Origin of the sequence: Paenibacillus sp. EKM301P, assembly GCF_011800295.1 — a bacterium.
Lineage (GTDB): Bacteria > Bacillota > Bacilli > Paenibacillales > Paenibacillaceae > Paenibacillus > Paenibacillus polymyxa.
The window spans coordinates 326,845-531,804 of sequence record NZ_JAALFM010000004.1 but is presented as its reverse complement, the minus strand read 5'-3'; the positions used below and the strand labels follow the sequence as shown (position 1 = coordinate 531,804).

The window sequence follows — 204,960 nt, the reverse complement described above, 5'->3', positions numbered from 1 at the left end:
TATCTCGCGCTAAACTAAAGGTGAAATCCTGCGAATTCATGAGTTTGAGTGAGAAAACTTAATCATTTCGAGGGAGCTTAATAATGCATTGCTATCGATTTGATACAATATGCTGATCATTTTGATGCGCATCTTCATTAAAGTAATGTTCAAACTGTTTTTCCATTTTATCGGCTACCAAGTTTGTGTGGCGTGAATGCACAATTGCTGTAATGACAAAATAAAGGGAAACTATTGTTAGAAAAAAATAAAGTATATTCATCGAAAAACCCCTCTCCAGAAGGTAGATGACCGAAGATTGTATGGTTCCATTTGACTTTATGTGAGCTGTATTTTTATTCTATAAAACTATTGGTCACTTTTTCTTACCATTCAACTTGATCAAAACGCATGTCTTTATAGTAGAACTCTCTATCATGATCCGTAATCTCACGAAGAACTCTGCATGGATTTCCAACAGCTATTACATTCGCAGGGATATCCTTGGTTACCACACTACCAGCACCAATTACACTCCCTTTGCCAATCGTGACTCCTGGAACAATAATCGCTCCGCTCCCGATCCATGCCCCATCCTCAATGACCACTGGTAATGCAAACATCCCGCCTTCTTTGCGCTTTTCTGGATGTACAGGATGATTCGTTACAGCAATCGTTACATTCGGGCCAAACATGACATCATTACCAATCGTAACTTTATAGTCGTCAACCACGGTTAGATTGAAATTGATATATACATTATTTCCTACGGTCGTATTTGAACCATAAGACATGCGAATTGGCGGCTCCATCCATACATTTTCTCCAATGCTTGCAAAGAGTTGTTTCATTAACGTTTTGCGCATTTCAACATCATCCGGATGCAAATTATTAATTTCATAGCATATTGCCTTACCACGCTGGCGTGCTTTCGCCAACTCTGCAGCCTCTTTCGGATAATTAGCATCGTGATCTGTAAATAATTGTTTGCTAGCCATTCGTTCTTGGATATTCATGCAACATTCTCCCTTATAAATGCTTGTATTTATTAGAGTAAATTGCATAACCCTTAGTTATGATCAGGTTTATGCAAAGTTTCTAGTTATGTTGTTAAGCCACTTAAACTGTCGATATCGAATAAAAGCAATGGGTAATTTAATCATCTCGTCTAAGCTGATGACGATATACAAAAAGATAGGCGGCACTTGCCAAACAAAAGCACATAGGTAACTAAGCGGCAGAATAATAAGCCACATGACAACAGTGTCGCACCAAAATCCAAATTTGGAATCCCCACCAGCCGTAAATATACCCGCTATAGTTGTGGAGTTTAAGGATTTAGCCATACAATAATACGCACTAATGTAAAGCATCCCATCTAGGTAACTTTGAGCAATTGAATTCAAATTGACGATGGAGTATACCAATGGTTTAATGAACAGAATCGTGCAGCCTGCAATAACTCCAAATATCAAAGCATAAAAACACATTTTGTTGCCCGCATGCTTTGCCTTCTCGATGTCACCCTGTCCCAAATACTTTCCAACAAGTACAGAGCCTCCAGTAGCTATGCCTCCACAGAGAACAACTGCTAGGTTTTTAACTACAGACGCTATCGAGTTAGCTGCTACCATATCGGAGTTCACATGGCCAATAATTGCAGCCGTAGCGGTAAGAGCTCCTCCCCATACAATATAATTCCCCTGTACAGGCAGAGTATATTTTAAGAAATCTTTTAATAAATTTCGTTGAATGCCATCACGTACAGGCAAACGAAAACGAATGCCCCCCTTGGTTACGGAGTGAATCATACAACATACTAGTTCAATAATCCGTGCTAAAACCGTGGCAAGAGCTACTGCGGAAATGGCCAGTTCGGGTCTTGATGGGAATAAAATAAAAATGCAAAAGGCATTGAACAAAATGTTTAAGATCAAACATAAGGAGCTAATCCACGCACTGAGTTTTGCATTTTCCATACTTCTAATCACACTGAGATACATCTGCGATATTCCCATCACGAGATAAGAAAAGGAATTCATTTGTAAAAACTTAGAGCCATATTGAATCAGTTCAGTATCATTGGTGAATAAATACATAAGTGCCTCTGGAAGAAAGAAGGAAGTCAAAAAAAACAAAATGGAGATACAAAAGGAGAACATGCAAGCAATACTAAGAATGCGCTGTATGGTTGGTAAATCCTCCCTTCCCCAGTATTGCGCAGTCAGGATACTTGCCCCCGCTGACATCCCCATGTAAAACAATGTTAATGCAAAAGTAATTTGCCCTGCGAGTGATACGGCTGACATTGCAGATTGACTAATCATACCCAGCATAAATACATCAACGGATATCACGGTTGCTGATATTAAATTTTGTAATGCAATGGGAATGACGAGCATCATTAACTCTCGATTAAAATCACGACTGCCAGATCCTCTAAATTGTATACGGTTTCTCACCTATACCCTGTCCTCTCGTTGATTTCCACAATATAAGAATAGGATAGTATCATTGTTATTTCCATTAAAATTGGCTATAATTTTATAAAAATCGTATATATTCAAAGGATGATTTTGTTGATGACAAATTTAGAGGTGTTTTCTGATTTATCAGAACGTTTAAATTATAATATTCCTGATTTACCACTTTACGTCAGAAAGGGAAGCCTTCATCAATTTAACAATCATACAGCAGTAGCGCATTGGCATGTGGACGTGGAGTTTATCTACGTATTAAAAGGAGCGATGGATTTCTCTGTTAATGGAACTATCACTCGATTGCAGCAGGGAGATGGACTTTTTGTGAATAGCCAACGTTTGCATTTCGGTTATTCTCTTGCAGACCACAACGATTGTTTATTCCTTGTCATCGTCATTCATCCGTCTATCCTTGGTGTGAAGCCTTCATTTGTTCAAACATACTGGGGGGATAAGTTTAGTTTAATGATGGATGATTTTGTCGTGCTTACAAATCAGATTGATTGGCAGCAAAGAATATTACTTTCCATTCAAGAAATCTATCAGGAAATGCACAAGGACCATACTCCTCCCAATCCGCTTCGTCTGGCATCACAAGCTTTATCTTTGTGTGCTACTATAGGGGATCATTTGCAACCCATTTCTGGGCAATCTGGAGTATTGACACATGTTCAGGAAATGACTCGTTTCATTCATCAAAACTATGATCAAAAAATAACTCTTGAGGAGATCGCATCTGCAGGAGCTGTTTGCAGAAGCCGTTGCTGTACATTATTTAACAAATATGTGGGCCAGACGCCCAACAACTATGTCACTCAATATCGCCTTCAAAAAAGTTGCGAAATGTTAAGAGAAACACGAAGATCCATTAGTGAAATCGCACTTGCCTGCGGTTTTCAAAGTGCTAGCTATTTTTCGTCCATTTTCCGTAAACAGATGGGTGTAGTTCCGCAAAATTATCGAAAACAAGTTTCGAATAACGATTCAACTTGAATGGAAGTAATACAAGCTGTTTTGGAATAATATGGATTACAACAGTCTTTCAACTCAAATATTATTTTGTCAAAAGCGTAATATAGAAATTCAAACAATAAGGAGTACGGGCACTGCAACTCAAATAATAAAGAGCGGGGCAATCACACCATTGCCCCGCTCTTTTACAGAATGCAATACCATTTGACAGACAAGGGTCACTGCAAATCCAGTATTTTTTGAATCGTGAGAAGAACACCATTTTCTTCGTTTGACTTAGTAATAAAGTTTGCTGCCTTTTTAGTATTTTCACAAGCATTACTCACTGCAAAGCTGTATTTCGCGATTGCCATGAGTTCCACATCATTCTCGCCGTCACCAAATGACATTGTTTCCTCGTATGTGACGCCCAACATTTCTTGCAGTTTCTTTACTGTCTCACCTTTATGCGTATGCAATGCCGTGATATCCAGCCATCTAGCTTCAGAATCAACAATATAAATTTGTCCACCCAACGTATTCTCAACATGTGCTCTTAATGCTGTACTTCGCCCCTCCGTGTCGAAGACCGTGATTTTGATAAAACGGCTATCTATGTTTGCAAAAGAGTCTGTTTTTAATACACGTTCATAGGAGCCTTTAACAACTTTATACATATCTTCTGAAATGGAAGAATGAACGTACGCAGCATCACTTGCACATACAATAAGCGTCATATTGTTGTCGAAGTCTTGAATTTGATCAATCGCCTGTAGAGCTAGATTCCGATCAATACTAAACTCTTTAACCACTTGGCCATCTTTTTTAATTCGAGCAGCACTGTCACCCAGTATCCAAACTCCCTTGCCATGTTCGTCAAACAATTTTTCAACACGTTCACATTGTTTACCTGTACATGCGACAAATGTGACTCCTTTTTGCTGCATCTCTGCATAAACTTTTTTGAAAAGTTCGACATCGTACTGACTTTTATTGTTCAGAAATGTTCCGTCTAGATCCGTGACTACAAGTTTAATCATACTTATGCCCTCCAGTTTTTTGCTTGTCTTTTTTGTCCTTTTGATTAAAATGATCTACGTGTTTCACTTGCATGTTTTCCACAAGAATTTGAATTTTTTGCGAATATACAATTGCGCTGATGATAAAATACGAACCTATCAAAATGCATGTGGTCAATATAATTCCCACTAATATTCCCATGAGTATTCGCTTCCTGTGAAGTTCATAAAGGTCTTTTTTTATATACTTTATAATGAATGTTTAAAAAGTATCTAAAAAAATTCAAAACGAGTTGGTAACATGCTTATCTATGATCTCTCGCTACAAAACAAGATTAAAATATGTAACTGGTTTCATGTCAATAAATTATTTTCAGTACATCAGACTTTAGCGTGGAATGAAACGATTCGATAGGGGCATGATCAGCGGGTGTTCCTTTACGGGACATGCTCATGGTTATGCCTTTCCCTTTACTGCAGCTTGATAAGCCTGTGACGTATATACGCTTCCCTGAACGCTATGAAGCAGCAGCGTGTCTGTTTTGGAAGTTGATTCAGCGTATCCACAACCAAGGACGTATCTTGCTTGTCCGCTATACTGTAAGCCACAGTCTACCCATTGTACAGGTCTAGAATGCTAGAGAAGTACAATATCTTTTCGCCAAACGGTAAATTTTTCCCACAACAGTAGTGGTGCCTTTTTTAAGAATGTATATTCGTTTTTCTATATTTTTATGGTATATCCATCCAAGTCAATCCCAAAAAGAGACATACACATAATCCTTAGACGTGGCATAAAAGTCAAGATTTGCTTAACCCAAAAGAAGCCCCTCAAGGCCTAAACGATAGGCTCAAGGAGCTTCTGATGTACAACATTATCCATTCTTCAGCAATCTGGTCGGCGAAAATCCTGCGCCATGACGCAGTTTCCGCTTTTCCAACCGTTTGTGCAGCGAACGGTTATACAGAACCTGAATGACAAAATACGAAATTATGCCCAGCACCACACCGAAAATAGACATGCCGATCAGGATGTGGAGGCCTCCGTGCAGTAAGTCTCTGAATACAGACCAGTTGCCGTGAAAAAGCTCCATAAAAGAATGCTCGTGAAGTCGACCGCCCCTGACATGTACCGGATAATGTGATGGATAAATCCAAGCTCCCAGTTGCTTGGCGAATGGCATCAGTACAATCGGCAAAAAGGTCAGCTTGCCGACAACGTTACCCACAATGGCGGCAGGCAGCGAACCACCGGACAGCCGAACAATCGGGTAAAACACGAGGTATACGAGAGAGGCCGTGGAAATTACGATCATCTCCAGGCCAAAGCCAATGGCGAAGCCCAAAGAGATTTTTTTAACTCCACCAGGGGCGCGCAACAGCTTAATAAAATTCAGACGAATCGCCCGCCATATATTTTGAAACACATTGTATTTCTTCCTTGATTTATGAGGTTTGAGCCTTTTCGGATTGAACTTTATCAATAGGAGGACTCCTTCAACAGTACAAATTCAAGTTTAGGAATGAGTTCAAATAACTCCCCATCCTTACTTAGTCTATACTGTCATTATAACCCTCAGCGTTCGAAAAGCAATGCTATTCCGCCTGTTTCGCTATTTTAGAACACAATTCGCTTATTGACATCGCTGGATAGAGGTACAAGGTCCCAAATCTCAGCCGCGTATTGCTGGATTGTACAATCACTGGAAAATTTCCCGGAATGGGCCATATTTACAATAGCACGTCGTGTCCACTCCGAAGGATTGCGATACACCTGTTCAATATGAACCTGCGTATCTACATAAGCTGCAAAATCCTTAAGCACAAAGTATTCATCATTATGATCAATCAGAGATTGATAAATGGCCTCAAATTCCCGTTCATGCCGCGTAAAAGGTGCATCGTTTACCAGTTGATCCAGCACTTCACGCAATCTTTCATCACTGTTAGCTGTTATGCGTGCCGAATACTGTCCATTCCGATAGTAGTCCTCAATCTGATCTACCTTCAATCCAAAAATGAACATGTTGGCATCGCCTACCATTTCATGCATTTCAACATTAGCTCCGTCCAATGTACCCAGTGTGAGCGCGCCGTTCATCATAAATTTCATGTTCCCTGTGCCTGATGCTTCCTTGCCTGCCGTAGAAATCTGTTCACTGACATCCGCCGCAGGAATAATCAGCTCCGCCAGCGAGACCGAATAATTTTCAAGGAAAACGACTTTCAGCTTGTCCTTAACATCTACATCCCGATTGATCGTGTCCGCCACATTATTTATGAGCTTAATCGTCTGTTTAGCGAGAAAATAACCAGGGGCTGCTTTCGCGCCAAAAATAAATGTGCGTGGCGTAACATCCAGCGCAGGATTACTTTTGAGCTGGTTATATAGATGCATCACATGCAAAATATTGAGCAGTTGTCGCTTATATCCGTGCAACCGTTTGACCTGTACATCAAAAATGGAGGATGTATCCAGTCGTACGCCCTGTTTTGCAAACACATGCTCAGCAAGCCTGACCTTATTATTTCGCTTAATCACCTGAATCCGTTCTTGGAACGATTCGTCCCCACTGTAGCGAAGCAGGTCAATGAGTTCGCGTGGACGGGTTCTCCAACGTGTACCGATAGTCTCATCATACAAGCTTGCCAGCTCCGGGTTGGCATGCATCAGCCAGCGTCTATGGGCAATTCCGTTTGTTTTATTATTAAACCGGTCAGGATACAATTCATGAAACGACTTCATCTCTCGTTCCTTCAAGATTTGCGTATGCAGTGCAGCTACCCCATTCACACTATAGCTGCCGACGATGGCCAAATGAGCCATACGTATTTGTTCACCGTGAATAATCGCCATTTCACCAATTTTGATGTCCTGACCCGGATAACGCTCTAATAGCATAGCGCAATAACGTTTGTTCATTTCTTCAATGATCAAGTAAATCCGAGGAAGCAGTTCTCTCACCATATTGACGGGCCATTGTTCCAGCGCCTCACTCAATATCGTATGATTCGTATATGAAACGGTCCGTGTCGTAATATCCCATGCTTCGTCCCACCCCAAGCCTTTCACGTCCATCAAAATACGCATCAGTTCCGGTATAACCAGCGTCGGATGGGTATCGTTAATGTGCAGTGCTATTTTATCAGGCAATTGACTGTAAGGTAAACGAAGCTTCTCAAACGTACGCAAAATGCTCTGTAATCCGGCCGAGCAGAGGAAATACTGCTGCTTCAAGCGAAGCAGCTTACCCTCATAATTGGAATCATCCGGATAGAGAAATGCCGAGATGGACTCTACCGATCGATTGTAATCGAGAAAGCGGTAATATCCGCCCTCGCCTCGAATCGGTCCTCGAACGGGATCAAGCGCGGATTCCGCACTCCAAATCCGTAGCGTATTCACCTGCGCATGACCATAGCCTACCAGCGGAATATCGTAAGGGACAGCCCAGACCGTCTCGGCATCCTGTGTCTCAAACACAAGACGCCCCTCCTGTTCACGAGTTTCCACACGCCCCCAAAAATGAACCTCGACCTTTTTGTCAGGACGACGTTCCTCCCATACATTCCCTTTCTGTAGCCAGTAATCCGGCAGTTCCACCTGATTTCCGTCTACAATACGCTGCTCAAACAGGCCATATTTATATCGAATCCCGCAGCCATGCCCTGCATAGCCAAGGGATGCTAATGAGTCCATGAAGCAAGCTGCCAGACGGCCGAGACCCCCATTGCCTAGCCCTGCGTCTGCTTCCTGTTCCTCGATTTCCTCCAGATTCCATCCCAATTCCCCCAATGCCTGCCGAACCATATCCAATACGCCCAAATTCAGCAAATTACTGCCCAATAGACGACCTATTAAAAATTCCAATGAAAAATAATAAATCTGCTTCACTTGTCCTTCTTTGTAGGCTTGGTTCGTTTCTGCCCAATTCTTGCCGACTTGTTCACGAATCATGCCGCCCAAAACCTTATATACGTCTTCCGACTGAGCCTCCTGCATCGGTTTACCCAGTCTTCCGACTAGTTGCTCTCGAAAGGCCTGCTTAAATGCTTCTTTATTGCTGAACAAAGTGGTACCTCCTGTTAATTCCGTTTTAATGGCTAAGTATGATCTTTTAAATCACGCTATTCTTGGCAATCACATAGGGAACTTTAATGTCTCCAATCAGAGTTCGATCTGGTGAAAGCTGTACATCCTTATCTAAAACCACATTCTGCACAACTGCGCCTTTACGGATGATGCATTTTTGCATAATAATCGAGTTACTTACCCGCGCGCCTTCCTCTACTTGCACGCCACGAAAAAGAATGCTGTTCTCGACCTTCCCCCCAATGGTGCAGCCATTGGCAACAAGGGAATGATCCACCTCGGCGCTGTACGTATAACGCGTCGGAGCTTCATACTTAATTTTGGTATGCACCGGCTGATTCTGGAACAGGGCTTGATATTGCTCCTGATCCAGCAGTTTCATGCTATTTTTATAATAGCTCTCGATAGAATTAATAACTGCATGATAACCATCATAGCGATACGCGTAGATGCGCAGGCCACTTGGATTTTTCTGAATCGCATCGCGAAAGAAATGATTATCCTGATGAGCAATGCAATGCTTTACCTGATCCAGATACAAGCTTTTGTCCATCACAAACATTTCTAGATAAATATTATGATGATCCTGCTCCTGATGAATACCGGTCACTCGTCCGCTGTCGTCAATCTCCAGCCGTACACACGGTGCATGCTCAGTTTCGAGCTGGTGAATGGGTTTATATACGAGGGTGACATCCGCATTCTTTTCCAGATGATATCGGTATACATCCTCTAAATCAACCTTGTTGATATGCTGAGTTCCTGCATGTACAATGGTTTGCCCCGATGAGCGATGGAAAAAATCCAGATTATTGTGCACATGCTGCAAGTCCCCACGTGATGTGTCCGTCGGATCGTTCCAGTCCGGTGGCAAAATAAACAACCCACCCCTTCTGCGGTCTAAATCCCATGGCCGACCTTCACCCAAATGATCCAGCAGCGAACGGTATTTGCGGCGGATAAACAGTGCAATATCCTGCATCCCTGCATGCATCATATTGGATAAGGTGAAATCAATGAGCCGATATCGACTAGCAAAGGGTACTGCTGCCCCACACCGGAAATAAGTCAACTCCTTCAATTGATCCAATTCGTGATCCAGGTTGATCACTCCAATGAGCCGGCTCATAGCGGACACCGTCCTTATCCGAGTTATATTCGTGCGTGAAGCTGGCTTTCCTGATCGAACAAAATAATCTCATCTAGGCTATCTTCAGGTCCAATGACTGCGTTGTCTTCAATAACCATGTTCTCATTCACGATGGCCCGGTGAATACGTACATTGCGTCCGATTTTTACATTCGGCATGATGACAGAATCGGTAATAACGCTCCCCTCACCGACTTCAACCCCATAAAACAGTACGGAGTGTCTTACTTCTCCATCCACCATGCAGCCTTCATTTACGATGCTGTTTTTCAGGATCGCCCGCTGGGTGATATACTGGGCAGGTTGATTGGGGCTGCGGGTATAGATGCGCCAGAACGGGTCATTCAGATCTAGCGGCGGGTCCTGAACCAGAAGATCCATATTAGACTCCCACAAGCTCTGAATGGTGCCCACATCCTTCCAGTACCCAGCAAACGGGTATGCATACAGCGACCGGCCATGCTGAAGCAATAGCGGAATGATGTCTTTACCAAAATCATGTGAAGATTCAGAATCACTTGCGCTTTCCAGTAAGTAGTGACGCAACACATCCCATTTGAATAAATAAATACCCATAGAGGCCAATGTGCTTTTCGGCTGTTCAGGCTTCTCCTCAAAGTCGTATATCTTCAGGTCCTCATCGGCGTTCAGTATCCCAAATCGTTGGGCCTCCTGAATCGTGACATTGATAACAGAAATGGTGCAATCGGCTCCCTTTTCCTTGTGATAGTGGAGCATTCGACTGTAATCCATTTTATAAATGTGATCCCCTGACAGAATGAGCACATGCTCCGGGTCATACTGATCCAGGAAATGCAGGTTCCGATAAATCGCATCCGCTGTCCCACGGTACCAATTGTTTCCATTCTCTTTCTCGTGCGGTGGTAAAACGAAAACTCCTCCATCCAGGCGATCCAAATCCCAGTCGCTGCCTACGCCGATATAGGAGTGAAGCACCAACGGCTCATATTGGGTCAATACGCCCACGGTGTCTATTCCCGAATGAGAGCAATTGCTGAGAGGGAAATCAATAATACGATAAGTTCCTCCAAAAAATACTGCCGGTTTGGCCAGTGTGCGGGTTAGTCCTTTGAGTCTTTTGCCTTGTCCGCCGGCGAGCAGCATGGCAACCACTTCCTTCTTTCTCATAACAAAGACCTCCCTGTCATGTGCGTCTGAAGCAATTGTGGCAGGATATTTGATAATATCCATTAAACGTGAAAAGACAGTCGTAATCGTTTCATTACCAATGGAACGGGTAAGATGTGATGGAAAGGGTAAATCATAGTTATGCGGAACGAGTGCAAGGAATCACTAAATCGTAAAATCCCGTTCATCATTTCACATTTTGGATGCTTTTTAGGCATTAGCGTATGACAACATGATCATAAGGAGGCGTTATTGATGAAGAATAAAAAATGGGTAGTAGCAGCATTGGGAATGGGTGTTACGTATCTGATGAAAAATAAAGGAGCGCGTGATAAGGTGTTGAATAAGGTACAGACGATGGTCAACCGTGCAAAAACATCTGCAAAATCTTAATCGTAAATTTTAAAGCCAGAAAACAAACGAGCCTCTCTGAAAAATTGTTCAGGGAGGCTCTGCTCTGACGCTACTCAGCAACCACGAACAATGCACAACACATCGGTTCGAGGCTGAATCATTAGACGTTCAGGCATTCTCCTTTTGCTCTTCTACTTCCATGATATGTTCGATGGTAAAGGTTCGATGCGTGCATTCGGAGGAACGGTACGCTTCTAGAAGACCCGAGGTACGAATGTTCTCTTTACTCACCTTCTTGAAGGTATGAGTAATCTCTACTTTGCCCTTGAAAGGGAAAAAGGACAGACCTACTGTCTGGTCCGATAACCACTCAGCCCGAACCCGTCCGCTTTCATGACGAACAGCCGGGAAGCTCAAACCTTCAGCAAACCATTCATAATCTGCTGTAGGGGTACCCGGCTCTCGGCTGCATAAAAACAGACTCAATTCGTCGCAAAACAACATTCTCCGTACATCCGTCCGCACTTGATGTTCGAAGGTTACACCGCATGCCAACTCCTGTCTGAGCCTCTGGCGACGCTGTTCCTCCGCCTCTTGATAAGCATGCGTAATCTGCTTGTCCTGAGCTTTTTCATGCTCGGTCCGTCCGACGAGCTCCTTGTACATCAAGCTGCACAGCAACGCCGCATACGCATTCTCTTGCTCGACTTCATCAATCCCGAGACGATAAAAAACAAAACGTGGACTAAGCGGAAAATCGATAAACGTATAAGGTGCTGACACATAATCATTCCAGAAAGGAGCAGCGTCCAGCCTAATCCAACCCCGGTCATGCTCCCTCGCTGCATATATAAAATCCTGTTTATGACGTCTATTTTTAAAGGCACTGTCTTCCCATTGTGAAGCCAACTCACCTGAAATACGGGCATGGTCATGCTGCGTCGTCATGATATAAGCTTGATCCGTTTCATAAATAACCATATGCTATCCCCTTCCGTTAGGCGTCTATCTGATATGTGTACAAACTTTCTGATCGAAGGCCATGGTTATGTTTACCTTCATTCATTATATCAGCATAAGGGTAAAAAGGCAGTGAAGTTTTCTCCATCCTTACTTTCAATTACCCCTTAGATTCTTCAGCCGAAACTGCTGCGGAGTCATCCCTTCCATTTCACGGAACACCTTGTTAAAATGCTTGGCATTGTCAAAGCCCACAGTAGCCGCAATTTCATAAATCTTACCCTCTTGACGCCCTAGCAGCTTTTTGGCTTCTGCAATGCGCAGCCTTTTTAAATATTGAACAAAACTAAGACCTGTATAGGCTTTGAACGCCTGACTAAAATACGTATAATTCAAGGATACTACATTAGATACTACCGCCATGTTCAAATCCTCGCTGAAATGAGCATGGATGTACTGGATTGCTCTCGTCAAGCTGCCGCTTCTATCGGCAATCGCACTAGCAACGTTCGTTCTTCCAGTCAGTCTATCTATCTCCCCGCTATTCACACAATCGTTTATTAGAGAGTTCCTTTGCTGTAATTCTTCGTTCAAAACTGCTAACGCACTGAACAGTTCCTCTCTCACGATCGGCTTCAGCAAATACTCCCGCGCTCCACAACGAATCGCTTCGCGCGCATATTGGAACTCGTCATATCCACTGAGAATGATTACCAAAGGTCTGTCTCTTGGCTCCAGCTTGCGAATATGCTGCATCAGCATAATTCCATCCATAACAGGCATACGGATATCTGTTATCACCAACTCGGGTGAAAACTCCTTTACATGCTGCCAGGCTTCGCCTCCGTCCTTGACCAGCACGCATTCATAGAGATCGGAATACTCCCGTTCGATCATAGCTTGTAGCCCCATTCGAATGTTCTTCTCGTCATCTGCAATCAACAGCTTAGTCGTCATGGTTCGCCCCCCTCGTGATGTGACGTCTAGGCAAAATCAGGGTTACTGTCGTCGATTGTCCAGGAATGCTGGCCAGTTTTATGCCAAACCCTAGGCCATACTGCATACTCAAACGGCGATGCACATTATACAAACCGATCCCCCTATTTACCCCTGGCTCGTGGGAACCCATATACGTCTGTTCCAGACCAGCCATGATGGCGTTTTTTCTTTCTTCAGACATCCCCACTCCGTTATCCTGTATACGCAGTTCAACGATATCTTGCTTGGAGAAGGCTTCAATGGTGATGCGCAGCGGGCTTTGTAATGCACTCCAACCGTGCTTTATCGCATTTTCGACTACAGGCTGCAGCGACATTTTCAGTATTTCCAGTTCCATAAACGTCGACGACAGGCGAATGTCCAGTGCAATTTGGTTATCATGGCGGATGTTCATAATGGCTACATAATGCTGAATATGACGGATTTCATCCCGCAAAGAAACACACGACCCAGACCATTGGAGATTATAGCGCATCATCGAACCAAGGGAGGTGAGCGCATCCGACAGCGGATACTGTCGCTCGATCTCCGCCATCATTTTTAGATTTTCCAATGTATTATAGAGAAAATGGGAATCAATCTGATGTTTGAGTCCCTGTAGCTCGGCCTCCTGAGCAGCGGCCTGCTTCTGTACAGCCTCAGTAATGAGCACGTTAATCCGACTTAGCAAACTGCGAAAATATAGTGCTAGCTCCGCGACTTCTCCCCGCCCATATACCGGGATTGTAAGCTGAAAGTCGCCCTCCTGCTGTACTTTTTTCATAGATTCACGCAGTGTATGCAGCTGCTTGAGAATAAGGGCGTGCAAGGTATAAGAAATGACGGACATTAGCAATATTAATATACAAATAATGAGCAGCATGGCATTGCGTTTTTGACGAAGGTCACCCAGCGGACCGTCCAGCGCCACTACATTTAGCAGATAGGCATCTAGTCCTTCTATATAACGGTACAAACCAAGATAGGGCTTATTTCCATAGGTAAAGTCAAAAGCACCACCCTGTCCCTGAACGCGGGACTGTAACAGATGGTGCACATGGGACAGAGGGATCGGAATGGGATCAGGTTGAAAGGAAGCTGTAGCTATATCGGTAGAAGACACTGATTTTCCACCGTTCAGGATGAACATTTGCCATGCATAATCACGTGGTGCGGTTCCGAATACTCTAGGTGAAAAGAGCTCCAGCCTCATGTTGGTTTCCACCAAGCCTGCGTGTTTTCCCCCGCTAGCCTGAATTTCACGCAGCAATGCTATATACCGTACCGCTTCACTTTCCTGCCCTGCTTGCCCCAGCAATAAGCTCTTAGGTCCCTTGTATATATCCCACCATATTTTTCCTTGCTGATGTTGAGCCGTTGTCAGCCAGGAAGCCTTGGGCAGGCGTGATTCATTGAAAATCATGGGCCATATTTCATGTGCCTGGGGATTACTCGTATACAGCCGGATATTCTCTACGTTGGGATTGCTGTACAGCAAGTGCTGTAAATTGGGAAACACATTTAAGTTGAATTGAACCAGTTCATCGCTGCTTATTTCACGTTCCTCGGTTAGATAACGAAGTACGTTGCGATCTGAAATCGCAAGCTGTGCGGTCCGCTCCATAATTTCCATATTGCTGTGAATCTGGGCCAGCTCTGTATCCAGTACATACTGATTTTGTACGGTAATGTCATGCATGGTGTTCTCGTACAATTGATGAAAGGTATATAGCGAGAACAATACCACCGGGATTAAAATGACGCCGATATAAGCGACAATGAGCTTGACTTGAAGGGAGCAACCGCCTAGCCGATCGGCCGTATCCGTCAGCCACTGCCATATATGGCGGCGCAGCAGGCTCTTCAGCTGTGAACGTACACGGCCTGACATGAAATCACATCCTTAACATTCAATAGATAAATGATTGAGCGAGATCATTTTGTGAACTGTTCCATTTTTTTGAGGTTTTCCTCATAGGCTTTTTGTTGATAAGCCATTACTTTGTCATAGCCTGCTTTTCTGCGGTCTTCCAAAAAGCGGGCAAACAGCTGATCGAACTCCTCATCCGAGGAAGCTAGCAGCAGCTTCGGTAATGCCTTGCCCCAAATTTTGTCTATCTGGCCTGAAGCAATGCCTTCTGCCGAGGTTCCGGTCGGTTTGATATTTTCATATTGGGAGAAGCTGTGGGTCTTGCCTTTCGTCCAATCTTCCGGCTGCTTATACGGCTCGACGCTGGGCGGCGCCCACTGCAAATTCATATTCGTATCCATCAGCATCCAGAAAGTGAAGGAGGCGCCATACTTTTTGTCAAAAGCAGAGCGATCCTTGTTCAGCAGTTCCAGTACCTCCGGCTTGAAGGCTGGCTTACTGTTAACCGTGTCCCACAGCTTTCCTTGCTCCCCTAGATATAGATCACGGTTCCCTTCCTCGCTAATCAGATAAGTCAGAAATTCAATAGCCCGCTCCTTGTCTTTGACATCCTTCGAAATGAGCGTCACCGTCCAACCGGAAATGCCCGGACCGGCCAGCGTCGGCGGGTCCAGCTTACTGTTGGAGGGTCCATCCACCGCAATGTAGACGGAGTTCGGGTCCTTCGCATGTAACATCACCTGTTGTGTAGCAAAGTCGGAACGCTGATATAGCATGGCAAAATATCGGCCTTGTGCCACCTTTTCCTCCATTTGCGGACGTTTGTCGATAAATACGTCCTTGGCGATCAGGCCCTGCTCATTTGCTTGACGGAATGTTTTAAGCCAGCGAATGTATTCTTCGTCTGAACGACGGTCGTACAACTTCCCATCCTTTTCATGCGGAATGGCTAGAAAATTGAGTAAATAGTCTTCAAAAGAATAATTCCCGTTATCCGTAAATTCGTGGAACCCTATCGGGATCAACGGCTGACCGTTCACCTCTGGAAATTTCTCTTTCGCTTTTTGAAGCGCTTTCAAAAATCCTTCCGGTGTTCTCATATCCGGCTTGCCAATCGCCTCATACATATCCTTCCGAACCATAAACGTCTGATTGGAGACAAAATTTTGGCCGTATTTTTGGTAGTCCTGCGGTGAAGAGGACGCGTTGGGATACCCATATACATTCCCGTCTGTTTGACGATACCAGGACATTTTGGCCGGGTCAGCCATTTTAATCAGATACGGATCGTATTTCTCGGCCAGCTTGTTAAGCGGGAGAACCATCTTGCCCTCGATCATTTTTTTGACCGCATCTTCCCCCCAACCAAGCGTGACAAAATCAGGCAGCTTACCGGAGGCGAGCATGGTATTCAGCTTTTCATTTTCATTCCCAGCAGGTACGATAAAATTGACATTGACTCCAGTCTTTTGCGTCACATATTTCGAAGTCATATCCGTCCCCCACTTGTTCGGGAACCAGGAAAAATTTAAATACCAGTCAAACGTAATCGGCTCTGTATCGGCCTTCCAGCCTGGCGCATCTGCCGAAGCCTTAGTCTTCTCGTCCTTCAATTCCGTGACAGCGCCACTTCCACCGGATGTACATCCCACGAGCGTTCCTACCAGTAGAACAACAGCTAACAGCCCCTTCTGCCATTTGCGAATGTTCATCATAAATCTCCCCTTTGGATGATATGCTAGCCCTTAACCGAGCCGATCATTAGCCCTTTGACAAAATATTTTTGCAGAAATGGATATACAAGTACAATCGGCAACGTTGTTATGACCATCGTCGCCAGCTTGATGGACTGCGAAGTAACGGACTGGGCGACAATCCCGGGTGCGGCAGACATCATTTGATTAGAGCTGGATTGGGCAACAACTCGGTACAAATACGTCTGAATCGGCTGAAGATCCGTATTATTGATATAGATCATTCCTGTAAAATAATCGTTCCACTGGTACACCCCATGAAACAACGAAATGGTCGCTACTACAGGCATCGATACAGGAAGTACGATCCGGCAGAAGATGCTGAAGTCGTTAGCACCGTCTATTTTCGCCGCCTCCTCCAACGCATCCGGCAGCTCCCGGAAAAAAGCCATAAAAATAATAAGGTCAAAAAAGCTGAACATTGCAGGAATGATGTACACCCAAAAGCTGTCCAGCAGCCCAAGATCACGGATCAGCAAATACGTAGGAATCAAACCTCCACCGAAAAATAGGGTAATGGTGCCGATCAGCATATACAGCTTACGCCCGATCAGCTCTCTACGGGAATATGCATATGCAATCATTGCGGTAAAAAACACATGTACAATCGTGCCAATTAGCGTCTTGGCAACCGTTACCCCCATCGCAGTCATGATGCCGCTGTTGGCAAAAACAGCCTGATAGCTATCCAGACTAAAGAGTCTCGGCCACCAGTAAATGCCGCCTCGCATTGCGTCAGCTCCTTCGTTAAAGGAGTTCACCAGCACATACCACACGGGATATAAGGTCACAAAACAAATAACCAGCATGAAGATGTTGTTGAAGAAATCGAATATCGCTTCGCCTGCTGTTCTGCGTCGCAATAACTGCATACATCCGTCCTCCTTCAAAATAGAGAGGTATTATTCATCCGTTTGGTCACCGAATTGGCTATCAGCAGCAAAATGAGAGCAAGAACTGATTTTAGCAATCCCACCGCAGTAGAATACGAGAAGCGTCCCTGCTGAATGCCCACCTGATATACATAAATATCAACTACATTACTTGCACTTTCATTTAGCGAGTTACGCAGGACAAGAATTTGATCAAAGTTGGAGTTCAATATGCCGCTGACCGCTAAAATAAACAAAATGGATATTGTGCCCTTAATGGCGGGAAGTGTGACGTACCACATTTTCTGAAACCGTCCCGCTCCGTCAATGGTGGCTGCTTCGTACATGTCCGTAGATACGCCCGCCATGGCTGCCAAATAAATAATAGCTGACCATCCAAGCTCCTTCCAAATATCCGAGCTGACGACGATAGTCCAAAAATAGCCTGGCTCCGCTAAATAACTAATCGGCTGGTCGATCCAGCCCCAAGCCAGCAACAGTTGATTGATCATCCCGGTATCTGCCAGCCATGTGGTTAAAATTCCGCCAAGAATGACCCATGATAGAAAGTGAGGAAGGTACGAAATGGTCTGAATGGATTTTTTAAACCGCGTAGACCGGATTTCATTTAGAAACAGAGCAAACACAATAGGTAACGGGAACCCGATTGCCAGCTTGAGCAGGCTAATGCCCAGTGTATTTTTGACAATATACCAGAAGCTATCATCCTCTAAGAAGGCACGAAAATGTTCTAACCCCGCCCATGGTGCGCTTGATATAGTACCAATAATGTCAAAATGTTTGAAAGCAATCAAAATGCCGTACATCGGAATGTAATGGAAAATAATCATCCATACCACTCCAAGCAGTGCCATGGTCTGCAAATGTTTTTGCCCCCTCCATCTGCGGGCTAGTGACGTCCATCTCCCCGATCGGATCGGCGGCTGCGGCTGTGGCTGTGGACTCTTCCATCCTGTACTCATACAGAAGACCTCCCTTCTCCATAATGTAAGCACTTACATTAATTATTTTAGGGGCTTCTGCTTTTAATGAGTAGTACTGGATTTTTTGATTTTGGTGTCTAAAGTTCAGGTGAAGATAGGACAATACGCAAAAAAATTATTCCAGCCCTTGGATTTTCTATTTCTATTAATTTACGAAAAAGACTATCAGATGGTACGATAAGACTATATAGAATTCCAATCATTACCTATGTACCTAGATCAGGAGGATTAAGAATGGAAGAATTAGTTCGTTCGATTCAGAAACAGGTTCGGATTAAAAGGTTTGCCTGCTGGGCAGGGTTCTTCATGTTTGGCCTGTGTACTTTAGTCGGCGTGGCAGCTCAGGAATGGTTTATGACCCTCCTGGGGCTCGGGATGACAGTCCTATCGATTTATGGATTGACCATGCTACGCGGTATGACAAAGTTAAGTAAAGAGTATCAGCCAGGAAAGGGCTATGGTTATTATCGCCGTACGGCACAACAAAAGCTGCGTTATTTGACTTGGGGACAGTGGTTACTCGGCGGCTTTATCGTTTTGATGTTCTTTATATACCACGTCCGCCTTAGTGCTTTTCTTATAGCTATCTTGGGGATCTTGACCATTCAATTCAGTATCAAAAAACGAATTAAAAATCATCAGGAGCCCGACGTCACAGAGTTGGATGAGTTTGTACGGATGGGGATTGTCTCTCCGCATGAGCAAACTATTGGAGTGTATAAAGATTTCCTACACCTTAGCCATACGTTTCAGGGTAACCAAATTGTTATCGTTACTGACAAACGGCTGATATCTGTGTTTGTAGAGGAACAAGGACGTGCGTTGAAAACAGAAATACTACTTTCAGGTATAAACAAAGTACGCGCCATCGGTACGGGTTTTCAGGGTCAAGGTTTATTACTGTCTGTAAGCAACCGTGACCATAACGAGCTTCACATTCATATGGTCGGGAAAAGCATTTACTTTTCGCCAGAGCAATTCGTGGGCTGCTTGCTACGAGCACTGGACGCAGCATTAAAAATTGGATCATACAGTACAGAAGACACATTCCCCGCTTACCAACAGACAAGGATTTCATTGCATCCATTAGAACAAGGTTTGTTGCACAAGCCTACAACCGCTTAAATATTCCTCATAAAAAACGCTAAATAGCAAGCAAGCTCTGATCTTCATGAGCTTACTTGCTATTTGGTTAATCAAAACATCCTACTTTTTACCATTCTCACTTATTAATGATTGGCTCCATGATAAAACACGGTGATGAGATCATGACTAGTAACAAACACCAGCAAACTAAACAGACTGAGCGACAACGGGCGTGAAATCAATTTTTTCATCCTTTAACACTCCTTTTAGAATAGTTATATATTGGTCTTGCTGTGTTGCCGTAGCTTGGGATCTGAAAATCTCAAATATAGCAGTACATTTCCTAAACTCATGCTCATGTTCCATACCCAGAGTATCGGACAGCTTGAGAGATTGCAGGATATAGCCCAACGCAACCCTAAACTGCCGCAGTTTTATATAATAAAGAGCCAACTGATAGCAGAAGCGAAAATAATATGAAACATTCACAGGCTCTTCAAAATATTTAAAATCCTCAATTTGTTCGGCAAATGATTCAAGCACGCGCTCCAAAGGATAGTCGTGTCTGGTCGCTCCCTCAACAATGGAAAGAAGTCCTGGTAACAGCTCTTCCGGATTGTCACGAAGAAATTGAACGTATTCCTGCAACATTTCGGAACGACCTGACAAAATATCAAGAGCATATAAATTAGCTCTCGCAGCATGGCGATAATAATCCACTTCTGCTTCTCCATATGGATCGAGACCATTAAACCAGCCTAACTCTGCATATTTTTCAATGCAATCTCGGGCGGCCTCATACTTGCCCTGTTTTTGGAAGGCCATGCCTTTCATAAGATGACTGTAGCCGTAATAGTAGACTAACGGCCGTTTGGTATGTATCGGTTGTATAGGTTTCTTGAATGCTTTGTAGAGCTGCCACTCTTGATACTTCTGGTTGACGTGGTAATACAGCTGATCGCATAAAGCGATCATATGGGTACCATCCATAAACGAAAAGGACAGCTTAATCATGTTAACAAGTGTGTCTAGATCTGTGATGTCGGAGTGAACAAGATCATCCACCCTCCCCACCTCCTTGTCCGACTTTTGTACTCATCAAACAAACCATGATCTATATCCCAATCAAAAATAACTTAATTACGTATTTATAACGTAATTAAGTTATATCATGAAATCAAACATATGACAAGGGAAATTATAAAATATTCCAGTTTTCAAAATGTAGATCCTATAGAGCATTCATTTGTTCAGTTCCATATGAAGCAACGGAAATGCCCGGCCTGATCCATCCAGCGCAGATCGTCCTGTTTGTTTAAAGCCATAATGTCTATAGAAAGCATGCGCCTTCTCGTTTTGCTCATTCACATCTACTTTGAGGTGCGTCCCTTTTATTTTTTCAGCATGCTTGATAAGTCGGCTGCCTGTGCCCTGTCCATGCCGTTCTGGGTCGACAAACAGCATCTCTATTTTCTGCCCGTCCAGCCCGATAAAACCCGTGGGCTCCTGAAGTTCAGTACATTCTACCCAAACCTCAATTTCTCTAAAAGCGCCGTTACTTACGATGTGATGGTAAAATTGAATGTCCTCTTCAGACAAAAATGTGTGCGTTTGGCGTACTGCACGAAGCCAAATATCTACGAGTTGATCATGATTTTCTTCTCGATAAGCAATAATGTCATGTGGCACTGTATTTCCCCCTTATGCGAATATCCGTATAGTATGGTTTGCAGTAAGTCTAACATGTGTATTTAGCAGCATTCAAACACAAAAAGGAGGCGGATTCTTCCGCCTCCTTTAGGTTACAACCCTTTACAATGTAACACCATTTTTGAAGATAGCAAGCTCCCTGAAATTGTTTTTCTCATTATTCACCCAGGTTCCACTGGCTACATCAATAATGTAATCAACAAAGTTGCGTAGCGCATCTTCCATACTGACATCCTCCACCAGTGAACCAGCGTTATAGTCGATCCAGTGAGGTTTAGCCTTATATAGCGGCGAGTTGGTCGACACCTTCATCGTCGGAACGAACGAGCCAAAAGGCGTGCCTCGCCCGGTTGTGAATATGACGAGCTGACAGCCCGCTGCAGCAAGCGCTGAAGAAGCAACCAGATCGTTCCCCGGCGCGCTGAGCAGATTAAGTCCCTTGGTCTTGAGACGCTCCCCGTACTGAATAACATCGGTGACCGTGGAGGACCCGGATTTTTGCGTACAGCCCAGTGATTTATCCTCCAGTGTCGTGATGCCGCCTGCTTTATTGCCTGGTGACGGATTTTCGTATACTGGCTGCTTATAATCCAGAAAATATTGTTTGAAATCGTTAATCAAATGTACGATCTTATCGAATACTTGCTCATCGGCAGCGCGCTCCATTAAAATCGTCTCCGCGCCGAACATCTCGGGTACCTCCGTCAGTACGGTCGTTCCACCCTGCGCTGCCATATAATCCGACAGTCGTCCAAGCAGTGGATTGGCAGTAATACCCGACAGGCCGTCAGAGCCACCGCATTTCAAGCCGATGTTCAGCTCAGACAAAGGTACAGCTTCGCGACGATCTTCTTGCACAGCTGCAAAAATTTCATGGAGCAACCTTACCCCTTCCTCCACTTCATCCGACACCTCCTGGGAAAGTAAAAACTTCACCCGCTCCGCGTCATATTCCCCGATGGCTTCTTTAAATTCTTTCATTTCATTGTTCTCACAGCCCAAACCAAGTACTAGTACGCCACCCGCATTCGCGTGTTTCACTGCATCAATCAAAATCGTGCGCGTATGTGCATGGTCGTCGCCCAACTGAGAACATCCATAGTTATGCTTGAGCACAAGTGCATTTTCAAAAGGTGAGATATCTCCCACTTCCTGCTTGAAGCGGTTTAAAATGAGTTCGGCAATTCCGTTCACACAGCCTACCGTCGGCACAATCCACAACTCATTGCGAATCCCTACACGACCATCCTTGCGCCGAAATCCTTGAAACGTCCGACTCTCCTGTTCATAAATATGAGGAGCTGGCTTAGGCTTGTAAGTATATTCCTCCACACCTGTCAGATTCGTTTTCGTATTATGCGTATGCACATGTTGACCTGCCTGAATGGGCTGAATGGCATGACCGATGGGATATCCGTATTTCAGAACATGCCCACCTTCAGGGATGTCCTGCAACGCAATTTTGTGCCCACGCGCTACATCCTCCGCCAGCTCCACGCATTGTTCTTGTTGTGCTCCCCATGCCAGCGTCTCTCCCTGCTTGTAATCACGCAAAGCGACAGCCACGTTATCTTGATCATGAATTTGAATGAATTCCAGCATTCCAGTCTCCTCCTTGCTTATGCTCCGGGTACGCTGTTCCCGGTTAGAGAATCGAGCGTCTCCTTCATTCCTCTGCTTGTAATTTCATACACGTGCTGCGCCGTTTGTTCAGCCAGCCCTTCGATCTGATTCAGATCTTGACCCCACCATGTCTGTTTGCTGAGTACCTGCTCGGTCAATTGCTTCGCTCCAGCGAGAGATCCGTCATACGTACTCCACAGTTCGCCAAACGTGCTCAATACTTCCGCTTCGTCGGCCAATGCAATCGACTCGCCATTTCTGTCTCCCCGGTAAAATACGAGTAAGGATGCTAGCGAAAATACGATTTTGGCAGGCAACGCCTTACGCTGTGCCACATACTGTAGCAAGGATGGCAAGTTCCGTGTCTTGAACTTGGATACCGAATTCAATGCGATGCTCATGACATAATGACTTACATAGGGATTACGGAACCGTTCAATCACATCGTCGGCATATACATTCAATTCCGCTGCTGGCGAGTCCAGTGTCGGAATAATTTCTTCTCGAATCAACGACTGGATATATTCGCCCATAACCTTATGCTCGACCGCTTGCCCCACTGTATCCAGGCCATATAGATAGGCTACTGGGGTAAGCGCCGTATGTGCTCCATTCAAAATGCGCACCTTCCGTGTACGATATGGCGCCATATCGTCGACAATTAGTACATTCAATCCAGCCAAATGAGCAGGTAATTCTTCTTTAAGCCACTGTGGCCCTTCAATAACCCATAAATGATACTGCTCGCCCACAACAACCAAATCGTCCTTGTAACCCAATTCCGCTTGGATTTCATGAATCCGGTCTTTGGGATAACCAGGTACAATCCGATCCACCAAACTGTTGCAGAACGTATTCGCTTTCTCTAGCCATGCAATAAATTCGGCCCCAAGCTCCCATTGGTTCGCATATTTCAGCACGATTTCCTTGAGAGCGTCTCCATTACGGTCGATGAGTTCGCACGGAATAATGACCAGTCCCTTGCTTTGATCGCCCTTGAAAAATTGAAAGCGCTTGTACAGAAAGGCGGTCAGCTTGCCTGGAAAGCTTTTTTGCGGGCGATCTTCCAATTGATCCTCAGGTGTATAAGCGATCCCTGCCTCCGTTGTGTTTGAAACAATAAAGCGCAGCTCTGGCTTTTGGGATAATGCTTCATACTCCATGAATTCCGGGCCGTATGGATTAATACCACGAGTGACGCACTCCACAACGGTATGCTCTTTCATGGCTTTCCCGTCCTTAATTCCTTCAAGGATAACCGTATAGAGACCATCCTGTACGTTAAGCTTCTCCACAAGGCCTCCTGGCTGCGGTTGTACAATCACAACCCCTGTATTCCATTCTGCCAGCTTATTCATTTTGTCAATTTGCCAGTCTACAAAAGCACGCAGGAAGTTCCCTTCCCCGAATTGCAGTACCCTCTCGGGATGTGGTTCTGTAATGATAAAGCTTTTTCTGTTTAATTGGTCTAATTCATCTACATGTTTCATCTGGAGTAGCCTCCCACTAGTACCATAATGATTTCACCGTTATTTTATCACAATGCACACGTTAACAAAATAGTTTTATCAACATTTTTAGTTTAAAAAAATAATAATGACAATAATATGAACACGTTAACATATACGTTTATATAAAAATATGCAAGTATATTGTCCTTCTTGCGTTGTTTCGCACCTGTTCCAAGACGGTTAAGGCTAACTATTACCCTATCCCGAGACCTTGTTCATATATACATTTCAGCAGAATAGACGCAAGAAAGCACGGGCAGGATAACACTACTTACTAGGCAGGAGGAGCATCTATGAAGACAATCGCAGATACTATTGTACAAGTTTTAGTTAATGCAGGGGTCAAGCGGATCTATGGCATCGTTGGAGATTCATTAAATAATATGGTGGATTCCATTCGCAGCAATGGTCAAATTGAATGGATTCATGTAAGGCACGAAGAAGTGGCTGCCTTTGCAGCTGGAGCAGATGCTGATCTTAGTGGCAGCATTGCCGTATGTGCCGGTAGTAGCGGCCCCGGGAATCTGCATCTGATTAACGGTTTATATGATTGCCACCGCAATCGAGTGCCTGTACTTGCTATTGCGGCTCATATTCCAAGTGATGAAATCGGAAGTGAATATTTTCAGGCTACACACCCTGAGCATCTTTTTGGAGAATGCAGTCACTTTTGTGAGGTAATTACGACACCGCGTCAAATTCCAAGAACAGTGACCATGGCTATTCAGGAGGCAGTTTCACGTTCAGGTGTTTCCGTCATTGTTCTTCCCGGTGACGTAGCAGCTTTGGAAGCGGAAAAGGTGCCCACTCCTGAACATGTCTATCACCCCACAGCACCTGTCGTCCATCCGTCCGCTTCTGAAATTTCCCGGCTGGCCGAATATTTAAATAACGGTAAACGAATTACGCTGCTTTGTGGCGCTGGTTGTGCTCACTCTCACGACTTGCTTATGCAGCTGTGCGACAAGCTAAAGTCTCCCATGGTATCCGCTCTGCGAGGCAAGGAATATCTGGAATATAACAACCCTTATTATGCTGGATTGACGGGGCTGATCGGGTATTCTTCCGGGTACCATGCCTTGATGGATTGTGACGTCCTGCTCATGCTCGGAACAGACTTTCCTTACAGACAATTTTATCCTGAAGATGCGATTGTCCTACAGGTAGATATAAATCCTTCCCATCTCGGCAGACGAACTCCGTTGACGTATGGTTTATGCGGGGATGTAAGGGCAACGTTGGAAATGCTGCTTCCTCATTTAACGTCGAAGCATGATACCAAGCATCTGGAAAAAACCGTCTCCCATTATGCCAAGGTACGCCAGGAGCTGGACGATCTGGCGGTTGGTAAGCCAGGTCATATGCCGATCCATCCGCAATATCTCGCCAAGGTTATCAGTGATGCCGCCCAGGAAAATGCTATTTTCACTTGTGATGTCGGTACTCCCACAGTATGGGCAGCACGTTATTTGCAAATGAACGGTCAGCGCCGACTTCTCGGTTCCTTCAATCATGGTACGATGGCAAATGCACTGCCGCAGGCGATCGGTGCGCAAGCCACTGAGCCTGACCGACAGGTGATTGCCCTCTCAGGCGATGGAGGACTCACGATGCTGATGGGCGACCTGCTCACCCTAAAACAGCATCAACTGCCTGTAAAAGTTATTGTTTTCAACAATGGCGCTCTCGGCTTTGTCGAGTTGGAAATGAAAGCAGCCGGATTCTTGGAAAACGGGACTGAACTGGTTAACCCTGATTTTGGTGCTGTAGCACAAGCCATGGGACTTAAGGGCATTCGGGTTGAAGATCCGACCATGCTGGAGGATGCCATTCAGCAAGCATTGGCTCATGACGGCCCTGTTGTGGTAGATGTGGTGGTGAACCGTCAGGAACTATCCATGCCACCTAAAATTAATCTTAAGCAAGCAGAGGGCTTTACGCTGTGGATGATGAAAGCCGTGCTGAACGGACGCGGAGACGAGATTGTTGAACTGGCAAAAACCAATCTCTTTCGTTAAATACATGACGAAAGTGCTCATTTCAACAAAAAAGGGGCAGGAACAGTGCTTGAGCATTGTTCCTGCCCCTTTGGGGCTTGCCTCTTTTACATAACAAAACTCAGCGTAGTCTGTCTGCCGTCGATTTCCGCTTCATGAGCGCGGTTTCCATAAATATAAGCTCGCCCTCATTGGACGGTGACTGAATTCGTTCCAGAATGCAAGCGGCTCCGCGCTCGCTAATCTGCTCAATCGGTCTTTTGACCGTCGTTAACGGTGGAGTCGTATACATTGAGAAGCCGATATCGTCAAACCCAATGATAGAGATATCCTCCGGTACTTTCAAGCCATTTTCAAATACCGCATTCATCGCACCAATAGCCATATCATCGTTAGAGCAAAACACTGCTGTCGGTGGTTCTTCCAAGGCAAGCAGTTGCTTCATTGCCAGACTTCCGCTTTCCGTATCATAGTGACCCTGCACAATATATTCGTGTCGGATCGGCTTACCACGATCAATTAATGCATTCATGAAACCCTCGCGGCGTTGCTGGGTCGACTTGAAGCCTTCTACCCCCTCGATAATCGCAATGCGTTCATGCCCACTTTCAATGAGAAAAGAAACGGCTTCATAGGAGCCTTCCTTATCATTAGAAATCACATTTACAATCCCAGCGCCAGACACCTGCCGGTTCAGTACAACTAGTGGAATGCCTTGACCTAGCACATGATAAATAAAAGGGTTGTCCGCTTCGCTTTGGCTCATCAGAATGATGCCATCAAAACGCTTGCGATGAATAGCAGAAAAATCAGCGTAATCGTCAATTCCTCGCACAAACAGATTGTAATCCACCCCAATGACGTTGTTAACTCCACGGATGGTATCCGCAAAAAAACTGGAGCTGGTGCCTTCTGAAATACTGGTGAAAAACAGGCCTATCGTATGCGAGCGCTGGAGAACCAGGCTTTTAGCATTGTAATTTGGAATGTAATTGAGCTGCTCTGCCAACTCCATAATTTTGCGTTTTGTATCTTCTTTAATCAGCGGGCTGTTATTGAGCGCCCGGGAGACGGTTGTATGGGAAACATTAGCCAGTTTGGCAATGTCTTTAATAGTAGCTGCCATATACGTATCCTTTCCTTAGTAAGGCTCTAAAAAATTATATACTCACCATACCACAGGAGCCGCCCGGAAAAGAAGACCTTCACAAATTATACGCGGTTGTCCGCATGTCGACGCTGTAATTCTTGAACCATTTCTGCATGTCTGCTGTCCGTCAGTTTGTACATTTTACCGATTACTAGCATGGCCAATGCCAAGGCAACAGCCGGATAAAGACAAAGCAAGGCTTTGATTCCAAGCAGCGTTCCAGAGGATTGAATCACATTCGGTACATATCCTACAAGCGCCAGTCCAATACCCGATAGAAAGCCGGACAAGGATTGAGCCAATTTACGTGAAAAGTTAAATAGTGAGTAGGTAATCCCTTCCTTGCGCTCCCCGGATGACCATTCGCCGTAATCAATGATATCGGACACGAATGCCCAGGTAACCCCGTTGGGAATACTAATACCAATGAACGAAATACTCGCCAGAATTGTGAAAATATATACGTTGGAAGGCATCAAAAAGTTAATCGAATCGGCAATAACGCTAACTAGCATCCCTAAGATTGCTGTTTTACGTTTACCAAAACGCCGTACCAGTTTGGGCAGGAACAATACACCCAGCAGTGACGAACCGATAATAATAAAATTCATATACGCCATTAATTCTACATGTCCCAAATTATATTCGGCAAAATAGATCAACAGTGCGGACTTGATATTGTAAGCGGAAATGGTGAAAATCGTCATTAAAACGAGCACCAGCAAGGGTTTATTATTCGTAAAGGTGTGCACAATCACGCCTAAAGATAGCTTCTCTTTTGGCCCGGACTGGCTAATAATACGTTCTTTCGTTCCTCGGTAACATATGATGAAAGCGATCACACCAATGAATGACATGATCCCCATGACCACCGGATAGCCAACATGATGGTTAGGAAACAATAAAATAAGCGGCATGACCACGACACTGGTTACGAATAATGCACCTAGTGATCCCGCCTGACGGAAAGATGACAACGAAGCACGTTGCTGAGTATCCTGCGTAATGGCAGCACCCAACGAGCCGTATGGAATGTTTACAATAGAGTAACCAATCCCCCAGATCATATAGGACGCGTAGGCGTAAATGAGTTTGCCTGTGGGTGAAATATTCGGCGAAATAAAGGTAAGAACCGTAAGAATTGCTAGGATAACGCTTCCAACGACAAGAAAAGGTCTAAATTTTCCGCGTGTACCGATATGTTTGCGATAATCAACAAAGGACCCTACAATGGGATCACAGACGGCGGCAAACAGCTTGCTGACCAAGAAAATGCCTGCGGCGGCTCCTGCAGAAACCCCTGCTACATCCGTAAAAAATTTCAGCAAATACAACTGCCCCAAATCAAACATGAATCCGTTTCCAAAGTCACCCATACCATACGAAATCTTTTCTTTCAGGCTAATATGCTCACCTGTCTTGTTGTCAGTTTGGACGCTCTCCTGCACGATAGGCACTCCCATACCTACACACTCCTCTACACTTGTAATTATTTTCACATACTCATTGATATCTATTTTGGTTTTTAATTGCTCTTGCCGGGAGATGGGTACAAGCTCCTAGCAAGAGCTCCTTTTCTCTGAAGTTAGTGAGTCCTCACTTTAAATGTAGCGTCACTTACTATGAACAACCGTTGGGAAGTTAAAATATTGCTCGGCGTTATTGTAGCAAATATTTTGTACCATGGCTCCGAGCAGTTCCAGATCCTCAGGGGCCTTGCCCTCCTGAACCCACGTTCCGATTAAATCGCAAAGGATACGGCGGAAATATTCATGACGTGTGTAAGATAGAAAGCTGCGCGAATCCGTCAGCATGCCAATAAAGCGGGATAGCACTCCGTAATTAGCCAGCAGCTTCATCTGCTCCTGCATGCCTTCGATATGGTCATTAAACCACCAAGCGGTACCAAACTGGATTTTCCCTACTGTACCACCGGATTGGAAGCTGCCTGCGAGACTTGCCAATACTGGATAGTCAACCGAATTAAGCGAATACAAAATGGTTTTTGGCAATCCTCCTGCCAGTTCCTGTGCATCCAGCAATGCTGCCAGTGGACGAGCGAGGGAACCATCGTTTACAGCATCGTAGCCTGTATCCGGTCCCAAACGACGGAACATCGCAGTGTTGTTGTTACGCAGCGCGTGAATATGGTACTGCATCGCCCAGCCGTGTTCTGCATACTGTTTGCCAAGGAAGACCAGCACGTACGACTTATATTTCGCCTCTTCCAAAGGAGTCACACGGCCTTCCTCCAGCCCCTTGCTGAATATGGCTGCTGCTTCCTCCGGTGTTGTTTCTTCAAAAACTACAGTATCCAGCGCATGATCAGATACCCGACCTCCGGCAGCATGAAAATGGCGCACCCGGCTTGCCAGCGCATTCAAAAATCCTTCAAACCCGGAAACGTCCAATCCGCTGACTTCACCCAATCGAGCCACCCATGGCTGGAAGGTTTCACGATTAATTTCCAAAGCTTTGTCGGGGCGGAAGCTTGGCAACACAGCTACTGGGAAATCGGTCAGCTTGCTGATTTGTTTGTGGTATTCGAGATGGTCGGTCGGATCATCCGTGGTGCACACGACAGTTACCTTCGAGTTCACAATCAGATCACGTGCCCCATAGCCCGGCCCCTGCAGCTTTTGGTTTACCTTTTCCCAAATCACAGGTGCGTTCTGTTCATTCAGCAACTCGTAGACACCAAAAAAGCGTTGAAGCTCCAAATGTGTCCAATGGTACAACGGGTTGCCGATCAGTGTAGGTACAGTTTTGGCCCAGGCCAGAAACTTGTCATAATCTTCACCATCACCCGTGATCAATCGCTCCTCGACCCCATTGGCCCGCATAAGTCTCCACTTGTAATGATCACCGTACAACCAAGCTTCCGTAATATTCTTGAATTTTTTATTTTCATAAATTTCTTGTGGACTTAAATGACAATGATAGTCAATAATCGGCATATCCTTGGCATATTGATGATACAAGGTTTCAGCCGTTGGATTGCTCAACAAAAAGTTTTCGTCTAAAAACGTTTTGGTCATTACTTTCTCATCCCTTCTATAATCGTGTTTCTTAATTAATTGTTAACGTTAACAAAAATATTCGAGCTCTACTTACCTTTTAACAATTACATTCTCCATAACATAGAAATCCACGTGGTTATACAGGATGAAAAAGCTATAATATGATTTCTGTACATCCTATCACGCTGGATTACTTCACCTTAAATTTAATGTTTACGTTAACAACAATTACATTGTAACCGCTATCCTTTGTAGAGGAAAGTGATTTTTATCATGTGAGCGGATAAAAATGATCTGCCCCCATTTGAGGAGAACTGTTCCAAACCTTCTCGATGACTGAGACCATAAGAAAATTCCACAAATTTTAATTTCCGCGATAAATCAAACTTTGAAAACGTTTTATACGATTTTCTCTTTTTTTCTGAAAATTTCTTTCTTGAAAATACCAGTTATTGTATTATAATTGCAATATACATCCATTGATTTACATTAAAAGTATTTCATTAGTTTATTTCACACACGAAGAAGAAGAGGTGGTAGCATTGAGTACAAAAGTGCAAGCTGTTCAAACTAAAACTAAAACCAAATCCGATACAAAAGGAGCCGACCTTGTTGTCGACTGTTTGATTAAGCAGGGGGTTACGCATATTTTTGGCATTCCAGGTGCCAAAATCGATTCTGTTTTTGATGTTCTTCAAGATCGGGGTCCAGAATTGATCGTATGCCGCCATGAACAAAATGCCGCCTTTATGGCAGCAGCGGTCGGTCGATTAACTGGTAAGCCGGGTGTATGCATTGTTACCTCGGGTCCAGGCGCGTCTAACTTGGCGACAGGACTTGTCACCGCGAATGCAGAAAGTGATCCTGTCGTCGCCATTGCAGGTGCAGTCCCAAGATCGGAACGCCTGAAACGCACACATCAATCTATGGATAATGCCGGACTATTCGAACCTATCACTAAATACAGTGTAGAAGTAGAACACCCTGATAATGTACCGGAAGCCATTGCTAATGCATTTCGGATTGCGACCTCAGCCCAGCCTGGAGCCACATTCGTCAGCCTGCCGCAGGACGTGTTGACTTCGTCATCCGAAGTAACAGTCATTGAGAAGGTTTCCCTTCCCCAGCTTGGGACTGCACCCGCCGAGCTCATCAAACAAGTCGCAGACCAAATCAGAAAAGCCAAACTGCCCGTACTTCTTCTCGGTATGAAAGCCAGCACGCCTGAAGCCACCGCAGCTATCCGTGCTCTTATTCGAGATACAGATCTGCCTGTTGTCGAAACCTTCCAGGCCGCTGGAGCCATCTCCCGTGAACTGGAAGACCACTATTTTGGAAGAGTGGGGCTGTTCCAAAATCAACCGGGTGATATGCTGCTTGGAGCCGCAGATTTGGTACTGACGATTGGCTATGATCCTATCGAATACGACCCAAAAAACTGGAACATCCCGGCAAATCGAACACTCATTCATCTGGATGACCATCAAGCCGATATTGATCATGATTATCAACCGGACTACGAGTTAATCGGGAACATAGGTCTGATTGTGAGTGGCCTCGCAGATGAGTTGCCTACCTTAAAGCTACCTAAATCCTCCTGCGACCAATTGAATCGTCTACGCCATGATCTGAACGAGCAAGCAGCTGTTCCAGCCCACAAGCATGATTTTCTGATTCATCCATTACAATTTATTCGTACATTGCGTAGCCTGATTGATGATAACGTCACAGTCACCTGTGATGTCGGTTCACACTACATTTGGATGGCACGGTATTTCCGTTCGTATGAACCGCGACGCCTGCTATTCAGCAACGGAATGCAGACGTTGGGCGTAGCACTGCCTTGGGGGATTGCCGCTACACTCGTCAACCCCGGTCAAAAAGTCGTGTCTATTTCTGGAGACGGAGGATTTCTGTTTTCATCCATGGAGCTCGAAACCGCTGTACGTCTTAACTCACCGCTAGTGCATATTGTATGGAGAGATGGTACCTATGACATGGTCGCCTTTCAACAACAGATTAAATACGGCAGAACGTCTGGTGTAAAATTTGGAGATGTCGATGTCGTGAAATATGCGGAAAGCTTTGGGGCCACCGGATTACGCGTCCACTCTCCTGAAGAACTGGAAAACGTATTGCAGCAAGCTCTTCATACGGATGGCCCTGTGGTCGTTGATATTCCGATTGATTATCAAGATAATATCCAGTTGGGACGCAAACTGCTACCAAATCAATTAAACTAACTTTTACCGAGACTCTCTCGTGACGGTTTCGTGACAATTAAGGAGCAACACGTTATTTTTTATAATTTTTTTGAGCTATTTGTGTTATTTACTGAAACATTACGTTTATTATTGAAAAAGAAAGAAAATGAATGCATACAATTACAAAAGGAAGTGTATTACCATGACCGTTGCAGGACTGGAAACCAAGCAAGAAACTGATCATGATATTTACCAAACGTCCACTATGCTTGCTCTATTAGATGGTCTTTATGATGGAGTTGTTGCCTTTGAGGAGCTGCAAAAGCACGGGGATTTCGGAATTGGTACCTTTGATCAACTGAATGGCGAGATGATCGCGTTCGATGGTGAATTTTATCACTTGCTTCCAGACGGTACGGCCCATCGCGTAAAACCGGAAGAAACTACTCCGTTTTCCACCGTCACCTTTTTCCGCGAAGATTTCACATATACTATTGACCATCCCATGCATCGTGAAGAGCTGGAAGCTTTGCTGCTAAAGCTGTTTCCAAGCCGTAATCTGTTCTATGCCTTCCGTATGGATGGCACTTTTCGTGAAGTAAAGACACGTACTGTGCCTCATCAAGTGAAGCCTTACAAACCATTTATCGAAGCAACCAAGTCACAGCCTACCTTTACTTTTAATGACGCTTCCGGCGTGATCACAGGCTTTTGGACACCTGCTTATGCCCAAGGGATTGGAGTAGCCGGATTTCATCTCCATTTTATTAATGATGAACGTACTGGAGGCGGGCATGTTTTTGATTTTGTTGTCGACAAGTGCACAATCCGTATTTGTCAAAAATCCAATCTACATCTTGTGCTGCCCGATACACCAGATTACTTGAAGGCTAATTTGTCCAGAGTAGACTTGGAGAAAGAAATCGCTGTTACTGAAGGTGCACAATAATTACGCATATAGCTCATCAAGGTACGGTCCCTTAGCTAGACAATAAAAAAGCAAAAGATCACAGTCAGAAAATGAGGCTACTGCTCTCTGACTGTGATCTTTTTATGTAGGCAACATATATACACAATGCCGCTTATGCTCTCACTCCGGCCTACTTATTCCTCGATCTGGTCTAACTTATCAGCATAATATTGAATGGCACGGGAGTACTCCTGTAATGTTATGTCTGCGGTCGTTTCAGCCAACTCCATGAGCAGCCCCTCCATGGCCTTCCCGTGTTCCCCCAGATTATATAACACCATAGCGTAGAATACCCGAAACGGTCTGTAATCCGGAAATTCGTTCATTCCTGTGTCCAACCACGCTTTCGCCTTGGCGTAATCCCCTAATACACGATATGTACTGCTTAATCCTAGGATGGCTCCTCTCCTGGAATCTGCGGCTAATGCCATACCTAGGCTTTTTTCATAAAAGGGAACCGCCTCCCTTTCCATGCCCAATACGTCGTGCGTCCAGGCTGTCTGATACCATAACTCCGCTTCTTTCGGCTCCTGCTCAAGGGCCTCTAATAAAAGCTCACGTGCTTCCATTGCCTGTCCTGTACGTCTTAGATCGCTGACTTTTGCAATCATTTGTTCCATGCTAATTCCCCACTTTTTTCTTGACTATTTCCTTGAGATACATGTTACCCGACATTTGAATATGATGTAAATGGAGATTCTCAAATATAATGAAGCGCACAAAAAGACTCTCCGCTTAGGAGAGTCGTTATAGTCCGTTGTTACGACTTATTTAACCTTCAACGATGCTGTACTCAATATTCCCGCTACACGTTGCGTGTCGAAAATACGGGAAAGCTCCTCCACTGCTGTCAAGTACAGCAGGCCGTTGCCCTCCATCTTAGGAGAATTGCCGAGTGGAATTGTGCGTTTGATGAGTTGGGCGTATAATTCCGGTTCGGTGAGATCACGCTCAAAGCTCGCATTCGCCAGCTGCTTAATCAACGCCAATGCACCTGCTACGTGCGGAGTAGCCATCGATGTTCCGCTAAAGGTCGCATATTTCCCGCCCGGAACTGTGGACAAAATATCTTCTCCTGGTGCAACCAAATCCACCTCATTATTAGAATTACTGAACTCTGAGGCGTGTCTGTCAAAGTTGATAGCACCTACGCTGATCACTTCATTATAGCAGCCAGGGTAGCCGAGCTCGTCCGTTCTGTCGTCACCGTCTCCCTCATTTCCAGCTGCACAGATGACCAGGATTTGGCTGGCTACAGCCTTTTTTACTGCTTCATGAAGCTCAGGCACATCCTCAGGGCCACCAAGCGACATTGAGATGATGTCTGCCTTTTGCTCAATCGCATAATAGATACCTTGGATGATCCAGTCATATTGACCGGAGCCCTGCTTGTTTAGCACTTTGATGATGAGCAGATCTGCCTCTGGGGCGACACCTACGACACCATTCTCATTTTCCGCTGCCGCAATGGTTCCTGCCACATGTGTACCGTGACCGTTGTAATCCTTGAAATTTTCCGGATCACCTTCATCATCATCCGTGAAATTGCGGCCACCAATAATGCGTGCCTTCAGATCCGGATGGTCCGCATCACAGCCCGTGTCCAGCACCGCCACCTTTACTCCTCGGCCTCGAGTCTGGTTCCATACCGCAGGTGCCTGGATCATCTCCACCCCTCGCGGTATTTCATTCACTTGTTGCTCCTGCTTGATCACTTGGTAAGGAATGATATGCACTTTACGTTCCATCTTATTCCCTCCTTCATGGATTCAATTGGAAACCATCCGTCTTTGAAACTTTGAAAACCTCTACTGCATTCGAGGTTACTATATTCTAGCAATTTTTGAAAAGTTTGAACATCCCAATTTGCTTATTTTTGCAAAAAAAACAGACATCAACCAAATCAATTGGGAAATGTCTGCCTCTATGAGCCTTAGATTGATTCTGCTTGTAGCTCAGCCTTAGATAACAACGATTTGTGCTGCCATTTCCGGCCTTTCCAGCGTAAATAGTGAAAAATACCTCGTACCCATTCATCGCATGCATGTGCTATCCACACACCCAGCACACCATATCCCATATGAATGCCTAGCACATATGCTAGCGGGATTTTGATCCCCCACATTGAAATAATGGCCATCATTAAGGGGAACTGAACATCTCCTGCTGCTCGCAGGGAGTTAATGACCACGTGATTGAACACACGGCCCGGCTCCAGCAATATACAGAACAACAAAATCGCTGCCCCTAATTGAATGATCGCTGGCTCGTCCGTAAAGATCGCCATCACTTCATATCGGAAAAAGGATACAGCCACGATCACAGCAATCGTAATGACTAGTGACCATTTCAGGCTTCGCAAAAGTTGATGATATGCTTTTTCCTTGTCTCCTGCTCCAATCAGGCGAGCCACAATAATTTCGGTTCCCTCGCCGACGGCCATTCCAAATACCATAAAAAAATACACAATCGTATTCGTATAGAAATGAGTTGCAATCGCTGTTGTACCCATAAAGCTGACAAATCGGGTCACCATCATTTGACTAAGCTGATAAGAAAGCCATTCCAGCCCCGCAGGAATACCAATTTTAAGGATCGCCACCAGCTTGCTCCATTGAAGCTGTACATAATATTGGATACGAATCGGCGCACTTACACGTTTGTACAGCAGGATAAAAATCCACACACATGCGACGACGCGGCTAATAACCGTTGAAATCGCTGCTCCCGCCACTCCCATTTGCGGCAGACCAAACCAGCCGTATATGAGCAATGCATTTCCCACAACATGCAATATATTCATGCCGATGCCTACGATCATCGTATCTTTGGTAAAACCATGCGAGCGAATGACCGGCCCTGCGGTTAGCATAAGGGCTTCCAAAAAAAGCGAACCCCCTGCCAGCATCATATAGATTTCTGCATTTTCCTTAATGGTCGGAGTAATATGATAGAAGGATAGTAAAAAATCCCGGCTCACGATAAACATCAAACTCAGCGCCAGGCCAAATACCAGATTAAAGGTTAGTGCCGATGCGGTAACACGGCTTGCGTCCACATGCTTTTGCGCACCTAATAACTGAGCAATGATCACACCTACTCCAAGACCAAGCAGATTGAAGAGTATAATCGTAAATTCAATTAACTGTCTGGATACACCGACAGCCGATACAACCTCATCTGAAACATGGCTAAGCATGAACGTATCCACGCTACCCATCAAAATATGAAATAGCATTTCTATGAAGATCGGCCAAGTAATCGCGAAAACCGTCATCGTTTTAACGGCCTGCGCTTGCTTGGAGCCACTTTCCTGCGACAATGACATACTTCTGTATTCCTCCGCTTCCGTATGTAAATCCAAATTTACTCATACATTTTTTGATAACGCTTACTTATTCGTAAAAAGTCATATGTTTTTTATCATTTTTATAATATTCCAAGCGGTCCTGCAATTGTCCTGTGTGGAATTCGAACTTGTGTCCGTCTGGATCTGTAAAATAGACTGATCTTTTATCCTGTTCATTTCGCTCCCGTCCGGGCAGAATAGGGACATTAAGAGTTTTCAGCTTGTTAAGCATACTTTCAAAATCCGCTTCCGCTACTGAAAATGCAATATGCGTGTAGGAATGATGAATTTCATTTCTCGGAATATCCTCTTCCACATTGAGAGCCAACCACATTCCCAGGCAATCCAGATAAGCCAGCTTGCGTCCTTTAACGAGCAATTTTCCATCTAGTACATTCTGATAGAATTGTATAGACTTATCCAAATTAGACACCGAAAAGCAAATGTGATTCCATCCTTGTATGCTCATGCTTCCTATTCCTTTCAGCGAACCCTGTTCAGCCAGTAATTCCATGCTTCTGTATATTGGTCTAGATCTTCCGGATGATGGCGAATGCAGGTAGCTATACGAAAGTATAATCCCTGTAGCACTTCCCTGTTCAGCTCATATTCCCCTGTCATCTCTGGACTAAGCTTCTCTACCGCCGGCAAAATGGTATCGATGGTCAGCCTATCCGGTGAAGAACAAAAGGCATATATCAAATCATACAGAGGTTCTCCCACCACTGGATCAGGGTCAATAATACCTGTCAATGTACCATTTTCGGCAAACACAAAATTATGTACTCCGAAATCGCCATGAAGCAAATATTTAATATTCCGCTGCGGTGATCCGGCCACAAGAGTATGGATGAACCGATGATTTTCTGAGGGTAAGACGTCTTGTATAATCTTTTCGGATTCTTTCGTTCTGTGGAGCAAAAAATCTCTCCATTCCACAAACGGATGATCCGAATAACCATACTTGCGTTCCTCTCGAAGGGATTTGTAGTGTGCAATGACCTCTGTCGCCAGACTGAGCAGCAAATCACCCTTATTTCTTTCACTATATTGCCTAGTGAACCCTGGCTTGAACGCATATACCAAATAACGATGCAGCGAATCTACATAAATCACTCGAGATAGCTTCTCAATCTGTGCATAGGTTAGCAAAAATTCTGCCTCGGCTTTTACAATCGCGGGATCATTTTGCTTAATGACATATCGTGGTCTGGTACCGTCCATGACAACAACCACTTCACTCGAAGTTCCGCCAGTCAGCGGTTTGAGATTTTGCATATGGCTTTCAAGCACGCCTGCTTCATACAGCTCATTCAGGATAAATTGAATGTCCATGTAAAACCTCCCTATGCATCTGATTCATAAATAATACGACAAATAATGCGGCTGGCGCTTCGGATTGCTAATCTAGCCCACCTGTTCGCCAGCCATTCTTTTCTTACAAATATATTTTTTCATGCTCCGCATAGATTTCAAGCGCCCGCTCCATCTTATGGACATAGGCCTTATCCTGACTGGTACATAGAAAAGTGACATGTCCCTCCTGCAATTGGCCCGTTGTCAACGGAGCTGCCAGTAAATTACGCTCGGACAGCACCTGTTTCAAGCGTTTGACCGTTCCCTGGCTCCCATCAATGAGCTGAATATGAGAAGGCAACAGTTCTCTCAAAATTTCCTTATAAAATGGATAATGTGTACATCCCAACACGACCGTACCATAGACGTCTAAGTTAAACGAAGACAGCTTATGGTTAAAATAATTGAACAATTCCGTACGGTCAAAATTCAACTGTTCGCAATATTGTACGAGCTCCGGCAAAGGCAATGAGTCCACACTTCCGTGATCGTCAACTCTGGATACTAGTGCCGCATAACCGGATTGTTTTAATGTCAACGGTGTCGCCAGCACCAGAACTCTTTTACCATTGGCTCGGTTCATCTCGACCGCTGGCTTCACGGCTGGTTCCATTCCGATAATCGGAAATTTATATTCCTTCCTTAGCTCCGCCACCGCGATACTTGTAGCCGTATTGCAGGCAATCACCAATGCCTTAATATCCTCTTTTAGAATCGTTTGCACCGAAGCCTTGACATAACCAAGCACCTCTTGGGGTGTTTTCGTTCCATAAGGAACATGAAGCGTATCCGCCATGTAAACAAAATTTTCGTTTGGCAAACGTCTTAGCGCCTCAGACAATACTGTAATTCCACCCAATCCCGAATCAAAAAAACCTATCTTCAAGCTACTCACCTTTTTTCGTTCAACTATGGTGTTAAATCTTGATGGCACCATGTTCATTTCCTTCCTCGCCTATCCAAGCACACTCTTCATTAGACTTTACATTTAAATTTTACCGCAAAACTGATATTTTGCAAAAGAAACACGTAAATTTCACAGTGTAAAAAATAAAGCAGCTTTTCAAAGTAAATTTAATATAGAAGTGTTGACAGATATTATCTTTATATTGTAATATTACGTGGTAACTTACTAACTAAACTTACTTATTCAACTTACTTAGGGGGAAATAAATCATGTCTAAAGTATTATTTGTCAAAGCTAATGATCGTACAGCTGAAGAATCTGCAACAGTTAAATTGTATAACGCATTCGTGGAAAGCTACAAGTCTTCCCACCCATCTGATGAAATCACTGAGCTGGACCTGTTCTCCGTCGAACTTCCTTATCTGAACGCTAACATGATCAACGGCACGTTCAAATCCGCGAGAGGCATGGAGCTGAACGCAGAAGAAGCTCGCCTGGCAAACATCGCTAATGGTTACCTGGATCAATTCTTGGCAGCAGACAAAGTCGTATTTGCTTTCCCGCTCTGGAATATGACGATTCCAGCTGTACTGCACACATACATTGACTACCTGAACCAAGCTGGTAAAACATTCAAATACACTGCTGAAGGTCCTGTAGGTCTTGTAACTAACACTAAAGTAGCCCTGTTGAATGCAAGAGGCGGCGTTTATTCCGAAGGGCCTGCTGCTGCTGCTGAGATGTCTCTGAACTTCATGAGCAACATCTTAACCTTCTTCGGTGTTAAAGACATTGTGAAGGTTGTACTGGAAGGACATAACCAAGCTCCTGACCAAGCACAAGAAATCGTTGCTTCTGCCGTACAACGTGCAGTAGACGCAGCAAAATCGTTCTAATTATATATATGAAGAAAAGAGGATGTCCGCACCCTTTTATGGGATGGAAATCCTCTTTTTTTTGCTACAAAATACAAAAACACGTGCTCCTGTGATCTGTGATCAAGTAAGAAGCACGTGTCTGTATGAGCTTACCTCTATTTAAGGAATGAACTGCTGCACGATTTTTACAACCTTACCGTCACGAAGCGTAACATGGTATGGAAATTGGCTGAGGTCCAGAACATCCTTTTTAGCAAAATCCTTCTCAAACTGTGCCAAAGGAATGGATTCGTTCCATTGCACGTCTGTGTCTTCTATATTCCCTGTGTGGTCATAAATCTGCACCTCTACCGTAGCATCTGGTGCAACCTGATACACGTCATTTTGTACGGAATTGTTTACGATGTAGTAGCCATCCGGCGCTCCATCCAATCCTGTATTTCCTTCATGCTCCACAAATGCTTTGTCTGCTGCTGCGCCTTCGTACCATTCAATCGGGTCTGCTGACAAATAAATTTGTCCATCGCGAATGTCCATTTGGTTTATATATACGGTCTCCTGATTTTCAGCAGCTGCTACAGGTGTGTAGCCTTGCGCTGTTGCCCCTGCCGTCGTAATCAGCATCATCATCAAAGTCAATACGGTCCATTTCGAAGCTAATTTCATCATGTCTGATCTCTCCTTGCCGTTTGGGTATGTACACGGTGTCTGTAAGCTTCATTACCCTTGTGTACCTATCATAAACTTTGAACGGTTAAAAAGTGTATCAGATACATAAAAAATAAGTTACGATTTTTTAAGACTTGGTCTTAAAACTTGATGACATGTCCTAATTTACCTTTGTTATTTTAGTAATCCCACCTGACGTGCCTGTTCCTCGGTGAGAATAAACTCTTCATTTTGCCATACCTCGTCCTCTTTGGTTACAGCAAACATCCCCATAATCTCTGTCCAGATTCCTTTGTCGGCGGCTTCCTTTTGTGTAATGATTATTTTCATATGAATCCCATCCTCCTCAAGAATGCGTGCAATGTGTAGCCCACTGCGCAAACATGGTTTCTCCGATCGCTACTCCAAATCCAACTGCCCGCTTCGTTACTCAGCTTATCCTTGCCATTATCATCTTTCATGAATTTATCCAAAACAACAACGATCTAACAAACTGATACCAATACTTAGACTAAAATATATCTTTTCGTTTCAAAGCTCCAACCCTTATATATGGGAGCCACAGTGCTTGTCCTAAATTGCAAAAGGGATAACTGTTCCGCTTATAACATATGTACCCTTTTCCCACCGAGATTATTCGTATTTTATTTATGATCTTAAAACTTTATATTACTTCCGTGGGTAATGATCTATTTGGAACGACTGGGTATAAAATAAAAACGGCTGCAGTTATCCTACAAGCCGTTTCTACTAATAAATTTTTATGTTTGGTCCGTTCTCGTAGCGGTCACGAGCCGCATACCGTTACTTCAATAATTCTGATGTTTTTGCTCTATTTTTACACGGAAAAGTAAAAAGGCTGTACGCATACAGGCTTGGACACAGTTACTTGTTGTCCATTATAGGTCAAGCGGCCGCTTGCCTTGTCCACTTTGAAGGTAACAATATTGTTGGTGTCGCGGTTAGCCACGAGCATATAATCACCATTAGGTGTCAAAGCAAAATGACGCGGATGCTCGCCTTCAGCAGATACATGCTCCACTAGACTCAGCTTGCCTGTTGCAGCGTCTACAGCGTACACTACGATGCTATCATGTCCACGGTTGGAACCGTAAAGATAAGCTCCATCCTGTGAGATCGCAATTTCTGCAGTTGTGTTTTCGCCAGTAAAGTCAGACGGCAATGTCGGTACACTCTCCAGCTCAGTAAGCTTACCAGCTTCTGCATCATATGCAAAAGAAGTAATGGAAGAATCCACTTCGTTAATAACAAAAGCAAATTTACTGTTCGGGTGGAAAGTCAAGTGACGTGGACCTGCACCTGCATGGGTTTTTGTTTCACCGTGCAGCACCAGTTGCCCTTTGCTGTCATCAATGGTATAAATACGGATCAGATCCAGTCCAAGATCTTGTACGAACAGGAAGCGGCCGTCCGGGCTAAAGAAGCTGGAATGTGGATGTGGACGATCCTGACGCTCAGGATGCGCTCCTTTGCCCTCGTGCTGTTTAACATCCAGCAACTCACCGATACGTCCGTCCTCAGTCAGAGAGACCAGCCCTACCATACCTCCGTGGTAGCTGACCACAATCAGGTAACGATCGGATGGATCACGCTGAATATGACAAGTTGTGGAGCCTACGTTTTCCGCACGATTTAGCAATGTAAATGTGCCTTTAACCGGGTCAATTTCAAAAGCAGAGGCTTCGCCTACCTTCGCTCCTGCAGCGGAAGTTGTCTCGCCAATAGAATACAGCTTCCGATTTTTAACGTCCACATTTAGGAATGTAGGATTTTTCAAGCCGGAGAACTCATCCTGTAGCGTCAGGGCTCCTGTCTGTTCATTAAAAGTATACGAATAAACTCCGTTACCTTCCAATTCGGCGTAAGAGCCTGCGAATACGAGCAATTTTTGTTGTGCTGTCATGGTTGTGTCCTCCTTGGATTAAAAAAATGATGGGCAATTGGAATGATTGCTCCTGTTACAGATATTGCTTTAAGAGGCGCGCTCCACCACAGGCTCTGTAGACAATGCTACATTTCCTGCTACGGCACGCGAGATCATGCATGAGGTTTCAGCCTGCTCTGCAAGGCGCAATGCTTGTTCGATTTGTGATTCTGCTGCATCGACGGACAATAGAACTCGCGGACGATGCACGATTCGGCGATATGTAAAAATGTTGTTCGTTACATCGACGATCCCTTCTGATTCCAGTGCCAGTGATACCACCGGGAGACTGGCACGCTCCATCATCGCCGCCAAAGTAATCAGATAGCAGGTAGCAGCTGCACCGAGCAGCATTTCATCCGGATTGGTGCCCACACCAGGGCCTCCCATCTCAGCCGGAATCGAAATCGCTGTTCGCAACTGTCCGGCCTCAATACGCCCGTCGCTGTTGCGCCCCCCGTTCCAGTCTGCCTTGAGCAGAAAGGTATGCTCCATTTCAGGTCACTCCTCTCTCTTGTATTATGAATCTTTACACAGGTGAATGTAAAGGTTAGTCAATCTCCTGATTTTTAGTTTCGGTACCCAGCAACCATACAGCAACTGCTCCGATCAGGATAGCTACGAAGAAAATCGCAAAGATAGATGGTAACGCTATGCCTTGTCCTACGAGTATACCAACCACAAAAGGCCCGATTACGCCCCCAATACGGCCAAATGCAGCTGCCATACCCACACCGGTAGAACGAGCAGACGTTGGGTATAGCTCCGGGGTATAAGCATACATGGCGCCCCATGCACCGAGATTAAAGAAGGACAAGCAGATACCAGCAGCCAGCAGCATCCCTGCCGTTTCCGAAGTTCCAAACCAAATAGCGGACACTGCTGTGAGCAACAAGTAGATAATTAGTACAAATTTGCGACCCAGCTTTTCAATCAGATAGGCAGCGGTAAAATAACCTGGTAATTGTGCAAGTGTCATGATTAGGACATACTCAAAGCTTTTAACCAGTTCAAACCCTTTCATAAACATTATGCTTGGCAGCCACAGGAACATGCCATAGTATGAAAATACAACTGTAAACCATAAAATCCACAGCATTAGCGTAGACTTGCGATGGGGTCCTGACCAAATCGCAGCCAAGCGTGCACGTAACGGAAGTTTGACGCTTTGCTGTTTGTATCGCGGTGAATCCTCAATAGCTCTGCGCAAATAAAGAGCGTACAGGGCAGGTACTGCGCCGAGAATAAAGGCAAGCTGCCAACCATATTTCGGAATAACAAAATAGGCAATAAGAGCCGAAAGAATCCAACCTGCCGCCCAGAAGCTTTCCAGCAGCACAACCGCTCTCCCTCGTTCTTTCACAGGCACTGATTCTGACACCAGTGTCGAAGCAACAGGCAATTCTCCACCTAAGCCTGCGCCAGCAATAAAACGCAGCACCAGCAGCATACCGAGACCTGTAGCCAAAGCAGACAAGCCACTGGCAATGGAAAAGATCAACAGTGTCCACACTAATATAGCGCGTCTGCCGTAACGATCTGCCAAAATCCCTGCCAAAGCAGCCCCAAATACCATTCCTATCGAATTCATCGCAGTCAGCAAACCAATCTGCTCCGATCCGAGATGCCACTCCTTAGCCAATGCTGCGACTATAAATGAGAGCAGCCCCACATCCATAGCATCAAACAGCCAGCTTAGACCTGCGCTAAAAAGCAATTTCCTTTTCTTGGCTGGTGGTAATGAAGTTAATTCACTCATGATCCGCTCTCCCTTAATGCATCGTATGTAGACGTATATTCAAGTGTCTTGTCACCTGTAGTCCAGCCTCTATTGTACCGCAAGCTTCCTCAATCCGCGAGCATTTTAACGCAGAAAAAAACGGAAGATTGCCTACGGCAATTCTCCCGCCTTCTGGAACCTGCCACTTACCGGTTTTGGACCAGACCGATGATCGTCACCATGAGCACCAGCAGCTGGATGAGTGTATCGTTACTCATTCCAATCGCCTCCATCCCATATGAGATACTCCTTCGGCCGTTTCCCCTCTCCCCGGATTATGACGCTTGTTCCCCACTACATACCTATGCAGGTGGCGGGAAGCTTATGATCAATATTAGACACAAATCTTCAAACATACATTTAAGGTTTAATCCAGGACCACTGCAAATCCATTTCCTGAATGCATTCACGACTATCATGTTCATCATTGGCCACCAGCGGGGTCACCGGATAGATGCTCATATCACCTTGCTCATACGTGCTCAATAAAGGCAGCAACTCATCAATGTTCTGGAGCGACGGATCTAGCCATGAATCTATTTGGTCTACTTCCAAAATAGCGGGCATACGGCTGTCAAATTCACGTATATCCGTATTAGCTTGAACCGTCATCATCGTACAGGTGCGTAACGGTTCCTTTCGGCTATCCTGCCATATCTCATATAGCCCCGCGACCGCAAACATTTTCTGTTCCGGCAATACCACTCGGACGGCACACATGCGTTTTCCTAATTTTCGCCAATAATAAAATCCATTGCACGGAATAATACAGCGACGGGTTTCCGCCATCTTGCGATAACTGGGATTTACCCGAACGGTATTCAGGTCTGCATTGACACAATCCTTGCCCCAATAGGGAATAAATCCCCAGCGAAATTCATCAAGCACCCGTTCTCCATCCTGATGCAGCACGATTGGAACATGCTGGGTGGGACTCATGTTATAACGTGTTTTATAATAATACATGACACGTTGTATACCAAAATGATCCCTGACCTCATCCAAATCTGCCGATAACGAAAATCTTTTGCACATATGCAATTCATCCCTCCGCCTTTTTTTACCTATTGTGCGGATATACAAGGAAAAATATGCATAAGGAAGAATTTTACAAAAATCTGATACTCAAAAACATATAGCAATATCCCCGCAGTCATGAAGCTACGGGGATAGATACTAACTTATATCGTTATTACTTCTTCTCTACAGCGTGGCCGCCAAATTCATTGCGCAGTGCAGCAACTACTTTTCCGTTGAATGTATCGGCATCCAGCGAACGGTAGCGCATCAGCAAGGACAAGGCAATGACCGGAGTTGCTGCCTGAAGATCCAGTGCTTCCTCAACTGTCCATTTACCTTCGCCGGAAGAGTGCATAACCCCACGGATTTCCTCCAGGTTTGCATCTTTGGAAAATGCGCGTTCTGTCAAGCCCATCAGCCAAGAGCGGATAACGGAACCGTTGTTCCACACACGCGCTACTTGTTCGTAATCAAAGTCAAAGTTACTTTTCTCCAGCACTTCAAAGCCTTCACCGATGGATGCCATCATGCCGTATTCCACACCATTGTGAACCATTTTCAGAAAATGTCCGCTACCGGATTTACCTGCATACAGATATCCATTTTCCACCGCTGTATCGCGGAAAATAGGCTCAACAACTGCCCAAGCTTCTGGATCGCCACCGATCATATAACAAGCACCGTTGCGCGCGCCTTCCATACCGCCAGAAGTTCCTGCATCCATGAAGCTAATACCATATTCTTTCAGACGGGCATGGCGAGCAATGGACTCTTTGTAATGAGAGTTTCCGCCTTCGATAATGATATCTCCTTTGGACAACATCGGTTGAAGCTGATCCAGTACAGAATCAACAATTTGGTGAGGAACCATAATCCACAGCACTCTAGGGGATTGAGTTGCTTGCACAAGCTCTTCCAAAGTAGAAGCACCCTTAGCTCCATATTCCTTCATTTCTTGGATTGCAGCTGCGTTGACGTCATAAGCCACAACTTCATGCTTATGATCGATCAGGTTTTTTCCAAGATTCAAGCCCATTTTTCCCAAACCAATTAATCCTACTTGCATTATAAAGGCCTCCTGCCGTAGCAAATATATATTTTGTATACACTTTTTTTATGTTGGGTTAAGCACGAACGACTGCTTTTTCAGAGCTTTCGGACTTTTCGTCCAACCACCATGTAAAGCCTTGTTCTTCCAACAATTGATCTGAAGCTTCTGGACCGTAAGAGCCTGCCGCATACGTGTGAAGCGGAACTTCACCACGGGCAAAAGCTTCCAGTACTGGTTGAACCCACACCCATGAAAGCTCCACTTCGTTCCAATGAGCAAAAAAGGTGGAATCACCGCGCAGCGCATCATAGATGAGGCGTTCATAGGCTTCTGGAACATCCTTGGCCTCGGAATGATAATTCATCAGAACCGTCTCCAGCTGGCCATTGTTCAGCGGATCTCTACTGTTCAAACGAAGTGTTACTTTTTCATCCGGGTTAACATGGATGATCAGCAAGTTCGGGTCTGTAGGCTGCCCTTGAGCAGCATAAGGATCTGTGTTGTCCTTTTTAAATTCCACGACGATACGAGTGGATTTTTCTTTCATGCGTTTGCCAGTACGAATATAGAACGGCACACCCGACCATTGTTCATTATCAATCCAAAGACGAGCTGAAATGAACGTATCATTTTGCGAATCAGGTCCGATGTCCGGCTCTTCTTTATAGGATGGAACTGCTTTTCCGTTGATTTCACCTTCGGTATATTGTCCTCTAACTACGTTGGATTTAATATCGGAAGGATCGAGGGCACGAAGCGCGTCCATCACCTTACTTTTCTCGTCCCGCACCTGGTCAGCTGTGATATGTCCCGGTTTGTCCATCGCCGTCATCATCAGCACCTGCAGCATGTGATTTTGTACCATATCACGAATAGCACCGGAGTGATCGTAGTATCCTGCTCGCTCCTCTACACCTACAGTCTCAGAAGCGGTAATTTGCACATTGGCAATGTACTGGTTGTTCCAGATCCCTTGAAGCAATGGATTAGCAAATTTCAAGGCTTCCAGGTTTTGAACCATAGGTTTACCTAAGTAATGGTCAATACGATAAATTTCATCCTCAGCAAAGGTTCTGCTCAGGCGATCATTCAGCTCACGTGCCGATTCCAAATCATGCCCAAATGGTTTTTCAATAATGAGTCGTTTCCAACCCTTTGTTTCAGCTAAACCACTTTCCCGAATATTGTGGGCAATCACATCAAAAAATTCCGGTGCCACCGATAAATAAAACATGCGGTTCCCCGGAATTCCCAAGTCATTTTCACGTTGCTCAGCAAGTTGTAGCAGCTTTTTATAATCTTCCGGGTGGTTAACGTTCAATGCGCTGTAACGGAAAGCACTTAAGAACTGATCCATCTGTGCACGGTCTTCATTCACATGTCTGGAAAAATCCTTAATGGATTGCTCTACATTACTTTGAAATTGCTCGTCTGCCACTTCACGACGCCCCATCCCAATTACAGAAAAGGAAGCCGGAATTTTACCTTCTACAAACAAATTATACAAGGCAGGGTAAATTTTGCGTTTGGCCAAATCCCCTGTCGCTCCAAATAAGACAAATGTCATTGAATCCATGAAATATTCCTTCTTCCCATTATAAAAGATGAGGTTATTAAAAGTTACCTGAGGAATTAACGTAACCCATAATACACCCAAAATAAGGGGCAAGTCAATCAAATTTTAGCGAAATCGTGAACATTCGATATATCCTGTAATGATAACGTTTTCTGTGGTATGATTGACGATAGGAAAGAGAAAAAACTGTTAAAATTGTCACAGTTGATACAATGCATTATAGTTACTATTGGTATACAGAGTTACTTTTAGTATACTGTTTAAAACAACAATGAAATTGAGGGGATTCAGATGAGCGACGACAGGCAGCCTAAGCTTTTGTGCGGTAAGGTGGAACAGTCCTTTCAGATCATCAGCAAAAAATGGACCGCTCTCATCATTCATACTTTGATGGAACATCCCAAACGATTTAGTGAAATTCAAGTCTCCATACCTGATCTTAGCAAACGCATGCTCAACGAGCGCATCAAGGAACTAGAGCTTTCCGGCCTAATCCTTCGCAATGTCATCACAGAGCGGCCTGTGCGTACCGAATATTCGCTGACACGTAAGGGTAAAGAGCTAGGTGATGCATTGAATGGTGTGGAGAGCTGGGCCGAAAGATGGCTCTAAACCGCTAACAGGAGATCGGCAAATACGCTCTCCTGTTATTGTGTTACTCCATGTGGATCATAATACAAGCAATAGGACGAAAATAATGGGACAACCACGCAATAGCTCATGATTTCAGTAATGAGCCAGGAAAGGATGAGACCGATGGCATTTGGCATCACCCGACAGGAACTACTGACCTGGAAAAGAGAGGTCAGCCGTGGCCAGATTGCTTTTCTAACGCATTATTGGCTGGATGACCGCTTTCCAAGCATTACAACTGTCACCAAGGTGGGCTGTTCTGACTTGAATAAGCTACGCTCATGGTGCAAGCTCAACGGATTGAACCCCCAGTATATACATCAGCGTCAGCCCTATCCTCATTTTGATCTCATCGGTAACAAACAGACGGAAATTTTACGCAAGTATGGCATGAGCGATCAACTAAGACGCTTCGAGCCTCATCTTCAACCAAGTACACGCCCATCGTTCTAGACCGCAGCTCTCAGAGTTGCGGTATTTTTGTTTTCATACCAGATAATACCTTGTGTATCCAGATTGCTGACATAGCTCCTTCTCCCATTGCAACCGTCGCTTGCTCGGCATGAGCCCCTAAGTCTCCGGCCACCCATACATTTTCCACGTTTGTCATTTTGCTGCGAGGATGCGTCTCAATATGCTTGTTATGCAGCAGATGTACACCCAGTTGCTCCGCCAGCTCTGAATGAACATGGTTGCTTCCAAAAGCTAAGAAACCCCTCTCTGCTCGGACCACTTGTCCATCAGCCAATCGCACTCCTTCAAAACAGCCCGGTTGTCCCGTGATAATCTCAGAAATGGTTGCTTCCTTATATTCAATCCCTTTTTCCCGCAGCTTCACGATCAGCTCGTCCGGTACTTCTGAACGCTCATGATTGACATAGACAAGGTGATCGGTACGTGCCGACAAAATCAAGGCCATGGAAGCTCCCGCTTTGCCCGCCCCCATGACGACTGTACTGCGATCCTGGACCTCATACCCGTCACAGTCCGGGCACACATATACACTGTTGCCCAAGCAGGCTTGTAGCCCTTCCAGCTTTGGAAAACGGTCCGTCAGCCCTGTGGCCAATAACAGCGTTTTTGACGTATAAACTGACCCTGTCTCCATTTCAATGTCAAAAAGCTCATCTCTCTTGGTCGCTTTTATCGCCTTACCATCAACAAATTCAGTGCCTAGCCTCGTGGCTTCACTACGTCCAAGCCGTCGTAGCTCTTCACCAGAAATCCCATCAGGAAAGCCCAAAATATTATGATACTGATGGCACAGCGTAGATCGACCATAGCCCGAATCGATCACCAGCACCCGATGACTGCTGTATCTACCCAATTGAATGGCTGCTTGCAATCCGGCAATTCCCCCACCGACAATAATGCAATCGTAGTTCATGTCCTAATTCCTCCTTCAAATACGCGCAAATGCTAAACATCTGCAAAAAAAGCAATCACACTTATGTAAACTTCTCATCCAATTTCAAACATAATATCACCCACTTACGGATGAATTAACCTATAAAAATTGAAATCACAAACAGCACTGCGGATTATCCACAGTGCTGTTTTCAGGTTTTCATGTCAAACCTGAATCATCATACTAATATGATCATTATTTAAATGTTTTTACGCGTTCTTCAATCGGCTGGAATTCCTTATCACCTGGTTGGAATGTCGGTTTACCAAATGGCATTTCAGCAATCAGTTTCCAATGTTCAGGAATGTTCCATTCATTTTTCACTTTTTCGTCGATCAAAGGATTATAGTGCTGAAGAGATGCGCCCAATCCTTCTTGCTCCAGAGCCGTCCATACAACCAGTTGCAGCATACCGTTAGATTGATTGGCCCAGATTGGGAAATTGTCCGCATACGCTTCAAATTGTTGTTGCAGACCAGCTACCACGTTGTTGTCTTCAAAGAACAAGACCGTTCCGTAACCGCTGCGGAAACCGTTCATTTTCTCAGCAGTAGATTTGAATTGTTCTTCATTGCCTACCACTTCCCGCAAAATATCTTCTGTAATATTCCACAGTTTGTCATGATGCTCTCCGAGCAACACTACAGCGCGTGAAGTTTGGGAATTGAAAGAGGTAGGTGTGTACTTCACAGCTTCCTCTACGATCTCTTGAATCCGTTGGTCAGAAATTACTTGTTCTTTGCTAATGCCATAATAGGAGCGTCTGTCTTTCAGAGCTGTGAAGAAGTCTTTAGTCATTTTGTTACCTCCTGAGAAAAATTAATTACTTTTCGTAACTTAATATACATCGCATATATCTTAAAGTCAAGAGATTTCTTTTTAAATATTACCAGTTAGTCGAAAATTATACGCCGCCATTATATTTTTTCTCACTAGAAGAGGTGTGCTTGGTTACATCCTTGTCTCTCTCCTCTTGTCTTTCCATCTTTAAATCCTCTACGGGAATGGCATCTACCGTCTGCTCGATTTCAAAACGGTCGAACAAGCTTTCCTGATCTGTCGGATACTGCTCTGCATGATCACGATTAATCGGCTGTTCCTGATGTTTAGATTCCGTTGTCTCTTTCCCCGTCTGGCTTTTTTGCTCATTCTCACCGTGTAGCTTATCTTCAAATGGGTTCATCTTTCTTCCCTCCCTATCGGATTGGTATCCACAGTATACTTTTACCTTTCAGGTTGGGGATTAAACGCAAAAAAGAGAAAATCTCCGAAAGATTTTCTCTACTCATGCTCTTATAGATCGTTGACTGGGTTATTCCGAGCTGGATTTACGTGTACACTCATGAAAAAGATGAGGTTCCAGCTTCTCTCCCGCTACGAGCTTCTGCACCAGCTTTGTACCTGAGGCGGGGGTCATTTGACCATACCAGTCCCCTTGCGGATATACGATCACAACCGCAGCATCATGACAGCGCCCATTACAACGAGTTCTGGTCGTGTGAATATAGGCTTCTGCATGCTGTTTACGAATTTCATCCCGAATTGCTTGTGTAACTTCTTCGCCTTCATGTCGCATACATGTGCCTCCATTGCAGATCAACACATGATGCTTCATCGGTTCTAAATCAAAAATAGCCATAGCTTCCCCTTTAATCAACAGTTGTTGGTTTTATATCAATGTTTATCTGGATAAAGAACAAGCCGTGCTTCCATCTGCCCGTCTTCAATCGTCAGCACGATAAATGAGTATTCGTCTTCACCGCGCTTGTCCGTCGGAGACCCCGGATTAAGGACAAGCAGATCATCTATCTTTTTGACCACAGGAATATGCGAATGTCCATAAATCAGGCAATCCAATGTTTCTCCCTTAAATGTATTCAGTGCGATATTCTCTGTCGAGCCGCGCCAGCCGTGACCATGAACCATGCCGATCCGCTTGCCTTGGACTTCAACGATTCGTTGATAGCCTAGACGCTCCACGATGTCGGTTCCATCATTGTTCCCGGCAATGCCCTTCACAGGGGCAAATTCAGCTAGACGTTCATATACGAACCAATCCGTCCAGTCTCCGGCATGGAGAATGAGGTCACTGCCTTTTAACTCCTGCACAAGCCGACTAGGCAGTGTTTTGCTTCTGTGTGGCATATGAGTGTCTGAAAGTACGATGATTTTCATATCAATTTCTCCTTACCAGCGTCTTCACACGGATGAACTTTGTTGCCCAACCCGCTGCTGGAGCGCCTGCTCCAGATCTCGCAACGTAACGGTCTCGAAAAACGCCTGGATTTTCTGCTCTGCCACGGTGTATAAACCATCCAACAAAGCGTCTATGTTCCTGCCAACCTCGCAATTATGATTGCTGTCGGTATGAATGGCAAACAACGGACCTTCATCCTTGGTCGCTTCATAGATCATTTTCAGATTGATGTTTGAACTCGACATGCTTAGACGAAAGCCGCGCGCTCCCGGTGACGAATCCACCAGACCCGCTTGCTTGAGTCGGCTCATAATTCTTCTTACAACTACCGGGTTGGTATTGATGCTGGAAGCAATAAGTGACGAAGTCATTCGCTCGGGTGCCCCTTCGGCAAGAAGAAGCAGACAATGGATACTAACGGAAAAATGGGTACTCATGTTAACCACCTTTATATGTGTGCCTCATTAAATGTTTGATAAAATGCATGTTTCCATCATACCACAATAGAGGCAACGACACAGTGCTAACTATTCCTTACTCCGGAAAATAGTCATTTTCAGGGCGTACTCGCACTTTTAGTTGGCGCACACTATATTCCAACTGCTTAATGATATCCTCCAGTTGACGACGGTCAAGTGCATTAAAGTCGGTGGCAGGCTTGGGTGCACTTTTCAAATCACGTATGGTTGCCTGCTGCTCCTGCCACTTGTCCATCAGGTCGGCTATATTCGCATAAAAGCGTTCATAATCCTTGATTACTTCATCCAGAAAGGCATCCACCTCATCCGGATCATAGCCGCGCATTTTATTTTTGAACTGTTTCTCATGAATGGAGAGCGCGTCCAGCTGAATGCCCAGTTGTTTAAACAACTGCTTTTGCTTATCCAGACGACGCTTCATATGTTCATCCATCGGTTTTCCCTCCTTAACACACTATTCTTTTTATATCACATTCTAGGCTGGGAATAAAAGTCTCTGCTGATTGCTAGGGTCTATGAACGGGTATAAAAGAGCATACACGCCAGTCATACAGACCATGAAGGGGAGAGATGATCATGAACCATTTGAACGATTCGCAGCTTGCAGAGCTGAAACATATGTTATTGGAGCAGAAAAAGGATTTAGAAAAACATTTTAAACAAAACGGTCAGGAAAATACGAAATTGGGAGAAACACTGACAGATTCCACAGGGGAACTCTCATCCTATGATAACCACCCTGCTGATATAGGGACGGAAACCTTTGAACGATCCCGTGATCTGGCGATTAATGAGTCGCTGGAAAACGAGCTGGAGCAGGTTAATGCAGCCCTGCAACGGATGGAAGATGGGACGTATGGAATATGTGTGGAGAGCGGCGAAGAAATTCCTTTTGAACGGTTACAAGCCATTCCATATACAGCCTATACCGTCGAGCACACGCCAACACGGGAATTATCGAATGACCGTCCAATCGAGGAACAGGTTATGACTCCGCCGCCCAAAGGTGCAGGTGAGGTTCGCCAACGGAATGCAGGACGATTTGACGATGCGGGCGCATGGGACGCAGTAGAAAAATACGGCACATCGAATTCGCCTGCGACAGCCGCCAAGCGTGATGTCACAGATTATGATGAAAATATGTAATGCTCGAATGTGCAAAGACTCATTAAAAATATCTATGTATTAGTTCATCTAAAAAAGCAGCTTGTCCTTGAGACAGGCTGCCTTTTTATGTCTTCTGGGAATACGGTAATCCTGCTTATCCAATCTCTATCCGTTTACGACTGCGAGCTGATTCAATACAGGCGTCGATCACTTTCATATTACTAACCGCATCTTCTGGCTCATATGGCAAAGGAATACCGTCAAGTACGGCTTTGGCAAAAGCATCAGCTTGCAGTTCAAAAGAATTAAAACCCTTTAGACGTTCCTCACGCGTAACCGAACCAACGTGAACGAAAATTTGCGGTACGACAGAGGTTCTTTCCCAACCGAACATTTTGGGCATCGCAATCGTACCCTTGCTGCCGAGAATTTCCATGTTGGAACGGTTGGCTGCCCACATGCCACAATCGAAAGTAAGGTTGACTCCACCCGGAAATTCCAGCAGACCGGAGGCCATCATATCAACGTTGTCATGCTCCGGGGAAAATAAAGCATGTACCGTCACTGCCTCCGGCTCCCGATCCAAATACATACGAGCGGCTGATATCGGATACACGCCCACATCATACAACGAGCCACCGCCCATGCTTTTATTAAAGCGCACATTATCTGCCTGATCGGTATTGTTAAATGTAAACGTGCAATGAATACCGCGAATGTCACCAATTTCCCCACTATTGATGATTTCCTTAATTCTTCGATGTTTGGGATGATAGCGATACATAAAAGCTTCTGCAAAAGTCACTCCTGCACGGCGACATGCTTCAATCATACGGCTTGTCCCGGCCGAGCTAAGAGAAGATGGTTTTTCACACAAAACATGCTTGCCGGCCTCCGCTGCTTTTATGGTCCATTCTTCATGCAGATGGTTCGGCAACGGTATATACACTGCTCCGATTTCGGGATCGGCCAACAGCTCGTCATAGCTTCCATAACTTCTCGGAATATCGAACTCCCGGGCGGCCTCAGTGGCTTTATCCGCATTACGACTAGCAATTCCAAGTACTTCTCCGCGTTCGGATTGCTGAATCGCCGGAATTACAGCGATTTTGGCGATCTCCGCCGTGCCTAAAATTCCCCATTTCAGCTTTCTACCCATCATTCTCATCCTTTCGTCGTCAGGAATAGTTGTCTTGTTCCGCTTTATGCAGCATACCTAAGCAACGGTCCAGGTCGGCTTTGACCTGCTTTTTGTACAGCCGAGCTTTCTCCTCTCCATCGTCTGTGAAATGATAGAGCACAATCTCCTGGAAATCTACACGCGGGTCTGTTCCTTTTAATCGTTTGGTACGGTAAAAAACGCCTTCCTGAACCAGTTCATGCAGTGCCCGGTAGACCTCGCTTTGAGGCGGAACATATCCGAAACCACTAAACTCATCTTTCATCGATTCGAGCATCTGATATCCATATCCGCGATGCCTCTCTACCATTGTGATCAGATAAATTTTGATAAAAGCCCGCTGGGATATCATAAACGCCATTTCACAACCTCCTCTACACCTTATTCAAGTCTCTTATCTTCCATTATAAACCACTCTGCGTCCATAGACTATTTCCTTTCATAAATATGAGAGCTTACGAGAATTCTCCCTCCCTTGTGACTGGTGTTAAGATGACGAGAACTATGGAATGAAGCATTCTAGAGTAGTGTGCGTAGCGCTGAGGGTGATTTTATGATTTTCTATTGTGAATTTTTCATGTATTGAAATAGCATAATACCACTTAAAAAAGTATCCCTCGGCCTTCTTCTGAGGGCTTCGGGATACTTTTTGTGAAATAATGTAACTTGATCGCTGAATCAAGCTTGCTTTTGTATGGCTGGCGGACTTCCTGCCGGACGAGGACGAATCCGAAGACCCACAATCCATTTACCCAAAGGCAAATGTGCCAGCACCCATGTTCCAGCAATGGAAAAGATCATACAAAGAACAAATGAAGCCAATGTACGAAGAACGTGACTCCAATCGGCAAACAACGCACTATCAAAATAGTAGGTTGCGCGCAACATAAAGGCATGCATCAGATACGCTCCATAGGACAATGTTCCGATGGCCGTTAGCACCCTCGCCGCACGTCCTCCCTTGTGAGCAATCCACGTTGCTATCCGATAAGCTACAAAAATAGACGTGATGCAATATACAGCCATGACCGGACGTAGCAGAGACAAGTAATTAAAGGAAAGAACCGTACCTTGCGGCGTCTGGAACTGACCAATCATCTCATACAGCAAGTACCCTGTAATCACGATAAACAACGGCCAGTATACCAACTGTGCCTTGATGACCCAAGCATTCCAACGCTTGATGTTCATCCCGGCTGCCGCTCCTAAAAGAAAATAAAAGAAAAAATAGATCACATTCCGGTCAGCATATATGGTAAACCAAGAAGAAATGACGGGAAGCTGGAGCTGATCCATCACTTGATATACGGGTCCAACCGCGAACATAAGCAAAATATAGAGTACGCTGAATCCAGCCAATGCAGTGGGTCGCCATGTTGAAGGCAGTAGCGCAGACAAACGACGTACAGCATAACGAAACACGGGAAATAACACATAACATTGGATAATCATAACGATATACCATAGATGATAGCTGCTTTTCCCGTTCAACAGCTTCTGGAAAAAATCTAACGGGTGAATAAATCCTCCACCTTGCGCAAGCTGATTCCCCAACTCGTATAAAAGAGACCATATAATATAAGGAACAATGATGTCCATGAATCGTTTACGTAAAAACGTTCCATATTTTAAGGCTCCATCATAATTGTAAAATAACACCATTCCAGTAATAAACACAAACACAGGCACTGCAAATTTGGAACACAGCAGTAATAGTGTCATCACAACTCCGTCCTGGATGCGCGCCCCCTGCGCAACCGCATAGTGTGCGACGGAATGCTGAAGAACAACGGCTGCAAAAGCCAGTCCTCTCAGCAAAGCAACTTCGGAAATTCTCTCTTTTTGACTCATGTCACTCTCCTGTTGCATCTAGCAATTTATAAATCCAGGATTTTTGTAAAATCCCCAAATCTATTATAACGACAATTCTATAAAAATATATAGGAGGATAAACGTGCCAATGCAAGCCAAGCATCATCTGACTTAGGTGGTTTCAATAAGTAGGTAACACATAAAAGCAGCAGTCTTCCCTCTGGGGAAGACTGCTGCTGTAGAAATAACCTGTATACAAAGGAGATAGAAAAGCCTGTTAAATCACGTCCTTAACTAGCCGTTCGGTGTTTACAGGTTCCTTCTAGTATCTGTGTACGCACCTGTCCGCGAATCTGCCACCGTATCATCATATGTTCTGTAACGATCCGCATTCAGAGAACGATTGGTGCGGAAAATATCATAAACATCCCTGTGATGATCAGCGGAATCCACCAGCACTAAAATCTTGCCCTGATCGACGTATGTCTCGTATTGACGAGCATCATCTTCTGGAATACCTAGTCCGACCAGCCCACCGACCAAGCCACCTGCTCCCGCTCCGACAGCTGCCCCGGTAAGGGTAGCCGCAATAGGTCCAGCTGCAAGAATAGGTCCGATACCTGGAATCGCCAAGGCACCAATGCCTGCCAGCAAGCCAGCGACACCGCCTACAACACCACCAGTAGCCGCTCCTGTAGCCACACCCTCCGGTGCTTTGGTGCCTGTCTCTTCACTAATCGTCCTTAAGTCGTCACGGTCACGTGTGATCACAGAAATTTCACTGCTTGGGATTCCTTTGCTCTGCAATTGTCCAATTGCACGAGATGCTTCCTGCTCGGTATCAAAAACACCAACAATTTTCTTTTCATTATAATCGTTTAAGTTATTAGCCATGATAGTTACCTCCCAATATGTTGTTGTTGAGTGGTTCGTTTTTTTATTACCCCACTATCCTGACGTTTAAACGATTTTACAAAATTCGCGATGATGTCTATTCCAGGTTCGGTTGCCGATTATCGCTTGGGCTTTGCTCTATTAGTCGCCACAGCTTCTAGTGGATCATCTGGCCAATAATGCTTAGGGTATCTTCCTTTTAGGTCCTTTTTGACTTCAAAATATGCCTCGCTCCAGAAGCTGGACAGGTCGGATGTCACTTGCACAGGTCGCTGGGCTGGTGACAGGAGGTGCAGCACAATCGGAACTCGTCCGCGTCCAATACGGGGCGTATCCTTCATGCCGAACAGTTCTTGTAGTCTCACGGCCAGCGAAGGTGCCTCAGGTTGAGAATAATCGACAGGAATACGAGAACCACTGGGAACGCGTATATGCGTCGGTGCTTCCTGTTCGAGCTGCTGTCGCTGTTCCCAATTCAATCTGCCAAGCAGCAATTCACTACCGTCCAGTCGTTGCAGATCAGCTAAATTTTTGGCACCAACTACAAATGGCAGCAGCCATGATTCCAGTGAATCCAGCAGCGCGGATTCCGAGCTGTCAGGCCAATCCTCGGGCGCAGAGAAGTGCATAAAAATCAGACGCGCCTGCAACTGAAGGGTTTGCCGATTCCAGGACAGCAGTTTGAGGCCACGTTCCCGCACACCCTGCATTAAGGCAGCCGCGATTTCCTCAGCCGGAGGTCGCTCATAGGACGCTTCCTTTAGGATAAGCGAGCCCAGCCGCAGTACCTTACGGGCTCTCACGGCTGAAGCGGAGCTATCCCAGTATACGTTGGCTTGTTCCAGCAGCAAATCACTGCAATGCTGGATCAGCTCTTGCAATTCAATCGGTGCCGCCAACTGAATGGCGCCATCTGCTCCCTCGTCGTCCACTTCGGCGGCGACGAGATAGGACGAACGCGATATCCACTCCACTTGTCGGAGTCGCGCCCCCCGGCCGCCGCTAAGCAAAAAGCGGCCATCCCCTCGGCCCTGCGCGATCCGATCCGGATACGCAAAGGCCAGCAGTAGCCCGCAGGCCGCGGAGCCGTCAGGCTCGTCCTGCAATGCGGCTGTGGTCGGCAGCGTGGCTAGCAGCTGCCGACTCTCCTGCACGATACGACGAATCACCGTATCGTCTGCCGCTCCCAGCAGGCTGTGCGTGCTGCGGGCATGAGCCGCCTCGCGCAAGGCATCCAGCCGCGGGCGCAAATCCGTTCCGCCATGAGCACGGAACGGGTCCCGCTCTTGCAGCAGCGCCGCCAGACGGCTGGCGGTTGGGGCCAGGCCGAGAGCTGCTGCGCGCAGCAGCATGTGTCCTAAGCGCGGGTGCGTACCCAAGGCGGATACCTCGCGCCCATGCGCGGTGATGCCGCCTGCTGTACCATCGGCTGCGGCATCCAGGCATCCAAGCTGGCGCAGCAGACCTGTGGCCTGGTGGTACGCCGCCTCAGGCGGGGCATCCAGCCAGCCCAGCTCGGCGGGCTCGCGCACGCCCCAGGCCGCCAGCTCCAGCGCGAGCGGGGCCAGATCCGCCGCCGCGATTTCCGGGCGGCTGGCATCAGGGAGCGCGGCATGCTCCTGCGCGCTCCACAGCCGGTAGCACACGCCCGGCTGGAGACGGCCCGCCCGCCCGCGCCGCTGATCGGCGGAGGCCTTGGACACCTTAACGGTGGTCAAACGGTTCATGCCGGTTCGCGCGGAAAACACCGATTCGCGTGACAGTCCGCTATCGATCACCACCGTAATCCCCGCGATGGTCAAGCTGGACTCGGCAATCGAGGTGGCTAATACCACTTTACGGCTGTCCGGAGCCGACGGGCGTATTGCCTCATCTTGCTGCTCCAGCTTCATGCTGCCGTACAGCGGAATGATTTTGACGGAGGCCGGTAAATTTCTGGACGTCAGTTCTCGTTCTGTTCTATGAATTTCTCTAGCCCCTGGTAAAAACACCAGTAAATCGCCTTCATGGGCATAAAGCGCCTTTTCTACCGTCTCAGCCGTAAAAGACTCTAATGAGGTTGACGAAGGCTTGGACATATGCAAGGTTTCTACCGGAAATACGGTGCCTGGGCACTCCAGTAAGGGTGCATCCCCTAGCAGTCTGCATACAGGCTTTGCCTCTAGGGTGGCAGACATGATTAATATTTTCAAATCCGGTCGCAGCAGCGCCTGGCTTTGCAGGGCAAGTGCCAAGCCCAAGTCTGCATGCAAGCTGCGTTCGTGAAACTCATCAAAAATAATCAGCCCGACCCCCTCCAAAGCCTGATCATGTTGCAACATCCGGGTCAGTACGCCCTCCGTAACCACTTCAATCCGCGTGCTTGGTCCTACCTTTGTATCCATACGAACGCGGTAACCTACGGTCTTCCCAGTTGACTCGCCTAGCGCCCTTGCCATTTGCGCTGCTGCCGCACGTGCTGCCAAGCGTCGCGGCTCCAGCATAATTATCTTTTGCTCCGCCAGCCACGGCTCATGCAGCAGTTCTAATGGTGTTACTGTTGTTTTCCCCGCTCCCGGCTGTGCAATCAGGACCGCCGCTGAATGGGATAGCAAGGCATGCTTAAGCTCGGGGATGACTTGCGTAATAGGCAATTGTTTATCTGTCAATGAAATCTCTCCAATGATACGCTTGAGGCGTAGAATCTAAGTTTGAATTCTTTTGCTATTGTGAATTTTTCACTACCTGTAATTATTGAAAATCGAATAAAAAATGTTAAACTGGTCCACAGCAAAGGGATTTCATCTCATCTGTCGTGCATGATTCTTCTAAATCTATTATACAGATATTTAAATTTGCCGTCTGGTCCTCGCAGGTATGCACACTTTCCCGTGCCAGTTCCTATACTTGTCGAGATGCACTCGCGGCAAGATCGTTTTATAATATAGTTGATATGGATTGCTAAAGGACGGATTGTAGAAACACGGAATACAGAATCGAGGTAACTTCGTATGGAATTACAAACCCAACCCATTAGAGGACGATTCGCCCCAACACCATCGGGATGGATACACTTAGGAAACGCTCGCACCGCCTTATTATCCTGGCTGCATGTTCGTTCCCTAGGCGGAACCTATATTTTGCGCATAGAAGATATTGATATGACACGAGCTCGCAGCGCATTGGCGCAAGGAATTATGGAGGATTTGCGCTGGATCGGGCTGGATTGGGACGAAGGACCCGACATTGGCGGTCCCTATGGTCCTTACACTCAGAGCCAGCGACTTGAACGCTTCCAATCTGCATTGGAGAAACTCCAGGGGCAAGATTTACTGTATCCTTGTTTTTGCAGTCGGGCAGACATTATGGCTGCCGCCCATGCTCCGCACGGACTGTCGGGTGAAGGACCTGCATATTCAGGGACATGTCGTAACCTTAGCTCTTCAGAAGCTCTAGCTAAAGCACAGCATAAACTCCCTTCACTTCGTTTTAAAGTACCGCAGCATTCAGATGATATTATTTCTTTTCATGATCAGGTAGCTGGTCATGTATCCTTCCGTGCGTCGGAGGGGGGCGATTTTATCATCAAACGGGCGGATGGCATGTTTTCATATCAACTTGCCGTCGTCGTCGATGATGCGAATATGCATATGACCGATGTGCTGCGCGGATATGATCTTCTCGATTCGACTCCCCGTCAGCTATTGTTATACCAAGCACTGGGCTTAGTGCCGCCACGTTTCGCACACGTCCCCCTTGTCCTGGGTCCGGATGGACGTAGACTGGCCAAACGACATGGTGGCGTAGCACTCCGAGCCATGCGTCGGCAAGGAATTACACCGGAAGCCGTCATTGGCTGGCTCGCCTATTTTTCCGGGCTGTTGGATTCTCCTGAGCCTGTGAAGGCTATGGATTTAATCGATGGCTTTCATTTGGACAAGCTGCCTCGGGAGCCAGTCATCCTGACCAAGCAATGCCTCACGAAATTATCTGCACTGCAACGGTAATGAGATAAAACACGGAAAGAAAGTGTATGGGCAAGGGCATTCCGCCCTTTGCTCCTCTCGCTGTTATTCCTCCAGTCGCTGACGCACAGCAGACTCATATTCATAAAATACAGACGACATATTCAGCCCTCTTTCCTCCAGCAGCATACGAAGACGAAGTGATTTCTCAGTCAGCCTGCGACTGATCCGCTGTTGCTCTCCTGCCTCATGGCAAGCGTGAAGCAAATCACGTAACTGGACACATTCCTTTTGCAGCTGTAGCTCTTCCGGTAAAATACCTGCATTTTTCAACAGCTTGTACGACATCCGCAGCTCTTCTGGAACATGTGACAAATCCTCAAACACCAGTGGCTTGCCCTCTCCCGGCAAATGATCAAACTCACCTTTGGCCATCGCCTCGGCAATCTTCTGCTCTGCCATTCTAGAGAACATTCTCATCACTCCTTGTAATAAGCGTCCTATGTACAATCTATATTAAATAAACCGGGAGTCCTTTGCCACTGTTGCTTACATATAATGAGGTTGTCCTGTATTCCTGTAGGAGAAAACCGATTATTCTTCGATCCCAAGCACATATATGAGACATGACATGTTGGACGAGCGACATCCTAAAATGATTGGATTGATCCAAGTAAAGTATCCATAGTGTTGACAATGACTGAATTCATTTCTCTATGTGCATTCTCACCAGTAAAAGATATAGAAATTCCATTCAGAAACTCTATTCGATCTTTTAGTAACATGAAAAATCCCCTGATGTGGATGCAATCAAGGGATACATGGGTTTATTTCTCTCGCTTTGATAATACAAAGTTGATTATTAATCCAATCACAATTCCTGTGAAAATTGCAAAGAAGCCCATAGCGCTCATCTTATATCCCAAAGCGTAAAATAATCCTATAACTATTGCGTAGCTCAGCAAAATCGATGCATAACGCTTTAGAAACTTACTCATGAAACTTCTCATAAGCAACTCCTATCTTAAGTTATACTTCAACCATAGCAATGTTAGTTAATTATTGCACAAAAGTAAGGGGGAATTTGTTGAATAAGGAATCCGTTAAAAAGGAATTTGTACTATTTACTGCTGGGCGGGTCACAATACGAGACTTCTTTTTTCATGTCATCCATGCACGTACACGAAGTGAGGGGTATCACTAACATTCCCGACCAAACCCACTCTAAGACGATAAGAAATGAAGATTAGAACCATACAAGAACATACTCAGTTTTTTACATATGCAACGCCGATTGTTGCATGACCAATATTTTTAGGTAGAAACAGTACTTCAATTGCTGGGAATATCATCAATAGACCAAGAAACACAAAACCTAGTTCATATGCGATAGTAATTGGGAAGAAGATTTGTAATAAACCCACAACAACTGTCATAAGTGATATTCCCATCCCTTGAGCTAATGTTGAAACGACAGCATTCAAAGTATTGGCACTATTTCGATCTTTAGTGTCTACTTCAGAAAAACTCAGTCCACTGTAAGCAGTTAAGGCTAGTGATCGTCCTACACCTGAGACTAATGCAAGAAACATGATCACGATAGGAAAAGTATTAATTTGAATGAAAGCTAAAGCAATTGATGTAATAAATATCATCACAAATGATGACAATAATGCTCCACGATAGCCTAATTTACGAATAATTGCATTGGTAAAAGGTTTGATTCCAATATTTCCAATAAAAATAAATAACACATAACTACCTGCTTTTACTGCTGACCAGTGAAAGACCGTTTGTAAAAAAATTGTGAGGATATATGGCAATGCCCCAACACATAGCCACAAAACAGAACCACTTGTCTGGCAGATTCTAAAAGAAGTTATTTTTAATGCATCAAGTGAAAATAGTGGATTGTCTACTTTTTTCAAGTGCTTGAATACTATAAATCCTAGTATCACGCCTAAGATAATTAATCCTATTGCACTAAGCCAATAATTTTTTCCGTGAGTGGCTAGCTCTGCTCCAACTAGAATTATACTGGATGAAAAGGTAATTTCTAAAAATCCCAAAAGATCAAAAGTTGTTGTTTTATTTATCTTATCAGCATCGATTAATTTTATACCGATTAATACGATAATTAAACCTATTGGCACATTGATCAGAAAAATCCACTGCCAGCTCCAGTAAGTAACAATAAATCCGCCAATCAATGGTGCTATTGCGGGTGCTACAAGAGCAGGCCAAATGAGATAACTAAACATTTTCAATAGCTGTGAGGGCGGTGTCTTTTCTAATACAATCAGTCTTGCTGTAGGTGTCAATAAAGCACCAGAAATTCCTTGTATAATTCTCATTATTAAAAGGAAAGTGAAGCTTGGTGCTACTGCACTACCTAATGAGCTAAGGGTAAAAATAATAACAGCAATAATCCAAATCTTCTTTTTCCCGAATCGATTAGCCATCCATCCACTCAAAGGGATAAAAACGGCAACTGTAATCAAATACACACTGATGAGTAAAGCAATTGTTGCCGAACCTGTATGAAAATATTGAGCCATTTTAGGTAGTGCGGTAGTTACAATTGTTCCATCTAAAATCTCCATAAAGAGACTCGCAGCCATTAACAAGGCTATTTTTATTTCTTTTGTCATTCTGTTTACCACCCTCCTTTCTTTAATTCGTGTTTAAATTTCTCAATCCATTCAATTGCCACATTTGCTTGCTGTAGTCGTAACTCAAACCTCTTACTTGCATACCAGTGATCTTTTGAATCTTCCTCAGCTAATTCTTGTAGTGCGTCTTGCGTATCTTCTACGATATCTTTTTGTTCCTGATAGAATTGATCTAATAGTTGTATTTGTTCATCTAGAGCAAGATGCTGCATCACATCAAGCTTTATTAAATAGATATCAGCATTGTGAGCCCCACTTGGAACAGGCATTTTCATTAGTTCAAAAAAACGTTCCTTTCCTTTATCTGTAATAGTAGCAACCTTTTTATTTTTTCCGTCTGATTCTACATTAGTTATTTGTACAAAACCTTTGTTCTCTAATTTTTCAAGTAGGGGATAAATCACGCCATAGCTAATTTTTCTATGACGTCCTAAAGTGGCTTGTAATGCATTACGTAAACTATAACCACTTTGAGGTTCTTCCATTAATTCACCTAAAATAAAAAATTCGTTCATCATTTTAATCCCCCAATATATCTTTTAGATACATCAATTATATATCTTTTAGATATATAATGCGAATTATTTGTATAACAAATTTAAAAGCTATGTTGCAAAGCATCCTACCGACCGCGAATGGTAGCGATATGATGACTCCAATCCCACGCGTATAGAGTGCGACAACAAAAATGCAGGAATTAATACCCTAATGGTATCAATTCCTGCATTTTCGAAAAACACGATGCTTAAAAAGCTTGAATCCACTATTGACTTCTAACGATAAAAGTGAATATGAATTTATTTCTACAAATTCCGAGGTGCGAAGGATCTGTTTTTTATGTGAGCTTCACATTCGCACCGTAACCAATATAGTACACTTAAGATACCACAAAACATTTCTCTGTCCCAGAGAATACTCCATTTTCTAAAACAATAACGACTCTGCCCCATCAATCACAATTTGTGCGCCAGTGATGTGACGCGAATGATCAGAGGCCAAGAATGTTACCAAATCAGCAACCTGTTCGGGCTGTCCCGGTCCATCTGCTAACGGCTGATCTCCCTCGGGAAATTGCACAGGGATGGTAATCTGCTTCAACCCTTCCGATTTCTCCGTGGTTTCATCAATATTTGTCGAAATGGCCCCTGGATAAATGACATTGACACGAATACGGAACTTGGCCAGCTCTAGGGCTGCCATTTTTGCAAAACCGGTTTGACCTGCCTTCGATGTGCTATAGGCTGACATCCCAAAACTGGTAAAGCGCTGATTTCCATTAATCGAGCTGGTAATGATAATGCTGCCGCCACCGTTCTTTTTCAAATGTGGTATTGTATACTTCACCGTCAGGAAGGTGCCATCCAGATTCGTTGACAAGGTTTGCCGCCAATCCTCAATACTCAGCTCCTCGATTGGTCCGACGACCCCGTTAATCCCCGCATTGGCAAAGATGATATGCAGCCCGCCAAACAATTCAACCGCTTCCAACACTGCTTTTTCCACACGCACCGGATCGGCAATGTCCACGTCAAAAGCCCGGGCTGACCCTTCACGTATGGCATTAATTTCTCTTTCCGTCTCCAAAATGCGATCATTACTTACGTCAAAAAGAGCGACATTTGCTCCTTCTCTAGCCATTTGGATGGCCGTTGCCTTGCCAATACCAGAACCAGCACCTGTAATTAGAGCAGTTTTGCCTTCAAAGCGCGCGCCTCCTGCATATGTATAGCTCATACGTATCGCTCCCTTTCAATAATCTGTATAATCACAAGATTACCCAAAAGGGTATACTTTATAATCACCATTTTTGCGCATTTTTTGCTGTTCCTTTGCGATATTCAGGAAAAGATTGAATATTTCGTGCATTAGTGCATCTTTTCTTCTTCTCTCTCGTTACATTCCGTAAATATCTTACCTATTCGCAGTTTTCTATGTATCTATCAAAAAAGGACGTTCTACAACCATCGATATGGATGCATACGTCCTTTGGCTTATTCATTTACCACTGCAGCTCAATAAATGCCGCATCATCATCAAGTCCCCCGGTATGAGACGCATCAAGTAATACCTGTATCTGCTCATCAGGGACAGGCTCGCGAATAGGATCTAAATCGGACAAACCGTCCGTGTATACCTGTAATCTCATTGGCATATCTGCGGGTATGCTTCTTTCGTACCAATGCGGCTTCCCTCCAATCGGTCCACGGCTTGTAGACCAGCGTTCCGCAGTAGAGAAGGTATGATCAAATAGTTCGCTGATTTCTTCCGTACCGTTCCACAATCGCAAACGTGAATCCCCTTGCCAGGCAAGTCGGAGACGACCACGGGTACCTCGTTTCGGCAGTTCGATTTTACCGCAAATATACATGGACTGGCTTCCCTGTCGACGTTTATCTTCCAATACTGAACGCATTAAGCCTGGTTCGTGATCCAGAGGCTGCCGATCCAGTTCCTCAGTAGCTGCACCTGCCAGACGCTCAAGATACTCCCTCAATTGATTAGCAGACAGATCCTGTCTCTGTTCCATCCAATCCAGTAAAGAAGAACCCAGATAGCGAGCTGCAAAATCTCCTCGGTAACTGAGCCCGACACCATCACACAAGACAAAACAACAGACAGATTTATGAATACGTACTGCGGCAAAATCCTGTCCGCTTTCTCCCATACTAGCAGATTCAGCAGACCTTCCATAGCCATAACGACACATAAAACGACTGTGATGAGATGATAAAGGCTGATCGCCTGTCTGAGAGCTTATGTAAGCAAATTGCTGAGTCAGCCTTGCATTCAATCCCTTTTTTTTGCTCGTGGGGAGCAGGGACAGCAGTGGATTCATGCTTTTACCTCCTTACCGTACAGGCGTTGCAGCTGACATTTGAAAACCAATGGACACCAGTTCCGCACAGGTTCCAGGCAGCATCATGATGGCTCCTTCACCTAACTGATAATCTGCCTCAAACAGCATTTCCCGATAGCTTTCAGGAAGCACAGAAGACATATTACGCAGTTTCACAGCATGTTCATCCTGCAAAGGCGTATTATGCGTCAGACCTTTCCAGCGACGGGGGTCCTGAATAGGCGTTTCCAGCAACCTGTCGGATAAAAATATATTTTCCACCAGTACATTGCCATCTGGTACACTCATGTTCATAATGCGCTTCGCAATCGGTTCCGGATCATCGCCTGTGGAAACACCATCTGTCATATGGCAGACCAAAGGTGCAGGACAATCCTGCATCCCTGGTAATTCCGCCTGCAAAATACGTTCAGCTTGCAAGAAGGCCTTTGCTGAATCTGAGAATCGTTTGGGTGTCAAATCAGGAAGCGAACCAATAGCCGCGATTTCATCAATTCCCTTGACACCATTCAGCAGGTCATATACGTCGTCACTATAAGCCAAAATTGCAATCCGATAGCGCGCAGTCAACCGATTTCCCTTGGTCGATCGGAAAACCATCTGTCGGATCGCCAGTGATATAGCTTCGTATACAACGTCAATACGCCGCCGCCCTTCCATCAGCATATTCATCGACGCGCTGATGTCAATCAGGTAAATGATCAGGGCGGGAGTACGTTGTGAAGCCTGTATTGTATAATTCATGGTTTGTACATGCTCCCCTCAGTTACCTTCGATCTGTATCTGTTTCCTAATCTATCATTCCGCCATTATATAAACATATGAAACATCAAATTTTAGGCAGTCTAAAATTCGTATCTCCTAAAAAGTTATAAATAGAGGAAGCCCGATAGCCCACTTCACCTACTGAACGATAATAAGAAGGATTGCTATCATATAATGCTCTAAAACGTTTGGCAAAGCTCTTGGCCTTCGCGGTGCTTCCACCTTCCTGAGAAGCATACGCCTTGTTATACAAGGAAATAAGCTGGAGAACATTCTCCTTGTTACGTGCCTGTATAGCTTCTTTTCGCTTTTGTTCCGCCTCAGCTGCTGCTTTACGAGCTGCTTCTTCCTGTGCGGCACGAGCTTCCTGCTCCTTTTTCAAGGCCAGGTATTTTTCATACTTTTCCTGTTGATCATATGCTTTTTGCTTCGCCAACTTGGCAGCAGCCTGCTTGTTTTGTTCCTTTTGGGCGAGATAAGCTTCATATTTAACCTGTTGAGCGATCAGGGCTTGTTGTTTCTTCTGCTCTTCCTGTTGCTTTTGAGCAGCAAGAGCCTGTTGTTTAGCCTGCTGTTCAGCTTCCTGACGTTGTTTCTCCGTTAGCGATTTTTGAGCGGCCTCCTGCTCAGCTACCAACTTTTCCTCGGCTGCTTTTGCAGCCTTCACTGCTTCTTCTTGCTTTGCAGCCTCGATTTGTCGCTGATTAGACTGATCCGCAAGAATACTCACAGTTGGAATTCCAGCTGCCAACAGAACGACTGCGGCCGATGCTGTCACGATAAACATTTTGGAGCGATACCAGGCTTTCGATTTCTCAGGTTGCTCTGGCATCTTGGGGTTCAGCTGCTCCTCCAGTCCTGTGATCGCAGCCGACACTTCTACATGCAGAGGACTGCCATCTTCTACAAAGTGATACAACGAACGATATACTTCCAGCGCTGCAGCAGGTTTGTTCTGCTGCTCCAGTTCACGTGCCTGTCGAAACAGCTTGTCCGTTACTCCACGCTCTCCCTGCTCTAGGGCAGCCTGATTTAACATTTCAGCCTGTTCAGCTTTGAGCGGGGCAGGTGTTGCCAACGAGGATACCGCTTCACTGGAAGCGCCGCTCACAGCAGCCACACCGACTGTATCTGTCGCAGCTGGCTCCGTTTCTGTATCCTCCACTAGAATTTCCTGCTCAGTAACCGCATTAAGTACAACCAGCCATTCGCCAAAGGTAGGACAACTGCTTAGATCCTGACTATCCCAAGCACGGCTGAATAGCTCTACCACCTTGCTACCCCAGCGGGCTTCAAGCGATTTCCGTAAAATAAAATAACGTTCGCAAGGCGTCTGCATTTCATGCTGATCAAAATAACTTTCGCCCCACGCTTTATCGACCACCACACGGTCAGACCAGCCTAGCATTTCTCCAATAATGATAGCTCCTGCAAAACGGTCTGCATACGCGCTCCATAACCCGCTGTGAACGGTACGATGTGCAGCATACCCTGGCGATCCTGCCAATAGTGCATCTGGACGATCCATTTTGGTACTATACATTTGCTCCACGTCTACCAATTCCACAGCTGACGTGCCTTCAGGCAGTTCCACTTCAGAAAAAAACGGAAGCATAACATTGGGCGCCGATAAATCACAGTGAGCCAATCCTTTTTGCTCCATCGCTGAACCGATCCCTGCCAGTGCTCTGGCTAAAGCCAGACTATCGGAAGCCTCAAGCTGACGCTGATCTGTGAGACAATCGAACCATGTCATACCATGAACCCATGGCATCAGCACCGCATACAGCAAATCAGGCTGCTCAGCGATCAGACTTCCGTTTCTTTCTGGAGTGAGCACATCACGCTTGCATACCTGCAAACCGGGAATATCCCCGTATGTTTCCATATGCTCAGATTGATAAACCATAGCCGGGATGCGGAACTTCGGAAAAAACACTTTAAGGGCTTTCGCCTCATGCGGTGCTCCGTTTTTGGCAATCAGCTGGTATACAATTCCCTGCCTCCCTGCTTGTGCATAGGCTAAACCGGGTGCAGCGGGATGTCGTCCAACCACATAAGCTGTGCCGTTTATGATCAATTCGTCTCCCGGATTCGGTTGAAAAGACATGAAACATCCCTCTCCTTATATCATTCAGTATGCTAGTTTTCCTCACCTTATTATATACGTCTATGGATGGCAAGAAAACCGGGTATCCGAAGATCGCCCGGTTTTTCCTATACAATCTGTGCCAAACCGTGAGGAATAGGTTCACATATTGCTTCATTATAGAGTGATATATGATAAGTTAATGCCGATCAGGCACGACAGCTTATTTCGCTTGGTCAACCGTACGGAATTTGTTAGCGATAGCTGTCAATTCTTGGCTAATGCTATTCAAAGTCGTTACGAAAGCTTGCATTTGTTTGCTTGCTTCTTGGAACTCTTGGAAAAAGCGTTGTTTAGTCATACCTTCCCATTGACCTTCCATACCGGAGATGGACTGAGTCAAACTGGAAACGATCTGCTGGCTTTGCTCACCACTTTGTTTAAATTGGTTAGCTACCTGATCAACCTGTTCTGGGGTAATTAAAATGCGTCCTGCCATTTTTTGCGTCCTCCTTGATGATAAAAAATGTTTTTGTTTAGCTGGTTCAAATTGTACTATGGCTATTTAATCCCCTACAAAAGGCAAAGGACCTAATTGCAATAATCCCACTTTTTAACTATAAAACAGCATCTAACAGTACAATCTTAATAAAACAACCACCTAATAAGTCCCATATTAGTCCCATAAAACCGGGAATGGTATAACAAATTCATATGGATTACAGGCCGATCCAGATCATCCCGGAACGATCCGAACTAAGCGACAGGCTGATCTCTTGCTATAGACGGATCAGTAAAATGCCAATCCTGCGGACTGCTAGAAGACGCCTGCTTCAGAATATCCTGATGCAAGGTGCCCACATCCGAAGGCTGTACACCTGCAATAGCATGTACGACAGACTGCGGGTTGGAAATTAGACTGCTTCCTTCCGAAGCTTGCCCAGGCAGAATAGACGGTGATTGTTGATTCGACCAATCGAGCATCGTGACGGGTCGTCCCAATGGTTGGCTGGCAAATGGCAGAATCGTTTGATAGTTGTGGTCAACAGACTGAAACTGCTCTGCCTTTCGGTTCAGTTGTGTACCTGATGTATGGAGATAAGCATGAATCTGTTCTGACATTCGTTTGGCTTGCATCCACTGATTCAAGATCGCCTCACGTGCAGATACATCCCAATCCAGCGATTGTAACGCCTGCTCCAAACCTGCTGTTAACTGTTGAATTTGCTCCGCCGCATGCTGTAGCTGCCCGCTAAGCCCCCGAAGCACATCCGGTTCAACTCGAATGCGCATATCCATCACCCTTCTTCTGTCACTTCTTCAGTCACTGCCGACTGTTTCAACCAATTCAATAATAAGTCCACAAACTGATCTCTCGAAGCCATAGCTGCAATTAACCAGTCTCCGTTACCCGCAGAGCTCATCCGAAATATCCAGTTCATTGCAGGACAAAGGACAAAAGCTGCCCGTTGTGACTCCCACTCTCTGCCGTTCCAGACCAGCAATTGCAATTCTCCCTCGGCTACACGGGAACTCAAAGACTGAGCCAGTCTCATTGCTCCCTCTTCATCTCCGCTAGCCTCAGTTAGCTTACTGCTGATTTGAGACAAACTTTCTCCTGCAGATTGCTCGTAAATTTTATTAAAGGCCTGCTTGGAAAACATAAGCGCGGGAGATTCAGGTACAAGCCGATCAACCCAGCCCATTTTATCAATCAATGTTTCGCAAGCCTTTTCCACATTACCCAGATCGTACAGACGATATTCATCGGGTTCGTCAACAGATTTCACAAGCTCCACCACACGCTCATTCGTGCAATGAAGATAGCCTTCAAACTGCTTACCTCCCCTTACATAGCGTATACGGCAAGCCCTGTTGGATAATCCCGCGATAGCAACTCTTGAAAAAACGGTAGGAGGCATAGCCAGCTCTTTACCCTTATCGGCCTGCTTCAGATAACCTTTTTCCAGAAGAGCAGCTTTGACCTGCTCCCACTCTTCCGCCAACTCCTCTGCTAGATAGCCCTTAAACGGATCTTCCACCCCAAGCAGTCTGTCAGAACCCAATACGCCTGCCAGAAAAAACAGTTCCTTTGCCTTGAGGGTTATTAACTTCTGCTTGGAAGCTTGAAACGTTAACATTATGAGCCACCTCCCTTCAAACTACAACATGCCATCGGTCACGAATTTTCGTTATCCAATCCTCACAGCTCATTTGCTCTGAGAAGGGAATCGCCGCTTTTATCCTGGTAAATTTTCGTCGTACGTAGTATCCCTGCCCAGGAGGCAGGACTTTTAGGCCACCAGCAGCGGCATTCGCTTCTGAATAAGGGATACGAAAGAACGATAAATCATTCGAATCCAGTGTTCCAAAAAGCATACCACTTTGGCTTGCTTTGACATCATTAAACCAGTCCACACCAAAGGTAGGAAAATCAGCTGGCACACCCGATAGCACGACATGCACATTGCGATCACGTCCCAACCGTACAATGGCGGAAAGCTGATCCTTTATCATAAAATCGTTCAGTTGCTTGCTTAACATATCCGCATCATCAATGACCAGGAGCAGTTCGGGATCATTTCCATCCTTGCTCCGTTGTTGAACGATATCATGCACCTGTTGTACCAGAGGTCCCATTTCTTCCTCGCTTTCGGCAGCAGCCTTGACATGAGGAAGATGCCGTAATCGGGATAGTCCCCCACCTCCATAGCGTGTATCGATCGTATAGACTTGCATTTGATCCGGCGAGGTGTAATAAGCGAGCGATATAATCCAACTCATCAGGAAGGAGGTTTTTCCACCCTCCATTGGACTACCTACGATAAAATTAGGCCCTTCTTTTAAATTTAGGAGAAAAGGCTCAAGATCGTCACTCTGTAGGCCTACAGGTACTTCGTAAGGAAGCGCACCTGATGGTCCACTCGTCCGATCCCACTGCTGAAGCAGTTCCAGCAACGGAATCCGCTCAGGCAATGGGAGAATGGCCGGTGCGTGCTTACCCTTCCATCCCTGCGCAATACCAGCGATATTGCGACGTAGTTGTGCTGATCGTTCCGCTTCATCTTCTCCTGGTGAAGGCAGTGCCGTCTGGAACTCCAGCGGAGGAACATGCCCTTTAACCAGAGCCCGGCCCGGAATTAAAGGTCCTGGTGTTTTGGCCGGTCGTCCTACCGCATAATAGTAGTCACTAGGATCAGCCAATTCGAAAGAAACAGCACTAGGTATGTTACTGCGGAACTTCTCAAACACATCGGTAATCCGGTTCGCTGTAATGATGAAGGTGATGCCTAGACTGCCTCCTTCACGCAAGAGTGATTCCAGCAGTTCATTTTCATCCGGATACGCATTACGAAAATTAAGATATCCATCAATAACTACGACAATTTGCGGCACATCTTCAACAGCAGAACGTCGAAAAGAACTTATTGTTTTGACGCCAGCCTCAGAAAGCATTTCCTTGCGTAGGGCCACCATCTTGAACAAATAGCGGAACAACCGTTTAATCCGGTCATCCTCCTCTGCCATCATAACAGCACCGATTTGTGGAAGCTCTCCAAAGTCGCGCATGGTTCGACCCATGTCAATGATATAACCGTTCCAATGATTCACAGCGTAACGCTGTGCCGTGGACATCAGCAACGTATGCAAAAAGGTCGTTTTTCCCATGCCCGGCATGCCATACACAGCCCAATGACCATGATCCAGCGACGCATACATCGGCTCCTGCCGTTGATTCGGCAAATCATCGACCAGCCCAATAAGAGACTTCAGCTCCAACGATGATGATGTACTATCTATTTCGGTACATTGCGGTAGATTAGTTAAATCCAACATTTCTGGCAGCGGCGGAAGCCACGGTCCCTGAAGACGTTCGATTCCTGCCTTAGCTGCTTCTTTTGCAATATAATCAATAAATACTTGAAGCTGTTTAGGAGCTTCTTCTCCTTTTAAGCCTGAGCTTGCCCGTTCTCCGCCCGTCAATAGCGCTTCACGTTTGCCGTTCAGTCTCACTTCATGAACAGGTAAGGCAGAAGAAATGTCTCTGTTGCCTATATACGGCGCGCCGCTCCAAGCGAATTGCATTTCTTCAAACACTTCGTCGCTACCCACTTGAAAATATCCTCGTCCCGGCTTCGTTATCCACGCGGCATTCGGTATTTTCAACATATCACGGCTATCACCTTCGCTTTGCACCCGCAAGCAGATGCGGAACCTGGAGTTACTCCAAATCTTATCATCGACAACACCTGCCGGCTTTTGAGTCGCCAAAATCAGATGGACACCTAATGTCCGCCCAATCGCGGCAATGCTGATTAGCTCGTCCATAAACTCTGGCTGATCCCGCTTTAACTGTGCAAATTCATCAATAATAATAACCAGATGAGGCAGCGGTTGTTCCTGCCGCTGCCGGAGTAGTCTGTAATATTCATCAATATGCTGTAAATTGCCTGCATCGTTCAATATCTTTTGTCGACGAACCAGTTCTGCTTTAAGAGATATTTTAGCACGTTCAATCAAATTATTGTCCAGGTTCGTGATTGTACCCACAACATGCGGCAAGTTAACGAACGTGTTGGACATGCCTCCACCCTTGTAATCGATCAGCATAAAAGCAAGATCATGTGGGTGAAACTCAGCAGCGAGCGAGGCTACGATAGACTGGATAACCTCACTTTTCCCTGAACCTGTCGTACCAGCGATCAAGCCATGGGGCCCATGCCCTTGACGCTCTATTTTATCATGCAAGTTAATCATAATCTTTTTGCCGCCTGCCCGCACGCCCATCGGCACAGGTAATGTATCAGGATGGCGGTTACGTCGCCACCGGTCTGCCACATCCAGTTCTTCCACACTTGCTACACTCATCATATCAAAAAGAGGCAGAACAGCGGGAATATCAGAAGCCGAAGAACGCTTCAAGCGAATAGGCGCCATGTACCGCGCCAGTGCATCGGCTTCCTCTTTGGACAAACGATCCGGTTTAAAACTTTGCTGTTCAACCTCCGCCGATTCTGATTTAAGGGCGTATACACCCTGTTCCTTGGAAGCTTCCACGATCAGCTGACACTGCATTGGCAAAGCTTCTTTACGAGAAGCCAGCACAATTGTACACGCATCTATGGCTCGACCGTCCTCCAGCAACAACGGCAACAAAGGTTCTTCCTCAATCAGTTGGGTGTCAGATAAAACAATCACATAACACGGGGCTTCCATCCCTTTGCCCTGACGTTCATTGCGATTATTTTTTCGACGGTTCAATCTAGCAAACAGAAAGTCAGCTAATTGATGGGCGCTACTACTGCGGTCTGACATCATTCTCTGGATTCGGTCATCATCCCATACATGTGGGAGCCAGCGCATCCAAGTCCATTCACTTTCCTCTCGCTCATCATAGAAGGAGGCGATTTTCACTTCATCTGGCGAATGACGAACCGTTACTTGTGCCAAGATGACTCTTAACGCAGCCAGGGTATGCTCCCGCTCGCCGACCAATCCGATCACTTTGGATTGAAACAGTGGCAATGTAATGGAAGCAGCGTCCACCAAACGAAATTCTTCTTCCAGTTCATCTGCAGCTCCCAACAAAGGATCTCGGTCATAACCGTCAGGTCGTGGGATTTGCAGTTTAATATGAAAGGGAACTTGTCCAGTCCCGATACGTACCTGCAAGAAATCTTCATCCTCCGGTGATCGTTCCCAAAGAGAACTGTTGCGGTTTTTTACGATTTGAGTGCATATTTGCGGATCACCGTGAATTTCATATAGCGTGCGAACTTGTTCTTCGCGTTTCATTTTGAGTTCTTCACGATGCTTTTGGAGCTGCTCCCGGTACATGCGGTCCCGTTCCTCCAACTTGCGCTTATATTCCTTCTTATTATTTAAATAGACGAAAAAAGGAATCGTATAAGATGTAAGCATCATGACCACCGTGACCATCTGGAACATCAAATAGTTACTGTTGCCCATCTTGCCTGTTCTGCTCATATATACATAAAAGCCTATAGTCACCAACGTCATCATTAACGGAATAAGTATAGATATAATAGAAAAAGACGGCTTGCTCGGCTCAGCCGGAGGCCGTAAAATCTCTAGCTTCTCCTCTCGGAGGGCCGGTCTTAATCTCGGGGATCGCTGGTATAATACATTCAAGACAAAAGTCCCCCTTTTCGCTTACTATTTCATTTTACCAAGGTTTCATATTATTTCATGTGTGTATTTACCCATTTTTTTCAGTTTGAAACAAAGAACGCCTTCCATATACAGGCGCCTCGTCCTGAGTTGTCGAAAAAGCTCGCTGAATGCGCACGGTGCAGCCTTCCCGTAAGCCTGCTCCTGTGAGTAGCTGGTTATCCTCCACTCTGAACCAAAGCCCTTCCGGGAACTTTGCTTCCATAATATATTGCATGCCTTCAGCCGGAGGCTCACCAAAAATACGCACACCCAGCATCAATTTTAAATGTTCTACCGAGTATTCATCTGCCACCTCAATATCAAACCACTCTGTTTCCTGTCGTCCTGAAAGCACGGTCAGGATCATCTGTCATCCCTCCCGATCCTTAATTTATACAGCAATACTCACGCAAAAAGCCTATTTCTACGGAAATATGGCTATCGTAACTGTAGCATCCGCCTATTAGACTGTCAATTTGTTACAAAATACCCACACTCAAAATAAAACGGTGACTATAGTCATGCTTAAAATTAATAGTAGAGTCATACGAATCAAAAATAGGGATTTACAAATTTCATTTGCGTGCTTACGTCATTTTGTCGATTAGGTAGAACTAAATTCGATTGTTACCCAAATTGTTGTGAACACTTTGTAAATTTTTCAGACCTTTATGTTTTTATAAGGTGTTTTTAAGGTAATTTTAAGAAACGGGCACTACAATAAAGCCATGAAATAACTCAGGTGAGGTGATTTTTGTGAGAACATTAATTACATTTCAAAACAAACGTATTCCCGTATACTTCAATCAAGAAAATAAGCAACCGGTACAAAAAACCTTAAAACTTCTAAGTAATACTTTGGAGAACAAAATCTCCAGTGGCAAGCGTGCCCTTCAAAAATGTCTTAACTCTTTGATCAGTATAGAGATTGTCGGTTGTGAAGCCATCCTGCATAGCGTTAGTGAAAATGATTCATTGGCATTGTCCCTCTATTAAGAGGGACTTTTTTTTGTTTGCATTAGACACAAAAAAGAGAGGGGCATTTCAGCACCCTCTCCATATCAGCGGTTATGAAACATGCTACATGTGACTTACCGCAGCCTATGCATTTGATCAGACTCTATTTATAGTATTCTGCGATAACCTTTTTTACCGCCTCGTTCCTTTTTCTGCGCCTTCTCAATTCGTATTCTAAACAGTTCTAGTAAATTAGCGCGTGTATGTTCTTCCCGGCAGTTGTCCAGCTTTTTTAAGATAAAACGGTCAATGGACATATGACTCAGGCTCCTTTACAGCAAGCTGCCCCTGCTTTTCAAGGGGATGATCCGGCTATCCATTTTTAACCATTCCACCTGTTGTTTAAACACGTACGATTTGACTAGGATAAAGCAGGCGGGATTACATACCCTTTAAATAGGGTAAATACATAAAGTTTCGAAAGTTTTATCAGTTTAGCCTGGGAGCTACGGACAAGGAGCGAGCAAAAACCATGAGTAAGCACATAATGACCAAAATAAGCTGGAACCTTTTATGTATGTTCTTCATCCTAACTATGCTGGCTGCATGCAGCAGGGAGAAAGCCTCAACTCGAAGTATGGCTCAACACGAAGCTGAAGCACGTGCCTATACCGTGACAGGTAATCCGAACCAAGCTGCTTCATCCCTTGATGAACGAGCCGCCAACGATGCACCTGTCCATAAGCAAGGCAGCAGCTATGTCGAGATATCAGGTGACGTAAGTATTGATAAAAATACAGTGAAGGTTAAAGGATACTCCAATCTGCCGGCTGGAGCACGGATCAAGGGGAATCTTGCGGTCAAAAACTCTCTGTTAACCGGATACACGGACGAGACAACTATTCAAAAGGACGGAAGTTTTGTACTCCAAGTACACCGACCTGGTATACAGGGCAGTATGGATCTGACTGTTCTGTTCCGTCCAGATGACCAAGACAAAGAAATACGAAATCTGTATGGTAGTGGTGGCAACAAATTAGAAGGCCCTTATGTATATCAATACGAAGAAAACGAACAACTTTTGCAAGAAATTCGGATAGGTGCTGAGTTTGATCCTGAACAAGACCGCCATGTCCCTCTAATTAAGCCTGTCTGGAACAAACCAAAGGACTACGGTAATCCTCAAGTGTGGATTAAGCCCGATGTGAGGCAAAAAGGAAATTATTATCACGTATATGCGCGCAGCAATTTGTTCGAGGGTTCGGACGTCAAGCTCACAATTGATTTTCCGGGACGATGGCAGTTTGGCTACGATGATCAAACCAAGGTCATGCCTGATGGTTCCTTCAGCATGAGGGTCAAAAAGCCGAGCCTTGCTAACCGCTACACCCTGGTCATAAGTTTCGAGCCGAACGAAGATATGTGGATCAACGCCAAACAGGCTTACGGTACAAAAGGAGAGCGTCTTGCGGGATCATTAGTTAAATCCGCAGACGACAAAAAGGGCTCCAAACGGATTGAAGCCCGTGTCCAAATTCAACCCAAATCGTACTAGGCAGCCAAAGGAATCCTATATCATCTAGCTGTTATGGCTGTATCGTGACCGGCGTCCCTATACTTACCTTCTCTTGAAGCTCCAGTACATCCTTATTATGCATTCGAATGCAGCCATGTGACACCAACTTGCCAATGGACCATGGCTCATTGGTGCCGTGAATGCCATAATGCGGCTTGGACAGCCCCATCCAGAACGCTCCGAAAGGACCGCCCGGATTGGGCTGTTTGTTAATAATCGTAAATTGCCCATGCGGTGTTTGTGTAGCCACCTTCCCAATACCGACTGGATAACTAAGAACGATCTGACTTCCATCTTTTAAATATAGACGACGATCCGATAAATCCACCACAATACTGTAGTTCGGCATATGTTCACCCCTCTACACCATATGCCGACTACCACATAGATTTTCTTAAATTTCTACAAATGATGTTTCATGACAGCTCGCCTTACCACTCCACATCACGTCGCCAACCACCTCGCTGATCCCTGCGGCCCGGAGTTGTACTTGGACGGCTATCTTTTCTACGTCGGTCTGCTTCCTTGCGTGCCTGATATTCCAGTTCCCGCTGCATCTTGCGATAATTGTTCACTCTGGATTCAGATAATTCCCCTCTTTGGATAGCTTCCTCCACCGCACATCCAGCTTCTCCCTTATGCTTGCAATCGGCAAAACGGCATTGCTGAGCTGTTTCCATAATATCAGCAAAGGTATGAGCTACACCCGTGGAATCATCCCATAGATTAAGCTCGCGCATACCGGGTGTATCGAGCAGAACGGCTTGCTTTGCAATGGGAAAAAGCTGTCGGTGTGTGGTTGTATGCCTGCCTCGGCTGTCTTCCTCCCTCACATCCTGTGTCAGTTGAACTTCAGCCCCGGATAGCCAGTTCACTATTGTGGATTTGCCACTACCGGAAGAGCCAGTCAAAGCAACCGTACACCCAGGCTCAAGGAACGCCTCCAGCTGCTCTCTGCCTTCGTTCTGCAAAGCAGAAATTACGATAACGGGTACTCCAGGAGCAACTCCTTCCGCTTCTGCAACCCGCTGTTCGACATCTTCACAAAGGTCACTCTTACTCAACACGACAACCGGGTTTACTCCGCTATTCCAGGCCATGATTAAGTACCGTTCTAATCTGCGCATATTAAAATCATGATTCAGCGCATTAACAAGGAAAAGCGTATCTACATTGGTCGCGATCAGTTGCTCCTTCGTCTCAAAGCCTGCGGCCTGTCTAGATATTTGGCTTTTGCGTGGCAAGAGAGCATGGATTACTGCATCCGATACTTCGTCCGACGTGGTGATGGCCACCCAATCCCCTACAGCCGGCATTTCCGCCGGGTCAACAATAGCATGTCTTAGCTTACCTGAAGCGGCTCCCCAGCGTTCCCCATCCATCGTAATAAGCTTCACCTTTTGTCCATAATCGGCAATCAAGCGGGCAGGGCGTATCTGCGTGTTTCCTGCTCGTTCCTCATAGTTTTGCTTCCATTGGTCCCACAAACCGTTCCAGTAATCAGACCAACCGTATTCATGTATACTCATTATTTTCCTCCTGAGATCATGTTTAATTTTTTTTGGTGTTACTCAATAGGTGTACATTTTTCTCTCCGCAAGCAAACAACGCAAAAAATCCGCAGGGAAACCCCTGCGGAATGTATACAGCTCAAGCGATGTGATCCGTTCGTTCACTTATGCAAGCAGTCTTACACGGACTACTTTCGAAACCAACAACCGGATAACAAAACACTTGACCATAAAAAAATCCGCAGGGAATCACTCCCTGCGGATTTCGTTGGTTCTACTGTCCAACCAACTGCTGAGCTAAGACTATAGATCTAACAGTCTTTAGCCGTGCATCGTCCGTGCGGGAGACAAGTCATTCTGCTGCTGAACCCATTCACTCATGTTCGTACGCATATAACATCGCCTCCTCCTAAAATTTCCTTTATCATACAAGTCCATCAATTGTCTGTCAAGGCTGATTCTAAACATTTTAAACTATTTCAAGTTTTGTTTAACGTACCTGATCCCATCGTGTCCACATTTCACGCGGGTTCAATTCGTACATTTCTCGCTCCCTGTACATAAACTGATGCATGATCAACTCACGCCGAATCGTCGCAAAATCCTCATGGTATTGCTTGATCCACTCGTTTAGTTCACGTTCAGGATAGATGCGCCCTGGCTCCAGCTTTTCGGCGAGCATCTGAAGTACGATCAATTTTTTCTTATACTGGGCAGGAATTTGACGCAACTTGCCGTCCTTGGCAAAAAAATTGCGTAAAACCGTTGCTTCCAGCGTTTCATTCAATTCGGACATATCTTCCTCTTCCTCTCCTTTTTCAAAAATAAAACGCACTGTCGCCTCGGCATGCTGCCGAATCAGCTCTGGGTTCAGTGTAAAATACACTGTGTTTTTATCACGGCGTTCCTTAATCAACCCGACCTCTCGGAGTTTGGAAGCATGATGCGTAACCGTAGGCTGTGACAGATTTAGCTTTTTCGCCAAAGCTTGACCATGCATCTCACCACGAGATAAAAGGAGTAATATTCGCATACGCGTTGGGTCCGCAAGTGCTTTATGATAATTGACCATTTTATCTAGTTGCACCGTAACTGCACCTCTTTTCACTACTACAGATTTGCTATGCAAGCAAATTCGCTTAACCTAAATAGATAATTATCTAATTATATGTTTGTCAAATGTTTCTGTCAATTCTCTCTTCCATCATCTCTTTCTGAAAACGGCTGGATATTGTGCACACATTACGGTAGGATTATTATTTGAAAACTTCTCACACACTGAGCTATTTGCATCAATTCTGAGATCCGTTTGACGAAATAAACTAATACAACTGGAGGTTCATCCAAATGCACGACGTAATCATTATCGGTGGCGGACCTTGCGGACTATCCGCTGCAATCGAATGCAGCCGCAGAGGTTTGCGTACGATCATTATTGAAAAAAGCAACATCGTTCACTCCATTTTTCTGTATCCAACAAATATGCAGTTTTTTAGCACCGCTGAACTATTGGAAATCGGTGATGTTCCGTTCAGCACTCCCAATGACAAGCCTTTTCGTCATGAAGCACTTGCGTACTATCGCAAAGTAGCCTCACATTATAACCTGGACATTCAGCATTATGAGGAGGCTCAATCCATTCAGCGGCAGGAAGACGGTACATTTACCGTACATACTCTAAGCAAACGGGAAATAACCAAGAGCTATTCTTCACGCTATGTCGTCGTGGCTACGGGATATTTTGATCATCCGAACTATCTGGGCATTCCCGGGGAACAATTGGATAAAGTCACTCACTATTTCAGCGAAGCCCACCCCTATACAGGAACCCGGGTCGCAGTCATCGGCGGTAGTAACTCTGCGGTAGATGCTGCAATGGAATTGGTGCGGGTCGGGGCTACGATTGATATGGTTTATCGTCGTAATGAGTTGTCTCCATATATCAAACCGTGGGTTCGTCCATTGTTCGACAGTATGGTACAAAAAGGGAAGATCACACTGCACTTAGGCGCACGCATTACTGAAATTCATCCAGACCATGTTATCGTCACTCCGATGAACACAGAAGCATTCCAGCTCGAAAATGATTTTGTACTGGCACTGACTGGATTTCACCCAGAACGAAAACTACTGGAGTCTGTCGGCGTCCACATGGCTGAAGATCTGGACAAACCCGAATTTAATCCTGCCACGATGGAAACTAACATCCCAGGTATATATGTCGCCGGAGTTATCGCTTCAGGCAGCAATGCCAATGAAGTGTTTATCGAAACAGGTCGCTGGCACGGGCGTCAAATCGCCGAACATATCCAAAGTTAAACGATCGAAGGAGAACAACTGAAATGGATTACAGCTCACTTATCCTACTGGTACTGGCTGGCCTTGGAATTATCAGTGGCAACTCAACCGTGACGATTGCTATGGTAGTACTACTACTGCTGCGGGTAACCAGCTTTCATACTGCTTTCCCCTGGCTTGAAAAGTATGGCTTGACGATCGGAATTATTATTTTGACGATTGGGGTCATGACCCCGCTAGCCAGCGGTAAAATCAGCATCAATCAGGTGACAGAGTCCTTCCTGCACTGGAAGTCCCTGCTCGCGATTGGTATCGGAATTCTGGTAGCCTACCTTGGCGGCCGCGGAGTAACTTTGATGTCCGGACAGCCTATTATTGTGACAGGTCTACTGATCGGGACCGTCATTGGCGTTGCCTTCTTTAAAGGGGTTCCTGTTGGACCTCTGATTGCTGCCGGGCTGCTCTCCTTATTAATCGGTCGCTCCTAAATTTCTAGACACAGGATTGAAAAGAGCCGTTCAACAAATATACAAATGAATGATGGCAATCTGCATATCTGGCTGAATTCAGTCCCGCTTTGTGTTATACTCAAATCGCATAATTTGGTAAATGCAGGAGGCTTGACCGATGTCTCGACAATTTGTAACGGAAGCTGTAATGGTGGCTATATATGGCCAGCTGCTTACATCTCCCGCCCCTGTGGAATATATAGTGCCTTACACATCACTGCTAGAGCTGTACGAATTCCAGGACAGTACAGAGCCTCTCATGGATAACCCTATGGACGATCAACATGTGAAGCGAAAAGTAAGTGAGCTGATCAGTTATTTTGAAGAACCGTTGAATCAGAAAAAAATTCGGCGTGCCCTTCAGATGCCTTGGGCGAAAAGCTTGCCAATCCTATTCGATGCCAATACATCACTCATTGTCATTAATGCTGTTGATACGGCGCATTACGGAGAATATTTTGATCCGATTGAAACCGAACTGGTGTTGACAGCTCAGCGTGAAGCATTACCCATCCTGACTGATCAACTGGACTGGATTCACCGCATTATCGAAGCTTCCGTACCTGTACATGTGTACGATATTGATGATTTTGATTTTGCAGTCGATGGTCCGATGTTTAACAACCCTTAACAATACGGCATTCTGCCCTAACCACAATAAAGCGGCGGAGTATCATGTGCAGGTTCATCCCCTGCCACACGATACTCCGCCGCTTTTCATGTCCATAAACCATTACTAGCATGCTATTTTTAACGTGGAGGCATTAAGCTTGTTCATCCTTTTCATAGGTGTAAATAATGTCGTCATGTTCCTCCAAATACTTAACTTCCAGATGGTGACCCTTCAGATACCAGTAATCCTGGTCCTCCATATAAAACGTAATGCCAGCCGCTTCATGCTGTAATGCAGGGTGCTGCGGAGGCTCTACGGCAATTCCCAGAGAAAAGCCTGGATGCAACCCACCGCCGGAACTATAGCGAACAAAAAAACGGATGGAATCTCCACGATTCAAACCGAGCTCCTTAATGTACCACTGTGCCGCAGGTTCAGTTACCTGTATGCTCATGCGTTATGCTCATCTCCTTGTACAATGACGTCCTGTTAACTATATCATAGCATCTTTTGGAATAACGACCAACCGTCTCTCCCCATGCGGCTTCCTGGACAAGTCATATACATTTTTTTGAAAAAGGTTTGACAATTCGTAAAAAAGGGTGTTAAGATTCAACCATACGAGATCCATTTTGAAATTTATTACCAATTTGAACGATAACTCATGTAAGAATAACCCCATTTTGAGGAAGAAAGGAGTGTTTCCGGTGCTAAAATTTATGATTGTATTTCACCCACATCTACAAACAAAACAACTTCATACCGGAGCATCTCCCCTGTCGCATCCTTTAGAATTGGGCCATTTCTGTTGTATGGTTTAATACGAGTGGCTGCCTGCGTTTGAGCAGTTTTTCAGTGGTGAGTGTGCTGAAAATACCTGCACGCCATATGATATTGAGATTTAAGGCATATCGTCTGCGGACGGTATGCCTTTTTTGCGCCTGTTGCCGAATCGTACTTGTGGCAGCAAGCCGCTGTTGTTTCTTCAAAATGGTACACAACTCTCGAATGAACTTGACATGAAAGGATGGGATTCCTCTTGTTCTCAGTACTCAAAAATTTAGGCTGGTTTTTTAAAAGAGAACGAAGCCGATACGCCATTGGATTGTTTTTGCTGATTGCGGTTGGCGTTTTGGAGCTTGCTCCACCTCGGCTGCTAGGCAGCGCCATTGATGAGATTGTACGCGGTTCGATTTCCTGGTCCTCGCTTTGGCGTTATATTTTGTACATCATAGGCATTCTTGCCGTCATCTACTACATTACGTACATATGGATGCACAAGCTGTTTGGTGGTGCTAATCTGGTGGAGCGCCTATTGCGCACACGTTTTATGAATCATCTGCTGCGGATGACCCCTCCATTTTTTGAACGCAATCGTACAGGCGATCTGATGGCTCGTGCCACGAACGATCTTCGATCTGTCGCAAGTACAGCAGGCTTCGGTATGTTGACATTAACGGACTCCACTGTCTACCTTACCGTTGTATTGGTTGCCATGGGCACCCTGATTAGCTGGAAGCTAACACTGGCGGCCATTCTGCCCCTTCCTTTTATTGCGCTGGCCATGAGTATTTACGGTAAAGCCGTACATGAGCGTTACACACTAGCACAAGATGCATTTGGCGATATGAACGACCAGGTGCTGGAGTCGGTGGCTGGTATCCGTGTCATTCGGGCTTATGTGCAAGAACGAATGGACGAAAAACGTTTTGCCGATATTACTGAGGATGTGTTTCGTAAAAACTTGGCAGTGGCTCGAATGGATGCTCTCTTTGAACCAACAATCCGTTTATGTGTAGGACTTAGTTACGTTATCGGACTCGGGTATGGTATTTATCTGGTATTTCATAACGATATCACGCTAGGCGAACTGGTATCTTTTAACATGTATCTAGGAATGATGATTTGGCCGATGTTTGCCATTGGCGAACTGATTAACATTATGCAGCGCGGTAGCGCTTCCCTGGACCGGGTCAATGAAACTCTCGATGTCCAGCCAGACGTTCAGGATGTAGCCCAACCTGTTCCAGTGGATCATCCCGAATCCATCACTATGAAAGACGTTACTTTTCGTTATCCTACCTCCACGGTTGACAATCTGTCACATGTGAATCTGGAGCTCAAACGTGGAGAAACACTAGGTGTCGTCGGTCGAACAGGCAGTGGAAAATCCACTTTGCTCAAACAGCTATTGCATGAATATCCGACTGGCAGTGGTGATATTTTAATCTCCGGCACTCGGCTGGAGGACATTGCAGCGGAACAATTACACAGCTGGATTGGCTACGTGCCGCAAGAACAAATTTTGTTCTCCAAATCGGTGCGCGAGAACATTCAGTTCGGAAAGCCTGGGGCCGATGATGATTACATCATGGAAGCGATTCGTACGGCCGCCTTTGATCAGGATCTGGGAACTCTGTCCGATGGACTGGATACATTGGTTGGAGAAAAAGGCATCGCCCTGTCCGGCGGTCAGAAGCAGCGTGTTTCGCTTGCGCGCGCCTTTATTGGTGATCCGGATATTCTAGTACTCGACGATGCACTATCAGCAGTAGATGCCCGCACGGAAGCACGTATTATTGACAATATCCGTCATAAACGCTCGGGTAAAACAACCTTGATCTCCACCCACCGTCTATCGGCTGTAGAGCATGCAGATCGGATCGTCGTGCTGGAGCAAGGACGTATTATTGAGGAAGGAACCCACAATGAGCTGCTTCAAGCTGACGGATGGTACCGACAACAATATGAACGGCAACAAGTGGAATCTGATCTGACCTCAGGGGAGGTATCCTAATGAAACCCAATATCGGCAAAAGGCTGTTCCAGTATGCACTGACGAGCAAAGCGGGTTTTATTGCCGCTCTCATCGCCCTGGCTATTGGAGTAGCCGCTGAGCTGGCCGGTCCCTTCATCGCCAAAACGATGATTGACGACCACATGCTCGCTATTGAAAAACCATTTTATGAAACGACTAGTGTGGACGGCACTGTAAGTTATGCTGGAACCCATTTTAAACGTGAAGATCGCTTTGAGGCCGGGGAGACCAAAGGGCGCGAAGCGAGGATTTTACAAGTCGGCAGATCTTTTGTATTTGTCGATGGTTCCGTCCAGGTAGCGGATGGTAACCGATCCTTTACGAACGGTACGCTGACCGTGACACGCGGCTCCGACACCTTTCATTATAAAGCTAAGGCTCTAACGGCTGATGAGCTGTATAGCTTTTACAAACCGGAAATGCCCGGCATTTTTCAGCTGATTGGGTGGTATTGCTTCTTTTTAGTCGTTTCGATTTTTGCCGAGTTCGGCAAAACATACTGGCTGCAATCCTCGGCGAACAAAGTCATTCAGAAGCTTCGGCTTGATCTCTATGCACACATTCAGCGCTTGCCAGTTTACTTTTTTGATAACTTACCCGCAGGCAAGGTCGTATCCCGTGTTACGAATGACACGGAGGCAGTCAAAGATTTGTTTGTGGCTGTACTCTCAAACTTCACTTCAGGGATTGTAACGATGGCAGGGGTATATGTGGCACTCTTTCTACTGGATTTCAGACTGGGTCTTATCTCTCTATTTATTGTACCGTTGCTGATCTTATGGATTGTATTGTACCGCAAGGTTGCAACCCGCTATAACACGATCATCCGATCCAGGCTCAGCGAGATTAATGCGATTATTAATGAATCCATTCAGGGGATGTCCATTATTCGTGTATTCCGGCATCAGAAACAAACACAGCAAGAGTTTGAAGAGTTAAATGATGACTATATGAAGCATCAGAATAAAATGCTGAATTTGAACGCTTTTACTTCGCACAATTTGGTCAACGTGTTGAGAAACCTCGCCTTCGCTGTCGTGTTGTGGTATTTTGGATCTGCGGCGCTTGGCACTACAGGTAGTGCGATATCACTAGGGGTATTGTATGCCTTCGTCGATGTGCTGGGTCGATTGTTCCAACCTATAACGGGGATGGTCAACCAGCTCGCCGTACTGGATACTTCCATCGTATCCTCAGGACGCGTATTTGAATTGATGGACGAAACTGGAGAGCCGGTGACAGATGGTACGATGCCGCGTTACAAAGGCCAGGTAGAATTTAATGATGTTTCCTTTGCCTACAAAAAGGATGATGTGCTTAAGCATATTTCCTTTACAGCACAGCCCGGCCAAACGGTTGCTCTTGTCGGGCATACCGGATCAGGTAAGAGCTCGATTATCAACCTGCTATTCCGGTTCTATGATCCGCAAAAAGGAACGATCACCATTGACGGAACGCCTGTCAAAAGTATTCCTAAGCAATGGCTTCGCCATCATATGGGTATTGTTCTTCAAGATCCATATTTGTTCACAGGTACGGTAGCCTCTAATGTCAGTCTTGGAGATAGTAGAATCACGAGAGAGCAGGTGAATAAAGCGCTGCATGACGTTGGCGCCGACAAACTGCTAGCCCATTTGCCCCAAGGATTTGATGAGCCTGTTATTGAAAAAGGCAGCACCTTATCCGCCGGGCAACGTCAGCTTATTTCTTTCGCTCGCGCGTTAGCCTTTGATCCGGCCATTTTAATTCTGGATGAAGCTACCGCCAATATTGATACCGAAACGGAAGCGCTCATCCAATCTGCTCTTGAAGTGCTCAAAAAGGGACGTACGACCTTTATCATTGCCCACCGTTTGTCCACCATTCGTAGTGCAGACCAAATTTTGGTGCTGCATCGGGGTGAAATTGTTGAACGGGGTAGCCATGACGAGCTTATGGCCCAGGGTGGACGTTACTTCCAAATGTATCAGCTTCAGTCAGGAACGGTTGCAGCAGAATCTGCGTCTTCCTCAGCTACACCTTCTGCGCAAAATGACTTGCTTACAGGTAAAGTCGCATTTAAAGCTTAAATAATACTAGAGCCTGGGGCTAACAATTAATATTTAGCATGAAAAAGCCAGCGGTCTCCATTCATATTGGGGACTCGCTGGCTTTATTTTATATATGACATATCTTGTCGTTTTATTTAGCTACAGACGTGCCTGTACCTGTGGGAGGAAGCACTGTTCCATCGACTGCTTTGAGCGTAACCTTATACTTACTATCTATCAATGTACTGGTGTGGGTATCTGTAATGACTTGAATGTTCATTTCCCCTGGTTTTGGACTCGTCAGCTTGTAGTAAATGACCGCATTCGTATCATCTACGTAGTCGATGTGATCCACTTCAATACCGTAACCTGGATTAGGTGCCTGAAGACGGGTGATTGTTACTTTGTTCTGCTGGTCATTCGCCTTCTCTATGCTCATGCTAATATTGGTTTGTTGATCTGAATCTACAGGCTCAGCTGGATTTTCCGGAGTGGCTTGCACCGGTTTATGATTTTGTACAAACTCGGATGCATGATAGACCATTTCTGCTGCCTCCATCCGCGTTACTTTACGATCCGGGTTAAAGTTACTCTTTTCATCCAATGTTGCAATTTTGGTCAACAAAAGAAATTGAACTGCTTCGTTCGACTCTTGGTCTAATTTTTTGCCATCTGCTATGTTAATAAGCATACGGACCGTTGGATATTCACCCGTTGCACTCACTGCTTTATACAGAATATTCGCGAATTGCTCCCTAGTCATGCGGGTACTTGGATCAATATCCGGTGACAGAGGGATTTGGTGCTGGACTGCAATCCGATAGGAATCGGCATACCATGCGGAAGTCGGAATGTTTGCAAAGGAGCCCGTTGTAAAATCAGGCATAACCTGAAGATCCATCGCCCGAACAACCAAGTGTACTCCTTGTGCATACGTGAGCGTTTGATCCGGTGCAAACTTATCCTTGGTTATCCCTTGAATAATTCCTTTGTTCTGAAGTGAACTTACGATCTTCTCCTGCTCAGCTCCCTTTATATCACGAAAAGCAGAAGCCGACGTAGCCACAGCCAATGAACAGACGACAAGCAGCGCAGCTGCCACGCTTTTATTTTTGATCATGAGATACACCTCCATGTTTACTTTGCTTCTATACTTACGGACGCAATAAAACCATCAAATGTTTCAAATATGCACAAATTGGTTGCAAAACAATGGAATACCCTGCGATTAGTGTAACCCGTCTTGCTCTTTTCTGCTCACCATCTCCATGCAAACCCAAAAGTGTCTATGATAGTTTTCCTTTTGCAGCACCTTTTAGAGAAAAGAGCTGATTCGCAGTAATTTTAGCTAGCAAAAGCAGCAGTGTACCTAACAAAAATACCCACTTGTGGTAGCTTACATCCGGTTAGGGGCTTTCAGTCCAAGAAGTCGCAGTGTACTTGCCAGCATATCTGCAGTCTGTTCCGCCAACTGAATGCGCCACTGTCCACCATCGACAATCCTTTCCTTAGCATAAAAACGGTTGAACGCCTGTGCCGTATCTAATGCAAATCTCGCAATAACCGAAGGTTCCAGTTGCTGAGCAGCACGTATCAGCTGCCCGTGATAGCGATCCAACTGCTTAAGCAAGGCCCAGCCTGCGTCACCCAGCATTTCATCCGAAACGATATTCCATTCAGGAGAATGCCCTTCTTGACCAAGGACGTTGTCACTGGAATTAGAATCAACCTCAGCGCGAGCGCGAGCTTTCTCCAGAAGGCTGCGTATACGCGCATGGGTATACTGAACATAAGGGCCAGTCTCACCTTCGAAGGTCAATGCCTCCTCCAACGAAAAATCCACTTCATTCAGACGGTTATTTTTTAAATCGCCAAAAATAATCGCTCCGATGCCGACATCTTCTGCTATTGCCTCTTGTTCCAGCAAATTGGGATTCTTCTCCGTAATAATGGCTTGAGCACGCGCTACAGCTTCATCCAGCACTTCCTCCAGTTTCACCACCTTGCCGCGTCTTGTGGACATTTTTTTGCCTGCAAACCGCATTAAACCAAAGGGTACATGCTCACATTGCGGTGCCCATGCCTCCCCTGCATGCTTGAGCACCGCAAATACCTGTTGGAAATGTAACTTCTGTTCCCCGCCAACGACATACAGCAGCCGATCAGCCTTCATCACTTCATGACGATAAATCGCTGTTGCCAGATCACGGGTGGGATAAATGGTAGTCCCATCCTTTTTCAAAATAAGACACGGCGGCAGCTGCTCGTCTTCCAGACGAACCACAAGTGCTCCATCACTTTCCTCCAGCAGTCCTTTTGCTCTTAATTGGGCAACAACTGCCTGCATTTTATCATTGTAAAAGCTTTCCCCCAACACATGGTCAAACGAAATGTTAAGACGTTGGTACATACGATCAAATTCACCCAGACTGACTTCAACAAAAAACTCCCATAGTTGTTGAGCCTCAGTATCCCCGTGCTCCAAACGTCGGAACCACTCGCGGCCTTCATCCTCCAAAGACGGGTCATGCTCAGCCTCCTGATGAAAACGGACATATAGCTTCAATGATTCCCCGATCGGATCCTGTTGTAGCTGCTCTTCATTACCCCATCTTTTATAGGCCGCAATTTGCTTGCCAAATTGTGTTCCCCAATCCCCTAGATGATTCACACTAATCGGTACATATCCGGTTTCACCAAGTATGCGATACAAGGCGGCACCGATAACAGTAGAGCGAAGATGACCGATACCAAATGGTTTCGCAATATTGGGCGAGGACATATCAATTACTACTCGCTGTCCATGCCCAATATTGGGCTTGAGAAACTCAGTCTTGCTCAATTCAGCAAGCATCGGTGGAATATGAACAGATCGATCCAATGTAATATTTACATAGGCACCCGATGCTGTAGCGGTTAGACCCGCTTCATGACTTACTAGCTCTGCCAATTCCATTGCAATATGCTGTGGAGACTTTCGAAATTTCTTAGCCAGCACAAAACAGGGAAACGCCACATCTCCCCATTCAGGCTGCGGAGGCACCTCGAATAAAGATAAAACTTCTTTCTCCTCCAAGCCCGTATGAGCTAAAATAGCTTGGGTAGCAATCATCAACAACATGTTCCTCTCTCCTTCTTTTTATAGGATCTAACAAAAAAAGCCCTCGTCTCTTGATATAATCAAGAGACGAGAACTTCGATATCCCCGCGGTACCACTCTTCGTAAATCGGTTGTGTAGATAAAGCTAGCTTACACAAATCGCGATTTCACTCCATTGACAAATAACGGTGTCAGCCGGGTTGATCTACTAGAAGTTCTTATCGTTGGATCAACCGTCTCCCGGGTGCGCTTCACATCGGATTTCATACCGGCTTCCACCTCTTCCGGCTCGCTGTAATGATACGGTTCCGTTGCTACTCTCCCGTTCCTTGACGTTAATTCCCACCATTATACAAACCTATTTAGTAGAAAGCAACCTTTTATTCCCTCTTCAGGGACTAGTTCTGTATATGTAATTACACTGCCACCAATTGGCGACAAGCCTCAACACAATGACGGCAGGCCTCTGCACAATGTTTGCAATGATTATGGGAATGCTTGCTACATTCAGCAGCACATACCTCACAGGCTTTGGCGCATAGCTCACAGATTTCCTCGGCAAAATCCGTTCCGCGCTGCAACATTTGAGCAGCAAACCCACATATCTCTGCGCATTCCCTACTCACTCGAATACATTCACGCAGCATAGCTAAATCATATTCCTTCAAACTTGCTACATAGCATACATTGCAAGCGTTCATACATTCCAGGCAAGCATCCACGCATTTTTGGTATGAATGATTCATAATACATTACCTCCCAGTTGTTGATCCTGCTGTACTATTACCCGCTGAGCCTTGAAATTAATCAATTGATGTTCGCGCTTTCAACAAAATAAACCCAGAAAATCCCGACTTATGTAAGGAAGTGTACTATATTCCAAGGTGCAAGCGCAAGGATATTAATCACATAACTTTTTATCCCTCGTTTCTGACTTGCATCCAGTCGGTCATTCCTCTATTGTAAAAAAAGAATATGCTTAACCATGAATCAAGGAGTGAAGATTGTAATGAACATAACATCTGTAGAGGAGCACCGACGGGAGTCTCCGCAGCAGGTTAACTGCATGGTCGTGACCGTCTCTGATACACGAACCATGGAAACCGATACTGGGGGACGACTGCTCAAGGAACTACTAGAAACGAATGGGTATAAGGTTGTTCGATATGTTATCGTCAAAGACGACTATGAGGGTATCCGACAGTTGGTAACCGAAGCTGCAGCACATGAGGACATCGAGGCTGTACTTTTAACAGGTGGTACTGGCATTTCTCCGCGTGATACTACATATGAAGCCATCTCCTCTTTACTGGATAAGGAACTACCTGGCTTTGGTGAAATCTTCCGTTACTTAAGCTTTGCTGAGGACATTGGATCAGCAGCTATATTAAGCCGGGCTGTAGCGGGTACTGTGGGCCAGACAGCTGTGTTTTCTATGCCTGGCTCCCGCGGAGCCGTTCGTTTGGCAATGGAACGCATTATTGTCCCTGAACTGCGACATGTGATGAGAGAAATTTATAAATAAGCTCCTATTCCACACATGCGCCGACACAAAAAGGCACCCCATATTTGAATGAGGTGCCTTTTCACATTATTCTTTTTCTTCAACTTCAGGCTGCATGTAGCTATCAATCAGCTTTTGCTTTAGCTCCCACACCTTCTCGCTAAGATTTACGCGATAAATTTCAGGATTCAGCTTCCGCAAATATTCTGGCCAAAACAGTTTCAACTGTGAAGCATGATAGGCACGAATTTCATCCAGTTCGGGAAGCTCGTATACCTTCTGTCCATTTATAAAAATAGGTTCAAGCATCGGTACAGCTTCGTAATTTTCAACATACTTCTTCATATATGGATGCAAAGGGTTAAACAGCTTCAGGCGCTTACCATTGCGCGGACGTTCTTCATCCGGGAAAGAAATGTAATCAGCTACAGCTCTCCCTTTCTTCTTGTCTACAATGCGGTATACATCCTTTTTACCTGGTGTAGATACTTTTTCCGGGTTACCCGAGATCTTAATTGTCGGCAGCATTTCACCGTCTACTTCCCGCTCAACCAGCTTGTACACTCCGCCTAATGAAGGTTGATCTGAAGCCGTAATCAGCTGTGTTCCTACACCCCATACATCAATACGTGCACCTTGGGCTTTTAGATTAAAAATCGTATTTTCATCCAAATCGTTGGAAGCAACAATTTGTACGTAATCCAAACCTTCGGCATCCAGCATTTCCCGGGCCTGAATAGATAGATAAGCCAAATCACCGCTATCCAAACGGATGGCATTCATACGCTTGCCTTGACTCTCCAGCATCTTTGCTGTCCGAATCGCATGAGGAACACCGCTCTCCAGCGTGTCAAAGGTATCTACCAGCAATGTAACCTGATCTGGCAAAACCTTCGCATACACGTCAAACGCCTCTTGCTCCGTCATAAAGGTTTGTACCCATGAATGGGCATGTGTTCCTTTTGTCGGAATCCCAAAATGTTCGCCTGCGAGCATATTAGAAGTCGCATCGAAACCTGCAACATAAGCAGCACGCGCTCCCCAAATGGCTGCATCTGCCTCCTGCGCACGCCGTGTGCCAAATTCGAGCAGTGTATCGTCACTGGCCACCTGCTTGATACGCGATGCTTTTGTCGCAATGAGTGTCTGGTAATTCATAAAATTCAACAACGCCGTCTCGACAAGCTGCGTTTCCATAATTGTTCCTTCAACACGGACCAGAGGCTCATTTGGAAAAACAAGCGCCCCTTCTTTCATCGAATGGACCGTTCCGCCAAACTTAAACTGGCGCAATGCCTCCATGAACATGGGATCGTACTTTTCCTCCTGCTCTGACAGATAGCGAATGTCCTCTTCTGTAAACCGCAAATTTGAGATGTAATTCACAATGCGTTCCAGACCAGCGAACACGGCATATCCATTACCGAAAGGGAGCTTACGAAAATACGCCTCGAACACAGCTTTACGTTGGTGACTTCCGTTCACCCAATGGGCGTACATCATATTAATCTGATATTTATCTGTATGTAATGCGAGGCTCGTTGACTTCATCGTATCATCCTCTCTGACTGTCCCTGGTCCCTGGCTTGGTGACGGCATACCGTCTTATCTGCCCAGATTCAGCAATATCCGACTCCATTTTGTTATCGGACATTGGTGCACAATCATTCAGTTATTTTACTTCTTCTGGCGCAAAAGCGTATCTTCAGCCGACCACACCGTGGCTCCAAGACTTCCCTCAAAATGGCCCAAAGCCCAGTCATGTCCCGCCTGATTAAAGCTCGCCACAGCGTCCTTATATACGGTAATAGCAAAACCTTTGTTATAAGCATCTACAGCCGTATGCAGCACACAAATATCTGTACACACACCAATCAGATGTACTTCCAGAATCCCGCGTTCGCGCAACCTGAGTTCCAGATCTGTACCAGCAAAAGCACTGTACCGTGTTTTATCCAACCAGTAGATACGATCACTTTGTTGCTCATATAGGCGATGAAGCTTACCATACAATTGTCGTCCATCGGTTCCACGTATATTATGTGGAGGAAACAGCTTACTCTCCGGGTGATAAGGGTCATTCTCCTCATGTAAATCAACAGCCATGACAACAAAGTCCCCTTGCTCTACATAGGCTTGCGTGATGGCTGTGATCCGTTCATCCAGCTCAATCGCAGGTTGTCCCACAGGCAAACTACCGTCCACAAAATCTTTCGTGTAATCAATAACAATCAGTGCCTTCATCGTACAGTCAGCTCCTTATCATCAAAGTGAGATTGCACGCTCTATGCGTAACCTATCCCAATAAACGTTACGTATAGATAGATAAACGCGGTACTCTATCACTAAAGCGATATAACTGGGCCGGTCTTTGTGAATATTGATTGGAACTCAGCGGTTTACCATTCTCATCCCGAACCTCTTCCAGTATTCCCTGTCTGCTACGAGTCGATGTTATTTTGCGAATAAAATTCGGCTCTTCGAAATCCGGTACGACGCTCTGAATCACCTGATACAATTCACCCAGTGTAAAATGTGGCGGTAAAAACTGCTTGGCTATCGTTGTCTGAAGCATCTGCAACTGAATCTTGCGATAAGCATCGACTATGATATCCCGGTGATCGAACGCCAGCTCCAATTCCTCCAACGCTTCTCTGATCGTAAATAACCCGACCTCAGAAGCATCATCAGCCGCCTGCCGTTGCTCTAGCATCCATTCTTCTACCAGCGCAAAAAAAGCATGCGATATGATCCACCCGCGCGGATCACGGCCTGGTCCACTATATACGCCCAAATACTCCAGATGCCCGCCGTCTACACCGGTTTCCTCTAACAGTTCCCGCTTGGCCGCTCCATATATGGATTCATCTTCTTGACAAAACCCTCCAGGCAACGCCCAGCGTCCCGCAAACGGCCAACTCCGGCGCTTGATGAGCATCACTTTCAGCTCACGAATCGGCAATGTCTTTGTTACCGTCTTGCGCTCACGCTTCGTTAAAGTAAACATTACGATATCCGCCGGAGCACCATCCGGGGTACGGTATTTCTTAATGTTATAAGACGCCTTCTGCGCCTCTTCGTTTATACGATTGCTATCCATTGGCATCACCATATTATATCGTTTTGATAAATTCATTATGACATAATAAAAATTTTTGTCAAGCGTTAGGCCTTGCCTGAGTCACTTGCTTGTTGACGCAACACTCGGAACGTTGCTGTAGCTGTACAACCGAGTGTACCTTCGCTATCCCTTACTTCTGCCTCGGTGGTTATAGTGCGGCCTCCCTGATGAATAATCCGTGCTTTAACCTCCAGTCGTCCTTGTCCCATGGCTGACAAGAAATGAACATTCAGGTTCGTTGTTACACATGGATCCATATTTCTTGAAGCCATACTGACCATCCCCATCGCCTGATCCATCAATGAAGTGAGCACCCCCCCATGTACAATCCCCATCACATTGGTATGATGTTGTTTGGCCTCCAAAGCGATATGTGCCTCGTTAGCGTCAGCTGTGATCAGCTCACATCCTAAATACTCCCAAAAGGTATTATCTTCACCCTCTAGCATCTTACGCAACTTATCCATTCCCTCTCTTCCATCCCTTCTATGCTGTCGCAATTCTCTTGATGTCCCATGAACATATACGATGACTAATTGCTTCCGAAAAAAAGGCGTGGAAGCTAAGCCTCCACACCACAAATCTTATTCTAGTCACTGCAATTAGAGGAGGAAGTGACCTTCCCCTCTTCTACGTTCACCTTTTCAGCAACCGTATCACGGATGGCCGTGATCACCATTTGCAGTAGCTCATTAATTTCCACCTGGCTCTGCTGAAACTCTGTTACAATTGGAATACCGTCAAGCTCTTCCTGTAGCTCCTGAAGTTCAGCCTCTATTTTAGCAATCATTTTTTGATTCTTTAAAGATTCAAATGCTACAATTTCCTTTTGCTTCTTCTTCATCGTTGCAATCAGTTGCTGGATGCGCTCATGGTCCTGAATCTTTTCTTCTGCTTTCCGGAACACCTGTACTTCCTCACTGCTGCCCAGAATACCCGCCAACTCTTTGGCCTTTGCCAATATCATATCGCGATTGACCAAATGATCATGCTGGCGCGCCGCCGATTGAAGTTCTGTTTGTTGCAACCGCTCCTCTGTCATTGTCTATCGCTCCTTTTCTCACTTAGATGGTCTTGCACGCAGCCTTTTATTCAAACCGCATGCAGCCCGCTAGACTATTCTTTTTATCCGTTAACCGCTACTGGCGTTTGAACCAAGTCACCTTTAATGTAGAAGGTCATAGGTTCTGTAATTTTAACTTGGACAAAGGAACCAATCAGATCCTTCGATCCTTCAAAATGAACAAGCTTATTGGAACGAGTCCGACCAGCAAGCACGTTGCTGTCATTTTTGCTCTCGCCTTCCACCAGCACTTCCACCACTTCGCCACGCAATCGACTATTAAAGCGAAGGCTGTTTTGATTCACAGCAATGTTCAGACGCCGGAGACGCTCTTTTTTTACCGACATAGGCACATTATCTTCCATCGAAGCCGCTGGTGTGCCTTCACGTGGTGAATAAATAAATGTGTAGGCAAAGTCATAGCCCACTTCACGCACCAAAGATAGAGTATCTTCGAACTGTTCGTCTGTTTCACCCGGGAAACCGACGATAATATCCGTTGTCAGAGAAGCATGCGGAACAGCTGCTTTTATCTTCGCGGCCAGTTCCAGAACACGCTCACGAGTATATTTTCGGTTCATTTTCTTCAATATATCCGTATTACCGGATTGTACAGGCAAATGAATATGCTCCACCAGATTGCCACCCTTACCAAGGACTTCAACCAAATGGTCGTCAAAATCACGCGGATGAGAGGTCGTAAAACGTACACGCGGAATATTGATTTTGCGCATATCATCCATCAGATCTCCGAATCTGTAATTCATATCCTTCAAATCCTTGCCATAGGCATTGACATTCTGACCCAACAAGGTAATTTCTTTAAATCCTTGACGGGCCAAATCCCGTACCTCAGCAATAACATCCTCTGGTCTGCGACTTCTTTCCTTACCACGTGTGAAGGGAACGATGCAATAGGTGCAAAACTTATCACAGCCGTACATGATGTTTACCCAAGCCCGCATACCCTCGCGCTTCTTCGGCAGGTTTTCGATAATGTCGCCCTCCTTGGACCACACTTCGACCACCATTTCTTTGCTAAAGAGTGCTTCCTTAACGAGCTGAGGCAAACGGTGAATATTATGGGTACCAAAGATCATATCGACAAAACCGTGTTTTTGCATAATGCGGTTCACGACATTCTCTTCCTGCGACATGCAGCCACACACACCGAGCAAAAGTCCTGGCTTTTCTGTTTTGAGATGCTTGAGGTGACCCAGCTCACCAAACACTTTATCTTCCGCATTTTCACGGATAGCGCAGGTGTTCAGTAAAATGATGTCTGCTTCCTTCCGATCCTCGGTTGCCTGGTAGCCCATTTGCTCCAGCAAACCTTTGATTGTTTCGGAATCATGCTCATTCATCTGGCAACCGAATGTATATACAATATAATGCTTGCCCTCACCGATATGCTTTAGCTCATCCGGGACTGCGTTATCATACAATACCTGTACGTCCTCTTTACCACGCTGCTTTTCTTTTCTATGGTTCGGCTCCGCCATAATGTTGATTTCACGTCCGCGAATACGAATCTTTTTGCTATGCTCATCTTCAGAAATAATCTTCGCATCCGAGAAATCAAAATATTTGGAGTAATCTTTTGTTTCCTTAGCCATTCGCTGGTCACTCCTTACACCATCTATTTCACGAGCTAATTTGTGATTTACTGTATCTTTAGGCAGTTGGTTATTTTATTTTATGCTCCAAAAAAACCTTTGAAAAAGGCATTACACTAAATTATAGCATGATTTATAGGTCATAGCCATAGATCATCCCCGGATACGAATCAGATGCAGTGTGATGCACAAAGTTTTTTATGTATATAGGTGAGCATTGGTGTATTTATAGCATATAAAAAAAGCCCGACTCTTTTGCAAGAATCGGACTTTTACAACTTGTGTATTCAATACGTGTATTAGTCTACGATTTCAGCAGTGTCACCGTTTTTCACACCGGCTCCGTTCGCTTCATCCGTGTCAATATGCATATCCAAAGCAAAAGAATCGGACACACGTGCAAGAACATTTTCAAATACAAGGCCACGTTCGCCGCCAACACGTACTTTCAGCAACTGCTTGTCCTTAATGTCCCATTTAGCTGCATCGGATGTATGGAAATGGATATGGCGGGCTGCTACGATAACGCCTTCTTGCAGTTCCACTTCTCCGGCTGGTCCTTTCACTGTAATTCCTGGTGTACCATCAATGCTACCGGATTCGCGTACAGGTGCCTTTACACCAATAGCAAAGGAATCTGTGCGAGAGATTTCCAGTTGGGAAGCTGGACGAGCTGGTCCCAAAATGCGAACCTTATCAAATTGGCCTTTAGGACCAATTACAGCTACCGTTTCATTTGCGGCAAATTGTCCTGGTTGGGACAAAGGTTTAAATTCAGTCAATTGATAGCCTGCTCCGAACAAGATTTCAATATGCTCTTGAGTCAGGTGAATATGACGGGCGGAAACGCCGACAGGTACGATTTTAGTCATCGTGTGGTCACTCCTTTTTCTCTATACAATACTTTACACATCTATGCTATTATACTCCTATTTCGACAATAAAGAAAAGGATAGCGCATAAAGTTCCCTTTTTCGCCCTAACCAGCCATACATATCGTCCATATAAAACTGGGATCAAACCGTCATTTTTGCAAACAGAAGAAAGAAAAGCATGATCTCAGCTACGATGAGATGAGGAACTACAATAAATATATTCAGAATAAACAGCGCACAGAGGATTCCAGTTAAGAAAAGAATGACTCTGAGACGAGGTTTAAGATGACTCAATCTGTACTGATGGAATACCAGCAAAACTGACAAAAAATAAATAAAAACAGAAGCAAAAGTAAAGCAAAGCACAAAAGTATAGGCTGCTTGCCCTAAAAACAAGAGCTGTATGGAAGCCGCAAGCATGCTAAGAGAAAGATAAATAAACAAATGACCATAGATAATAGTCTGTCCTGCTGTTTGTTTGGATTTGTCTACGCGCTTCTCTATATTCTCAAAATATTGCCACCAGATTGCGATGACCAATACAAATGTCAAAGCAGCAAATACAATGGAAGAGATCGTGAAATGATCGGATTGTAAAACAGAAAGTATACTTATCACTGATTCTCCAAGCAGGATTAAGGTGAACTGTGCAAAACGCTCCAAAAGATGCTCTGTATGGATAGGTGTGATCACCAATTTTTTACGACCGATTAATGGAACGAGGATATCAACCGCAATGCCAATATACAAAATTAAATATCGAACCCACGAGTCGAAGAAAAGGGAGAAGCTAGAGATTACGATCCCAACCCAAAGATAGGTTCCAAAAAAACGAGCTGTTTCCTGTTTATGAGCCGTTTCCTTGGGGGCCAAAAGCAAATATTGAACGACAGTCAAACCTCTTAAGCCAATATAGCCAACAAAAAAAGATACATAATACGCATCAAAATCTATATTAAGACTAGCAGTCATGATTAACACAAAAAATAATTGCAAAATCATAAAAATTCGATGCATTATACTGTCTTGACCAAAACGATTGTTATAGACTGTTTGCCCCACCCATGCCCACCAGATCGGAATAAAAATCAAAATAAACTTCTCTAAATTATGCCAACCAACACTACCATGCTCAACATGTAGTAAAACATGAGTCGCCTTGGAGACAGCTGCTACAAACAATAAATCATAAAAGAGTTCAAGCCAGGTAACCTTTTTTATCAGCATTATGTAACGGAGCTCCCCTCTAGTATGGCGGTATAGCATGGTGCTTTCAGGCTCGCTTCTACGTATGCCCAATTTCGGAAAGCGTTATTTTAGCACCATGCAATCCTCGGATGCTCCAATTATTTCGTAATCGTTCTCGCTTTGTCAAGAAAATGCTCAGCCGAAAACAACTGCGATATTAAGCTATTTAGGACAACATTTTAGATGGCAGATTTGTTCTTAAATAGTCCAGTGCATGTTCTCCAAGCCATCCCTTGACCAGCTCCTCAGAGTAATGTTTCAGCAGTAGTTCTGCAAAAGCCGGATATTTCCCCGCGTGCTCCAGTCCTCTCACATGGGCCTCGATACCGTCAAAATCAGAGCCGAACATCAAATGTCTTTCGCCACCCAATGAACAAATGTGCTCAATGTGCGGTAACAGATCCTCAGCGTGTACTGTACCCTGCTCTTTCAGAAACATCGTGACAAAGGTCAACCCAATTCGTCCGTTACGGGCAATCAGTGCCCGAATCTGTTCGTCCCGCAAGTTACGGGGATGAGCACATCTCGCAAAGGCGTTCGAATGCGAAGCGATGGGCGGTAAGGCCGCCTCCTCCATCACTTCCCAAAAGCCTTGTAAGGACAAGTGTGATACATCTAGCAGCAGTCCCAGACTATTACACCGATTGACCAAATCACGTCCCTTGCGGGTTAGACCACCACCTCTAAGCTCCATAATGCCATCAGCTGCCCAATTTGCATAATTCCACGTCAGCCCGATCAACCGTATTCCCAATGCATAGCACACATCCGCATAAAACGGGTTTCCTTCCAGCGCATCTACCCCTTCAAGTGAGAGTAAAGCCCAAGGTGACTCTGCATGATTCGTTCCATTACCATCCCAACTCCTTATCTTTCCAGCTTGCTTTTCCACGTCTGTCTGGTGTACTTGCTCCATTTGACGTGCAGCGGACATATTTTTAAGTGCTACCAATTCCTCTCTCCATAGCAAAGGTTTTAACCCGCCTGAGGTAGAAGTCACATGCTGCCTGAACAGTTCAATTTGACGAACCACATGCTCAAATTTTGGCGTACCCAATACCTGTGAAATATATATAGCGAACGTTTGCAACTTTACGTTGCCTTCTAGCAAACGCTCTTTTGTGACATCAAGCGATGAATGACTGAAATCTACCTGCGAATCGAGTTGCATTTTACATAACACGTCGCAGTGAAGGTCAACAACTGGCCAATTCGCTTCAAACTTATCATTCATGCACTATACCCCCATTGGATTAACGCCCACAAATTTATTTTGAAAACCATAGTAACTAAACCACAAAGCAAAAAAGCCCGTTTACAAAACGTAAACAGGCTCAGGCAACTTCCATTTATTATCTTGGCTCTACAATCAGTTTGATCGCAGTTCGATCTTCTCCATCAATAACAATGTCTGTAAAAGCAGGAATACAAATCAAATCCACTCCGCTTGGTGCGACAAATCCCCGGGCAATGGCTACCGCTTTAATGGCTTGGTTTAGTGCACCCGCTCCAATCGCCTGTAATTCTGCATTTCCGCGTTCACGCAGTACTCCTGCGAGTGCGCCTGCAACTGAATTGGGATTGGATTTTGCTGATACTTTTAATACATCCATAGTAAGTACCTCCCCTGGGAATGATGATGGTTTGATTCCACTATTAGATGTTATTCGAGGGTCAGCAAAAAATTCCTGCTTTTTGGTGACAGTTTTCCTTATTCTTTCCTTAAGTAGCTCACAACAAAGTTAATCCATCCGCCATTCGTCTTCTTTAAGCCTGATTTTCTGAATTTTACGGGCTTTCCCATCGTCATCATTGAGCTCTACGCTGATGGCATGAAAGTGCCATTTGCCCATGTCCACTTGAAAGCGTACCGGAAGCTGGGTCTGAAATTTCTGTAATACAGCCTCTTTCTGCATACCAAGCACGCCCTCATAAGGACCTACCATTCCCGCATCTGTCTGATACGCAGTTCCTTGTGGCAAAATCGTATCATCATTACTTTGTACGTGTGTATGTGTTCCTACCACGATTGATGCACGTCCATCCAGATGCCAGCCCATGGCAATTTTTTCGGAAGTGGCTTCAGCGTGAAAATCTACTAGAATATGTTTATGTTTTTTGCGCAGCTCGTCTACAATTTCATCTGCTGCCCGAAATGGACAGTCAATAGCTGGCAAAAAGGTTCTACCTTGCAGGTTAACAATGGCTAGTTCCTTACCTCCACCTTTTACAACAGTGTAACCCCGACCTGGTGTCCCTGGCGGAAAGTTAGCCGGACGGATGATCCGCGGCTCATCATCTATAAAATCAAATATTTCCTTATTGTCCCATGTATGATTGCCCATCGTAATCCCATGAACGCCCCAATCAAAAAACTCTCTGGCGATGGCTTGAGTAATTCCTCTTCCCGAAGCTGCATTTTCTCCGTTCACAATAATAACATGCGGGTTGTATTTTGATTTTAGCGAAGGGAGATTCTCCCTCAGTGCCTTTCTGCCTACACTGCCGACGATGTCTCCAATAAATAATACGTTGATAGAAAACCCTCCCTAGTCTGCCTTACATAATGAAAAGTGGCCCTACAAGCAGCGGCCACTTTTCATTGAAATGCTTTTATTTTGCGTATTCTACCGCACGGGTCTCGCGAATAACGGTAACCTTAATATGCCCTGGATAATCCAGTTCATTCTCAATCGTTTTCGTAATATCGCGGGCCAGTCGGAATGCTTCCGCATCATCAATTTTCTCTGGCTGTACCATGACACGAACTTCGCGTCCGGCTTGAATTGCGTATGATTTCTCAACGCCTTCAAAAGATTCGGAGATGCGTTCGAGCTTCTCAAGACGACGGATGTACGTCTCTAGCGTTTCACGCCGCGCTCCCGGTCTTGCTGCTGACAGAGCATCTGCCGCTCCAACCAGCATGGCGATCACTGAAGTCGCTTCGCAGTCGCCGTGATGTGAAGCAATGCTGTTGATAACGACCGGGTGTTCCTTGTACTTCTTCGCCAGTTCCACGCCAATTTCAACGTGTGATCCTTCCACTTCGTGATCCAGCGCCTTCCCGATGTCATGCAGCAAGCCTGCCCGTCTTGCCAGTACAACGTCCTCGCCCAGTTCCCCGGCCATTAGACCTGTCAAGTATGCAACTTCCATCGAGTGCTTCAATACGTTCTGTCCGTAACTCGTACGGAACTTGAGACGTCCCAAGATCTTGATCAAATCCGGATGCAAGCTATGCACACCCACTTCAAAGGTGGCCTGTTCACCATACTCACGGATTCGTTCGTCCACCTCTTTACGGGATTTTTCCACCATCTCTTCAATACGAGCCGGATGTATCCGTCCGTCCGCTACGAGCTTCTCAAGAGCAGTACGCGCAATCTCTCTACGAATCGGATCAAATCCGGACAATATAACAGCTTCCGGCGTATCATCAATAATGAGGTCGATTCCAGTAAGGGTTTCAAGTGCACGAATGTTACGGCCTTCGCGTCCGATAATCCGGCCTTTCATTTCTTCGTTCGGCAATGTCACAACAGAAACCGTCGTTTCTGCTACATGATCTGCCGCACAGCGTTGGATGGCCAGTGTGATGATTTCACGGGACTTTTTATCCGCTTCTTCTTTGGCCTGCTGTTCAATTTCCTTAATCATCTGAGCTGTTTCATGACGAACTTCCTGCTCTACGTTGGTCAGAATAATACTTCTTGCATCCTCCATCGTAAGATTAGAAATACGCTCCAACTCAGTTACCTGGCTCTTGTAAATCAAATCAATTTGCTGCTGGGTTTCATCGATTCGTTTCTCTTTGTTGGCCACTTGTTCTTCTTTGCGTTCCAGCGATTCCAATTTTTTATCCAGCGATTCTTCTTTTTGCAGCAATCTTCGTTCCTGTCGTTGAATTTCATTGCGACGTTCACGAGTTTCTTTTTCAGCTTCGGCACGGATGCGATGAATTTCATCTTTCGCTTCCAATACCGTTTCCTTCTTCAGCGCTTCTGCCTCTTTTTTCGCGTTCTCCACGATTTGCGCGGCAGCTTCTTCCGCACTGGAGATCTTAGCTTCTGCAATAGATTTGCGAATAAAATAACCAATCCCGAACCCAAAGAATAACGCGGCTACAGCAACGAGAACGAACCAGATCGCAGTCATCATACTGTTCACCTCCCCGTTGGTTCCTCCAAGGCATTCCTTGGGACTTTTTGAAATTGTCACATTTACTTTGATCGTCAAACTAAGATAACGACTCAAGGTCGCTTCATTTCATATGCACATGCTTTCACACGTACAATTCCGCCTGGCATAGCGGCATCACTTGTTATTTGGCGATGAGAACTTTACCGTGGATTCCGCTTTTTTGGAAGGAAAAAGGGCACTCCACAAATATCGTTTCATATATATTTTATTATTTGACAAATGGCATTGTCAAGGGAATGCAAACATTAGTAGACTACCGTGCAGCTGTCCATATCATAATCAGCTCATCTAGCCAGAAGTTCAGCTACCGTTTTGCAACTTATTCCTCCCAATGCAGTAATTCCTCGTCATCGAAAGCTTCGTCTCGCTCAGCCGCACTGAGATGATTGACCACGCGGCGTGTCATATCCCCCGAATATCCGCGTCTCATAAGAAACGGAAATGTTTTCCTTTTTTTATCCATTATATCACCACGTACCTGATTCCATTTCTTACGTCCAATCGACAATGCACTCTCCCACTCCTCATTGTCAGTGATCTCACCTAATGCTTCCCCGATAGAGGCTTTAGAGATGCCCTTCTGACGAAGTTCTTGTCTGATCCACATCTTACCCTTACGTTGGCTTGTTATACGCTGTCTTGCCCACTGACGGGCGTATAAATCATCATCTACAAGCTTCTCCCGTTGCAATCGCACCAATATCTCATCAATAACAGTCTGATCCACTTCCTTTTGCGCTAAACGCTGGGCAATTTCCTGACGTGTACGAGGCTTTTGCCCCAAATAGCGCAGCGCATGTACATAAGCCTGTTGTTTTTCATCTGCCAGAACGATATCTTCTAGTTCTTTTTTGACGAATGACGTTCCTTTGAACATGTTGTACTTGATCATTACATCTTCCAATACAGACAGTGAATATGGACCAAAATGAATGATGTATCTTCCACGGTTGCGTCTCTGCCCCTGCTCCACTCTAGTAATCATCAATTCCTCATGATCTGGAAAAAGAGAAATCCCTTGCTGTTTATCTTCTTCCGAAGTGTATTCATCTTTATCGTCCAACTGCACTATGTTTCCCTCACTTTGAAATTCACGAAAGCAGCCTACGATCACCTGCTACGCAAAAGTTAGATTCTGCTGACAAAGCAGACTTTATTTGATGCAAAAATACCCTGCACAACTGTGCAGGGCATCAGAATTATGCTATTCAAACAGACTGTACCATAATCCCCGGCTACAGTTCACATGACAGATCAAAAGCGAAGTCTCAGGCAAGCTTATTCAAGCTCCAGCAATTCCTGTTCTTCCTTGGCCTCCTGCGCCAACTCTTCTTCTGTCGGTGGAGCAATTGTTGTAATCAAATTACTGGCCACCCGGATTTTTTGCTCGATCGTACTAGCAATGTTCGGATTTTCCTTCAAAAATTGCTTTGCATTCTCACGTCCCTGACCAAGGCGCTCGCCTTCGTAGGAATACCAAGCTCCGCTCTTGTCGACAATGTCATGCTCCGTACCGATGTCAATCAAGCTTCCTTCTTTGGAAATACCCTCACCGTACATAATATCCACTTCGGCCTGACGGAAAGGAGGCGCAACTTTGTTCTTCACGACTTTAATACGTGTGCGGTTACCCACGATGTCGTTACCCATTTTCAAGCTTTCGATACGACGAACATCCAAACGTACCGTAGAGTAAAACTTCAAAGCACGTCCACCTGGTGTAGTTTCAGGGTTACCGAACATAACACCTACTTTTTCACGGAGCTGGTTGATAAAGATAGCAATGGTTTTCGATTTATTAATGGCTCCAGACAGCTTACGTAATGCCTGTGACATCAAACGCGCTTGAAGACCGACATGGGAATCTCCCATTTCGCCTTCAATCTCTGCCTTCGGTACAAGTGCCGCTACAGAGTCTATGACGATAATATCCACTGCCCCACTACGCACAAGAGCTTCGGCAATCTCCAATGCCTGCTCACCTGTATCTGGTTGCGATAGTAACAACTCATCAATATTGACACCCAGCTTGCTCGCATACGACGGATCAAGCGCATGCTCGGCATCGATAAAGGCGGCTTGTCCGCCTGTTTTTTGCACCTCTGCGATAGCATGAAGAGCTACTGTCGTTTTACCGGATGATTCCGGTCCATATACTTCAATAATCCGGCCTCTTGGAAAGCCGCCCGTTCCTAACGCAATATCCAAAGCAATCGAACCACTGGGGATTGTTTCCACTTGCATGTGAGTAGACTCACCCAACTTCATAATGGAACCTTTACCAAATTGCTTTTCTATTTGACGGAGCGCCATATCCAGCGCAGCACGACGATCTGACAATAAACTCACATCCTTCATTGTTTGTACTTTAATAATACCTTGTTTTGACACGCTTGCCAAGCATTTTTTCGAACATACATTCGTTTTTTTATTTCCCGCAGCTCTCTTCTATAATTAAACCTTTCTCATAAAACGAAAAAAGAACCGCTGGCAAAAAGCTTTGCAACGGTTCTTCCGATAAGAAGATTATATCATGAATATCTATCTAAAACAACTCATCGATAATTAAGAGAGTTTCTCGTTCTCTACCAATCGACGCCACAATCTGTACAAGATAGCTTTGACGGATCGCAAACGGATGGTCTCACGGTTACCGCTTAAATTTAGCTCATATACCTCCGTTTCCTTGTCACGCTGAGCAATACCAATATACACCAGACCGACTGGCTTTCGCTCGGAATATCCTGGCCCAGCTACACCAGTAACGGAAAGTCCGAAATCACTGTCCATAATCATTCTTGCCTGCTCTGCAAGCACAAGGGCTACTTCCTTACTCACTGCGCCTGGCGCATGGTCGCCTTCCAAATAATCATAGGGCACATTGAGCAATTTCATCTTCATTTCATTGGAATAACACACGATTCCACCTTGAAACATAACAGCACTGCCAGGTATAGAAGTGATGTGTTCCATCAGCATACCGCCTGTACAGCTTTCCGCCGCACTCACAGTGAGTCCGCGTTTGGCCATTAAATCTACAATCACCTTCTCCAGCGTAACATCTTCACTTGCATACATATATTCGGAAAGACGTTGTTGAATTTGTACTTCCGTGGCAGTCAGCTTAATTAAAGCTTCACTCTCACTGGCCGCCTTGGTGGATATACGGATCGTAACTTCCCCTTCCTTGGCATAAGGAGCAATCGTGGGGTCCGTCTGGGATTGGATCAGATCTAGCAAGCGAGTTTCAAGAGCTGACTCACCGATCCCTGCAAATTTTAGCATTTTCGAATAAATCGGCATCTCCTCACCGCTCAATGCCTGCTGAAGCAACCATGGTTTGGCATGATTTGCAAACATAGGTTTAAGCTCCTTAGGCGGTCCGGGCAAAACCACATAAAATTTACCGTCCTGTGCAATTGCATCCCCTATAGCTAAACCTGTCTCATTTTCAAGCGGAGTGGCTCCTTCAATAGAAAGCGCCTGCCGGCGGTTATTCTCGGTCATTTCTACCCCGCGGTTCCGGAAAAACTGATCTAGCTTGTCCATGGCAAGACGATCTATCTGCAATTTCCGCCCCAATACAGCCGCTATCGCATCTTTTGTCAAATCGTCCTGAGTTGGTCCCAGCCCACCAGAAAACAAAATAATATCCGCACGCTTCTGAGCAAGTCGTACCGCTTCCTGAAGTCGATCCATGTTATCGCCAACTACAGTCTGAAAATATACATCAATTCCGATTGTAGCTAGCTCTTGTGATAAATATTGGGCATTTGTATTTACTATTTGTCCAAGTAATAACTCTGTTCCTACTGCAATGATTTCAGCTTTCATCAATTCGTCCTCCTATGATGCATATATTGTGGGAATTATGTAAAGAAACAGCAATAAGTTAAGTCCCTATTGCTGTTTCCATAAGATTTATCCTGTTACACTTTAGAGGAGCTCAGCAAATGGATATTCTTTACAAAGTAATCAATACCCGAATAAATGGTGATTAACACAGCTGCCCATATCGCTATTAAATCAAACGGAATACCCAGAAAAACAAACGGGAAATTATTAATGAGCAGTGCTACAATAGCAACGATCTGGATGATCGTCTTTAATTTCCCCCAATTGCTTGCAGCAACCACAGAGCCATCCAATAAAGCGATCTGTCTTAGACCCGTAACCGCAAACTCACGACTGACAATCACAACGACAACCCATGAATCAATTTTTCCCATTTCTACCAAAGAAACCAAAATAGCAGTTACCAACAGCTTATCAGCAAGGGGGTCCAACAGCTTGCCCAAATTGGTGACCATATTATTTTTACGAGCCAAATATCCGTCAAGGCCGTCTGTGCTGGCTGCTACAAGAAAAATAATAGCCGCAATCAGCTGATTATACGGCAGCTTGAAAGCACCGATCTCAATCGGTGGCGGATAAAAATCAAAATCCACCAGCAAAGCCAGCATCATCACCGGGATAAGGCAAATCCGCGTTATTGTAATTCTGTTGGGTAAATTCACAACACACTCTCCCCTGATTATCGTACTTGATTACAAATGGCAGCTTTCGGATTGAAATCAATCCTATGTAAAATCGCTTTCGACGAGCGTTATACACCTTAATGTCTGCATTTTCGTTACAAGTATAATATGGCGCAAAACGCATGTCAAAATAACCTGCTGCACATCAAGCAACGTTTAGTCCTACAAAATCTATGAGAGAAAACGGCTTATTTCATGTTTGTAAATTGAAGCTCCAACGGCAGATCAGCTTTCCGCAGCAATTGAATAATGGCCTGTAGGTCATCCCTATTTTTTCCAGTCACTCGAATTTGATCACCTTGAATCTGACTTTTCACTTTTAGCTTGGAATCCCGAATAAGGATATTAATTTTTTTGGCGTTATCCTGATCAATTCCCTGCTTAAGAGAAAGACGCTGACGCACTGAACCTAAAGAGGCTGGTTCCAATTTTCCAAATTCCACATTTTTAAGGGATAAACCTCGTTTGACCATTTTAGATTGCAAAATATCAATCACCGCATTCAGCTTGTATTCATCTTCCGATGCAATCGTAAGAGCATCTTTCTCAAGCTTGAGGCTACTTTTGCTCCCCTTGAAATCAAATCTTGTTTCAATTTCACGCTCCGTCTGATGAACCGCATTTGTTAACTCCTGCATATCCATTTTGGAGACGATATCAAATGAATTTTCTGAAGCCATCGTTTCACTTTCCTTTCCACAACAAAGTTCAATATCTAATTATAGGCTAGTCATTTACAAAAATCCAATAATCCGTTCACTAAAAAGGCGTTCTTGCCAGTTCCCCGACAAAAACGCCTTTATTTACAATTACAGTTTAACATTTCTAATAGTGACTTCGTGTTGGATTTCTAAACATATCCAAAATTCCAAGCACAATGTGAGCAAGACCAAAGCCTAATATGCCATAGCCCCATGCATTCGGTGTTAGATAATAGCCCAGTAAACTGACAATAATCCCGAGCCCAGTCACAATCCAGCTGACGGTCATAACGTATACACCTCACTTTGCGGAAAATGAAATGACTGACTTTCCAAGAATTACAGTCATTAGTATTTCCCCGCAACAAGGCGTTTATTCACCATCAGTAGTTGTACTAGAATCTGTCCCACTTTGTGTAGTATCCGTACTACCATTTGTCGTCGTATCCGTTGAACCCGTCACCCCAGTACTCGCTCCAGTGGAAGAAGCTTCCCCTTGCTGTATCAACACCCGGGTCGTCGATTTATTATCGGTTATCGGTTGGCCGGCGACGGAAATATCCGTGGCAGAAGACCGTCCTGATTTGATATATAAGCCTTCAGGACCGATATCGAAAGACATGGCATCTCCACTTTTAGTCATACCATAGCTCAGCTTTTCTCCACGGGAATTTTGTCCCTTGTACACCTCAAGCCAGCTTTCGCCCGTTGCTTTAATATCAACCTTGACCGTGGCCCCCGTTGCACTGGAGACTTTGAAGATCGTCGTCTTGCCTTGCTTACCATCCTGAGCCACAGTTACTCCCTGCGCTGGCGTAGTCGTATCCGGCTGCTGACCAGGATTTGGAGTAGTCGCATCTGTAGTTCCCGTACCACCTGGCTGGGTTTCCCCGGTTTTTCCCGTATCAGGGGTCTGCCCGCCAGCACCATTTGGTGCCGTTGTCTGACCATTATTCGGTGTCGTAGTTGTATTTGGAGTAGACGTGTTTGGTGTCGTACTTGGCGTTGTGTTAGGTGTTGTACTTGGTGTACTTGGTGTTGTAATCGGCGTTGTATTTTCTGCTGTTTTTGGAGTGGAATGGTTGTTACTCACCCAATAAGCATAAATAACCCCAACAATGAGAACTAGAAAAAGCCACATTAACGCTGTAGGCAACCATTTAAGATTGCCAATCGTCGCGGGACGGCTGGAGCGTTTTTGTGTAACAGGCTCCATGACTGCTTCCGGTTCAGGTTCAGGCACATTGCTTTGGTGCCCTTCCAGAAGCTCATCGGGATTCAACCCAACCGTTTCGGCGTATGTTTTAATAAAAGCTCTGACATAAAAGCTTCCCGGCAGCACTTTGTAATCGCCCGTCTCAATGGCTTCCAGATAACGTTTGCGTATCTTCGTCATTTCCTGAACATCGTCAAGGCTCAATCCTTTTTGCAGCCGGGCCTCCTTTAATTGCTGACCCAGTTCTGACATGTCATCATCTCCTTGTGTAATTACACTTATTTAAAGATCTTCTGTATAACTGGCTGTAAAGGTATCATAAATAATTTCCTCAGCCGGATTATTGCGAAGTTCAATAATGATATTGAAATCGTCAAAGCTGTATCCCGATTCACGCACAAATACATCAGGATGCTCAATCACTTTGGTACTTGGCATGCTCATAATTTCCTGAAGCAGGTGATAATGTCTTTCATTGGATCGAATGGTACTCACAATGCCGTCAATAATAAACACATTGTTGGGATTCATTTCTTCCTCAGAAAGCTGACTGCGTACCGTCTGTCGTAATAACGTCGACGACACAAAAGTCCAACGCTTCATTGCACATACACTACTGGCAATAATGGATTCCGTTTTACCAACACGCGGCATTCCGCGAAGACCGATTACCTGATTGCCATCCCTCTTTAATACTTCACCCAAAAAATCGACCAGCAACCCAAGCTCATCACGTGTAAAACGGAAAGTTTTACGATCATCCGAATCCCGATCGATGTAACGGCCGTGTCTTACTGCCAATATATCGACCAGTCTCGGAGCACGTAAGGCCGTGACTGTAATGTTGCTGGCTTTTTTCAACGTATCTCCGAGAATGCGTATTTTCTCGTCATCGTCTGTTTCGAGAAGCATCCCCCGTCTTTCGCCTTCAACACCGTTAATCGTCAGTATATTAACCCCCAGAATACCAAGCATGGAAGCAATGTCCCCCAGCAGTCCGGGTCGATTTTTATGTATCTTGTATTCCATGTACCACTGTTTTGTCTCTTCCGTCACGTTAGCACCTCATTCACATTCAAACCGTCAACAATGCCAAATCAAAGCCTTATTGTATCATAAGATAGCATCATTCGACAAAACCCAATTATTGAAATTCGATAGGCTACAGTGTGTTGTAAGCCTCAATCACGTTTATGATATATAAATTACAATGGAATTACAAGAACAGCTCTGTAACCATTACAGAAAAGCCCCCCAAAAGGGAGCTTTTCATGTTGGTTCCTACTTATGCGTTGCTCTTAGCTAATTTAACCATTAGCCGGGCGATGGTGTGACGTTCGTCCTCATCGGCAACTCCCCACAGTTCTTTCAGTGCGCGGTTGGAATGGTTGGCTGGATCGACCTTCTCATCCAGAAAATCACCGATTTCGTAAGCAAGCTCCGCAATGGTATCTTGACTGATTCCCAGCTTCTCTGCTTGCTCTACACGCTGACCAAGGAACTTTTTCCAAACATCAAAATTCTGAACAACTGTTGACATACTTAAATCCTCCTTAGATGATTCAGATTTAAAATCAACAGTTGTAATATGCTCTTCACAGACGCTTACTATACTGGTGGATTCCTCCAAGCGCTGTTTTCCTTACGTCACCCATCCTCCGTTAGGACTTATGACCTGGCCATTAATATAACCTGACTCAGGAAGCGCAAGAAAATAAACCAGGGACGATATTTCATCAGGCCGTGCCAATCGTCCGGCAGGGATTTCTTCTTCCAAACTGTTAATTTCGCCTGCATCCAAATGATCCAACATCGATGTGTCTACCGCCCCTGGAGCCACAGCATTCACTGTTACGCCAGAAGGCGCAACCTCTTGAGCCAGTGCTTTAGTGAAAGCGTTAATGCCTCCCTTGGTAGTGGAGTACAATACCTCGCACGAAGCTCCACATATGCCCCACACAGACGAAACATTCACAATGCGGCCATAGCGTTGGGAAATCATATGCGGCATAAAAACCTGCGTACACAAAAAAGTTCCCTTAACATTCACGGCCATCACTTCGTCCCATTCCTCTTCCGATACATCTGAAAGCAGCCCATAATGAGATAATCCAGCATTATTCACTAGAATATCTGGCTTCATTCCGTGATTATCCAGCTTTTCCCGCATACGTTCAATCTGCTCCTTACTCCGCAGATCGGCTGAAACAGTCATTACCTTGCCTGAATAAGTCATGCAACGACGGGCAACTTCATTTGCTTTTTCATGGGACTTCATGTAGTGAATGACCACATTCATCCCTACTGCTGCAAAACGCTCGGCAATAGCCGCACCAATTCCACCACTTGCTCCTGTAATCAGCACAGTCGTATCGCCAATAGCCTTTAACTCTCCGCCCTCGGTGGTCATCGGTTCCCTCTCCCTGGACATTACGGACTCACCACCAGCGATATTGCCATTTGATCCCACTTTATATGATCTTTCAGACGACGGTTTACATCCTCAAGCGTGATACTTTCATAAACCGGAAGCAATTGAAAAAAATCACTGCCCCGGAAGCGATGTCTTGTAAACTCATGCGCAATATTTTCGGGAGAATTGAGAGTGCGTAGATAACCGCCGATCTTCTTTTTGCGCGCTCGTTCAAAATGTTCTGCTGCAAACCCCTGCTTCTGAATAGACTCTACCTCTTCTCGTATCCTAGCCAACAGCCGATCAGGGTCTTTGGTATCCCCGCCGATCGCAGAAAATGCATACTGTTGCGTACTATTGTACTCATGGCCAAAACTGTCCGAAATCAGGTCCTCATCGTAGAGCTTCTGATATAGCTGTGTACTGGAACCAAACAAGAGATCAAGCATCAGCTTAGTTTCCAGATCATGACGTAGCAAAGCTTCTCCCGTTAAACCTACTTCAGCCTCCTTGAATCCAAACAGCAACTTTGGCAAAGAAACAGCCAGCTTTACCTCATGACGCGGCTCTGCAACCGTTGTGGGTTCATCATCGAAAATCCGCTCGATCTCCCCCTGCGGCTTATAGTCTTTTTTCGCCTGATTATTACGTACCAATTCGATTACTTCGGCTGGATCCACTCCACCTACTACAAAAAGAATCATATTACTTGGATGGTAAAAAGCTTCATAGCAACTGTACAATGTTTCCTTCGTAATCGTACTGATGGATTGAATAGTACCTGCTATATCAATATGCACCGGATGGACCTTGTACAATGCCTCAATCAGACCAAAGTAACTCCGCCAGTCGGGGTTATCTTCATACATATTGATTTCCTGGCCTATAATGCCTTTTTCCTTCTCCACATTTTCATCTGTAAAGTAAGGATGCTGAACAAAATTGACTAGTGTGGTCAAATTCTCTTGAATGCGTTCGGTTGCCGAAAACAGATATACGGTCTGATCAAAGCTCGTAAATGCGTTCGCCGATGCTCCATTAGAGGAAAAGGTAGCAAAAATATCGCCTTCGGGCTCTTCAAACATTTTATGCTCCAAAAAATGAGCTATGCCATCCGGCACCTTGACGGGCTCTTGACCTTCTACCCGGAAATGATTATCAACCGAGCCATATTTAGTTGCAAATGTGGCATACGTCTTCTGAAAGCCCGGTTTGGGCAACACATAAACGTGCAAGCCATTATCCATTACTTCATAGTACAGCGTCTCCTGCAAGTGCTCATACGATATATGCTCCAACGCTATTCCCCCTTCTGGTCTCTCAAGAAATAAATAGTGTCCAGTCGGAACGTCCGGGCGGCATCCTGAACATCCTGCACCTTGACTGCCTCCACCTGGCTCAGCAGCTCCTCTACCGTCCGCTCTTTGCCGGAAAGCTGTCTGTTAAAATCATAGGCAATCATCTCAAAAGCGGAGTCCTGCATTTCCTTTAGCAAGTTGCGTATCATTGCCTGCGTTTGGGTCATTTCTAGCTCGGTAATTGCTCCATTTTGTGTATCTTCCAGTTGCTTGCGGATAATAGTAACCGCTTTTTCATAATTAGGAATTTCGATACCGGATTGTATTGTGCCAATGCCTTTATGCCCGTCATAGCGTGACGAAGCGTAATACGCCAAACTCTCCTTCTCCCTCACATTGACAAACAGCTTTGAATGCGGATACCCACCCAGAACGCCATTGTACATTAATGCAGAAGCATAACGTTCATCGCCATACGTAATAGGGGTTCGTAGCCCCATGTTGAGCTTGCCTTGGTTTACATCAAGACGCTCTACTATAGTTTGAACATCACGTTCTACCGATTTGGGCTGTTCAGGTACATATCCCGTTTCCGTCGAGCGGTTTAATTGAAAATAGCGATCCACAAACTTTTCAACTTCTTCCAGCGTGGTATCTCCCACGACGTATAAATCCATGCTGGCATTATTCAGCCAGTCTCCATAAGCCTCATACAAATTTTGTGCATTTATGCTGTCCAGATCTGATCGTTGACCAAGAGGATGCAGACGATAAGGCTCATCTTTGCACATCTCCTCCATGCAGCGCTCCCCAGCATAACGTATTTTATCGTTAACTATAGATTCCAGCTTCTTACGAACATTTTCTCGTTCCTGCTGTACATATCCCGTTTGAAATGCACCGTTTTCCAATGCAGGCTTCGTCAGAACCTCTCCAAGGAAAGAAAACGAACGATCCAGCAAACTATCCGGACTGCTTACAAAGTTGTCATTAATTGTATCCATGCGAAATTGCACGATCTGATAATCTCCACGTTTATATACATCGAATCCAAAACCCGCACCATACAATTGTTCTAACTGCTCTCTAAACTGTGTAGTCTGCGGATACGATTCTGTACCCCGTCGCAGAACGAAAGGCACCAGTCCTACACGAGTTACAGTTTCCTCACGTAGCGGAGTACCCACATACAACGATATGGCAAACGTCTTAAAGCGCTTGGTGGGCAGTACATGAATCCTTAGTTGTCTGCGTGTGCCACGCTCGAAACCTGTTTTGTTCAAGTCCAAAACTCCTTTGTGACGTCAATTTGCGTCTAGCCTTTGATTAGCAATAGCTACTGTACATCTTTTTCCTGTAAAGAGGTAAAGTGTACCAATCTTTATTCTAACCATGCAAAAGCCAAGAAGCAACCGGAGACAAGCTCCCGGCTGCTTCGGCGTTTTACATGCAGAAAATATGTTCCCCGATGGTTTTCACCTGCGGACGGCTCCAAATCCATTTGGAGGTAGCTGTTTTAGGGTTAAAATAATATAGACATCCTCCGCTTGGGTCCCAGCCGTTCAGGGCTTGACGTACCGCCTTTTGTGCAGTCTCATTCGGCGTGAGCCAGATTTGGCCGTCTGCTACAGCAGTGAAAGCCCCCGGCTGAAAGATTACCCCAGACGGTGTATTTGGAAAACTTGGCGACTTGACCCTGTTCAAAATAACAGCCGCCACGGCAACTTGTCCTTCAAACGGCTCACCACGGGATTCACCATAGACCGCATTGGCCATGATTTTAAGATCGTTTTCAGACAGTCCCATGGTGTTGGCTGATCCCATCGTTTCCTCATTTTGATCAGATTTATCGTTTTTGTTCGCTGCCTGTCCCTGATCAGAACCTTGATTATTACGATGCATAGGCGTTTCCGTCGGCTTCCAGTGTGGAGTAGCATTCACCAGCTTTAATTTGGTTTTCGCACCAACCACTCCATCGGGTCTGATACCAAACTCCTTTTGAAAACCCTTTACAGCCTTTAGTGTACTGCTGCCAAAATGGCTGTCCACTTTTCCGCCAAAAAAACCCAGCAGCTTCAATCGTGATTGCAGTTCATATACATCCTGGCCATAAGAGCCAAAATCAACCGCTTCTGAACTGAATGTCGGCTGAACAGGCTGCGCCGCTGTTACTTTCTGCTGCGTGCTTGGCGACTCTACTCGCTGCTGTACAGAGTCGTTTTTAAAAAGTCCTGTGTACGTAATAGCCGAGGCTGCGAGGATACCCGTGCAAATCCAGACCATTGTTTTTTTCATATGCTGCGCTCTACCTTTCTTTTGTGGGATTAACAGGATGGCTACGTTTATTATGACAAGCTCCGCTAGAAGCTATTCACCCTTTTAATCTTCTTTGAGCAGGCAGTTCCACACCTCAAAAAAACATCACAAAAAAACGCTATTTGCGTGCATGGAGTTGTCATATTTAACAACTCATCATGCGTACAAACAGCGTTTAAATGGAATGCTGATAAAAGATAATGCTCAGGAGCTAACTTTATTTTGCTGATATTGTTCCATTGAGATAAGTACCTCACGGGGCTTACTTCCCTCGTAAGGACCGATGACACCGCGGGCTTCCATGGAGTCAATCAGTCGGGCAGCACGTGTATAACCGATCCGCATACGGCGCTGAAGGAGCGAAACGGAAGCTTGTTTAGCCTCCAAAATGATGTTGACAGCCTGATCATACAGCTCATCCAGCATTTCATCCGCATCAGTGGATACCTCTTCCACCTCAGGCACAAGCGTTTCATCATACTGAGCTTCACCCTGTTCACGCACATAGTTAACAATGTTTTCCACTTCCTGATCACTCATAAACGCTCCCTGAACGCGGACTGGTTTGGAAGCCCCCATCGGCATGAACAGCATGTCACCACGTCCAAGCAGTTTCTCAGCACCGCCCATATCCAGTATGGTGCGGGAATCCACCTGCGAAGAAACGCCGAAAGCAATACGTGAAGGAATATTGGCTTTAATAACCCCTGTAATTACATCAACCGAAGGTCTTTGTGTTGCAATAATCAGATGGATGCCTGCTGCACGCGCCATTTGGGCAAGTCGCGCAATCGCATCCTCCACATCTCCTGCAGCAACCATCATTAAATCTGCCAGCTCGTCCACAATAACGACAATGTAAGGCAGAAATGCATCCGGGTTATCCTTCATCAAATTGTTGTAGCCCTCAATATTACGGGTGCCTGATTTGGAAAACAGCTCATATCTTTTTTCCATTTCAACTACGATTTTCTTCAATGCCAGTGAAGCACGCTTGGGATCAGTCACGACCGGAGCCAATAAATGGGGGATTCCGTTGTACACGTTCAACTCCACCATCTTGGGATCAACCATCAGAAATTTCACCTCATCTGGCTTCGCTTTGTACAAAATACTCGTGATAATCCCATTGATACACACCGATTTACCCGAACCCGTAGCTCCAGCTACAAGCAGATGGGGCATCTTAGCTAAATTACCAACAATCGTTTGTCCTGCAATATCACGGCCAAATGCAATCGACAAATTGGAAACTGATTCCTGGAAAACTGTCGTTTCCATTACCTCACGCATGGTTACGATAGAAACTTCATTATTCGGAACTTCTATTCCTATGGCGGACTTGCCGGGAATAGGTGCCTCCATACGGATATCCTTTGCAGCAAGCGCAAGTGCAATGTCATCCGTCAGACTTACAATCCGGCTAACCTTCACGCCAATGTCCGGCTGGATTTCATAGCGTGTGACGGCTGGACCACGTACAACCTCCAGCACTTTCGCCCGAACACCGAAGCTTTCCAGCGTGGCCTCCAGCTTGCGTGCTGTTTGCATGTAATCCTTTTGTCCCATACCTTTGCCTGCATTTTGCGGTTTGGCAAGCAAACGGAACGATGGAAGCTTGTACGGCTTAGGCGGTGGTGGAGCTGGAATAGCTACATTGTTTCCTTCAGCTTCTTCGCCTGTCAATCCATTAGCAATCGTCTGAGCCAGTTCCTGAGCTTCTTCTGATTTCCCATGGATCGTTGCCGAATCAATTATATTTATATTCGTATTCGCATCGGCATCCATAAAATTACTATCCAGAGGTTCATCAATGGAATCGTTCCGCACTCCACCTGTCAGGGAGTCTTCAAGTTCAGCCTCTGATCTTTTTTCCTCATTTTTCACTTGTTCGAAGAAGTCCCTAATGATTGGCGATCTTTTTACCGGAATTGAGGCTTCCTGCTCAGCGTGTTCGATTACGTCAGACAGCTCTTCTCCCTGATTGCCATTTCTCCACTGAGGCTGCACGTCACCAGCATCATATAGAAGATCATGTTCATCTTCATCCGCATGTGCAGTTTGCTCTTCCTTGTCCGCCTTATCTGTATTTTTAAGGCCAAACAACTGAAAGAAAATTGGCTGCTTACGTGCTGGAGGCTGCATTTCATCAAAATCATCATCCATATCCTCTTCATAGGCAGGAATAGGCTCAGATTTGGGTTTTCTATTTCCACTGCCTTTGCTAGATGCAGAAAGCGGAGTGGCTTTACCAGTCCATTTTTTCCGCACGCTTCCCCCGGCTGTCAGTAGCTTGGTCTTTACAATCCGCACTAAATCCACATAAGACAGCTGGGTCATCAGCATAAAACAAATGACGAACATGACAATCATGATCAGCTTAGCTCCTGTGAGACCAAACAGCCACAACAGAACGGTAAGCTGTAATGCGCCAACGTAGCCCCCGCTAATATCCTTATTCAGCATCGAGGTATGGCCTTGCTGATCAGGCGACAGCAACTGCTCACGCATATCTATATGTATCTGGCTCATCACTCCGCCCGGCTGAAGCGCGTTAATCGGTCCCAAACGCTGTTCCATAGATGAAATAGAACTCATAAGTGTAAAGGCAAATACCAACAACAGCAAACCCGTCTTCCGTGAGTTCCACTGGTTCGGCCACTTGCGGTGAATCATCACCATCAGACCATAATAAATGCCAATCAGGGGAATCACAAAATAGAATTTCCCCAGTACAAGCCCAAACATCTTGGATAGCGACCGACCAACTGCCGCTTCACCCGATAACGCAATGACCGCCAATGTAATCAGCACAATGCCGTAAATTTCATATTTTAAAACTCCACCAAATATGGCTTTCTTTTTTCTTTTTCTTCTTCTGGACATACAAGGTCACCCCCCAGAAGAATATTATACCACGTCACTCGCTATCCGCACATATGTTCTTTTTCAGCAGCAAATGACCTATTTCTGTACTATTCGACAGCTTCTATGACCACTCAATGATCTGACCTGGTCCATAACGAGGATTGAGGTAGGCATTTAATGGACAGTCCAAGAGCCTTACTATGATCCCCCGACGACTTTCAAGCGGCTGTACCTGCATAAGCAGACCATCTACCCGGACCTCTACAAGCTCCTCTGCCTCCTTCCACATACCTTCCCACACCAATTCCATTGGCATTACAGTATATAGTGTCATTGGGGCAGCTCCTTGCTGTGCTCACTTGAAAGGGTTCCTGTAGGGGTGCCTGTGGCATTGGGCGAAAAAGGTGCATAAGGGGGCTGCTGTGGAGTCCCTATCATGCCGTTCTGCTGACGGCGCGTCTCAATGATGGTATTCAACTGTTTCAGCGCCTCTCCTATACCACCAACCGCATCCATCAAACCGTATTTTACTGCATCAATTCCTCCGACCGCTGTACCAATGTCGCGGTTTAATTCACCAGTTTTGAACATCAGTTCCTTAAACCGCTCTTCTGTAATGCGAGAATGAGAAACGACGAAGCGGACGACACGCTCCTGCATTTTTTCCATATATTCAAAAGTCTGTGGGACTCCGATGACCAGGCCGCTCATACGAATTGGATGAATGGTCATCGTCGCACTCTCGGCAATATAAGAATACGTAGAAGATACAGCAATCGGCACACCGATGCTATGTCCACCTCCTATAACAATGGTCACTGTTGGTTTACTCATCGATGCGATCATTTCTGCAATAGCCAGTCCTGCCTCTACATCACCACCAACTGTATTCAGCAAAATCATTAATCCTTCGATACGTGGGTTTTGCTCTGCCGCTACCAACTGCGGAATAATATGCTCATATTTTGTTGTTTTGTTTTGAGGCGGTAAGATGAGGTGTCCTTCAATCTGACCGATAATCGTCATACAAAAAATATTGGACTCGCTTCCGGGCATGGAGGTTTGACCCAGCTGCTGTAAAGCCTCCATAGCAGGTAAAACGGGTCTTTGTCCAACCTCTGGTTGTTCTGGCGCTTCCGTTTCCTCGTTGCCAGAAGATAAATTGCTGTAATGTTCCATATGGGTGATCTTCCTTTCGCTATACGCATCTATGTGCCCCGTCTTCACCCTATAGTATGGGATGGAAATGGAATATTTTATACCTATCTCCATGCCTTTCCTCGACCCTAAAATCAAAAAAAGCCTCTCTTTCCGCGGAAACCGTCCAATATTTCCTGCGGGAAGAGAGGCGACTGTGTGCCTGTGACTTAAGTTTTTAATTCAAGTTTTTGAACATATTTCAATCGAATCACACTTCCATTATAATTGGCAGAATCATCGGTCTGCGACGAGTTTGCTCATACAAGAAGCGACCTAGTGCATCCTTGACATTTGTCTTCAGGGAAGCCCATTCATTTACATTTTCACTCATGAGCTTATGCAGTGTACTTGAAACAATACGATTTGCTTCATCTAGCAAACCTTCTGATTCACGAACATACACGAAACCACGGGAAATGATATCTGGGCCTGACTTAATCGTGCCATCTTGCTTGCTCAGTGTGACAACCACTACCAAAATACCGTCCTGTGACAACAATTTGCGGTCGCGCAACACGATATTTCCTACATCTCCTACACCTAGTCCATCGATCAGTACGTTACCTGCTGTAACTTTACCAGCTCTGCGTGCTCCGCCATTCTGAATTTCAATGACTTCACCGATATCCGTGATAAAGATATTTTCAGGCTCGATACCTACTCCTTCAGCCAGAAGAGCGTGACGACGTTGCATTCTGAACTCGCCGTGAATTGGCAAGAAGAATTTTGGTTTCATCAGATTCAGCATCAGCTTGAGTTCTTCCTGGCTGCCGTGTCCAGAAACGTGGATACCAGGATTAGCTGCGCTGTAGTATACATTGGCACCCAGACGGAACAGCTCATCAATAGTGCGTCCAACATATTTTTCATTACCTGGTACCGGAGTAGCTGCGATGATCACTGAGTCCCCTGGAAGAATATCTACCTTACGATGCGTAGAACGAGCCATTCTTGTCAAAGCGGACATCGGTTCACCTTGACTACCTGTGCAGAGAATAACTACGCGATCCGCTGACATTTTGCCCACTTCTTCAGGCTCAATCAGCATTCCATCTGGAATTTCCAAGTAGCCCAAATCAGAAGCAATACCTACGACATTAACCATGCTGCGACCAATCACCGTTACTTTGCGTCCGGTTGCCTCAGCAGCATTAATGACCTGCTGAATACGATGTACGTTCGAAGCAAAAGTGGCTACGACCACACGCTGTCTCGACTTGCGGAAAATATCTTCCAACACAATGCCAACGCTCTTTTCCGAAGGTGTAAAGCCCGGTTTTTCGGCATTGGTACTGTCTGACAATAAAGCCAATACGCCACGTGTGCCAATCTCAGCCATACGCTGCAAATCTGCATATTGTCCGTTCACCGGAGTATGATCAAATTTGAAGTCTCCTGTATGAACAACAGCGCCTTCAGGAGTATCAATGCAAACACCTACTGAATCAGGAATACTATGGTTGGTTTTGAAGAATGTTACTTTCAATGTGGAGCCCAGTTTGATTTCGGAATCAGCATTGATCAAAATACGTTTGGTTTCACCAAGCAGATTCGCTTCCTTCAGCTTGTTTTCCACCAGTCCCAGCGTCAATTTGGTACCATATACAGGTACATTCAAATGTTTCAGCACGTAAGGCAAACCGCCAATATGGTCCTCGTGACCATGAGTCAGCACAATGCCTCTTACTTTGTCGCGGTTCTCTGTAAGGTAGGAAATATCAGGAATAACGATATCGATGCCAAGCATGTCCTCTTCCGGAAATTTCAGACCGGAATCCACCACGACAATGTCATTGCCGTATTGAACGACATACATATTTTTCCCGATTTCACCGACGCCGCCCAAAGCGAAAATCATCAATTTATCGTTGTTTGTTTTTTTAGACAAATGAATCTAAACCTCCTATGGTAGTTGGACGTCGTACCTTGATTTGTTATTTAATTTTCAAAAAAATACCGCACCCAGTCACTTGACCCCATTATACATGATTAAAATACGAAAAAACAAGTCATCCTGTTCGTTACGCTAGGTTTCCCATTGCCTTCCCAAACCATAAGTAAGTGTCATTTTATCTACATACCTGATTAACAGCATAGCAAAAAGGACGTTCTATAAGAACGCCCCTTCATGCCAGAGGACCTTGTCAGACAATAACCGAGTCGGTGTTGCACCTACCGACTGCCCTTAACAAGGGTACTCCTTATATTTATAAACATCTTACAGCTATTTCTTTTTAGCGGGTAAATAAATTCTTAATAAACTTCGCTTCATCTTCGGTAGGAGGAATAAGCGGCAACCGAACTGAACCTACCTTAATCCCTCGTAATTCTAATGCATACTTTACAGCCACCGGATTAGGTAGAGGATGAGGACAGCCGAACATGCCCTTAAAAATTGGGAACAACTGCTGATGTAGTTTGGCTGCCTCCTGCGCGCGTCCCCCTACAAATGAATCCAACATCCGCTTCATTTCTGCACCTACCACGTGGCTCGCTACGCTGATAATGCCATAAGCACCTACAGCCATGGCTGGCAGTCCGGATGCATCATCCCCGGAATAAACCAGAAAGCCTTCTGGTGCTGACGCTGCAATCTGTGTGACCTGTGCAAGTGATGCACATTCTTTGGTTCCTACAATGTTCGGAATTTGTGCAAGTCGCAGTGTCGTTTCAGCTGTTAGGCTGGCTCCGGTACGGCTTGGAACATTATACAGTATAGCTGGAAGGGATGTGGAGTTTGCAATACTTTTGAAATGCTGATACATCCCTTCCTGATTCGGTTTATTATAATATGGCACTACCAGCAGCACACCGTCTGCTCCCGCCTGCTCCGCAGCACGGGTGAGATGGATGGAATGACGTGTATTATTGCTTCCCGTCCCGGCAATAATTTTACATCGCCCAGCTGCTTTTTCTACAACAAATGCAAACAACTTAATTTTTTCATCATCGCTCAGGGTAGGAGACTCCCCTGTTGTTCCAGATACAACAAGTGACTCTGAATGCTGTTCTTCTATTAAGTAATCAATCAACGAGGACAATGCAGTCCAGTCAATCTCTCCTTGCTGATCAAAAGGTGTCACCATTGCGGTAATCAATCTGCCGAAGTTCACCATGCTGCCTCCTTTTTTTTGCAAGTCCGAGCACGGACAATGCGCCTATTGATGGAGTTCAAATTTATTATGCAATGCGCGTACAGCCTGCACCATATCTTCCTTTTTAACAAGTACCCAGATCGTGGTGTTGGAATCTGCCGATTGAAGGATCTGTACGTCTGATTCTGTCAATGCCTCCACAATTGTCGCCATAATACCTGGTACCCCGTTGATACCACCGCCTATGACCGAAACTTTAGCACATCCGGCCAGTATCTTAGGCTCTAGTCCTAAACCGTTAAGTACTTCAACCGCTTTGCTTCCATCATTATCAAATACGGTATAAACCGCCCCTGATGGAGTTACGTTAATAAAATCAACGCTGATTCCATGTTCAGCCATAGATTTGAACACTTGTAATTGCAAGTGCTCCAAACCTGACTTTAATTCAACAGTAATTTGAGTAACATTGCCGACATACGCAATACCGGTCACGAAACGGTCTACGATATCTGCCTGCACGTCTTTAAAGCCTTCTGGGTGGGTAACCAACGTCCCCTCTCCTTCGGAGAAGGTTGAGCGAACCCGTACCGGAATATTCGCCTGCATGGCGATTTCAACAGCACGAGGATGGATCACCTTGGCTCCCTGATGAGCCATATTACAAATTTCTGTATAGCTAACATGTGCAAGCGGCTTCGCATTTTCCACAATACGCGGATCAGCGGTTAATATACCATTCACATCTGTATAAATATCCACCATATCTGCATGTAGAGCAGCCCCCAGCGCCGTAGCTGACGTATCGCTGCCTCCCCGACCAAGGGTAGTCATATCACCATCAGCAGTTTGTCCCTGAAAACCTGTCACAATGACAACTCTGCCTTGGTTCAGCTCTTCCACAATCCGGTCTGGCTTGATATCCAAAATGCGAGCATTGCCATATTGATCATCCGTAATAAAGCCTGCCTGTGCTCCAGTCAGCACCGTAGCAGGAATACCTTCCTTCTCCATCAGGCTGCATAACGTAGCGGCAGAAATGATTTCACCACAGCACAGCAGTAAATCCCGCTCGCGCTTAGGAAGACTGTCACCGTTAGACGCCGCCCAATCCAGCAGCGTGTCCGTTGCATAGGGCTCTCCTTTTCTCCCCATGGCCGACACAACAACAACCAATCGAAGATTTTGCTCCAGCTCCCGCTTCACATGTGCCAGCACAAGTTGACGCGCTTCAGGTGTGGACAGCGAGGTTCCCCCAAATTTTTGCACCAAAATACCCATTATTTTTCCCCCATATTACTCCCTGCTTTAGGAACGTTACTCCGCCTTTGCAGCAATAATTTCCGCGATTTGCACCGCGTTCCATGCCGCTCCCTTGAGCAGATTGTCGGATACGACCCACAAATTCAATCCACGGCTATTGCCCAAATCACGACGTACACGCCCTACGAATACGTCAGGTTTTCCTGCAGCTTCGGATGCCAACGGATAAAGCTGGGCAGTAGGATCGTCTACCAGCGTTACTCCAGGTGCGGAAGCCAGCAGATTACGAACTTCTTCTAGATCATAATCATTTTTAAGCTCTACATAGACAGATTCCGAGTGACCATACACAACAGGAATACGAACGCATGTTGCCGTTACGTCTACAGAATCGTCACCTAGTATTTTTTTCGTTTCGCGTACCATTTTCATTTCTTCCAGTGTATAACCATTATCCTGGAATTTATCAATTTGCGGAATAGCATTGAAAGCAATCTGATGCTTTACTGGCAACGAACCTACCGGCAGCAGATCTGGCTGAACTTCATCACCGTTAAGAATGGCTGCGCTTTGACGATTCAATTCATCAATAGCACGGCTTCCAGCGCCGGAAACGGCCTGGTACGTGGATACTATGATACGAGAAATGCCATACTGATCATATAATGGTTTCAAAGCAGCTACCATCTGAATGGTGGAGCAGTTCGGGTTCGCGATAATTCCCTGATGCTCGGCAATTTTGTCGCTGTTCACCTCAGGTACTACAAGAGGAGCTGTCGGTTCCATTCGGAATGCGTTGGTGTTGTCAATGCAAACTGCCCCATGACGAACAGCATGCGGCGCCAGTTCCTTACTCACGTCTCCGCCTGCACTAAACAAAGCAATGTCGATTCCTTCAAAGCTGTCGGGGGTAGCAATCTCTACTGGAATCTGCTGACCTTTAAAGCTAATTAACGTGCCGGCAGAACGAGGCGAAGAAAGAAATTTGATTTTGTCCACAGGAAAATCGCGTTTTTCCAGCAGATTTACGATCTGTTCCCCTACAGCGCCTGTCGCTCCAACGACAGCTACATTAAACTTTCTATTGCTCATCTGGTGTATCTCCCCTTCTCGACTAAAAAACCATTTTTTATTCTGAAAGCATCCACCGCCAACAAGAAATTAGACCCGATGGATTATCGAATCATCTTCTAGGCGAGGGATGCTCAGCAGTTAATTATAGTACTTCATGGGGTCTTGCGTTCCACAATCATCGGCTGAATCTGCCTGCCCTGCAATGCTTCATAGGCAGCCTCGGGAATCAATTCCATATTGGCTACAAGCGAGTTCGGCTTTTTAACTGGATTATCCTGTCCGAACGGCACAAAAAAGATGTTCTTGGCTACTAGTAACTTGGCGATATTGGCAGCATTTAGACCAAGTCCATCATTAGTAGATATGGCTAAAAGAAGTGGACGGCCGTTGCGTAATTGCGCCTTGGCAGCCATCAAAACCGGACTGTCCGTCATCGCATTCGCTAACTTGCTCATCGAATTTCCCGTCAAAGGTGCAATCACCAGCACATCGAGCATTTGGGAGGGTCCCAGTGGCTCAGCCTCCACAATTGTAGAAATGATATCATTCCCTGTTATATCTTTCAACTGTTTTTGCCAACTTTGCGAAGTACCGAAGCGAGTATCCGTTGTTAGTACGGTATTGGATATAATGGGAACGACCTTCGCACCCTCATCAACAAAGCGCTGTATAACAGGCATTACCTCTTCAAATGTGCAATGTGAGCCTGTAATAGCATAACCTACCGTTTTCCCTTGCCAACTCATTGTGCATCCCCCCGATCAGGATTATCTTCCATTAACAACTGCACCAGCGTATTCGCTATAATGGTACCAGCAGTTTTGGGAGCAACAATACCGGGAAGACCGGGGGCAAGCATAGCCGTAATTCCACGCTTTTCCGCATACCGGAAATCACAACCGCCTGGGGCGGAAGCAAGATCTATAATCACGGTACTCAGTGGCAATTTAGACAGAATTTGCGCTGTGATAATCATAGAGGGTATCGTATTAAAAATCAAGTCAACTCCCTTTGTCTCATTCGCTAAATCCCTTGTCATAAAAGGCTTCCAACCCATCTCCACGGCTCTCGCTGCATCCTCCGCCCGCCGTACTCCAACTTTCACTTTGGCTCCCAACCCCTGTAGTGCCCTTGCCATGGTAAATCCAGTCCGTCCCATGCCTAGAACCATACAATCTGCACCATGGATCGTAAAATCAGTATGCTGAATTGCCATCATCAGTGCGCCTTCAGCCGTAGGTATAGAATTGTATATGGCCACATCATCTCTCTCCAGCAGCTCAACCAGCTTCAATTCATGCCTGGTACAAATTTCTTTTAAGTACGCTCGCGCCATCCCTGTATATACAACGCAATGCGGTGGAAGAGCAGCAGCATGCTCATTCAGAAACTGGAGCTTTTGTGCTCCGAAAAGTGCATTCACGTTGCCTTCCTCATCGCATCCCACCACTGGCAGAATCAGTGCGTCTGACGATTCCAGCAGCTTGACAGACAATGGCTCTAATGTGACTCCTTTGAGTGGTACTTCGAGCTTGTCAAAGCCGACCACAGTGACAGTAGCATCCATGTCGACACATTTGCGGATTACCTCAAGCTGCCTCGCATCGCCACCCAAAACAACGATGCGCATTCCTGTTAGCATCCGGATCACTCCTTTCCGAGACACGATATGCTTTTATTCTATGCAGATGCCCGGGAAGGGGTGAAAAAACACAAAAAAAGCCGCCCCTCTACGGAACGACTTTTATGTGTATGCTTACTCTTAAGCGAGTAATATTGAAGCTTCCTACAAAATGTACAATTGTATTACACTGCATGCAAGTGAACCGTAGACTCAGCGTCCTGTATGACCAAAGCCTCCAGCACCGCGTACAGTTTCAGACAAATGGTCTACTTGTTTTAACTCCACCTCAGGCACAACCTGAAATACCATTTGTGCAATTCGCTCATTGCGCGTAATGGTGAACGGTTCCTCGCCTAAATTGATAAGAAGCACCTTAATCTCTCCACGATAATCTGCATCAATCGTTCCAGGCGTGTTAAGACAAGTAATACCATGCTTGAGAGCCAGTCCACTACGCGGACGGATTTGTGCCTCTAATCCTGCTGGCATAGCTATTGCAAATCCAGTTGGAATGAGACAACGTTTGCCAGGTTCCAGAACCAAATCCTCCTGTACTGCTGCATACAAGTCAAATCCCGATGCAAGCTCTGACATTTTGCGAGGGAGCTCAATATCTTCATTGCCCCCGAGTCTGTTAATTTCAACGTAAGTTAACAAAATAGTCCCTCCTCATATCCTTAACCGCTGAATCGCTCGCTCCGACCATTGACAGAGCAAACGGCTCCGAAAACATCAGATCCAGCACTTTGTTCACATCATCAGCCGTCACTTGTTCGATGTGTTCGATCATTTGATCCAGCGTATAATGCTGACCCAACATTAACTCATTTTTTCCAAGACGGTTCATCCGGCTACCCGTACTCTCAAGGCTTAAGATCAGACTTCCTTTTAGCTGCTCCTTGCCTTTACGAAGCTCATTAGCGTCCAAACCATTGATAGCCACATCTCGTAACAGCTCCAGCGTCAAATCGAGCACATCCTTTGTTTGCTTAGGAGCGGTACCTGCATAGATTGTGAACATTCCACTATCGGCATGGGAGCTATGATAGGAATAGACCGAATAAGCCAGTCCGCGTTTTTCACGAATTTCCTGAAATAAACGTGAGCTCATGCCCCCGCCGATCGCGTTATTCAGCAAAACCATAGCATACTGGAGATCGTCGCCTATTGCAAATCCAGGCAGAGATAGACAAATATGATTCTGCTCCGTTGCTTTCTCATGGTACGAGAGCTGACCGTTAAACGCAGGTACTGTCAGTGGCGAAACGGTTCCGTGATTATCGAAATGCCCAAAATGTTGCTCCAGCAATTCTACAAGACGATCGTCAACATTACCAGCTACACTGATAACTGTATTGTCGATTGTATAGTGCTCCTTTATATAATGGCTGAGATGTGAGCTATCCATAGCTAGCAGGTGATCTTCGGTTCCGAGAATCGGATAAGCCAGTGGGTGTTCGCCATAGGCCGCCCGAGATACAAGATCGTGCACCATATCATCCGGTGTGTCCTCGTACATGGAGATTTCCTCCAAAATCACATTTTTCTCTCTTGCGAGCTCTTCCTGATCCAATTTGGAATTAAAGAACATATCAGACAGTACATCGACTGCGATCGGTAGATGCTCATCTAGCACTTTCGCATAATAGCACGTATATTCCTTCGAAGTGAAAGCATTAACATTTCCTCCGATGGCATCGAATTGCTCAGCGATTTCCTTAGCACTAAAACGCTCTGTTCCTTTGAAAAGCATGTGTTCAATAAAATGAGAAATACCGCTATTGTCCGGTGTTTCGTTCCGGGAACCGGTTTTAACCCAGATGCCGAAAGAAACAGAACGCACGGTTGGAATTTTTTCGATGACCACTCTTAGGCCGTTTTTGAGTTGAATTCTTTCCACGCTTGGCCCTCCTAAACTGAATTGCATACTTTGCCATAATGTTCAATCCTAACAGAAAAAAGACGTTCACTCAACCGGAGCTGGTAGCTGCCGATCAGGGGAAAGCGTCTGACTGACAGTTCCAAGCACAAGTCCTTTACTACGAATGGCATGAATCATACCTTTGAGAGCTGCAGCCGAAGAATCTGTTGGGTGCATCAATATCAGGGAGCCTGACTCAACCTTGCTGTTGATTTTATGAACCACCGATTCCGGTGACGGATGTTTCCAATCTACGGTGTCCAATGTCCACAACACAGTTTTGAGTCCATGCTCTGCGGCTATATCCACTGTTTGTTGATTAAAATCCCCCGATGGAGGGGCAAACCAATTATTTTTGACACCCAAAGTTTCTTGAAGAAGCATTTCCGTCTTTTCGATTTCTTGTACGGCTCTGGCTCGGCTCAAACGACTCATATTGGGATGAGAATAAGCATGATTCGAAAGCTCATGCCCTCTTCTTTGAATTTCCTTGGCAAGTTCAGGATTTTTCTTCAGCCAACTTCCATCAAGAAAAAATGTAGCCTTAACCTTCTCCTGATCCAATGTATTCAGTATAGGCACGATAAACTCATTCCCCCATGCTACATTGATCATGAAGGATACCATCGGTTTTTCAGGATTGCCCCTGTAAATTGGGACATTCCCCAGTTGATTTAAATGTATTTTGGGTGCCAATTGGCGATATACATATTGAATAGGCCGATCTGGAGCTGCAATGGCTTTGCGATAGGTAGCATCCAAATCGACCTCCAGTCCGTTATAACCTGGAATAGCCTTCCATACCCTGTCGACCTTGGCATCAACTGGTTCTCTCCGCTGACGTGCTGCTTCTGTCCTTAGTCGCTGCATAAGCGCATTATCAGGCAAAGCTGCCACCGCCATCGTGGGTGTAGCTTCAAGCTCTTCGGCTCCTGTAGCGTTTCCATTGCGTAATTGACTAGCGTAGTCACGAACCCCGCTAAACTGCCCGATTACCAGTGTGACGGCTAAAGTGGCTACCACCCACACCGCTCGATTCACCCTTCTCATCATTCCTTCATCCTCCCGCTCGTTTGTCCACATTGTATGCGGGGAGGACAAGAACTATGACGTAGTAAGCTATAGAAGCCCACTTGGGTGCAGCTTGTGCATATGTATGAAAAAAGAGCCAGAAACGTAGCTCTGCCTCTTTCCAAAAGCTTAATTTATGCTATTCAAATCCCTTATTCTGTACAAACGTATAGACTCCCTATTACAGTAGTTCGCGGTCTCACAACCTAGGACTTAGCAGGAGCTTCAGCCGTCAGTACTGCCTTACGGGACAAATTGACGCGACCTTGCTGATCGATTTCAGTTACTTTCACCGTAATCGTATCACCAATAGCAATGACATCTTCAACTTTGGCTACACGCTCAGTAGACAGTTGAGAAATATGAACCAGACCATCTTTACCCGGTAAAATTTCAACAAATGCGCCGAATTTTTCAATTCGTTTGACTGTACCGATGTAAATCTCGCCGACCACGACTTCTTTTACGATACCTTCAATAATGGAACGCGCCTTCTCATTCATCTCTTGATTTGTAGAAGCGATGAACACACGACCATCTTGTTCAATATCGATTTTCACGCCGGTTTCTTCGATGATCTTGTTGATGATTTTACCACCAGCTCCAATAACATCACGGATTTTGTCCGGGTTAATGTGCATTGTCATAATTTTTGGAGCGTACGGAGACAATTGCTCACGTGGCTTCTGGATCGCTTCCATCATTTTGCCAAGAATGAACAAACGTCCTTCTCTGGCTTGCTTGAGCGCATCCTGTAAAATATTGCGGTCAATACCGTCAATTTTAATATCCATTTGAATGGCAGTTACGCCTTCCGCTGTACCAGCAACTTTAAAGTCCATATCGCCCAGATGATCTTCCATACCTTGGATATCTGTCAGTACGGAAACATGATCTCCATCCTTAATCAATCCCATGGCCACACCTGCAACTGGAGCTTTAATTGGTACACCTGCATCCATCATAGCCAGTGTGCTTGCACAAATACTAGCTTGTGAGGTCGATCCATTCGATTCCAGTACTTCGGAAACCAGACGGATCGTGTACGGAAATTCAGTTTCGGAAGGAATTACTTTGGAAAGCGCACGCTCACCAAGAGCACCATGTCCGATTTCACGACGACCTGGCGCGCGCAAAGGACGAGCCTCACCTACGCTGAATGGAGGGAAATTGTAATGATGCATGAAGCGTTTGGTTTCTTCCAGATCAATACCGTCTAGAATTTGTACATCCCCTAGAGCACCAAGAGTACAAACGCTAAGCGCCTGCGTTTGCCCGCGTGTAAATAAGCCTGAACCGTGCGTACGCGGCAAAATGCTAGTGTCACTTTCAATTGGACGAATTTCGTCAAGCTTACGACCATCAGGACGCACTTTATCATGCGTAATCAGACGACGGACTTCTTCCTTAACGATATCATAGAGAACTTCGCTCACATCACTCAAAAGCTCAGGTGTCTCTATGTATTGTGCTTCAAAATGGGCAACGGTCTCTTCATTAACGGCATCAATCGCCTCTTGACGGGCATGTTTTTCTGCAATTTTAACAGCTTCCACCAAACGATCAGCTGCATAAGCACGTACTTCACTGTTCACTTTTTCATCAACAGCATGCAGCTTAACCTGCATTTTCTCTTTACCTGCTACTTGCACCAATTGTTCAATAACTGCCACAATGTTCTTAATTTCATCATGTCCGAACATAATAGCTTCGAGCATAACTTCCTCTGGAATCTCATCGCCTTCTGCTTCTACCATCATAATGGCATCTTTTGTTCCAGCTACAACGAGATACAGATCGCTCGCGTTCTGCTGTGCAATATCTGGATTAATTACAAATTGTCCGTTTACACGACCTACAGCAACCCCGCCAATTGGACCGTTAAAAGGAACATCCGAAATACTGAGTGCTGCCGAGGTTCCAATCATGGCTGCAATTTCAGGTTCACAATCCTGATCAACACTCATGACTAGGTTTAACACCTGCACATCATTACGGAAACCTTCAGGGAACAATGGGCGAATTGGACGGTCTGTCAAACGACTGGATAAAATCGCCTTTTGACTCGGGCGTCCTTCACGCTTAATAAATCCGCCAGGAATTTTCCCCACAGCATACAATCTTTCCTCATAGTTCACGGTCAGCGGAAAAAAGTCCAAATCTTTCGGTTCACGGGAAGCGGTCACAGTACACAGCACAACTGTTTCTCCGTAACTCACCTTAACTGCCGCATTGGCTTGTTTTGCAAGACGTCCTGTTTCAAGCACCAGCTTTCTTCCGCCGAGTTGCATTTCTACGCGTTGCTCCATGGTATCCCTCCATTTCATTTCATTGTAAAAGTTCTATACACATCCAGTATTTCCTGCGCAGGTCTTATTCATAAGAAGCTCACAGACAAAATAGGATATGTAATTCAAAAAAAGATTCCTCATTTCAAAAAAGAACCCGGCTGCTGTCCGCCGTCGCCTTAGCAGGGACAAGCGGTGAACAACCAGGCTTCTTTTCTCATTACATGTCTGAAAATTAACGACGCAGTCCGAGACGCTCGATCAACGCACTGTAACGTTTAACATCAGTCTTCTTCAGGTAAGCCAAAAGTTTACGACGCTGACCGACCATTTTCAACAACCCGCGGCGGGAGTGATGGTCTTTCTTGTGCGAACGAAAGTGACTTTGCAAGTTGACGATGTTTTCAGTAAGGATAGCGATTTGTACCTCAGGTGATCCTGTATCGGATTCATGAGTTTTGTACTCCTCGATCAATTGCTGTTTACGCTCTTGAGTCAATGCCATCCTGTTCACCTCCTTCATTATAATCGCCATTAGCCTCGTAACCGCCGGTGAAAGCGGACAACCAAGCTAAGGTTCATCGTTGTTTACACAACATAAGTCAGTATAACACAGCGCCTGTCTTATGTAAATAAATTAGCCCAACAGCTTTTTAGCCGTTTGTGCGTCATTGCCAATTTGGCTGATCAGCTCATCCACTGAAGAGAATTTGCGTTCAGGACGGATGTAATGGTGAAGCTCAACAAGCACAGGCTCCCCATAAATTTGTTGATTAAAATCAAAAAGATGTACCTCAAACGACGGATTCAGCACACCTTCATGAAACGTAGGCTTAACTCCTACATTCATTACACCATTTATCCAATGATCACCCACGAGCGCCCGTACAGCGTACACACCCTTAACTGGAATGACATATGAATCATTCAGCTTGAGATTAGCTGTCGGAAAACCAATTGTGCGTCCGCGCTTCTCTCCATCCATCACAGTACCCTGGATACGATAAGGGCGTCCCAACCAGCGCGACGCATGTGCTAAATCCCCCGTCTGTAAAGCACGGCGAATGCCGGAGCTGCTTACCTTATCCCCATCCAGTTCGAACGGTGGTACAGTGTAAACAGACATCAGCTCCCCTCCCAGCTTCCGAAGCGTATCCTCATGCCCAGCTCCCCGGTGGCCAAACCTAAAATCAAAACCTACTACCGCCGTTCGAATTTGTAATGGAAGCAGCACGTCTGTTATAAAAGCCTCCGGGCTAACCTTGGAAAACTCTTCGTTAAAACTTAAAATATAAAGTACATCCACACCCATATCGGACAGAATAGTCTGCTTATCCGCAAGCGGTGTTAAATAACCTTCATAATCGCCTTTTTTCATGACTTCCTTCGGATGAGGGTGAAATGTCATGACAGATACTGGCACATTCTGTTCATGAGCGAGCGCGACAGCCTTACGTATTACGCTTGCATGTCCCAGATGAAGGCCGTCGAACTGGCCGATCGCCGTGACTTGTGGACGTCCCCATTGCTGCAATAACTCATCACTCAAAGGATAAGATAACGATACGGTAATCATATTCATTCACCTGCATTTCACATCATTTGACTAACTTCGTCAAAAATTATAGCACAATTCAAGGTGAAAAACGTCTATCAGCATAATTTCACGGAAGCCAGGCCGTGCCTTGGGAAAAATTTCTGGCGTTTATAGAATGGTTCAGCACCGCTGTAATCTTATAAATTCTATAAACTTAAAAAAACTTTAATTGGGGCGATTGCACCTGATTCATCCCGTCCATATATGCCTAAAAACGTTTTATCCTCTTTATATAATCGGAAAGGTTGGTTGTCTGTCACTGGTGGTGTAATCATACTCAGCGACAGGCGTTGGCCTTGCAGAGCTGCAGCTGCCTTAGCTTCAGCCACTGTATGCTCAGACATATAGTCAATCGCTTTATCGGTGGCGATAAGCCGCTCACCCAGGCTTCCATCGGCTACATAGCGCTCAATTTCTTCAAATGTTAAACAATGTTCCGCAGAAATTCCCGCAGACATCGTTCGCTCCAGCTTAACCATTGTTGAAGGATATCCCAATTCACGGCCAATATCAACACATAGTGTACGGATATAAGTACCTTTGGAGCACAAAGCACGAAAAGAAATATCCACATGCGGCCCCATCTTCGCAAATCCCGTCATTTCCAGCTCATAAATGCTCACTTCACGGCTTTTACGCTCCACAGTTTTGCCTTCTCGAGCTAGCTCGTATAGACGTTTTCCATCTACTTTGAGAGCAGAGTACATGGGTGGGACTTGGGAGATCGTACCAACGAAACGTTCCAGAACCGCTTTGGCTTCCATTTCGGTAACCTCAACCGGACGTTCGCTCTCTTCTGTAATTGTCCCAGTCAGGTCTTCGGTATCAGTGGCAATGCCTAAGCGCAGTGTAGCCCGGTATTCCTTGGGCCGCTCTTGCATATACTCCACCACTCGGGTGGCGCGTCCCAGACACAAGGGCAGAACACCAGTTACCTGCGGATCTAGCGTCCCAGTATGTCCGATTCGCTTCATCCCCAATAAACGGCGAGCCTTGGCCACGACATCGTGAGAGGTAAATCCAGCAGGTTTATAGACAGGTAGCACACCTTCCCAAGTTGCCTGTCCCTTCTTTATTGGGTTCATAGCTCAGACTTCACCCGCCCTACAACGGTCTCAATGATATCTTCCAGCTTACCCTCTAGCCGACAGCCAGCCGCACGTACATGACCACCGCCCCCGAACGATTGAGCGAGCGCAGCTACATCAACGTTCCCTGCCGATCTCAAACTTGCCTTGGTCGCTTGATCATTAATAACTTTAAAGAAAATGCCTACTTCAACCCCACGAATATTTCTTGGATAATTCACGATACCTTCCAAGTCCTCATTTACAGCACCGCATTCCGTCATATCATCAGGTGTTACAACGACCCAAGCAACTTTACCATCCTCTGACATCGTGAGCGTTTGCAATGCTTTGGTCAGCACTTTCATTTGGGGAAATGTCATTTCCTCGAGCAATTTCTCGGACAAAAATGGGCCATCAACACCATAAGCAAGTAGTTGCGATACCGTAGACATCACTTTCGGTGAAGTGTTGGAGTAGCGGAAGCCTCCCGTATCCGTTAACAACCCTGTATATACAGCTGTTGCTACTTCTACATCCCAAGTTACTGCAAACTTTTCCAATAAATCAAAAAGAATTTCCGCTGTTGCCGCAGCATCTGACTTAATCACATTAATCGCACCATAAGCGTCGTTCGTTGGATGATGATCAATATTCAGAATAATGGCATCTTCCGTAAAAAACTGCTCTGTCAAACCAACACGACGGTAATCCGCACAATCTACACAAATGATTCGGTTGTATTTCCGTTCTGGCGGTTGTTGACTCATATCCATAATCTCATCGGCATGCCATAAAAAATCCATGCGTTTAGGAATAGGTCCCTCATTCAGCATGGTAAATTTCTTCCCCAGACATGAGAGAAGCCAGCCCACCGTTACGGTGGAGCTGACTGCGTCTCCGTCCGGCTGTACATGCGATACGATCAGGTAATCATCATGCTCCAGAATAAATTCCTTCGCTTGTTGAAGCGCCTGTTCATAGGTATGCATTGCCGTCTCCTTTACATTCAGTTCATGGTTCTTCAGACTAACAAAAATCCCTATTTCTCATCCTTGTCGATATCACTCAACAGCTTTTCAATTCGGCTGCCATAAGCAATAGATTCGTCAATTTTGAAAATCAGCTCAGGAATATGGCGAAGCCGTATCCGTTTGCCAAGTTCAGAACGAAGATAACCGTTCGCTTTGTCCAGCGCCTTCAGAGAAGAAGTTTTTTGTTCTTCATCTCCAAGTACGCTCAAGTATACTTTCGCTTGGGACAAATCGTTTGTGACATCGACACCAGTCACCGTAATAAAACCGATACGTGGGTCTTTTAATTCGGTCTGTATGAGTAGGCTTAGTTCTTTCTTAATCTGTTCGCCAACTCGACCTGTACGTATTTTAGCCATGGGTGCTCACCTCTCTGCCGTTAGCGCTCCACTGTTTCCATGACGAACGCTTCAATAATGTCGGATTCCTTAACATCATTATAACCATCAAGGGTGATACCACATTCGTAACCTTGGGCAACTTCTTTTGCGTCGTCCTTAAAGCGTTTCAGTGAGTCGATTTTACCTTCAAAAATAACGATACCGTCACGGATCAGACGTGCTTCTGCTGAACGAGTAATTTTACCAGACGTTACCATACAACCAGCAATCGTACCGACTTTAGTAACTTTAAACACGTTACGAACTTCAGCGTGACCAATCACATTTTCTTTATATTCAGGGTCCAGCATGCCTTTCATAGCCTGCTCGATTTCTTCAATGACATTGTAAATGACGCGATGTAGACGAATGTCCACTTTTTCAGCTTCTGCTGTAGATTTCGCCTGATTATCAGGACGAACGTTAAAGCCAATAACAATGGCATTGGATGCCGCAGCCAAAATAATATCGGATTCGGTGATTGCACCTGCACCACTGTGAAGGATTTTGACGCGTACACCTTCAACTTCAATCTTGTTCAAGGAGCCTTTCAGCGCTTCGACAGAACCTTGTACGTCACCCTTAATAATGACATTCAGATCCTTCATCTCGCCATCCTTGATGTGTTGGAACAGGTCATCCAGCGTTACGCGGGTATTACTGCCCAGATCGGATTGACGTTGTGTAATCGCACGTTTATCAGCGATAGCACGAGCTTTACGCTCATCCTCGAACACCATGAACGGATCGCCTGCAAGTGGAACTTCTGTCAAACCAGTAATTTCAACTGGTGTGGAAGGACCTGCTTCCTTAAGACGACGGCCTTTATCGTTGACCATGGCACGTACACGTCCGAAGCAGTTACCTGCTACGAATGCGTCGCCGACTTTCAGTGTCCCGTTTTGAACGAGAATACGGGCTACAGAACCGCGACCTTTATCCAGCTCAGCCTCAATAATAGTACCACGTGCCCGTTTATCAGGGTTCGCTTTGTACTCATTCACTTCAGCTACGAGCAGGATCATTTCGAGCAAGTCTTCCAGACCCATTCTTTGTTTAGCGGAAACGTTGACGAAAATTGTATCGCCGCCCCACTCTTCGGGCACCAATTCATATTCTGTAAGTTCCTGCTTTACTTTGTCCGGGTTGGCATCCGGTTTGTCGATCTTGTTTACAGCTACGATTATTGGTAGACCTGCTGCTTTTGCATGGCTAATGGCTTCAACCGTTTGTGGCATAACACCGTCATCAGCTGCAACCACAATAATCGTCATATCTGTTACTTGAGCACCACGTGCACGCATAGCGGTAAAGGCTTCGTGGCCCGGTGTATCTAAGAAAGTGATTTTTTTGCTGTTGATTTCAACTTGGTATGCACCAATGTGCTGTGTAATACCACCAGCTTCGCCACCTGTTACATTCGTGGAGCGAATGGCATCCAGCAAAGTTGTTTTACCATGATCGACGTGACCCATAATGGTTACAACCGGTGGACGTGTTCTCAAATCCGCTGGATCATCATTTTCTTCCACAGTTTCAAAACGATCTTCTTCCACTGGGATTTTCACTTCTACCTCGACGCCAAAGTCACCAGCAAGCAAGAGAATGGTATCCATATCCAATTCTTGGTTGATGGTCGCCATTGTTCCGAGCATAATCAACTTCTTGATGACTTCTGACGCATCCTTATGAAGAAGCTTGGCTGTTTCACCTACAGTCATCTCACCACGCACAATAATTTTCTTAGGCGTGTTGTCGATTTTCTCGCGACGCTCCTGTTGTTGACCTTTACCACGGTTGTTGAATTTGCCGCCACGATTGTTTCCACCGCGGTTGTTGCCTCCACGGCCACCGTTACCACCCCGTCCTCCGCCTTGACGGTTATCGTCAAAACGTCCTTGACCGAAACGGTTACCGCTGTTGTTGGAGTTACCACCTGTACGGTTGCCACCACTGCGATTGGAATTGTTGCTTCCTGCGGAAGAAGAAGTTCTTACTGCCGTACCACCCTGGCTGCTTCCCTGAGGACGCGAACCTGTGTTATTGCTACCGGTACGCTGTTGTCCTCCCTGCTGTTGACCATTACTGCGGTTCTGAGTGCCTTGCTGGCCGCTTGGTCTACTAGAACCTTGTTGACTGCGGTTTTGACCGCCCTGCTGACTGCTTTGCGCTTTTGGAGCGCTACTTCGGTTACTGTTTTGGTTGTTGTTTGTCCTATTCATACTTACCTGCTTTTCCTGTTGATTTTTGGTTTGCTCCGTTGAATGATTACTATTCTGGCTTGAACCGGTCTGATTCGAGCTTACTTGCGCCGTGCCTGCTTCGCCTTGCTTGACCGCAGCATTGGATTTAATATTCTTAAAAAAGTTTTCCACTTTACCTACGGCATCATGTTCCATGACGCTCATATGGTTGTTTACGGGAATATCCAGCCGTTTAAGAATGGTGATAATTTCTTTGCTGCTCATGTTCAACGATTTGGCGTATTCGTATACCCGCACTTTGTCTTTGCTTTCTTGTTTACTCAATATACTCCACCTCCGACATTATCCCCGCATGTTTCATGATCAATTTCGCGAATCCTTGATCCGTCACAGCCAGCACGACCCGTTCAGGTTTGCCGATGCTGCTTCCCAAGCTTTCCCGGTCAAATCCTATCAATAAGGGGATTTTGTACGTCCCGCATTTGTCGCGGAATTTCTTTTGAGTATTCATTGAAGCATCTTTCGCAAGAATGACCAGCTTGGCTTCTGAAGACCTGATCGCTTTATAAACGATCTCATCACCTGTTAGCAGCTTGCCAGCTCTCATGGCAAGCCCCAATCCAGACAGCGCCTTATTCATCCTGCACGCTGCCTTGTGCCGCCAGGAATTCTTCCTCGACGGCAGCAAAATCACGACTTAGCTGCTCATAAATATCAGGATGGACCGAGTGCTTCAATGCTCGATCCAGTGCCTTGCTCTTTTGAGCCAGCTTGAAGCAGGCGGCTTTGCCGCACAAGTAAGCGCCGCGTCCCGACTTTTTGCCAGTCAAGTCAATCAACACTTCGTCTTCAGGGGTTTTGACGACACGGATTAACTGTTTCTTTGGCATCATTTCATGACAGGCGACACATTTGCGCAAAGGTATCTTTCTCTGTTTCATGCATTAACCCCCCTACACTCCGCTTAATCTACAGAAACGGAATCCTGATGCATTTCATCGGTGGATGTTCTCGGTCTGCCGAGCTCTTCCTCCGCCTGTGTTTCACTCTTAATATCAATTTTCCAGCCAGTAAGCTTAGCAGCAAGGCGAGCATTTTGCCCTTTGATACCAATAGCTAGAGAAAGTTGATAATCAGGTACTATAACGCGAGCCATTTTCTCTTCTTCAAATACCTGTACTTCAAGCACCTTGGACGGACTCAAAGCATTAGCCACGTATTCATCAACATTATCAGAATAGCGTACAATGTCGATTTTTTCGCCACGCAGCTCGTTTACAATGGTCTGCACCCGCGTTCCTCTTGGTCCCACACAAGAACCTACCGGATCAACCTCGGCGTTACGAGAATGAACTGCGATCTTAGAACGGAAGCCTGCTTCACGCGCTACGGAACGAATCTCTACAACACCGTCAAAAATTTCAGGTACTTCGAGTTCGAACAAACGCTTAAGCAGACCCGGATGTGATCGGGACAGCATAATTTGCGGTCCTTTGGTTGTGTTCTCCACCTTGGTAATATAAGCCTTAATCCGATCCAAATGGTTAAATTTCTCATTAGGCATCAGTTCGCTCAACGGAAGAACTGCTTCCACCTTGCCAAGATCAATATAAATATTACGTGGGTCTTGGCGCTGTACAGTTCCTGTTACAATATCCTCTTCCTTGTCCACAAACTTGTTGTAGATCAATCCCCGTTCCGCTTCGCGAATGCGCTGAGTCACAACCTGCTTCGCTGTTTGTGCAGCAATCCGTCCAAAATCACGTGGTGTGACTTCAATTTCAGCGATATCCTCCAACTGAAAATGTGGGTTGATCTCACGGGCTGCTGGCAACGAAATCTCGGTGCGAGGGTCCAATACCTCCTCAACAATCAGCTTGCGGGCATATACCTTAATGACTCCCGAGTTGCGGTTCATATCAACACGCACGTTTTGTGCGGTATTGAAATTCCGTTTGTAGCTGGAAATCAGGGCTGCTTCAATGGCCTCAAACAGCACGTCCTTACTGATCCCCTTTTCTCTTTCCAACTCGTTCATTGCTTCAATAAAATCCATACTCATGGATTACTGCTCCCCCTTTCAAATGATGGCACCTGCGTACTGGTCGGCACACGAGGCAAAAAACATGTAGTACATGTCAAACAGCAACAATCAAATCTGAATTAAAATATGATCGCGAGCCTTGCACCAGCTACCTTGTCATAAGGTATGGTATGCTTCTTTTGTCCGCTTTGGACGGTAAGTTCCCCATCTTCAAAAGAAAGCAAACGGCCTTCGAATTCCTTCAGACCGTTAATCGGCTCGTATGTAGTAACGAATACGTTTTTGCCTACCGCTTTAGTGACATCCTCCGCTTTTTTCAGCGGTCTTTCGGCGCCTGGTGAAGACACTTCCAGAAAATATGCTGTAGAAACAGGGTCATTTTCATCCAGCTTTTGACCCAAATATTCACTGATCATACTACAGTCGTCCAGATCAATTCCTCCGTCTTTATCTACAAAAACGCGAAGAAACCAATTGCTACCCTCTTTGACATACTCGACATCGACCAGTTCAAAACCATGCTCATCGAGGTAAGGTTGGGCCATTTCTTCTACTACTGATTTGATCTTTGGTGTGCTCAAAGATTATAACCTCCAAAAGTGAACTTTCCTGTGGTGAAAAAGAGATACCCTCTTACTGTGGGCAATGCTTCTCCATCACCGGCATTTTCATTTTCATTTGATGTAATGTTCATTTTGGGCTCACTGCAAATAAACCGGCGTACCGGTTGCCTGCCCAAAAATAACCTTTTTTCACGTTGTACCTGTATATCAAACAGTAAAGAGTGGGTTTCCCCACTCTTTTAGCAACGGTTTTATCTCCATGATTACCAAAAAAATTATAACATAACCGTAGTTATGTGACAAGTGCCAGAGCTTGACTACTGTGGTTCAGATTAAAACAGAGACAGCTGATTACTCTCTGGCAGACCTCGAAAGCAACCCATTTGGGACAGCATTTCGACAATGGTTTTACTAGCCTTCGATTTCTGTTGAAAATCCTCAACGGACAAAAATTCACCCTGTTCACGGGCCGCTGCGATGTTACGTGCTGCATTATCTCCAATACCCTGAAGAGCTCCGAACGGAGGAATGAGCGAGTCCCCGTCCACTTTGAAACGAGTAGCTTCGGAACGGTACAAATCAATAGATTTAAAACTAAACCCGCGAGCCGTCATTTCCAAAGCCATCTCCAGAATTGGAAGCATCCCTTTTTCTTTAGGTGGAGCCTGAAAACCAAGCTGCTCAATTTCGACAATCTTCCGTGCAATCGCATCATACCCTTGACAGCACAGGTCAATATCAAAATCGGCTGCACGTACTGAGAAGTAAGTTGCATAATACTCGATCGGATGATACAGCTTGAAATACGCTGTACGCACCGCTGAAATAACATAGGCTGCAGCATGCGCTTTCGGAAACATGTACTGGATTTTTAGACAGGAATCAATGTACCACTGCGGCACCTTGCATTTTTTCATTTCTTCAATCCATTCGGCACTAAGCCCTTTACCTTTACGTACGCTCTCCGTAATTTTAAAGGCCAGACCTGCATCCATCCCCGCCTTGTAAATCAAAAACAGCATAATATCATCCCGACAACCAATTACGGTCTTGATGTTACATGTATTATTTTTAATCAACTCTTGTGCGTTCCCCAGCCATACACCCGTACCGTGAGACAAACCGGATATTTGCAGTAAATCGGCAAAAGAACTCGGCTGCGACTCTACCAGCATCTGGCGTACAAATTTTGTTCCCATCTCTGGTACACCATAGGTGGCAACAGGCGTGCGGATTTGCTGCGGTGTTACACCGAGTGCCTCCGTGGAGTTGAACATGCTCATCACCTTGGGATCATTCATTGGAATGGTCGTAGGGTCAACCCCGGTCAAATCCTGAAGCATTCTCATCATGGTCGGATCATCATGGCCCAGAATATCGAGCTTGAGTAAGTTCGCATCAAAAGCGTGATAATCAAAATGCGTCGTTTTCCATTCCGAGCTCGTATCATCAGCCGGATACTGTACTGGTGTAATGTCCTCGACCTCAATATAATCAGGAACAACAACGATCCCGCCCGGATGCTGTCCGGTACTACGTTTTACACCCGTACAACCAGAAGCCAGCCTGTTCAGCTCGGCTCCGCGCCATTTTTTATGATGTGCCTCTTCATATTTTTTGGCAAATCCAAACGCCGTTTTCTCAGCTACTGTACCAATAGTTCCTGCACGGAAAACGCTTTTTTCACCAAACAATACTTTCGTATAATTATGGGCAACAGGTTGATATTCACCAGAGAAGTTCAAGTCAATATCGGGAACTTTATCTCCTTTAAAACCGAGGAACGTTTCAAAAGGTATATCCTGCCCCTCACCCTTGAGCTTGCCACCGCAATTTGGACAGTTTTTATCTGGCAAGTCAAAACCGCTTGGAACACTTCCATCCAAAAACCATTCGCTGTGTTTACAGTCAGAATTACCGCAAATATAATGGGCGGGCAGCGGATTTACCTCAGAAATACCGAGAAAAGTAGCAACTACAGAAGAACCAACAGACCCCCGTGAACCTACCAAGTATCCATCCTGGTTAGACTTTTTAACCAGACGTTCAGAAATGAGATAGTTAGCGGAGAAACCGTATTTAATAATAGGTTCCAATTCTTTTTCAAGGCGAGCTACAACAACCTCAGGTAAGGATTCACCATAAATGGATCGAGCCGTCTCATAGCATGTATTGCGAATTTCCTCATCTGCTCCGTCCAGTAAGGGCGTAAAAAGCTTGTCAGGGAACAGTTCCAGTTCTTCAAAACGCTCTGCCAGCTCGCTAGTATTTGTCACAACAACTTCATACGCTTTTTCCTCGCCCAAAAACTCGAACTCTGCCAGCATTTCATCCGTTGTACGTAAATGAGCATCTGGCTTTCGGATATCCTTTAGCGGGCTAAATCCAGTAATGCCGTGAATGGTAATATCACGGTACAGCTTATCGCGAGTTTCCAAATAGTGAACATTGCCTGTAGCAATCACGGGCTTATCAAGACGTTTTCCTATTTCGCATACTTTACGTATGGCCGTTTTTAGTGCATCAGGCCCGCTTACCAGTTGCTTTTCCACCAGATGCATATACATCGTCAAAGGTTGAATCTCCAACACATCATAAAACTGTGCAATCTCCTCGGCTTCTTCCTCGGACTTGTTCAACACGGCCTCGAAGAATTCTCCTTTTTCGCAGCCAGAAATAATAAGCAATCCGTCTCTCATCTCAGACAATTTCGATTTAGGAATACAAGGCACACGCTTGAAATATTCGGTATGAGACATAGAAACCAGCTTGTACAGATTTTTTTTACCAACCGGATTGAGAGCATAAATGCAGCAGTGGAAAGGACGAACAGTCGATAGGTCCTTTCCCACATAATCATTCAAGCGGTCGAGCATTTTAAAACCCTTAATTTGCTCTGCATCGTTTAGTAGTCCGTTTAACACTTCTGCCAACGCAACTGTATCATCAATAGCCCGGTGATGGCTTTCCAACGCGACTTTATATTTAGTAGTCAGTGTGTTCAGACGGTGATTTTTCAACGTAGGAAACAGCAAACGAGCCAGTTCCAGCGTATCCAGCACCGGATTGGTCATTTCGGGCAAACCCATCTTTCGAAGAGTGGCCTGGATAAAGCCGACATCAAACCGCGCATTATGAGCAACCAATACAGCATCACCAGCAAAAGCTACGAACTCCTTCATAACAGGTTCGACATCCGGCGCATCCTTGACCATTTCATCGTTAATGTTGGTCAGTTGCTGAATGTTGTAGGGTATACGTTCATGCGGATTGACAAAGGTTGCATAACGATCAATTTCCTTGCCCTCATGCATTTTAACAGCAGCAATCTCAATGATTTTATTTTGTGTAACTGACAAACCCGTGGTTTCAATATCAAAAACGACATAAGTCGCTGTTTTCAAATTTAAAGGCTGTGCCTGCATTACAACTTCGACAGCATCATTAACTACATTGGCCTCAATGCCGTAGATCATTTTAATGCCGTTCTTCTTTGCAGCCTTAGCAGCATCAGGGTAGCATTGCACACCGCCATGATCTGTGACCGCAATCGCTTTGTGCCCCCATTTGGCGGCTGTTTTGACATATTGATCAATCGAGGCGACAGCATCCATGGCGCTCATCTTTGTGTGTAGATGAAACTCAACCCGTTTTTCCGCTGCATTATCCTTACGTCCAGGTGGGGCCTGTACTTCAACTAGATCGGAAGGAATCATAACCAACTCAGGAATTTGCATAAAACGGTCATATTCAACTCGTCCCCGCACTTTGACCCATTTACCGTTAGCCAACAGACTGAGAATTTTTAGATCTTCTTTAGTTTTAGCAAACATTTTCATTTGCAAAGAATCACTAAAGTCTGTCAAATAATACGTAAACAACGTACTGCCATTGCGCAATTCTTTACTGTCCAAACCGAAGATTGTTCCTTGTAGGGTGACTTTCTTCTCTTCGTCCTGAATCTCTTGCATCGGAATAGCCGGTTCTTTGATGTCATAACCAAATTGAAGCCGCACGTCCCCTTCTTCTTCTTCCAAAGGTGGCATTTCAGCTTCCATACTTTCCATCATCTGCTGAATAACTTCGCGTTCTTCCTGCATTTTCTTTTCCTGGAATTCCTGTAATGCCTCCTGGTTACTTTCACCCACCTGAACTTTAATACGCATAGAGAGCCCGAAATATTTATCGTAAAACTTAATAATAGCTTGATCTATCTGCTTTTTACGCGCTAGTTCCAATGACATACTATCGCTCATTGTTAGTAATAATAGACCGTCTTCCCACTCATGCACAGCCCGGTTCATCCAACCGTTAACAGATGGAATTTCACGGTGCACCCACTCTAAAAAAAGCTTCCAGTATTCACCGATAATATCACCAGGTTGAACCTGCTCACTGTACTGAAAGCGGAATGTGATTTTAGCGATATGACTCATTTTTTCCTGTACTTGAATACAGAACGTACGATACACCTGAGCGGGGACCAGTGTCTCCTTGGCAATAGTGATATTCCAATCCTTGTTGGTACGGCTAATCTCAACCTGATCGATCCAACCGTCCAAAAAATAAGGATCAACCACTCCTGCCGGCATTACAACCTGCTTCATTAGCAGTTCCAGCCGCTTTCTCTTTTCTTCAGCTCCGCCCATGGCTCTCCCCCCGATTTCCAATCTACCTTTCTGAAAACATGAAAAGCTTCTGCGTCTAAAAACATCTCCGACCGCAAAAGCTTTTCGTAGCCTTCTTCAACCCTCATCACAATAATATAGATAGTAGTCCGGAATATTAATCCGTAACAGCTATTCCTGTTGGCGAAGAGAATGAAGTGAGTATAGGGTATTGCTCTTCTTTATTAGTACGCCCGTGCGAACACTACTGTATGCTTGGCTGGTTTGCCACAGCACAAACATGTTGTCTTTTGCTCGGTTGTTTTAAACGGTATGTTACGGCTTGTAGCGCCTGTCACTTCTTTAACTTTGTCTTCACATTCTTCAGATCCGCACCAACCAGCCAAAGTAAAGCCACGTTTCTCTTCCATGAGAGTCTTCATCTCATCCAATGTATCGACGGAATAGAAGTTTTCTTCCATGAAGTTCTTTGCACGGTCAAACATCTCTTGTTGTACCTGTGCGAGCATCGCGTGTACTTCTTCAAGCAGATTGTCCTGTTGGACAATCTTTTTCTCGCCGCTGATACGGGATACGAGCACACAGACACCGTTTTCCATATCACGAGGGCCGATTTCCAGACGAACCGGTACACCGCGCATTTCATATTCATTAAACTTCCAGCCTGGACTTACATCACTGCGGTCGTCTATTTTAACACGGACACCCGCTTGTTTCAACTCGGCAAACAATTCATCTGCACGAGCGATAACTGCATCACGTTTCTTAGGTGGTCCAATAGGAACCATAATAACCTGCGTAGGTGCCACCTTAGGAGGCAGTGCAAGACCACGGTCATCTCCATGGACCATAATCAATGCACCGATCAAACGTGTACTTGTTCCCCAAGATGTCGTATGCGCGAATTCCAGGTTGTTTTCGCGGCTCAAATATTTAATGTCAAACGCAACGGCAAAGTTAGTTCCCATGTAGTGGGACGTTCCAGCTTGTACCGCTCGTCCATCTTTCATCATCGCTTCCAGTGAAAATGTATCCTTCGCACCTGCAAACTTTTCAGAAGGTGTTTTCTGTCCAGTAATAACCGGAATAGCTAGAACTTCCTCAATGACCTCACGATAAACTTCCAGCATTTTCATCGTTTCTTCACGTGCTTCTTCTTCTGTTTCATGTGCTGTGTGACCTTCTTGCCACAAAAATTCACTTGTTCGCAAGAAAGGCAGCGTACGTTTTTCCCAACGCACCACATTAGCCCATTGGTTAATTAGCACAGGCAGGTCACGATAGGATTGAATCCATTTCGAGTACATATGACCGATCATCGTTTCTGAAGTTGGACGGATTGCAAGACGCTCTTCCAGCTTTTCCCCACCAGCCTCAGTCACCCATGGCAGTTCAGGATTAAATCCCTCCACATGCTCTTTTTCTTTTTGGAAAAAGCTTTCTGGGATAAACATTGGAAAATAAGCATTGCGATGTCCCGTTTCTCTGAAACGCACATCCATAGCTTCCTTAATGTGCTCCCAAATCTCAAAACCATCGGGACGGAATACAATGCACCCGCGAACTGGCGAGTAATCCATCAGTTCTGCTTTTTTAATAACATCAATATACCATCGGGAAAAATCTTCGCTCTGCGGCGTGATTTCCTCGACAAACTGTTTATCATTCGACATAGAAATGCATGTCCTCCCATACAAACCATTTTTATAATGACCGTCTCTAATTAACCATTAATTAAGCGTAAAATATCGTTATACGTGACCGCAATCATTAGCAGGAATAGCATAGCAAAACCAACGAAATGGACCATTCCCTCCCTGCTCGGATCAACAGGACGTCCTCTTACCGCCTCAACACCAAGGAAAACAAGTCTACTTCCATCCAACGCCGGAATAGGTAGTAGATTGAATATCCCCAGATAAAGACTCATGATCGCAGTCCAATATGTCAACTGCTCAATGCCTTGCTTAGCGATTTGTCCCGTCACTTCAAAAGTACGTACGGGGCCTCCCAGGTCATTGATAGAAAAGCGTTGGATAAGCTGGCTAAATCCTTGAAAAATAATATCTGTCGTTCTGACCATAGATTGTCCGGCAAATTTGAATGTTTCCCCTACACCAGCTTGGCGTTTTGGAAGTTCAGGCACAATGCCCACCTTGCCACCCTTTTGTCCTTCCATTGCACGAGGTGTTATCGTAAGATCAAAGGTTTTATCATCACGGCGAACTGTCCACTTCATCGGCTTGTCTTGAGAATCCGCAATCAGTTTGATCATGTTTTCAACATTCGCACCAATTGCAACTCCGTTCACCGATTCGATGATATCTCCCTTATGCAAATCAGCTTCAGCAGCTGGCATACCTGCTGTAATTTCACTAATTTGGACATACGTCGGGTTGTCCACTTGTATGCCGACCATCTGGATGTGCAAACCAAACAGAATAAAGGCAAGAATAAAATTCATCAGGGGGCCAGCAAATATAGCCATCGCACGCTGTCCTACTGTTTTACTCCCATACTGTCGATCCTTCGGTGCAATTTGAATGGATTGTCCTTTGGTTACCATCATCGCTTGTGGGTGTACAGTGTATTGCTGATCTTCGCCATCCACATCCAATTTTACAGTTAACGCTTGTTCCAGATCAATCTCCAACACTTCACCGCGCACTACATTTTTGCGGTTATCCAGTTGGTCCAAATAGATGGTCTTAACGACGCCATCTGTCACGCGTACAGCAATCGTTTGTCCGGTTTCAATTTCATTGACCTCCGGATCTTCACCCGCCATACGTGCAAAACCACCGAACGGCAGCAACCGTAGCGTAAATCGTGTCTCGTTTCTTTTATAAGAGAACAGTTTCGGACCGAAACCGATCGCAAACTCCCGTACCAGAATCCCGGCGCGTTTGGCAAAATAATAATGCCCCCATTCATGCACCGTCACTATGACGAAAAACATGAGCACCGTCATCAACACTATTTGAATCGTTTCCAATCGTTTCCGTTCCCCTTTCAATGAGATCGAGTTTGTCTTCCTAGATTATCATTATTCTCCGAACCCGCACAAGAGAATCACAATTCGTTTCTTGACCCCAACATTAACCTACAACTTCGAAGCTATACTACGAGTCTCGCGGTCACAAGTTTCAATCGCAGACAAATCAGGATCAGCCATATTGACATGCTGTTCTAGCACCTGTTCAATAATCGCTTCAATATGCAGAAAAGAAATTTCTCCACGTAAGAAACGAGCAACAGCAATCTCATTAGCAGCATTAAAAGCGGTCGGTGCTGTACCACCCATTTTACCACATTCGAAGGCAAGCCTTAAACAAGGAAAACGATTAAAATCCATTTCCTTAAAGTGGAGTTTGCCCACTTCAGCCAATGACAGAGGCTTTGCCGGAGACTTCATCCGCTCAGGATAAGTTAATGCATATTGAATGGGTACTCTCATGTCAGGGTTCCCAAGTTGAGCAACAATGCTTGTATCTTGAAACTCGACGTAGGAGTGAATAATGCTTTCCGGATGAAGCAGCACATGGATCTGCTCATAGCTAAGCCCAAACAACCAATGTGCCTCGATGACTTCCAACCCTTTGTTTACCATCGTTGCTGAATCAATTGTAATTTTGGCCCCCATTGACCAATTAGGATGCTTAAGTGCATCTTCCACGGTAACTTCACGCAGCTGTTCTCTTGTCAAATCTCGAAAAGAACCGCCTGATGCTGTGAGGGTAATATGTGCCACATCTTTCATACGCTCACCATTCAAGCATTGGAAAATAGCTGAATGCTCACTGTCAATCGGCAGCAACGGCACTCCTTTCGCCCGAGCTCGCGCTGTGACCAGATGACCAGCCGTAACTAGTGTTTCCTTATTGGCTAAACCGATCTGTTTTCCAGCCTCAATCGCGGCCAGCGTGGAGTGCAATCCGACACTGCCCATTACAGCTGTCACAACCATATCCGCCTCTGTGTTCGCGGCCAGCTCAACGAGTCCTTCATTTCCCCAGTGTAGTTCGATTCCAGAAGGCAGTAAAGGACGAATTTCATCGGCTAACTGCTGAGTACCGACAGACACTTTTTTGGGATGATAGAGACGCGCTTGCTCAGCAAGCAACTTTATATTGGAGCCACCTGCTAAAGCCTCAACAGTGAACTGATCTGGGTGCATGCACACCACATCCAACGTTTGAGTTCCAATAGATCCGGTTGAACCAAGTACCGTAATTCTTTTCATGATGCACCTTCCTATCCTGAAAATCACTTTTATCAGGAACTCATTGTTTGTTATCCAGGCAACTATGGAGCTGATTCTATCCTTCTAATAGCGCAAGGCTAACAGTATAAAGGTTGGTCCTCAGCATAAGTTGTAATCACCAGGCTTATGGAAGCAGCATCAGCATATGTACAAATGGAAAAACGACAATCCAGCTGTCGCAGCGGTCTAGTATACCACCGTGCCCTGGCAGCAGATTACCAGAATCTTTGATGCCGTACACTCGTTTGTATGCAGATTGTACCAAATCGCCCAGTTGTCCCACAACAGCACATGACAAACCGATGCCGAAGGCTTTACCCCAGGGTAACAGTCCACCTGACAAACCAGCGAATACCAGAGCTATAACCAGCGCTAAAACAACTCCGCCAATGGACCCTTCGACCGTTTTATTTGGACTAATCGCAGGCCATAGCTTCGTCTTCCCTGCCATTTTGCCTACAAAATATGCCCCTGCATCGCTTGCCCAAATACAAGACAACAACAAAAAAGTCCATAACAGTCCATGTTCCATATGACGTGATTCCGCAATATACGAAAATCCAAATCCTATATATACAGTACCAAGAAATAGTATAGCTACCGTTTGAATCGGGATTTTATTTTTCGTTCCTACTGTGATCATCATAAACACTATCATTACCAACCAGAGCAAACTGGCAAAGGGTAGCGGTGAATGCAAACCCAAAGGTTGATATGGGAATACAAATGCTAATATGCTTACGTAGCCAAGTATTGCTGTACCTCCAAAAGGAGATACCTGCGTCATTCGAGCGAACTCATAAAATCCGATTAGGGCCATCACCAATATAAGCAAATGGTAGGCCAAGCCGCCCCACAGGACCATTGCCAAAAAGAATATGCCTGCCAGAATACCGGTAATTAATCTCTGTCTCAACGGCTTTCATCCTCCATTTACTTCAGTCCGCCATACCGTCGTGATCTTTTCTGATATTCGATCACTGCTTCGTATAAGTGCTCTTTCTTAAACTCGGGCCAATAAATATCAGTAAACCACAGTTCACTATAAGCAAGCTGCCAAAGCATAAAATTACTGAGTCTAAGCTCCCCGCTTGTTCGAATCAATAAATCAGGATCTGGCATACCCGTAGAAAGCAACGTGTTGCCAATTAGCTCAGATGTTATATCTTCCGGCTTCAGCTTTCCATCCTCAATTTGACGGCCCAATGCTTGCATGCATTCTGTGATCTCCAACCGACTGCCATAATTTAATGCAAAATTAAGTACAAGTCCGGTATTATTTTCGGTACGTCGAGTCGCTTCAGTCAGCGCTTCAACGGTATGAGAAGGTAAATGCTCCTTGTTTCCCATCATACGCACTTGCACATTTTTTTCAACTAGCTCATCCAGCTCAATTGCCAAAAATTCTTGAGGCAGTTTCATTAGAAAATCAACTTCGTCCTTTGGACGTGTCCAATTCTCAGTTGAAAAAGCAAATAAAGTTAAATACTTAATACCCAGTTCATCCGCTGCAATTGCTGTGCGTTTCACTGCCTTCATTCCATTTTGATGCCCTACAATCCGCGGCATTCCAATCCGTTTGGCCCATCTGCCGTTCCCATCCATGATGACAGCAACATGCTGCGGAATATTGTCTTTTGAAATGGCCGGTGTTTGCTGTTTTTGTTCCCCGTTCCACCAAGACCGAACCCGTTTGATCATTCCAGTTCCTCCAGCATTCTCTGAAAATGTGCCTCAGGCTTGAAAAGAGACAAACCCCACCGTAAGGGAGGGGCTGCCAATCTTTTTAAACTTCCATAATTTCTTTTTCTTTTGCAGCTAAAACTTTATCTACTTCAGCGATAAACTTGTCAGTCGTCTTCTGGATATCTTCCTGGTGCTTACGAGATTCGTCCTCGGAAATATCACTTTTCTCCATTTTTTTGATATCATCATTTGCATCACGACGAATGTTACGAATAGCGATTTTTGCTTCTTCACCGCTCTTTTTCGTCAGCTTCACCAAATCAGTTCTGCGCTCCTCCGTTAAAGCAGGAATACTCAGACGAATGGTGTTACCATCATTCGAAGGCGTCAAACCTAAATCGGATTTTTGGATAGCACGCTCGATATCAGCCAAAGAAGATTTGTCCCAAGGCTGAATCATCAAGGTCCGACTGTCAGGTGTATTGATATTCGCCAGCTGATTGACTGGAGTCATTGCGCCGTAATATTCAACCTGCACACGGTCCAGTAATGCTGGTGTTGCCCGTCCTGCACGCAAAGATGCAAGATCACGTTGCAATGCCTGGATTGCTTTTTGCATGCGCTCTTCAGCGCTCTTTTTCACAGATTGTGGCATTAATTTACACTCCCTTTGACGATCGTACCAATTTTTTCACCCAGTACGACACGTTTAATGTTACCTTGCTCTGTAATAGCAAAGACAATCAACGGAATATTGTTATCCATGCACAGCGAGGAAGCTGTAGAATCCATGACACCGAGATTTTTGTTAAGCACATCTAAATACGTAAGCTGCTCATATTTTTCAGCTGTGCTATCTTTAAACGGATCGGCGGAGTACACACCATCTACTTTATTTTTAGCCATCAGAATCACTTCTGCTTCAATCTCAGCGGCACGTAGAGCAGCTGTAGTATCAGTCGAGAAGAACGGATTACCCGTACCTGCAGCAAAAATTACGACCCGACCTTTTTCCAAGTGACGGATAGCTCTACGGCGGATGTAAGGTTCTGCAATCTGTTGCATCGCGATGGATGTTTGTACACGCGTAGGCACTTCAATTTGTTCCAAAGCATCCTGTAAAGCCAGTGAGTTCATCACCGTTGCGAGCATACCCATGTAATCTGCCGTTGCCCGGTCAATCCCATTGGCACTTCCAGCAATACCACGCCAGATATTACCGCCTCCGCACACAATAGCAACTTCTACTCCTAGTTCCACCACGTCCTTGACTTGCTCAGCAATCGACGCAATAGTATCCGCATCAATACCGTAACCGTTAGGACCTGACAGCGACTCCCCACTAACTTTCAGAACAACACGTTTAAACACAGGTTTTTCCAAATGATCACCCTCCAATTTCATATATTCTTTATGTAACAGGATAGGTGTCCTGTTGCAAGAAAAGGAACACCGATGTGTTCCATTTCTGTTTATTCATATGCAATTACCGATCGTTGGTAATTATTGTTTCACTTGAGACATAACTTCTTCGTAGAAGTTGTCTTCTTTTTTCTCCAGACCTTCACCCAGTTCGAAACGAACAAAGCGACGTACGGAGATGTTTTCACCAATCGTGCTGATTTTCTCGTTGATCAGTGTGGAGATTGTTTTGTCTGGATCTTTAATGAAAGATTGCTCCAGCAAGCAGAACTCTTCGTAGAATTTACCGATGCGGCCTTCAACCATTTTTTCAACGATTTTTTCTGGTTTTCCTTCGTTCAAAGCTTGTGCTTTCAGGATTTCTTTTTCTTTTTCAATCTCTTCCTGTGGCACTTCTTCGCGACGAACATAACGAGGGTTCGATGCAGCGATATGCATTGCAATGTCACGAACAAAATCTTTGAACTGGTCAGTTTTCGCCACGAAGTCTGTTTCGCAGTTTACTTCTACCAGTACGCCAATACGGCCGCCAGCATGGATGTAGGATTCAACAACGCCTTCAGTAGCAATACGGCCTGCTTTGTTGGCTGCAGCTGCAAGTCCTTTTTCACGTAGAACTTCAACCGCTTTTGTCAAATCACCATTTGCTTCTTCAAGCGCTTTTTTACAATCCAGCATTCCTGCGCCTGTTTTTTCACGAAGCTCTTTTACTGCGCTAGCATTAACTGCCATATTATTTCCCTCCAAATTTGATTTTCAGTGGTATATGCGAGCTTTATTCCTTAAAAAAAGGGTAGTGAGAGGTTTTCCACCTACCAACCACCCTTTTCATTTAATTCGTATAGGTATTTCCGTTTGGAAATATTATGCTGTAGTTTCTTCGCCTTGGTTAGCTTCCATAACTGCATCAGCCATTTTACCTGTCAGCAATTTAACAGCGCGGATCGCGTCGTCATTACCTGGGATAACATAGTCGATTTCGTCTGGATCGCAGTTTGTATCAACGATACCCACGATTGGGATACCCAATTTGCGAGCTTCAGCAACCGCGATACGTTCTTTGCGCGGATCAATGATGAACAGAGCACTTGGAAGGCCCTTCATGTTCTTGATACCGCCCAAGAATTTTTCAAGACGATCTTTTTCTTTGCGAAGAATGATAACTTCTTTTTTAGGAAGAACAGCAAATGTACCATCTTCTTCCCAAGCTTCCAATTGTTTCAAACGATCAATACGTTTTTGAATGGTTTGGAAGTTAGTCAGTGTACCACCCAACCAACGTTGGTTGATGTAGAATTGACCAGCGCGTGCTGCTTCTTCTTTAACAGAATCTTGCGCTTGTTTCTTCGTGCCTACGAACAGAATTGTACCATTCTCAGCTGCAATGCTTTTTACGAAGTTGTAAGCTTCCTCAACCTTTTTCACTGTCTTTTGCAAGTCAATGATGTAAATACCGTTTCTTTCAGTGAAGATATAACGATCCATTTTCGGGTTCCAGCGACGTGTTTGGTGACCAAAGTGAACCCCAGCTTCCAAAAGCTGTTTCATGGAGATTACTGCCATCTTCACGCACCTCCTAAGTTTGGTTTTTTTGTGTGTCCTCCGCCGACATCATTTTTTATAAAAACTTCCTATTGGAAGCACCCTTTATAAAATTAACCGACGTGCGTTTTTAACACCGTCAATTAATATACCATAACACTTGCAGCGTTGCAACCAGCTTTTCGACAATAATTGAAACGGTGTAAAAAGCAACCCGTACACTTCCATCTGCCTGGCTTCTTAGAAAAATGTTTGTGAAAATAAAGTGTTAGACTCTCGCACTGCATTGAACGGACAGATAGTTCCAATATGTGCCCTGTTAGCCGCATCTGTTCAAGTCTTTCTTATATAGATGGCGCCATGCTGGGCGTACATTAAAAAGCCATGACCGACTAACGGCCAAGGCTTTTTACACACGATCGAAATCGGTACCAATTCCCGATTAGTGCCCCATCATCGCTGGGTCCTAGCTGTCCCCGCCGACGGTACCTTCTTCTTCCTGGTGTTGCGGTTTACGCAGAAGGAGCGACAGAGCTACACACGCAGTCGTTAGGCACGCGGACAGGAAGAACGTATCGCCGTAACCCGCGACGACAGCATTCAACAGATTCGCGTCCGCTCCCGCATTTGCGGTGTGGGAAGCGATTTGCGACGTCAGATAACCCGTCAGGCCTGCGACCGCGAACGAGAGGACAGCTTGCTGAGCCGCTGTTGTCAATGGTGTGACTCGGCTCACCAGGCGGAGAGGCGCAGAGTTCAGAACATGCGTGTTGAGCGGCATCATGGAGAAGCCCATTCCGAGACCCATGGTGCAGATGCATAGGATAATAACCCAGAGCGGAGAATCCACCGATATACGGGACAAGATGAATAGAGAAAATTAGGAATAGAATTGTTTTATTGTTTTTTTATTCATCAATGCCGCTATCGATTATTTCATAGCGTTAATTTGTGTTCAATTTATTTTATATCCCTCTCCGATAGATCTGAATATTGATCCAAATTGAGGATAGTTTTAACAATACACCGTGGTGTAATCCGCTAGGAGATGACCTTTGAATCCTTCAGGGGTCTTTTTATGTCCAACTAGCTCTGAATTGCAATAGGCTATGCCGTAAGCTATTGTGGGCGCTTCATACCCACTTTGAACTAAACAATAAAAAATCACTTTTGTTCGCATCGAAAAAAATAAAAAGCCGTCCTCTTCCCGATTAGGTCAGTTGGACGGCTTTTTCGTTATTTTAGTAATAATAGAACTGAAATCCTCACCTTTAGCAAACTGATAGGTGCCTGTACGAATTTTGGTATTGATTTTTTGAGCCTTAGCTGCTGCCTCAAATGCACTAGCATCCGATACGACTCCTGCCCGTTCCAATCCAGATGCCACACTTCTTAAATTGCTCCCTGATGCAATGCTATATTGCACTTGTGGAGTGGCAGGCTGCTTGGGAATATTGGGAGTGGCTGTAGTGCCAGTTCTTTGAGTTTCCGGCTTGTTCGGACTTTGTGGTACCGACGTGCTGGTCGAAGGCTTAGAAGCAGCCGAGGATGTGCTGTTTGCAGGTACCTTAGGTGTTGAAGGCGTTTGAGCTGGTTTAGCCTTTTGAGGTGCAACTGGAGTCTTGTTGCCTTCCTTGATCAGCTTATTCCGCCATTCCTCTTCTGTCATTTTCGGATCAGAACTGTCACTGATCTGAAGATTTAACTCGGCTGCTGCCTCTTCTAGTTGTTCTCGCGTCATGTTTTTCGGGTCTGCCGAAGATTGCTGCGACTGCCCCTGACCAATTATTGCCAGCTGCAGCAGCAATGCCCCCATGATAAGACCAGTACCCATGCCTAACATAAATGAGCGGTTTTTGATCATATCACATCCTCCCGTTCCGCGAGTTGTAATATGAGCTGTACTTCGCCCCGCTGGATGCCTGATTGCTTAGCTATATAATCCACCGACTTGCCTTGCTCATGCATCGCGAATAACTCTTGATAACGATCTCGGATGGACTCTTGTTCCTGCTCAGTTTGAGGCTCTTGCAATGCCGTTTGCTCCTCTAAAGTTACAAAAGAAGCTTCTGAATCTGAGATTGGCATAGAGACGGTAGCAAGCATTGCCTGACGCTCAAGCTCCACAATACGATTCCGAAGCTCAGCTACTTGCTCCTGTAATGCTGCCTGCTTAACCGCATGCTCCTGCTTCATACCAGATACGAGTTCAATCAGCTCGTCATTATCGTTTTCAATATCGGCCAGATATTGCTCCAATGTAGCCTCAACCTTTTGAACGACGGCCTCTTCAGTTCCCCGGCTTGGCTGGCGCTTTGGCAGAAGCCAGGCGTAGACAACAGCTGCGGCTCCCAGCAGAACAATATAAATCCATGGTTGATCCACTGCCCATCGTCTCCTTTTATAACGCTTCTCCACCCATTGGATCAGAGCGAAAAATCAATATGATGTCCCTTATACGGATGCTCTGCCGGATGCTCCTTAGGTAGCTCAGTCTCATCTGAGCGAGAGCGGCTCTGCTGGGAAGAATCTCTGCTCTGCTCACCTGTTTGCCTCTCACCGACGAATGTTTCCGCAGACTGATCTATGGCACTGCTTCGCTGACGCATGTTCTCCGTCTCCAGCGCAGTCTTTTGTCCAAGTAATGCCTGGTCATTCATTGGCCGCTGCTGGGACTCACTATGGTATTTGCCTGCTTCACTGGTGCGAGGTACAGCAATTTGCAATTCAACAGCCTTCAAGCTCATGGGACCACACCCTTTCCGATTGGGCATCCGTATCAGACTACCGAGAAATATAATAAATTGAATTATTATCAGTGTAATGAATTACATGTAGGAGGACATGCTGATATCTCCCTCATGATAATAAAACGCCATTCTTTCCACAGAATCTTTAATAAATTTTGTATATCTGCCGATAACTATCTTAGAGCCACCGTAGATCACATTTTTCACTTCTACCCGGGCGCGGCTCGTATCTTCTAATGTTCGTTCTATTTCAAGCATTCTGGACTTAGTTTCCAAAAGTTCCTGTTCATTAGATTTTTTAGTAGATGTCAGCTTGATTCGCATAGCCATTCTGTCAGGTGCAAGCTGTCCAGCAGCCGCTAGCTGATCCAATATTGTGAGAGCTTTGTTCGTTTTATCCTGGCTGTCTGTCTGCTGCTTCAACCGTGCGCGAAGTTCTGTCAGTTCATCACGCAGTTCAGGAAGCACACCCACTTCAATATTAGTAGCTGTGGACATCGTATTACCGACGGTACGAGCCACTACCTTTTTACCAGCTTGTACACTGCCACCTACGATAAGCCCTTTTGTGCCTTCGCAGATTACATTATTACTCGCTTTGATCTGGGAATGCATGATGCTCTGGGATACAAGCACATCGGCTCCCGCGATCACGTTACCATCTTGTATAAACGAGCATTTCACATTTTGTGCAGCTTTCACAAATCCTTTATGGTATCCGATAATACCGCCGCTGATTTCCACTGAACCATCTGCCTCAATTTCAGCGCCTTCCACACCGCCAATGACACGAATGTCACCAGCCGCCCGAACGCGAAAACCGGTCAAGACATTCCCGCGAATGACGACGGTTCCAACAAAATCAATGTTACCGACGCTATAATCGACATCCCCATTCACTTCATACACAGGGAACACATTAAGCTTGCCCTTTTCAGTTGTAGTCACTAAACCATCAATAGCCGCATACATCGCAACGCCTTCCGGATGGATCACTACATTTTTTCCAACTTTAAAGCGTGCCTCTTTACCTGGAAGAAAAGGGATTTCCTCTCCGGTTACAGCAATCCCTGGTACACCTGGCAGAGGATCCACTCGTTCGGCAATCAGTTGTCCACGTTTTACATTTCTTAGACGAGTTAATTCTTTATAATCTACCCGTCCATCCACAGTTTCAAGTGGCTTATGTGCATCTTCACCGGTCACAATATCGGCCAGATTAATTTTTCCGTCTGTACCATGGATCGGCTGCTTTCCCTGAGCAATCAGTAATTTCCCGAAGAAATGATCTTCCGGATTTGCCGCAAATGTGCGGATTGCATCGGTAATTACACCGTAGGATATTTTTTGGTTGCTTAGAAAACGTTCTAATTCTTCCACAGAACAGGCAAAGCCTTCTTCACGTTTGGCAAACTCCAAGTAGGCGGATTGTTTGTCAGGTGAGACAACCACTTTTAAAAACTGATCCAAAGCATACTGCTTCTCCACATGGGTGCTCCTTCCGTCTAACTGTTACTGTAACCTCCCGTACGTTAATCTTTACGCATTAGCAAATCCCGTTGTTTGTCCAGTGTCGCTCTCAGACGTAATATTGCTTTGGAATGCAACTGAGAAATTCGCGAAGGAGAAAGTGACATGACCTCAGCAATTTCGCTGAGTGACAAATCCTCGTAATACAATAAAGAAACAACGATACGCTCTTTTTCAGTTAATTTATCAATGCCTTGTGCCAAGGCATCACGCAGTGTGAATTCATTGACCTTATGATCTGGATTTTTCGCCTTTTCATCTACCAACAGGGAAAGCCGTGTTTCCGACTCTTCTTCGCGGATTGGGTCCTCCAGTGAGACAATCGACATTACAGCGACCTCTTGGATCATACTTTGAAACTCTTTCTCGGAGACGTCCAAATAATGACTCATCTCTTCGTCGCTTACTGTGCGTAAATACCTTTGTTCTAAATGCTGGTAGGCGTCTTCGATTTTTTTCGCTTTTTCCCTAACTGAACGAGGAACCCAATCTCCTTGACGAAGACCATCCAAAATTGCTCCGCGAACACGCCAAGAAGCATAAGTCTCAAACTGCAAACCACGCTCATAATCAAATTTCTCTAAAGCATCAATCAAACCCATAACACCGTTGCTCGCCAGATCATCCTTGGATACATTTTTAGGTAAGCCTACTGCAAGACGACCCGACACATATTCCACAATATGGAGATACTTTTCAATTAACTGCTTTTTTGCTTCCTTGTCACCGTGTTCTTTCCATTGCTCCCACAGCTCGGAATGGTTCAAATGAGCGGCTTTTCGCTCGTTCATCGGCTTCACCCTCCTTATTTGTCTGTCAGGTGACGAACGGCCTTGGCCAATTCTTCAGGGTCCTTGTTGGAAACCAGCTTGGGTGGGTTTAAAGGTGCAAAACCATTATTCCCCTCGTCCGTCTGCTCTGGTTTCGGTTTCAGCAATTCATTCAGGTTTTCATTTTCGTCTGGTGTCGTCAGGTCCAGATTTCCCCCTACGCCATCTACCTGAGAGCTTGCCCGGTCTTGGGCATTACCCAGATCTGGCCGCGCTACCACACCCAGTGTCCAGCGCAGCACAAATGCAAGTAGGAACCAAAAAACGAAGGCGATTAAGCCACGAATTAAGCTCGTGGTCAGCAGATTGCTGCCAACGGACAACACAAAAGTCAGAATAAATCCGACTACTCCAGACCAAAGATTAATGCGTAAGCTACCAAATAACATGTTTATAATTCCTTTACACCTTTTTGTACGCTTCGAATATTCAAAACGCCAGTTTCAGAGTCCAACTCAATCGTTCGTCCATAATTGCCACCCGTATCTTCCGCAATTAAAGGAATGCCCAGATCTACAAGCATTTCCTTGCACGATTCTACATTGCGCGGGCCAATCCGCATGGTGTCTCCACTACCTGCAAAGGCAAACATCTGCGCTCCTCCTGCCATTTTGGCAATCAGTCTGCGCCGTTCAGCACCCAGTTTCAACATTCGTTCAAATAACTCTGGCAGTGCTGTATCCGCATATTTGGCAATATTCAACTGCCCTTCACGCGCAATATCCGAGGACGGTAACATCACATGTGCCATGCCTGCCAGTTTCAAATGAGGATCATAGAGGGTCAATCCGACGCAGGAGCCAAGCCCTGTCGTGCGAATCGAGTTCGGGTTGCTGGTAACATTTAAATCTGCCATGCCGACTTTAATGATGCTTTTATCCTCAATCATCGTTCATCGGGACTCCTAACGACCTAAAGATTTTCCCGAACGATTCTGGATCAGGAATCAGGAAAAATTGACCCTCAATCTGATTCTGCCCTTCCAGAAACGATGTGTCAATCAATAAAGCAGCATCCCCCATCTGCCCAAACTGCAGCAGTCCGTAGCTGAGAATAGCTCCTGCCATATCCAGTGCCAGCGCAGGGACTGTTGGATACATGGATAAACGTGTGAAATCCGCCAACGAAGAAAGGTAGGAGCCTGCTAAAATGTTACCGATCTCCGACAGAGCTGAATGCTCCATTTCGTTAAAGCTATCCTCGTCATCCGAAGGAATATTCGCCAAACGGGAAAGTAAGCTTTTCGCCGCCTGAGGTTGCAATATGAAGAATAGATTACCAGGCGCTTCCCCTTCGACTCTAAAAAATATTGCAACAACAAGTTGTTCATTTCCGCCGACTTTGTCCGCAATTTCCTCAAAGGGCAGCATTTGCACTTTGGGCACACCCATATCGACTGGTTTATTGAGAAGCCGGGAGAGCGCTGTAGCAGCGTTCCCCGAGCCAATGTTGCCGACTTCTTTCAATACATCCAACTTGAAGTCTTCGAGATTTCCCAGATTCTCCATATATTAATCCTCTAAACCTTCCAGTTGGTTCATTTCGCTACGGTTCAAAACTTCGGACAAGTTCAGCATAATCAACAGACGTTCTTCACCAATTTTAGCAACTCCGCGAAGATATTTAGCCTTAACACCGCCAACCACTTCCGGTGGTGTCTCAATGTTGTCAGTATTCAGGTCAATAACATCATTCGCTGAATCCACGATAAAGCCGACTTGCATCTCGCCCACAGCAACGATAATAATACGTGTTTGATCGGTATATTCAGCTTCTGGTAATCCAAAACGGCCACGAAGATCAATAACCGGAATAACCACGCCTCTCATGTTGAATACACCTTTAACAAAATCGTAAGTTCTCGGAACCCGTGTAATCGGCACCATGCGTTCAATAGATTGGACTTTTTCTACTTCAACACCGTATTCCTCTTCACCAAGCTTAAATACGATAACTTTAATTTCTTCTCCCATGTTTAAAAACCCTCCTTATTGATGTCCGCAATCTCATATTTCTTTCATTTTTAATGAAGACATTATTTAATGAAAACATTCGGGTCAATGATCAAAGCAACCTGACCGTCACCCAGAATCGTGGCACCTGAAATTCCTTGGATGTTTGGAAGATACTTGCCCAGATTTTTAAGGACGATTTCACTTTGTCCCAAAAAGTCCTGTACGGAAAGAGCTGCCAGACGGTCTCCCTTACGGATGACCACGACCTCTGTCTCTTCTTCTTCATCTTCGTTGAAGTCCGGTACCTCAAACAGCTGACTCAAGGAGATAAGCGGGATATGAGAATCGCGGAAAGCAATCATCTTATTGCCATGCACAGAACGGATTTGCTTACGCTTGACGATCGCAGTTTCCACAATGGAAGACAAAGGAATCGCATATTTTTCAGAACCGATCTGTATCATCATGGCTGCAATAATGGATAGAGTCAACGGTAATTGTACAGAGAAATTAGTGCCCTGGCCCAATGTGGAGTGAACCGTAACATTACCACCCAAAGCGGTAATTTTAGATTTAACAACATCCAGACCGACACCGCGTCCTGATACGTCTGAAATGACTGCAGCTGTACTAAAGCCCGGAGCAAACAATACTTGATAAGCTTCCTCGTCGGTCATGGAAGCTGCTTGTTCTGCTGTCAAAATCCCTTTGGAAATAGCACTGTTTAGTACCTTTTCACGGTTAATCCCGTTCCCATCATCCTCAATCTCGATAAATACGTTATTACCGCTATGAAAAGCACGCAGTTGAACGGTTCCAGTTTCTGGTTTACCAGCTGCAATCCGGTCGGCTACCGACTCGATGCCATGATCCACGGAGTTACGTAGCAAATGCACCAGAGGATCACCAATCTCGTCGATAACCGTCCGATCCATTTCAGTCTCTGCTCCAGTAATAACCAATTCCAGTTTTTTATCCAGCGACTTGGCCAGATCGCGAACCATACGCGGGAAACGGTTGAAAACAGTATCTACAGGTACCATCCGCAATTTGAGAACAACATTTTGCAAATCACTGCTCACACGACTCATATGCTCAACCGTTTCCGTCAGTGCTGGATTGGAAGCCTCACTGGCTAACTGTTCTAAGCGCACACGGTCAATGAGCAACTCGCTGAATAAATTCATAAGTACATCCAGACGTTCAATATCTACGCGAATCGTACGGTTGTGCGTAGGAGCAGCCGCCTTGGCTGCTGGCGCTTTACCTGCAGCTGGCTTGGCAACAGAGGCCGCAGCTGGAGACTGCGGCTGAGATGGAGCGGGTGGCTGCACGGCAACAGCTGCTTCCTGTACCGCCGCTGTCTCAGCGAGTCCAGCAGTAACTTCGCTCATTTGTTTAAGCGATTCCTGATCCAGTTGTACCACTGAGACCGTGTCAATTTCAGAGATACCCGTGATTTCCTTTTCCAGCTCCCCAACTTCTTTCTGCGTTATGTAATATAACGAGAAGCTTTGTTCGAATTTTTCCTGCTCGATATCCTGTACGGACGGATAGGCCTTGACGATTTCACCAGAGTTTTCCAGTGTGTTGAATACCATAAAGGCACGTGCCGCCTTCAGCTGGCTCTCTGAACTGATTGTTACCTGTATATAGTGAACACGATGCCCTTCAGAAATCGATTGCTCCAGTACAGAATACTGGAATTGGTCCAAAACCAATCCAGCACTATCGTTAGTGCCTGCTTTTGTAGAAGGAGACTCTTCAGTGGCAGCATTTGAGCCGGACTTTAGGAAATCCCCGCTCACGATAGATTGCAATGAAGATACAATAGAGGAGACATCCGCTTTTCCATCGCCTCCCTCTGTAATGTGCTGCACCATGGATTCCAGGGCATCCAAACCTTTAAATAAGGTATCGAATATAAATTCATGCATCGCCAGCTTGTTGTTACGTACCAGATCAAGAACGTTTTCCATTTGGTGAGTGAGCGATGCCAGGTCTTCAAACCCCATCGTAGCAGCCATTCCTTTGAGGGTATGGGCAGAACGGAAAATCACCTGAACGATGCCTAGATCGGTTGGATTGCTTTCCAGTTGAAGCATATTTTCGTTAAGAGATTGCAGATGATCATTCGACTCATCAATAAACATGTTTAAATATTGGTTCATGTCCATTGTGAGACACCTCCTCCATGAGTTACACTCCGATTATTTCACAACTTGTACAAGCTTGGGGGCGATCTCCTGCATTGGCAGAAGGTGGCGCACACATTTTAATTCAACTGCTGAGCGGGGCATTCCGTACACTACACAAGTCTCCTCATTTTCAGCAAATGTGGATTGAACCCCAGCGTCATAAAGCTTTTTCATCATTTTAGCCCCGTCGCTACCCATTCCAGTAAGCAATACTAGATGTCTTTCCAGCGCGGTTAAAGAGAGCAGCGATTCGAACATCGTATCTACAGAAGGACGGTGACCATTGCGAGCCTCCTCCATCTTCAGTGACACCGTGTATTTACCACCGGCTCCAGGCACAATTCTTAGCTGATATCCCCCTGGTGCGATGTAGGCTGTTCCCGTCTCCAGCGTCATCCCCTGCTCAGCCTCCACAACGCGTAGTGGACTCAACGTGTTCAAACGTTGTGCTAGCGAACGAGTAAAGTTTGGTGGCATATGCTGAACGATAACGATTGGAGCTGGAAAATCCCCAGGAATGCGCTCCAACAGGGTCTTAAGAGCCCGTGGTCCGCCAGTAGAACATCCGACCGCCACCAGTTTTCGAAAGCTGGACGTATGCACACCTTTTTTAAGTGACAATCCCTGTGGTGCAGCTGGACTTGTAGGTGCTGTTACTGGAGGCGTTGCAGCCGCAGGAGCGGAAGAAGCTGATGAAGTTACCGTCTTCCGTGACTCCGGCTTGACAAGCCCTGCTTTATCCTTACCCTGTATTGATTTGCCAGCAGCCGGATCAGAGCTCTTCAGCTGCCCCGACGTTATTCCCGTACTCATGGACAAGTCTTCTTTTTTCTGCACATGAGGTGCTTGCACTGGTTTCCTTGGCTGAACAGCTGGCTTGTCTATGCGGCCACCTGTAGCAGATGTTCCAGACAGCTGCTTTTTAGTTTCCTGCTTGGCAGCTGTTGGGACGGACTTCCCAGCATCTTTCTTGGGTTGAGCCGATGCAGCAGGTGGAGGAGCAAGCGGAACAACAGGAGGCTTGTCTGCCGAAGCTTGGCTTCCAGCTCGTTTCTCAGCCGCAGCCTGTCCAGGTGGCTTTTCCATTGGCGTTTTTTTCGCTTGTTCCATTGCAGCTTTGCGCTCATTCGCTTCCTTGCGCTCCAAGCGGCTGCGTACTGCTTGCATAGCAGTATGCATCTGTTCGAGCAACGCCTTGCTCACCTGCTCAATATCTTGCGCATGAGCAATGGAAGGCTTTCTTATAAAATCGAAAGCTCCTGCCTCCAGAGCCATGATGGTCTCCTTCATGCCTTGTTCATTAATGCCTGACAACATAATGACAGGTAGCGGATGGGCTGCCATAATCAGTGGCAACGCTTCAAGACCATTCATTTCAGGCATTTCGACATCCATGGTGACCAAATCAGGCTGCAATTCTTTCACTTTCTCTACAGCCTCTCTGCCATTGGCGGCTGTACCTACGATGTTGAACGACTCATCCCTTACAATAAGATCTGTAATAATTTTGCGCATAAAGGCCGAATCATCTACAACCAGCACCCGGTAAGCACACATGTTAAACACCCCTGTTTCCTCTCATCAAAAATCAATGCATAGAACGCCGCAACCATTTTTGCATAAATCCTTTGATTCCACTCAATGCACCTGGTTGTGGAACCTGTGGCATTGCTGCAAAACGGTGTGCCAGATTCAGTACATCTTTTGAAGCCGCGCATCCCGGAAAAGCAACCATAAAAGGTACTTGTCTTTTGACTGCCTGCATGACATGAGTATCATCACTGATATGTCCAAGCAGCGGGATTTCGATCTCCAAAAAGCGTTTCGCAACAAGTGCGATCTTATCGGCAACTTGACGGGCCTCATTATCGTTATCGGCACGATTGACTATAATTTTGAATACCGTATCTTTCTGCAACCCGTTGACGACTTTAATTAGTGCATACGCATCTGTTAAAGACGTCGGTTCTGGGGTGGTTACTACCATACATTCGTCAGCTGAAGTGATGAATTTAAGATTTTCTTTGGATAAACCTGCACCTGTATCAAAAAGAATATAATCCATGTCTGCTGCCATTTTTTCTACTTCTTCGGCAAAATAATTCAGATTCTCATCTGATAACGCAAACAGTTCACTTAAGCCTGAGCCTCCAGCAATATAAGGCAAATCACCTATACCCGTCTGAATAATCTCATCAATTGATTTTTCACGTTTTAACAAGTGAAGAAGATTGTATTGTGAATGGGCCCCCATCAACACATCAATATTAGCCATACCGATGTCAGCATCAAACACAAGTACCTTTCGACCAAGAGATTGCAGGGCCAATGCAAAGTTCAGCGTAAAATTGGATTTGCCCACCCCGCCTTTACCACTGGTGATCGTTATAATTTTTGCGTGACGATTACGTGGGGGTAATCGATACTTATCCAAGGATGAAGCCATTTGTCTAAGTGATTGGGCTTGATCACTCATATGGAATCTCCGTTAACTCCTGACGATACTTTGGCTCCAAGCAGCATATTTGTCACCATTTCTGCATCGGGATGAAGCAGGTCGTCAGGTACATTTTGTCCATTCGTAATATAGGCCAACTGCATCGGAAACTGGTGTAAAAGATTAAACATGCCGCCACAACTGCCCGTCTCATCCATCTTGGTAAATACAACCTTCCCAAGACCAAACTTACTGAAATGTCCAGTTATATTGAGCATATCCCTGCTTTTGGATGTCAGGCTGAGTACCAGATACGTCTCACTTTCATTAATAGGTGAGAGCAGACTTTGCAGTTCTGATACAAGCAGTTCATTACGATAATTTCGCCCTGCAGTATCCATGAGGATCAAGTCACAATGCTCCAGACGTTGAATAGCCCTTTGGACGTCACCGGGAGATTGCACAACTTCAAGCGGTACATTCAAAATCGTAGCATATGTACGCAGTTGCTCGACGGCTGAAATCCGGTACGTGTCAGAAGTAATAAATCCAACTTTGCGATGATGTTTGAACAACTGTTCCGCTGCCAACTTCGCAATGGTTGTCGTTTTTCCTACTCCGGTAGGTCCTGCAACATACACAATTTTGGTATCTTGGGAGATCCCTTTATCCAGTCTTGTCTGTATAAAACTGGTCACTTCCTCACGAAAGGCTTGTTCCCAATCAAAAGTTTCAGGCGCAAAAGGGTGCTCACTTCGACGCACATATACCTGTTCGATCCAGTATTCCAGTAAATCACGTTCCACTTCCTGTTCCAACACATGCTCACAGATCTCATGCAGCCCCTCAGGCCAAGTACTTTCCATTGAAGAGTTTCTGGAGAACCGAGTCATCATCGCTTTCATTTCCCGCAATTCATTAAGCAATGCCTGATTTTCCTCAGCTCCACTCTTGTCTGGAACACTTGCTTCGATTGGCCGTTTATGCAGCTCACTGGATGATTTCAGGTTCGAAAGCAATACTTCTTGATCAAATGCCTGAGATAGAGTCTCCAGGTTATTAGCAGACCTTGGCGACAAATGCTCCGTTGCTGATGCAACTTGTTCTGTATTAACCGTTAAATCAGCTTGTTCTTCTTTGGAACTACCGGTTATCTGTTGTGTAACCCGCCGATAAGCTTCTGGAGCTGCTTGTCTGGGGACTACAGGTACTGATGGTTTTTCCAGCTTCTCAGGGGTGTTCATTAGAGGCGAAGCAGCCCGGGCAAGCTGGTGTGACGAGCGTTCAGTCCGCCGAGGCTTTTGAGGTTGCTGCTCCTCAACTGCAGCAACCACTTCAATTTTCTTTTTACTGAACATCCCCATAAAACCGCCGACCTTCACTTCCTTGGTACTTAAAATGACGGCATCTGTTCCTAAGTCACCCCTGATTTGCAGCATGGCTTCTGGCATGGTATCCACTACATATCGTTTCACTCTCATAAGTTCACCACCCCGACACTTTGAATTTCAACGTTCGGCTCCAGCTCACTGTACGACAGCACCGGGACATCCTGCATCGTCCGCTCCATCACTTGCCGCAAATACATACGTATTGTCGGTGACGTTAACACAATAGGCTGCTGTCCCGATTGAATAAGACGGTTGATTTGCTCCATCATCCTTTGATACACCGTTTGCGTTGACACCGGATCAAGAGCCAAATAGCTACCTTGCTCCGACTGCTGCACGCTCTCAGCAATTTTCTTCTCCAATCCTGGTCCCACGGTAATAACACGCAACGTTTCTCCCTGCTGTGCAAATTGCTGCGTAATCTGACGTGATAACGCTTGACGAACATATTCAGTCAGCACGTCTGGATCTTTTGTATAAGTACCATAGTCAGCCAGCGTCTCGAATATAGTCACCATATCGCGAATAGAGATTTTTTCTTTCAACAGCTTGGCCAGCACTTTTTGTACGTCCCCAATCGCAAGCACAGAAGGAATAAGGTCGTCCACCAGCACTGGATAATTCTCCTTGAGATTGTCAACCAGCGAACGTGTTTCCTGTCTGCCAAGCAACTCATGGGCATGTTTCTTGATCGTCTCTGTTAGATGAGTAGCTACAACTGAAGGTGGATCAACCACCGTATAACCTGACAGTTCAGCAACATCCTTCGTGTTCTCGTCAATCCAGAGCGCAGGCAGTCCGAAGGCCGGTTCTGTCGTTTCAATCCCTGTAATGGAGTCGTCGTCGTATCCCGGACTCATAGCCAGATAATGATTCAACAACAGTTCTCCACCGCCTACCGTATTGCCTTTAATTTTAATTACATATTCGTTAGGCTTGAGCTGAATGTTATCCCGAATACGAATAACCGGTACAACCAACCCCAGCTCCAAGGCGCATTGACGGCGAATCATAATAATCCGATCCAGTAGATCACCGCCTTGCTGTGTATCCGCCAACGGAATCAATCCGTACCCAAACTCAAATTCAATCGGATCTACTTGAAGCAAATTAATGACACTTTCCGGACTACGCACCTCTTCGATTTGTTGCTCCTCCTCCAGCTGTTCATCAGCAATTTGCTTGCGTTCCATATTGCCCTGCATTCTTCGGGCTGCAAAAAACAATAGAATCGCAAGTGGAAGAGTTGTAATAATATGAATAGGTGTGAAAAGGCCCAATAATGCAATGGTGGCAGCCACTATGTAGATCAATTTTGGATATGAAAAGAGCTGTCCGGTTAAATCTTCTGCCAAGTTGCCATCCGACGTAGCCCGCGTAACAATCAAGCCTGAAGCCGTGGATATGAGCAGCGCGGGAATCTGGCTGACCAATCCATCACCGATCGTGAGAACAGAATACGTTGACAGCGCTTCTTGAAATCCTTTTCCCTGAACGGCCATACCGATAATAAAGCCGCCCACCAGGTTAATGATCAAAATGATAATACTGGCGATCGCATCGCCTTTAACGAATTTACTCGCACCATCCATAGCTCCGTAAAAATCCGCTTCCCGTTCGATTTTACTGCGTCGTTCACGGGCTTGCTGCTCATTAATTAGACCTGCATTCAAATCAGCATCAATACTCATTTGTTTACCTGGCATCGCATCCAATGTAAACCGGGCGCCCACCTCTGCTACCCGCTCCGATCCTTTGGTAATAACAATGAACTGTACGACCACAAGAATGAGGAAAACAACAAAGCCGACGGCAATTTGGCCGCCTGCAATCCAGCTACCAAACGTAGCAACTACTTCGCCGGCATGACCCTCACCTAAAATAAGTTTGGTCGTAGAAATGTTGAGCGCCAAACGAAACAACGTTGTAATGAGCAGCAATGAAGGAAAGATAGAGAACTGTAAAGCTTCCTTCGTGTTCATTGAAACAAGTAGAATCATCAAAGCAATAGAAATATTAATGACGAGCAGAATATCCAGCAGCCATGAAGGGATCGGGAGAATCATCATAAGAACGATACCGATGACGCCTGCAAGGACGGTTATTTCTTTTATTTTCACGGGTCTCTTGGCCTCCGATCCCTTTATTTCACTTTACCTTTTAATTTATATACATACGCCAGCACTTCAGCAACGGCCTGAAAAAGATCAGCTGGTATCGCATCCCCGATTTCGGCTCTTTGAAACAGCGCCCGCGCCAGCGGCTTGTTTTCCATCGTTATAACGCCGTTTTGCTTGGCAATTTCCTTAATTCGGAGCGCGACATAATCTTGTCCTTTCGCAATAATCTGCGGCGCCTCCATCTCCGAACCGTCATATTTCAAAGCCACAGCAAAGTGCGTAGGGTTGGTGATGATGACATCTGCATTAGGAACCTCCTGCATCATGCGCTGCATAGCCATACGGCGCTGCCGCTCGCGAATTTTCCCTTTGATCAGCGGGTCACCCTCCATTTTCTTGTACTCATCTTTGATGTCCTGTTTGGACATTTTCAGATTTTTCTCATGCTCATAACGTTGATACATATAATCCAATATTGCTAAAATGAACAGCACCACACCAATTTTGAGTCCCAGTTCCATTGTTAATGAAGCCGTAAAACTCAACATCTGGTCGCCGGACATCTCAGCCAGTTTGGGTAGGTCAGCCTTTGTTTTCCAAAGTACGCTGTACACCAGATAACCAATTACGGTCATTTTTAAAACAGATTTCAGGAATTCAACTAATGACCTCATGGAAAAAATATTTTTGAATCCTTTAATCGGGTCAATCTTGCTAAACTTGGGTGTAATGCCCTCTCCGGTTAATAAAAAACCGATCTGCATGTAATTCGCTGCGATCCCGATGACAATGGCACCCACAAAAATAGGAGCCAGCATAATCAAGATTTGCACACCATACTCACCCATCATCAGTAGCGTTGTATTCGGTGTTACTTCCATAGACAGCCGATTCACAAAAATATCCCGAAACAAGCGGACCGCATGATCCTTAAAATACCCGCCGAAAATCATGAGGCAAAAAAACGTAACTAGCAGGACACCAGCAGCGGGCAACTCCATGCTCTTGGCAACCTGCCCTTTTTGTCTTGCATCCTGTTTCTTCTTGGGTGTAGCTTTTTCCGTTTTTTCCCCTGAGAACAACTGCAGGTTCATAGCATATTTAAATGACAAACTACGTTCCTCCAGACCAGACATTAAGGACGATTACCCATAACATCCAACAAGTTGCGCATGGATTCGAACATCACAGAAAACAATCTTTCGAATATAAAAGCAAAACCTGGCATAAGAAGCAGTAACATGAACAATCCCACAATTATTTTTAGCGGCACGCCAATGACAAAAATATTAAATTGCGGTGCTGTTTTAGCTAAAAAACCGAGTCCCACATCCGTTAAAAAGGTAGCTACTACAATGGGAGCAGCAATTTGAAAGGCCAGCATAAACGATTCCGCAAAAGAACGTACCAGGAATTCAGTTACACTGCCACCATACAGCTTTATAAAAAAATCATTTGTCAGCGGTACCCAATCATAACTGTATAAAATAGCGTTTAGCAGATGATGGTGCCCGTTTATGCTCAAAAAGAACAATACAGCTATGGCGAACTTGAAATTACCCGTAAGAGGCGTTGAAGCCCCTGTCATGGGATCAAATACACTGGCCATTCCGAATCCCACCTGTAGGTCTATAAATGAACCTGCAGTTTGGATCGCTGTCATGAACAAATATGCAGTAAATCCCAGCAACAACCCAATCAGTACCTCACGCCCTACTAACAGCACATATGCTACATCGGTCGGCACCTGTTGATGCGTACCATATGTAAGATACACGACCAAAGCTAGAAATCCTGAAATTCCGACCTTAAAGATATTAGGTACCCCTCGGGTTGAAAAAATAGGCGCTACTACAAAAAACGAGGTAATCCGACAAAAAATCAGCAAAAAAACAGGAAAACTCTGCAACAATATGTTCATCACTTTCAGCCTAACCTATATATTTGTACAGATTGTCCAGAATGTTATACGTAAAGTCCACTAATGTGGTCAATATCCAGGGCCCGAACAAAAGCAATGCCAGCAATACGGCGACAATCTTCGGAACAAAGGCCAGTGTCTGCTCCTGAATTTGAGTTGTCGCTTGAAAAATACTAATGATCAAACCCACGACTAGCCCCAAAATCAGCATCGGAGCACTCACCTTGAGTACAATGTACACCGCTTGCCCAGCCAGGGAAATAATAAACTCCGAAGTCATTGCCGTCCTCCTTGATTGCTGTCCTTGCAGAAAGTATTCATGTATTAAAACTCAGAAGTAATGATTTGACGACCAAATACCAACCATCTACAAGTACGAAGAGCAGTATTTTAAAAGGAAGCGAGATCATTACTGGTGGTAGCATCATCATCCCCATAGCCATGAGTGTACTGGACACTACAATGTCTATAACTAAAAAGGGTATGAAAATCATAAAGCCCATCTGAAATGCCGTTTTCAACTCACTGATTGCATAAGCCGGAACCATCACCGTTAGTGGAATATCTTGATAATTCTTTGGTTTTTCCATCTTGGTGTATTTCATAAAGAGCAGTAGATCCTTCTCACGTGTATGAGAGAACATAAAGGTCTTAATGGGTACCGATGCCTTATCCAGTGCCTGAGACTGTGTTATATCCCCCTTGAGATACGGCTGAAGCGCAGTTTCGTTCATAGCGGAGAAGGTCGGTGCCATAATAAATAAGGTGAGAAACAAGGCCAGTCCGACAAGCACCTGATTGGGCGGCATCTGCTGAGTTCCCAGTGAAGTTCGCACAAAGCCAAGTACAATCACGATACGCGTAAAACTTGTCATAAGTACAAGCAACGCGGGCGCTACACTAATGACAGTAATAAGTAAAATAATAGACAGCGAGGTGGCACCGGGCTGTCCTTTGTCCGAATTGCCGACTTGAATATCAATGTTCGGAATCGGTTCCGCAGAGGCCGCCGTCACCGAAATGAAGCTGAATAAGACAAGCAGCAAACATGCTAGTATAATCTTTTTTCTCATGAATCTCCCGACCGATCTGTAGTATTCTCCTCATTGCGCAGCTTTTCAAGTTTATCCTTGCGATTCGGCATCTGCCGGAGCTTGGATTCAAACATCTCATGAAAAGATGTTTCCTCTTCAGGTTGCTGCTGCTGTGCCGCGTTGTTCCGGCGAAGCTTATCCGCAATTTTAGCGAATAGCGGGGCAATTGGGCCGCGCTGCAGAGAAGCTTCCTGCTCCAGTGCGGCCAAAATTTGCTCCACTTCTTCAGGATCGGATACTTTGTCAACAAGCCGGATATCTTCTCCCACACCAATGAGGTACACACTGCTACCAACTTCAACAAGCTGAAGGGATTTATTGGGGCCAAGCCCCACGCCTCCCAGTATGCGAACGGAGCGGTTGCTGAACCAGCTCTGATTTCTTTTACTCAAAAACCGTATCAAGTACACGATCAGTACGATGATAAAGATTAGCACGAAAAGGACCCAAGCAATGTTTCCTATATTGCTGGATGTACTCAAAGCGTCAGAGGCACCCTGTTGTGTATCCATACTGGATGCGCCTTACACACCCAGTGTTTTGTTGATGGCTTCGATAACCCGATCCGATTGGAATGGCTTAACGATAAAATCTTTTGCGCCAGCTTGAATGGCATCAATTACCATAGCTTGCTGACCCATCGCGGAACACATGATAACCTTTGCATTCGGGTCAATTTGTTTGATTTCCTTCAGAGCGGCAATGCCGTCCATCTCAGGCATCGTGATATCCATCGTAATCAGGTCCGGACGAAGCTCCTTGAATTTTTCAATGGCCTGTGATCCATCCTGGGCCTCTCCTACTACTTCAAATCCATTTTTGGACAGGATGTCCCGAATCATCATTCTCATAAATGCAGCATCGTCCACGATCAAAATACGGTTTGCCATCTGAAATAAATCCTCCCTAAATTATGCTTTTATTGTAATTTTTGAATTCGGTCCCATTGGCTTACAATATCCGTTACACGCACGCCAAAGTTCTCGTCGATTACGACAACCTCGCCCTTGGCAATCAGTTTGTTGTTAACCATAATGTCCACCGGCTCCCCGGCAAGCTTGTCCAGTTCAATAATTGAACCTTGTGAGAGCTCCAGAATATCTTTAATTTGCTTTTGGGTCCTTCCTAATTCTACGGTGACTCTAAGGGGAATGTCCATCAATAAATTTAAATTGTTTTCATCCACTTGCGGAAATCCACCGGACTGCAAGTTAGAAAATTGTACAGGCTGCACATTTACATTGCGCCCTGGCGGTACGGCTCCGTAATGATGAGGCGTTCCATAAGGCACTTGCGGCGGTACACCTGCTGGCATTCCATAGCCCGGCGTTCCATACCCTGGAGCGCCCTGCTGCCCATATCCCGGGTCTTGAGGATACATCGGCGGTTGTTGCCCATAGCCTGCATCTTGCGGCACCTGCGCGGCTGCAGGCGGCTGTTGGTAGGCTGGTGCAGACGGCGGTTGCGGAGTGCTAGCTTGTGTCGGCGCTTCGGGAGCAGCTGTTGCAGCTGCCTGCTGTGCGGACGCTTGCGGTTGCTCGTCATCCTCTCCGCCATTCATTAAGATGCTCACCATCTTTTTGGCGAAATTAACAGGTAACAGTTGCATCAGTGTAGAGTCAATCAGATCTCCAATCAATAACCGGAAGGATACTGTAATCAGCGTCTCTTCATCTGGCAGGCTGGATACTCCATCACCGTGCAGAGGATCCAAAATATCAATCCCTGGTGGAGAGATATTAACAAAACGATTAAACATGGTAGACATAGAGGTCGCAGACGATCCCATCATCTGGTTCATCGCTTCCTGCACAGCACTGATGTGAATTTCATTCAATTCTTCATCTGCCGGATTTCCTCCACCACCAAGCATTAAATCCGCTATAACCTGCGCATCACGCTTTTTAATTACGAGCGAGTTAATGCCTTCAAATCCATCGACATAATTTACATGTACGGCTACGTGCGGCTTTGGAAATGCAGTTTCAAATTCAGAACGTGTAATAATTGAAACTTTAGGTGTCGTAATATCCACCTTTTGACCGAGCAGTGTGGAAAGAGCCGTAGCTGCGCTGCCGAACGTTATATTACCGATTTCCCCGAGAGCATCTTGCTCCAGGGAAGTCAGAAAATCGTCAACGGTCTTGCCTGCGGGAGTAGAATCCGTCCCCGCTTCAGACTGTTTCAGCAAGGCATCAATTTCCTCCTGGGACAAATAGTCTTTACTCGTCAATTTCTTCAACTCCTTCGTTGACAATTTCATCAATTTGTACGGCAACACGATCTCTTACCATGCCGGGACTTCCCATAAACTTCAATCTCTCGCCTACCCGGATGGATAGTCCTTCTTTGACTGGCTTGTTCAATGAAATGACATCCCCTACCGAAAGGCCCAAAAACTCAGCTACATTTATCCGGGATTCACCCAACTCCGCAATAATAGGAAGCTCTGCTTTGGTGACCCGTAATCTCAAGGCGTCTATCTCTTCAGGCGCCCTTGATTTCTTTTCGGATGTAAACCACTGGTGCGTGGACAGTCTGGCCATAATAGGTTCCAATACCACGTGCGGGATACAGAGGTTAATCATCCCTGTGGTATCACCAATTTTGGTGCTAAGCGAAATCAGAGCAATCGTCTCATTCGGCGAAACAATCTGCATGAACTGCGGATTTGTTTCCATAGCCTCTAGACGTGGTTCAATGTCCAGTACCGTTTTCCAAGCCTCTTGCAGGCTATCAAAGGTACGGCTGAAAATTCGCTCCATGATCGTCGTCTCGATTTCGGTCAATGCGGTAACCTTAGTTGGTGCCGAACCTGTTCCTCCGAGAAGCCTGTCCAGCATGGCATAAGCTACGTTCGGGTGAACCTCAAGCACCATTCGGCCTTCCAGTGGTTCAGCTTCAAAAATGTTTAGAATGGTCATTTTCGGAATGGAGCGAATGAATTCATCATATGGAAGCTGCTCCACCTGAACGACATTAATTTGGACAAAAGTACGAAGCTGTGCTGAAAAATAAGTGGTCAGATACCGGGCAAAGTTCTCGTGTATCCGCGTCAGACTTCGTATATGGTCCTTGGAAAACCTAAGCGCTCTCTTGAAATCATAAGCGCGAACTTTCTTTTGGGTTTCTTCCTTTTTGAGTTCTTCCGCATCCATTTCACCGGACGAGAGAGCTGCTAAAAGGGCATCAATTTCCCCTTGTGACAGTACATCCACCAATGTTATTCACCCCCTTACGTGTTCCTGACAAGATCACCTGGAATCAAATGGCTGCCAGCAAAAAGTCTGTAATTTTGGCGTTCCCCAGGTGACCTTCAGGGAGCGACTTGTTGATGAGATCCGTCAGCTTGTCACTGAACTGATCCCGGCCTTTAGCCGTTCTGAGCTCATCAGGTTTGGTGTCTGCAAGTAATTGAATAACGATGGGCTTAATACTGATGTCCTTAATTTTTTCAAAAGCTTCTTTTGCTTTGGCATCATTCAATTGAAAAGCAAGATTCATCTGTACAATGTAATCTGCGTCTGCCAAATTCGTTTTGATACCGGTAATTTCAGAGCTTACTTCCACCAATTCATCCGCTGACAATCTTGGAAGTTGTTCTGCTTGAGCGGCTTGCGCATTCGGTATGACTTCCGACTTCTTCCCGCTAAGCGCTGGTATAAGTACAAAGGCCGCGCCTGCAATCAAAGTAATCGCGAGTAAAATTGTAATGAGCCATGGCAGCATCTTCTTCATTCGTCTTCCTCCATTTGTTGCACTTTTATCGTGGCGGCATGCATGCCGATTTCACGGCTGTAACTCTTGATCAAGGAGACGACATCTGCCGCTTTTTCCAATACAATCAACCGTTTCCCCGTCACCAAAGTGACGTATGTATCCGGTGTTTCCTCCACAGTCTCAATGAGCAGCGCATTAAGCCACATAGGCGAGCCGTTCAGCCGCGTTAACGGGATCATCGTAACACCAACCTCCTGATAGGTGCGGAGGAGCCTCTACTCCTCCGCGTTTAAATGAGATTATCGTTTCAAGTTTACAACTTCCTGAAGCACTTCATCCGAAGTCGTAATGATACGTGAGTTCGCTTGGAATCCACGCTGAGCCACGATCATTTCGGTAAATTCGCCTGTCAGATCAACGTTGGACATTTCCAGCTGACCCGCGATGATAGCTCCAAGACCATCTGCATTCGCTACTCCAGGCTCAATTGCATCAATATTTGAGTTGACCGTAGTACGGTACAAGCTTCCACCGATTTTTTCCAGACCTTCTGGGTTTGTGACTCTGGCTAATCCAATTTGCGTACCATTGTCAACTGTTCCGTCATCCAATTGCTGCACAATTGTGCCATCCTGCGAGATGGAGAACGATGTAACATTGTCAGCAAGTGTGATAGGATCGCCACCTGCATCCCCTACGAAAAACCCATCGGAAGTCACCAGATTTCGGTTCGCATCTACGTGAAAATCACCCGCACGAGTCAGATAAGGGACTTCCTGTGCATCATTCATTTTGACCAGGAAAAAACCGTCACCGTTAATCCGTAAATCCGTTGGATTATTCGTAGTCATTGCACTACCCGGAAGATGCATCGTATCAATTGAGCTGACGGACACCCCTAGACCAACCTGCTTGGCATTTTGACCTGCAGTTGTCGTAGCATCAGGTGCACTTGCGCCCGAGCTGGTTTGGCTCAAAATATCCTTGAACATCACTCGGCTGGACTTGAAGCCTGTAGTATTTACGTTTGCAATGTTGTTACCGATAACGTCCAGCTTTGTTTGAAAACCCTTCATGCCCGATACACCTGAATACATTGATCTCAACATTGAGTATAAATCCTCCTCTGATTGGTTGCTTAGTTGGCCGCATCAGTCGATCCGCGGCTTTTTCATGGCTTTCCTATTCGGGCCAGCCACTTATTATGAAATAATTACAGCACTATCTATCTGCGTAAATACGTTATCCTCCATGGACTGCTTGTCCATCGCAGTAACAACTGTTCGATTAGGCACACTAACAATCAAAGCCATATCTTGCATTAAAATCAAAGATTCTTTAGCGCCCTTGGCAGCAGCCTTATCCACAGCAGAGTTAATTTTCGCCATTTGGTCACTTCTCAACTCTATTCCTCGCTGCTCCAGTCGCTTGGCTGCATGGTTGCTGAGCTTGAGCACCTGTTCCTGCAACACCTGACCAAACGGCTTGGTGTCCTTTGTTACCGAATTTACTCGGTTTTGAGAAATCGCTGCCGGAGGAACATTGGTAGGAAAAAGGCGTCCGACCGTTATCCTGTCATTCATGAGTTCTCACCGCTTCCAGTAGAGGAAGAAGATGTAGTATCTGACGTATCAGTAACAGGAGCCGTTGTGTTAGCCTGGCTTACTGATGTTACATCTTTTAATGCCACCTCAGCCGCTCCCATTTTGGCATACTGCACACCGTCGCGAATAACGATGGAATCTACGATTCCACTTTTCACTGTACCTGCGCCTGCTTCACCTGTAATGGAATCCTTTTTACCCGGCTCAATCCAGCTAACCTCTTTTCCTATCAAACCAGAAGCTGTACCCAAAGACTGGCCCAATGCAGTCAACTGCGTAGATATGTTCATCAGTTGTTCTACCGAGGAAAACTGTGCCATTTGGGCGATAAATTCTTTATCCTCCAAAGGCTGCATTGGATCCTGATTTTGTAGCTGAGTGATCAAGATTTTTAAAAATTGATCTTTACCCATCGTCTTAGTATCCTTGGCGCTTGCTGTTTTGACATTATTCACATTGTAATTCGGCCAGACGTTACTGGTGGATACATTGTTGTCTGTAGTCGTCATTGTGTTCTCACCTCCATCATTACGCTTGTGCTGTAAAGGAGCCTGTCCGATTCATGTCATCTGCGCGTTGTTCTGCTGTCCAGTTACGAAGCTCTTCTGTCATTTCAGCTACCTTCAAAGCATCTTCGCTCTCTTCTCTACCTCGAGCTTTAGAACGTTGGTTAGATTGCTGCTGCTGATTAGCTCCAGAACCGCGTCCATCCTGATACATATGGGAGGATAGCGACTCGTTGTGCGTTACTTCTACTTTATCCACTTGAATACCTTGACTCTGAAGACTCGTACGCAACTGAGACATTTGCTGTTCCAGCAGATCCTTCGCCCCGCTATGCTCAGTCATAAACTGGGCAACCAGATGGCCGTTTTGCATCGTCAGCTTAACCTCCAGCTGGCCCAGATGATCTGGACGAAGCATGATGGTCGCTTCTGTCAAACCAGTGTGCTTTACAATATCAAGTTTCTGCACTACAAACTCAGTCATCTCCTTGGCAAATTGTCGTACATGTACGACTGGTTGAGCCGGAGCCGAAGGTGTTGTTCCCTGCGTTTGTACCGAAAGCTGCCCCGCAGTCGTGATCACCGGAGTCTGATTATCAGTTGCCGACGGATCCGCTTGCTCAGCTGCATCTACGAATGTACCCGCTTCATCCGTTACAGTCGTTTTAACTGCGGACTGAACGAGAAGATTCGTTGATGAACGTTGTCCTTCTGAGCCTTGCTGGCTAGTTTCACCCTGACTTGCTTGCTGCTGAGGAGCAACCTGTTTGTTTGTAGATGCTGCAGTTAATGTCTGAGCACCGTTTGCCCGTTGCGCAGAAGGCTGAACCACTTGTGAATCTCCACTATCAGCAAGTTCCACAGCTTTCAATACTCCATTCCACTGCTCATCGGAAATAGCTCCAGTCCCAGCTGTTGCGCTTTGAAGCGATTGTAGTAACTGTGTCACCTTAGCCTTTTGGTCGCCCGAAGCCTGCTCTGCTACATTGGCAAGTTGTGACAAAGCGTCCTGTAATGCAAACCGAAGAGTTGCCGGATTAGCTGCCAAGGCTGTTAAGCCTGTAGCCTCTGCCGTTTCCCCGCCGTCTGCCTGTTGATTTGTTCCATTGCCTTGCAAAAACTGTTGTACTTGCTGAATCCACGATTGTAAAGTTGCAAGCAGCGCAGGATCGGCAACTACCTGATCATCCAACTTTTCGAGATTTTGCAGCAAAGGAGCCAATGTTTCAACAAGCGGCTCGGTTGGAGCTTCCGCAGATTCTCCGTTTGCAATAAGCGGTAGTACCATAACTAATGGAGAACCATTCGCATCTGTTCCAGCTGAGCCTGTTTGCCCGCCTGTCATCATTTGCGTTAGTGTTTGATTAAAGGCGCCCGTGGTTGCTCCAGCAGCCGTGGTTGTACTTGTTGCTGACGCTGTCGTACTGCTAGCTGTTGGGCTAGAGCTAAGAGATACACTTTGAGAAATAAGGGTCATATATTTTTCACCTCCCTTCAATTTAAATTACTTACTGCCCATCAGCTTATTCAAAATTTTCGCGGTCTGACCTGCATCCTTCGCAGACATATTTTGCAGTAAAGAAGCACGTGTCGAATCATCTACTGTATTTAATATGTTTAATGCCTTATCTGGGCTGATTTTGTAAGTTTGTAAAATAAGTTCGGCACCACTTTTCTTGTCCATGGAAGCAAATGTGCTGCTGATTTGAGTACTTTGCAGACTTTTACTCGTCGTTCCAGCTGTACTACCCTGATCCTTTTTCAAACGGGACTGCAACGCCGCTACCGATAAATCCGTAGATGGCGTTACGTTTTTCAGAGCCATCGTAATATCCGCTGCTTTTTTAGCGTCCATCTTTTGCAAAATCTTTGCACTATTGGCAGGGTCCATATAACTTAACAGCTGCACGGTCTCTTCCGTAGTCAGATTCTCCATAATCGGTGCAGCTTTACTTGCCGTCATTCCTTCATACATGCTGGCAAGTTCTCTGGTCTGTTTTACATAAGGATCTTCATTTGTTGTTCCATCTGTAGTTTGCGTACCTGCTTGTCCCTGCTGCCCGACCTGTCCCTGTTGACCCGTCTGCGACTGTTGTTCCTGTTGCGTTTGCAGTGTATTGACCTGATTCTGAAGTTCAGTAACCTTTTTATCTTGTGTCGTCTTAGCAGCCGTAGCCTTTTTGAGTTCTTCCGTCTGCTTGGCTAAATCCGCTTTTAACTGCTGAATGGTTGCTTCAGAGCTTTCAGACTGTGCCTTCTGATCTGCCTCTTTTGTCTGGGTTGCCTTATCCTTCGGTTCAGGAATCCAATTTTTAACAATTGGTATTTTATTCCCCAATGAGATCATTTCGCTTCTGAAGTCCATGTTGAACAGTGTGAGCAAGACCCCGACCAGAACAATTGTGAAAACAATCGGAATCAGGAAAAACATAAACCGTTCAAATCCCCCGCCTGATTCTTTCCCTAAATCCATATCCAGTTCATTTTCTGCTAACTTCTGTGCCATCGTCTTCCTCCTCAGGCAGCTGATATGCGTATCCTATGACGTTCCGCTTACCGGGCTTTCATGGCAAATCGCACGGAAGCCATTTCATCCAGCTCATTCTGCTCGCGCAGGAGCATTTCCTGTTGGAATTTCACGTTGGCCTTCTCTCTCGCTTTCAGCCAAACTTGTTCATCCAGCATTTTATCGGTCAAAACGGTTTGTTTGCTTTGCACATTTTGCTGCGCATATTGAACATCCCTATGCTTGCGTGTAATACATTGATCCAGATGATTGACATAAGCTTGCAATTCCTGAATGCTAGAGAGTGGCGCGCAATCTTCGGCAGCCTTTTGAATAGCTGATATGACCCGATTCCTTTCGCCTATAAGCTGTGTTAATGTCTGCTCCTCAACCTGCAATTGTCCAACAGCACTGGAAAGCAGCCATTCGGCCTGTGACTTTTCGTTCGTTTTCAAGTCTACAACTTTTTGAAAGGAATACTGAAATCTCATCGTTCAACCTTCATCTCCTCGTAAATTCAGAAATCAAACGTTCTCGTACTTCGTCCAGCTCAGCCTTTTCATCCGTTCTTTGTCTTGTAAAATCCCATATATCCCGTATGCGCTCCATAGATTCGTCAATTTCTGCATTCGAACCCTGTTGATAAGCCCCAATGTTAATCAGGTCCTCTGAATCTTTGTAAATGGCCATCAAGCGCTTAATGTTTTCGGCAGCATCTATCTGATCTCGTGGTGCAATGTCCTTCATGACCCGGCTAATACTTGCTAACACATCAATTGCAGGAAAATGTCCTTTGTTCGCAATCCCGCGATTCAAGACAATGTGTCCATCCAATATCCCACGCACCGCATCCGCGATGGGCTCGTTCATGTCGTCACCATCAACCAACACCGTATAAAAGGCGGTTATAGAGCCAGTAGGTCCTGTCCCTGCGCGTTCCAGCAGCTTAGGCAGACTAGCGAACACAGATGGAGTGTATCCTCTCATTGCTGGTGGTTCCCCTACTGCTAGACCGACTTCACGCTGAGCCATCGCATACCGGGTAACTGAATCCATCATTAGCATGACATTCAACCCGCGATCCCGAAAATACTCCGCTATCGTCGTTGCAATAAGTGCACCCTTAATGCGGATCAACGCAGGTTGGTCGGAAGTTGCCACAATGACTACAGAGCGTTCTAGTCCCTCTGGGCCCAAATCCCGTTCAATAAAGTCCAGCACCTCGCGTCCACGTTCTCCGATCAGGGCAATTACGTTCACATCGGCTTCCGTATTACGGGCAATCATCCCCATCAAAGTACTCTTACCTACACCCGAACCCGCAAAAATACCAACCCGTTGTCCTTTACCAATCGTAAGCAACCCGTCAATTGCACGTACTCCGATACTAATGGGTTCCTGCACACGCGGACGATTCAGCGGATTGGACGGTATATTGAAGGTTGAATATCTCGCCATTCGCGAGGGAATCAGTGATCCGTCCAAAGGCTGACCCAAACCATCCAGCACCTTGCCTAACAGCTCCGATCCAACCTGCACGTTCAGCGGCTTCCCTGTTCCTACGACATCACAACCAGGACCAATGGATTGTAGTTCTCCAAGTGGCATCAGAAGCACTTTATTGTCTCTGAAGCCAACAACCTCTGCCTGCAATGGCTTTGCCGCTTTGCCCGGATAAATATAACAAACATCCCCGATACTAGCGTCTGGACCTTCCGATTCAACCATCAAGCCGATAACCTGTGTAACCTTGCCATTAACCCGAACTGGGTCCAGCTGTCGCAAATGATCCATGTAGCGCTGCGCATTAAGCCCCTTCATGTCTTCGCTCCTCATTTTCATGTGCCAGACGCAGTAGTTCCTTTTTAATCTCAGCTAATTGCGTATCGATCCGAGCGTCCACACTTCCAAAGGAAGAGCGAATGACGCAACCGCGATCCTTTACGGTACCATCAGGAATAATTTGCAGTTCTGCCTGCGAATCGACAGTTAATGACAATTCTTCCCGTGCACCTTGCACAAATGCGAAATGCTGAGGCGACACACACAATGTAATGATTCCTTTTTCTCGCTTACGAGCCAAATTTTTGCGAATTAACTCAATCGTATATTCCGGTTCAAGACTAAGCTGTTTTTCAATCACCTTCTCGGCAATCGCACTACTCAGTTCAACCAGAAAAGGCTCGGCTTCCTGAATCAGTTGTTCCTTAATCTCATAGGCCTGACGCAGAATATCTTGTGCTTCTTCCATCATCTGCTCCGATTTCGTCTGAAGCTCAGCCTCGGCCAGCTTCTGGCCTTCTTCATATCCTTGCTGAAATCCATCTGCTTTTATCGACTGAATCAACTGATCGTCATGCTCGCGTCGTTCCTGCCACCAATCTTCAATCTGCTGCTGTGCTTCCTGAAGCATTCGTTCCGCTTCTTCAGCCGCCTCGCGCACCTGACGTTCGGCAAAGTCCTTAGCATCATTCAGCATTTCATCTCGGAGCCGTTCTGCCTCATAATCTCGCTGAGGCTCCGGCTCCGTATATTCGGTTGTGATTTCTTCATCCGTCGTTTCTGACACGTACGTATGTGCCACATCAATCGTTTTCAAAGCCTCTACAGGCACATATTGGAAAGATTTAATCAAGTTAGACAATGATGTCATCTCCTCCGCCGCGTGCGATTATAATCTCACCAGCCTCTTCCAATCTGCGGATCGTTGATACGATACGTGTTTGTGCTTCTTCCACATCACGCAGCCGCACCGGTCCCATGTACTCCATTTCCTCTTTGAAGGTTTCTGCCATACGTTTCGACATATTTCGGAAAATCACATCGCGTACTTCTTCACTGGACACTTTAAGCGCCAATTGCAAGTCTGCATTGTCGATATCGCGGATAATACGTTGAATGGACCGGTTGTCCACATTGACGATATCCTCGAAAACAAACATTCTTTTCTTGATTTCCTCAGCCAGTTCAGGGTCTTGAATTTCAAGCGAGTCGAGAATTGTACGCTCAGTTCCGCGGTCTACGCCATTCAAAATCTGAACGATAGACTCGATACCGCCTGCATTCGTGTAATCCTGCGTCGCAGTTGCCGAGAGCTTTTGCTCCAATACTCTCTCCACTTGAGAAATGACTTCCGGAGATGTACTGTCCATGACAGCAACACGCCGGGCCACATCTGCCTGCTTTTCCTGTGGCAGGGACGATAGAATTGCCGCCGCTTGCTCGAACTGCAAGTATGAAAGCACGAGAGCAATGGTTTGCGGATTCTCATTTTGTATAAAATTCAATATCTGGTTCGGATCCGCCTTACGAGCAAAATCGAAAGGTCTCACCTGTAATGTCGCTGTCAAACGGTTAATGACCTCAACTGCTTTTTGCGATCCGAGCGCTTTTTCCAATATTTCTTTGGCGTAATTAATACCGCCTTGTGAAATGTACTCCTGAGCCAGGCAAATTTGATGAAACTCGGCCATAATGGAGTCCTTTTCAATGGCATCGACCTTCCGTACATTGGCAATTTCCAATGTAAGTTGCTCGATCTCTTCATCACGCAAATGCTTGAATATTTGAGCAGATACTTCTGGCCCCATTGTGATCAAAAGAATAGCTGCTTTCTGTCTTCCCGTTAAACCTTGACTGCTTGCCTTTGCCAATGAACTCACCTCTATTCGTCAGCCAGCCATGTACGAAGCAGATTGACGAATTCGTCGGGTTTCTTTTTCGCCAGACTTTCAAGCTGTTTACGCACTTGACTTTCATTTGTCACACTTTCCATAGTAATGGACGGGAATTCCGTCGGCGTTGGCATAAGTTGCAATTCTTCATCCAACTCTTCTTCCTGATTACGACGACTGCGTACGATGAAGAAGATTACACCCGCCAACAGTGCCAGAACTGCAGCTCCGATGCCCCACATCCACGGGTTGGAAGCTGAGAAGAATGTATTGGTACTCGTAGGCGCCGGAGCAGCTTGCGAGAACACTGAAACCTTTTTAGCCAAATCAGCGTCTGTAAAAGTAGTACCGGAATTCGCTAGCGACGCTCTTACAATATTAACCAAAATGTTTTGAATTGCTGTCTGAGTTGCAGTATCCAACGTTTGCTGACCTGTTGGTGGTTCAACTGCTACATTAATGGTTAAATCTTTTACAGTGTACGGACTTTGGATAATATCCCTTGCAATTCGGTTAACTTCGTAGTTAATCGTACTTGAGCTCTTATCCGAACTGGTATTGCCGGAATTGGCTCCTCCAGGGTAACCCGGGACATCCTGCGTTCCTGTCCCTGCAACTCCTCCAGTCTGTCCACTACTGCCCGTATAACTTTCCTGAATTTGTTGGGCACTGATTTCAATACCCTTCATTTTCGTTTGGTCAACAGGTGTGACCATTTGTTCCTTTGATGTTACTTTGTCGAAATTTAGCTGGGACATAACCAGCACGTTTACCTTGTCGTCTCCAACAATTTTCGACAAAAATTGTTGGACATTATTCCTTACATCGCTCTCAAACTTCTTCTGTAGAGCCATGTTTTCCTGAACACCACTCGTGAGTCCGCCTTGGCCGCCCTTGGCCGTTGGAATTAACTCATACTCCTTATTGGTGATCGTAATGTTTTCTACTGGCAAATTCGGTACAGCCGTTTTTACCAGGTTAAAATATCCGTCGATCGCTTGTTGATTGGGAGTAAAACCAGGTTCGAATTCCATTTGAACCGAAGCAGAGGCTTTGTCCTTTTCTTCAAGTCCGGCAAAGATGTTTTCCTTTGGCATATTAATGACAGCTTTGGAGCTTTGGACACCGTCCATCCGTTCCAACAGTTGCTGTACTTCGCCGTTCAATGCGTTATTGTACTTCACATTGAACTCGTTCTCCGTCATGCCAATGGCCGAGGAGGACTGGTCAAAGGCGCTCATGCCGATTGACCCCTTTTGTATCAGCCCTTGGGACCCAACATCTACCTTCGCCTTATCTGCACTAGCGGTTGGGACTGAAATTTGTGTCCCACCAGCATTAAGCTGATACGGTATACCCGCAGAATCGAGATATTTAATGACCCCAGCGGCATCATTTGCATTTAAATCCCGGAAGGCCACTTCATATTCGGTTTTGGTAAACTGCATCGTTAGCACTACAATGGCGATAATGATGAATGCTAATGTCGAAACAAGTAATATCTTCTGTTTTTTGCTGAAATTATTCCAATACCCGGAAATCCTATCCCGGTATTGGGCGATTCTCTCGTTCACTCCGTCACCCCATCCGAAACTTTGCTAAACCCTCACTTTACATCTGTGTACGCATGATCTCCTGATAGGCTTCGATCGCTTTGTTTCGGACCTGTGTAGTAAGCTGCAGGGAAAGCAGCGCTTGTTGTGAAGTGATCATGACTTGATCTACATCAACTTTGCCTGCCATGAATTGGTCGGACATCTGGTGTGTAGCGGCTTCCTGCTGCCCTACTTCATTGAGAGCATCCTTTAGGAAGGAGCCAAAATCCTTCAAGGATTCGGAAGGCGTCGCTTTCGTCAACTCATTGTTAGGCGATTGAATCTGCTGTATTACCGGTGTCTGTACGTTAAACATGGCGTTCTGAATCATGTTTTACTCTCCCTATTAAGTAGTTAGTAGTCCTGGAACTTAGCGGCCGATTTCAAGCGCTTTGGAAACCATCGCCTTTGAAGCATTCAGAGCTGTTACATTGGCTTCGTATGAGCGTGTTGCGGAAATCATGTCGACCATTTCTTTCATTATGTCTACATTAGGCATATATACATAGCCATCTTTATCAGCGTCCGGATGACCCGGATTGTACACTGGCTTCAAAGGTGACTGATCTTCCTGAATTTGCGAAACCTTAACGCCAGCGGCGCTTGTACTACTTCCTTCCATTTGAGCCTTCAAAACATCGGCAAAGCCAGATTGGTTCGGCTCCAAAACAACCGTTTTTCTCCGATATGGAATTGCTTGTCCATTCTCTACCTTCGCCCGAGTCGTCTCTGCGTTGGCAATGTTGCTCGATATAACGTCCATCCGCAACCGCTGGGCCGTAAGAGCAGATGCACTAATATCAAAGCCGTTGTTAATCTTCACCTCGTCCTATCTCCCTTCTACCGCTGTTCTCATCATTTTGATGCGCTCATTAATTTCTTGGATGTAGGTATTATATCTTAGTTGATTTTCAGCCATAAGACTCATTTCTCTGTCTATATCTACGTTGTTCATGTTGTTGTTCATGACTGAGTACCCATCTTTGGTGACCGTGGCATCAGGAATGGAGTTCACAGGTCCTATTTGGAAATGTCTTGAATTGGTTACTTTTCCACGCAATGGCGTGACATCACCGTCCATTTGCTGCTGAAGCAGTTCTTCAAATGAAACCTCCGAACGCTTAAAATACGGGGTATCCGCATTGGAAATATTATCGGCCATCACACGTTGTCTCGTATTGGCCGCCTGTACACCTGCCTGAAGCTTTTGAAAGCTTACATCACCCAGCAGATTCATTTAGCTCCTCCCTCCAGCGTCTACTCCAAAGTAAGATTCAATAAAACAAGATTTTTCACTTTTTTTCGACAATAAAATTTCATAATTATACATTTCTTTTAGGTCTTAAGTAGAAAATCTTAACTTTCTGTCATATATTCTAAGTTTCGTAGAGTTGGGACCTAATTACAATAAGAAAAAAGCCCTATCTTTTTTAAAAAAGAGGGCTTTAGATGCATAAAATGTTAAATTTTTCAGGTTTTTTTCAAGAAAATGAATGTTTTCTTAGCACTTTACACCTGTAAAAGATTATACGTCCTACTTTTGGAATAGACAGAAAAATCATCAACTTAACCTGTGTCTAGGACTAAACGACGGTGCAAGATAGTGTTATTCTGGACCACACACCCTATTTTTAGACACTCAGTTCACAAAATATACTGACTAAGGTCCCTGTTTTGGGCAATATCTCCCAGCTTCTCACGGACATATTCCGGGGTGATAATCATACGATCCAATGTAAGCTCTGGTGCTTCAAATGACAGATCCTCCAGCAGCTTCTCTAGGATGGTATGCAAACGCCGTGCGCCGATATTTTCGGTGTTGCGATTAACGGACTCGGCAATACTAGCGATCTCACGGATCGCTTCCGTAGAAAATTCGACTTCTATTTCCTCGGTGCGGAGCAGTTCAGTGTATTGCTTGGTCAGCGCATTTTTAGGCTCCGTCAATATCGAAACAAACTCATCCAAGGTCAGGCTACTTAGCTCCACCCGGATGGGGAAACGACCTTGAAGCTCTGGGATCAGGTCTGATGGTTTAGCCACATGAAAAGCCCCTGCAGCAATAAACAGAATGTAATCTGTTCTTACCGGGCCGTATTTGGTCATAATGGTAGAGCCCTCGACAATAGGTAAAATATCGCGCTGGACTCCTTCTCTCGACACATCTGGGCCACTTCCCTTGCCTTGGCTGGCAATCTTATCTATTTCATCAATAAAAATAATACCCGATTGCTCAGCACGCTTCACAGACTCCTGAATCACATCATCCATATCGATCAACTTGGCTGCTTCATCTTGAATCAGTACCTTGCGGGCTTCCTTGATTGGTAGCTTGCGCTTCTTCGTCCGCTTAGGCAGGAAACTCCCGAACATCTCCTGCATATTCATACCCATTTGTTCATTCCCTTGCCCAGCAAACATATCGAGCATATTGGGTGCGGTATCCTCCACATCAATCTCTATGACATCATCCTCAAGCTTACCGGACAACAGATCAAATTTAACCTTACGTCGCTTCTCTGCTAAGGTTCCGTCCTGTTGTGGCGGTTCTTCTTCTACCGAAGTCCCTGTGTTATTGCCAAACAGCATTTCAAAAGGGTTTCGTTGTGATTTATTTGACTTTTCTGCAGGTACAAGGATATTGACAATCCGTTCATTTGCCATGTCCTCTGCTTTGTCTTTCACATTCTCTGTTCGTTCCGACTTGACGATACGGATAGATGTTTCCATCAGATCCCGCACCATGGATTCCACATCACGACCGACGTAACCCACTTCTGTAAATTTGGTCGCCTCTACCTTGACAAAAGGAGCCCCCACTAGCCGCGCAAGTCTACGTGCAATTTCAGTTTTACCCACACCTGTCGGTCCGATCATCAAAATATTTTTGGGCACAATTTCATCCCGAATATCATCCGGCAGTTTACTACGCCGATAACGGTTGCGCAAGGCAACAGCAACAGATTTTTTAGCTTCCTTTTGTCCGACAATATACTTATCCAGCTCGGATACCACTTGTCTGGGCGTCAACGATTGATTATTCATTTTGCATTCCTCCACCCTTGAATACTCAGAGCCGATTTACAATTCTTCCACGATAATCTGACTGTTCGTATACACGCATATTTCCGAAGCAACCTCTAACGCTTCCCGTGCCATGTCCTTTGCTTCCATACCAGAGCCATGACGTTTGAACGCACGGGCAGCTGCCAATGCAAAATTACCACCTGAGCCAATGGCCAACACATCATCGTCAGGTTCAATAATTTCTCCGCCTCCAGAGATGAGCAGCATCCCGGACGAGTCCATCACAATCATTAACGCTTCCAACTTGCGTAGTACACGATCCTGCCGCCAGTCCTTAGCCAGTTCTACAGCAGCCCTTTGAAGATTGCCGTGATGTTCCTCCAGCTTATTTTCAAACTTTTCAAACAATGTGATAGCATCGGCCACCGAACCCGCAAATCCCGCAACGACCTGACCACGATACAATCTACGTACTTTTTTAGCCGTCTGCTTCATCACAACACTGTTGCCGAACGTTACCTGCCCATCACCCGCAATAGCTCCTTTGCCATTATGGCGTACAGCACAGATGGTGGTAGCATGAAAGGACATATCCATAACGCGCTCCTCCTTTTCCTTCATCCTTATGCCTGTACTTCTGTTGACATAACTCCCGTTTGGTTGATATAACCGCGCAAACTTTCCAACGCGCGATTTGCGAGAGCTTCATTCTTTTCCTTTTTGTTACGAATGCGTGTCTCCAGCTTTGGAAGAAGACCAAAGTTTGCATTCATCGGTTGGAAATGTTTGAAGTCAGCAGTTGTAATATATCGTGCCATACTGCCTAGTGTCGTTTCCGCAGGAAATACGAACATTTCCTGTCCACGTGCTGCTCGTGCTGCATTTATACCAGCCAGCAAACCTGAGGCCGCCGACTCCACATAACCCTCTACACCTGTCATTTGTCCGGCAAAGAACAGATTACTTCTTCCCTTGAACTGATAAGTTGGGTGAAGCTGTTGTGGAGAATTAATAAAGGTATTGCGATGCATCACACCGTAACGTACAAACTCTGCCTCTTCGAGTCCCGGAATCATTGAAAACACACGCTTTTGCTCCCCCCATTTGAGGTGAGTCTGGAAACCAACCAGATTATATAGCGTACCTGCAGCGTTGTCTTGTCGAAGCTGAACAACTGCATAGGGTAGTTCCCCTGTATGTGGATTTACAAGACCTACAGGTTTCATTGGTCCGAACAATGCCGTTTGTTTCCCGCGCTGCATCATTACTTCGATAGGCATACATCCTTCGAAGTAGATTTCTTTTTCGAATTCCTTGACTTGTGCCACCTCAGCAGTAATCAAAGCCTCATAGAAAGCATCGAATTCCGCTTCGTTCATCGGACAATTTAAGTAAGCTGCTTCTCCTTTATCATAACGGGAAGCCAGATAAACCTTGCTCATATCAATGGAGTCCTTCTCTACAATCGGAGCTGCCGCATCGTAGAAATAAAAATACTCCTCTCCCATCAGCGTTTTGATCTGTTCTGACAAAGCTGGAGAAGTTAATGGTCCCGTGGCAACGACCACGATACCGTCCTGCGGGAGTTCCTGAAGTTCTTCATTAACGACCTCGATCAAAGGATGTTGATGAAGCGTATCTGTAATATGACCGGAAAATCCATCACGATCCACTGCCAATGCCCCACCAGCTGGAACAGCATGGAGATCTGCCGCACTCAGAACCAAAGAGTTTAGTATTCTCATTTCTTCCTTCAATACGCCTACTGCATTCGTCAGACCGTTCGCGCGCAAGGAATTACTACATACAAGTTCGGCAAATTTATCTGTATGATGTGCGGGTGTTTTTACAACCGGTCTCATTTCATATAATTTAACTGGCACTCCACGGCTTGCAATTTGCCAGGCAGCTTCGCTGCCCGCCAAACCTGCTCCGATGACCGTTACCTTTTGTTGTTCACTCACTTTTAAATCCCCCTGCTATCTTTGTTCTTAAGAAGTCTCTACACTCTCATCGCTCTCTTCCAGCATTTCGCTGTGATCGCAGACGGTGCAGTTGAGCTTCGTCCCCTGTTTAGTACGTTTTTCGACCATTAGGCCACTGCAACTTGGACAAGGCTTAATGGACGGTTTATCCCAGGATACAAAATCACATTCTGGATAGCGGTCACATCCGTAAAAGACACGTCCTTTTTTACTTCGTCGTTCGACGACATGTCCCTCACCGCATGTAGGACAATTCATCCCGATATCCTTGACAATTGGCTTGGTGTTACGGCAATCCGGGAAGGCAGAGCAGGCCAGAAATTTACCAAAGCGGCCTAGCTTATATACCATTTGACTGCCACACTTGTCACAGATAACGTCGGATACTTCATCCTTGATCTCAATTTCTTTCATTTCTTCTTCAGCCACTTCCAGGCGCTTTTCGAATGACTCATAGAAGTCGCTCAACACCTTGACCCAATCACCTTCGCCCTCTTCGACGTGGTCAAGATCACCTTCCATATTCGCAGTAAATTCTACATTCAGAATCTCTGGAAAAAATTCTTCCATCTGCTCAATGACCAACTCTCCCAGCTCGGTTGGGAAGAATTTCTTTTCCTCAATAGCGACGTAACCGCGCTTCTGAATGGTTTCCAGGGTCGGTGCATACGTGCTCGGGCGTCCTATACCCAATTCCTCCAGTGTCTTCACCAGTCGTGCTTCCGTATAACGAGGAGGCGGTTGTGTAAAATGCTGCTTCGGTTCAACCGATTCCTTTTTCAGCTTATCGCCCGGCTGAAGTGGCGGCAACAGCTTATCTTCTTCGGTTTTACCGTCGTCATTCCCCTCCACATACACTTTCATGAAGCCTGGAAAGCGAACCTTCGAACCGGCTGCCCGGAATATCGTCTCGCCTGCTTCAATATCAACGGACAAAGTATCCATAATAGCGGAAGCCATCTGACTCGCCATAAAACGTTCCCATATCAGTTTGTACAATCGGAACTGGTCTCTACTCATAAAAGGCTTAACGGTTTCCGGATCACGCAAGGCGGAGGTTGGACGAATCGCTTCATGCGCATCCTGAGCATTAGCCGATTTTTTTGAATACTGACGAGGACTTTCAGGCACAAAATCTTCGCCATATTTTTGAATAATGGCCTCTTTCGCTTCCTCTTGAGCCGAAGTAGCGATCCGTGTGGAATCCGTACGCATATACGTAATCAGACCCACAGTCCCTTCTTTACCTAAATCCACACCTTCATACAGCTGCTGCGCTACAGACATGGTTTTAGATGCCCGGAAGTTGAGCTTTCGAGCCGCCTCTTGCTGCAAGGAACTTGTTGTGAATGGAGGAGACGGATTGCGTAAACGCTCCTTCTCTTTCACATCGCGCACCTTGTAAGACGATTTTCCGATAGCTTCTAACACTTCTTGTACATCCGCTTCGCTAGAGAGCTCTTTCTTTTCGCCGCGTAGCTTATGGAATTTCGCTTCAAAAGTGCTGTCCTTAATAGCTAGTTTAGCTGTTATCGTCCAGTATTCTTCCGGTACAAACTCATTGATCTCGTTTTCCCGGTCCAAAATAATTTTCACTGCAACCGACTGTACACGCCCAGCTGACAGACCCTTTTTTACCTTTTTCCAGAGCAATGGACTAATTTTGTAGCCGACAAGTCGATCCAATATCCGTCGTGCCTGCTGCGCATTGACCAAATCCATATTGATCTTGCGTGGGGTTTTAAAAGCATCTTTGACGGCCTGCTTCGTAATTTCATTAAACACCACACGACAATCCGCCGTATCGTCCAGTTCCAGCGCATGCGCCAGATGCCAAGCAATAGCCTCACCTTCGCGATCCGGGTCAGCCGCCAGATATACTTTTTTTACTTTTTTTCGGGCATCCTTTAACTCTTTTAGAATGGAGCCTTTACCTCGAATGGTAATATATTTGGGATTAAAATCATTTTCGACCTCTACGCCGATCTGGCTCTTAGGTAAATCCCTGATATGACCCATGGAAGCCTTGACGATATATTTGCTGCCTAAGTATTTGCCGATCGTCTTCGCCTTGGAAGGCGATTCCACGATGACGAGTGAATCCGCCATAGGCTCTTCCTCCTCTCAATTACACACATGAATATGATAGACTTCCTGAAATGTGGTGAGTATAGTTCGTTAGTACGAGCTATAAATTCAACACATTTCAGGAAGTGGGGAAGGAGTAGGTATCCGCGATGCGGATAAACGCCATTTTTCCCTCCACCTATGTTTAAAATTGAATTTTGCGCATTTACTAACTAAGGATTTGACAAAAACAACTACTAAATAAGCTTGTATTTTGTGCCCGCTAGCTGAGCGATCCTTTTTTTTATGATTAACGATAACAGAACTGCGTGTAAAAGTCCAAAATCCCATGCCGTAGCATCAAGCAGTTCATCCAGTGTCATGGTTCCTTGTTCCAGCAGCACCACCACACGATTTTCCTCAGAAGTCTCACTTTCTGATGCTTTGGAGATCTTCTTAAGATTAAGACTCTGTTCTCTATTGTATGAAGAAACCTGCCTTGTACGCAAATCTGCTTCATACTCCTCAATAATATCCGAAGCCTCAGTGACCGTTTTGGCTCCTTGCTTAATCAAGTTCAGCGTGCCTCTACTCTTAGGTGACGTAATGGGCCCAGGAACAGCAAACACATCTCGATTTGCCTCCAGCGCAGCATCCGCTGTAATCAGGGAACCGCTCCTAGCGTCTGCTTCGACAACGAGTGTCCCCTTCGTTAAACCGGCAATAATGCGATTACGTTGTGGAAACATCCCGGGATGCGACCTCGTACCTGGAGGATACTCCGATACGATCAGACCTTTACTAACCATCTCTGCAAACAAAGAGGCATTTTGGGGAGGATAAATTTGATCAATCGCTGTTCCAAGCACACCAATCGTGTTGCCTCCCCGGCGTAGGGCTGTTTCATGGCAAATACTGTCAATTCCTCTCGCTAATCCACTCACCACTGTAATCCCTGCATTACATAATTCCTCTGTTAGTATCTCCGCTGCTCTTCGACCATACGCAGTAGGAACGCGAGTTCCTACCATGGCTACAGAACATGTGTGCAAAAGTGATTTATCCCCTTTTGTATACATTACCCAAGGTGGGTCAACTGTTTCCTTCATTAATAGGGGGTAATCTTCGTCCACATAAGTTACCATACCAATATCACTGGATTGAATTCGCTGATATCGTTCATGTACCCATTCTTCATCGTAACACTGTGCCGCAATGCGTGCCTGGTTGGGACTTAAGCCTATCTCAATCCACTTTTGTTCGCTAAAATGCAGTAGCTCATGCAATCGATAATCACTCGACCAAATACGCTGAATTGTTCTTCTTCCGATTCCTTCTAACTCATGTAGACCTAATAAAAGCCATCTTTCTTCCAAACTGTGGTTCCCCCATTCATGGAAGAGTGAACCCTTCCTTATTTTGTGGCACAATGAATCATTTTGCAAGCGTTTCCCTGACAAGCCTGTCTTAACGCAAAAAAAAGCAACCTTTTCATCCCCTGTTTCAGAAGATAAAAAGGTTGCTTACCTTTCTTTCATTATACACTAGCCAGCAGCAAATTTCGATGCTGATTTACAGCCTGTATATTAATGAAGAAACACGATTTAATGTGTCGTACACAGATTCAAAATACCACGCGCTTCCAACACACTTACCAATGTCGAGCCCATTTCGGAAGGAGTCGGCGCCACCTTGATTCCACAGGCTTCAAGCGTAGCAATCTTCTCTTTTGCCGTTCCCTTTCCGCCAGAAATAATGGCGCCTGCATGCCCCATCCGTTTGCCTGGAGGCGCAGTCACCCCACCGATAAAGCCAACCACCGGCTTCGTCATATTGTCCCTGATCCACTCGGCAGCCTCTTCCTCGGCTGTACCACCGATTTCTCCGATCATAATGACAGCATGAGTGTTGGGGTCCTCATTAAAGCGATGTAAAATATCAATAAATTCTGAACCTTTAACTGGGTCACCACCAATACCAACCGCGGAAGATTGACCTATACCTCTAGTGGTTAACTGATGCACTGCCTCATAGGTCAAAGTACCACTACGTGACACAACGCCTACATGACCCGGCAGATGAATGTAACCTGGCATGATACCAATCTTACACTCTCCTGGCGTAATAACACCCGGACAGTTAGGGCCAATCAGAACGGTCTTTTTGCCTTCCATAAAACGTTTGACCTTGATCATATCAAGCACCGGAATCCCCTCTGTGATACAAATCACGAGGTCCAGTTCCGCATCCACAGCCTCCAAAATGGAATCCGCTGCGAAAGCCGGCGGCACGTAAATGACGCTAGCAGTTGCGCCCGTAGCTTCCTTGGCTTCGCTTACTGTATTAAACACTGGCAGTTTGACCTGTTGCCCGTTTTCCAGTGTAATTTCTACCTCGGTGCCTCCCTTACCTGGAGAGGTGCCACCTACCATCTGTGTACCGTAATCAAGTGCACCTTTGGCATGGAACAACGCCGTTTTTCCCGTAATCCCCTGTGTAATCACCTTTGTATGCTTATCGACCAAAATACTCACGATCTTCACATCCCCTATCGTTTATTCGGCATATCGGAATGCAAACAGGCTATTGAACAAGTTCAACGATTTTTTGGGCACCATCCGCCATGGAATCGGCTGCCACAATATTCAAACCGGATTCCGCTAAAATCTGTTTGCCGAGCTCAACATTCGTTCCTTCAAGACGGACAACAAGCGGTCGAGTCAGCCCCAACTGCTTGGCAGCCTCCACGACGCCATTCGCAATGATGTCACACTGCATAATCCCGCCGAAAATGTTGACGAAAATACCTTCTACCTTCGGATCGGACAAAATGATTTTGAACGCTTCGGTTACCTTTTCCGTTGTTGCACCGCCTCCAACGTCCAGGAAATTGGCCGGATCGCCACCGTAATATTTGATAATATCCATCGTGGCCATCGCCAAACCTGCACCATTGACCATACAGCCAATATTGCCGTCCAGAGCGATATAGCTTAGATCATATTTAGATGCCTCAATTTCCTTCTCGTCCTCTTCATCCAAATCACGCAATTCCAGAATATCCTTATGACGGAACAACGCATTGGAATCAAAATTCAATTTGGCATCTAGCGCCATTACATTCCCATCACCCGTAACGACTAGGGGATTAATTTCTGCAATCGAACAGTCCTTGTCCACAAATGCTTCGTAAAGCGCCAGCATAAACTTAACCGCTTTATTTACCAACTCATTGGGAATATTAATCTCATACGCCAGCTTACGAGCTTGATACACCTGAAGCCCAATTGCTGGATCAACAACTGCTTTAAAAATCTTCTCCGGAGTAGCCGCAGCCACCTCTTCGATTTCCGTACCACCTTCTTCGGAGGCCATCAATACGATGCGTCCAGTCCCGCGATCCACGACAACGCCTACGTAATATTCTTTGCGAATATCACAGCCTTCCTCAATCAAAAGGCGTTTGACTTCTTTACCTTCAGGTCCGGTCTGATGTGTCACAAGCACCTTACCTAAAATTTCAGAAGCGAAAGTCCGCACCTCATCCAAACCTTTGGCAACCTTTACGCCACCCGCTTTACCGCGTCCACCAGCATGAATTTGTGCTTTTACGACCGTAACAGCGCTTCCAAGCGATTCTGCCGCAGCAACGGCTTCTTCCACCGTGTAGGCAACCTTGCCGTTCGGTACAGCCACTCCGTACTGCTTTAATACTTCTTTACCCTGATATTCATGGATATTCATTCTGGAATCCTCCTATCAACATGACTGCAACAAGGGCGGTTCACAAGGAAATCTATACTAAACCTACATCATTGTAACATGTTTTTAAAACGCTTTCCTTATAATTTAACCTCATGAATTACAGTATTTTGATATCATTATCATTCCCAAAATCGAATGTTTGGATATTATTGGATTTTATTTTTTAATACAAATTCACACAAAAAAAGCACCTCCGCAAAATGGGATTACCTAATCCGCAATGAGAGGTACTTTATTTCATTAGAATTTAAGGGCATTTTTCTTTTAGTTTAGAACAACTCATGTCGTAAGAATTCGCAAGAGCAACTGAAAGTACCTGTTATGATTTTTCAATTTGTACATTCGCTTGATGAACACGATCAAGCAGATCATTAAACTGAAGCAGAAGCGACCCAAATTGATCATGAGTCATACTTGTTTTTTCCTGTATACATCCTGGTACAGACAGGGCTTTATCCCGCAACGCTCTTCCCTCTATCGTCAAAGAAATCAGCACCTTACGCTCATCTTGAGTGGAACGCTTTCGATCGATCAACCCGGCATTCTGTAACCTCTTTAATAGTGGAGTTAGTGTGCCAGAATCCAAATATAACGCCTCACCCAATTCCTTCACTGTACACTCTTCACGCTCCCAAAGCACGATGAGCACCAAATATTGCGAGTACGTTACACCAAGCTTTTCCAGATAAGGCTGGTACAGCTTTGTAATCTCTCTGGAGCATGCATATATGGCAAAGCATAACTGGTTATCAAGTTTCAACGCTGCATCTTTATTAAAATTGTTTTCCATGCTGTCTAGTCACCTGCTTTCGTCATTATTTTAGCACATTATATAACAAAATACATTCTAATTGCCTAAAATACTTTACAAACAATAATTATTTTGATAAATTAAATTGTGTAAAATATAAATTGAGCGAGAGGCAGTGATTGGATTATGATGACCATTCAACAAAAAATGTATGAAACAACAGTAAAAGCAGTTGGTGGGCGTAACGGTTATATCGAGTCTTCTTCCCCTGAACTTCGTTTAGATATTGATACTCCAAAAGAAATGGGTGGCGCTGGTGGCGCAGGTACAAATCCAGAGCAGCTGTTCGCCGCAGGCTATTCTGCTTGCTTTGACAGTGCTTTAAATATGGTGGCTCGCATGCAGCGTGTTAAACATGAAGGTACCGAAGTCACAGCTACGGTCCATTTTGGCAAAGTCGAAGACGGCGGCTTCGGAATCGGAGTAAACCTCGACGTTCTGGTCAAAGGCGTAGATCATGAAACTGCGGTAAAACTGGTGGAAGGCGCACATGAACAATGCCCATACTCCCGCGCTACCCGCGGTAATATTGAAGTGAAACTGAACGTTTTGTAACTTAGAGTTAGAATGAAATTCACAACAAGCCCCTCAACCGTATTGGTCAAGGGGCTTGTTGTTTTTCCATCAAGTAACATGGGAGATGATGCATAATCGTATATACGAAATTGATATACTCATAGTATAATCAATATTGTCATAATCTTTTTTTCTTCTCCAGGTCTTTTTGCCTGGAGCTTTTTTTGTCCTTTTTTCCGTTTTCTCTCGTACACATATCCTTTGGAAAACTTTTCCGTAAAAATGATCGTACTGTATCTGCTAATTTTATCGCCTTTTTACATTTCGGATAAATTGGCGCTTGCTTTATCCATATGGCGGTATTGAATAGCTTCAGCCACATGTGAAGTCGTAATTTTCTCTGACTCATGTAAGTCTGCAATGGTGCGGGACAGCTTGAGAATTCGATCATACGCACGCATGCTTAAACCAAGTGCATCCATCGTCTGATTAAGCAGCTCCGCTGCATTTTGATCTAATACTGCATATTTACGCAGCATCTGACCGGACAGCTCACTATTCCATGAAAAAGGAAGCTTACTGTATCTGCGGATTTGTATTGCTCGAGCAACCAACACCTGCTTTCTCATGTCAGCAGACGACAGGGATTCTTTTTCCTCCCGCCAGTCCTTTGGTTGTGATACCTCAAGCTGAAGATCAATTCGATCCAGCAATGGACCGGAAATACGTGAACGGTATCGAGCTACTGCTGTAGGTGAACAGGTACAGCGCTGATGTTCCGTGTTATTGCCAAAAAAGCCACAGTGACACGGATTCAAAGAAGCTGCAAGTAAAAAATGCGCCGGATACTTAAATACAGCACGTGAACGACTGATTGTCACATGGTGGTCTTCCAGGGGCTGCCGCAGCACTTCTAGCACATGGCGGCTAAACTCTGGCAACTCATCTAGAAATAAAATCCCTCGGTGTGCAAGACTGATTTCTCCTGGTTTGGGTATGCCTCCTCCGCCCACCAATCCAGCAGCAGAGATTGTATGATGAGGCGCACGGAAGGGACGAACATGCATGAGATGAGGCGAGGACTCCTTCCATTTTCCTGCTGCGCTGTATACCTTGGTCACTTCTAGCGACTCCTTTTCAGTCAAAGGCGGTAGGATAGAGGGCAACCTGCGGATGAGCATCGTTTTTCCAGCACCCGGTGGTCCCATAAGAAGAATATTGTGCATTCCTGCTGCAGCGATAACTAATGCACGTTTGGCGTGTAGCTGACCCAGCACATCGCTGTAATCCTCCATATTACTGGCTAGTTCTTCTTGCTCGCACAACGGTATATGCTCTGCTTGAGGTAAATGGTCATAGGAATGGATTATAACTTGCTTACTGGCAGTACAATTTTGATCGGTCACTTGGCCGTCTGGGATGCCTTGTGCATGATCATTAACTGGGATAAGATCCGCCAGATGGTGTATAGCGTAAATACGTATATCCGTAATTAGACGTGCCTCGCTTGCGTTTTCCTGAGGAAGCAGCACGGAATCGAATCCCTCTCGCTTGGCCAGATCAACCATGGACAACACCCCATTTACAGAACGAATGCTGCCATCCAGCGCCAGTTCGCCAATAAACAGCGTTCGTTCCCCCACTGGCAAAACAATCTGTTCACTGGTTGTCAGCAAGCCTAAAGCGATGGCAAGATCAAAAGATGAGCCTTCCTTACGCAAATCAGCAGGAGCTAAGTTAATCGTGATACGCTGGGATGGATATTTGAATCCGCAGTTTTTGATTGCTGCTCTCACACGCTCTACTGCCTCTCGAATGGCTGAATCCGGCAATCCGATTATCGCGGTTTGAGGCAAGCCATTGGACAAATCAGTCTCAACTTCGATCAGAACGCCATCTATCCCATATAGACACGCTCCATGTAATTTTCCATACATATCAAAAAAGCACCTCTCCTCATATTGAAATGTCCCTCTCGGGAATCATTGCCTATATGAAAAAAGGTGCTTCCAAATTTTCATTCATTGCAAATATAATGTTTTAAATTTAGCTCTCAATCCTAATTTCAAACCCTCAACTAAGCTTATCTGACGACAGATTATTTGTCAATCAAGGTTAGCTTATCGGCTGCTGTAGTACGTGGTCTTGATTCCGGGGTTCGTCCAAATCAAGTTTGGACAGCACTTCAACCAGCGCAGCATCCTCCTGAACAGGAACCATGTTCTTTGGCTTTTTCTAAAATGCTATCCGCAATGCGACCGCTCCCCTTGGCAACGACAATCGGCGCTTCGCTCTCACCGGGCGTATATTTAAGGGCGACCTGCGGATGAGCATCGTTTTTCTAGCACCCGGCCGTCCCATAAGAAGGATATTATGATACATTTTCACGCATTGAAAAACCAAGTAATATCAAGGGTTTGACGATACTAAGCGGTTTTCCTTTCGGTGGGAGATCGCTTTTTTCTTTTAGGCTCTATTAAACACATTTGTGATTTTCTTATAATTTCATAAATACTATTAATTAAAAATTTATCAGGAATGATGTATTGTCGAGTTTACTTTCCACGATGATGTAACTCTAAAAAGAAGACAAGTAAGCCGTCTCCCTTTGGGTCGGCGCGAAGAGGAGAAGCCGAAGGCTTGACGAGCGTTTCCTATTGCCGTACGCGAGAGTGCGATTTCCATTCTTTATTGATTTTCTTTACCCTAACTAAAGGATGGATCATCATGGATAACTGCGTTCTCCGATAGATAAGTCTGATGAGAAATTGAAGGAACAAAAAAACTGAGAGGTCAGGACTTTTTGCTCTGTGCGCTGCCGCGAATTCGACATTTTATTTCTGCGTAGTGGCGGGAGTTTTCAGTTTTCACCCGTGAGATGTGCGTTCAGCAGGTCTGAACGATTAGAAAACCACGACTGAAAGTCGTATATTGAGGGGACTACCCCAGCCAGTATTCCCACGTACAATTACTATACCGTCGTCATGCGGAACGACGTTATGGATCGTCATGGTAGCAGCTCCTTGAAACGGCTTAACTTGACCGCCAAAAATACCAATTTCCGTGATCGAGACAAGTACCCTACTTGAGGAATTAACAAACCCAGCCAGGTTCAAGCGACTTTGGAACAAATTCGGACCTACATTGTTGAGACTAAAAATGAATGCGGTACCTGCTTTAGTTCTTAGGCGACGCGTAGGTTTCAGAATTTTTCTAGAAGAATTTACTTTTCCCATTCGAATCAACTTCCCTTCTTTTGTAATAATATAGAATATGCTAGTTTTTATAGAATCGAAACAGACAAACGGATTGGAAAAAATGACCAACTTTATCAGTAGGCAATAAAAAAAGCCCCGCGAAGTCAGGGCTATGCTCGTAAACTTGATTGAAGTGAGCGAACGAAAAACGACGGAGAGCTGCTCAAGCGGATTGCCACGCTACAAATGAAGATCAAGGAACTCCATCACTTGGCCGTCCGGAGTGCCTTGTGCATGATCATTAACCGGAATAAGATGCACTAGATGGCGTATGACGTGTAGCGTAAATACGTATATCCGTAATTAGACGTGCCTCGCTTGCGTTTTCTTGAGGAAGCAGCACGGAATCGAATCCCTCTCGCTTGGCCAGATCAACCATGGACAACACCCCATCACAGGACGAATGCTGCCATCCAGCGCCAGCTCGCCAATAAACAGCGTTCGTTTCCCCACCGGTAAAACACCTGCTCACTGGTTGTCAGCAAGCTTAAAGCGATGGCAAGATCAAAAGATGAACCTTCCTTACGCAAATCAGCAGGAGCTAAGTTAATCGTGACACGCTGGGATGGATATTTGAATCCGTAGTTTTTGATTGCTGCTCTCACACGCTCTACTGCCTCTCGAATCGCTGAATCCGGCAATTCGATTATCGCGGTTTGAGGCAAGCCATTGGACAAATCAGTCTCAACTTCGATCAGAACGCCATCTATCCCATATAGA

Annotated in this window: 192 protein-coding genes, 3 pseudogenes and 1 other annotated feature; of the genes and pseudogenes, 20 read left to right on the top strand and 175 right to left on the bottom strand. The window is 45.4% G+C overall.

Annotated elements, in window-relative coordinates:
• Nucleotides 1–365: 365 nt before the first annotated feature.
• Nucleotides 366–995, bottom strand: coding sequence for a sugar O-acetyltransferase (locus HFD99_RS13930; protein ID WP_017428360.1), 630 nt, complete (start codon nucleotides 993–995; stop codon nucleotides 366–368).
• Nucleotides 996–1,064: 69 nt separating this feature from the next.
• A complete protein-coding gene (locus HFD99_RS13925) occupies nucleotides 1,065–2,384 on the bottom strand; it encodes an MATE family efflux transporter (protein WP_045243819.1) in 1,320 nt (439 codons plus the stop codon).
• A gap of 177 nt (nucleotides 2,385–2,561) precedes the next feature.
• On the opposite strand from HFD99_RS13925, the gene HFD99_RS13920 reads away from it, so the two are divergent.
• The gene (locus HFD99_RS13920; protein WP_039277189.1) at nucleotides 2,562–3,452 is read left to right on the top strand and encodes an AraC family transcriptional regulator; all 891 of its coding nucleotides are present in this window, start codon (nucleotides 2,562–2,564) and stop codon (nucleotides 3,450–3,452) included.
• 197 nt (nucleotides 3,453–3,649) lie between these two features.
• Here HFD99_RS13920 and HFD99_RS13915 read toward each other — a convergent pair whose 3' ends face one another.
• The 7 genes and pseudogenes from HFD99_RS13915 to HFD99_RS13885 form a co-directional block, all read right to left on the bottom strand.
• Nucleotides 3,650–4,450 carry a Cof-type HAD-IIB family hydrolase gene (locus HFD99_RS13915; protein ID WP_025364715.1) on the bottom strand — a complete coding sequence of 267 codons (801 nt, stop codon included), beginning with the start codon at nucleotides 4,448–4,450 and terminating at the stop codon, nucleotides 3,650–3,652.
• A complete protein-coding gene (locus HFD99_RS13910) occupies nucleotides 4,443–4,631 on the bottom strand; it encodes a hypothetical protein (protein ID WP_016821091.1) in 189 nt (62 codons plus the stop codon). Before HFD99_RS13910 ends, HFD99_RS13915 begins: the two co-directional genes overlap by 8 nt.
• Before the next feature lie 178 nt (nucleotides 4,632–4,809).
• Nucleotides 4,810–5,101, bottom strand: a pseudogene (locus tag HFD99_RS25690) (transposase); the annotation flags it as partial.
• 203 nt (nucleotides 5,102–5,304) lie between these two features.
• Nucleotides 5,305–5,913 (bottom strand): DUF2062 domain-containing protein, encoded by a 609-nt coding sequence (locus tag HFD99_RS13900; protein WP_016821089.1) that lies wholly within the window; start codon nucleotides 5,911–5,913, stop codon nucleotides 5,305–5,307.
• Nucleotides 5,914–6,047: 134 nt separating this feature from the next.
• Entirely contained in the window at nucleotides 6,048–8,501 is a 2,454-nt protein-coding gene (locus HFD99_RS13895) for a glycogen/starch/alpha-glucan phosphorylase (RefSeq protein WP_016821088.1), read from the bottom strand.
• A gap of 46 nt (nucleotides 8,502–8,547) precedes the next feature.
• Nucleotides 8,548–9,651 (bottom strand): glucose-1-phosphate adenylyltransferase subunit GlgD, encoded by a 1,104-nt coding sequence (gene glgD, locus HFD99_RS13890; protein WP_016821087.1) that lies wholly within the window; start codon nucleotides 9,649–9,651, stop codon nucleotides 8,548–8,550.
• 23 nt (nucleotides 9,652–9,674) lie between these two features.
• Nucleotides 9,675–10,820, bottom strand: a complete 1,146-nt coding sequence (locus HFD99_RS13885; protein ID WP_016821086.1) for a glucose-1-phosphate adenylyltransferase — start codon at nucleotides 10,818–10,820, stop codon at nucleotides 9,675–9,677.
• A 255-nt stretch (nucleotides 10,821–11,075) separates the two neighbouring features.
• Between HFD99_RS13885 and HFD99_RS13880 the strand changes: the two genes are divergently transcribed.
• Nucleotides 11,076–11,213: a hypothetical protein gene (locus tag HFD99_RS13880; RefSeq protein WP_013370876.1), complete on the top strand. Its 138-nt coding sequence runs from the start codon at nucleotides 11,076–11,078 to the stop codon at nucleotides 11,211–11,213.
• A 129-nt stretch (nucleotides 11,214–11,342) separates the two neighbouring features.
• Here HFD99_RS13880 and HFD99_RS13875 read toward each other — a convergent pair whose 3' ends face one another.
• The 6 genes from HFD99_RS13875 to HFD99_RS13850 all read right to left on the bottom strand — a co-directional run bounded on the left by HFD99_RS13875 (nucleotide 11,343) and on the right by HFD99_RS13850 (nucleotide 18,591).
• On the bottom strand, nucleotides 11,343–12,155 hold the full coding sequence (locus HFD99_RS13875; RefSeq protein ID WP_039277178.1) for a DUF3891 family protein: 813 nt from the start codon (nucleotides 12,153–12,155) through the stop codon (nucleotides 11,343–11,345).
• Nucleotides 12,156–12,290: 135 nt separating this feature from the next.
• Complete coding sequence (locus HFD99_RS13870; RefSeq protein ID WP_045243821.1) at nucleotides 12,291–13,091, bottom strand: response regulator transcription factor; 801 nt, start codon at nucleotides 13,089–13,091, stop codon at nucleotides 12,291–12,293.
• Nucleotides 13,081–15,003 carry a sensor histidine kinase gene (locus tag HFD99_RS13865; protein WP_167440921.1) on the bottom strand — a complete coding sequence of 641 codons (1,923 nt, stop codon included), beginning with the start codon at nucleotides 15,001–15,003 and terminating at the stop codon, nucleotides 13,081–13,083. Before HFD99_RS13865 ends, HFD99_RS13870 begins: the two co-directional genes overlap by 11 nt.
• A gap of 44 nt (nucleotides 15,004–15,047) precedes the next feature.
• Complete coding sequence (locus tag HFD99_RS13860) at nucleotides 15,048–16,694, bottom strand: extracellular solute-binding protein (RefSeq protein WP_167440922.1); 1,647 nt, start codon at nucleotides 16,692–16,694, stop codon at nucleotides 15,048–15,050.
• A 26-nt stretch (nucleotides 16,695–16,720) separates the two neighbouring features.
• Complete coding sequence (locus HFD99_RS13855; RefSeq protein WP_016821081.1) at nucleotides 16,721–17,608, bottom strand: carbohydrate ABC transporter permease; 888 nt, start codon at nucleotides 17,606–17,608, stop codon at nucleotides 16,721–16,723.
• Nucleotides 17,609–17,622: 14 nt separating this feature from the next.
• On the bottom strand, nucleotides 17,623–18,591 hold the full coding sequence (locus tag HFD99_RS13850) for an ABC transporter permease (RefSeq protein ID WP_167440920.1): 969 nt from the start codon (nucleotides 18,589–18,591) through the stop codon (nucleotides 17,623–17,625).
• A gap of 255 nt (nucleotides 18,592–18,846) precedes the next feature.
• On the opposite strand from HFD99_RS13850, the gene HFD99_RS13845 reads away from it, so the two are divergent.
• Nucleotides 18,847–19,737 (top strand): hypothetical protein, encoded by an 891-nt coding sequence (locus tag HFD99_RS13845; protein WP_167440919.1) that lies wholly within the window; start codon nucleotides 18,847–18,849, stop codon nucleotides 19,735–19,737.
• Nucleotides 19,738–19,905: 168 nt separating this feature from the next.
• Here the strand turns inward: HFD99_RS13845 and HFD99_RS13840 are convergent, their stop codons facing one another.
• The 4 genes from HFD99_RS13840 to HFD99_RS13825 form a co-directional block, all read right to left on the bottom strand.
• Nucleotides 19,906–20,763, bottom strand: a complete 858-nt coding sequence (locus HFD99_RS13840; RefSeq protein ID WP_016821078.1) for a DNA-binding protein — start codon at nucleotides 20,761–20,763, stop codon at nucleotides 19,906–19,908.
• A gap of 177 nt (nucleotides 20,764–20,940) precedes the next feature.
• Complete coding sequence (locus HFD99_RS13835) at nucleotides 20,941–21,387, bottom strand: acetyltransferase (protein WP_019687063.1); 447 nt, start codon at nucleotides 21,385–21,387, stop codon at nucleotides 20,941–20,943.
• Nucleotides 21,388–21,510: 123 nt separating this feature from the next.
• Nucleotides 21,511–23,010: a UxaA family hydrolase gene (locus HFD99_RS13830; RefSeq protein ID WP_017428347.1), complete on the bottom strand. Its 1,500-nt coding sequence runs from the start codon at nucleotides 23,008–23,010 to the stop codon at nucleotides 21,511–21,513.
• A gap of 17 nt (nucleotides 23,011–23,027) precedes the next feature.
• On the bottom strand, nucleotides 23,028–24,521 hold the full coding sequence (locus HFD99_RS13825) for a tagaturonate reductase (protein ID WP_017428346.1): 1,494 nt from the start codon (nucleotides 24,519–24,521) through the stop codon (nucleotides 23,028–23,030).
• A 314-nt stretch (nucleotides 24,522–24,835) separates the two neighbouring features.
• Here HFD99_RS13825 and poxB point away from each other — a divergent pair, with 314 nt between their 5' ends.
• Nucleotides 24,836–26,560 carry a ubiquinone-dependent pyruvate dehydrogenase gene (gene poxB, locus HFD99_RS13820; RefSeq protein ID WP_031463363.1) on the top strand — a complete coding sequence of 575 codons (1,725 nt, stop codon included), beginning with the start codon at nucleotides 24,836–24,838 and terminating at the stop codon, nucleotides 26,558–26,560.
• A gap of 100 nt (nucleotides 26,561–26,660) precedes the next feature.
• Here the strand turns inward: poxB and HFD99_RS13815 are convergent, their stop codons facing one another.
• The 3 genes from HFD99_RS13815 to uxaC form a co-directional block, all read right to left on the bottom strand.
• Nucleotides 26,661–27,665, bottom strand: coding sequence for a LacI family DNA-binding transcriptional regulator (locus HFD99_RS13815; protein WP_016821073.1), 1,005 nt, complete (start codon nucleotides 27,663–27,665; stop codon nucleotides 26,661–26,663).
• Between the two features lie 86 nt (nucleotides 27,666–27,751).
• Entirely contained in the window at nucleotides 27,752–29,152 is a 1,401-nt protein-coding gene (locus tag HFD99_RS13810; protein ID WP_016821072.1) for an MFS transporter, read from the bottom strand.
• A gap of 150 nt (nucleotides 29,153–29,302) precedes the next feature.
• Entirely contained in the window at nucleotides 29,303–30,727 is a 1,425-nt protein-coding gene (gene uxaC, locus HFD99_RS13805) for a glucuronate isomerase (RefSeq protein WP_016821071.1), read from the bottom strand.
• A 515-nt stretch (nucleotides 30,728–31,242) separates the two neighbouring features.
• Here uxaC and alsS point away from each other — a divergent pair.
• Together alsS and budA are read left to right on the top strand one after the other, a co-directional pair.
• The gene (gene alsS, locus HFD99_RS13800) at nucleotides 31,243–32,952 is read left to right on the top strand and encodes an acetolactate synthase AlsS (protein WP_185157160.1); all 1,710 of its coding nucleotides are present in this window, start codon (nucleotides 31,243–31,245) and stop codon (nucleotides 32,950–32,952) included.
• A gap of 163 nt (nucleotides 32,953–33,115) precedes the next feature.
• A complete protein-coding gene (gene budA / locus HFD99_RS13795) occupies nucleotides 33,116–33,862 on the top strand; it encodes an acetolactate decarboxylase (RefSeq protein ID WP_016821069.1) in 747 nt (248 codons plus the stop codon).
• Nucleotides 33,863–34,017: 155 nt separating this feature from the next.
• Here the strand turns inward: budA and HFD99_RS13790 are convergent, their stop codons facing one another.
• From HFD99_RS13790 to murI, 6 genes are all read right to left on the bottom strand, one after another.
• On the bottom strand, nucleotides 34,018–34,503 hold the full coding sequence (locus HFD99_RS13790) for a tetratricopeptide repeat protein (protein WP_019687058.1): 486 nt from the start codon (nucleotides 34,501–34,503) through the stop codon (nucleotides 34,018–34,020).
• A 147-nt stretch (nucleotides 34,504–34,650) separates the two neighbouring features.
• Nucleotides 34,651–35,631 (bottom strand): S8 family peptidase, encoded by a 981-nt coding sequence (locus tag HFD99_RS13785; protein ID WP_153795175.1) that lies wholly within the window; start codon nucleotides 35,629–35,631, stop codon nucleotides 34,651–34,653.
• A 185-nt stretch (nucleotides 35,632–35,816) separates the two neighbouring features.
• Nucleotides 35,817–37,211: an MATE family efflux transporter gene (locus tag HFD99_RS13780; protein WP_019687056.1), complete on the bottom strand. Its 1,395-nt coding sequence runs from the start codon at nucleotides 37,209–37,211 to the stop codon at nucleotides 35,817–35,819.
• A gap of 67 nt (nucleotides 37,212–37,278) precedes the next feature.
• On the bottom strand, nucleotides 37,279–37,701 hold the full coding sequence (gene fosB, locus HFD99_RS13775; protein WP_167440917.1) for a metallothiol transferase FosB: 423 nt from the start codon (nucleotides 37,699–37,701) through the stop codon (nucleotides 37,279–37,281).
• 14 nt (nucleotides 37,702–37,715) lie between these two features.
• Nucleotides 37,716–38,567, bottom strand: a complete 852-nt coding sequence (locus HFD99_RS13770; RefSeq protein ID WP_167440916.1) for an aminoglycoside phosphotransferase family protein — start codon at nucleotides 38,565–38,567, stop codon at nucleotides 37,716–37,718.
• Nucleotides 38,568–38,670: 103 nt separating this feature from the next.
• Nucleotides 38,671–39,525 (bottom strand): glutamate racemase, encoded by an 855-nt coding sequence (murI, locus tag HFD99_RS13765; RefSeq protein ID WP_045243833.1) that lies wholly within the window; start codon nucleotides 39,523–39,525, stop codon nucleotides 38,671–38,673.
• 239 nt (nucleotides 39,526–39,764) lie between these two features.
• Here murI and HFD99_RS13760 point away from each other — a divergent pair, with 239 nt between their 5' ends.
• Nucleotides 39,765–40,391 carry an FMN-dependent NADH-azoreductase gene (locus HFD99_RS13760; protein ID WP_031463358.1) on the top strand — a complete coding sequence of 209 codons (627 nt, stop codon included), beginning with the start codon at nucleotides 39,765–39,767 and terminating at the stop codon, nucleotides 40,389–40,391.
• 141 nt (nucleotides 40,392–40,532) lie between these two features.
• Here HFD99_RS13760 and HFD99_RS13755 read toward each other — a convergent pair whose 3' ends face one another.
• The 8 genes from HFD99_RS13755 to zwf form a co-directional block, all read right to left on the bottom strand.
• Nucleotides 40,533–41,042: a hypothetical protein gene (locus HFD99_RS13755; protein ID WP_017428339.1), complete on the bottom strand. Its 510-nt coding sequence runs from the start codon at nucleotides 41,040–41,042 to the stop codon at nucleotides 40,533–40,535.
• Between the two features lie 174 nt (nucleotides 41,043–41,216).
• On the bottom strand, nucleotides 41,217–41,372 hold the full coding sequence (locus tag HFD99_RS13750) for a hypothetical protein (RefSeq protein WP_013370850.1): 156 nt from the start codon (nucleotides 41,370–41,372) through the stop codon (nucleotides 41,217–41,219).
• 508 nt (nucleotides 41,373–41,880) lie between these two features.
• Nucleotides 41,881–42,966: a lactonase family protein gene (locus HFD99_RS13745; RefSeq protein ID WP_107734192.1), complete on the bottom strand. Its 1,086-nt coding sequence runs from the start codon at nucleotides 42,964–42,966 to the stop codon at nucleotides 41,881–41,883.
• Nucleotides 42,967–43,035: 69 nt separating this feature from the next.
• Nucleotides 43,036–43,482, bottom strand: coding sequence for an OsmC family protein (locus tag HFD99_RS13740; protein WP_019687051.1), 447 nt, complete (start codon nucleotides 43,480–43,482; stop codon nucleotides 43,036–43,038).
• Nucleotides 43,483–43,537: 55 nt separating this feature from the next.
• On the bottom strand, nucleotides 43,538–44,746 hold the full coding sequence (locus HFD99_RS13735; protein WP_017428336.1) for an MFS transporter: 1,209 nt from the start codon (nucleotides 44,744–44,746) through the stop codon (nucleotides 43,538–43,540).
• Nucleotides 44,747–45,127: 381 nt separating this feature from the next.
• Entirely contained in the window at nucleotides 45,128–45,802 is a 675-nt protein-coding gene (locus HFD99_RS13730; protein ID WP_167440915.1) for an SOS response-associated peptidase, read from the bottom strand.
• A 157-nt stretch (nucleotides 45,803–45,959) separates the two neighbouring features.
• Nucleotides 45,960–46,853 carry a phosphogluconate dehydrogenase (NAD(+)-dependent, decarboxylating) gene (gene gnd / locus HFD99_RS13725; protein WP_044785625.1) on the bottom strand — a complete coding sequence of 298 codons (894 nt, stop codon included), beginning with the start codon at nucleotides 46,851–46,853 and terminating at the stop codon, nucleotides 45,960–45,962.
• Nucleotides 46,854–46,911: 58 nt separating this feature from the next.
• Nucleotides 46,912–48,414, bottom strand: coding sequence for a glucose-6-phosphate dehydrogenase (gene zwf / locus HFD99_RS13720; RefSeq protein WP_016821052.1), 1,503 nt, complete (start codon nucleotides 48,412–48,414; stop codon nucleotides 46,912–46,914).
• 291 nt (nucleotides 48,415–48,705) lie between these two features.
• Between zwf and HFD99_RS13715 the strand changes: the two genes are divergently transcribed.
• Together HFD99_RS13715 and HFD99_RS13710 are read left to right on the top strand one after the other, a co-directional pair.
• Nucleotides 48,706–49,026, top strand: coding sequence for a winged helix-turn-helix transcriptional regulator (locus HFD99_RS13715; RefSeq protein ID WP_014599691.1), 321 nt, complete (start codon nucleotides 48,706–48,708; stop codon nucleotides 49,024–49,026).
• 144 nt (nucleotides 49,027–49,170) lie between these two features.
• Entirely contained in the window at nucleotides 49,171–49,500 is a 330-nt protein-coding gene (locus HFD99_RS13710) for a hypothetical protein (RefSeq protein ID WP_167440914.1), read from the top strand.
• Between the two features lie 10 nt (nucleotides 49,501–49,510).
• Here HFD99_RS13710 and HFD99_RS13705 read toward each other — a convergent pair whose 3' ends face one another.
• The 7 genes from HFD99_RS13705 to HFD99_RS13675 all read right to left on the bottom strand — a co-directional run bounded on the left by HFD99_RS13705 (nucleotide 49,511) and on the right by HFD99_RS13675 (nucleotide 53,564).
• Nucleotides 49,511–50,434: an NAD(P)/FAD-dependent oxidoreductase gene (locus HFD99_RS13705; RefSeq protein WP_167440913.1), complete on the bottom strand. Its 924-nt coding sequence runs from the start codon at nucleotides 50,432–50,434 to the stop codon at nucleotides 49,511–49,513.
• Between the two features lie 216 nt (nucleotides 50,435–50,650).
• Nucleotides 50,651–51,253 (bottom strand): nitroreductase family protein, encoded by a 603-nt coding sequence (locus HFD99_RS13700; protein ID WP_016821049.1) that lies wholly within the window; start codon nucleotides 51,251–51,253, stop codon nucleotides 50,651–50,653.
• A 106-nt stretch (nucleotides 51,254–51,359) separates the two neighbouring features.
• Nucleotides 51,360–51,638, bottom strand: coding sequence for a hypothetical protein (locus HFD99_RS13695; RefSeq protein WP_025364693.1), 279 nt, complete (start codon nucleotides 51,636–51,638; stop codon nucleotides 51,360–51,362).
• A 129-nt stretch (nucleotides 51,639–51,767) separates the two neighbouring features.
• Nucleotides 51,768–52,094 (bottom strand): (2Fe-2S) ferredoxin domain-containing protein, encoded by a 327-nt coding sequence (locus HFD99_RS13690; RefSeq protein ID WP_019687048.1) that lies wholly within the window; start codon nucleotides 52,092–52,094, stop codon nucleotides 51,768–51,770.
• A gap of 35 nt (nucleotides 52,095–52,129) precedes the next feature.
• Nucleotides 52,130–52,630, bottom strand: coding sequence for a metallophosphoesterase family protein (locus HFD99_RS13685; RefSeq protein WP_019687047.1), 501 nt, complete (start codon nucleotides 52,628–52,630; stop codon nucleotides 52,130–52,132).
• Nucleotides 52,631–52,654: 24 nt separating this feature from the next.
• Entirely contained in the window at nucleotides 52,655–53,089 is a 435-nt protein-coding gene (locus HFD99_RS13680) for an Rrf2 family transcriptional regulator (protein WP_013310015.1), read from the bottom strand.
• 97 nt (nucleotides 53,090–53,186) lie between these two features.
• Nucleotides 53,187–53,564: a DivIVA domain-containing protein gene (locus HFD99_RS13675; protein WP_016821045.1), complete on the bottom strand. Its 378-nt coding sequence runs from the start codon at nucleotides 53,562–53,564 to the stop codon at nucleotides 53,187–53,189.
• Nucleotides 53,565–53,707: 143 nt separating this feature from the next.
• Between HFD99_RS13675 and HFD99_RS13670 the strand changes: the two genes are divergently transcribed.
• Nucleotides 53,708–54,277, top strand: a complete 570-nt coding sequence (locus tag HFD99_RS13670) for a TraR/DksA C4-type zinc finger protein (RefSeq protein ID WP_016821044.1) — start codon at nucleotides 53,708–53,710, stop codon at nucleotides 54,275–54,277.
• Nucleotides 54,278–54,392: 115 nt separating this feature from the next.
• Here the strand turns inward: HFD99_RS13670 and HFD99_RS13665 are convergent, their stop codons facing one another.
• The 5 genes from HFD99_RS13665 to hrpB form a co-directional block, all read right to left on the bottom strand.
• Complete coding sequence (locus tag HFD99_RS13665) at nucleotides 54,393–55,397, bottom strand: Gfo/Idh/MocA family protein (protein ID WP_017428326.1); 1,005 nt, start codon at nucleotides 55,395–55,397, stop codon at nucleotides 54,393–54,395.
• 19 nt (nucleotides 55,398–55,416) lie between these two features.
• Nucleotides 55,417–55,779, bottom strand: coding sequence for a helix-turn-helix transcriptional regulator (locus tag HFD99_RS13660; protein WP_013310011.1), 363 nt, complete (start codon nucleotides 55,777–55,779; stop codon nucleotides 55,417–55,419).
• Nucleotides 55,780–56,096: 317 nt separating this feature from the next.
• The gene (locus tag HFD99_RS13655) at nucleotides 56,097–57,269 is read right to left on the bottom strand and encodes an acyltransferase (RefSeq protein ID WP_017428325.1); all 1,173 of its coding nucleotides are present in this window, start codon (nucleotides 57,267–57,269) and stop codon (nucleotides 56,097–56,099) included.
• A gap of 270 nt (nucleotides 57,270–57,539) precedes the next feature.
• Complete coding sequence (locus HFD99_RS13650; RefSeq protein ID WP_017428324.1) at nucleotides 57,540–58,124, bottom strand: general stress protein; 585 nt, start codon at nucleotides 58,122–58,124, stop codon at nucleotides 57,540–57,542.
• Nucleotides 58,125–58,243: 119 nt separating this feature from the next.
• Nucleotides 58,244–60,772 carry an ATP-dependent helicase HrpB gene (gene hrpB, locus HFD99_RS13645; RefSeq protein ID WP_123797119.1) on the bottom strand — a complete coding sequence of 843 codons (2,529 nt, stop codon included), beginning with the start codon at nucleotides 60,770–60,772 and terminating at the stop codon, nucleotides 58,244–58,246.
• Between the two features lie 342 nt (nucleotides 60,773–61,114).
• Between hrpB and gluQRS the strand changes: the two genes are divergently transcribed.
• A complete protein-coding gene (gene gluQRS, locus HFD99_RS13640; protein WP_123797118.1) occupies nucleotides 61,115–62,110 on the top strand; it encodes a tRNA glutamyl-Q(34) synthetase GluQRS in 996 nt (331 codons plus the stop codon).
• 63 nt (nucleotides 62,111–62,173) lie between these two features.
• On the opposite strand, the gene HFD99_RS13635 is transcribed toward gluQRS, so the two are convergent.
• From HFD99_RS13635 to HFD99_RS13580, 12 genes are all read right to left on the bottom strand, one after another.
• On the bottom strand, nucleotides 62,174–62,548 hold the full coding sequence (locus HFD99_RS13635) for a DnaJ family domain-containing protein (protein ID WP_123797117.1): 375 nt from the start codon (nucleotides 62,546–62,548) through the stop codon (nucleotides 62,174–62,176).
• A 788-nt stretch (nucleotides 62,549–63,336) separates the two neighbouring features.
• On the bottom strand, nucleotides 63,337–64,719 hold the full coding sequence (locus HFD99_RS13630; RefSeq protein WP_123797116.1) for an MFS transporter: 1,383 nt from the start codon (nucleotides 64,717–64,719) through the stop codon (nucleotides 63,337–63,339).
• Nucleotides 64,720–64,724: 5 nt separating this feature from the next.
• Nucleotides 64,725–65,258 carry a PadR family transcriptional regulator gene (locus HFD99_RS13625; protein ID WP_045243837.1) on the bottom strand — a complete coding sequence of 178 codons (534 nt, stop codon included), beginning with the start codon at nucleotides 65,256–65,258 and terminating at the stop codon, nucleotides 64,725–64,727.
• A gap of 406 nt (nucleotides 65,259–65,664) precedes the next feature.
• Nucleotides 65,665–66,474, bottom strand: coding sequence for an SDR family oxidoreductase (locus HFD99_RS13620; protein ID WP_017427968.1), 810 nt, complete (start codon nucleotides 66,472–66,474; stop codon nucleotides 65,665–65,667).
• Nucleotides 66,475–66,739: 265 nt separating this feature from the next.
• Nucleotides 66,740–67,576, bottom strand: a complete 837-nt coding sequence (locus HFD99_RS13615) for a hypothetical protein (protein ID WP_123797115.1) — start codon at nucleotides 67,574–67,576, stop codon at nucleotides 66,740–66,742.
• Nucleotides 67,577–67,588: 12 nt separating this feature from the next.
• Nucleotides 67,589–68,341: a vWA domain-containing protein gene (locus HFD99_RS13610; protein WP_013370788.1), complete on the bottom strand. Its 753-nt coding sequence runs from the start codon at nucleotides 68,339–68,341 to the stop codon at nucleotides 67,589–67,591.
• Nucleotides 68,342–68,426: 85 nt separating this feature from the next.
• Nucleotides 68,427–70,472 (bottom strand): hypothetical protein, encoded by a 2,046-nt coding sequence (locus HFD99_RS13605; protein WP_123797114.1) that lies wholly within the window; start codon nucleotides 70,470–70,472, stop codon nucleotides 68,427–68,429.
• 202 nt (nucleotides 70,473–70,674) lie between these two features.
• Nucleotides 70,675–70,950: a WXG100 family type VII secretion target gene (locus tag HFD99_RS13600; RefSeq protein WP_007430133.1), complete on the bottom strand. Its 276-nt coding sequence runs from the start codon at nucleotides 70,948–70,950 to the stop codon at nucleotides 70,675–70,677.
• A 257-nt stretch (nucleotides 70,951–71,207) separates the two neighbouring features.
• Nucleotides 71,208–71,744 (bottom strand): WXG100 family type VII secretion target, encoded by a 537-nt coding sequence (locus tag HFD99_RS13595; protein WP_031463346.1) that lies wholly within the window; start codon nucleotides 71,742–71,744, stop codon nucleotides 71,208–71,210.
• A 5-nt stretch (nucleotides 71,745–71,749) separates the two neighbouring features.
• Nucleotides 71,750–72,592 (bottom strand): hypothetical protein, encoded by an 843-nt coding sequence (locus HFD99_RS13590; RefSeq protein ID WP_016821030.1) that lies wholly within the window; start codon nucleotides 72,590–72,592, stop codon nucleotides 71,750–71,752.
• A 16-nt stretch (nucleotides 72,593–72,608) separates the two neighbouring features.
• Nucleotides 72,609–76,604 carry a type VII secretion protein EssC gene (gene essC / locus HFD99_RS13585; protein ID WP_123797113.1) on the bottom strand — a complete coding sequence of 1,332 codons (3,996 nt, stop codon included), beginning with the start codon at nucleotides 76,602–76,604 and terminating at the stop codon, nucleotides 72,609–72,611.
• Between the two features lie 67 nt (nucleotides 76,605–76,671).
• Nucleotides 76,672–76,992, bottom strand: coding sequence for a hypothetical protein (locus HFD99_RS13580; protein WP_013370783.1), 321 nt, complete (start codon nucleotides 76,990–76,992; stop codon nucleotides 76,672–76,674).
• Between the two features lie 389 nt (nucleotides 76,993–77,381).
• Between HFD99_RS13580 and HFD99_RS13575 the strand changes: the two genes are divergently transcribed.
• On the top strand, nucleotides 77,382–77,621 hold the full coding sequence (locus HFD99_RS13575) for a hypothetical protein (protein ID WP_013370782.1): 240 nt from the start codon (nucleotides 77,382–77,384) through the stop codon (nucleotides 77,619–77,621).
• A 128-nt stretch (nucleotides 77,622–77,749) separates the two neighbouring features.
• Here the strand turns inward: HFD99_RS13575 and HFD99_RS13570 are convergent, their stop codons facing one another.
• Complete coding sequence (locus tag HFD99_RS13570; RefSeq protein ID WP_016821028.1) at nucleotides 77,750–77,899, bottom strand: hypothetical protein; 150 nt, start codon at nucleotides 77,897–77,899, stop codon at nucleotides 77,750–77,752.
• A gap of 215 nt (nucleotides 77,900–78,114) precedes the next feature.
• Between HFD99_RS13570 and HFD99_RS13565 the strand changes: the two genes are divergently transcribed.
• The gene (locus HFD99_RS13565; protein WP_225164875.1) at nucleotides 78,115–79,137 is read left to right on the top strand and encodes a flagellar motor protein MotB; all 1,023 of its coding nucleotides are present in this window, start codon (nucleotides 78,115–78,117) and stop codon (nucleotides 79,135–79,137) included.
• 31 nt (nucleotides 79,138–79,168) lie between these two features.
• Here HFD99_RS13565 and HFD99_RS13560 read toward each other — a convergent pair whose 3' ends face one another.
• The 3 genes from HFD99_RS13560 to HFD99_RS13550 all read right to left on the bottom strand — a co-directional run bounded on the left by HFD99_RS13560 (nucleotide 79,169) and on the right by HFD99_RS13550 (nucleotide 81,756).
• Nucleotides 79,169–79,507 carry a L,D-transpeptidase gene (locus HFD99_RS13560; protein WP_019687026.1) on the bottom strand — a complete coding sequence of 113 codons (339 nt, stop codon included), beginning with the start codon at nucleotides 79,505–79,507 and terminating at the stop codon, nucleotides 79,169–79,171.
• Between the two features lie 82 nt (nucleotides 79,508–79,589).
• Nucleotides 79,590–80,687, bottom strand: a complete 1,098-nt coding sequence (gene rsgA, locus HFD99_RS13555) for a ribosome small subunit-dependent GTPase A (RefSeq protein ID WP_123797112.1) — start codon at nucleotides 80,685–80,687, stop codon at nucleotides 79,590–79,592.
• 472 nt (nucleotides 80,688–81,159) lie between these two features.
• On the bottom strand, nucleotides 81,160–81,756 hold the full coding sequence (locus HFD99_RS13550) for a DUF2087 domain-containing protein (RefSeq protein ID WP_013370777.1): 597 nt from the start codon (nucleotides 81,754–81,756) through the stop codon (nucleotides 81,160–81,162).
• Between the two features lie 260 nt (nucleotides 81,757–82,016).
• Here HFD99_RS13550 and HFD99_RS13545 point away from each other — a divergent pair, with 260 nt between their 5' ends.
• The 3 genes from HFD99_RS13545 (at nucleotide 82,017) to HFD99_RS13535 (ending at nucleotide 84,107) form a co-directional block, all read left to right on the top strand.
• A complete protein-coding gene (locus HFD99_RS13545; RefSeq protein WP_016821023.1) occupies nucleotides 82,017–82,988 on the top strand; it encodes a YpdA family putative bacillithiol disulfide reductase in 972 nt (323 codons plus the stop codon).
• A gap of 23 nt (nucleotides 82,989–83,011) precedes the next feature.
• The gene (locus HFD99_RS13540) at nucleotides 83,012–83,455 is read left to right on the top strand and encodes a DUF441 domain-containing protein (RefSeq protein WP_013370775.1); all 444 of its coding nucleotides are present in this window, start codon (nucleotides 83,012–83,014) and stop codon (nucleotides 83,453–83,455) included.
• Nucleotides 83,456–83,594: 139 nt separating this feature from the next.
• Nucleotides 83,595–84,107: a hypothetical protein gene (locus tag HFD99_RS13535; RefSeq protein ID WP_013370774.1), complete on the top strand. Its 513-nt coding sequence runs from the start codon at nucleotides 83,595–83,597 to the stop codon at nucleotides 84,105–84,107.
• A 133-nt stretch (nucleotides 84,108–84,240) separates the two neighbouring features.
• Here HFD99_RS13535 and HFD99_RS13530 read toward each other — a convergent pair whose 3' ends face one another.
• Both HFD99_RS13530 and HFD99_RS13525 read right to left on the bottom strand, forming a co-directional pair.
• Nucleotides 84,241–84,543 carry a HesB/YadR/YfhF family protein gene (locus HFD99_RS13530; RefSeq protein WP_016821022.1) on the bottom strand — a complete coding sequence of 101 codons (303 nt, stop codon included), beginning with the start codon at nucleotides 84,541–84,543 and terminating at the stop codon, nucleotides 84,241–84,243.
• 334 nt (nucleotides 84,544–84,877) lie between these two features.
• On the bottom strand, nucleotides 84,878–85,078 hold the full coding sequence (locus tag HFD99_RS13525; protein ID WP_225164874.1) for a hypothetical protein: 201 nt from the start codon (nucleotides 85,076–85,078) through the stop codon (nucleotides 84,878–84,880).
• Nucleotides 85,079–85,128: 50 nt separating this feature from the next.
• Between HFD99_RS13525 and HFD99_RS13520 the strand changes: the two genes are divergently transcribed.
• Entirely contained in the window at nucleotides 85,129–86,886 is a 1,758-nt protein-coding gene (locus tag HFD99_RS13520; protein ID WP_025364676.1) for an ABC transporter ATP-binding protein, read from the top strand.
• The gene (locus HFD99_RS13515; protein ID WP_025364675.1) at nucleotides 86,886–88,976 is read left to right on the top strand and encodes an ABC transporter ATP-binding protein; all 2,091 of its coding nucleotides are present in this window, start codon (nucleotides 86,886–86,888) and stop codon (nucleotides 88,974–88,976) included. The genes HFD99_RS13520 and HFD99_RS13515 overlap by 1 nt, the downstream gene beginning before the upstream one ends.
• A 112-nt stretch (nucleotides 88,977–89,088) precedes the next feature.
• Here HFD99_RS13515 and HFD99_RS13510 read toward each other — a convergent pair whose 3' ends face one another.
• The 3 genes from HFD99_RS13510 to HFD99_RS13500 all read right to left on the bottom strand — a co-directional run bounded on the left by HFD99_RS13510 (nucleotide 89,089) and on the right by HFD99_RS13500 (nucleotide 92,783).
• Complete coding sequence (locus HFD99_RS13510) at nucleotides 89,089–90,057, bottom strand: S-layer homology domain-containing protein (RefSeq protein WP_123797110.1); 969 nt, start codon at nucleotides 90,055–90,057, stop codon at nucleotides 89,089–89,091.
• A 276-nt stretch (nucleotides 90,058–90,333) separates the two neighbouring features.
• A complete protein-coding gene (gene argS, locus HFD99_RS13505; RefSeq protein ID WP_123797109.1) occupies nucleotides 90,334–92,058 on the bottom strand; it encodes an arginine--tRNA ligase in 1,725 nt (574 codons plus the stop codon).
• Between the two features lie 59 nt (nucleotides 92,059–92,117).
• Nucleotides 92,118–92,376 (bottom strand) — a binding site (T-box leader).
• Nucleotides 92,377–92,453: 77 nt separating this feature from the next.
• Nucleotides 92,454–92,783, bottom strand: a complete 330-nt coding sequence (locus HFD99_RS13500; RefSeq protein ID WP_016821017.1) for a four-helix bundle copper-binding protein — start codon at nucleotides 92,781–92,783, stop codon at nucleotides 92,454–92,456.
• Nucleotides 92,784–93,046: 263 nt separating this feature from the next.
• Between HFD99_RS13500 and HFD99_RS13495 the strand changes: the two genes are divergently transcribed.
• Nucleotides 93,047–93,562 carry a MogA/MoaB family molybdenum cofactor biosynthesis protein gene (locus tag HFD99_RS13495; RefSeq protein ID WP_016821016.1) on the top strand — a complete coding sequence of 172 codons (516 nt, stop codon included), beginning with the start codon at nucleotides 93,047–93,049 and terminating at the stop codon, nucleotides 93,560–93,562.
• Nucleotides 93,563–93,628: 66 nt separating this feature from the next.
• On the opposite strand, the gene HFD99_RS13490 is transcribed toward HFD99_RS13495, so the two are convergent.
• The 103 genes from HFD99_RS13490 to HFD99_RS12980 all read right to left on the bottom strand — a co-directional run bounded on the left by HFD99_RS13490 (nucleotide 93,629) and on the right by HFD99_RS12980 (nucleotide 200,446).
• A complete protein-coding gene (locus HFD99_RS13490) occupies nucleotides 93,629–95,092 on the bottom strand; it encodes a nicotinate phosphoribosyltransferase (protein WP_019687018.1) in 1,464 nt (487 codons plus the stop codon).
• A gap of 126 nt (nucleotides 95,093–95,218) precedes the next feature.
• Nucleotides 95,219–95,785, bottom strand: coding sequence for a cysteine hydrolase family protein (locus tag HFD99_RS13485; RefSeq protein WP_045243842.1), 567 nt, complete (start codon nucleotides 95,783–95,785; stop codon nucleotides 95,219–95,221).
• A gap of 67 nt (nucleotides 95,786–95,852) precedes the next feature.
• Nucleotides 95,853–96,641, bottom strand: coding sequence for an NUDIX domain-containing protein (locus HFD99_RS13480; protein WP_013370763.1), 789 nt, complete (start codon nucleotides 96,639–96,641; stop codon nucleotides 95,853–95,855).
• Between the two features lie 65 nt (nucleotides 96,642–96,706).
• The gene (locus HFD99_RS13475) at nucleotides 96,707–97,129 is read right to left on the bottom strand and encodes a PaaI family thioesterase (RefSeq protein WP_016821013.1); all 423 of its coding nucleotides are present in this window, start codon (nucleotides 97,127–97,129) and stop codon (nucleotides 96,707–96,709) included.
• 122 nt (nucleotides 97,130–97,251) lie between these two features.
• Nucleotides 97,252–97,704, bottom strand: coding sequence for a RicAFT regulatory complex protein RicA family protein (locus HFD99_RS13470; protein WP_016821012.1), 453 nt, complete (start codon nucleotides 97,702–97,704; stop codon nucleotides 97,252–97,254).
• 83 nt (nucleotides 97,705–97,787) lie between these two features.
• Nucleotides 97,788–99,341, bottom strand: a complete 1,554-nt coding sequence (miaB, locus tag HFD99_RS13465) for a tRNA (N6-isopentenyl adenosine(37)-C2)-methylthiotransferase MiaB (protein WP_019687016.1) — start codon at nucleotides 99,339–99,341, stop codon at nucleotides 97,788–97,790.
• 299 nt (nucleotides 99,342–99,640) lie between these two features.
• The gene (gene pduL / locus HFD99_RS13460; RefSeq protein ID WP_016821010.1) at nucleotides 99,641–100,213 is read right to left on the bottom strand and encodes a phosphate propanoyltransferase; all 573 of its coding nucleotides are present in this window, start codon (nucleotides 100,211–100,213) and stop codon (nucleotides 99,641–99,643) included.
• 144 nt (nucleotides 100,214–100,357) lie between these two features.
• Entirely contained in the window at nucleotides 100,358–101,443 is a 1,086-nt protein-coding gene (locus HFD99_RS13455) for a low temperature requirement protein A (RefSeq protein WP_019687015.1), read from the bottom strand.
• A gap of 187 nt (nucleotides 101,444–101,630) precedes the next feature.
• Nucleotides 101,631–102,698, bottom strand: a complete 1,068-nt coding sequence (locus HFD99_RS13450) for a dipeptidase (protein ID WP_123797108.1) — start codon at nucleotides 102,696–102,698, stop codon at nucleotides 101,631–101,633.
• Between the two features lie 118 nt (nucleotides 102,699–102,816).
• Nucleotides 102,817–103,077, bottom strand: coding sequence for a stage V sporulation protein S (locus HFD99_RS13445; protein WP_007430104.1), 261 nt, complete (start codon nucleotides 103,075–103,077; stop codon nucleotides 102,817–102,819).
• Between the two features lie 129 nt (nucleotides 103,078–103,206).
• Nucleotides 103,207–104,001, bottom strand: a complete 795-nt coding sequence (locus tag HFD99_RS13440; RefSeq protein WP_025364670.1) for a TIGR00282 family metallophosphoesterase — start codon at nucleotides 103,999–104,001, stop codon at nucleotides 103,207–103,209.
• Between the two features lie 76 nt (nucleotides 104,002–104,077).
• Nucleotides 104,078–105,622, bottom strand: a complete 1,545-nt coding sequence (rny, locus tag HFD99_RS13435; protein WP_013309958.1) for a ribonuclease Y — start codon at nucleotides 105,620–105,622, stop codon at nucleotides 104,078–104,080.
• Between the two features lie 361 nt (nucleotides 105,623–105,983).
• A complete protein-coding gene (locus HFD99_RS13430) occupies nucleotides 105,984–106,733 on the bottom strand; it encodes a regulatory protein RecX (RefSeq protein WP_123797107.1) in 750 nt (249 codons plus the stop codon).
• Nucleotides 106,734–106,942: 209 nt separating this feature from the next.
• Complete coding sequence (gene recA, locus HFD99_RS13425; protein ID WP_025364668.1) at nucleotides 106,943–108,004, bottom strand: recombinase RecA; 1,062 nt, start codon at nucleotides 108,002–108,004, stop codon at nucleotides 106,943–106,945.
• 225 nt (nucleotides 108,005–108,229) lie between these two features.
• On the bottom strand, nucleotides 108,230–109,498 hold the full coding sequence (locus HFD99_RS13420) for a competence/damage-inducible protein A (protein ID WP_016821004.1): 1,269 nt from the start codon (nucleotides 109,496–109,498) through the stop codon (nucleotides 108,230–108,232).
• A 95-nt stretch (nucleotides 109,499–109,593) separates the two neighbouring features.
• On the bottom strand, nucleotides 109,594–110,181 hold the full coding sequence (gene pgsA, locus HFD99_RS13415; protein ID WP_016821003.1) for a CDP-diacylglycerol--glycerol-3-phosphate 3-phosphatidyltransferase: 588 nt from the start codon (nucleotides 110,179–110,181) through the stop codon (nucleotides 109,594–109,596).
• A gap of 209 nt (nucleotides 110,182–110,390) precedes the next feature.
• On the bottom strand, nucleotides 110,391–110,882 hold the full coding sequence (locus HFD99_RS13410; RefSeq protein ID WP_013370750.1) for a YajQ family cyclic di-GMP-binding protein: 492 nt from the start codon (nucleotides 110,880–110,882) through the stop codon (nucleotides 110,391–110,393).
• 145 nt (nucleotides 110,883–111,027) lie between these two features.
• The gene (locus HFD99_RS13405) at nucleotides 111,028–111,192 is read right to left on the bottom strand and encodes a hypothetical protein (protein ID WP_013370749.1); all 165 of its coding nucleotides are present in this window, start codon (nucleotides 111,190–111,192) and stop codon (nucleotides 111,028–111,030) included.
• Nucleotides 111,193–111,276: 84 nt separating this feature from the next.
• Nucleotides 111,277–112,371 (bottom strand): helix-turn-helix domain-containing protein, encoded by a 1,095-nt coding sequence (locus tag HFD99_RS13400; protein WP_123797106.1) that lies wholly within the window; start codon nucleotides 112,369–112,371, stop codon nucleotides 111,277–111,279.
• A 30-nt stretch (nucleotides 112,372–112,401) separates the two neighbouring features.
• On the bottom strand, nucleotides 112,402–113,175 hold the full coding sequence (locus HFD99_RS13395; RefSeq protein ID WP_013370747.1) for a DUF3388 domain-containing protein: 774 nt from the start codon (nucleotides 113,173–113,175) through the stop codon (nucleotides 112,402–112,404).
• 229 nt (nucleotides 113,176–113,404) lie between these two features.
• Nucleotides 113,405–113,659 carry a DUF3243 domain-containing protein gene (locus HFD99_RS13390; RefSeq protein WP_016821001.1) on the bottom strand — a complete coding sequence of 85 codons (255 nt, stop codon included), beginning with the start codon at nucleotides 113,657–113,659 and terminating at the stop codon, nucleotides 113,405–113,407.
• Nucleotides 113,660–113,761: 102 nt separating this feature from the next.
• A complete protein-coding gene (ymfI, locus tag HFD99_RS13385; RefSeq protein ID WP_016821000.1) occupies nucleotides 113,762–114,529 on the bottom strand; it encodes an elongation factor P 5-aminopentanone reductase in 768 nt (255 codons plus the stop codon).
• A 20-nt stretch (nucleotides 114,530–114,549) separates the two neighbouring features.
• Entirely contained in the window at nucleotides 114,550–115,830 is a 1,281-nt protein-coding gene (yfmH, locus tag HFD99_RS13380) for an EF-P 5-aminopentanol modification-associated protein YfmH (protein WP_016820999.1), read from the bottom strand.
• 2 nt (nucleotides 115,831–115,832) lie between these two features.
• Nucleotides 115,833–117,113, bottom strand: a complete 1,281-nt coding sequence (gene yfmF / locus HFD99_RS13375; RefSeq protein WP_016820998.1) for an EF-P 5-aminopentanol modification-associated protein YfmF — start codon at nucleotides 117,111–117,113, stop codon at nucleotides 115,833–115,835.
• 160 nt (nucleotides 117,114–117,273) lie between these two features.
• The gene (sleB, locus tag HFD99_RS13370) at nucleotides 117,274–118,125 is read right to left on the bottom strand and encodes a spore cortex-lytic enzyme (protein ID WP_017427950.1); all 852 of its coding nucleotides are present in this window, start codon (nucleotides 118,123–118,125) and stop codon (nucleotides 117,274–117,276) included.
• Between the two features lie 225 nt (nucleotides 118,126–118,350).
• On the bottom strand, nucleotides 118,351–121,032 hold the full coding sequence (locus tag HFD99_RS13365; protein WP_123797105.1) for an FtsK/SpoIIIE family DNA translocase: 2,682 nt from the start codon (nucleotides 121,030–121,032) through the stop codon (nucleotides 118,351–118,353).
• A 103-nt stretch (nucleotides 121,033–121,135) separates the two neighbouring features.
• On the bottom strand, nucleotides 121,136–121,348 hold the full coding sequence (locus HFD99_RS13360) for a YlzJ-like family protein (protein WP_016820995.1): 213 nt from the start codon (nucleotides 121,346–121,348) through the stop codon (nucleotides 121,136–121,138).
• Entirely contained in the window at nucleotides 121,345–122,193 is an 849-nt protein-coding gene (locus tag HFD99_RS13355) for a ClpP family protease (RefSeq protein ID WP_016820994.1), read from the bottom strand. The genes HFD99_RS13360 and HFD99_RS13355 overlap by 4 nt, the downstream gene beginning before the upstream one ends.
• A gap of 229 nt (nucleotides 122,194–122,422) precedes the next feature.
• Nucleotides 122,423–124,102, bottom strand: a complete 1,680-nt coding sequence (locus HFD99_RS13350) for a ribonuclease J (RefSeq protein WP_013370737.1) — start codon at nucleotides 124,100–124,102, stop codon at nucleotides 122,423–122,425.
• Between the two features lie 346 nt (nucleotides 124,103–124,448).
• Nucleotides 124,449–125,330, bottom strand: coding sequence for a 4-hydroxy-tetrahydrodipicolinate synthase (gene dapA / locus HFD99_RS13345; protein WP_016820993.1), 882 nt, complete (start codon nucleotides 125,328–125,330; stop codon nucleotides 124,449–124,451).
• Nucleotides 125,331–125,372: 42 nt separating this feature from the next.
• Nucleotides 125,373–126,590: an aspartate kinase gene (gene dapG / locus HFD99_RS13340; protein ID WP_016820992.1), complete on the bottom strand. Its 1,218-nt coding sequence runs from the start codon at nucleotides 126,588–126,590 to the stop codon at nucleotides 125,373–125,375.
• A gap of 36 nt (nucleotides 126,591–126,626) precedes the next feature.
• Complete coding sequence (locus HFD99_RS13335; protein ID WP_016820991.1) at nucleotides 126,627–127,664, bottom strand: aspartate-semialdehyde dehydrogenase; 1,038 nt, start codon at nucleotides 127,662–127,664, stop codon at nucleotides 126,627–126,629.
• Between the two features lie 134 nt (nucleotides 127,665–127,798).
• On the bottom strand, nucleotides 127,799–128,392 hold the full coding sequence (locus HFD99_RS13330; protein ID WP_016820990.1) for a dipicolinate synthase subunit B: 594 nt from the start codon (nucleotides 128,390–128,392) through the stop codon (nucleotides 127,799–127,801).
• A complete protein-coding gene (gene dpsA, locus HFD99_RS13325; RefSeq protein ID WP_016820989.1) occupies nucleotides 128,389–129,288 on the bottom strand; it encodes a dipicolinate synthase subunit DpsA in 900 nt (299 codons plus the stop codon). The genes HFD99_RS13330 and dpsA overlap by 4 nt, the downstream gene beginning before the upstream one ends.
• A 192-nt stretch (nucleotides 129,289–129,480) precedes the next feature.
• On the bottom strand, nucleotides 129,481–129,927 hold the full coding sequence (gene dut / locus HFD99_RS13320) for a dUTP diphosphatase (RefSeq protein WP_016820988.1): 447 nt from the start codon (nucleotides 129,925–129,927) through the stop codon (nucleotides 129,481–129,483).
• Nucleotides 129,911–131,170, bottom strand: coding sequence for a M16 family metallopeptidase (locus HFD99_RS13315; protein ID WP_025364659.1), 1,260 nt, complete (start codon nucleotides 131,168–131,170; stop codon nucleotides 129,911–129,913). The genes dut and HFD99_RS13315 overlap by 17 nt, the downstream gene beginning before the upstream one ends.
• A 66-nt stretch (nucleotides 131,171–131,236) precedes the next feature.
• Nucleotides 131,237–132,244, bottom strand: coding sequence for a polysaccharide deacetylase family protein (locus tag HFD99_RS13310; RefSeq protein WP_025364658.1), 1,008 nt, complete (start codon nucleotides 132,242–132,244; stop codon nucleotides 131,237–131,239).
• A gap of 224 nt (nucleotides 132,245–132,468) precedes the next feature.
• Nucleotides 132,469–134,571, bottom strand: a complete 2,103-nt coding sequence (gene pnp / locus HFD99_RS13305) for a polyribonucleotide nucleotidyltransferase (RefSeq protein WP_016820985.1) — start codon at nucleotides 134,569–134,571, stop codon at nucleotides 132,469–132,471.
• A 214-nt stretch (nucleotides 134,572–134,785) separates the two neighbouring features.
• On the bottom strand, nucleotides 134,786–135,055 hold the full coding sequence (rpsO, locus tag HFD99_RS13300; protein ID WP_007430074.1) for a 30S ribosomal protein S15: 270 nt from the start codon (nucleotides 135,053–135,055) through the stop codon (nucleotides 134,786–134,788).
• A 132-nt stretch (nucleotides 135,056–135,187) separates the two neighbouring features.
• The gene (locus HFD99_RS13295; protein ID WP_025364657.1) at nucleotides 135,188–136,126 is read right to left on the bottom strand and encodes a bifunctional riboflavin kinase/FAD synthetase; all 939 of its coding nucleotides are present in this window, start codon (nucleotides 136,124–136,126) and stop codon (nucleotides 135,188–135,190) included.
• Nucleotides 136,127–136,293: 167 nt separating this feature from the next.
• Complete coding sequence (gene truB, locus HFD99_RS13290; protein ID WP_039277133.1) at nucleotides 136,294–137,232, bottom strand: tRNA pseudouridine(55) synthase TruB; 939 nt, start codon at nucleotides 137,230–137,232, stop codon at nucleotides 136,294–136,296.
• Nucleotides 137,229–138,206, bottom strand: a complete 978-nt coding sequence (locus tag HFD99_RS13285) for a DHH family phosphoesterase (protein WP_016820982.1) — start codon at nucleotides 138,204–138,206, stop codon at nucleotides 137,229–137,231. The genes truB and HFD99_RS13285 overlap by 4 nt, the downstream gene beginning before the upstream one ends.
• Nucleotides 138,207–138,256: 50 nt before the next feature.
• Nucleotides 138,257–138,607, bottom strand: a complete 351-nt coding sequence (rbfA, locus tag HFD99_RS13280; RefSeq protein WP_013370723.1) for a 30S ribosome-binding factor RbfA — start codon at nucleotides 138,605–138,607, stop codon at nucleotides 138,257–138,259.
• A 20-nt stretch (nucleotides 138,608–138,627) separates the two neighbouring features.
• The gene (gene infB, locus HFD99_RS13275; RefSeq protein WP_025364655.1) at nucleotides 138,628–141,156 is read right to left on the bottom strand and encodes a translation initiation factor IF-2; all 2,529 of its coding nucleotides are present in this window, start codon (nucleotides 141,154–141,156) and stop codon (nucleotides 138,628–138,630) included.
• Nucleotides 141,149–141,472, bottom strand: coding sequence for a L7Ae/L30e/S12e/Gadd45 family ribosomal protein (locus HFD99_RS13270; protein WP_007430068.1), 324 nt, complete (start codon nucleotides 141,470–141,472; stop codon nucleotides 141,149–141,151). Before HFD99_RS13270 ends, infB begins: the two co-directional genes overlap by 8 nt.
• Nucleotides 141,465–141,773 carry an RNase P modulator RnpM gene (gene rnpM, locus HFD99_RS13265; protein WP_007430067.1) on the bottom strand — a complete coding sequence of 103 codons (309 nt, stop codon included), beginning with the start codon at nucleotides 141,771–141,773 and terminating at the stop codon, nucleotides 141,465–141,467. Before rnpM ends, HFD99_RS13270 begins: the two co-directional genes overlap by 8 nt.
• 23 nt (nucleotides 141,774–141,796) lie before the next feature.
• Nucleotides 141,797–142,894, bottom strand: coding sequence for a transcription termination factor NusA (nusA, locus tag HFD99_RS13260; RefSeq protein WP_016820980.1), 1,098 nt, complete (start codon nucleotides 142,892–142,894; stop codon nucleotides 141,797–141,799).
• A 101-nt stretch (nucleotides 142,895–142,995) separates the two neighbouring features.
• On the bottom strand, nucleotides 142,996–143,457 hold the full coding sequence (gene rimP, locus HFD99_RS13255; RefSeq protein ID WP_013370719.1) for a ribosome maturation factor RimP: 462 nt from the start codon (nucleotides 143,455–143,457) through the stop codon (nucleotides 142,996–142,998).
• 314 nt (nucleotides 143,458–143,771) lie between these two features.
• Nucleotides 143,772–148,088 carry a PolC-type DNA polymerase III gene (locus HFD99_RS13250; RefSeq protein ID WP_025364654.1) on the bottom strand — a complete coding sequence of 1,439 codons (4,317 nt, stop codon included), beginning with the start codon at nucleotides 148,086–148,088 and terminating at the stop codon, nucleotides 143,772–143,774.
• A 203-nt stretch (nucleotides 148,089–148,291) separates the two neighbouring features.
• Nucleotides 148,292–149,740, bottom strand: coding sequence for a proline--tRNA ligase (proS, locus tag HFD99_RS13245; RefSeq protein WP_025364653.1), 1,449 nt, complete (start codon nucleotides 149,738–149,740; stop codon nucleotides 148,292–148,294).
• Nucleotides 149,741–149,790: 50 nt separating this feature from the next.
• Nucleotides 149,791–151,062: an RIP metalloprotease RseP gene (gene rseP / locus HFD99_RS13240; RefSeq protein ID WP_017427940.1), complete on the bottom strand. Its 1,272-nt coding sequence runs from the start codon at nucleotides 151,060–151,062 to the stop codon at nucleotides 149,791–149,793.
• A gap of 108 nt (nucleotides 151,063–151,170) precedes the next feature.
• A complete protein-coding gene (locus HFD99_RS13235; RefSeq protein WP_025364652.1) occupies nucleotides 151,171–152,310 on the bottom strand; it encodes a 1-deoxy-D-xylulose-5-phosphate reductoisomerase in 1,140 nt (379 codons plus the stop codon).
• Between the two features lie 145 nt (nucleotides 152,311–152,455).
• Entirely contained in the window at nucleotides 152,456–153,247 is a 792-nt protein-coding gene (locus HFD99_RS13230; RefSeq protein ID WP_016820975.1) for a phosphatidate cytidylyltransferase, read from the bottom strand.
• 17 nt (nucleotides 153,248–153,264) lie between these two features.
• Nucleotides 153,265–154,032: an isoprenyl transferase gene (locus HFD99_RS13225; protein WP_016820974.1), complete on the bottom strand. Its 768-nt coding sequence runs from the start codon at nucleotides 154,030–154,032 to the stop codon at nucleotides 153,265–153,267.
• Between the two features lie 85 nt (nucleotides 154,033–154,117).
• On the bottom strand, nucleotides 154,118–154,672 hold the full coding sequence (gene frr / locus HFD99_RS13220; protein WP_014599669.1) for a ribosome recycling factor: 555 nt from the start codon (nucleotides 154,670–154,672) through the stop codon (nucleotides 154,118–154,120).
• The gene (pyrH, locus tag HFD99_RS13215; protein ID WP_013309918.1) at nucleotides 154,672–155,400 is read right to left on the bottom strand and encodes a UMP kinase; all 729 of its coding nucleotides are present in this window, start codon (nucleotides 155,398–155,400) and stop codon (nucleotides 154,672–154,674) included. Before pyrH ends, frr begins: the two co-directional genes overlap by 1 nt.
• Nucleotides 155,401–155,520: 120 nt before the next feature.
• A complete protein-coding gene (gene tsf / locus HFD99_RS13210; RefSeq protein ID WP_013370709.1) occupies nucleotides 155,521–156,171 on the bottom strand; it encodes a translation elongation factor Ts in 651 nt (216 codons plus the stop codon).
• A 132-nt stretch (nucleotides 156,172–156,303) separates the two neighbouring features.
• A complete protein-coding gene (rpsB, locus tag HFD99_RS13205) occupies nucleotides 156,304–157,002 on the bottom strand; it encodes a 30S ribosomal protein S2 (RefSeq protein WP_013309916.1) in 699 nt (232 codons plus the stop codon).
• Between the two features lie 1,195 nt (nucleotides 157,003–158,197).
• On the bottom strand, nucleotides 158,198–158,845 hold the full coding sequence (locus HFD99_RS13200) for an endolytic transglycosylase MltG (RefSeq protein WP_019686998.1): 648 nt from the start codon (nucleotides 158,843–158,845) through the stop codon (nucleotides 158,198–158,200).
• Nucleotides 158,842–159,366, bottom strand: a complete 525-nt coding sequence (locus HFD99_RS13195; protein ID WP_019686997.1) for a DUF6115 domain-containing protein — start codon at nucleotides 159,364–159,366, stop codon at nucleotides 158,842–158,844. The genes HFD99_RS13200 and HFD99_RS13195 overlap by 4 nt, the downstream gene beginning before the upstream one ends.
• A gap of 41 nt (nucleotides 159,367–159,407) precedes the next feature.
• Nucleotides 159,408–159,728, bottom strand: coding sequence for a hypothetical protein (locus tag HFD99_RS13190; protein ID WP_016820970.1), 321 nt, complete (start codon nucleotides 159,726–159,728; stop codon nucleotides 159,408–159,410).
• An 81-nt stretch (nucleotides 159,729–159,809) separates the two neighbouring features.
• Nucleotides 159,810–161,219 carry a DUF342 domain-containing protein gene (locus HFD99_RS13185; RefSeq protein ID WP_016820969.1) on the bottom strand — a complete coding sequence of 470 codons (1,410 nt, stop codon included), beginning with the start codon at nucleotides 161,217–161,219 and terminating at the stop codon, nucleotides 159,810–159,812.
• A gap of 44 nt (nucleotides 161,220–161,263) precedes the next feature.
• Nucleotides 161,264–162,052, bottom strand: a complete 789-nt coding sequence (locus HFD99_RS13180) for a FliA/WhiG family RNA polymerase sigma factor (RefSeq protein ID WP_016820968.1) — start codon at nucleotides 162,050–162,052, stop codon at nucleotides 161,264–161,266.
• Nucleotides 162,053–162,066: 14 nt separating this feature from the next.
• The gene (locus tag HFD99_RS13175) at nucleotides 162,067–162,480 is read right to left on the bottom strand and encodes a hypothetical protein (protein ID WP_013370699.1); all 414 of its coding nucleotides are present in this window, start codon (nucleotides 162,478–162,480) and stop codon (nucleotides 162,067–162,069) included.
• Between the two features lie 2 nt (nucleotides 162,481–162,482).
• Complete coding sequence (locus HFD99_RS13170) at nucleotides 162,483–162,980, bottom strand: chemotaxis protein CheD (RefSeq protein ID WP_010346358.1); 498 nt, start codon at nucleotides 162,978–162,980, stop codon at nucleotides 162,483–162,485.
• A complete protein-coding gene (locus tag HFD99_RS13165) occupies nucleotides 162,973–163,599 on the bottom strand; it encodes a chemotaxis protein CheC (RefSeq protein WP_013309909.1) in 627 nt (208 codons plus the stop codon). Before HFD99_RS13165 ends, HFD99_RS13170 begins: the two co-directional genes overlap by 8 nt.
• Nucleotides 163,600–163,602: 3 nt before the next feature.
• Nucleotides 163,603–164,064 carry a chemotaxis protein CheW gene (locus tag HFD99_RS13160; RefSeq protein ID WP_013370696.1) on the bottom strand — a complete coding sequence of 154 codons (462 nt, stop codon included), beginning with the start codon at nucleotides 164,062–164,064 and terminating at the stop codon, nucleotides 163,603–163,605.
• Between the two features lie 62 nt (nucleotides 164,065–164,126).
• Nucleotides 164,127–166,223 (bottom strand): chemotaxis protein CheA, encoded by a 2,097-nt coding sequence (locus HFD99_RS13155; protein ID WP_016820967.1) that lies wholly within the window; start codon nucleotides 166,221–166,223, stop codon nucleotides 164,127–164,129.
• 33 nt (nucleotides 166,224–166,256) lie between these two features.
• A complete protein-coding gene (locus tag HFD99_RS13150) occupies nucleotides 166,257–167,801 on the bottom strand; it encodes a chemotaxis protein CheB (protein WP_016820966.1) in 1,545 nt (514 codons plus the stop codon).
• A 31-nt stretch (nucleotides 167,802–167,832) separates the two neighbouring features.
• Nucleotides 167,833–168,720: a MinD/ParA family protein gene (locus HFD99_RS13145; protein ID WP_016820965.1), complete on the bottom strand. Its 888-nt coding sequence runs from the start codon at nucleotides 168,718–168,720 to the stop codon at nucleotides 167,833–167,835.
• The gene (flhF, locus tag HFD99_RS13140; RefSeq protein ID WP_167440912.1) at nucleotides 168,717–170,162 is read right to left on the bottom strand and encodes a flagellar biosynthesis protein FlhF; all 1,446 of its coding nucleotides are present in this window, start codon (nucleotides 170,160–170,162) and stop codon (nucleotides 168,717–168,719) included. The genes HFD99_RS13145 and flhF overlap by 4 nt, the downstream gene beginning before the upstream one ends.
• Nucleotides 170,159–172,192, bottom strand: coding sequence for a flagellar biosynthesis protein FlhA (flhA, locus tag HFD99_RS13135; RefSeq protein WP_016820963.1), 2,034 nt, complete (start codon nucleotides 172,190–172,192; stop codon nucleotides 170,159–170,161). The genes flhF and flhA overlap by 4 nt, the downstream gene beginning before the upstream one ends.
• A 23-nt stretch (nucleotides 172,193–172,215) precedes the next feature.
• The gene (gene flhB, locus HFD99_RS13130) at nucleotides 172,216–173,328 is read right to left on the bottom strand and encodes a flagellar biosynthesis protein FlhB (protein ID WP_019686992.1); all 1,113 of its coding nucleotides are present in this window, start codon (nucleotides 173,326–173,328) and stop codon (nucleotides 172,216–172,218) included.
• Nucleotides 173,328–174,113 (bottom strand): flagellar biosynthetic protein FliR, encoded by a 786-nt coding sequence (fliR, locus tag HFD99_RS13125; protein WP_029514992.1) that lies wholly within the window; start codon nucleotides 174,111–174,113, stop codon nucleotides 173,328–173,330. Before fliR ends, flhB begins: the two co-directional genes overlap by 1 nt.
• A 10-nt stretch (nucleotides 174,114–174,123) precedes the next feature.
• Entirely contained in the window at nucleotides 174,124–174,393 is a 270-nt protein-coding gene (fliQ, locus tag HFD99_RS13120; protein ID WP_007430038.1) for a flagellar biosynthesis protein FliQ, read from the bottom strand.
• Nucleotides 174,394–174,430: 37 nt separating this feature from the next.
• Nucleotides 174,431–175,186: a flagellar type III secretion system pore protein FliP gene (gene fliP / locus HFD99_RS13115; RefSeq protein WP_013309901.1), complete on the bottom strand. Its 756-nt coding sequence runs from the start codon at nucleotides 175,184–175,186 to the stop codon at nucleotides 174,431–174,433.
• Complete coding sequence (locus HFD99_RS13110; RefSeq protein ID WP_013370688.1) at nucleotides 175,183–175,719, bottom strand: flagellar biosynthetic protein FliO; 537 nt, start codon at nucleotides 175,717–175,719, stop codon at nucleotides 175,183–175,185. Before HFD99_RS13110 ends, fliP begins: the two co-directional genes overlap by 4 nt.
• A gap of 12 nt (nucleotides 175,720–175,731) precedes the next feature.
• Nucleotides 175,732–176,097: a response regulator gene (locus HFD99_RS13105; protein WP_013370687.1), complete on the bottom strand. Its 366-nt coding sequence runs from the start codon at nucleotides 176,095–176,097 to the stop codon at nucleotides 175,732–175,734.
• 29 nt (nucleotides 176,098–176,126) lie between these two features.
• Complete coding sequence (fliY, locus tag HFD99_RS13100; RefSeq protein WP_044785602.1) at nucleotides 176,127–177,440, bottom strand: flagellar motor switch phosphatase FliY; 1,314 nt, start codon at nucleotides 177,438–177,440, stop codon at nucleotides 176,127–176,129.
• Nucleotides 177,430–178,428, bottom strand: coding sequence for a flagellar motor switch protein FliM (fliM, locus tag HFD99_RS13095; protein WP_016820956.1), 999 nt, complete (start codon nucleotides 178,426–178,428; stop codon nucleotides 177,430–177,432). Before fliM ends, fliY begins: the two co-directional genes overlap by 11 nt.
• 43 nt (nucleotides 178,429–178,471) lie before the next feature.
• Nucleotides 178,472–178,945 carry a flagellar basal body-associated FliL family protein gene (locus tag HFD99_RS13090; protein WP_013370684.1) on the bottom strand — a complete coding sequence of 158 codons (474 nt, stop codon included), beginning with the start codon at nucleotides 178,943–178,945 and terminating at the stop codon, nucleotides 178,472–178,474.
• Nucleotides 178,942–179,166: a flagellar FlbD family protein gene (locus HFD99_RS13085; protein WP_013370683.1), complete on the bottom strand. Its 225-nt coding sequence runs from the start codon at nucleotides 179,164–179,166 to the stop codon at nucleotides 178,942–178,944. The genes HFD99_RS13090 and HFD99_RS13085 overlap by 4 nt, the downstream gene beginning before the upstream one ends.
• A gap of 60 nt (nucleotides 179,167–179,226) precedes the next feature.
• Nucleotides 179,227–180,036 carry a flagellar basal body rod protein FlgG gene (gene flgG / locus HFD99_RS13080; RefSeq protein ID WP_017427928.1) on the bottom strand — a complete coding sequence of 270 codons (810 nt, stop codon included), beginning with the start codon at nucleotides 180,034–180,036 and terminating at the stop codon, nucleotides 179,227–179,229.
• Between the two features lie 93 nt (nucleotides 180,037–180,129).
• A complete protein-coding gene (locus HFD99_RS13075) occupies nucleotides 180,130–180,510 on the bottom strand; it encodes a TIGR02530 family flagellar biosynthesis protein (protein ID WP_016820954.1) in 381 nt (126 codons plus the stop codon).
• Complete coding sequence (locus HFD99_RS13070; protein ID WP_016820953.1) at nucleotides 180,507–181,040, bottom strand: flagellar hook capping FlgD N-terminal domain-containing protein; 534 nt, start codon at nucleotides 181,038–181,040, stop codon at nucleotides 180,507–180,509. Before HFD99_RS13070 ends, HFD99_RS13075 begins: the two co-directional genes overlap by 4 nt.
• A 19-nt stretch (nucleotides 181,041–181,059) precedes the next feature.
• Nucleotides 181,060–182,514, bottom strand: a complete 1,455-nt coding sequence (locus HFD99_RS13065; protein ID WP_090887201.1) for a flagellar hook-length control protein FliK — start codon at nucleotides 182,512–182,514, stop codon at nucleotides 181,060–181,062.
• Between the two features lie 27 nt (nucleotides 182,515–182,541).
• Complete coding sequence (locus tag HFD99_RS13060) at nucleotides 182,542–183,543, bottom strand: magnesium transporter MgtE N-terminal domain-containing protein (protein WP_016820951.1); 1,002 nt, start codon at nucleotides 183,541–183,543, stop codon at nucleotides 182,542–182,544.
• A gap of 47 nt (nucleotides 183,544–183,590) precedes the next feature.
• Entirely contained in the window at nucleotides 183,591–184,034 is a 444-nt protein-coding gene (fliJ, locus tag HFD99_RS13055; RefSeq protein ID WP_013370677.1) for a flagellar export protein FliJ, read from the bottom strand.
• A gap of 10 nt (nucleotides 184,035–184,044) precedes the next feature.
• The gene (fliI, locus tag HFD99_RS13050) at nucleotides 184,045–185,364 is read right to left on the bottom strand and encodes a flagellar protein export ATPase FliI (protein ID WP_016820950.1); all 1,320 of its coding nucleotides are present in this window, start codon (nucleotides 185,362–185,364) and stop codon (nucleotides 184,045–184,047) included.
• Nucleotides 185,351–186,187: a FliH/SctL family protein gene (locus HFD99_RS13045; protein WP_019686987.1), complete on the bottom strand. Its 837-nt coding sequence runs from the start codon at nucleotides 186,185–186,187 to the stop codon at nucleotides 185,351–185,353. Before HFD99_RS13045 ends, fliI begins: the two co-directional genes overlap by 14 nt.
• Nucleotides 186,180–187,196 (bottom strand): flagellar motor switch protein FliG, encoded by a 1,017-nt coding sequence (fliG, locus tag HFD99_RS13040; protein ID WP_013370674.1) that lies wholly within the window; start codon nucleotides 187,194–187,196, stop codon nucleotides 186,180–186,182. Before fliG ends, HFD99_RS13045 begins: the two co-directional genes overlap by 8 nt.
• 11 nt (nucleotides 187,197–187,207) lie before the next feature.
• A complete protein-coding gene (fliF, locus tag HFD99_RS13035; protein WP_016820948.1) occupies nucleotides 187,208–188,791 on the bottom strand; it encodes a flagellar basal-body MS-ring/collar protein FliF in 1,584 nt (527 codons plus the stop codon).
• Nucleotides 188,792–188,828: 37 nt separating this feature from the next.
• Entirely contained in the window at nucleotides 188,829–189,143 is a 315-nt protein-coding gene (gene fliE, locus HFD99_RS13030; RefSeq protein WP_007430020.1) for a flagellar hook-basal body complex protein FliE, read from the bottom strand.
• 39 nt (nucleotides 189,144–189,182) lie between these two features.
• Complete coding sequence (gene flgC / locus HFD99_RS13025) at nucleotides 189,183–189,635, bottom strand: flagellar basal body rod protein FlgC (protein WP_013370672.1); 453 nt, start codon at nucleotides 189,633–189,635, stop codon at nucleotides 189,183–189,185.
• Nucleotides 189,636–189,641: 6 nt separating this feature from the next.
• The gene (gene flgB / locus HFD99_RS13020; protein WP_019686986.1) at nucleotides 189,642–190,049 is read right to left on the bottom strand and encodes a flagellar basal body rod protein FlgB; all 408 of its coding nucleotides are present in this window, start codon (nucleotides 190,047–190,049) and stop codon (nucleotides 189,642–189,644) included.
• A 407-nt stretch (nucleotides 190,050–190,456) separates the two neighbouring features.
• Nucleotides 190,457–191,857, bottom strand: a complete 1,401-nt coding sequence (hslU, locus tag HFD99_RS13015; RefSeq protein WP_016820946.1) for an ATP-dependent protease ATPase subunit HslU — start codon at nucleotides 191,855–191,857, stop codon at nucleotides 190,457–190,459.
• Between the two features lie 36 nt (nucleotides 191,858–191,893).
• The gene (gene hslV, locus HFD99_RS13010; RefSeq protein WP_013370669.1) at nucleotides 191,894–192,436 is read right to left on the bottom strand and encodes an ATP-dependent protease subunit HslV; all 543 of its coding nucleotides are present in this window, start codon (nucleotides 192,434–192,436) and stop codon (nucleotides 191,894–191,896) included.
• A gap of 26 nt (nucleotides 192,437–192,462) precedes the next feature.
• On the bottom strand, nucleotides 192,463–193,803 hold the full coding sequence (gene trmFO, locus HFD99_RS13005) for an FADH(2)-oxidizing methylenetetrahydrofolate--tRNA-(uracil(54)-C(5))-methyltransferase TrmFO (RefSeq protein ID WP_017427921.1): 1,341 nt from the start codon (nucleotides 193,801–193,803) through the stop codon (nucleotides 192,463–192,465).
• A gap of 27 nt (nucleotides 193,804–193,830) precedes the next feature.
• The gene (gene topA / locus HFD99_RS13000) at nucleotides 193,831–195,933 is read right to left on the bottom strand and encodes a type I DNA topoisomerase (protein WP_045243859.1); all 2,103 of its coding nucleotides are present in this window, start codon (nucleotides 195,931–195,933) and stop codon (nucleotides 193,831–193,833) included.
• Nucleotides 195,934–196,148: 215 nt separating this feature from the next.
• Complete coding sequence (gene dprA, locus HFD99_RS12995) at nucleotides 196,149–197,267, bottom strand: DNA-processing protein DprA (protein ID WP_039277126.1); 1,119 nt, start codon at nucleotides 197,265–197,267, stop codon at nucleotides 196,149–196,151.
• A gap of 228 nt (nucleotides 197,268–197,495) precedes the next feature.
• Nucleotides 197,496–198,425 carry a succinate--CoA ligase subunit alpha gene (gene sucD, locus HFD99_RS12990; protein ID WP_013370665.1) on the bottom strand — a complete coding sequence of 310 codons (930 nt, stop codon included), beginning with the start codon at nucleotides 198,423–198,425 and terminating at the stop codon, nucleotides 197,496–197,498.
• Nucleotides 198,426–198,474: 49 nt separating this feature from the next.
• A complete protein-coding gene (gene sucC / locus HFD99_RS12985; protein WP_039277123.1) occupies nucleotides 198,475–199,635 on the bottom strand; it encodes an ADP-forming succinate--CoA ligase subunit beta in 1,161 nt (386 codons plus the stop codon).
• Nucleotides 199,636–199,975: 340 nt separating this feature from the next.
• Nucleotides 199,976–200,446, bottom strand: coding sequence for a MarR family winged helix-turn-helix transcriptional regulator (locus HFD99_RS12980; RefSeq protein ID WP_039277121.1), 471 nt, complete (start codon nucleotides 200,444–200,446; stop codon nucleotides 199,976–199,978).
• Between the two features lie 147 nt (nucleotides 200,447–200,593).
• On the opposite strand from HFD99_RS12980, the gene HFD99_RS12975 reads away from it, so the two are divergent.
• Nucleotides 200,594–201,022, top strand: coding sequence for an organic hydroperoxide resistance protein (locus HFD99_RS12975; RefSeq protein ID WP_013309874.1), 429 nt, complete (start codon nucleotides 200,594–200,596; stop codon nucleotides 201,020–201,022).
• Between the two features lie 278 nt (nucleotides 201,023–201,300).
• Here HFD99_RS12975 and HFD99_RS12970 read toward each other — a convergent pair whose 3' ends face one another.
• The 3 genes and pseudogenes from HFD99_RS12970 to HFD99_RS12955 all read right to left on the bottom strand — a co-directional run.
• The gene (locus HFD99_RS12970) at nucleotides 201,301–202,920 is read right to left on the bottom strand and encodes a YifB family Mg chelatase-like AAA ATPase (RefSeq protein WP_019686984.1); all 1,620 of its coding nucleotides are present in this window, start codon (nucleotides 202,918–202,920) and stop codon (nucleotides 201,301–201,303) included.
• A gap of 220 nt (nucleotides 202,921–203,140) precedes the next feature.
• Nucleotides 203,141–203,303, bottom strand: a pseudogene (locus HFD99_RS12965) (EscU/YscU/HrcU family type III secretion system export apparatus switch protein); the annotation flags it as partial.
• Nucleotides 203,304–204,447: 1,144 nt separating this feature from the next.
• Nucleotides 204,448–204,960 (bottom strand): annotated as a pseudogene (locus HFD99_RS12955) (magnesium chelatase domain-containing protein); the annotation flags it as partial.

What these genes read in the sequence shown, in the direction of transcription:
- HFD99_RS13930 (WP_017428360.1), bottom strand. Translation starts at nt 995, where the DNA reads ATGAATATCCAAGAACGAATGGCTAGCAAACAATTATTTACAGATCAC.
- HFD99_RS13925 (WP_045243819.1), bottom strand. Translation starts at nt 2,384, where the DNA reads ATGATGCTCGTCATTCCCATTGCATTACAAAATTTAATATCAGCAACC.
- HFD99_RS13920 (WP_039277189.1), top strand. Translation starts at nt 2,562, where the DNA reads ATGACAAATTTAGAGGTGTTTTCTGATTTATCAGAACGTTTAAATTAT.
- HFD99_RS13915 (WP_025364715.1), bottom strand. Translation starts at nt 4,450, where the DNA reads ATGATTAAACTTGTAGTCACGGATCTAGACGGAACATTTCTGAACAAT.
- HFD99_RS13910 (WP_016821091.1), bottom strand. Translation starts at nt 4,631, where the DNA reads ATGGGAATATTAGTGGGAATTATATTGACCACATGCATTTTGATAGGT.
- glgD (WP_016821087.1), bottom strand. Translation starts at nt 9,651, where the DNA reads ATGAGCCGGCTCATTGGAGTGATCAACCTGGATCACGAATTGGATCAA.
- HFD99_RS13885 (WP_016821086.1), bottom strand. Translation starts at nt 10,820, where the DNA reads ATGAGAAAGAAGGAAGTGGTTGCCATGCTGCTCGCCGGCGGACAAGGC.
- HFD99_RS13880 (WP_013370876.1), top strand. Translation starts at nt 11,076, where the DNA reads ATGAAGAATAAAAAATGGGTAGTAGCAGCATTGGGAATGGGTGTTACG.
- HFD99_RS13875 (WP_039277178.1), bottom strand. Translation starts at nt 12,155, where the DNA reads ATGGTTATTTATGAAACGGATCAAGCTTATATCATGACGACGCAGCAT.
- HFD99_RS13870 (WP_045243821.1), bottom strand. Translation starts at nt 13,091, where the DNA reads ATGACGACTAAGCTGTTGATTGCAGATGACGAGAAGAACATTCGAATG.
- HFD99_RS13865 (WP_167440921.1), bottom strand. Translation starts at nt 15,003, where the DNA reads ATGTCAGGCCGTGTACGTTCACAGCTGAAGAGCCTGCTGCGCCGCCAT.
- HFD99_RS13860 (WP_167440922.1), bottom strand. Translation starts at nt 16,694, where the DNA reads ATGAACATTCGCAAATGGCAGAAGGGGCTGTTAGCTGTTGTTCTACTG.
- HFD99_RS13855 (WP_016821081.1), bottom strand. Translation starts at nt 17,608, where the DNA reads ATGCAGTTATTGCGACGCAGAACAGCAGGCGAAGCGATATTCGATTTC.
- HFD99_RS13850 (WP_167440920.1), bottom strand. Translation starts at nt 18,591, where the DNA reads ATGAGTACAGGATGGAAGAGTCCACAGCCACAGCCGCAGCCGCCGATC.
- HFD99_RS13845 (WP_167440919.1), top strand. Translation starts at nt 18,847, where the DNA reads ATGGAAGAATTAGTTCGTTCGATTCAGAAACAGGTTCGGATTAAAAGG.
- HFD99_RS13830 (WP_017428347.1), bottom strand. Translation starts at nt 23,010, where the DNA reads ATGCTGGAATTCATTCAAATTCATGATCAAGATAACGTGGCTGTCGCT.
- HFD99_RS13825 (WP_017428346.1), bottom strand. Translation starts at nt 24,521, where the DNA reads ATGAAACATGTAGATGAATTAGACCAATTAAACAGAAAAAGCTTTATC.
- poxB (WP_031463363.1), top strand. Translation starts at nt 24,836, where the DNA reads ATGAAGACAATCGCAGATACTATTGTACAAGTTTTAGTTAATGCAGGG.
- HFD99_RS13815 (WP_016821073.1), bottom strand. Translation starts at nt 27,665, where the DNA reads ATGGCAGCTACTATTAAAGACATTGCCAAACTGGCTAATGTTTCCCAT.
- HFD99_RS13810 (WP_016821072.1), bottom strand. Translation starts at nt 29,152, where the DNA reads ATGGGAGTGCCTATCGTGCAGGAGAGCGTCCAAACTGACAACAAGACA.
- uxaC (WP_016821071.1), bottom strand. Translation starts at nt 30,727, where the DNA reads ATGACCAAAACGTTTTTAGACGAAAACTTTTTGTTGAGCAATCCAACG.
- budA (WP_016821069.1), top strand. Translation starts at nt 33,116, where the DNA reads ATGACCGTTGCAGGACTGGAAACCAAGCAAGAAACTGATCATGATATT.
- HFD99_RS13790 (WP_019687058.1), bottom strand. Translation starts at nt 34,503, where the DNA reads ATGGAACAAATGATTGCAAAAGTCAGCGATCTAAGACGTACAGGACAG.
- HFD99_RS13785 (WP_153795175.1), bottom strand. Translation starts at nt 35,631, where the DNA reads ATGGAACGTAAAGTGCATATCATTCCTTACCAAGTGATCAAGCAGGAG.
- HFD99_RS13780 (WP_019687056.1), bottom strand. Translation starts at nt 37,211, where the DNA reads ATGTCATTGTCGCAGGAAAGTGGCTCCAAGCAAGCGCAGGCCGTTAAA.
- fosB (WP_167440917.1), bottom strand. Translation starts at nt 37,701, where the DNA reads ATGAGCATACAAGGATGGAATCACATTTGCTTTTCGGTGTCTAATTTG.
- HFD99_RS13770 (WP_167440916.1), bottom strand. Translation starts at nt 38,567, where the DNA reads ATGGACATTCAATTTATCCTGAATGAGCTGTATGAAGCAGGCGTGCTT.
- murI (WP_045243833.1), bottom strand. Translation starts at nt 39,525, where the DNA reads ATGGTGCCATCAAGATTTAACACCATAGTTGAACGAAAAAAGGTGAGT.
- HFD99_RS13760 (WP_031463358.1), top strand. Translation starts at nt 39,765, where the DNA reads ATGTCTAAAGTATTATTTGTCAAAGCTAATGATCGTACAGCTGAAGAA.
- HFD99_RS13755 (WP_017428339.1), bottom strand. Translation starts at nt 41,042, where the DNA reads ATGATGAAATTAGCTTCGAAATGGACCGTATTGACTTTGATGATGATG.
- HFD99_RS13750 (WP_013370850.1), bottom strand. Translation starts at nt 41,372, where the DNA reads ATGAAAATAATCATTACACAAAAGGAAGCCGCCGACAAAGGAATCTGG.
- HFD99_RS13745 (WP_107734192.1), bottom strand. Translation starts at nt 42,966, where the DNA reads ATGACAGCACAACAAAAATTGCTCGTATTCGCAGGCTCTTACGCCGAA.
- HFD99_RS13740 (WP_019687051.1), bottom strand. Translation starts at nt 43,482, where the DNA reads ATGGAGCATACCTTTCTGCTCAAGGCAGACTGGAACGGGGGGCGCAAC.
- HFD99_RS13735 (WP_017428336.1), bottom strand. Translation starts at nt 44,746, where the DNA reads ATGAGTGAATTAACTTCATTACCACCAGCCAAGAAAAGGAAATTGCTT.
- HFD99_RS13730 (WP_167440915.1), bottom strand. Translation starts at nt 45,802, where the DNA reads ATGTGCAAAAGATTTTCGTTATCGGCAGATTTGGATGAGGTCAGGGAT.
- gnd (WP_044785625.1), bottom strand. Translation starts at nt 46,853, where the DNA reads ATGCAAGTAGGATTAATTGGTTTGGGAAAAATGGGCTTGAATCTTGGA.
- zwf (WP_016821052.1), bottom strand. Translation starts at nt 48,414, where the DNA reads ATGGATTCAATGACATTTGTCTTATTTGGAGCGACAGGGGATTTGGCC.
- HFD99_RS13715 (WP_014599691.1), top strand. Translation starts at nt 48,706, where the DNA reads ATGAGCGACGACAGGCAGCCTAAGCTTTTGTGCGGTAAGGTGGAACAG.
- HFD99_RS13710 (WP_167440914.1), top strand. Translation starts at nt 49,171, where the DNA reads ATGGCATTTGGCATCACCCGACAGGAACTACTGACCTGGAAAAGAGAG.
- HFD99_RS13705 (WP_167440913.1), bottom strand. Translation starts at nt 50,434, where the DNA reads ATGAACTACGATTGCATTATTGTCGGTGGGGGAATTGCCGGATTGCAA.
- HFD99_RS13700 (WP_016821049.1), bottom strand. Translation starts at nt 51,253, where the DNA reads ATGACTAAAGACTTCTTCACAGCTCTGAAAGACAGACGCTCCTATTAT.
- HFD99_RS13695 (WP_025364693.1), bottom strand. Translation starts at nt 51,638, where the DNA reads ATGAACCCATTTGAAGATAAGCTACACGGTGAGAATGAGCAAAAAAGC.
- HFD99_RS13690 (WP_019687048.1), bottom strand. Translation starts at nt 52,094, where the DNA reads ATGGCTATTTTTGATTTAGAACCGATGAAGCATCATGTGTTGATCTGC.
- HFD99_RS13685 (WP_019687047.1), bottom strand. Translation starts at nt 52,630, where the DNA reads ATGAAAATCATCGTACTTTCAGACACTCATATGCCACACAGAAGCAAA.
- HFD99_RS13680 (WP_013310015.1), bottom strand. Translation starts at nt 53,089, where the DNA reads ATGAGTACCCATTTTTCCGTTAGTATCCATTGTCTGCTTCTTCTTGCC.
- HFD99_RS13675 (WP_016821045.1), bottom strand. Translation starts at nt 53,564, where the DNA reads ATGGATGAACATATGAAGCGTCGTCTGGATAAGCAAAAGCAGTTGTTT.
- HFD99_RS13670 (WP_016821044.1), top strand. Translation starts at nt 53,708, where the DNA reads ATGAACCATTTGAACGATTCGCAGCTTGCAGAGCTGAAACATATGTTA.
- HFD99_RS13665 (WP_017428326.1), bottom strand. Translation starts at nt 55,397, where the DNA reads ATGGGTAGAAAGCTGAAATGGGGAATTTTAGGCACGGCGGAGATCGCC.
- HFD99_RS13660 (WP_013310011.1), bottom strand. Translation starts at nt 55,779, where the DNA reads ATGGCGTTTATGATATCCCAGCGGGCTTTTATCAAAATTTATCTGATC.
- HFD99_RS13655 (WP_017428325.1), bottom strand. Translation starts at nt 57,269, where the DNA reads ATGAGTCAAAAAGAGAGAATTTCCGAAGTTGCTTTGCTGAGAGGACTG.
- HFD99_RS13650 (WP_017428324.1), bottom strand. Translation starts at nt 58,124, where the DNA reads ATGGCTAATAACTTAAACGATTATAATGAAAAGAAAATTGTTGGTGTT.
- gluQRS (WP_123797118.1), top strand. Translation starts at nt 61,115, where the DNA reads ATGGAATTACAAACCCAACCCATTAGAGGACGATTCGCCCCAACACCA.
- HFD99_RS13635 (WP_123797117.1), bottom strand. Translation starts at nt 62,548, where the DNA reads ATGAGAATGTTCTCTAGAATGGCAGAGCAGAAGATTGCCGAGGCGATG.
- HFD99_RS13630 (WP_123797116.1), bottom strand. Translation starts at nt 64,719, where the DNA reads ATGACAAAAGAAATAAAAATAGCCTTGTTAATGGCTGCGAGTCTCTTT.
- HFD99_RS13625 (WP_045243837.1), bottom strand. Translation starts at nt 65,258, where the DNA reads ATGATGAACGAATTTTTTATTTTAGGTGAATTAATGGAAGAACCTCAA.
- HFD99_RS13620 (WP_017427968.1), bottom strand. Translation starts at nt 66,474, where the DNA reads ATGAGCTATACATATGCAGGAGGCGCGCGCTTTGAAGGCAAAACTGCT.
- HFD99_RS13615 (WP_123797115.1), bottom strand. Translation starts at nt 67,576, where the DNA reads ATGAATCCACTGCTGTCCCTGCTCCCCACGAGCAAAAAAAAGGGATTG.
- HFD99_RS13610 (WP_013370788.1), bottom strand. Translation starts at nt 68,341, where the DNA reads ATGAATTATACAATACAGGCTTCACAACGTACTCCCGCCCTGATCATT.
- HFD99_RS13605 (WP_123797114.1), bottom strand. Translation starts at nt 70,472, where the DNA reads ATGTCTTTTCAACCGAATCCGGGAGACGAATTGATCATAAACGGCACA.
- HFD99_RS13600 (WP_007430133.1), bottom strand. Translation starts at nt 70,950, where the DNA reads ATGGCAGGACGCATTTTAATTACCCCAGAACAGGTTGATCAGGTAGCT.
- HFD99_RS13595 (WP_031463346.1), bottom strand. Translation starts at nt 71,744, where the DNA reads ATGCGCATTCGAGTTGAACCGGATGTGCTTCGGGGGCTTAGCGGGCAG.
- HFD99_RS13590 (WP_016821030.1), bottom strand. Translation starts at nt 72,592, where the DNA reads ATGTTAACGTTTCAAGCTTCCAAGCAGAAGTTAATAACCCTCAAGGCA.
- HFD99_RS13580 (WP_013370783.1), bottom strand. Translation starts at nt 76,992, where the DNA reads ATGATCCTGACCGTGCTTTCAGGACGACAGGAAACAGAGTGGTTTGAT.
- HFD99_RS13570 (WP_016821028.1), bottom strand. Translation starts at nt 77,899, where the DNA reads ATGTCCATTGACCGTTTTATCTTAAAAAAGCTGGACAACTGCCGGGAA.
- HFD99_RS13565 (WP_225164875.1), top strand. Translation starts at nt 78,115, where the DNA reads ATGAGTAAGCACATAATGACCAAAATAAGCTGGAACCTTTTATGTATG.
- HFD99_RS13560 (WP_019687026.1), bottom strand. Translation starts at nt 79,507, where the DNA reads ATGCCGAACTACAGTATTGTGGTGGATTTATCGGATCGTCGTCTATAT.
- rsgA (WP_123797112.1), bottom strand. Translation starts at nt 80,687, where the DNA reads ATGAGTATACATGAATACGGTTGGTCTGATTACTGGAACGGTTTGTGG.
- HFD99_RS13545 (WP_016821023.1), top strand. Translation starts at nt 82,017, where the DNA reads ATGCACGACGTAATCATTATCGGTGGCGGACCTTGCGGACTATCCGCT.
- HFD99_RS13540 (WP_013370775.1), top strand. Translation starts at nt 83,012, where the DNA reads ATGGATTACAGCTCACTTATCCTACTGGTACTGGCTGGCCTTGGAATT.
- HFD99_RS13535 (WP_013370774.1), top strand. Translation starts at nt 83,595, where the DNA reads ATGTCTCGACAATTTGTAACGGAAGCTGTAATGGTGGCTATATATGGC.
- HFD99_RS13530 (WP_016821022.1), bottom strand. Translation starts at nt 84,543, where the DNA reads ATGAGCATACAGGTAACTGAACCTGCGGCACAGTGGTACATTAAGGAG.
- HFD99_RS13515 (WP_025364675.1), top strand. Translation starts at nt 86,886, where the DNA reads ATGAAACCCAATATCGGCAAAAGGCTGTTCCAGTATGCACTGACGAGC.
- HFD99_RS13510 (WP_123797110.1), bottom strand. Translation starts at nt 90,057, where the DNA reads ATGATCAAAAATAAAAGCGTGGCAGCTGCGCTGCTTGTCGTCTGTTCA.
- argS (WP_123797109.1), bottom strand. Translation starts at nt 92,058, where the DNA reads ATGTTGTTGATGATTGCTACCCAAGCTATTTTAGCTCATACGGGCTTG.
- HFD99_RS13500 (WP_016821017.1), bottom strand. Translation starts at nt 92,783, where the DNA reads ATGAATCATTCATACCAAAAATGCGTGGATGCTTGCCTGGAATGTATG.
- HFD99_RS13495 (WP_016821016.1), top strand. Translation starts at nt 93,047, where the DNA reads ATGAACATAACATCTGTAGAGGAGCACCGACGGGAGTCTCCGCAGCAG.
- HFD99_RS13490 (WP_019687018.1), bottom strand. Translation starts at nt 95,092, where the DNA reads ATGAAGTCAACGAGCCTCGCATTACATACAGATAAATATCAGATTAAT.
- HFD99_RS13485 (WP_045243842.1), bottom strand. Translation starts at nt 95,785, where the DNA reads ATGAAGGCACTGATTGTTATTGATTACACGAAAGATTTTGTGGACGGT.
- HFD99_RS13480 (WP_013370763.1), bottom strand. Translation starts at nt 96,641, where the DNA reads ATGGATAGCAATCGTATAAACGAAGAGGCGCAGAAGGCGTCTTATAAC.
- HFD99_RS13475 (WP_016821013.1), bottom strand. Translation starts at nt 97,129, where the DNA reads ATGGATAAGTTGCGTAAGATGCTAGAGGGTGAAGATAATACCTTTTGG.
- HFD99_RS13470 (WP_016821012.1), bottom strand. Translation starts at nt 97,704, where the DNA reads ATGACAGAGGAGCGGTTGCAACAAACAGAACTTCAATCGGCGGCGCGC.
- miaB (WP_019687016.1), bottom strand. Translation starts at nt 99,341, where the DNA reads ATGGCTAAGGAAACAAAAGATTACTCCAAATATTTTGATTTCTCGGAT.
- pduL (WP_016821010.1), bottom strand. Translation starts at nt 100,213, where the DNA reads ATGACTAAAATCGTACCTGTCGGCGTTTCCGCCCGTCATATTCACCTG.
- HFD99_RS13455 (WP_019687015.1), bottom strand. Translation starts at nt 101,443, where the DNA reads ATGCTGATAAAAAAGGTTACCTGGCTTGAACTCTTTTATGATTTATTG.
- HFD99_RS13450 (WP_123797108.1), bottom strand. Translation starts at nt 102,698, where the DNA reads ATGAATGATAAGTTTGAAGCGAATTGGCCAGTTGTTGACCTTCACTGC.
- HFD99_RS13445 (WP_007430104.1), bottom strand. Translation starts at nt 103,077, where the DNA reads ATGGATGTATTAAAAGTATCAGCAAAATCCAATCCCAATTCAGTTGCA.
- rny (WP_013309958.1), bottom strand. Translation starts at nt 105,622, where the DNA reads ATGATGACTGCGATCTGGTTCGTTCTCGTTGCTGTAGCCGCGTTATTC.
- HFD99_RS13420 (WP_016821004.1), bottom strand. Translation starts at nt 109,498, where the DNA reads ATGAAAGCTGAAATCATTGCAGTAGGAACAGAGTTATTACTTGGACAA.
- HFD99_RS13410 (WP_013370750.1), bottom strand. Translation starts at nt 110,882, where the DNA reads ATGGCTTCAGAAAATTCATTTGATATCGTCTCCAAAATGGATATGCAG.
- HFD99_RS13405 (WP_013370749.1), bottom strand. Translation starts at nt 111,192, where the DNA reads ATGACCGTCAGCTGGATTGTGACTGGGCTCGGGATTATTGTCAGTTTA.
- HFD99_RS13400 (WP_123797106.1), bottom strand. Translation starts at nt 112,371, where the DNA reads ATGTCAGAACTGGGTCAGCAATTAAAGGAGGCCCGGCTGCAAAAAGGA.
- HFD99_RS13390 (WP_016821001.1), bottom strand. Translation starts at nt 113,659, where the DNA reads ATGTCAACAGTTGTTCAGAATTTTGATGTTTGGAAAAAGTTCCTTGGT.
- ymfI (WP_016821000.1), bottom strand. Translation starts at nt 114,529, where the DNA reads ATGACCACCGAGGGCGGAGAGTTAAAGGCTATTGGCGATACGACTGTG.
- sleB (WP_017427950.1), bottom strand. Translation starts at nt 118,125, where the DNA reads ATGAAAAAAACAATGGTCTGGATTTGCACGGGTATCCTCGCAGCCTCG.
- HFD99_RS13365 (WP_123797105.1), bottom strand. Translation starts at nt 121,032, where the DNA reads ATGTCCAGAAGAAGAAAAAGAAAAAAGAAAGCCATATTTGGTGGAGTT.
- HFD99_RS13360 (WP_016820995.1), bottom strand. Translation starts at nt 121,348, where the DNA reads ATGACACTATATACTGTAATGCCAATGGAATTGGTGTGGGAAGGTATG.
- HFD99_RS13355 (WP_016820994.1), bottom strand. Translation starts at nt 122,193, where the DNA reads ATGGAACATTACAGCAATTTATCTTCTGGCAACGAGGAAACGGAAGCG.
- dapA (WP_016820993.1), bottom strand. Translation starts at nt 125,330, where the DNA reads ATGGTGAACTTCGGCAGATTGATTACCGCAATGGTGACACCTTTTGAT.
- dapG (WP_016820992.1), bottom strand. Translation starts at nt 126,590, where the DNA reads ATGGGTATTTTGGTGCAAAAATTTGGGGGAACCTCGCTGTCCACACCT.
- HFD99_RS13335 (WP_016820991.1), bottom strand. Translation starts at nt 127,664, where the DNA reads ATGAGCAATAGAAAGTTTAATGTAGCTGTCGTTGGAGCGACAGGCGCT.
- HFD99_RS13330 (WP_016820990.1), bottom strand. Translation starts at nt 128,392, where the DNA reads ATGAGTTGGCAAGGGAAAACGGTAGGTTATGCTATTACAGGCTCACAT.
- dpsA (WP_016820989.1), bottom strand. Translation starts at nt 129,288, where the DNA reads ATGCTAACAGGAATGCGCATCGTTGTTTTGGGTGGCGATGCGAGGCAG.
- HFD99_RS13310 (WP_025364658.1), bottom strand. Translation starts at nt 132,244, where the DNA reads ATGATGAGAAGGGTGAATCGAGCGGTGTGGGTGGTAGCCACTTTAGCC.
- pnp (WP_016820985.1), bottom strand. Translation starts at nt 134,571, where the DNA reads ATGGAGCAACGCGTAGAAATGCAACTCGGCGGAAGAAAGCTGGTGCTT.
- rpsO (WP_007430074.1), bottom strand. Translation starts at nt 135,055, where the DNA reads ATGGCATTGACTCAAGAGCGTAAACAGCAATTGATCGAGGAGTACAAA.
- HFD99_RS13295 (WP_025364657.1), bottom strand. Translation starts at nt 136,126, where the DNA reads ATGATTACCGTATCGTTATCTTATCCTTTGAGTGATGAGTTATTGCAG.
- truB (WP_039277133.1), bottom strand. Translation starts at nt 137,232, where the DNA reads ATGAACCCAATAAAGAAGGGACAGGCAACTTGGGAAGGTGTGCTACCT.
- HFD99_RS13285 (WP_016820982.1), bottom strand. Translation starts at nt 138,206, where the DNA reads ATGCATACCTATGAACAGGCGCTTCAACAAGCGAAGGAATTTATTCTG.
- rbfA (WP_013370723.1), bottom strand. Translation starts at nt 138,607, where the DNA reads ATGGCTAAAATACGTACAGGTCGAGTTGGCGAACAGATTAAGAAAGAA.
- HFD99_RS13270 (WP_007430068.1), bottom strand. Translation starts at nt 141,472, where the DNA reads ATGAATAAGGCGCTGTCTGGATTGGGGCTTGCCATGAGAGCTGGCAAG.
- rnpM (WP_007430067.1), bottom strand. Translation starts at nt 141,773, where the DNA reads ATGAAACAGAGAAAGATACCTTTGCGCAAATGTGTCGCCTGTCATGAA.
- nusA (WP_016820980.1), bottom strand. Translation starts at nt 142,894, where the DNA reads ATGAGTATGGATTTTATTGAAGCAATGAACGAGTTGGAAAGAGAAAAG.
- HFD99_RS13250 (WP_025364654.1), bottom strand. Translation starts at nt 148,088, where the DNA reads ATGGGCGGAGCTGAAGAAAAGAGAAAGCGGCTGGAACTGCTAATGAAG.
- proS (WP_025364653.1), bottom strand. Translation starts at nt 149,740, where the DNA reads ATGTCGAATGATAAACAGTTTGTCGAGGAAATCACGCCGCAGAGCGAA.
- HFD99_RS13235 (WP_025364652.1), bottom strand. Translation starts at nt 152,310, where the DNA reads ATGAAAAGAATTACGGTACTTGGTTCAACCGGATCTATTGGAACTCAA.
- HFD99_RS13225 (WP_016820974.1), bottom strand. Translation starts at nt 154,032, where the DNA reads ATGATCAAACGGGTTCGGTCTTGGTGGAACGGGGAACAAAAACAGCAA.
- frr (WP_014599669.1), bottom strand. Translation starts at nt 154,672, where the DNA reads ATGCCACAATCTGTGAAAAAGAGCGCTGAAGAGCGCATGCAAAAAGCA.
- tsf (WP_013370709.1), bottom strand. Translation starts at nt 156,171, where the DNA reads ATGGCAGTTAATGCTAGCGCAGTAAAAGAGCTTCGTGAAAAAACAGGC.
- rpsB (WP_013309916.1), bottom strand. Translation starts at nt 157,002, where the DNA reads ATGGCAGTAATCTCCATGAAACAGCTTTTGGAAGCTGGGGTTCACTTT.
- HFD99_RS13200 (WP_019686998.1), bottom strand. Translation starts at nt 158,845, where the DNA reads ATGATCAAAAACCGCTCATTTATGTTAGGCATGGGTACTGGTCTTATC.
- HFD99_RS13190 (WP_016820970.1), bottom strand. Translation starts at nt 159,728, where the DNA reads ATGAGCTTGAAGGCTGTTGAATTGCAAATTGCTGTACCTCGCACCAGT.
- HFD99_RS13180 (WP_016820968.1), bottom strand. Translation starts at nt 162,052, where the DNA reads ATGAACGAGCGAAAAGCCGCTCATTTGAACCATTCCGAGCTGTGGGAG.
- HFD99_RS13175 (WP_013370699.1), bottom strand. Translation starts at nt 162,480, where the DNA reads ATGTTATTTGGTAGCTTACGCATTAATCTTTGGTCTGGAGTAGTCGGA.
- HFD99_RS13170 (WP_010346358.1), bottom strand. Translation starts at nt 162,980, where the DNA reads ATGATTGAGGATAAAAGCATCATTAAAGTCGGCATGGCAGATTTAAAT.
- HFD99_RS13165 (WP_013309909.1), bottom strand. Translation starts at nt 163,599, where the DNA reads ATGGAGAATCTGGGAAATCTCGAAGACTTCAAGTTGGATGTATTGAAA.
- HFD99_RS13160 (WP_013370696.1), bottom strand. Translation starts at nt 164,064, where the DNA reads ATGGGAGAAGAAATTAAAGTTATCGTATTTAAGCTTGGTGAAGAGGAA.
- HFD99_RS13155 (WP_016820967.1), bottom strand. Translation starts at nt 166,223, where the DNA reads ATGGACATGAACCAATATTTAAACATGTTTATTGATGAGTCGAATGAT.
- HFD99_RS13150 (WP_016820966.1), bottom strand. Translation starts at nt 167,801, where the DNA reads ATGTGTGCTTACCGGGTGCTGGTTGTAGATGATTCGGCCTTTATGCGC.
- HFD99_RS13145 (WP_016820965.1), bottom strand. Translation starts at nt 168,720, where the DNA reads ATGAGTGATCAAGCCCAATCACTTAGACAAATGGCTTCATCCTTGGAT.
- flhF (WP_167440912.1), bottom strand. Translation starts at nt 170,162, where the DNA reads ATGAGAGTGAAACGATATGTAGTGGATACCATGCCAGAAGCCATGCTG.
- flhB (WP_019686992.1), bottom strand. Translation starts at nt 173,328, where the DNA reads ATGTCTGGTCTGGAGGAACGTAGTTTGTCATTTAAATATGCTATGAAC.
- fliR (WP_029514992.1), bottom strand. Translation starts at nt 174,113, where the DNA reads ATGAACATATTGTTGCAGAGTTTTCCTGTTTTTTTGCTGATTTTTTGT.
- fliQ (WP_007430038.1), bottom strand. Translation starts at nt 174,393, where the DNA reads ATGACTTCGGAGTTTATTATTTCCCTGGCTGGGCAAGCGGTGTACATT.
- fliP (WP_013309901.1), bottom strand. Translation starts at nt 175,186, where the DNA reads ATGAGAAAAAAGATTATACTAGCATGTTTGCTGCTTGTCTTATTCAGC.
- HFD99_RS13110 (WP_013370688.1), bottom strand. Translation starts at nt 175,719, where the DNA reads ATGGATACACAACAGGGTGCCTCTGACGCTTTGAGTACATCCAGCAAT.
- HFD99_RS13105 (WP_013370687.1), bottom strand. Translation starts at nt 176,097, where the DNA reads ATGGCAAACCGTATTTTGATCGTGGACGATGCTGCATTTATGAGAATG.
- HFD99_RS13090 (WP_013370684.1), bottom strand. Translation starts at nt 178,945, where the DNA reads ATGAAGAAGATGCTGCCATGGCTCATTACAATTTTACTCGCGATTACT.
- HFD99_RS13085 (WP_013370683.1), bottom strand. Translation starts at nt 179,166, where the DNA reads ATGATCCCGTTAACGCGGCTGAACGGCTCGCCTATGTGGCTTAATGCG.
- flgG (WP_017427928.1), bottom strand. Translation starts at nt 180,036, where the DNA reads ATGTTGAGATCAATGTATTCAGGTGTATCGGGCATGAAGGGTTTTCAA.
- HFD99_RS13075 (WP_016820954.1), bottom strand. Translation starts at nt 180,510, where the DNA reads ATGAATGACAGGATAACGGTCGGACGCCTTTTTCCTACCAATGTTCCT.
- HFD99_RS13070 (WP_016820953.1), bottom strand. Translation starts at nt 181,040, where the DNA reads ATGACGACTACAGACAACAATGTATCCACCAGTAACGTCTGGCCGAAT.
- HFD99_RS13065 (WP_090887201.1), bottom strand. Translation starts at nt 182,514, where the DNA reads ATGACCCTTATTTCTCAAAGTGTATCTCTTAGCTCTAGCCCAACAGCT.
- HFD99_RS13060 (WP_016820951.1), bottom strand. Translation starts at nt 183,543, where the DNA reads ATGGCACAGAAGTTAGCAGAAAATGAACTGGATATGGATTTAGGGAAA.
- fliJ (WP_013370677.1), bottom strand. Translation starts at nt 184,034, where the DNA reads ATGAGATTTCAGTATTCCTTTCAAAAAGTTGTAGACTTGAAAACGAAC.
- fliI (WP_016820950.1), bottom strand. Translation starts at nt 185,364, where the DNA reads ATGAAGGGGCTTAATGCGCAGCGCTACATGGATCATTTGCGACAGCTG.
- fliE (WP_007430020.1), bottom strand. Translation starts at nt 189,143, where the DNA reads ATGATTCAGAACGCCATGTTTAACGTACAGACACCGGTAATACAGCAG.
- flgB (WP_019686986.1), bottom strand. Translation starts at nt 190,049, where the DNA reads ATGAATCTGCTGGGTGATGTAAGCTTTCAAAAGCTTCAGGCAGGTGTA.
- hslU (WP_016820946.1), bottom strand. Translation starts at nt 191,857, where the DNA reads ATGAATAATCAATCGTTGACGCCCAGACAAGTGGTATCCGAGCTGGAT.
- hslV (WP_013370669.1), bottom strand. Translation starts at nt 192,436, where the DNA reads ATGGATATGTCCTTTCATGCTACCACCATCTGTGCTGTACGCCATAAT.
- topA (WP_045243859.1), bottom strand. Translation starts at nt 195,933, where the DNA reads ATGGCGGATTCACTCGTCATCGTGGAATCGCCTTCCAAGGCGAAGACG.
- sucC (WP_039277123.1), bottom strand. Translation starts at nt 199,635, where the DNA reads ATGAATATCCATGAATATCAGGGTAAAGAAGTATTAAAGCAGTACGGA.
- HFD99_RS12980 (WP_039277121.1), bottom strand. Translation starts at nt 200,446, where the DNA reads ATGGAAAACAATTTTAATAAAGATGCAGCGTTGAAACTTGATAACCAG.
- HFD99_RS12975 (WP_013309874.1), top strand. Translation starts at nt 200,594, where the DNA reads ATGATGACCATTCAACAAAAAATGTATGAAACAACAGTAAAAGCAGTT.
- HFD99_RS12970 (WP_019686984.1), bottom strand. Translation starts at nt 202,920, where the DNA reads ATGTATGGAAAATTACATGGAGCGTGTCTATATGGGATAGATGGCGTT.